Below are 228,853 nucleotides of genomic sequence, written 5' to 3' on the forward strand. Positions count from 1 at the left end.
CGTCACCGGTCCTTATAGAAAAATATGGCTCTACAACAACATTCCTCCATTACCTCTAAGATGTCGATGTTGAAAATCTAAGAACGAGTGAGAATACGGGAGTAAACATTACTTTATAGTGGGAGGTAACACAAATGATATCAAACTATTCTAAAACTAACTATTCCGAGATAGCTGCGCGATTGGCGTTGCTGGCGAACGGATGGACCGTGCATACATCGGACGTCTCCGAGGCTTACGGTATACTCGCAACTGACCCGGTAAACGGCGAGCACTATAAGATCCAGGTCAAAACGATATGCTATCTAGATGAATTAATATTTGATGTAAGAAGGTTTGACGGTACTACTTATGTCCAATCAGAGGCCGATTATATTGTCGCAGTGTACCCAGTAGTCAACCATGAACCGCGAATATTTATTTTCGAAAATGACTCTCGCGAATATTACTGCAGCAGTTCGGCTGGTATGCTAAAACGGTGGGTCAAATTAACGTTTCCAATTGTTGATATAGACGAGTTGTTCTCTGATAGACGTAAAAATCTCGCGTAAACGCAAAAAAGGCGCGACCACAGACGGAATTCACTCCGATAATGGTCGCGCCTTTTTCGTTATTTTGAAATTTCTACTTCATTCTCACCGTGTCCGAGTGTTTCCACAACATACGAACGGATGTTTGAAAAATTCCAAAAGATCGTGTATGATATCGTTGTCTAAGTACCCGATAAATATGCGCTGATTGCGAGGTGAAAACGAAGAAGTTTAACGCAATGGTTACGTAAATATTCATCGGAACGGCGACGCTACCTAGTCCGTAAATTCACCGTTTCAGCTATCGAATATTGACCGAGAAACCGCGCCACTACGCTTTTTATGATACCTTATGCTCAATCCGCAGCTTATCAGCCACCATCGCAATAAATTCGCTATTCGTCGGCTTCGACTTGCTGATATTAATCGTGTAACCGAACAAGTGGCTGATGCTGTCGATGTTGCCGCGTGTCCAAGCGACTTCAATCGCGTGACGGATGGCCCGTTCGACGCGGGATGGCGTCGTTTTGAATTTTTCGGCAATAGCCGGGTACAATGTTTTTGTAATAGCGCCAAGAATTTCAATATTATTGTAAACCATCGTTATAGCTTCACGCAAATATTGATAACCTTTGATATGAGCGGGAACGCCAATTTCGTGAATAATGCTTGTAATGTTGGCATCCAAGTTTTTGCCTTTGGCAATTGGAACAACATTGGATTTCAATGAGGAAGAACCGGTAGAGAAACTTCCCGTCGAGGAGTAAGTTGGATTGCCTACGAGCTGGCGGATACGATTAGCCAAAATATCCATATCAAATGGCTTTAAAATATAATAAGAGGCCCCAAGCTGTACCGCTTTTTGCGTAATATTTTCTTGACCGAAAGCGGTTAACATAATGATTTTCGGCATAGGAGACATATTCATTTCCTTCAAGCGTTCAAGTACGCCTAGCCCGTCTAAGTGAGGCATAATAATATCAAGGATAAGTACATCCGGAATTTTTCTGGCTTCCTCCAAATGTCTCAAAACCTCTTCACCGTTGTACGCGACTCCACTCACACTCATATCACTTTGTTCGGATATGTATTCCGATAACAGGTTAGTAAATTCACGGTTGTCGTCTGCTAATAATACTTCGATCTTATGCAAGTTGTGGTCCTCCTCTAAATGATTTTGAAGTTTTCGCTCACTAGTTGTCTGCTTAAAGTTTTCGACATGGGAAGATGAATTCCTTCTGTCGAAAATTATTTTTCTAGATTTTTTTACGCCGTTTCGATATAATTAAAAATTTGTTACATGTAACGATTCCGTTCGTTATTCTTCGACAAAATTCATCGCTGATTGAACGCATCACGCGTTTTTTAACTATTCCCAAAAAAGAAAAAAAAACGTCTGCTTAGGCTTTGCTTCAGCCTAAACAGACGTCCAATTTAAACGCTATGCAGCTTCTCCAATATGACCATTTGCTGATTTAAGCAGTACCCCTGCATCTTGGAGCATCCATTCAATAAAGCAGCCATAACCAGATGAAGGATCATTGACAAAAACATGTGTAACGGCTCCTACTAGCTTGCCATCCTGAATAATTGGACTTCCTGACATGCCTTGAACAATGCCGCCTGTTTTGCTTAATAATCTTTTATCCGTAATTTTTATGACCATCCCTTTAGTTGCAGGACCCGATTGTTTAGATACATGCGCAATTTCAATATCAAAGCGTTCAACCTTTTGTCCATTTACAACAGTCAAAATCTGTGCAGGCCCTTCTTTGACATCTTCGGCAAAAGCTACGGGAATGGACTTTTCACTGTAGCTATGCGTAGGAACTTCATTCATTTTGCCGAAAATGCCAAACGGAGTATTACGCTCAACATTTCCTAATATTTTGCTTTCTTTCACAAAATGTGCCCTTTTTTCTCCCGGCTCACCATTTTGGCTTTTGTTGATGGACGTAACGCTTGATTGTAAAATCTGACCTTCGCCTACGTCAATTGGTGTTTGTGTATCCATATCCGTAATGACATGTCCTAATGCGCCGTAGACACCTTGATCCGGTGCGTAAAAGGTTAAGGTTCCTACCCCTGCCGCGGAATCACGTATATAAAGTCCTAACCGCCATGCTTTGTCCTGAGCATCGAATACGGGGCTTAGCTGGGTCTTTCCTAATTGACCATCACGCTTATACGTAACCTCGAGTGGTTTCTTCTCGTTTCCTGCCCGCTCACTAAGCTCTGCAACCCTGTGAACCTGATTGATACTGCTACCGTTAATCTTGACAATTAAATCGCCTAGACGCAGCCCAGCAGCCTCTCCAGGTGATTGCTTCATACCATCGCTGCCAGCAACTTGATGATGGCCTACAACTAAAATGCCTGAAGATTTGACTTTAACTCCAATCGTCTGTCCACCTGGAATAACACGCAGATCAGGCACCACATTAACTTTTACAGTTTTGAATGGAATTTTACCAAATAATTTCACTTTCATTTTGGTTTGACCGCTTTGGACTGACTGCAGTGACAGTGGCTCATTCAAATTTACGGAAAGAGAATGACTGGTTGATCCGTTAATCTGAAGCATGTGAGGGTCGACCGTTACTTCTGCATGAACGGGCACTCCGTATTGTAATCGTTTCAGTTGCCCGGAGAATAAACGAAGTTCATTCGGGATTGCGGCAAAGTGTTGAAACGGGGTGGAGCTTCCGATCATGCAAATGAAGAAAACGAGAACTAGGCCAAACCATCGCTTCCTTTGACTGGAGTTCAATGATTTCACGCTCCCTGTATTTCCATCGCATGACGTAGAAGGCTAAGTCGCCATTGGCGTACCTTTAAGTTACCCTCACCCGGTCGTTTTATGTCCGCAAAAACATTCCCTAATTGGCTTCCATTACGCTCCTTTCTGTCTATGTGCCAGATCAAGCATTTCTTGTGCATGATGCCTTGTTTTTTCTGTGATTTCGACCCCACCAAGCATGCGGGCTAACTCATCGATTCGGATCTTTCCGATTAATTCAACGACAGATGTGGAAGTTCTTGCTCCAATCACCTGTTTGCGGATTTCATAATGATGGTCAGCCATACAAGCCACTTGTGGTAAATGCGTGATGGAGAAAACTTGGCATTTCTTCGCAAGCTGTGACATTTTCTCAGCGATTGCTTGGGCTGCTCGTCCGCTCACTCCAGTATCCACCTCATCAAAAATGAGCACAGGAACCTGATCAATCTCGGCAAAGATGCTTTTGAGCGCGAGCATAATCCGAGACATTTCGCCGCCGGAAGCAATTTTATTTAATGGCTTAAGCGGCTCGCCCGGATTGGTGGAAAGCATAAAGATCGCTTCATCCATCCCGTTAGCATGTAGTCGAACATGCTTATTCTCTGCTTGACCTGTGTAGGTTGTATCAATTTGAACACGGAATCTTGCTGATGACATTTGTAGTTGTCCTAGCTCTTTCTCAATCGCCTCAGAAAGCCGTGTAGCAGCATGTTCGCGCAGTTGAGATAGTTCTTTCGCAAGCGTCAAGGCTTGCTCGTATAGACGTGCTTCTTCAAGTTGAAGCTCTTCAAGCATTTGATCTCGGTTTTCGATTTTGTCCCGATCCAAAATCGTGCAATCCAAATAAGCAAGAATATCTGAAATGGATTCACCATACTTACGCTTTAAGCTATTAATAAGATCAAGCCTATCCTCTACTTGGGAAAGCAGATCAGGATCTGACTCAATGCCGTCACGGTAATCACGCAATTGGAATGCAGCGTCTTCCGCTTGATAAAAAGCCGACTGCAGCTGCTCTAATAATGGATTTAATTTTTCGGCATCATAGGTTTGAATATCGATGAGCTTCGCTACCGCTTTACTAACCATATCAAGTCCTTTCCCTCCATACAGCAAGGAATAGGCTTCCGATACGGCATCCATTCTTTTGCCCGCATACATTAGCTTGCGCCGTTGGTCTGTCAGCAATTCATCCTCCAAAGGCTTAAGCTGAGCATTCGTAATTTCTTCAATTTGAAATCGGTACAAATCCAGCATTTGTACATTGTGCCTTGTTGAATTTTCCAGTTCACGCAGTGAGGCTTTAACTTGCTGAAGTTGAGTAAAGAGATGACGGTAATTTTGTTTCCGCTCGATAAGCAAATCTCCTGCGAACAGATCCAGCCACTCTAAATGCTGTTCAGTGCGCAGCAAAGATTGATGCTCATGCTGTCCATGGATATTAACCAGGCACTCGCCGATTTCCCTTAGCATCGTCATTGTAACCAGTTGTCCATTGACGCGGCTGCTGCTCTTGCCATGTGCCGATAGCTCGCGCCGAATAACGAGCATTTCCTCAGAAGAGGCATGTACACCGAGTTTAATTAAAACCGTCCACACTGGATGATGGGTTGCCAGATCAAACAAAGCCTCCATTTCAGCCTTATCACAACCATACCGCACCATGTCTGCGGAACCTCTACCGCCGACAAGCAAGCTTAGCGCGTCAATTAGTATTGATTTGCCTGCACCTGTTTCTCCCGTCAGCACATGAAATCCATGATGAAAAGTAACGTTTACTTCTTCAATGACCGCTAAATTCCGAATAGACAACTCACGCAGCATGGTTTACCCTCCTAATTTAATAATTCAAGCAATCGCTCCACGATTTCTCCACTTTGAACCTTGGTACGACAAATCATCAGTATGGTGTCGTCACCGCATATGGTTCCCATGACTTCAGGCCATTCCATGTTATCAACTAGAGCACCAATGGCATTAGCTGAGCCTGGCAAGCATTTCATAACGACGAGGTTATCCGTAAAGTCTATATGTACAAAATGATCAAGCAATGCTCGCTTTAGCTTGTGAATCGGATTTTGCTTCTGATGGTCTTGAGGTATCGAATAGATGTACTTTCCTTCCCCAGCCGGCACTTTAATAAGCATCAATTCCTTCATATCCCGTGACACGGTGGCTTGGGTAACCTGCATCCCTGAGTCGCGAAGAGCCTCAACCAGTTCTTCTTGCGTTTCTATTGCACGATTGTTAACAATTTCTTTAATACGAAATTGGCGAATGCCTTTCATATAAAAACCTCCATGATTTAAATGTCTGCAATGTGAAATGAAATTTTGCGTATAACCTTGTCCCTCGCATCCACGAACAATATTCCGTCGCATTCAGGCAGAAGGAGCGAATAGACAAGAAGACGTTCCCTTACACCACTTGCCGTCCATTCCATAGGTTTCCGATCTCGTGCTGTTTTCACAATATACGTTTTATTATCCATTACCGCAATATAATCAATGTATAACCGGCTTCCCTTCCCAAGTGGCACATCATCCAGCTTGATCGGAACCGGAACCAAATGCTTTCCTGAACGGACTGTGTAGCCCGCTTGCTCCAGCAAGGCTATGTTTTCATCATCAGACGATAATACTCCACCCTTGCCGAGTGTAAGGCGATTAACGCCTGCAGGCTCATGCAGCCAGCGGTAAAACATCCTAAATAGCCAAATGACGAGTAAACAGCCAGCTGCAAGCATGATAAACCAATCACCATACGTTCCCATCAGCATCCCCCGATTATCATTGGATTGTATCTATAATCGTTCGAGAAGCTGGGGGCTTTTTCCTGTTTGACAAAGATACCGAACGTTTGTTTGCCTTTATACAGTTTATCAAAAACATGACGCTGCTGTAAAGAAAAAAAGATGCCGGCAGCATTTCTTCTGCACGGCACCTTCCTCTTAGTTATATTTCATTTATTCGCAGTAAAGGTTTCACTTGCCTGCTTAACTATTTCTGACAACGCTGCATCATCCGGAATGACGGAATTTGACTCTCCAGACCAGATCCAGTATGCCAAAAACTCAATATTGCCTTCTCCACCTGTAATGGGAGAGAACGTAATATCCTCCAAGGTATACCCAATTTCCGCAGCAGCTGTCAACACCGTACGGAGAACATCCCTGTGAACTCCTGAATCGCGCACGACTCCCGATTTGCCTACTTTCTCACGGCCGGCCTCGAACTGAGGCTTAATGAGCGCCACAATGCCGGAACCAACCGATATTAATTGAGAAAGAGCAGGTAAAATAAGCTTCAAAGATATAAAGGATACATCGATGGAAGCAAAGGTCGGCGGCGGTCCGACTAAATCAGCAGGCTGCGTATAACGAAAGTTGGTACGCTCCATGACATGCACTCGTTCATCCTGTCGCAATGACCAGTCCAGCTGATTATAACCAACATCAACGGCATAGACATAGGCTGCACCATTTTGAAGAGCACAATCGGTAAACCCGCCTGTGGAAGCGCCTATATCCAGCATGACCCGCCCATTCAAGTCAATATTGAACTTCCGAATGGCTTTCTCAAGCTTTAAGCCGCCACGGCTTACATAAGGATGCAGGGCTCCTTTTACCTTAATATCGGCGGTGCGGACAACCTTCGTTCCGCTCTTGTCCACAGGCTCATCATTCACAAGCACGAGCCCTGCCATTAATGCCGCCTTGGCTTTTTCCCTGCTTTCATAAAAGCCGCGTTCAACCAATAGTACGTCTATCCGTTCTTTCGGTGTTGTTGTCATCGTTCTCCCTCAAACATTACTGTTGACCAGTAACACGCTTCATCCGTCTTGGCAGCATAGATTTAAGCTCAGTAGCAACCCTGTCAGCTGTCAGACCAATTTCTTTTCTTTGTTCCTTGATCGTTCCATGCTCCACGAAAATGTCTGGAACGCCAATAATGCGAACAGGCACTCCATAGATTCCCTTAAGTGAATAGAATTCCAGGACTGAGCTGCCTAAGCCGCCAAGTTCAGCGCCTTCCTCGAGCACAATCATGTTTTTACCTTCTGCTGCCAGCGATAATAACATTTGGTCATCAAGAGGCTTGATAAACCGCGCATTAACGATCTGGATATTCAAGCCTTCACGCTTAAGTAAATCTGCGGCTTCCTCAGCTACCTGAATCATCGGGCCAATGGCTACAATAACTCCTGAATCTCCTTCACGCAGCGTCTCCCAGCTGCCGATAGGCAGTGCTTGCGGATCGGCATCCATTTCAACGCCTAAACCAGCAATCCTAGGATATCGAACCGCAATCGGACCATCATTATAATCAACAGCCGTTTTCAGCATCTGTCTGAGTTCATTTTCATCCTTAGGCATCATAATGACCAAATTCGGAATATGTCTAAGGAATGGTATATCGTATACTCCATGATGAGTTTCTCCATCAGGTCCAACGAAACCCGCACGGTCAATTGCAAAAATAACGTTTAAATTTTGGCGGCAAATGTCATGCACGACCTGGTCATAAGCGCGCTGCAGGAAAGTGGAATACACCGCAAAAACAGGCTTCATTCCTTCCATGGCAAGTGCTGCTGACATTGTAGCCGCATGCTGCTCCGCGATTCCTACATCAATCATACGATTGGGAAAGCGTGCGGCGAAAGGCAGCAAACCGGAACCACCGGGCATAGCCGGCGTAACGGCAATAATTCGCTCGTCTTTCTCTGCCAGCTCGATCAGCATCTGACCAAATACATCTGTATATACGGGAGGTCCAACTGCCTTTACGACTTGGCCGGATTCAATTTTGTATGGCGTTATGCCATGCCATTTGAATGAATCCGCTTCGGCTGGCGAATATCCTTTACCCTTCACGGTCAATACATGAACGAGCACAGGTCCTGGCATCGAATCTGCTTGACGCATAATATCAAGCATTTGCTCGATATCATGCCCATCCACTGGGCCTAGGTAAGTGAAGCCAAATTGCTCGAATAAAATCCCGCTTACGAGCAAATATTTCAAACTGTCCTTAAAGCGCTCAGCGGTTTTGGCAAGCTTGCCACCGATCGCTGGAATTTTGTTAAGGAGCTGCTGCAGCTCATCCTTAGCCTTATGATAATGACGATCGGTACGTATTTTGCCTAAATAATGATGAAGTGCTCCAACGTTAGGCGCGATAGACATCTCATTATCATTCAAGATCACAATCAGGTTCTTCTTCTCATGTCCGATATGATTAAGTGCCTCAAGTGCCATACCGCCAGTTAGCGCACCATCACCGATCACCGCGACAACACGATTGGTCTCACCTTTTAAGTCACGGGCAAGCGCCATCCCCATCGCTGCGGACAAGGAAGTACTGCTATGGCCAGCTTCCCACACGTCATGCTCGCTCTCTGCGCGCTTGACAAAGCCGCATAAGCCTTTATATTTGCGCAGTGTATCGAATCTGTCCATGCGGCCAGTTAAAATTTTGTGCACATATGATTGATGCCCTACGTCAAAAATAAACTTATCCTCAGGGCTATTAAATAAATAATGCATCGCTATGGTCAGTTCCACAACTCCCAAGTTAGGAGCCAGATGACCACCCGTAACGGAAAGTTTCTCAATCAAGAACTGGCGGATTTCACCGGCCAGCTGTTCCAATTGAGCCGTTGTTAAACCTTTCAAATCTTGAGGTCCGTTAATATGGTCAAGCAGCACGTTGCTTTCCTCGCTTTCGCGGACAGCCTCTAACTGCCGTCCCATGTACATCTACATTTTACCTATTATAGCATACTGCGATTTTTTTCCCAACCAAAATGGAAAAAGCATGTTGTCTCAATGATCGCGCTGAACAAGATAATCCGCAATTTCGAGCAGCCGTTCTGGCGCTGCCAGCTCTGCTTTAAGTACAGCTGACTTTGCTTCTTGGGTCAGACGCTCAACCTGAGCTTTGCTCTCTTCTATTCCAATCAGGAACGGATAGGTTACTTTATTTTGCTCAACATCACTATTCGTTTTCTTGCCCAGCTTCTTCTCGTCACCGATCAAATCGAGAATATCGTCTTGAATCTGAAAAGCAAGTCCGATGTTCCTGCCGTACCGGGCAAGCAGTTCAAGCTGCTTAGCCGTCGCGCCGCCGATACGTCCCCCTGCTGTTACCGAGAACACGATCAGATCACTTGTTTTATGCAAATGGATGTATTCCAGCTCTGCAATAGAAGTGATGCCTTGCTCGCCAAGCATATCCGCCACTTGTCCGCCAACCATCCCCGGAGCTCCAGCTAATTTGGCTAGATCCTCTACGATAGCAAGCGCAACTTCAGCAGCAATGCCGCCTTGTCGCGAAGCTTGAGCTACTAGATGGAATGCATGCGTCAACAGCGCATCGCCGGCTAAAATCGCCATAGCCTCGCCAAAAACTTTATGATTGGTTGGCTTTCCTCTTCGGAAATCATCGTCATCCATAGCTGGCAAGTCATCATGTATCAGAGAGTAAGTATGAATAAATTCAACGGCGCTGGCAACGGGCATAGCCGCATCAAGTGAAATTTGTCCACTAATAGCCTCCGCAGCTGTTAAAACAAGGGCAGGTCTGAGGCGTTTGCCGCCTGCTTCAAGTGAATACTGCATCGCCTCGCGCAGCCTCTCAGGAACGTCCCATGCAGATGGCACAGATTGTTTAAGCGAAGCTTCGGTCAGCTCCGCGCATTGCGTCAAATACGCTTTTATGGATGGCCTCTCGTTCAAGCTTATTCCCCTTTATCCTCGTTTACATCCGCAAACGGTTTTTTCTGGAAGCCCTGCTCCGTCTCAATCAATACTTCGATTTTGCGCTCGACTTGTTCAAGCTTTCCGCCACACAGTTTCGATAGAATCATACCTTCTTGAAACAGCTCAATGGCGGTCTCAAGAGGAACATCTCCGTTCTCAAGCCTAGATACGATAGAATCGAGACGTTCCATCGCCTCTTCAAAAGTAAGATCGCTATTATTTGTTGCTGCCATTGATTTGATCTCCTCTCAATGAGTCTACACGACAATCCAGTTGACCATCTGCCACCTTGACCTTAACGATGTCGCCCAGCTTTACATCGCGAATCGATTTAATGAGCTGCTGCTCTTGCTTATCATAGACTAGGCTGTAACCTCTGGACATGACCTTAAGTGGGCTTAACGCATCTAACTGCTTCATCGTGCTATGCAGACTGAGTTTTTTTTCTTTCAGCGCCAAAGTCATCGCTTGCTCAAGCTGTTTGCTTGCTGATTGCCATCTCTTGGCGGCAAAAGCTACCCGCTCGCCTGGGTTGTGTCCAGCCAGCGTTGTCTGCAGTCTCGCGAGGCGCGTATGCCCCCGTTCAGCAATTCGCTTTGTCCGATGTTCCAGTTGCTCGGTCAACCGATCAAGCCGCTCTGCGTGATCCAACAAATATCTGCGCGGGTAGAGAAAAAATGGTGAGCGGCGAATTCGCTGCAGCTTATCTTTGTCCGACTGAACGCGATAACGGATGCCTTGCATTAACCGCTGCTGCTGTCGCTGAAGCTGCTGCTGTAATTCCGTTATGCTCGGCACAGCTAGCTCCGCAGCTGCTGTAGGCGTCGCAGCTCTCAAATCAGCTGCAAAATCGGCGATTGTAAAGTCTGTCTCGTGGCCGACCGCGCTAATAACGGGAATTCTTGAAGCTGCGATACTTCTTGCAACCGCCTCCTCGTTGAAAGCCCATAGTTCTTCCAGCGATCCGCCTCCGCGCCCTACAATTAATACGTCGGCTTCGCCAAAACGGTTCATTGCTTCGATCGCTTTTACAATTTCAGGCGCAGCTTGCTTGCCTTGCACAAGCACGGGATAGATATAAACCGGAATTAATGGATATCTCCGCTGCAGTGTAATAATAATATCTTGTACAGCAGCGCCTGTTGGCGATGTAATAACGCCTATTGCACGGGGAAAACGCGGAATCGTACGCTTGCGAGCATCCGAGAACAAGCCTTCTGCACCCAGCTTGCTCTTGAGCTGCTCAAATGCAAGATATAAACTGCCAATGCCGTCAGGCTGCATCGATTGGACATAAAACTGATAATTGCCGTCACGCTCGTAAACTGAAATATTGCCTCTGGCAATAACCTTCGTTCCCTCTTTTGGAATAAAAGGGAGCCTTTGATTATAGGAGGCAAACATGATCGATTTTATCCGGCTATCGCTATCTTTCAGCGTAAAGTACATATGGCCGCTGGAATGATGGGTGAAATTCGAAATTTCACCACGCAGCATAATATCAGAAAGCAGCGGATCCGACTCCATTTTCATCTTAATATAGCGATTAAGTTCCTTTATGGAATAAACCCGAGGCTGTTCTGCCATGCCTGCATCACTCCTTGATTCCGTTTGCCCTTTTTGCTGCTGTAATCGTATTTTTCATAAGCAGTGTAATTGTCATCGGTCCAACGCCGCCTGGGACAGGCGTAATGTATCCCGCTGTATCCAAGCAATCCTCGAAATCAACGTCGCCTGCTAGCTTGCCATTTGGCAACCGGTTAATGCCTACGTCGATTACGATTGCGCCGGGCTTAACGAATTTGCTGTCAATGGCTTTGGCTTTACCGATGGCAACCACCAAGATATCCGCTTGCTTTGCGATTTCTTCCATGTTGGCGGTACGGGAATGACATACCGTTACCGTTGCATTCTCACGCAGCAAAAGCATAGCCACAGGTTTGCCTACGATATTGCTTCTGCCGATGACTACAGCATGCTTGCCCGAAATCTCAACGCCGCTGCGTTTGATGAGTTCAATGACGCCGGCAGGCGTACAAGGAAGCAAACTATCATCACCGATAACCAGATTGCCTACGCTCTCTGGATGGAACCCGTCGACGTCTTTGTCTACGCTTATGGCATCGATAACTGCCTTTTCGTTAATATGCTTCGGAAGAGGAAGCTGAACAAGAATACCGTTAATAGAAGTTTGTTGGTTCAAGCGCTCAATGACAGCAAGCAATTCAGCTTCATTTGTATCCGCAGCAAGCCGGTGCACCTCAGAATAGAATCCAAGCTGCTGGCATGCCTTCTCCTTCGAGCCTACATACACTTTTGAAGCAGGGTCCTCACCTACAAGTACAACGGCTAAACCAGGAACAACGCCCTTTTCCTTTAAGGCTGCAGTTTCCGTAATCATTTCCTCTCGGATCAGGTCGGATATTTTCTTTCCTTCAATGATTTGTGCGCACATAGCTCCAGTCTCCTTTAGCATTCTTCTATAAAATGTTATTGCATTGATATCATTGAATTATGATTTGAGCTCTTCGATTTCTGACAGCAGCTTACCCAGCACGCCATTAACAAACTTGCCGGATTCCTCTGTGCCAAAATGCTTCGCCAGCTCGATCGCTTCGTTGATTGCCGCTTTTGGCGGAACGTCATCGCGGAATACCATCTCGTAGCTCGCGAGTCTTAACACTTGGCGGTCTACTCGCGACAAACGATCGATGTGCCAACCTGTCAAAAACTGCATAAGCATGCCATCGATGGCTTGTTTATGCTCCATTACGCCGAGAACAAGCTCGCGTACGAATTCATCCGTGCTGCCAATCTCTGATGGGTCAGCTCCGATTTCATTTTCCTCGCGCAGCTCATCCATCAGCATATCGACTGCATCCGATGCCGTTACCTCGTTCATTTCCATTTGATATAAACTAGATACTGCTATTTCTCTCGCTAATCTTCGTTTCATGTGACCTCCACGGCAGCTTTATGCCGATAAAATGGTTTTTTCTTATTCTTTCTTTATTCCAAAAAAAACCTATGATCTCCTCCCTGCCACGAATTAGCGGCTTTCCGAAATCCGGAGTACGGAGGAGACCACAGGATCATTTAAACGGCCTGAATCTTTCTAACAACGAATACCAAAGGCGCTGCCATGGAAAGATAGGTCCGTTGCTTGTTTCCTTCTGCACACCAATCCAATAACCGATCGATACAAGCAGCCCTACAAAAAGCATGTCCCAAAAACCGACAATCAAATATAATATCCCAAAAAATAGCCCTGTCGCAGCGCCAGCGGCGCGCTTACCATAGACGGCCCAGAACTCCCTCCACATCAGCAAACTCACCTCTATTCCACGCGACTCTTGAACGTGCCCGATTGAATGATGTTCGCAACATATACCGCAACGTTCATGACAGGTATGCCGGCAATATCCTCAACATGCTCCTTCACGGCGCGCTGTATCTCCTCAGTCAGAACCGGTATGGAGCTTTCTCCGTCCACCACGGCACGAATCACAATATCCAGCCCGGCGTCAGTTGCACGAATGCGTGCGCGAAGATCCTTCACCCCGCGTTGGCGGGACGCTGCTTTTAGCGCCAAATTTTCAATCGTTTCAAGAGAGATGCGAATATCACCAAAGTCAGTTCTTTGATCAATGGATGGTGCAGAAGCTGAACCGCGATGAAGCGATACGATAAAAAACCTCAAGCTAAGGATAAATAGGATGACACCCGTCACGGCTAGCGTAATTTTGATGGCATCTATGCGATAGGCATCGCTTACGAAATCGCTTAAAAGATCTTCGGATATCCAGCCAAAACCTATGGATAGCACAAATACCGATAAACATCCAATAACGATGCTGTATAAAAACAAAAGCAGCTTGTCCACGACCTTAACCAACGTAGCGCCTCCTCCTGCCAAGCCGAATGAAAACCCCCTTGCGCCGAGCGGCATGCCCATTCACGAGGGGGTTGTACGGAATTTAATTAAAAGATCTCTATTTAACTCTGTAGGTAGTCTCTTCTTCTTCCGGTTTATCAGGCGTCTTGAAATGTACATCGTGAATATGTACGTTCACTTCAACAACGTGAAGGCCCGTCATCATCTCGATTGAACGCTTCACATTCCGTTGAATCTCGGAAGCAATCTCGGGAATTCGATTCCCGTACTCAACGATAATAGAAACATCTACCGCCGCTTCACGCTGACCCACTTCAACTTTAACACCTTTGGATAAATTTTTACGACCCAGAAGCTCAACGATGCCTCCAGCAAATCCGCCGCTCATTCCAGCGACTCCATCCACTTCAATCGTAGCTAATCCAGCGATAACTTCAATAACCTCAGGTGCAATTTGAATGGTGCCAATGTCCGTTTTCTCATACTCAGCAGCAATCGTACTCATGATGGCTGTACACCTCCTTAAAGTTGCGCGTACCCGGCGCGAGGCCAAGCAATTAACCGCATCTTGTTAATATACTATAACATTCGTCAAGAAATATGACAAACGATACTACTTGTTCACATTATTGTCGTATTGTCATTCCGGAGCGTTAATATCATGCTCTTCAAGGAACTTGATATCAAAGTTTCCGCTCACGAATTTGGGATGGTTCAGCAGCTTCAAATGGAAAGGAATCGTCGTCCGAATGCCTTCAATGGCAAATTCGGACAATGCACGCTTCATTCTCGCGATTGCTTCCTCCCGCGTAGCTCCCCATACGATTAATTTTGCAATCATGGAATCATAGTGAGGTGAAATCGTATAGCCAGGATATACCGCACTATCGATACGCACGCCAGCACCCCCTGGTGCTAAATAAAAGGGAATCAATCCTGGAGAAGGCATGAAATTCCGTTCGGAATCCTCTGCATTGATCCGGCATTCAATTGACCATCCGTTTATTTTCAGGTCGCTCTGCGCAAAGGAAAGCGGATTGCCTTCTGCGACGGAAATCATTTCTTTAATGAGATCCACATTCGTAATCATTTCAGTTACGGGATGCTCAACTTGGATACGGGTATTCATCTCCATAAAATAGAAGTTCCCATCCGGTCCAAGCAAAAATTCCAGTGTGCCCGCGCCCGAGTAGTTAACAGCAAGTGCAGCACGAACCGCTGCTTGTCCCATTCGATCGCGAAGCTCAGGCGATAAGACAGAACATGGAGCTTCCTCCACCAGTTTCTGGCGGCGGCGCTGAACGGAGCAATCGCGTTCGAACAAATGAACGGCGTTGCCATGCTTGTCGGCCATAATCTGAATTTCCACATGCTTCATACCAGTTAAGTACTTTTCCAAATAAACGCCTGCATTGCCGAATGCCTTCTGAGCTTCCTGCTGTGCAGTCGTAATTTGGGAGATCAGCATCGTCTCGTCATCGGCAATTCGAATGCCTTTGCCGCCGCCTCCTGCCGTCGCTTTAATGATCACCGGATAACCGATTTCACGAGCAACGCGCAAGGCATCATCCATATTCTCGACAAGGCCGTCAGAGCCTGGAATAATCGGCACATCCGCCGTTCTCATCGTCAACTTGGCCACTGCTTTATCGCCCATTCGGTTAATGGCATCTGGTGATGGACCGATAAATGTAATGTTGCAAGACTCGCAAATTTCTGCGAAGTCAGCATTCTCGGCTAGAAAGCCATAACCGGGATGAATGGCATCGCATTCGGTTATTGTAGCTACGCTCATAATATTCGTTAAGTTTAAATAGCTGTCTTTGGACGCGGTTGGCCCGATGCAATAGGCTTCGTCCGCCAGCTTCACGTGAAGTGAATCACGGTCAGCTTCCGAATAAACAGCAACGGTACTAATGCCAAGCTCGCGGCATGCGCGAATAATACGTACCGCAATTTCTCCGCGGTTTGCAATTAATATTTTGTGAAATTTCACGTAGGAACCCCTTTCAAACAACAGTTTCCCTGTTCGGACGTTAACTCACTACTTATTCAGGTTTGACGAGGAACAACGGCTGGCCATACTCCACCAGTTGGCCGTTGGAAACCAAAATTTCCACGATTTCTCCGCGAACCTCAGCTTCGAGCTCGTTCATCAGCTTCATGGCTTCAAGAATGCAAACGACGCTCTTGTCATTTACACGGTCTCCAACTTTAACAAAAGCTGAGGCTTCCGGTGTAGGTGAACTGTAGAATGTACCTACCATAGGTGAGACGATTTGGTGCAAATGATCCGTTGAAGGGCTTGCTGGCACTGTTTCTTGCGCAACTTGCGGCGCTGCAGTTGGGTAAGCTGGTTGAGTTTGTACAGGGGCAGTCGCGTATGTATGCGTAATTGGAGCCGCTTGCACATTCACCACTTCTGTTTTGCCAGGCTTGCGGATGAGCAGGCGAGTCCCTTCGTTTTCGATTTCCAGCTCATGAACGGAGGTTTGATCAACCAATTTGATCAACTCTTTGATCTCGCTCAATTTGAACATGAATATTTTCACTCCTTAAATTTGCGATAGCAAAATTGCCTCCATAGCTTGTGACTATAGAAGGTTTCCATTCCAATCTAAACAATTCTTTCACATAACGTTTAACATTATATCATAAACAAGGCTGAACACGAATCATTTTTTGAACAAGAGTTGCCGGCATCACAAAAAAAGGCCCTGCTTCCACCGGCTGACAAGCTGGTGGAAGCAGGGCCTTTCCGCTGCATTCAAGGTTTTTTCTCTTAAGGGATATACCGAACAGATACTTGATCCGCTCCTACATCCATTGTGCTCATCACCAATTTGATAATATCCGCTGCCTGTTTTTTCTCAAGCTTCTCGGTTGAGACGACCACATCGAACTTATCATTTTGTTCGTCGATTACAACATCCTTAAATTGCTTCAGAAGCTCAGATTCCATGCCAGTCAGCTTGGAGTTTTTTTCCTCAAGCAAACTTAGCTCAGCGACAGCTGCAGAAGCTTCTTCCGGTTTTTTTGTTGTTTCGTTGATCGCTGCATAGATACGATTTTCTTCCTCTGTATTCTTAATCTCCCGCTTCGCGAGCAGCTCGCTGAACACGCCTCCTGCCGCTAGCCCTTGCTCTTCAATCAGATCCAAAGCCTTCTGGTCTGCCTCACTGAGTACAGCACCGTCAACTGGTTTTCCTACTTCGTTAACGACCAGTCCATCATCCTTAGCTGCTGCTTCCGTCGCGTTTTGTGCCGCCTGCTCCGTTTGAGAGCCGTCAGTCAGCACATCTGGCGATTCCACATCCTGTGTAAATAAATAATAAGCCGATAATACCACCATCAAGCTAAGCATTGATACAAGCCATACTGTTTGTCTTTTCGTGTTCATGAGAACACCCTCCCCAACGTTTCAATTTGAATTTTATTGCTTGCTTGGCACAACGGATATCCGATTAACTGGCACGCTAATCCCCTTCTCGACTGCATTGACAATAAGACGTCTGACTGTGGCATTTTCTGCCCCCTTAGCGACAATTAGAATGCCGCGGATATGCGGATTAATCGTTTTGGTCACGATTGGCTTCTGATCTCCCGAAACTTCGTACAGGACGACCTGTCCGTCTTTGGTTATGGAAGTAATGTGCCTCCTGCCTCCGTTCGGATCGTTCTCGTCGGTAACCTGCTGCGATTCCTGCATATTTCGCTCTACAACAACTTCTTCAGTAGAATCAACGGTTACGAGCACGTCCACGCTTCCGACTCCTACAATTTTTTCTAAAATCTCTTTCAGCCTTGTCTCTAACGGATGTTCAATGGCGGCAAATAAAGAGCCTGTTACTGAATCCGAATGGTTCCATGCCTCTTCTGTCTGAGGCGGGGGATTCGGATCCTGCACCGAAGGTTCCACTTGCTTATAGGTTAAAAATGAATTCATAATCATTAGCGCCGCGCCAATCCCCCCAACGATGAGCAGAATTCGCAGCGTCCGTACTCGCTTCGGACCGCTGGGACCGCCGCCAACCGCTGATTCTATGCCTTCCAGCCATTTGGCCACCGCGCCTTACCTCCTCTCCATTCCACGACATTCATTTATTCACCGGCTGCTGTGCCGGCTGTCGTACTCTGATTTGTTCCGATTCGACACCCCAGCCTCTGGTTATCGCTTTACGGATGGCTCCAGCTGTGGCCGGATCGGTCTCGGTCCATTTCCCACCCTCGCGTTCCACCTTACTCTCCTCCTCAGCCCCCCTTGAAGCCTCCCCTCTTTCAGGTGCAGAAGCATCATTAGCCGAAGGCTCGATCTCGATTTGAACAATCACCGGCTGGACACTCTCTACCGCATTTCCATTTCCGATAGCATTCGCCTGGTCTTGAACCGATGCAAGAGTCACTGTAACTTGGCTGATGTAAGGCGTTGGTCTGCCCGATATGGTGACCCACTTCAGAACCGCATCCACTTCATTTACGGTAGCCTTGGTGCTTTGAATCAACTCCTCGCGGATCGCTGCCTCTAGCGTACGTTCAGTCAGCTTTGCTGCTTCTAGCTCCCGCTTATCGCTTATGGCTTCGGCATTTTTTGTAATCTGATTCAATCCGGTCATCTGCACGTCACTCGACATAGCTGTCTTGCTCCACTGCTTCATTCCTTCATCAAGCTTTGCTCCGATATCACTCTGTATCAGCTTTAATATAGGAGACAGGATCGTGAGCAGGATGAACAAACCAACAACGAGCCGTGCGTAACGCTGCATCGCCTTGTTCGGGAGCAGCAGCTCAACGAACACCGCCAGCAAAATGATTGCGATAATATCTCTCAACCAATCGCTCAACCAAGCAACCACAGCTTCCGTCTCCCCCCTTACCTAACCATCATTGCCGCATTTCCTGCAGTCAAAATAATCGTTACTGCAAGAAAAAACATAAGACTAACGGCAGCGAGTGCCGCAAACACATAGATCATGGTCTTGCCAATTGTCTCCAGACAGGCTACAATCGGCGAATCTCCAAGCGGCTGCATAACCGCGGCAGCGATGTTGTAGATAAGCGCCAACGTCAATATTTTGATTGCAGGGAACGCGCTGATGAATAGTAGGATAATTACGCCTGCCAAGCCTATTGCGTTTTTGGCGAGCATCGAAGCAGAAATTACGGTATCCGCAGCGTCCGAGAACATTCTTCCCACAACGGGAACGAAATTGCCAGTTACGAACTTAGCGGTCCTCAGCGTGACTCCATCTGTTACGGCACCCGTAGCGCCTTGGACAGAAATGACCCCGAGAAAAGCCGTGAGCAGAACGCCTAGCACTCCTACGCCGATATTGCGAAGTAGATTAGCTAGCTGTGTAACCTTGAATTTCTCGGATAACGCGCTTGTGATATGCAGCACAGCAGAGAAAAACAATAATGGAAATACAAGTGTATAGATAAGCGTACCCACCGCATGAATCATAAAAATAATCAAGGGATGCAGCACCGATACGGTCACGACGTTTCCCATGGACGCAAGAAGCGTCAGCAGCAGCGGCACCATCGCCAGCATGAACTGAATCATGCTTTCAATGGCTCCTTTCGCATAGCCCATCGCAACATGGAAGCTGTTTACCGCAATTATGATCAGCACCATGTAGGTAATGGAATAGGCCACCTTGCTTACCGCATTACGCTCAAAGGCATTTTGCAACGTTTCAAGCACCATACTGAACACCGTCAGCATCACAATCGTAACTAGCAGCTTCCCGTTATAAAGCACCTCATGCCATAAGTAACGAAAAAGCCCTTGAAGCATGTCCGTGAACTTTAAACCTTCGCCGCCTGGCAAAATCATTTCCATAAAGCTCGGAATCTTCTGCTCTGGGAAATAGCCGCCATAATCGTTTCGAAGCTTGTTCCAGTAGTTCTCGACCGCCCCCGTCTCCAGTCCGCCTAGCTGTTCCATCGCAAGCTCCTTGGATAGCTCCTCCGCTTGCTGACGATCCGGGGCCCCTCCCGTGCCTTCACCGCTTATGGCATAACCGATATTCGGTACGAAAGCGAACAATATCGCCGACACGAGGATGAACAGCAACAGTTTCGCCCTCTCTCGTGCAGGAGTGAGCTTTATCATGAGCATCAGCTCCCATCCGGCAGCAGTCCGATTACCGTCTCGACGATCACGCTTATAATGGGAACGGCCATGACGAGTATAAACACTTTGCCGGCAAATTCGATTTTTGAAGCGATGCCCTCTTGCCCTGCATCCCTGACGATTTGCGCGCCAAACTCCGCAATGTACGCAATCCCGATTATTTTCAGAATCGTCTTCAAGTAGATGGACGGGATGCCTGAGCGGTTAGCCAGATCCTCAAGAACCGTGATGACGATCTCGATTTTGCCAATCAAATACAGGAAGATGAATATCCCCGTAAAAGCAGCCAGCAAAAATGCGAACATCGGCTTCTGCTCTCGAACGACCAGGATAAGAACAGTTGCCATTAAGCCAAGTCCGACGATTTGAATCATTTCCATTCCGGTTCACCTGCTTGCCTCAGCGCCTAACTTCTGACGTCTATTGAAACAAAAAAATGGTTTTAATTTCCTGGAACAACTCATTCAAGAGCCGAACCACCATAAACAGCACGACAACAAAACCGATAAGCGTAACCCAATGCGCCATATCTTCCTTGCCCATTTGCTTCAGTACCGAATGTATCATTGCGATAACAATTCCGATTCCGGCAATTTGGAAAATGGCGCTCACATCCATGCTCATTTGTGCGGCACCCCACTACAACATCAAAATGACGACCAGCACAGCGATCAATATCCCGAGACTTTTCCACATTTTCTCGTAACGCCCCTGATCGTCTCTCGCTGCGTCCTCCTCTGCCTTCAATTGCAACAATGCTAGATGGATATGTTTCATTTGGTCTTCTTTATCGCTAATTCCCAGCGTAGAGCCCAGCCGAATAAGCACTGCCTGCTCGTTTTTTCGCATGGATGTCAATTCCCATTGATCATTAATGGCTTGTTCCCAGCTATCGCTGAAGCTCAAGCTTTCCGTTTCCCAAATGCCGTTTGCCGCCTTTCGAAAAATCGAAGCCAGTGGTTCCGGCGTTGCGGATGCGGTTCTCTCCAGCGCTTCAGGCAGCGGCGTGTGTCCAAAGCCGATCTCTGTTTCCAGCCGTTGTAGTGCGTGAGCGAGCTGCCGCAGCTGCCTTGGGCGCTCTGCGAATTTGGCCGCCTGCTGAAAGCCGATCATCGTGCCTGCGAACAAAACCAAAACAGCGCCGAGCATCTTGATCACGGATCATCAGCTCGATGCCGCCCTGCGAGGGCATGTACCGATTCTGACGCTAAGCGCTGCAAGGCAGATGCCTCTCGTGAAGAAGCCCGTCCAATAACCGATTCAGCTGGTACCACCCGGTGCATAATGCCCTGCTCAGTCCGCCTCAGTTCAACGACATACTTGAATGCCCCTTCATCAAGCAATTTTTGAAGCACGGGCCTGCCTCTGGCATCCTGGAGATCATAGGCATGCGCCGTTGCGACGATGCTGATTCCCGCGTGGCTTGCCTCCCGAATCGCTTCGGCATCCTCAGGTCTGCCGATCTCGTCAGCAATCAGCACTTCAGGCGACATGGAACGCACCAGCATCATCATCCCTTCCGCTTTCGGACAAGCATCCATGACATCTGTTCGTGGTCCCACATCAAAGGTAGGGATGCCGCGGACGCATGCAGCAATTTCAGATCTTTCATCGACAATCCCCACTTTCCTTCCCTGCCAACCGCTGCTCTCCAGCGACGGCCAGAGGCCGTAGCTGACCGACCTTGCAATATCCCGAATAAGAGTCGTTTTCCCTTGCTGAGGCGGAGCAAGAATGAGTGTAGAGTGAAGCGTTTTTCTCGTTCGGTCAATCAGCTTGGGCAGTAAATGCGCGCTTGCGCCGATTACCTCTCTTGCAACGCGGATATTGAAGGCACCAATGTCACGAATGCCTCGAACTACCCCGCCATCAAGAATCGTGCGGCCAGCCAGTCCAATGCGATGACCTCCCGAAACGGTAATAAACCCTCTTCGCAGCTCCTCCTCCATCGCGTACAAAGAATAGTTGGTAATGCGCTCTAGCAGCTTGCGGCATGTGTCTGCCGAAGGTTTGTATGCTCCGTCGGCAGCTTGCCTCAGCGAGCCGTCCATCATCATAAATCGGGATTGTCCACGAAAACCGATTTCCAGCGGTCTTCCCTCGCGAATCCGAATTTCCTCCAACTGCTCCTGCATCGATTCAGGAAGGCGCTCCAGCAGCGTCTTCAGCTCCAAAGGCAGTAAATGCGCCACTCTTGCCAGCATGCGTTCATCACTCCCGGATGTTTGTCCTACGTAGTTCTTATTTGTATGCAGCCCAAGCGAAAATATGACAACCCTGCTCATTTATTGATAGAGTCGCAATCTATTATTTTTTCAAAATACCAATCATCAAACAGATGACCCCCGCTCCTACCCATAGAAATTTGGACGGCGACAGCTTGTCTGAAAGACCGACAAGACCAACCGTCGTCGTAGCAATCAAGATTAGCGGCCCTACTAGTGCAAGAGACGAGTTGACAACAAGCGCTTTGTCGATTTGGTTCAACCTGAGCATGAGCAGCGCGGCGCAAATTTCGATCGTGCCCGATGTCAACCGCAGCGACGCCATGGTAAGTACAATTTTGTTCAGCATAACGAGATGACCTCCCTTCACATTAGGAATGTTCTTTTAACATATGCATGCTTGTCTGCCTTTCATGCCGGACACCAGCCCAGGAATAAGCGCATATAGTAAAGTATTGGGCAAGGGAAGGGCGGAATAACGAACATGCAAGTACAGGTGATCTCCAGTGTGAATGAAGCCAGCACCGCAAAATTTCATCATAAAACAGCGATTATTATCGATGTCCTGCGTGCAACAAGCACGATTGTTACGGCTATCGCTTCGGGGGCGTTATGTGTCGTTCCGGCTGAAACGGTGATGGAGGCAAGAGCGCTTCAACGCGCAGGGGACTTGCTAGGCGGCGAGAGGTTCTGCCGAAAAATCGCAGGTTTTGATCTTGGGAATTCCCCAGAGGAGTATACCGAACAGGTCGTAGCTGGCAAAAGAATCATTCTGACGACGACGAATGGCACACGGGCTATTCACAAGTCGATGCGAGCCGACCATGTCCTGACCGCTTCTCTATTAAATGCGGAGGCTTGCGCACGGGCAGCCGTTGAGCTGCGACGGGATGTGGTGATCCTATGCGCAGGCAGTCATGACGAATTTGCGATAGAGGATGGCCTGTGTGCGGGATTTGTGCTGGAGAAGCTTCATATACTTTGTCCAGTAGCAGTTGAAATGGATGACTTTGGTTCTGCTATGCTAGGTTTATACCGAAATCGTTCGACACAGATAAGAGAAACAATGATGAATGGCATTACGGGGAGAAAGTTATTAAAGCTCGGTTTGCGCAAAGACATCGAGGCCTGTTCTTCTATCGACATCTACCAAGATGTGCCAAGATTAAATGGTGACCAGTTAACACGTAATTAACAAAACGATATAACTTAAACTGCCCATTTGCGTTTTTAACGCTTCGAGAGTAGATCATTCTAGCCATTTTGCTCATCAAAACAAAAAGAAGGCATGCTCTGCAGATTGCAGGGCATGCCTTCTTTTCTATATCTGTTTCAATTAACGACGATCTTGTGGACCGCCTACAAAAGCTTGCTCAGCTGTATCTAGGCCATATGCCGTATGAAGCGCACGCACGACATCATTCAAAGGCTCAGCGACGATAACGCAAGAGCACTTGATTTCCGAAGTGCTGACCATCTTGATGCTGACGCCAATGGAAGAGATCGTTTCGAACATTTTCGCTGCAACACCTGGATTGCTGACCATGCCTGCTCCAACAATGGATACCTTAACAAGATCGGATTCAGATGTCGTCTCACGATAAGGAACCGTACTGCGGATGCCTTCGATAACCGAAATTGCTTTATCCTTATCATCGCCCGAGAGCGTGAAGGAGAAGTCGGCTTTCCCGTCTTGCACACCGCTTTGAACGATAATATCGACATCAATGCCGTTGCTCGCCAATGCGCCGAACACATGGGCTAGCACTCCCGGAACATCCTCTACACCCATAATGCTGATTCTTGCTACATTTTTGTCAAACGCGATGCCGCGAACGACCACGCCTTGCTCCATGACCGCTTCCTCCTTCACACTTGTTCCTTCATTTTGGGTAAAGCTCGAGCGCACAACAAGCTTCACATTGTTATGTTTGGCGTATTCCACGGCACGCGGATGCAATACAGCCGCTCCCAAATTGGCAAGCTCAAGCATTTCATCATATGAGATTTCATTCAGCTTGCGTGCATTTTTCACTACGCGCGGATCGGTTGAATAAATCCCATCCACATCCGTATAGATTTCGCACACGTCCGCCTTCATTGCTGCTGCCATGGCAACCGCTGTCGTGTCGGACCCGCCGCGACCGAGTGTCGTAATCTCTCCATCCTCAGTCATTCCTTGGAAGCCTGCGATAATCGCAACATTGCCCTGCTCCAGCGCTGTAAAGACGCGCTTAGGATGAATATTAGTCATCTTAGCCTTGCTATGAACCGCTTCCGTACGGATGCCTGCTTGCCATCCAGTAAACGAAACAGCCTTTCCTCCAAGCTGGTGAACGGTCATCGATAACAGCGCTATCGATATTTGCTCCCCAACAGTCAATAGCATATCCATCTCGCGCGCCGGCGGATTTGGATTCAGCTGTTTGGACTGATCGATTAAATCGTCAGTCGTATCTCCCATGGCAGAAACAACAACAACAATGTCGTTGCCCTCTTGCTGCCTGTCAATTATTCGCTTCGCTACACGCTGCATCCGCTCCGGCGATCCTACGGAGCTGCCGCCAAACTTCATCACTATCAACGACAAAGCTGATTCACTCCCAACCCTGACATATACATACAAGTCAATATTATATCACAGCGAATGCTCCTATGGGTATATCCGATTGCAAAAAAAATAACCGCCCGAGTTGCATCGGACGGTTAAACAGGCTGCTGCTAAGCGCGCGAGATGTATTTACCTTCGCGAGTATCGACCAGCAACACGTCGCCTTCGTTAATGAAAAGTGGAACTTGTACATTAAGGCCTGTTTCTACCTTAGCTGTTTTCGTTGCGCCTTGCGCTGTATTTCCTTTTACGCCCGGCTCTGTTTCAACAACTTTAAGCTCAACGCTGTTTTGCATTTGAATACCAAGAATTTCACCTTGGTAGCTCGAGATGTTTACGTTCATGTTTTCTTTCAGGAAGTTAAGCTCCCACTCCAGCTGCTTCTTCTCCAGGTTGAACTGGTCAAACGTTTCATTATCCATGAACGTGTATTCCGATCCGGAATTATAAAGGTATTGCACCTCACGGTTTTCGATAATGGCGCGGCCAATGCTCTCGCCTGCACGGAATGTTTTCTCAACAACGTTGCCGTTGCGAAGGTTTTTCAGCTTGGAGCGAACGAAAGCCGCGCCTTTGCCAGGCTTAACGTGCTGGAAGTCAAGAACGGTGTAAATATCGGTATCTACTTGTACGGTTAAGCCTGTCTTAAAATCGTTTACTGAAATCATTGCTGATTCCCTCCTGAATGAATAGTCCTTACCCCAGAGTGATCAAGTCCTTCGGAGATGAGGTTAATATTTTAATACCGGTTTCCGTAATAACGATGTCATCCTCAATGCGCACGCCGCCAAAGCCTGGTACGTAAATGCCGGGTTCAACCGTAACCGTCATGCCGGGGGTTAAAATCGTTTCGCTTAGCTTTGACAATCTTGGCGCTTCATGAATTTCCATGCCAAGTCCGTGTCCAGTACCATGGCCGAACAGGTCGCCATATCCGTATTTCGTGATGATGTCACGAGTCAGGGCATCCGCTTCGCGGCCTGTCATGCCAGGCTTGATATGCGCAAGTGCATGCAGTTGCGCTTCAAGCACGATATTGTAGATTTCCAAATGCTTGGCCGTTGGAGTCCCGACAACGATGGTTCGTGTCAAATCAGAACAATACCCGTTATAATAGGCGCCAAAGTCAAGTTTAACAAACTCATTATTGCCGATAATCCGGTCACTGGCAACCCCATGCGGCAAAGCGGAACGCTCACCGGAAGCTACGATGGTATCGAAGGACGATGAAGTTGCGCCGTGACTGCGCATATACACTTCCATCTCAAGAGCAATATCCGATTCGCGCACACCCGGGCGGATAACGTTCAAAATATGCTTGAAGGTATGGTCTGCAAGATCTGCAGCTTCCTGCATAATTTGCAGCTCAGCTTCATCTTTAATAATACGCAGCTTCTCTACAAGACCAGAAGCAGGCTCAAGCGTAATCCCGTTCAACGTTTTGGACCACGCGGTAAACTCACTGTAAACAACATGATCCTGCTCGAAAGCCAGCTTGGTCAGCTTGCTCTGATCAAGAAGCTCAAGCACATCCACAAGCGGGTTAGGCCCGTGCTCAACGATGTGGAAGCCGCTCGCCTGCTGCGGGGCTTGTGTGCGATAGCGAAAATCTGTAAGCAGATAGCTTTCGCTGTGCGTAATGAGCACCATGCCTGAAGAGCCTGTGAAGCCGCTTATGTAGCGCCGGTTGTGCTCGCTTCCAATTAATATCGCTTCAAAGCGATGTTCTTCCATCAGTTGACGAAGTCGCTTTACTCTAGCGTTTGGCATAATCGCTTCACCCTTTCTTCTTTTGATTACGATTTTTGCAAATAATGCACGAGCGCTGTTAGACCGAGTTCATAGCTGTGTGAACCAAAGCCTGCGATCTGTCCGACCGCAATCGCAGCAATAACAGAGACATGTCGAAACGCTTCCCGCTTGTGGATGTTAGACATGTGCACCTCGATAACAGGCAGCCCGATGGTGCTGAGAGCATCACGCAGCGCATAGCTGTAGTGCGTCCATGCGCCAGGATTAATGACGATACCGTCTACCTTGCCATATACGCTATGTATTCGATCAATCATTTCACCCTCGTGATTCGTTTGAAAAAAAGACACTTCTACGCCTAACTCCTCAGCTTTTGCAAGCAGGTTTGCTTCGATCGTCGCAAGTGTATCGCTTCCGTAAACGCCAGGCTCACGAATACCAAGCATGTTTAGGTTCGGTCCGTTTAAAACCATAATTTTGTGCATGAATGCACCTCCCAAGCAACCGAATCCATTATAGGTTCAAAGATCATTAGCCATTTTACCACAAATGCCCGCCGCTTGAGAAGCAGAACTCATGACAGTACTTTAATTGGTTCTCTGGAAGCCTCATCCGTGAACTCGAATGCGATCGAATAGCCGATAAATACACCCCATAACAAAAACACGCACAGCTCCGTAAACAGTGTATTCCAGCCCGCTTTCGTTACCGGCTGCATCAGGCCCATTAAAGGTCCGACGGCAGCGAACAGAATGGCCCACCATACTGCTCCGTACACCACGCCAGGCCATGGACCTCGCAATCGTCCCAGTATTACTTTGTAGAGCAGTGCCGCAATAATAGAGAAGATGACAAAAAAACCGATGCCAAGCACCTCTCCCCATCCCGTTTTTAGAAAAGCAGCCTTAAAGAAAGGGTCAGCGGCAAAGCCGGGCAGCACACTCGTAAATTTCATTTCGTAGAACATCCAACGGATAATTCCCCAAATCAGGCCTGCAAAAAAACCTATCTTAGTGGAGAAAAGCCACGGGTTCGTATGATGATCCTCATAGTCGGATTTCTTGTTTTGTTTTGCCATGCGGACAGCCTCCATTCAGAACTACTTTTTTGTCATGCTTAGTATGTCAAAGAAAAGCAATCCGTAACCACGCCCAGCTAACTGCTGGCATAACAAGCACGGATGGTAACGTTGGCAATTGGACTATAGATCAAGTACAATAGACTTACAAAGTTAAAGGTACAAACGTCGGATAAACCAAGACGATATTCCAATCAAGGAAGGTGACAAGCACTTGCCGCAAGACTCCCGAAGCATATATGGTGGACAAGCGGTTATTGAAGGCGTAATGTTTGCTGGCAAACACGTTAACGTAACTGCGGTTCGACGCAAGAATGATGAAATTGTTTTTTATGAGGTACCACGTACTAGCAAGCGCTGGGTTCAAGCCCTGAAGAAAATTCCGCTCGTTCGAGGAGTAGTAGGCATACTTGAGTCTAGTGCCAAAGGCTCCCAGCACTTAAATTTTTCAATGGAAGCCTATGCCGAAGATGAAGCTGGCGAGGAGCAAGACCCCGTCAAAGCTGAACAGGCTGCCAAATTAAAAGAAGAGAAAAAATCAGGCTGGAGCCTCAGCATGCTAGTAGGCGTTGCGGTTGCAGGTGTATTATCGTTTGTTTTCGGAAAGCTCATCTTTACAGCCGCGCCGGCTGCTCTCGAAGAATTATTGTTCTCCGGGGTATTTGAAAACAAAGTCGGTCATAATTTATTAGAAGGACTTATCAAAATCATATTGCTGCTCGCTTATTTATATTTTATCTCCATGACACCGTTGATTAAGCGGCTGTTCCAATATCATGGTGCTGAGCACAAGGTGATAAGCGCTTATGAAGCTGGCGAGGACCTTACGGTACGCAATGTTCAAAAGTACAGCCGGTTGCATTACCGTTGCGGCTCCAGCTTTATCGTATTTACCGTAATCGTCGGCGTCGTAATCTACTCGCTTCCTTTCTTTACATGGGATTCCATCTGGGAACGGGTGTATATCCGCATCTTGCTTCTTCCCGTTGTATTGGGCATTTCTTATGAGGTTCTGCGCTGGACAAACGCTCTGAGAGAAGTTCCTGTGCTTCGTTATCTCGGTTTTCCAGGACTATGGCTTCAACTGCTCACAACTAAAGAACCGCGCGATGAACAGGTCGCTGTATCTATCGCATCGTTCAATCGCATGCTAGAGCTCGATCGCCAGATGAAATAAAGACAGAAAATCAGAATGATATAGAAAGGCGGTATTACCATGAGCAGAACACCAAGCAAATGGAATGTATGGTCAATTACATTATTGGCATTGCTGGCGATTGGTCTCGTATACAGTATCATTCGAAGCCCGCTCGCATTTATTATTCCAATTGCGGTCCTTGGCGGTATATTCCTGCTATATAAATATCCGCCTTCCTTCATAACGGGCAACCGCTCGCAGCAAGGTCGGACCCATGTGACTCAAAGCCGCACAACCGCTTCCAAAGTCAAGGCCAAAAAACCTCGCTCCAAAACCGTGCCGTTTCGAGTCATTGAAGGCGGCAAGGAAGATGACGATCTCCCTAAATATCACTAAATGAAACAAAAAGAAGGTCAGCGGCAAATTGCCGCTGACCTTCTTTTTGTTGTTTCCATACGCCCCTTATGTATTACTCACTGTCCATATCAGCCCGAACGGCACGAAGCTCGTCCATTCTTTGAGAGTCGCGACGGAAATATTCGACCAGCGTTTCAATACAAGTAATGGAATCCCAGCTCAGATGATGTTCAATTCCTTCAACATCCTGATAAATATTTTCGTCTTGTACGCCAATGGTCGTTAAGAACGATTCCAGCAATTGATGGCGGTCAACTAATCTTTTCCCCATTTTCTTGCCTTTATTGGTCAGGACAAGCCCGCGATACTTCTCGTAGATCAAATAATTATCTTTGTCCAGCTTTTGAATCATTTTGGTGACGGAGGAGGGATGTACTTCCAACCCTTCTGCGATGTCCGAGACTCGCGCATATCCTTTTTCATCAATGAGCTTATAAATTCTTTCCAAGTAGTCTTCCATGCTCGGTGTCGGCACTGAAGAACCCCCTAACCATACTTCTTCACCTTGTTTCACAGGCGTTACTCTATGTATCATACACTGTTCGCTGCGTTCACTGCAACCTGTTCTCATTCCTGTACCGGTTTGCATGTTGTATGCAGCGCTTGAACTTACCAGTTTGAGAACCCCTTATTCTCCACACAATAAAGTGCAATTGTAATTGATTGATCAACAGGAGGAATGACTGATGAGCACTGTGACCATTGATCGTCCGAAAGCGGACCGCTCCACCCTGTCCTTCGTTCCCGAGCTTGTTTATTTTGAACCATCCGCGCTGGATTATCCAAAAGGAAAGCGCATTTTCGAATGGGTAAAGAAGGAAGGCATCCCCTACCGAATGACCACCTCGCATAACCGCATCACGAATCTGCCAGGCGACACTGAACTTGAGCAATACAAAATTGCCAAGCGCACGCTCGTTGTCGGCATTCGTAAAACCTTAAAATTTGATACCTCCAAGCCGTCAGCAGAATACGCCATTCCAATCGCTACCGGATGCATGGCACACTGCCATTATTGTTATTTGCAAACAACCCTAGGAGCTAAGCCTTACATTCGAGTTTACGTTAATATGGATGATATTTTGGAAGCCGCTCAAGGCTACATTGACGAAAGAAAACCCGAAATCACCCGCTTCGAGGCAGCTTGTACTTCCGATCCTGTCGGGCTTGAGCCGATCTCGGGAAGCCTGCGGGAACTCATTGAATTTTTTGGGAAACAGGAGCTTGGCCGACTGCGCTTTGTGACCAAATTTCATCATGTCGATTCGTTTCTTGATGCGGAGCATAATGGGCACACAAGAATCCGTTTCAGCGTCAACAGTAAATATGTGATCAAGCACTTTGAGCCTGCCACATCTAAATTCGAGCAACGCATCGAGGCGGCCGCCAAGGTGGCAAGAGCGGGTTTTCCCATGGGCTTCATCATAGCCCCAATTATATGGCATGAAGGCTGGGAGGAAGGCTATGGCGAGCTCATTTCATCACTTGCAGCAGCACTCCCTGCCGACGTAATCAAAGATTTGACCTTTGAGTTGATCCAGCATCGTTTTACGAAGACCGCAAAATCCGTCATTGAAAAGCGTTATCCAAAGACAAAGCTTGAAATGGACATCCAGAAACGCAAATACAAATGGGGCCGATGGGGACAAGGGAAATATGTTTATCCCGATGAACAAGCAAATGCGCTCCGCATGTTTATATCGGAGCGCATTTTCGAACATTTTCCAGAAGCAAAAATCGAATATTTCACTTAATCCTGCCGTACTGCTTTAGAAAGCAAGCCATTCCGGAGTAATCATATTGAGCCAGATGGTTATTTTTGTCATTTGGTCAGTGAATAACAATACGCCCATTAAAATCATAACGGCTCCGCCGATCTTCATGACGGAAGAAGAATATTTCAATATCCATCTTGCAGTACCAAGGAAAAAGGCAAGTACAAAAAAAGGAATAGCAAATCCAAGAGCATAAGCCGATGTCAACTGAAACCAAGTGCCCGGTTCAGTCGCAGCCAAGCCTAGAATCGCAGTTAACGCTGGCCCCATGCATGGCGTCCAACCAGCCGAGAAGCCGATTCCGAATATGAAAGAACTGAGATAGCTTGCTTTCTTCGGAATCAGGTTCATTCTTCTTTCCTTCATCAGCAGCTGGGGTTGGAACAATCCGATCAGAAAAAGACCCATCAGAATGATTAAAATGGCTGAAAGCTGTCTAATCAACTGCCGGTATTCACTGAAAAATTCAGCAAATACGTTCGTACCGTAGCCTAACGCATAATAAACGGTACAAAATCCTAAAATAAAAAACAGCGTATGCGACATCGTTCGCATACGTTTTTGTTTGGCATTCGTATTTTCCTTGAGATCCGCTACCGATATGCCCGTTATGTAGGATAAATAGGAAGGATATAGCGGTAAACAGCAAGGAGAAATAAACGATGCAAAACCGGCGCCAAGAGCGAGCCAAATGTTAATATCCGACAACTATCCCCACTCCAATCCCAATCAACTTCCTGTGCGTACACCGCGCTTAAATACTAACAGCATCAGCAGAACAGCTATGAGCAGCAATACGATGGTACCGCCCGGCGCAAGATTCCACACGCCCGCGATCAGCAACCCGGCAATAACGGCCAGTTCTCCGATAATGACAACGGTAATGACGCTCTGGCGGAAACTGCGGGCAATAATCAAGCTGCAAGCAGCAGGTATCGTAAGCAACGCCGACACTAGCAGTGCGCCGACAATTTTAATAGATACGCTAATAATCAGTGCAGTAAGCACGCTTATCATAACATTATAAAATTTTACGGGCAAGCCGCTGACTGCCGCTGCATCCTCGTCAAACGTAATTAAGAATAGCTCCTTTACTTGCAGCCAAATGGCTAACAGCACAATAATGGTTACTCCGCCGATGACATATAGATCCGTATCGTTAAGGGTGTAGATGCTTCCGAACAGATAGCTGTTTACATTGCTGTTAAAGCCCTTCCCCATCGTAAATAAAAGCGAGGCAAGCGCAACGCCACCCGACATGATAATCGCGATGGACAACTCAGCGTACGATTTGTACGCTTTGCGGAGCTTCTCAATTGCAAAGGACGCTGCAATGGCAAACAGCAAGCCAACTGCGATCGGGTAAACCCCGATTAAAAAACCAAGCGCAACACCGGCAATGGAGACATGGGATAACGTATCTCCAATCATGGATAACCGGCGAAGCACAAGAAATAAGCCCATTAGCGGAGCGGTTACGCCGATAAGCAAACCGCCAATCAGGGCCCGTTGAAAAAATTCGCTAGTTACGATCTCCAATCAAAACAACCTCTTTCCTGCTTTCCATTTGCTCCCTTAGCCCTTTCAAGCTGTGGGCCAAGTCATTTTCTACGCAATCCTGCGTTTCATGCGAGTGCTTGATATGAAACTTCAGCTTCCCGTTCCCTGCTGCAGGCTCTTGTCCAAGATAAGAGCGAATCATATCCAGATCGTGTGACACCATTAAAAACGTAATATTATGATGCTGATGCATATGTTTGATCATATGAAAAAAGCTTTCCTGCGTCTCCGTGTCGATCCCGACTGTCGGCTCATCCAAAATAAGCAGCGAAGGGTTGTTTATCAACGCTCTTGCCAGAAAGACACGCTGCTGCTGACCGCCGGACAGCTGCCCGATTCGCTTGTCCTTCAGATCATCGATACCCATCGCATGAAGCGCATCCTCGCATTTCTTATGGTCCGCTTTATTCATTTTCTTAAACAGCTTGTTACGTCCGTATAATCCGGACAATACCACTTCCCTAACCGTAGCAGGAAACAGGGGGTTCAGCGAATTTTTTTGCGGAACGTATCCGATGCGCTCCCATTGCTTAAAGCGGTCTACTTTCTCGCCGAACAAACGGATCGTTCCGCTCGTAGGCTTCAACAAGCCAACAATCATTCGCAGCAGTGTCGTTTTCCCTGCTCCATTCGTTCCGATCAAGCCAATAAAGTCCCGTTCCTTCACCGCAAAGCTGAGATTCGAAATAACAGTTTGCTGTTGAAAAGAAAAAGAGACATCCTCCAAGGAGATAACCTCTTGGTGGCAGCTAGCGTCGGCATTCGTTATTCGATTTGATTGTGCCATCATTTCTCTCCTCACAGCAATACGGAGCTGCATCTATCAGCTCCGCCAGTTTGCCTTTTGTTCTATTGTAATGCTTGCACAAGATTTTGCAAGTTCCGCTCCATTAAGCTTAAGTAAGTCTCGCCTTCTTTTTCCTGTGATGGCGTCAATCCTTCAAGCGGATTAAGTACCATCGTCTCTACGTCTGCTTCGCTCGCAAGCGTCTTAGCCAATTGGTCGGAGACCAGCTCTTCGAAGAAAATATATTTGACTCCATTGGCTTTCACATATTTTGCGATATTCAATAAATCTTGAGCACGCGGCTCTGCATCTGGGCTAAGTCCCATGATCGAGATTTGCTTCAGTCCATAATCGCGAGCGAGATATCCGAAAGCTTGATGGGAAGTTACAATATTTTTATTCGTCGTTTGGGATAGCTTGGCCGTATAGTCTGCATCTATCGCCTCTATTTTCAATTTTAAAGCTTCATAGTTTTTCTCGTAATCTGCCTGATTGGCACTATCCACTTCAATTAGGCTGTTTTTAACATTTTCAGCTAACTTCAATGCGGATTTTGGGCTGACCCATGTATGCGGGTCCAACCCACCGTGGTCATGGTCATGTGCTTCCTCATCAGCATGTTCATCTTCATGCTCATGATCGTCTGCATGCTCATCCTCGTGCTCATCTTCCGTACCTTCGATCAAGGCAATGCCATCACTGATTTCTTTTGTGATGACCGTGCTGTCCTTCGACAACCCTTTTAGAAAACCATCTACCCAGCCTTCAAGCCCTGCGCCATGATATAGGAACAACTGTGCTTTGGAAGCTGTATCCAAGTCACGGCTCTTCGGTGTCCAGTCATGCGGTTCAACGCCCGCAGCAACAAGATTAACAGCCTTAACATGCTCGCCGCCTATTTCAGAAGCAAGGAAATACAGAGGATAAAAGCTCGTCACTACGCTAACCTGTTGGTTAACCCCGTTACTGGATGGCTCCGCGCTATTGCTCGGGGATGCAGCATCATTCTTGTTATTTCCACAGGCTGCCGCAAATATGAGCATAGCGGTAAGCAGCAGACTGAGTGCGATCAAGCGTTTCGATGATTTCGAATCTTTCATTTTGAGTCTCTCCATTCTATCTGTTCTTTTTCGTAATCGTTATTATTACGTTTTGTATTATACGACTTAATGAAATAGGCTGTCAACCCTATTTAAAAGATTGAATACTCGACTCAAAAACCATACTCATCTGCAATTACTGGTATTGACAAAAATAAAGAAGATATAAAAAAGATGCCTCGGAAACGATTATCGCTTCCGAAGCATCTTAGTAAAACTATAACTTCAACATACGTTCCAATTATTTCACGACTGCTCCATTTGGCATATCATCTGGAACAGAAGCAAGGGTCAGTTGATCGCCATAGGTAGCTGCAAGAATCATCCCCTGCGACAACTCACCGCGCAGCTTGACTGGTTTGAGGTTCGTCACGCAAATGACCTTGCGTCCTAGCATTTGCTCTGGAGTATAGAACTTGGCTATGCCGGATACGACCTGACGCTGCTCGTATCCGAGATCCAGTTGCAGCTTCAGCAGCTTGTCGGCTTTGTTTACCGGCTCAGCCGCAATTACCTGTGCCACGCGCAGCTCAACTTTCGCAAATTCATCGATTCCAATCTCTGCTTTTGTCTCCACAGGCGCTTGCTGAGAAGCATTCCCCTCAGTGGTCACAGCCGCGGCAGCCTCCTGCTGAGCCTGCTCCGGCTTCACGCCGCCGCTCATCGATGCAGCAATGAAGGCAGCTTCCTCTGCGGTATCGAGACGCGGGAACAATGGCGAGTCCTTGCTTACTTTGGTGCCGCCTAGTAGCGAACCGAATTTTTTCGTGCTCTCCCACGAGGTCAGCTCCCCCGGTTCAATACCGAGCTGCTTCCACATTTCACGCGGAGAATGAGTCAGGAACGGCTGCAGCAGAATCGAAACAATGCGTAGTGATTCTGCCAGATGATGCATGACGGAAGCGAGCTCCGCTTTTTTATCCTCATCCTTCGCTAATGCCCAAGGCTGTGTTTCATCAATATATTTATTGGTCCGGCTGACGAACTGCCATATCGAGGCGAGCGCAACCGAAAACTCCATGTTCTCAAGAGCTGCCTCCACCTGCGTAATCGTTTCACCTGCAAGCTTCTGCAGCGATTCGTCGAACGCCGTCACCGTACCGGCAAACGACGGAATTTCGCCGTCAAAATATTTGTCGATCATGGCGATAGTCCGGTTCAATAGGTTGCCCAGGTCATTGGCAAGATCAAAATTGATTCGCTCGATGAAGTTCTCTGGCGTAAACGCTCCGTCTGCTCCAAAAGGCACCTCTCTGAGCAGATAATAACGAAGAGCATCCAGGCCGTAACGATCAATCAATACGACCGGATCAACGACTGTTCCTTTTGATTTAGACATCTTGCCTTCCTTCGTCAATAGCCAGCCATGTGCGAATACTTTCTTCGGAAGCGGCAGATCCAGCGCCATCAGCATGATCGGCCAATAAATCGTATGGAACCTTACAATTTCCTTGCCCACCAGATGAACGTCAGCTGGCCAGAAATCTTGGAATTTTTTATCGTCTCCTTCGTTTCCGTAACCAAGCGCCGTAATATAATTGGACAAAGCGTCAATCCATACATAAATGACATGCTTCGGATCGCCGGGAACCTTAATGCCCCAGTCGAACGTTGTCCGGGATACGGCCAGGTCTTCCAACCCAGGCTTTATGAAATTGTTGATCATTTCGTTCTTGCGTGATTCCGGCTGAATGAAATCAGGATGGTCTTCGTAATATTGCAGCAAGCGGTCCGCATATTTGCTCATGCGGAAGAAGTAGCTTTCTTCCTTCACAAGCTCAACTGGGCGTCCGCAATCCGGACACTTGCCGTCGACAAGCTGACGTTCCAGGAAAAAGGATTCACAAGGCGTACAGTACCAGCCCTCATAGCTGCCTTTGTAAATATCGTCCTGCTCCATCAACTGTGCGAAAATTTTCTCAACAACACGCTTATGGCGATCCTCAGTCGTACGAATGAAATCATCATTGGATACTTCCAGCTTCGCCCATAATTCCTTGATGCCCACAACGATATCATCAATAAATTGCTGAGGCGTTTGATCCTTTTCCTTCGCTCTGCGTTCGATTTTCTGCCCATGCTCGTCCGTTCCCGTCAAATACCATACATCATAGCCGCGAAGCCGCTTGTAGCGCGCCATAGCATCGCCCGCCACCGTTGTATACGCATGGCCGATATGGAGCTTGTCGCTTGGATAATAAATAGGCGTTGTAATATAAAACGTTTTTTTGCTTGTCATTTTAACTCCCCCTATTTCCAATTTTTAAAAATATAAGAATTTATAAGTTTGTTAGCTTATAAAGGGCTTATATTTCACCGTCAAAGCTACTTCAGCGTCTAAGGACGCCGAAGGCGTTTTTGCTTGATTAAAAAAACGCAAAAAACTCCCGTCCATCATGGGACGAGAGTTTGAACTCACGCGGTACCACCCAAATTTCAATCGCGAAAAAGCCGGATTCAGCCGACTCTTCGAGAGAGCTTCGTGTGCCGCCTTTATGGCGGCTGTGCTGTTAACGCCAGCTTCGCGTCATTCCCTTACCTGGCCCCATTCATGCTGCCAAAGCTCGAAAACAAATCCTCCCGGACCATTTTCCAATCGTATCCTTTACCGGCTTGCACCCTGTTTCCCGGCTCTCTGCGAAAGGCATCCCATTGTACTTATCCGTTCCTCGGATATATGGAGAAATCTAGAAATCATTTTACCCTTTAATAATCAAAATATACCCAAATGAAGCCGCTTCTGTCAAGGTTCTTCTGTCTTGCTGCCAGAAACCGGCGGAACAGGATCATAACCGCCAGCGTTAAATGGGTGACAGCGCGCAATCCGTTTAGCTGCAAGCCACGAGCCTTTCGCTGCGCCATGCTTCTCGATCGCTTCAAGCGCATACATCGAGCATGTCGGGTAAAATCGGCAGGAAGGCGGCAGCAATGGCGAGATTACCTTTCGATAAAAATGAATCGGCGCCTGAGTCGCTCTTCGCATGACTCTTTTTTGTGACATTAGCCCTCGCTTGCTGCTGGCTCGTCCTGCACACATTCCTTGCAGTAGCCGAACACCTCAAATTTGTGCTTTACTACTTTGAAATCATCAGGCACCGCGGTTTGCTCCATCGGACAGAAAGTGATCGGATAAGTCATTCCGCATTGCAAGCAAATCATGTGGTGATGGTGATCATTCTCCCTGCAGTGCAGCTTGAACTTGCCGCCGTCTTCAAAGATGACTTGCTCAAGCACGCCAAGCTCTTCCATCACGCGTAAATTCCGGTAAACGGTGTCGAAACTTAGTCCCGTATACGACCTTCCCATATATTCATAGACTTCCTTGGGAGCGAGGTATCCCTGTGTCTCCGAGAACAGCTTAGCAAGCGTCTTCCGCTGATCTGTAATCCGCAAGCCTTGACTGGACATGCGTCGTATGATGTCTTCCATTGTGTGCATATGTCGAACCTCCGAACGAATAGTTGTCTATCTCCATAATGACGAAAAAAAAAGCTCTCGTCAATGAGAGCCGCTTAACCATTTAATTTCATGTTGATCATGAAACTGGCCGACATGGCCAAGAACAATACAATACTAAGAATACCGATAAGCTTGCGCCTAGTATTCAGACGCTGAATGAGCGCAGAATCGCTCGTTTGGCGTTTCGTTTCTGAATACGAACGGTGCACGAACATATAAGTAATTACGGAAACCACAAACAGCATGTTCACGAAAAACCATATGATTGTCCAGGTCAAACTAATAACCTCCGGTTGTGGTCAGCTATATACATGCTATAGATACCATTTGTTTAATATATACATAAAGACGACGAAGCTGATGATAGCGCCTGCGAAGCTAAACCAGCCTGTACGAAATTTCTGCTGAAACATCCGCAAGATTCCAAAACTAAGCAATCCGAAAATAAGCATGATAAAAACGATTCCAAGTATAAATAACGAAGCAGAAACACTGCTTACATCGACTAGTGACACCGAACACACTCCCTTTTTTGCTATTATGTATATGTTCACTAGACATTATAAGGGATTGGCGAGCCATTAGCCAGCTGCAATCCCTGTCGATTTCGTGACAATTATTACTTCGAAGTTTGCTGCGCGACCACATCATGCACCATCTCCGGTTACCAGCGCACAACCGTCTCATGAAACGTGCGGTTAGTTGGTCTTTTCTGCAGCTTCACCTGCAGCACGCCATCCTTTACAAGCGTCTTGCATACGCGCGGTTTGACCAGTTTCGGCAGCTTGATGATTTCTGGTTTGCCGCCAGGCAGGCCTTCTAGGCGCAGCCGATCCTCTCTGACGAATAAACGAAGCTGCTCCTTCTCAAAGCCAGTGGGCAGATTTATTTTCACATGCAGAAAGCCGCGCGTCTCCGAGAAGGTGGCTGAGCCGCCTCCAATCATGACGCCAGCTGCTTCAGGCAGCGCTTTAGTCATCATTTTCCTTACATATTGCTCTACCCAATCCGGTTCGCGAAGCAGCTCAAAGCCTTTAGGCATCTGCTGCCTCTCCATCCATTTCTCCATATCATCCCATTTGGATGCCACAAGCAAACACCGCCTTCCAGCACTCCTACCAGCATATGCGCCTAGTCACCCACAGGATACTTATGAAGGGGGAACCTCTGGGCGAATGCCGCATAAGATAGATTAAACTCAGCATTGCCAATCGAAAGAAAAGCACAAAAAGAAGGAGGATGCTTATGCCAGCTGTCGTCGGTTTTGTCAAAATAGTAAGTACTGGCTCCGGCTCCATTGTACAATTCGGTGATTCGCTCGAAGTATCGCCCAACAGCACTTCTAAAACGTATGCAGGATCAGGCTCTTTCTTGACGGGAAGCTTAACGAATTCCAACAACGCTGTCAGCGCTACAAACACCCTTGATCCGGATGTGCAGGACAGCTCGAATAATGAAGTGAATGCGATATGAATTTAACCATTCATCAACAAATTACGATTCATCAGCTTAGAGTAGACAGTGTATCCAACAGCTCTGTCTTGCAGGTGGGCAGTGCAGGATCAATTCGATCACTTTCCCAGCTGTACAACACAGGTGGGTTCACGGGTCCCGCTCCGCAACTAGGCGAAGACAATCCTATCTCCTTCGTCCCCCTGCCAAACCCAACCTAAGGGTGAGTCTGACCCTGCATCAAGAAGGAGGTGCTTTCTCATGCAGCAGCAAAATCCGCTTTCCCCTTGGCAAATGTGGTCACTCGATGTTCAACATAAGCTTAAAGAACAGCAAGAGCAGCTTGCAGCGCTTGAGGCAAAGGTCGCTGCTTTATGCGAGCAGGTAAAGCAGCTGGAAGCACGACCTACTTATAATATCGAAAGCATAGAATATCATTTTGACCAATTGAAGGTTGAGAAGCTGGATGGCACTTTGAACATTGGCATGACGACTCCCGGATTGGGTGATGACTTGGCACCAGGAAATATCGACCAAATGTCGGTGCCGAGTCAGCAATACTTCCCCTCCGCCGGACCATCCATACCTGCTCCGACCCCAGCTTACAATGATGTTTTTTCTGGAATGACCCGCTATTTGGAAACAGAAGCACCGCAAAGGCTGCAAGCCTATGAAGAGGAACTTTGTATTCCACTTGATCCCTTCCATAGAAGAATTATTATCGAGGACATTCGCAAGCAGGTGCCTACTCGTATCCAATATTATATGCAGCAACGAACTAAAGAAGGAACAGAACGGTCAGCAGCCTGCGATAATGCATCGTTTGTCGCTGACGTTCTTGCCAAAACAACAAGGGATGCCGACGCCGCGCTGCTTGCCTATATGCGCCAGCTGCAAACCGGCAAGCCCGCATCGGGAGGTATGACATAGATGCTTCATTTCAAGGTTATTAATCATCAGCTCTGCGTGGGCCAAATCGAAATACTAGGGGTATCCAGTGCTTCGATGCTGCAAGTAGGAGATACGGATATTGTTTCCTTATACGCCATGTTTGACACGCCTCCAGAGTCCGTTATCGTCGGCCCGATCGCCCCCTTCCCTTTGCCAGGCAATGCCACGGACGCAGAGGGGGAGTAATATTCGCCTATGGATTCTTATTATGATCAGCCCTTAGAAGGCTTTCCTATTCGAACAGCTTATGTAGGCTCTGTTTGCATTATCAGCGCTTCGCAGTCAGCTATTGTCCAATTCGGAGACCGAGCGGAAACCAATGCAAAGCTTCGTGCATTGGCACTTCAGCGGCAAGAGGACCATCTCACGGGGGGCGATGTTTTTTTTGAATCCTACGCGCTTTTTGAGCGCCCGCTGCCTGAATTCATTGATCCGGACTTTGATCAAGGCCAGGTTGTGCAGTTGCAACGAACAAACTGTTCCCCCAATATTGCAGTTGGGCATATTCAAGTCATTGCCTCAAGCTCGTCCGCAAGCATACTTGTAGGCAACGGTATGCGCTTGATTGGAGAATCACGCATTAAGCATATACGGCAGTACCCGCGTCCAAAACCGTTCCCTCCGGTCGGCTGTTAACACCGTCCATGGATGATGCATGCTGCCATATGTCATTCTATTGAATAAAAGAACATGCGCCTAAGGCGCTTCATATATGATTTCGTTTGCAAAAGGCCAATTGCAAGCTAATGAAAATAAAGCCCCCAATATGTCTTCGGGAGCTTTATTTTGGTTTCTTTCCTATCCCAAGTGAAAAACGTGTACAAGCCATAGACCAAGGACCGACAGCATAACAGAGCCGATGAGTCCCGCGAAAAAAGGCTTCTTGCCTAATCGTTTGAAAATTATAAAATCAACGCCAAGCCCCAGACCAGCCATCGCCATAGCTAGCAGCAAATAGGCAGCAGATAAAAGCTGTTCACCAATCGTGTTAGGAATGATCCCCGCTGTATGGATACCGCTCATGACAAGAAAACCTACAATGAACCATGGAATCGAAACATTTTTAAACCGGCTTCCTTCGACTCGCTTTTCGCTGCGCCGGTGCCATAGACCAATCAGGATTGCAACAGGAACGAGCATGGCTACACGCGACATTTTGACGATAACTGCCATATCAATTGCTTCCTGCCCGCCAGGCGCAGCAGCCGCAATGACATGGGCAACCTCATGCAAGGTTGCTCCAGCAAAGATGCCATAACCGGTATCGCTTAACTGGAGCACAGGATAGATAAACGTGTAGATGAGCGTGAAAATCGTGCCTAATATAGCTACTGTAGCCGCGCTTATCGCTGTCTCATGATCTTTGGCTTTCAGTTGGGGAGCTATTGCAACTACGGCTGCAGCACCACAAATGGCCGTGCCACAGGCGGTTAACAGAGCCAGTTTTTTGTCTATTTTCAGCCACTTCCCCAGCAAGTAAACAACTATAATCGTAAAACCAATATTGATCGCCGCAATTGCGAACACTTGGGGACCCGCATTTACAATATCCATCAAATTCAAGCGCATCCCTAGCAAAATAATGCCAAGTCGCAGCAGTCTTTTACTGGAGAACGCAATACCTACCGACGCATGGGCAGGTACGCCTACCAAAGCTTTAAAGCCCATCCCGAGCAAAATTGCCAGCACTAATGGACCCGTTACAGAAAAGAAAGGCAGTTCAGCGATACATTTGGCAGCGAAGGCAATCAGAGCCGTTATAGCTAAACCATACATAAACCCAGTACCTTGAAAGGACTGGACAGCTATTCTATTTTTGCTAATCATATTTTCCACTCCTACACTAGGATGACCTCAAGTTGTTGTCTATGTCTTTACTATAGAATCCATAGTTCGCAAAGTGAAATACCTATTCACTATCTATATGATTAGGTTTACTTATGATTGAGTTTGTAGAATCGTTTGATTTAGCATATTATTGGGTTATACAAGACAAACATGGATTTAATAATGAGGGGTAATTATGATCATTGAAGCATTGCGCGTCTTTGTCACCGTGACGGAGCAAAGCCATTTCTCCAGAGCTGCAGAGCTATTGAACATTTCGCAGCCAGGCGTCAGCTTGCACATCCGCAATTTGGAGAACGAGATTGGCGCTAAGCTTCTCCATCGCTCCCCCAAGCAGGTTCGCCTCACAGAGGCAGGACATATTCTCTATCAAAAGGCGAAACAGATTTTGCGTTTATATGTGGAGGCCAAGCAAGACGTTCAACTGCTGCAGGATCAAGTTACGGGTACTATTCACATAGGGGCCAGCTTCACCATTGGTGAATATGTACTGCCAAAGCAGCTCGCAGCGTTTGCAGCACAATATCCATTGGTAGCCATTGAAGTTACCATAGGAAACACAGAGGAAATTGTGCATGCCGTTCGGACAAATGAGCTGGATATTGGACTAATTGAAGGAGAAACCCATGCGGGTGATCTCCATATCACTCCCAACATGAAGGATGAAATGATCATCATAGCCCCAGCAGACCATCCTCTAACCAACCAACGCTTTATTAATGGCGAAATGTTGCAAAATCAAGTTTGGGTTCTTAGGGAAATCGGTTCAGGCACACGTGCCTATAGCGATCAATTTATCCAAGGTGCCAGCATAACACCTAAGCGGACTTACGTTTTCAACAGCAGCCAAAGCGTAAAGGAATCCGTTGTGGCTGGCCTAGGCATCGCCTTGCTTTCGAGATGGATCGTGCGTAAAGAGCTTGAACTCGGTGAATTAACGGAGCTTCGTCTTCGTACGGCTCGCTTAGAGCGCAGCTTCTCCATCATTCGCCACAAGGAAGAAAAGACGATGATGGCCGCTCAAATGTTTATTCAACGCCTATTAGCGGCAGAAAAATAACTCCCTATTAGTAAAAAAACTGTCAGGCTAAAACAACAAAAACAGCCGTATCCCGGCTGTTTTTGTTGTTTGGCCTAAACCCACTTTTGCTGAAAGGCTGCAATATTGGCATATTCTTCTGTAAGAAGCCGCGATACCCGTATATAAATCCGCATGAGCTCCGAATAGATCTCAGCATTTTTTTTGTTAGGCAAATGGAAATGGGAGCCGCCTACCATATCAGCAACCACGTCCAGCGAATCAATCTCTCCGACGCTGTACAAACCAAGAATAACAGCCCCTAGACAGGAACTCTCAATGCTCTCTGGCACATGCAATTCCTGATCAAAAATATCAGCCATCATCTGCCGCCATAACGCTGAACGCGCAAAACCGCCCGTCGCCTGAATTTTTGTCGGCTTTCCTGTCAATTCCTCAAGTGCCATCAGTACGCTGTATAAATTGAAAATAACACCTTCCAGCGCTGCACGGATCAGATGCTCCTTCTTATGATGGAGACCTAATCCAAAATAGGAACCCCGAGCATTGGCATCCCACAATGGTGCTCGTTCCCCGGACAAATACGGATGAAAAATAAGCCCTTCCGATCCAGGCCTCGCTTTGGCAGCAAGCTCCGTGAGCAATTCATAAGGATCAATGCCCAGCTTCTTGGCCGTTGCAATTTCTTCTGTGCCAATCTGATCCCGCACCCATCTGAAGATCATGCCTCCATTGTTCACTGGCCCACCGATTACCCAGAGCTTCTCTGTCAGCGCGTAACAAAAAATTCTGCCCTTTGGATCTGTAACTGGCCTATCGGTCACTGCGCGAATCGCTCCGCTCGTACCGATGGTTACCGCCACAACACCCGGTTCAATCGCATTGACGCCTAGGTTCGAGAGCACGCCATCACTAGCTCCCACAATAAACGGTGTTGAAGGCAATAGATTCATTAGAGAAGCATATGGCTCCTCTAATCCTTCTAATTTAAAGGTGGTCGGAACAAGCTCCGACAGTCTTTCTGGCGTTACCCCTGCGACCTTTAGCGCCTCCTCATCCCACTGCAAGTTTTCCAAATGGAACATCCCTGTTGCAGAAGCAATGGATATATCAATCACATAACGGCCGAACAGTTTGAAAAAGACATATTCCTTAATCGAAATAAACTTATATGTACGGTCAAACAATTCTTTATGCTCATGGCGCAGCCATGTCAGCTTTGATAGTGGAGACATCGGATGGATAGGCGTTCCCGTTCGCAGATAAATGTCGTGGCCGTTCCATTCGTTTTTTATCTTTTCAGTCCATTCCATACTTCGGTTATCCGCCCAGGTGATACATTTCGTAATGGGTATGCCATCCGCATCAACGGCTATAACGCTGTGCATAGCAGAACTAAAGGAAACGCATAAAATATCTTCAGGCTGTACATTGCTTTTGGCAACTGCCTGTCCAATCGTTTCTAGCACCGCATTAAAAATTTCATCAGGGTCCTGCTCCGCAATGGCGGGAGAAGGAGAATGAAGCGGGTATTCCTTTCCATGGCTTGCCACAATTACGCCTTGGGCTGTAAAGAGCACCGACTTTGTGCTCGTCGTGCCAATATCAACTCCGATAACATATTTTCTATTCAACTTATTACCTCCGTATGCTGATTCTAGCACTGCAACCTGGAATCGTATTCATCTACCTTGTACTTTCTACATTAACGCTCTTGATACATTTATTCAATCCGCCGGTCTGTGGATTATCTCTTCCGAGTCCATTCCAAGGGTTAATTCAGCAAAAAGACCTTACACGCTCGTAGGGCAGCATGCAAGGTCTTTTGTATTCATCATTGCTTATGCAGCGGGCAATTAAATTCCATTACCCTCTGCTTCGGCCTCGGTACGAAGACGTTTATATTTTTCCGCATATTTGCTGACACTGTGCACGACCGTTGCATGCGACCAGGTTAGCGGCGCTACAGACAACGGAGAGCCGTCGTAAGGATTCAACTGCTCTGGCAGCAGCCCGCTTTGCAGCGCGTGATCTGATACCCATTGCAGCGTCTGACGCGGGCCTTCCAGCTCTGCTAACGTTTTTGCGGAATCAATCTCGAAATTGGCAACCCATAGAGTACAAATAATCCAAGGGTTACCAGGCACCTTATCGATTTCGCCAGATTGCTGGAAGTAATAATCATTCGTATAACGAGCGATGCCTCCGATATGCGTTTTAATTTGAAGCCCTTCTTTAATCGCCAGCATCGTCTGCACAACGCGGTAATCATCTACCGGAAGGACGCCAAATTCCAGAACACCGAACAAGCTGCTCTCGAGTGTCATGTCCTTCACCCAGCGATTATCCTTCTGAATAAGGCCACGCGCGAAGCGTCCCGTTTCTTCATCCCACAGATGCGTAATCATCCCGTGCTTGATCGCTTCTGCTGTGCTTTTGTAATGATCGCTGCGTTCGTAATCGCCGAATAAATCCGTAAAGAACGAAGCCGCCATCAGCCCGCCATAAACAGAGGCCGCCGTGTACGTCCAAATGCCGTAGCGCTCCTCCCACAAATCGTAGCTTGGCTTTGGAAGCGATAAGGAAGGCTCCATATAGGAGCTTAGAAATGATGCAGCTTTACGGATTAAATTGCTGTATAGCGATTGTGGCAGCTCAATGACCTGATTCCGGGAATAATCCTTCCACAAGGCAAACAGCACAAGTGCGGTCTCATCTTCTTGGATGGGCAAGCGTCTGCTTCCTTGCACGATATAAGGATGCCAGCTTGAGCCGACCGTACCGTCCGGATTGTATTTGTGATACAAATAACCCTCAGGTGACAACGCCTGCGCGCAGAAATGGAAAAACGGCGCAATGACGCTCTGATAACCAGCCATTGACATCGCGTCCGCAATGAGCGCTCCGTCACGCGGCCACATGTAGCTGTAATGATCACGGTTATATTGCAAGATATCCGTATCATTTGCTGCTAATATAGCCCCTCGCTCATCGACCTGCGTCCGCACGAGCAGCAGACTTTGCTTGAACATCTTCACGACATCCGGCGGCAGATCGCCAAGGTCAGATTCTGCACGGCGCAGCCAATGTTTCCAATAGATCACCATACGGCTTAACAGCTTTTCGGGATGATTTTCCTGCACATATTGGTTCAGCTCTTTGACTTCTTCTAAATTTTGACCGATCGACATCCAGTAATAAATCGATTTCTCATTATTAGGCGGAACAACCGTGCGGAAGCTGATCGTGCTATCCACGGATCCTTGGGCAATTGAATTGCCCATAAGGACGCCATCCTCCGCATCACGCCAAGTGCCTTCCGCTGACTGGAATCGTTTGATCCCCGTTGAATACTGGGTCATGCCCCCTTCATCGGAGAAGCCGTTAAACATAAAATAATTGTTTCTCTTGTAATGGTAAAGAGTATGATTTTCCGGATAGTAGACCGCAGTGTCTCCAACTTCCGTTCCATCGATCATCAAATCCTGATGGAAAAACAGGCGAACCTCTTTTGTATCATTTGTTCGATTGCGAATCACAACGCGTTTAATATAAATGCACTCGCGCTGGTGAATGCCATCGTTCATATGGAGCTCAATTCCTAAGCCTTCATGCTTGGCTGTAATGTTCGTTACTAAGGAATCCTCTACATAATCGAGATCGAACTTCCATGCTGGATCATCGAGCCAGCTGAAAGTGCCTTCTACCCATACCCCCAAGCGACAATACTGACCGCCGACGTGATTCAACTGTCCGACGAACGGATAATAAATATCCCGAATATAACAATGCTGATCCAAATTGAGGAGCATCTTACCGTTGCCGATTACAAGATGACGGGCCATGATTCCTTCTCCTTTCGGTGCGCTAAAAGTTGTGAATAAACGGATATATAGGCTTTGGCGGAGCGGTTCCAGCTGTAATCCTCTTTGTTGCCATTATTCACAATCTGCTTCCAGACTTCCTCATTACGGTATAGAGCGAGCGCTCTGCGTACGGTATACATATAATCGTGCGCGTTGTAATTCGTAAAGCTGAAGCCGTTTCCTTCGCCATTATATTCGTCGTAGGCTTGTACCGTGTCCTTTAGTCCGCCAGTCTCCCTGACGATTGGGACGGAACGATAGCGCAGCGCAAGAAGCTGACTGAGGCCGCAAGGCTCGAATTGTGAGGGCATTGCGAATAAGTCCGAGCCCGCATAAATACGACGTGCCAGTCTGTCATCATAGCCGATCCATACTTTAAACTTATCTGGATGGCGGTATGCCGCATCATTGAAGAAATGCTCATACTGCGCATCTCCAGCCCCCAATATTACAAATTGAACATCCTCATTTAGGATTTCCTCTAAAGTGGCGGTAATTAGGTCAAAGCCTTTCTGTTCCACTAAACGTGATACGATGCCGATAAGCGGTATTTCTTCCGATTGTGGCAAACCAAGCTCCCGCTGCAGCTCCACTTTATTTTTCCGCTTGCGGCTTATTGAATTGCGGTAAGGCACTTCCAGCGCAGGATCATTCATCGGATCAAACAGCTCGTCATCAATGCCGTTTACGATGCCGATCAAATCACCGGAGCGGTACCTTAACAAGGAATCCAGCTTCTCGCCAAAATATTCGGTTTGGATTTCCTCTGCATAGGTATTGCTGACCGTCGTCAGCTTGTCTGCATAAACAAGGCCGCCCTTCATGCAGCTACCCGCGCCATGAAATTCAAGGCTGTCCGCATAAAACATATCATGGCCGACGCCGAGCAGATCCTGCAAATGCTCGATGCCGAACAGCCCTTGATATTTCAGATTATGAATCGTAAACACGGACTTGGTATATGCCCAGGCCGGATCATAAAAGTATCTTGTCTTCAGCAAGAACGGAATCAGGCCGGTTTGCCAATCATGGCAATGAACGATATCCGGATGAAAATCCATATAGCGGACAGCCTCCATCACCGCAAAGCAAAAGAAGACAAAACGCTCGGAATCATCATCGTAGCCATACAGTCCATGCCGTTTAAAATAGTGCTCGTTATCAATTAAATAATAGGTGACGCCTTCAAACTCAGCCTTTAACAAACCGCAATATTGATTACGCCAGCCAAAGGAGACGTTAAACGTTGCGATTTGAACAAACTGCCCGATAAGAGCAGCAGGGATTTGTGCATATTTGGGCAATACAACCCTGGTATCAACGCCTCGCTTATTCAGCGCCTTAGGGAGCGCCCCTGCAACGTCGGCGAGTCCGCCCGTCTTCGCAAGCGGAACAGCTTCAGAGGTTGCGAACAAAATGTTCATAGGATTCTCCTTTCTTATTGACGCCGCTTGAGCACCTGCATCAACCCAATTGGAAACAGCATTCTTCTTCCTATCGTGTTAAAGGGCATATGTCGCGGCAAATCATCTCTTGATGATAGATGGCATAGAGTTAAAAATGTAAAATTAAATAATTTTCCGCTTGCCGGCAAGGAACGGCGCGCTGGCAGCACCACGAATATCACGGTCAGCCTCTACGCGAACATCCTTGTCCAAGATGCTATGTTGTAAAATACTATTTTCTCCAATAACGCCGTTTTGCATAACGATGCTGTTGCTGACAACGGCTCCTTTTTGCACATGAACGCCCCGGAACAATATACTGTTGATTACAGTCCCTTCAATCCGGCAGCCGTTCGCAATGAGCGAATTCGTAGCTTTGGAGCTGCCTAAATAGCGAGCCGGCGGTTCATCTTTAACCTTCGTATAAATAGGTCCCGGTTGATAAAAGAGTTCCTTCCATACGTCCGGGTCTAGTAAATTCATATTATTGCGATAGTAGCTGCTTAGCGTATTAACTACGCCTAAATAACCTTCATACATATATCCGTATACGTTAAGCTTATCTAATCTGGAAAATATCGCATGCCGCACTAGATGATCTTGGCCTTGCGCTAGCGATGTTTCAACAAGCTCCATTAGTAAATCCTTACGCATAATATACATTTCCATTGAGCTGATGTCGCTTGCCATGCGGCCATAATGATCCTGAATAGCCGTAATACGGCCATCCTCATTCATCTTCACTTTGCGCGCCTTGCCTGTCAGCAAATCTTCCTGTTGCTTGCAAACCACCGTGATATCAGCTTCGCGCTCCACATGGAACTGGATAACCTTCTCAAAATCGATATTGCAGACCATGTGGCTGCGTGTGATGACGACATATTCCAAAGAAGAGCGATTAAAATAATCGCGCTGTTGATAGAAATGGTATAAATCGCCGCGGCTGATTTCCTGAATGTCATCGGTTGCCGGCGGGAGCACGAACAATCCGCTTTGACGATGCTGCAAATCCCAATGCTTGCCGGAACCCAAATGATCCATAAGCGAACGGTATTTCGTATGGGCAAAAACCGCCACCTTGGAAATGCCGGAGTTGACCATACTCGACAACACAAAGTCGATCAAGCGGTATCTAGCGCCAAAAGGAACTGTAGCAAGGCATCGGCCTTGCGTCAAATACTCCAGTTCATCCGTTTCGTGAATTAAATTAATTACGCCCATGACTTTATGCTTCATGAGTGCTCCACCTCCTGCAGCAAATGATCATTGGTCACATATTGATCCACAGCAATGACAGTAATGGCATCATCATCCGGACTTCCGATGGTAACGCCCGCCTGTACGACCGCGCCTTCGCCAATAATGGCTCTGTAAATACGGGCACCTTCCCCTATGCGAACATTCGGCATGATGACTGACTCTGAGATAACGGTGTTTTTTGCGGCTTTTACGCCATAGAACAATACGGAACGGTCAATAATACCCTCGATCATGCAGCCTTCAGTAATCAGTGAGGCTGAAACCTCAGCAGTTGCTCCGATATGCTGAGCCGGCTGATTGGGGCTTACGGAATAGATGCGCCAATCAGGATCTGCCAATTCCAGAGGCGGCTCATCCGCAAGCAAATCCATGTTAGCCTCCCAGAGGCTCTCAATTGTGCCGACATCCTTCCAATACCCTTTGAAAGGATAAGAATGCAGCCGTTTCCCATCACGCATCATCGCAGGAATAAGATCCTTGCCAAAGTCATGGCTCGAGTTGCGGCTCGCTTCGTCGTAGATCAAATATTTTTGAAGCTCGGACCAGGTGAAAATATAAACGCCCATCGATGCGATATTGCTCGTCGGATTTTTCGGTTTTTCTTCGAATGCCGTAATCCGATCCTCATCGTCGATGTGCATGACGCCAAATCGGCTTGCTTCCTTCCAGTCTACCTCGATACCCGCAATGGTCACATCCGCGCCTGAGCGCTTATGATGCTGCAGCATCAGCTCATAGTCCATCTTATAAATATGATCGCCTGAGATGATCAGCACGTATTCAGGATTGTATGGCTCAATAAAGGACATATTTTGATAAATTGCATTAGCCGTTCCCTTATACCACACGCCGCCTTTTTGTTTCATAAACGGTGGCAGAATCGTCATGCCGCCATCACGGCGGTCGAGTCCCCACGGGCTGCCTATGCCCAAATAGCGATTAAGCTCAAGCGGCTGATATTGCGTCAGAACACCTACAGTATCGATCCCCGAGTGGGCGCAATTACTTAAAGTAAAATCAATAATTCTGTATTTTCCCCCGAAATAGACAGCTGGCTTAGCTAAATCCTTCGTTAGCACGCCAAGTCTTTTCCCTTCGCCGCCTGCGAGCAGCATAGCGATCATTTCTTTACGGCCCATGGACACCAACTCCCTCTCAAAGTGTGTTCCCCTGATCATAGCTGATTAACTGGAATGCAAGGGGAGGTAAGTGAAGCGTAATGCTTTGGTTGTGACCGTGCCAGGCGACGTTTTCGCTGCTGTAGCTAATTTCTGGTTGTGTTTGCGTTCCGCCATATTGCTTGTCATTGCTATTTATGAAAGAGCGGTATGAACCTGGCTCTGGAACACCGATTCGATAATTGTGGTAATCATTTCTAGAGAAATTGGCTACGGCAATGGTGAAATCAGCATTTCCGCGACGGATAAAGGATACGACCGACTGCGCTGCATTATGGACATCAATCCATTGGAAGCATTCTGGATCTCGGTCCCTTTCCCATAAGGAAGGCTGCTCGAGATACGCATGATTGAGTTTCTTGACGTAATGCCGCATGCCTTGGTGCATCTCGTAATCTAGCACCATCCAGTCCAACATATCGCCGTCCTTCCACTCGTCATACTGGCCCCATTCGCTGCCCATGAACAGCAATTTCTTGCCAGGGTGAGACATCCAAAAACCGTAAAACAAGCGAAGCTGAGCAAATTTTTCTTCGTAGCTTCCAGGCATTTTATTTAACAGGGATCGTTTTCCGTGCACAACTTCGTCATGTGATAGAGGCAGAACATAATTTTCAGAAAATGCGTATAGGAGCGAGAATGTGATGAGATGGTGGTTTTGCGAGCGTTCGGGTGGATCCAGCGCCATATAGCGCAGCATATCGTTCATCCAGCCCATATTCCATTTAAAATTAAATCCGAGGCCGCCTTTGTAGGTAGGTGAAGTCACGGCAGGCCATGCGGATGAATCTTCGGCAAGCATTAATGTGTCGGGGTAATAATGAAAAACAGTTTCATTGAGCTTCTTGATGAAGCGTAGAGCATCTAAATTTTCTGAGCCGCCGAATTCATTATATGTGAACATTTCTGGCGGTTTGTCCATATGTAAATTAATCATATTAGCGACAGCGTCCACTCGCAAGCCGTCGATATGAAATACATCCATCCAATACAAGGCATTGGAAATGAGAAAGCTCATAACCTCTTTCTTTCCAAAATCAAAAGAAAGTGTTCCCCATAGCGGCTTCTCTGCACGCTTGGCGTCTGCACCTTCAAAAATCGGCGTTCCGTCAAAGAGACGGAGTCCGTGATCATCCTTGCAGAAATGTCCAGGTACCCAGTCTAAAATAACGCCTAGGCCTGCTTGATGGCATTTGTCCACAAAGTGCATGAACTGCTTTGGCGTGCCGTAACGGCTAGTTACGCTGTAAAAACCAGTAATCTGGTAGCCCCAGGATTGATCTAGCGGATGTTCTGCCAGCGGCATTAACTCAACATGCGTGTAACCCATGTCCGCAATATAAGGAATCAACTCTTCAGCCAATTCTTCATAAGTATAAAAATCTTCTTTTCCCTTTATTTTCCAAGATCCCGCATGCGCCTCATAAATAAGCAACGGGTTGGAATAGGGGGGGAGTTGACGCTTGTGCTTTGTCCAGGCCTGGTCCTCCCACTCGTAACCGGATAAACTCGTTACGATAGAAGCGGTTCCCGGGCGGCGTTCTGAAAAAAAAGCATAGGGATCGGCTTTCCGGATGAAGCTTCCGTCGGAAGCAATCAATTCATATTTGTAAAGCTCGCCTTCTTCAATATACGGGATAAACAGATTGAAGATGCCTGTCGTCCCAACATTATCCATAACATGTTGCTTACCAATCCAATCGTTGAAACCGCCAATGACTCTAACTTCAGCAGCATTCGGAGCCCAAACCGTGAACCGAACACCATCCTTGCCCTTCTCTCGAACAGGATGAGAACCCATAAAACGGTAGCTATGATAAGAATTTCCTTCATTGAATAAATATAGATCCTTGTGCGATAATCCGTTAGGTGCCTGTTGAACCATTCGTGGTTTCACCTCCCTGAAGGACGATCTATGATGAGAATAAATAAACTGTGTCTACATCACTTACCCACATTATACATGGTTTCATGAAAAAAACACAGTCGTTTTCATAGATTTCGACAGCTTATTTTTTCCAAATGTCAGATTAAGTGACATTAATCTGACTTGCTCTAATGACACGTTGAATGTAATAATGTTTTGAACAATACCCTTTGGTCATTGATGTTTTTGAGCAATTTACCCATTTACAATCTACCACTTGTTTCGCTCGACGGGGTCTAACCGTATAGGGATCACCATGCCTTAACATACGCTGATGATGCATTGCGCAAAGGTCCTTCGCTTTAATCGGCTTCATACAGTTTTCTATGCTGCAATAATTCATATTCAGTCTCCCCTGTGCTTTTGCCAATTCGGTCACTAAGCGATATGGTTGTTAGCTTTCATATTATCGGGAAATGGAAATAGAATAAAGCCTGCTGTAGGTTTGTTTAGAGCGATTATGAATCACTTAGGAGGATATTGCGCAATTTATGTTTCCATTAAGCTATCAAGTTTAAATAATTAAACTCATTTTACGTATTTGAAACTGCAACCAAATCGACATATTCATACCCTTGATACACTTGTTTGAAAGCAAGGGCTATTTTATACTTTTAATAATTCAATAGGCTATTTAATGGAAATTACAAGGAGTGTCTAGGTTTGTCGATTTATGAACAAGTTTTTCAAATGATGGATCAGCCAATGCTAATTTTGATACAAGATGATAACGGAGTGCGAATTGAGGATGCGAACCAGGCTTTTATTCGAATGACCGGTTATACAATCAATGAGCTTCAATCCGAAAAAGGCAGCATATTTCTGGAAGAATATAAAATTGAAACCTCGGTGCCCGTATTAAAAAGTGAAGTCAGTATTTTAACCAAGCAAAAAAAGATGTTGCCCGTCAGATTGGACCAGCAGCCATTACCGAAGTGCAGCGTGAATTCTTACAAAAAGTCCTTTGTTATCTTTGAAGATCTGACGCCTTACAAATGGATTGAGCAGCAGTCAGAAAAAAATAAAGTACTCATAAGCGGCATAGTAGACCGTCATGAACATATCCGCTTTTTGAGAGACAGTCTAGGCCATTCCTTGTTCGAAGCTCAGCAGATGAATGACGAATCACTGCTCCAATTTGTTGCCGATACAGAGCAAGGACCGATGAGACAAGTGCTGCAAAAAGCCAAGCTCGACAAAGAAGAGAGAAGTTTAACCATCCGAACAAGCAAGTTAAGCGGCATTGAATTGAACATGTCGGTTACATTCGCCCCCATCCTTGACGGGTTCGGTGATGTTCGGGAATTTGCATTTGTCATTTGGGATTTGAACCCCATTGATGATCAAGTCGATGCGTCACTGAAGCTGAGAATATGGATGGCCAAAAAAGATATGTCCGCTGGGCATCTCTCCGCTTTAACCGGTATATCCATACAAACCATTTCGAAGCTGCGCAACGGAAAAATTTTAAAGCCCCAAAGACTGACAGCAGAGCTGATCGCTTCGGAGCTTCAAGTGGATGTTTATGAAATCTGGCAAGAAATTAGAAAATAAATCTAGGGGATAAACCTAGTAAGTTTGCCCGTATAAAAGAGGTGCAGCTCATGCATTGCTCTTGTACAAGCAGTATAGAACAGTTTCCGTTCACTTTCCCGTTCGTAATACTCCTCGCCTGCATTGCTGATTATAACCGCATCAAACTCAACGCCCTTGGCAAGGTAAGATGGAATAACAACAATCCCCTTCTCGAAGGTGACCGTTTCTTTTTCAACTAATCGAAGTGTATGCAGCTCCTGCTGCAATTCCGCAAATACGCGCTTGCTTTCGGCAGCCGTTTTGCAAATGACTGCAATCGACTGGTAACCCGCATGGACCAATTGCCCAATTTGATCTTGCATTGCTTTCACCAGTTGCACTTCATCGGACACCTGGGTTATCGTCGGTTCTTCTCCATCACGGTTAAAGGGCTCAATTTGGTCTCCGCCCTCAATCATTCGGCTCGTAAAAGCTACGATTGGCTGGGTGGAGCGGTAGCTGCGAGTCAGTACGATCTTCTCTGTCTCTTCTTCACTGTAAATATCCGCTAAAGGCTCAAAGCCGTTTCCAGTGACGGCATGCGCAAAAATAGACTGATTCAAATCGCCGAGCACCGTCATTTTGCAGTTAGGGAAAATTCGTTTCAGATAATGATACTGGAACGGCGAATAGTCCTGTGCCTCGTCGATGAATAGATGCTTCACTGATGTATTCGTATGGAAGCCCTCGAGCTTTTCTTTTAAATACAAATAAGGTGTCGCATCCTCATAAAAAATAATGCCATTATTCAAGATAGCTATCGTCTGACCGCTTATTTCCTGCCACTGCACTGGGAGCTCGTGCCCGCTAGCCTTTAAGCGTTCACTTAGGAGCACCTCACGATCAAAGAAGCGTTTGTAAATCGTGGGAACATCCAAAAACGTGAGCCGCTTCACTCTTCTGCGCAGCTTTTTGAACTTCTCCTGCACAACCATTGCCGCTAAATAATCGCGCTCAGCATCAAAATCGTCGAATGAGCTTCCCGAAAAGCGGTTTTTGCGCTGCAGCTCCTCGTAAGCCTTAGAATAAGCCTCTTGATCCAACAGCTCGATCTCCTCTTGCACCCATTCTTGTTCACGCTCCGCCTTGCTTAAGCGCGTCAATTCTTTAAGCATCCACTCCGCCGTTAACCTCATCCGGTTGCCAATTGAAATGGAACGGTCCCCTTTATAGAACTGTTCCGCAATCGATTCTTCCGAAATGAGCGTGCGCCCTTTAAACACTACAGCTCGAAACGCGAGACCGCCATGGCTGAGCTCCGCAGCATAACCATCGATAAGATGCATGAAAGCTAAGCTGGATTTGTACGTAATACCGGCAATTCTAGCCTCATAGCCCGCTTCGTCAACAGCTGCCAGCGTATACTCCATTTGGGAGAACGGATCTTCCAGCGTATAGGTTTTGGCAAGCCTATGCTCTAGATATTGCTGATAAGTCGTTTGCTGCATATTTTGCTCGCCAAGCTCAGGCAGCACGGTAGCGATATAGCTGTTGAACATCGGATTTGGTGAAAACAATACAATTTGGTCAGCATTTAATATCCCCCGGTAGCGGTAAAGCAAGTAAGCAACTCGCTGAAGTGCTGCCGAGGTTTTGCCGCTGCCTGCCGCGCCTTGAACGATAAGCAGCCTTGCCCGTTCGTTACGGATAATGCGATTTTGTTCCCTTTGTATCGTAGCAACGATGCTCTTCATCTGTGCATCTGACTGCTTGCCGAGCACTTCTTGAAGGAGCTCGTCACCAATCGTAACGCCAGTATCGAACATACTGCGGATCTCAGCATCCCGGATAATAAATTGTCGTTTCAAGGATAATTCACCGCTGATCGTTCCACTAGGTGTCTCGTATTGAACAGGTCCTGGGCCAAAATCATAATAAAGACTTGAGACCGGTGCTCTCCAATCATAGATCAAATACTCGTAGCCGCTTTCGTCAAGGAGCGAACCCACTCCTAAATAAATGGCTTCCGTCTCCACTTGCCCATCCTCCCTCAAATCGATCCTTCCAAAATAAGGAGAATGTTCAAGTTTCAAAAGCGTTTTAAGCTGCTCCTCGGCATGCCGATAGCTTCTTTCCCGCTCAGACAGTACTTCTGCTTGCTGCTTCATACTGGCATGAGACTCAGCAGATTCCGCCGCATCCTCAAAGTTAAGGGTCACATCATCCCAAAAATCACGCCTAATATCGACAATATCCCCGCGGAGGCCGCCAACCTGTTTCTGAAACTCCTCTATTCGCGAGCGTATGATTAGCGTTACATCATCAACACGCTGCTGCTCTTGCTCCAATTGCTTATTTTGCTCCGTCATTCTTTCACTCCTTAACCACTAATAAGATATTTCCACGATTAACGTAACTTGCTATAAAACAGTAACATCCATTCTACCATCTTCTGCTAGGTAATTAAAAGGCACAGAATCGCTCTTGCCGCCTCCCGATGAAGCGTTTATAATGACTAAGGCAGAAAAACGAATAAAAATAAGTTGCAACATGTTTTCCGCGGTTCGAAAACTCCCGCGTTAACAAAACTAGGAGGTTTATTCAGGATGTTTAATTTGTGGTTCGGCGCGATCTTCATGCTCGTGCATTTTTCATTATTTCTGCTTTCCTACCGATTCTTTGGGCGGATCGGCATTTATGCTTGGATTGGAATGGCGACTGTGCTGGCCAATATTCAGGTTGTGAAAACCATCGACATTCATGCTTTCGGCATGATTATTGCCATAACGCTCGGAAATACCATGTATGGTACCATATACTTGGCATCCGACCTGTTAAATGAGAAGTATGGCGAGAAAGCGGCCAAGAAGGCCGTCTGGTTTGGCTTCTTCACGTTAATTGCCACAACCATTATTATGCAAATGGCGCTGCTCTTTAATCCCCATAATGAACAATTCCCCTTGCAGGTACAAGATGCACTCGAAACCTTGTTTGGCTTGATGCCGCGTATCGCGCTCGGCAGCTTATGTGCTTATTTTGTAAGTCAATTTCTTGACGTAAAGATTTATTCTGTCTTAAAGCGCTTATGTCCAGCTCCTAATCAGTTATGGATTCGGAATAATGGCAGTACTGCGGTCAGTCAGCTCGTCGATACGTTTATCTTTTGCACGATCGCCTTTGCGGGCGCTCCTGGATACAGCAGTGAGCTTTGGCTCTCTATTTTCATATCCACCTACGTGATTAAATTTATCGTATCGCTTTGTTCGACGCCCTTCTTATATGCAGCAAGGAGCTTCACTTTCTCTGAGGATAAGTAAGCCGCAAAAGGCTGATTTCAATAAACTAATGCGTAGAACTCTTGCATCGAGAGTTAAATAGGCCACAAAAGCGGGACTGCCAACTGCCTGGCGTCCCGCTTTTGTGCTTTCTCTAAGGCATAAATCCTATATCATCGAGCATAACCTTACCGGGTCCGCTAACGAATCTGAATTTAATTCGACTAATATCCTTAGGTGTAATTAACGACTCAGACGAGCTGAACTGTTCCATCGGAAGGACATAGGTTTGGAATACAGGTTCAGTGGCTTCCTTGTATTTTTCATCCTTAATTCTCTCCTCAAGCCATGCAAACGTCATAAATGACGTGTAAGCAGGCGGAGCAACCGGCATCACATCCGCAAGCTCAACCTCTCTGCTTTCTCCATCAATAGTCGTAACCTCGATTTGTAATACGGGAAGCGGCGGCAATTCTACGTCCACAGATGTACTATTTACTGCATTCTGCTCACCATCGGTTCCGAGCAGATCCCGCTCCAAATTTGCCATGGAGAAAACAAGGCTGCTTTCTGTCATCCCTTCTGCACCAAGCGTCGTCTCGGGAGAAAGCTCCAGCTCATACTCTGCGCCTGCTTCATGCCATTCGAGCTCTATGCCTTTAGTTCCTTTGTTTTTCCCATCACGGTCCTCGGCTGATGCTATTTGCCATTCCTTCATGCCAGTTGCGGTTGCTTTGACGCCCTCCTTCAGGCTGGTCTTGCGTGTTTCGTTATCGTAGCGGGCGATTTCCGTAAACTGAGCTTCCTCATATCGGTTCGTATAGAGCGTTTGCGGCAGCCAGGCAAGACCCACTCGATAATCCTTAAACAAGGATTTGTAAGAGGTATCCCCAAGTAAAGTCGCCTGCAGGAAGGCCGATACATACACCTTCGAAATCTGTCGCTGCTCCTCCGCCTTCAATAATTGCTTCCGGCTCAAAAAAAGGCCACCAGGCGGACGCTCATCCATTCTTCCCCAATCCGAATTGAATTGACTATGATTTGCATCCGCAATATATAGAGCAGCTTTGAATTGATTTGCTTGCTCCTCAAAAGTTGTTCTGCTAAATTGCCGATCGCCGTAAAAATTGTTGACGTCGGCATCTCTTGCTCCCTGCAATGTCAGGTAGTTCACATCCGACAGGTTAGCGGACTTGTCGTCTACTTGTTTGTCTGTAGGCGCTATGGCTATAACAGATTCGATAGTGATTTGATCCAAGCTATCCAGCGACTGGTCGTCCTTAAACCAGCGTTCGGAGTCCGCAGCCATCGCAACTGCTTGGCCCCCCCGTGAATGGCCGATTAAAGCTACCTTCTCCAAATCAACGCGCGCAAAAAACGGATTGCCTTGCGTTTCGCCAAACTGCTTGATTTGCTGTAAATGTTTGAGCAATATCCATGCTCGGACCTTCATATCGTTATTGGGTATTCCTGACCATACCGAATAATTCAAAAAATTTTCATCAATAGAGACCGCAATAATGCCTTTGCTCGCTAACAGCTCGCCTAGATAGCCATAGCCCCCATCAGAGAAATCCTCCATTAGATGATTCCCATGGACCATCAATGCAATCGGAAAAGGCCCTTCTCCCTCAGGCATCCAGACACGACCGTTTAATGGCAACTCATGCTCATCAAACCCCCAGAATCGGGTCTTCAGCCCTGACCATTTCGTAATGTAAGCAGAGGCATCGACCGCTGCTGACTGCACATTCACATCCTTGCCAAATAGGTTCCTATGCTTATCTTGTCCGCTTCCATAGCTAAAGGCTTCATAGGCCAAATCTCCCTGCTTGGAGGGGTTCGGCAATGCTAAATCAGCAAGGCTTTCATCCGTTTGCTGAACAAACTCCATTTCCCTCTGCGGCAGCGCCGCATCTGCTGGCCAATATGTTGTAGCGAAGATAGCGACAACGGCAACTGCTGCGCCCACCGCAACAATCACTCGCCCCTTTGGCTTTAGTTGCAATTTCATGAGGAATGCCATAAGCACACCTGCAAGTGCTCCAATCGATGTGAAAGTTAAGGCTACGATAGCTGACAAGAGCTCTCCTAACTCAGCATAATACAATATAAAATAGCTCTCGATTGCTGTATATACGAATACAGCCATAAACCTGCGTGGGAGTGGCAGAAAAAGCAAATTAAACAGAAATGACACAATAATGGCTGCTGCACTCGTTGCAGCAAGATTAACTAACAAAAAAATAATAAGATCAATGCTTGTGCCTAAACCTGTTGGCATGCCAAGGACAGCGGTCGCCATTGCTATTGACCCAAATAGTGCAGTACTTCCTGTAGCTACTCGCCAAATATAATGATCACGGTTGTTGCGCAAAGCAAATTTTTTGCCGATATACGATTTCAATCGTTCCCATTTGCGCGGCTGAGGCGGCAGCGGCGCTTGATGCTCTGGTTCATGTAAAATTAAGTCCATCATTCTCCTTGAACCGATAGCCAGTTCCGCCCATCACGCCTTTGAATATGGACAGGCACTGCAAAAAAATCACTCATCGTAGCCGATGTGAGCACGTCAGAAGTTTCTCTAGCTGCGAAAACTTTCCCTTCTTTAATTAGGAGCGTCTTCGTAAAACAAGGCAGAATCTCTTCAACATGGTGCGTTACGTAGATGATGGTGGGAGCATCCTTTGCTGCCGCTACGGCTGCAATCATCTGAAGCAATTGCTCACGGGCAAACACATCGAGACCCGTACATGGCTCGTCCAATATGAGCAGCTTTGGCGAAGGCATAAGTGCACGGGCAATGAGCACGCGCTGCCGTTCACCTTGCGATAGCGTATCATAAGTACGGTTTATCAATGCAGTACATCCGAGAGACTCCATCAAGTTCTCCGCATGGCTTACATCCTCTACATTTGTCTCATCGTACAAACCGATAGTGGCAAATTTTCCGCTTAGCACGATTCTCAACGCTGTTTCACTTCCGTACAACTTTTGTTGCAGCGAGGTGCTGACCCAGCCTATACTCTTGCGAAGCTCACGCAAATCAAACTCTCCAAATTTTTTGTCCAACACGGACATACTTCCCTCAGTAGGCCATATATAACCATTGATCATGTTTAGCAATGTCGTTTTGCCTGAGCCATTCAGACCAAGCAAGCACCAGTGCTCCCCATTTTGAACAGTCCAGTTTATGTTTTGCAATATTTTCTGCTCATTTCGATCCCAAGAAACATTTTGTATATCTATAATCATATAAAGTTCTCCCCTCAGTTGACAATTACGCGGGCTGTAAATTTGACTTGGCCTATATTATCGACCATTATAATAATACAACGATTAACGACACGTTGGAACAAAGAGACCTTACCTACAACAAATATACATATTCGCCATATCAGGAGTGATCTGCAAAATGAAAACAAGCCAGCTTAAGCAATGGGCTCATTTTTTTCTGACTTATAAATTTGCGCTTGATGCCGTAGAAACAAAACTTAACATTTTGAATGAAGAATTTCAATTTATTCATGATTATAATCCCATTGAGCACATGAAAACAAGAATAAAAGCGCCAGAGAGCGTCATGCAAAAACTTCAGCGCAAAGGGCTTGATATTACGCTCGAAGATGCGAAGAAGCATATTCGCGATATTGCAGGCGTGCGCGTCATTTGTTCCTTCTCCACGGATATTTACCAAATTGTCGATATGATTAGCAAGCAAAGCGATGTACGTGTTGTGGAGCTTAAGGATTATGTCATCAACCCGAAACCAAACGGCTATCAAAGTATACATTTACTCATCGAAATTCCTGTCTTCCTAACCGACAGGACAGAGAATGTGCTTGTCGAAATTCAAATTCGCACGATTGCCATGGACTTCTGGGCAAGCTTGGAGCATAAAATTTATTACAAATTCAATGAGCAAATTCCTCCGCATATTCAGCAGCAGCTTAAAGGCTCGGCAGATATGATTCATTTGCTTGACCGTGAAATGCTGGCTTTGAATGTGGAAGTGCAGAAGCATCGAGAGCAAGCCTTGAAATAACAAAAGAAGCTCCCGCCCATTAATTTGGGAGGAAGCTTCTTTTCTGCTGTTTACGTTATTGCATAATAAAAGGGCACAATAATTAAATTTAATGCAACTGCAATAAGTCCGATTGCCATAGACCAACCGCCGAGCCCGCGTGCGCCTTGCCGATATGCGATAAAGCCAAGTACTACCGATGTTGCTCCCATCAGTACCGGCCAGATAAACCATGAAGCTATCGCAAATACAAGCGAAACCCATCCAAGCGCATAACCGCCAGACAATGCTTCTGGCTCTACACGTTCCACATGCCGGTCCTCACTCCGCTCCCCATACAAAGCTGGCTGGCTTACCGCAAAATCTGCAGCCATTTCTTCATTGACATCAAGTAATCGATCAGAGCCTACAATCGGATGGCTTGCATGGTCCGAATGATCGTGTTTATCCAACAATTTTTTATAATCGTCCTCATAGTTCCCCATCAATCCTCACTCCTTTGGTTTAAAGGTAAGGCAGCATGTTGATTTGGATTGCTCCGCTTGATCCTGATGGAATAATCCGAAATCATCTCCGGCAAATTCCTCGTTAAAATGTGCACCGGCATGCTGGTCGATTTCGATATTGATTTCGCTTGCTCCGCAATTGTTGCCTTCCTTCCAAAAGTTACAGTTGGCTACACTACAAGATACGCCTTTTGGCATAAGAAAAATCACCTCCACTATCAAGTTTCCCTGACCGAAGGTGATTCATTCTGCCTTATTTTTGTCCTTGCATGCGACGCTGCGTCATGTAGTCGTTCTCGTAGTAAGCCAATTCGTCACGCAGCTCTTCGAAAACCTTGGAGACGCTAAGTACGATATCACGTGAATCGCGACCGGGTTTGAAACGGAAGCGAATGGCATCCTGCCCTGTATAGGCATAACGGCCATCTTCGGAGTAACATTCATTTTTTGGATAGAAAAACGCACTTACACATTGATGATACACTTCATAAAGTACGCGTTCAGCATATTCAGTATCAAAATTGGGCCGTCTGAGCAATACTCCCAGCTTTTCAACCGAGACTTCAGAAAAAACCAATAAATGTCTCAAATCCGATAAAAGGCCTTTGTAAAACAGCTGCGTTTCTTCCGCTTGGTCCTCTCCCGTTAATTGGAGCAGCGAGTTGTTATTCAGAAACGGCTCCAGCTGGTTAACCGCGTCCTTCAGTTTAATACGAGTTGATTCCGTAAGCAATTTGACGTTAGCAGTTGGCATATAGGTAGTTCCCCTTTCATAATCCAAACACGCGTAAAAACTACAATCATCATTATCGTACCACAAATTACATGGAAGTGGTACTGGCGATTGACGCTTTGACTCGCATATTTTCTGCTCCGAAACCCGAACCTATAGTTTAGGCTCAACTCAAAACAGATTGATAAATGGAGGTCTCAAGCATGTCAAGAAAATGGATAGGTGCCCTTACAATTTTAGCCTTAGCTGCCTTGCTTATACCTACTACGTCCATATTTGCCCCAAAGGATGTCAAGAAAGCTCCGCAGACGACTAATTTCTCTGCTAAGCGTGAGCATACGCTCAAAATGGCAACGCTGCAAAATGATATGAAGGCAACGGCCATGCTTTGCGCATCAGAATGCTCTAAGGATTTTCAGAAGCTTATGAGTACAGGCATGGGATCAAAGGGAACAGCTGAGGAAAAAATCGAGCATCTGATGCATGAGCACATGCATATGAACTACATTAGCTGGATTTCAGGCAGCCGCAGCGTGAACCGAGGCTCTATTCCTAAGATGGATGGTGGCAAAGCAGAAGCTTACGTCCATGAAGCAAAAGCTCAAGTAGCCAAAGGTGCCAAATATGAATCACCTGCTTTCACAACTAAGGATGGCAATCGATACATGGTGCTCGGCGTTCCAGATTCCAAGCATGCCAGCATCGGAGTTGTCGGTGTGATCAAGCAGGATATTGTTAAATCCGTGGAAAAGCATCAACTGCGTAACTTGAGATTGGTTCCTTATCCTGCAGAAGGAAATTATAAAATTGAATCAGTCAAACCGAATTCAACGACAGATATTACTGTTCGTACGGGTGAAGACAATGGCAATGCAAGCCACTACCATGTTCGGGATGTCGTTGTTCATTTTGCCAAAGATTTGACCCCTGCTGATCTTGAACGCGTGAAGCGCGATATTAATGCAGAATCTGTCAAACAAATTGGAGATACCTATGTATTTCGGTCCCGTAACATGGAAACCGATCAACTCATTCCATATTTCAAACAAACCTGGAGCACCGAATATACGGAGCCCCATTACCTTTACATGACCAATGAAACTTCAAGCACAATCGTACCAAATGACTCTTTATATTCAGAGTATCAATGGAATTTGCCGTCCATTGAAACGGAAAAGGGCTGGGGCGTGTCCAAAGGCAGCGATCAAGTGATTATCGCTGTTCTGGATACCGGTGTGCAAAGCAATCATCCCGACTTGAAGGGTAAAATAATAAAAGGTACGAATATTGTTGATGAATCCGCAGAACCCGATGATGACGTAGGGCATGGCACGCATGTATCTGGCATCATTGGCGCAACCGTCAACAATGGCGAAGGTGTTGCCGGACTATCCTGGTACAACAAAATCATGCCCGTAAAGGTTCTCGATAGCAGTGGCGCGGGTTCCACCTATTCGGTAGCCCAAGGCATTATTTGGGCCGTTGACCATGGGGCTAAAGTCATTAACATGAGTCTTGGCAATTACGCACAGGCGGATTTCTTACATGATGCCATTAAATATGCTTATGATCACGATGTCGTTATGATCGCAGCGAGCGGCAACGACAATACGGATCGCCCAGGCTATCCGGCAGCTTATCCTGAGGTATTCGCAGTTGCAGCCACAGACAGCAACAAGGAGAAGGCTTCTTTCTCTAATTATGGTGACTATATCGACGTGGCAGCGCCAGGAGACAACATTGCCAGCACTTATCCCGGCAGCCAATATGCTGCATTGTCAGGCACATCGATGGCAAGCCCTCATGTTGCGGCACTCGCTGGACTGATTCGATCCGTCAATCCTGAGCTTTCGAATGTTGAAGTCATGGAGCTGATGCGGAAGACCTCCATTGATCTCGGTGCTAAAGGAAAAGACGATTACTTTGGTTATGGCCAAATCGATATTGATAAAGCACTTCAAGCTGCTTCTAAATTCGGAGGAGCCTTACAAACTTATCCAGATCAGGTGAAACGAAGACTGGAGAGAATCATGACAAAATACGAAAGGTAACGTAATCAAACTCACAAGAAAGCACCCATCGCTAAGCGATGGGTGCTCTTTGTTTGTTTAGGTTCGTGCGGAAAGTTTGTCGTAAGCCGGGTTCTGTACTTCTAGTGGTCCAAACGGGAACGACCCTCCCACAATGAAGCGACAATCATCTATCTAGGCCGTACATTGCTATACGGCTCCAGCAACCAACCCGGACGCGCCTCAGGCAAAGGCTGCAGCTTAGGGGCTGCGGCGTCCTCTCGGTCTTGCTCCAGATGGGGTTTACCAGGAACGTAGTCACCTATGCTCCTCGTGGTCTCTTACACCACGGTTCCACCCTTACCTGTGCCGACATAAAGCCGGCCATCGGCGGTCCATTTCTGTGGCACTATCCTTCAGCTCGCGCTGACTGGACGTTATCCAGCATCCTGCCTTGCGGAGCCCGGACTTTCCTCTCGCGGCAACAAGGCCGCCAGCGATTGTCTGTCAAACTTTCCGTGGCGTCGTTAAGTATACAAGGTATTACCGAAAAGTTCAACCCTGAATGTCTAACTAAACAAAAAAGCATCGATATAAGCAAATAACACCCAATAAATCGATTAAACGAATGTAAACGGCTCCGTGTTGAGTGCAGATGCAATTGCCTGGGTTTCCGCTTTGCTGCTTGCTAGCTGTTTATTTAGCCAATCGGCTACCTGCTGTTTCATAACCTTCTCTATGTTATGGCCGGGGTCAATAATAGTCATACCTGCTGCCAGTGCATCATGGGCGGTATGATAGTCAATATCTCCTGTAATCAGTACATCTGCTCCTGCGAATACCGCATGACGTACATATTTGGCGCCTGCGCCGCCAAGTACGGCTGCTTTGCGTATCATCCGGTCAAGCGGGCCGACTACCCGTACAGCAGGCACATCGAATATCCGCTTTGCTTGCTCCGCAAGCTCGCCGAGTGTAATGGATTCCCTCAGCTTCCCCGTTCGGCCGAGCCCAAATGAACGGCCTTTCAAATCCACCGGATACAAATCATAAGCAACTTCCTCATAGGGGTGAGCCTTCAGCATCGCTTGTACCGTCTTACGATGAACACTGTGTGGAACAATCGTCTCCACTCGGACTTCGTCCACTCGCTCCAGCTTGCCTTCTACCCCGATATAAGGCGTTGTGCCTTCACCAGGAATGAATGTGCCGGTTCCTTTGATCGTAAAGCTGCAATTGCTATAGTTCCCGATCTGTCCCGCACCTGCACGCCAGATTGCCTCCTGCACTTGCTCCTGATGAGATTCTGGCACGAAGACGACCAATTTATACAGCTTATCCGTATGGACTTCCTCTAGGCATTGTCGGCCTTCAGGAACGATACCAACAAGATCGGCAAGCCAATCATTGATTCCCCCATCAGCGACATCTAGATTCGTATGTGAAATATAAACGGCTATGTCATTTTTGATTAGCTTTTCGTACAACCGCCCTGCCGCTGTAGACGTATCCAGCTTAGCCAGAGGACGGTAAATAATCGCATGGTGCGCAATAATAAGCTCCGCTCCCTGCTCAATAGCTTCATCTACTACCGCATCCGTTACATCTAAAGCGATCAGTATTTTTTTGACAGGTTTATTCAGTGTTCCAAGCTGAAGGCCAATTTTATCATTTTCAACCGCATAATGCTTGGGAGCCAATTGCTCCATTAGCTGGATGACGGTTTGTCCATGAGCAAACATTGTAATACCTCCTCAATGACTTTCATTTCCGCTAACATTTGCTCGCGTTTTACAGCGGATTCTGCTAGTTCTGACTCTGATAGCTGTCCGCAAATTCTCGCAAGCTTATTCAGCTCATGCCGCCATTTCTTGAATAAAGCCGGCTTTGGAGCACGAAGCAAATGAGGGCCCATTTGCTGCAGGATTTTGCGCAAACCATCGGGCTGAAGCGAAAGCTTCAGGAATTTCCCATTGTAGAGCTCTTCATTGCGTTCTTGCACATCGGATACCCGAATCGCATGCATGATTTCATAAATCTTGCCATCCTCTTCAACGATGCTCTCGTCTGCCAAATACCAATCATGCTTCAAGAGCCACGCACGGACAAACTCTTCCCCCACATTTGGCTGCAATACAAGTTCCTGAACGCCTTCGAGTTTTCTTGTAGCTTGGCCAGCCTCCAGAATCTCGCTCATTAAACTGCCGCCCATCCCTGCAATGGTTACCGTATCTGCTTCGCCATTATTCAGTACATTTAAACCATCGCCTTGCCGGACCGTTAATCGGTCAGAAAGACCGGCATCTGCTCCCTGCTTCCTTGCCGCCTCAAAAGGCCCTCGGTTGAGTTCTCCCGCAATGGCAGAAGGACATTTGCCCGATTGCAGCAAATATACCGGCAGCATCGCATGGTCCGAACCAATATCCGCTACTCGTGATCCTTCTGTTACATAATCCGCAATCAACTGCAGACGATTAGAAAGTTTTAACATTATACAACCCACACCATCCATTTTTTTCGCATTAAAAATAATAAGCCGCCGCCAACAGCAATTTTGATGATAAGCTGCAGCTGCAGCCAAATGGCCTCATCAACAAACATCATGGTATACAGCTCCGGCATGAACCATACCAGTGAGCAGGTCACAAACAGAACCGCTGACACCGTTTTGGACCATCGGTTGAAAAACCAGCTGCTCCAGCCAAACAAGCAGGCGATAGGCAGCCAATAAAGCTGAACCTCATACCATTTCGGATCAACCATTAATTGAGAAAGCAGCCAAGCGTAAACCAGAATCGCCGCTAACCAACCGCATAAATGGAGCATTGAAATACGGGCGGTAATACCATAGACAACCCAGAAGAGTGAGCAAAAAGCAACCAATCCGGTTTTCCAGCCCCATTGGTCGATCTCATGAAGATTTAACATATATAATCCGCCGCCAAGCAGCAGGAGCATTCCCGTGCTTGTTATAGCCAATCCAGCCGCTTCATTTCGGGACCGGAGGCGCTGTCCAATCCGCAAAAAAAGGACGACTGCAAGCGACACGACTGCCATTTGCAATAAGGGATGAAATTCGTTAAAATAAAGCACAACAAAGGAAATTAAGGTAAAAGTTCCAAATGTAAGTAGCCACTGCATGCCGGTTGCCCGCTGCACAGCCGCTATTGCTTTTCCGACGGTATGATGCTGTTCTTTGGTTGTAGGGATCGCATCTTGTTCAGCATATAAATTGAGCAGAAAGTCACAATATTGATCTGGCAGCAGCTTACTGCGCCGCCAATGATCAATTTCTTTCACGATAATTTGCCGACGATCCTGATTCATGAATTCCCGCTATCCTTTCGATATAGACTTGAGTGCTCGCAAGTTCCTATGTATGAGGGTTATTTTTTAGAAAAAAGACCTCGCTGCACGTGCAGAAAGGTCACTATTTTCAAGCATAAAGTTTTATTCAAGGAAATCCTTCAAACGTTTGCTGCGGCTTGGGTGACGCAGCTTGCGAAGTGCTTTGGCTTCGATCTGACGAATACGCTCACGCGTTACTCCAAATACTTTACCCACTTCTTCAAGCGTGCGTGTACGTCCATCATCAAGTCCGAAGCGAAGGCGAAGTACGTTTTCTTCTCGCTCGGTAAGTGTATCAAGAACGTCCTCTAACTGCTCTTTAAGCAGTTCGTAAGCAGCCGCGTCTGCAGGAGCTAGAGCTTCTTGGTCTTCAATGAAATCTCCAAGATGTGAGTCATCTTCTTCCCCGATCGGAGTCTCCAATGAAACAGGTTCTTGAGCAATTTTCATGATCTCGCGAACTTTTTCGGTACTTAGCTCCATCTCAGCCGCAATTTCCTCAGGTGTCGGTTCGCGCCCAAGTTCCTGCAGCAATTGACGGGAAACCCGAATCAGCTTATTGATCGTCTCCACCATGTGAACCGGAATTCGGATCGTCCGAGCTTGGTCAGCAATAGCGCGCGTGATAGCTTGACGAATCCACCAAGTTGCGTACGTACTGAACTTAAAGCCTTTCTGATGGTCAAACTTCTCAACCGCTTTGATAAGGCCCATATTGCCTTCTTGAATTAAATCAAGGAACAACATTCCCCTACCGACATAACGCTTAGCAATACTCACGACAAGGCGCAGGTTGGCTTCGGCAAGTCTCCGTTTGGCTTCTTCATCGCCATTCTCAATTCGCTGTGCAAGTTCAACCTCGTCATCTGCGGAAAGAAGCGGAACACGGCCGATTTCTTTTAAGTACATCCGTACTGGATCATTAATCTTGATGCCTGGAGGCAGTGCAAGATCATCATCAAAGTTGAAGTCGTCCTGCTCGCGCTCTTGCTCTTCCCCGCCGGCAGCGAGTGGATTTTCTTCATCATTTTCATTCAGTACCTCAATACCAAAATCATCGAGCTGCTCGAAAAATTCATCAATTTGTTCTGGATCTTGATCGAACGGAGCCAACTTATCCATAATTTCTTTGTACGTCAAAGATGACCTCTTCTTGCCTTGTTCAATCAGTTGATCCTTCACATGATCCAGTTTTTGTTCAGTATCTAGTTCAGTATGTTGATCATTCGCCATAATCCGACTCCCTCCCCCCTAGAAACGATCTTCCTGTCGACCTTTAAGCTGTCTCTCTAGGGTTATAATCTCACTAGCTATTTGTGCTGCTGCCAAAAAATCTCCGGTACGCTCAGCACGCACCATGTCTTCCTTCTTACGCTCAATATCCCGGAATTGCGGTACCTTGATAATGTCTTGGATATAAGCGTCCATTATTGTGTCATCGAACGGAAAGTCGCCGTCCATCATCAATATGGATGCTGCTGCTCGTTCCAATCGGTCATCATGCAGTGTTGCGATAAATCGGCTGGCATCCGGATCGTAGCCCTGTGCAAAATAAGCGTATAAATAAGCAGCAAGCGCTGCATGATCCTCTACATTAAACGCATCCCCAAGCCGGTCATGTACCGTCTGTGCTACCTCTTGGTCCCGCATCATAACATGCAGCAACCTTCGTTCTGCATGGGTATAAGCGGGCATAAGAGTTGGCGGTCCAGACTTTCGGGGTTTTTCATTCCTACCATTATTCCACGAATTGTCGTTATTATCCCCTTGCGGTTTCTTTTTTTGCAGCTCCTGTCTGATTTGATGACAGTCCTGCTTCAAGGCGTCAAGAGAGATTTCGAACTCACGGGATATTTCCTTTAAGTAGACCTCGCGTTCTGTTGATGAATCAAGCTCCGCAACAATTTGCACTGCTTCAAGGAGATAATTTTTTTTACCTTCATCTTTTAGCAGTATATGGTTTTTCCTTGAATATATAAGCTTAAATTTTGTAACCGAAACCGGTTGATCCATCGTATCTCGCAAGAAAGCCTCCGGACCGTATTCGCTTATATAATCGTCGGGATCCTTGCCTTTTGGAAGCATCGCCACCGATACTCTAAGGCCTGCGCTCTCCAGCATCGGAATGGATTTGAATGCCGCTGCTTGTCCAGCGTCGTCACCGTCGTAACAGACAATAACTTCTTCCGCTTGCCGCTTTAAGATCGCGCAATGTTCTTCGGTCAATGCCGTTCCCATTGTCGCTATCCCGTTTTTCACGCCCGCACTCCATGATTTAATGACGTCCATGTAGCCTTCAAATAATACAACCTGCTTGCTCTTCCGAATAGCCGGCCGCGCGTAGTGCAAGTTATACAGCGTTCTGCTTTTCGTAAACAACATCGTTTCCGAGGTATTCAAGTATTTCGGCTGTCCTTCGCCTATAATGCGACCCGCAAACGCGGTAGCTTTGCCGTCTCGATCCCATATCGGAAACATAATGCGATTGCGAAACCGATCCACATACCCGCTACCGTCTGCTTTCGCCGAGAGCAACCCGCCTTTTTCCATTAATGCCTGATCAAATCCGCGATTCGTTAAAAAACGTGCCAGCAAGTCCCACTCTTCCGGAGCGTAACCAATCATAAAATGATCAATCAGTTTATCGCTTAGTCCCCGCTCACGCAAATATTGCTTAGCAGCCTGACCTTGCTTCGTGTTGTTCAACACATGATGGTACAGCTTGATCGTCAACTCATGCGCTTCAATGATTTTGGCTCTATCAGCATCATGCGGCGTAGATTTGACACCATCGGGTGATGCCCATGTAATAGGCATTCCCGCATCTGACGCCAGCATGCGTACGGCTTCAGGGAAGGAATAACCTTCCATTTCCTCGACAAAACGGATAACATTTCCGCCTTTGCCGCAGCCGTAGCAATGGTAAATTTGGAGCTCCGGCGTAACTGTAAACGAGGGAGTCTTCTCCGAATGGAACGGACATAACCCCTTCATATATTTGCCGTGCTTCGTGAGATGAACATATTTCCCGACCGTCTCTACGATGTCATAATGCTTGCGAACCGCATCAATGACCTCTTCCGGTATTTTATTACCGTATGTCATCGTTCATCACCTTCATCCTAGTAACACGTAAATAATATTCGCTATACGTCATGGTTCTCCTGCTCATTTCGCAAAACTTTTGTCAACTTTTGTTGAAAACGATCACGATCGTCATTGTTCATCGCTTTTGGCCCTCTTGTTTTGCCTCCAGTACGCCTTCGCTTGGCAAGCTCATGTCTGCGCTCCATCAAATAATCGATGTTTTCATCCGTATATTGCTCTCCGCGTGGAGACAATACGACGGCGCCTTTCCCGATGGCAATGCAAGCCAGTCCAAAGTCCTGGGTAACGACTATGTCTCCACGTACAATGTGATTCACAATATAAAGATCTACGGATTGATTGCTCCGGTCAACCTGAACAATATCAACCCCAGGCTGCGGCTCCAGCCGGTGGTCATGGGAGGCCACCATCAGTACACGAACCGAGAAGCGTCTGGCCGTTTCACCAATCTCCGCTTTTACCGGGCATGCATCCGCATCGACAACAATCGTTGGCTGCTCTAGCTTCAATGACATCACCGCTCGAATTCAATTTCATATCCTGTACTATTATATACGGCATAACTATAAAAAATCCTGCCGACTGCCTTTAAGGCTTTCGTACATATTCCATAATCAAGCTTGCCGTTTCCTCCACTGCTCGGTGTGAAACGTCTATGACTACGCAATCAAGCCTCTTCATAATAGTATCGGCATAAAGGAGTTCTTTTTCAATACGGTCAGGCGTAGCATAGGATGCATTATTTGGCAAACCCAATGCCTTGAGCCGCTCCTTACGAATCGTATTCAGGTAAGGCACTCCGATCGTCAGACCAATGACCTTGCGCCTAGGAATTTTAAACAGCTCATCTGGCGGTTTCAGTTCAGGTACAAGCGGAACATTGGCAACCTTAAACTTCTGATGTGCAAGGTACATCGATAGCGGAGTCTTTGACGTCCGAGATACACCGACTAGCACGATATCTGCTTTAAGCACGCCAGAGGTGTCTCTTGCATCATCATATTTGACGGCAAATTCAACAGCCTCCACTTTGCGGAAATAATCCGCATCAAGTACGTGGTTGAGACCGGGTTCTTGGCGTGATTTACGACCAGTACGCTGCTCCAGCGTCTCAATAAACGAGCCAAGAAGATCAATCGCTACTACAGAATATGTTTCTGCCAGCTTCTTCATGCTGTCCCGCAGATGGGGGATGACAAGGGTATAGAGCACTATGGCATCCGCTTGCTTGGCCTGCTGTACGATACGTTCCAAGCCGAGCTCCTCTGTAATAAAAGGAGCTCGACGAATATCGGTGTTTATCGGGTGGAACTGAGCAATGGCGGCGCGAACGACTAGCTCACCCGTATCCCCCGCTGCGTCAGATACGACATATACGATAACTTCCGGATTTGAACGAGACATGATTCATCATCCTCCTGTTTCAATCCTTTACCAAACGAGCTTCGAAAAATCAGCAATAACCGCGATATCCTCTGCAATTCCTGCTAATGTTGCCAGACGATTGGCTCTAATGGCCTCATCCGAGGACATGACCATTACCTTCTCAAAATAAGTATGAATAAACGGCTTCAATGATGATAAGGTTTGCACGGCTTTCGAAATTTCTCCGATTTCTACAGCCTCACTGAAGATTGGACGCAGCTGCAGCCAATTCTCGTAAAGTTCTGTTTCTGCTTGTTCAGCGAACAGTGAAGGATCAACTATAGAACCTTCCGCTTTGGACCCCAAATTGCTTACACGGTTAAATTGCTCAACGGTTTGCTTAAACTCGGAGCGATCGTCGCTGGCAGCCAGCACCTGAACGACCGAAGCGCGCTTAATTGTTGATTTCAAATCCGCGAAGCCTGAAGCCATAACGGCATCCACCACGTCGTAACGAACACCTTGTTCAGAAAGTACATTTTTGACACGCAGTGCGAAGAAATCAGCTAGTTCCTTGCGAATATCAGAAGCTGTACGCTTCAATCCACGACTCTCATGTACGGAAAGCGCAGCATCATACAAATCGTTTAATTCCAGCTTCAAACCATGCGCCAAAATAATTTGAACAATGCCGGCAGCCTGCCTGCGCAGCGCATAAGGATCCTGTGAGCCTGTCGGAATAATGCCGATGGAGAAGCATCCCACAATCGTATCGATTTTGTCCGATAAGCTTACGATTGCACCTGTTAATTCTGAAGGAGCGAGATCGCCTGCGAATCGCGGCTGATAGTGCTCATTAATGGCTTTCGCCACTGAGCTTCTCTCTCCTGCTTTCAGAGCATAATCTTCACCCATAATGCCTTGAAGCTCAGGAAATTCATAGACCATTTGCGAAACAAGGTCAAATTTACAAACATCTGCCGATCGGCTTACGTCCTTTGCCGTTTGCTCATCCACCAGCAACTGCTTGCTTAACAGATCGGCAGTTGCACGGATACGTCTTACTTTATCGGCAACCGAGCCGAGCTCTTCATGATAGACAATGTTTTCGAGTTTCGAGAGGGCATGCTCGATCGTCAGCTTATGATCTTCCTCATAGAAGAACTTGGCATCTGAAAGTCTGGCTCGCAATACTTTTTCATTGCCTTTAGCCACAAGCTCAATCGATTTTCTATCCCCATTGCGCACGGTAACAAAGTAAGGCTGCAGTTGCCCTTCTCCGTCAAACACGGGGAAATAACGTTGATGCTCGCGCATAGACGTAATGAGGACCTCCTGCGGAATGTTCAAAAATGCAGGATCGAAGCCGCCGAACAATACGTTAGGGTATTCGACCAAGAAAAGCACCTCTTCAAGCAAATCTTCCTTGACCGCGATTTCCCAGTTTTTCTCTTTAGCGAGTTCGTCAATCTGAGCGACAATAAGCTGCTCACGTTCGCTGACATCCGCAATGACATGCTGCTCACGCAGCCGCTCTACGTACTCAGCCGGCTCTAGAACCGTGGCATCGTCTCCGAGGAAGCGGTGTCCGCGGGACACGTTGCCCGTTTGAACGCCTGTGATTTCAAAAGGAATAACATCCTTGCCAAACAACGCAATCAGCCAGCGTATCGGTCTGACAAAACGAAGCTCATGGCTTCCCCAGCGCATATTCTTTGGAAAAGACATTGATGTGATGATGGAAAGCAAACCCTCTGGCAGTACAGCTGCCGTTTCCGTGCCGATGCTGCTCTTAGTCGCATATACATACTCCACGCCTGCAAGCTCTTGGAAATAAAGCTGATCGGGCTCTACACCCTGGCTGCGGGCGAAGCCTAACGCTGCCTTGCTCCAATTGCCTTGATCATCCTGAGCAATCTTGCGCGATGGCCCCTTGGCTTCTTCATTCATGTCAGACTGCTTCTCAGCCACCTCATGAATCAGAACAGCAATCCTGCGCGGTGTGGCATAGACGCTAACTTCTCCGTGTTCGATCCGGGAATCGGCCAGCCATTTCACCATTTTATCCTTCAACTGATTCATTGCGCCGCGCACGAACCTTGCTGGCACTTCCTCAAGTCCGATCTCAAACAAGAAATCTCTAGCCATGCTGCTCCACTCCTTTCTTAAGCAACGGGAATCCGAGGCGTTCTCTCTCTTCAAAATAAGTCGATGCGCATGCACGCGCCAAATTTCTGACTCGCGTAATATAACCTGTTCTCTCGGTAACGCTAATAGCGCCGCGAGCATCAAGAAGGTTAAAGGTATGCGAGCATTTCAGCACATAATCATAAGCAGGGAAAACAAGATGCTGATCCATCGTTTTTTTTGCTTCTTCCTCGTACATGTTAAACAAAGTGAATAACATAGCCGTATCCGAAGTTTCAAACGTATATTTAGAGTGTTCATATTCCGGCTGCTTGAAGACGTCGCCATAAGTAATGCCTTCTACCCATTCCAAGTCAAAAACATTTTCCTTTTGTTGAATATACGAAGCAAGGCGCTCCATGCCGTAAGTAATCTCAACGGCTACCGGATTAGCATCGATACCTCCAACCTGCTGGAAATACGTAAATTGCGTAATCTCCATGCCATCCAGCCATACTTCCCAGCCAAGTCCCCATGCGCCAAGCGTTGGCGATTCCCAGTTATCCTCAACAAAGCGGATATCATGTTCATTTGCATCGATGCCGAGCTGCTTTAAGCTCTCCAAATATAGCTCTTGGATATTGTCTGGAGACGGCTTCAGGATAACTTGGAACTGATGATGCTGGTATAGACGGTTAGGATTTTCACCATAACGACCGTCTGCAGGACGCCGGGAAGGCTCGACATAAGCTACATTCCATGGCTCAGGTCCGATTGAACGCAAAAACGTCATCGGGTTCATCGTACCTGCACCCTTTTCCACATCATAAGGCTGTACCAAAATACAATTTTGCTCGGCCCAGAACTGTTGCAGCGTCAAAATCATTTTTTGAAAATTCATTTCTGACCCTCTCCTTCTTCCACTGTTTTTCCATTTGCGAAAGTTTCCGCAAAATCAGCAAACGCGTCGACATGCAAAAAACTCCCGTCTCTACGCCTGCTGCCAGACGTAGGGACGAGAGTTATATCCCGCGGTTCCACCCTACTTGGTTAGCTCCATATGAGCCAACCCTCTTTAGTCGATACGACTCCGGAGTGCCCTTTCATCGTTTTGTCCGTCCAGGCTCTCACTTTTCCCGGCTCGCTTATTACGTCGACATAAAACGATTACTTTCTCCATCATTGCCCAATATTCATATTGCACTATTTTATGCTTCTTTGTGATAATTGTCAAACTTGAGGTGCATAGGAATGGCAATTAGGTTAATGGCCTTCCACTCCACTCTTAGGTGCTGCGCCTGATCCGCTTTTTCCAATAATATCTTTCATCCCTGCATTCCCCATCATAAGGACACATACAAGGGCTAAACCCGCCGGAATAATTGACCATAGGAAGGTTGCAGAGACTGATTCCGACAATGCGGCTACGATTTTATCCATAACAGCTGGCGGGATTTCCGCGCGTTTATCTGGTGACAGCAGCTCACGGGCATTATCCGTCATCGGCCCTGCGCCTTCGCTGCCCGCGAAAGCATCTGTCATTCCGCTAGTAAAGTGATTGCGCTGAATGATACCAAATACGGTAATGCCTACAGTCATGCCAAGTGATCGCACAAAAGACATCGTGGAAGTCGCGCTGCCTCGCTGACGCATATCAAATCCATGAATGGAGGACATCCCAAGCACGGAGAAGGAGAAGCCGATCCCGAATCCAGTCAGGAACATAAATACGGACAACATAAATCTTGTGGTGTCAGGCGTAATGGTAGATAACAGCACAATGCCCACGATGAAAATAACAGCTGAGAAGGTCATGATATTCCGATATGGCATTTTGTTCGCTAGAACGCCGCCAAGCTGTGCTGCTATAACCGAACCCAGTGTCATTGGCAGCAGCGTTAATCCTGCGCTAACAGCTGTGCCGCCGAACACCCCCTGTACAAACATCGGAATATACAGAGCAGCCGTAATAAAGGCCGCACCATAAAATAAACCAGCACCTGTACTCGATGCAAATAGACGCTGCTTGAACATTTTGAATGAAATAATCGGCTCTGTCGCTTTGGTCTCTACAAACAGGAAAACCGCAAGCAATACAGCAAACCCGGCAAACAAACCCATGATTTGCGCAGAATCCCAGGCGAATTTCGTGCCGCCGAGCTCAAGGGCAAACATCAGGCAAACGATGGAACCCACAAGGGTGGAAGCTCCCCACCAGTCGATCTTTTGCTTTGCATGCGAAAGGGATTCCTTATAGAAGATTACGATAAACGCAAGCGCTACAAGGCCAATCGGCACATTGACGTAGAAAATCCAGCGCCAATTAATGTATTCCGTTAAGTATGCCCCGGCAAGCGGACCAAACAAACTTGATGTGCCGAATACCGCTCCGAACAATCCGCCCATCTTGCCGCGTTTCTCTGCTGGAAAAATATCAAACACAATAGCAAATGCAATCGGCATCATCGCCCCGCCGCCAATTCCTTGGATGGCACGGTAAATCGTTAGCTGCGTAATTGATTCTGCTGTTCCGCAAAGAACGGAGCCAATTAAAAACAACGAAATGCCGAGAACAAAAAACCTTTTTCGCCCATACATATCCGATAATTTCCCGAATATCGGCATACCCGCCATTTCGGTTACCAGATAAGCAGATGTTACCCACACGTACTTGTCTAATCCGCCCAGATCGGACACGATCGTTGCCATCGCAGTCGATACAATCGTATTATCGATTGAAGCCACGAGTATGCCAAGCAAGAGCCCGGCGACAACAAAACCAAGTCTATTTTGTCCTGTAGACATCAGGAAAATCCCTCCATTTAATTACGAATCTTCAACAGCCTCAATTAGCATAAACCAAACACATGTTCATGTAAACAGACAAAAGAAGGATCGGTTTCTACATCTGAAGAAGGATAGAAAAAACGATGTTTGCAGGTAACCATTGTTGAGTTTCATCACATAAGCTTATCCAATTGGTCTAAGAAATTACGCGATTTCAACTGCAACCCCATATGGGTATCCATTAGTTTTCGCATAGCCAGCTTCAGCTCTGCTTTCGTTTCCGGCTTGACCTGAATAGAGCCAAGCCTCCTCATATCCATTCTGCGAAATAATTGCAATAGCTTGTAAGCACCTTCGCCCAGCGGAATGGCATGCGGGTCTTTGCCCGTGCATCTTGAGCATAATATTCCTCCTGCATAAGGTGACAGCTTAAAAGGACCTACGACATTGCCGCAGCTAACGCATTCATCGAGTGCTGGCGCGTATCCTGACAAATCCAAAATGCGCATCTCATACAGATGGGATACGATTTGCGGATCTTTACCCTCCTGAAGTGCAGCAAAGCAAGCTTTTAGCTGCTCGAAATGAAAGCCTGTTGCCTCGTCATCCTGTAGCGAGCGGTCCGTAAGCTCCGCCACATAGGAGGAATAGGCTGCTAAATCAAGCTTTTCACGCAAAACATGGTGAGATTCAATAATCTCACCATGATTAAGTGTTCCCAGCCCACTGCTGCGGAAATAGACGAACTCTCCATATGTAAAAGGTTGAGCAAGCGATGAATGTTTGCTTTTTAATTTCTTAGCGCCGCGAATGAGCACCCCCGCTTTCCCATTGGTCTTTGTGAGCAGCGTAACAATTTTATTGCCTTCCCCATAATCCATGCTTCGAATAACAATTCCCTCAACTCGATATAGCATTACGCAAACTCTCCCCTGAAAGCAAAAACGAAAATGCGCCGTCCCATGGCGGCGCCTTTCGTTTAGCGGTTAAAAATAAGCACAGCCTGACGAGTGGTCGTCAGATGCTGGCTTATGTTTTCAAACCTATATACCTATGCAGCATTACAATTAACATTGCAATTTTAGCCAGAAGCATCTTCCAAATCCAGCACGGCAAGCTCATCTTGATCCTGTACCGATTCAACGGAGCCGTTTTCCGCTCCTACTTGTGCCATTTCCTTATAAAGCATGAAGGACTCGACATCCCCGGTCAACGTAAAATACTTCCACGAAAAATTCCGCATACGTATTCATCCCTTTCCGCTACCTGAAATGCTGCTCCAGGGTGGTAATAGGATGCGATGATCCGCTTCAATCTATCCTTAACAAATAACGTCAATTCAGACTAATCATGCCGATAGCCTAGATCCTTGAGAACACGTTCCTGGTTGCGCCAGTCCTTTTTCACTTTAACCCAAAGCTCCAGAAAAATTCGGGAGCCAAGCAGCGCTTCGATATCCTTGCGAGCCTGTTTGCCAACTTCCTTCAGCAATTCTCCTTTTTTGCCAATAATGATGCCCTTCTGGGAATCCCGTTCGACAAAAATGACAGCTCCGATATAAACGACCCCATTTTCCTTTACGCGCATATCTTCAATTGTTACCGCTATGGAGTGAGGAATTTCTTCACGTGTCATGTGCAAAATTTTCTCACGAATCAGCTCAGAGCACACAAATTGCTCTGGATGGTCCGTAATCTGATCTGCTGGATAATATTGCGGTCCTTCCGGTAAATAACGGGACAGTTGCTCAAGCAATGTCTCTACATTATTGCCTTTGAGTGCTGAAATTGGGATAATTTCCGCGAATTCATGAAGCTCGTTATATTGCGTAATCATCGGAAGCAATTGCTCCGGCAATACTTTGTCAATCTTGTTCATCACAAGAAATACGGGTGTTTTCACTTTTTTGAGCTGCTCGATAATAAATCGATCACCTCCGCCAAGACCTTCAGATGCATCGATTAGAAAAAGTGCAGCCTCTACTTCCCTAAGAGCACTTTCAGCTGTCTGCATCATGTAATTGCCAAGCTTGGATTGAGGCTTGTGAATGCCCGGTGTATCCAAAAATACGATTTGTGTGTCGTTAGTTGTGTATACGCCGTGGATCTTGTTCCGCGTGGTTTGCGGCTTGTCCGACATAATCGCAATCTTCTGGCCAATCAGATGATTCATAAGCGTAGATTTGCCGACATTAGGTCTGCCGATTATAGCGACGAAGCCCGAACGGAATTTTTTGCTGTCACGATCATTGGTACTATTTCGATTCATAAATGTTTTTAACGCTCCCTATTTTCTAATGATGCCGGAGTAAAAGCTCCCGGCAGTATGTCTGAAACGGTAGATATGGTCCATTGTCCCATTAAATTGCCCATAATGACGGGCATATCCGGCGCGCACAGCTCAACCAAGACCTGGCGGCAAACTCCGCATGGGGCAATCGGACCTTCCGTGTCGCCAATGATGGCAATCGCCTGAAATTGACCTGGGCGCTTCCCGTCCGCTACCGCACGGAACAAAGCCGTTCTCTCCGCGCAATTCGTAGGTGCGTATGCTGCATTTTCCACGTTGCAGCCGAAGTGAACATGCCCTTCATCATCAAGCAGCGCAGCCCCGACCTGAAAGTTGGAGTACGGGACATATGCACGAGACATCGCTTCCTTTGCGGTATGCAGCAGCTTCGTATAAGCTTCTGACAATCCTTCGTATACCATGCTTACCAGCTCCCATAATCAGTGTCTAGTTCATTATCAAATGCCATAAGGGCGGCCCAAGAATGAGCAGCCCTATTATAGCGGAGATAACAGCCGCAAACAGCACGGCTCCGGCAGCCACGTCCTTCGCGACCTTTGCTACCGGATGGATAGTTGGACTAGCTAAGTTAACCGCTTGTTCAACCGCTGTGTTAATCATCTCCGCACTGATGACGACCGCAATTGCTATCAGGATTATTGCCCATTCCAGCGGTTCGAGTGACACGATAAAGCCTAAACAGCAAGCGATTATCGCGGCAGCAGCATGAAACCGCATATGACTTTGGGTGCGAAGAGCAAAGCCGATTCCGGCAATAGCGACGCCGAAGCTAGAGAAAAACTTGTTCATTAACGGGTTAAGCCGACTTGCTGCAAAATGGCTTCCTGTTTGGCCGTCATTTCCGCTTCCGTCTCATCGTCTTGATGATCATATCCGATTAGGTGCAGGAAGCCGTGCACGAACAAAAACCCGATCTCTCGTTCCAACGAATGTCCATACTCTTCGCTTTGTGCCTGCGCCGTCTCCACGCTGATAATGATATCCCCGAGCATACCGGAAATCGGATCAAGCTCATCCTCACTTTCGACCTCGAAAATAATGTCAAGCTCCTCTACGCCATCCTCTTGCATGGCAAAAGACAGCACATCCGTCGGACGGTCAATACCGCGATACTCTTTGTTCAACTGGTGAATTTCTTCGTCATTCGTGAAAGTAAGCGATACTTCGCCGTCCACGATGCCTTCCGCTTCTCCTGCTAGCTGCAGCAGCTGCTCCAATTTAGCAATCCATGCTTCAGGTATTTCCAGATTTTGCTGTTCGTTGCTCCAATCTAGCTGCAAACTCATGCCAAACGCTCCTTTGTTTTCACATCATCCGGATATTCGATACGAGAGTGGAAAATGCCAATTACGCTTTCCTTAAGCGATTGAGCAATTTTGTCCAGCTCCTTGAGCGTCAAATCACACTCATTGTATTGGTTATCATCAAGCCTGCTTTTAATAATTTTGTGAATCATCGCCTCCACCTGCTCAACCGTTGGGTTGCGCAGGCTGCGAACGGCAGCCTCGACGCAATCGGCAATGCCAACAACCGCCGCTTCCTTCGACTGCGCTTTAGGACCTGGATAGCGGAAGTCGTCCTCCGTAAAAGCAGGCTCAGCCCCTTGCTCTTCTGCCTGCTTGACCGCCTTGTAATAAAAGAACTTCAGCGATGTTGTCCCATGATGCTGCTCAGCAATATCACGGATCGGTTTAGGGATATTATGCCCCTTTAGCATATCAACGCCATCTCTGGCATGGGCTACGATGATGGATTTGCTTAGCTTCGGATCAATCGTGTCATGTGGATTTTCAATATTCGACTGATTTTCAATAAAATAGTTCGGCCGCTTTGTTTTCCCGATATCATGGTAGAACGAGCCTACGCGGCACAATAATCCGTCAGCCCCTATTGCTTCTGCAGCAGCTTCCGACAAATTGCCGACCATTACGCTATGGTGATAAGTGCCCGGCGTTTCTGTAAGCAGCTTGCGCAGCAGCGGATGGTTGGGATTCGAAAGCTCGACAAGCTTGAGCGCCGACAAGATGCCAAACGTAATTTCAAAGAATGGCATCAAACCGATCACAAGAACCGCTGTAATCAAACCACTGGCAAAAGCGAAGGCAACAGAATAAATGAAAGCCACGCGTTCAAGCTGCTCAGATAACAGCAGGATCGTAATGACGGACAATGAACCAAACAAGCTTACCATAATGCCGGCTTTCAATATCGTCGACCGCTGACTTGCCCTATGGATAGAGAAGATAGCGGCAAACGAAACGACGATAATAACGAAACCGTACTGGAAATCAAAAATTTGATTTTGGCCTGTGTTTAATATAATGCTTCCCATAACCGCGAACAAAATGGAGCTGATCATTGCCAGATGGATATCTAGCAAAAGGGTAATCAGCATTGCCCCCAGCGCAGCCGGGGCCAGATAACCGGCATATGGTGCTGCATCCGTTTGGGTTAGCGAGATGATTTGAATCGTGATGATGTTGATAAGGAAGATCAGCCACAGCATCAGGAGCGACGCATTATTATACTTGGGCTTAATTCCGTTAATGCTGCCGGATTGATGCAGGTATGCATACAGCACAACGATAAACATGACGGACATAAAGAGCAAGCCGAGATGCGGCCAATAGTTTTTCTTATCCTGCAGCAGCGAGGAATCTACAAGCAGCTTATACAAATCAGGCGTAATGGTCTGGCCGCGCTTAACGATCAGCTCGCCTTCCTTGATAACAACCGGCGGCGTGTTTTGCTTTGCCTGAACCTTAGCTTCATCGGTAGCTGCCTTGTCCAAAAATTTATTCGGCATGATTGCGAATCTCGCGAGCTCCTGCACGATCTCCCTGCTTGTCCTGCTGGACAGCGTGCTCGCATTTACGAGTTCTGCTACCTGAGTCCGAGCCGTTTCGGCTTCACGCAATTGCTCGACTGTCAGCTTACGCACAATATCCCGAGCTACATTGCGCATCTCGGTTAACGTTTCCGACGATAAATTCGGCATTTTGTAAAAAGTTTCTTCCGGAATCGTGTACTCTTGCTCTTTGGCAATGAGTGCCATCTCATCGAGCAGCGTATCGTTATACGTCCCCTTGCCTTTGTTCAACTTCACGAAATTATCAATATACTCCGAATAGCGACCTGGAATTTCATTTCTGTAAATATCGATTTTATTTTGGAGTGTAACCTGATCATCTTGATTCAACTGCTCGATGCGGACAAATATTTGCTCCACAAGCGCTTCATTGCGAAGCGGAACGATGGAATAGATCGCATCGATTTTGTCAGCGGCATCCTCTTCCGCTTGCCTGGTCGCTTTCTCATCTTTGATTTGGAAGGGCGCTTTAATGTCCTTCTCGCTTACCGCGCCCTCCTCAATATCATACGTTTCTGGGACGAGATGCGAAGCCAAGCTGAAATAGAATAGCAGCACAAACATAAACATCAGCATCCAGCGAACGGCTGCACTCTGCTTCCACCCCGCCAATTTAGACGGGCGCAAGTTCCCCTGTTTTCCGGTCTGGTTTTGGTTCATGCAGCAGACATTCCTTTCTAGGCTTTGTTTTCAGCATCCCAGTTGTAAGCCACAATAATTTTTTGGACTAATGAATGACGAACGACATCTTGCTCTGAGAAAAGGATAATCCCGATTTCTTCTATGTTTTTCAAAATCCGCTGCGCTTCGATCAAGCCCGAGTTTTTGCCCCGCGGCAAATCGATTTGCGTTACGTCTCCTGTTATGACCATTTTCGATCCAAAGCCAAGTCTGGTCAAAAACATTTTCATTTGCTCCGGTGTCGTATTTTGAGCCTCATCCAAAATGATAAAAGCATCGTCAAGCGTCCGGCCGCGCATATAAGCGAGCGGCGCAATCTCAATCATGCCACGCTCAATCGCTTTCACGGTTTGGTCGGGCCCAAAGACGTCATGCAGCGCATCATATAAAGGACGTAAATAAGGATCTACCTTCTCCTGCAAGTCTCCTGGCAAGAAACCAAGGTTCTCGCCCGCTTCCACCGCAGGCCTTGTCAACACGATCCGTTTCACGGATCCTTCTTTAAGCGCAGCGACGGCAAGCACAACGGCAAGGTACGTCTTTCCCGTTCCGGCAGGACCAATACCAAACACGATATCCTTTTTGCGGATCGTCTTGACATAGTGACGCTGACCAATCGTCTTCACACGTATAGGTTTGCCACGATAGGTAGTCGTAATCTCTTTCTTAAACAAGTCTAGCAGCTCTTCAGCCTGCATTGTCCTTGCTAGTTCTAGGGCATAGGCCACGTCTCTCTCGGAAGGCTGGTAGCCCCCGCGAACGAGCTGTAATAACACATTGTATAACTGCTCTAGCGAATCAACCTCATCTACGGGTCCTGAAATGACAATTTCCGCTTCGCGCGACGTGACGGATGACTCCACCTGTGCTTGAATAAGGCGCAGAAAATTGTCTTGTGGTCCGAATACAGCCAATCCTTCCGCAGCGTTACCGAGCGGTATTTTTACTACTTTCGTCTCAATTTGCAACAATCCTCATTCTCCCTGCATCTGGACTAGTGGCATTTCCTTCACGATAGATTGCTCGACCTCAAAAAGAACTTTCATATAAACTTTACCATTGTCCGCCTTTTCATGCAAAACAATTTCATCCCGGATGACGGCATCGCTGCCTGCTTTGATGAGCACATCGGCTTTTGCCTGCAAGATGCCGACGGTTTTGGCCTCTTCTTCGGTCAAGTTCCGATCCTCCATCCGTGTTTCCATGACGGTTTCCTTCATCCGGCCAATCGGTATAGACCAATCCCGCCAGGAAGCCTTCTGCTCATAACGGATCGCTTCCGAAGCAGTGTATTCATTTTTTCCGAACCCGCTTACCTGAAGTGCCCTTGATCCGATAACCGCAAACCATTTTACTTTTTTCTCGCCCGTATACACCTTCACATGCTGAATCATGGGAGATGCGACTTCGAATTCATACCAGACAAGACCCCGCACTTTGCCTTTGGCTACGACTGTGCGCGAGTTTTCCTCGCCACCTATCGTGCCTGAAATTAACGTTTGATCTTTTTTCACCTTCGTATTCTTCCTAACGACAGGTCTGCCGGCCTCGGCTATAATTTCCGTTACAACCGCATCCGCTGAGGCAACCAAATGACGCGGGTTTTGCAGAGAAGCCTGATTAGGTATCGTCGATTCCACTACTTGAATAAGCACTTTCGTTCCTTTCTTCTCTACACCGACCCAAGTAGACCCTGGCAGCTTGCGAACAAGCTCTTTGGACAGTACATCAGCATCTGTCAAGCGGAAAGACCATTGCATCGGATATAGGCCTTCCTGCTTCGCTGCTAAGCGAATTTGGTCTTCGCTGAGCTTTACATTCCCCTGAACCTCGATGCTCCATACTAGAGAAGAAAGCATAAAAATGAGAGCGAAAAATAAAACAATTCCAGCAGCAAATAGTTTTCTCTTTTCTGCCTTTACCAGTAGAAAAGGCAAGCCTTTGCGCTGGATCACATGTACTCGACAGCCTGTCTCCTTTAAATACGTGCGAAGTCCGAAAAAGTCGCTGACAGATATCTCGAACTCCAGCAGTCCCCTGCTTGTCCACCGAATAGAAGACAGCTGCAAGCCTCCGGCAAGCGCACGATTGACAAGCTCCTCTGGCTGTCCTCCCCGGATATGTACAGTAACCATGCCTTTTAACCAATTAGCACCTTGTCCGCTCAATATTTTCCCCTCCGTTACTTGGCGTTCAGCTAAGTCTTAATCCAATCAAGCTATGCTAAGGAATCAGTTGAATGTTTGAAATTTGACCTTCAACAAACACTTCCTCCGTCCAAATCGTCCTTATAACAAGCGAGCTTCCTGTTACTTCCAACTGGCCTTTGCTTAATGCCAATCGCAGACGCTCGCTGGAAAAATGAACAACGCCCCTGTGATTTTCAATGTACAGCTGACAGTCACCAATCATCGTCAGTCGCGGCAAATCAAAGACGACATCATGCGGCATATCGAGCAGTTCTGCTGTTACTTTTCGAAATTTCTTTTTTATACGGCGCATGGACGAATTTTGCCTCCTCAAGGTTTGCGGAGCAAACCTACTTCGTAAGCGATACCTAGGTTTGCGGAGCAAACCTACTTCGTAAGCGATACCTAGGTTTGCGGAGCAAACCTACTTCGTAAGCGATACCTAGGTTTGCGGAGCAAACCTACTTCGTAGACGGTGCAGAATGCTGAATGAACACACTAGTGGTATGACGGTTTTCATGTACTGTACCAAATTATGCGCAAGACTCCTGAAATATGAGAATAATCTGGCCTCTCTTCATGCTTTCTGCTCGATGTTGATTTTAGAGACAAAAAAAAGCCAACCAGTATATTCCGGTTGACGCTGTTAGATTTGATACAAAAAGAGCTGTCTCCGCAAGGCGTAGATGCCTTGCGGAGACAGCTCTCCTATCGTTACTTCCGGAATGGCTTCTTCGAGCGAGGTGGACCAAGAACCTCTGCCCAGATGACAGCCTTTCGCAAATCCTCTGCTTGCACAGAAGTGACAAGTGCTCCCTGAGCCGCTGGTTTGCGTTCTAACGCATCCTGAGACTGCAACTTACTTGTTGATGCTCTCTTTAGCGCGCGCTCCAGAGAAGCGGTTTGTGACGCTCCAGCAGCCACATCGGTTTGCGTACCAACATACGATGGCTGCATCGGGGTTTGACGATCCTGTTCCCCACTCGATCGATAAACCGTCTGGCCCTCTGGCTGTTCCTGCAGCTCCGGACGGCTCTGGCGCTGGGGCTCTTCTGTTGTCCGAGGCTGCAAATTCCGAGGCAGACCGCCGCCTCCAAAATCCGGCATCTGGCTCGGCTTTTTCTTGCCTCCAGCTTTCCCAAACAATGAAGCCAACGCCCCAAAAATAATTACGACAATAAATATATTGTTCATCAAAAAATCAATGATTTTCAAGTTGCCCTCACCTCCGATACACAGCCTAGCCAAATGGAATTGTGAGGCTGCGCATGCGCGTTAGCGTCCGTCTTTGTGATCCGTAGGACCTTCTTGCTTACCAATAGAGCTGCGCATTTGCGTATCGGCCTCTATGTTTTTCAGGTTCATATAATCCATCACACCGATTTTTCCCGATCTGAGCGCTTCAGCCATTGCAAGCGGAACCTGTGATTCGGATTCTACGACTCGCGCTTCCATTTCTACTACCTTCGCTTTCATTTCCTGCTCTTGCGCCACAGCCATTGCGCGACGCTCTTCCGCTTTGGCCTGTGCGATTTTTTTGTCCGCTTCCGCTTGCTCCGTTTGCAGATGCGCGCCAATGTTCTTGCCTACGTCCACATCCGCAATATCGATCGACAGAATTTCAAATGCCGTACCGGCATCAAGACCTTTACCAAGTACCGTGCGAGAGATCATATCCGGATTTTCCAATACATCCTTATGGGAGTTAGCTGAACCTACCGTCGTAACGATACCTTCCCCTACACGGGCAATAATCGTTTCTTCGCCAGCACCGCCGACTAGGCGATCAATGTTAGCACGAACAGTTACACGCGCTTTTACCTTAACCTCAATCCCGTCTTTCGCTACCGCAGCAACGATAGGTGTTTCAATCACACGTGGGTTTACACTCATCTGTACCGCTTGAAGCACGTCACGACCTGCAAGATCGATGGCAGCCGCACGCTCAAATATGAGTGGAATATTGGCACGCTGCGCAGCAATCAGTGCATTTACGACGCGGTCAACGTTACCGCCGGCCAGAAAGTGACTCTCAAGCTGGTTAATATTAAGCCCTAAACCTGCTTTTGTCGCTTTAATGAGCGGGTTAACGATTCTGCTTGGAACGACCCGGCGCAAACGCATAGCTACGAGTGTAATAATTCCGACCCGAACGCCCGAAGCAAGCGCTGAAATCCACAACATAATTGGGAAAAAACTAAGAAATACAGACAGAACGATAATAACAACAACGGCTAATATTAAAAAGGAAACCAATGGATCCATATATCCAACCTCCAAGTATTTATATTTTAGTCACATTCACGGATTCCTTGACAACTACCCAAGTTCCTTCCGCCTTCACGACCTTTACCAGTCGATTGGCATCAACGAATTCTCCGGATGTCACCACATCGATACGATTGTCTCCAATGAGCACCGTTCCCGCGGGACGAAGCGGCGTAATCGTCATTCCTTCTAGACCAAGTAAGGAGTCCTTGACGTCAGCCGATAGGTAACCTTGTTCAGTGGTCAGCTTATCCCGCAAAATAAACTTGTTCCATACCCCTTTTGCTTTGTTCATTCTTACAAAAATAGCGATTAATATGATCGCTGCGACCAATGCAATCACGATGGAAATAAATGCTGACATCGGGTCCGATGCCGCGGTCACTACCCCGGTTATCAGTGAGGCGCTTCCAAGTATCCCGAGTATGCCAAAGCTTGGCACAAACACCTCGATAATGAGCAGCGCTATCCCAATGACGAACAGCACGACCGACTCCATGCCCGCAAAGCCTGCCACATAATGGCCAAAGAAATACAGGCCAAACGCGAGAATGCCGATTATGCCAGGAGCGCCAAAGCCTGGGACGATCATTTCAATTACAACACCTGCAATACCTAGAATGAGCAGTACAGTCATAACGACGGGATCTACCAGCCATCTAGCCGTCTTCTCAGCCAGTGAAGGCGTCACCTCGATTTGAACCCGGTCTTCAAGGCCGAGCCACTTCACCACTTCATCAACAGAAGCAGCCGTATGTTCGGAATACCCAACTTTCTCAGCTTCACTTGCCGTCAGGGTCAAAATTTCACCTTTCAGCTTATCTCTTCCGATCTTGTCTTTCAAGTCCAGAGTGACATTGATGTCAACCATCGCCGCAGCGATGTTTTTGTCCCGCCCTTGTAACCCTGCAGATTCGCTCATCTCAGAGGTCCAGAACGAAATCGTCTTTGGATCTTCGAGCAAACGTCCTGATCCATCAACCACTGCAGCAGCGCCAATTGTGCTCCCTGGCTGCATAACGATCTGATCGGCATTAAGCGCAATATACGTGCCTGCCGAGACCGCCTTCCCTTCAACGAACGCCGTTGTCGGAATGCTGCTTTCCCGAATAAAATGACCAATCCTTTCGGCATTGACAACTTTGCCCCCGAGCGTATTGATAACAAGGACCACATGCTCAGCCTTTGCTTCTCCAGCTTCTTCGTAAGCTCTCTCCAAAAAAGATTGAAGACCCGATTCAACTGTTTGCTTCACAGGAATGACATAAACTGCCGGCCCCGCATCGGTTGCTGCTTCCGCCCGATCCGCTGGAGCGCCAATAACTCCTGCAAACGTCACCATAATTAATGCTGCGAGCCATGCAATAGGAGCGGTGGACCATCTTCTTCGCCATCGATTCATGTGCAAGAAGGTTCCTCCTTTTTCTCATGTATTGTTCCCTATTACGTACAACAAGCAAAAATGTTTCATTATTCTGTATACACTATATTCGAATGATTTAATCGTTTCTGCGAAACGTATAGAGAAAGTATGAGCAAACTCCTATACTTTCTTATGCGTCAAAAAAAACACCCCTGAATCAGGGGTGTTTTGTTAGTCCGAATGTTTAGTTAGTTAAGATGTTGCTGTACGAGTTGATTTACTAGCTTACCGTCAGCGCGTCCTTTTGTTTTTGGCAGAAGGGCACTCATAACTTTTCCCATATCGGCTTTGGAAGAAGCACCGAGTTCATGGATGGTCTGCGTTACTATCTCTTGAATCTCTTCTTCAGTCAGCTGTTCGGGAAGGTATTGACTAATAATTTCAATTTCGACCTCAAGACCCGCTACTAAATCATCACGGCTGGCTTTTTTAAATTCTTGGAGGGAATCTTTACGTTGTTTGATTTCACGACTCAATATATCAAGCACTTCGTTATCGTCCAAAGGACGCTTGAGATCGATTTCCAAGTTTTTCACTGACGCGCGCATCATACGAATTACGGAAAGCTTAAACTTGTCCTGATTCTTCATGGCTTGCTTCATATCGTCGGTCAATCTTTCGCTCAGGTTCATTATGGAAGGATCCTCCTAAAACTTTCTCTTGCGCGCAGCCTCAGACTTCTTCTTGCGCTTCACACTTGGCTTTTCATAATGCTTGCGTTTTTTCACCTCAGCTAGAACTCCATCTTTAGCGATGGAACGTTTAAAGCGGCGAAGCGCAGCATCAATAGTTTCGTTTTTGCGAACTTTAGTTTCAGACACCAGTTTTCCCTCCCTCCGAAACAGACCGTCCAGAGCTAATACACGGTTTATCAAATTTCATTATATGTCAAACCAAAAGGCAGTGTCAACTTTGGATATTTGTTAATTGCGGAGAAAGTTTTGTTCCCCCTAGCAAATGGATATGCAAATGGTAAACAAGCTGCCCGCCATCGGCATTTACATTGTTGACAAGGCGGTAGCCAGACTCATCAATCCCTTGCTCTTTGGCGATGTGCCGTGCTACTGCGAAGAGCTCCGCCATCACTGCGGCATCATCATCCGTCACTTCATTCATCGTAGGAATATGCTTCTTCGGTATGATGAGAATATGTACTGGAGCAGCAGGCTGTATATCATGGAACGCCAAGATCCTGTCATTTTCAAATACCTTCTTGGACGGAATCGTGCCTTCAATAATTTTGCAAAAAAGACAGTCCATTCGTTTCACCCCCTGTTTCATAAACTCTTTCTATCATAACGAAAATTCCGATACTCGTCCAACTGGGGAGTTTAATCAGCAGGAAATCATACTTTTTCCCTGCTAATTCCGAATATCATTTTAATAATAAATCAGCAGTGACAAAGCCATCAATTCTGCAAGAGGAAATACCTGCCGGATAGATTGGATACCCTATTCAAACTATTAATATCAAGCTCTAATCGCTGCTGTTCAGTTCAATGAGGAATAATGGCTTGCTGCAGCTCCTCCACTAACTCGGGCCAATCAATCCCGCTGGACAAGCGAATAATCGCGATGCGATTGCCTTCAATATTGGTATTGAAATTCTTCAATATGCCAGACATTTTCACGAATGTGCCTTTAAGCTCCGTAATAGAAGCCTGCTCCTCTTCGTTCAACGGACCCGCATGACGTCCAATGATTTGCAGGCCTGTTACCTTTTCCTCCAAGAATAACGAAAACAGCTCGGCATTGATTTTCTTCGGTTCCAATGGAAAACTCTCAGCTTCTTCAGCAAAGGCAATAACAGCGCTGCTATTCGCAGCCATTTTACCTATCTCAAAATTCAAAGGAAACCGCTCTTCCATCCCCTTGCTTTGCTCCAAAGCTTCGAGCAAGGGGAGCAGTTCCTCCACAAATTGCTTCGTTGCTGAGCCCGCCTCGTAAATGCTCTGGCCTGCCTCAAAATTATTTTCCTGCTTATGCTGTAAAAATTGCGAGTACAAAAAAACATTGCCAATTAGACTGAACACAAGAATTACAAGTGTAATCGGCAGTGCGATCGAGCGTTTGCCCGCTTGCTGCTGTTCCAACTTCGCTGCCTCCTTTTATGCTAGGTTCCTTTGTGGTTAAAGCTGTACCGATTGCCCGCCGTCAAAGAAAAAGACATGGCATTCGTCTACTTTGCGGCCAAGCACAGATTCAATCGCTTCCGCATAAAGCTCCAGCTGAAAGCGATGACGCTCGGCCCCCTCTGTCCATTTCTGGTTATGAATCCGATCCGTTTTGTAATCCAGCAATACGACGCCGGCATCATCCTCAAACAGGCAATCGATCACCCCTTGAATCAAGATCGGCTCCTTCGTCAGTGACTCCTCCGCGTCCGGATATACGCGACTGGCTGGAAACATGCTGCTGAACGGCACCTCACGTCTTACCCAGCCTGCCTGAAGCAAACGTTGGCCAAGGTCGCTATCAAAAAAAGCAGCGACTGCCGGGAGGTTAATCGCCTCTGACTGTATCCTGGTCAGCAGGCGAAGTTCGATCATGCCATCCAGCGTTTCCTTAAGATTTTGCACGCTTGCCGGCTCTGAGAGCGGAACATGCTGCATTAGCAAATGGTTTACCGAACCTTTTTCTGCGGCTGTCAGCGACTTCTCCTCCATGAAGGCAGGGCGCCGGAGACGGAGCGTGTAGCTCGCTGTTGGGATGGTAGCTACGCCATTCTCCATTGGCTCGCTAGCCCACTGATCCTCCAAAGGAACGGCATCCTCCAACACTTCCGAATGCAGTCTTTTCATTTCCGTAACCGAGGTTTTGGCTGCTAGCCTCGCAGCTGCTTGATGCGGATACTGCCATGACAACCTTTCCCGAAGCTGACCGTCCTCTTCCACGCCATCGAGAAGCGACAACGTCGTTACCGCTTGAAGCCTCGCTACTCTGGCTTCTTCCTGTTCATCCTGCTCCTCGACAGCCGCTGCCGCTTCCGTGACGAAGAGGGAGGCGGACACGATGCCAGCTTGCCACTGTGGCGCGTTTTGCAGTGCCTTCTCTTTCGCAGCAATTTGAACCGCAGCGAGTGGTCCGAGCCAATCGATGAACGAGCGAGCGGAGGCTACCCGGAAATCGGGCATCATGCCATTGTCATCGACGGAGGCAAGCCAGCGCTTCAGCTTGGCTTCTGCATCAGCTACCGTCGCCACTAGGAACATCTTCTCTTTAGGCCTCGTTAACGCTACATAGAGGATACGCATTTCCTCCGCCAGCATCTCTTTGCGCATCGCCCTGCGAATCGCCAAATAGGGCAGCGTAGGGTAGCTAATTCGCAGATCAGGGTCTACAAATCGAGGTCCAAAGCCGAGCTCCTTGTGCTTGAGGAACACGCTCCTCACGTCCTGTTGATTAAAGAGCTTTCCAAGTCCCGCAACGAAGACGACTGGAAATTCAAGACCTTTGCTCTTATGGATAGACATGATGCGCACAACATCCTCCTGCTCGCCAAGTGCCCTGGCTGTTCCCAAATCCCCACCGCTGTCACGCATGCGTTCAATAAACCGCAGGAAGCGGAACAAGCCCCTGAAGGATGTCGCCTCATATTGCCGCGCACGGTCATGCAACGCACGCAAATTAGCTTGTCGCTGCGTCCCGCCTGGCAGCCCACCTACGAAATCATAATAACCAGTCTCGCGGTAGATTTCCCATAGCAGGTCAGCAAGCGAGCCTTGCCTTGCTTCCTCCCGCCAACGGTCGAGGCTGTCCAAAAACAAGGAAAGCTTGCGACGGGTCTCCTCCCCCACAAACAAATCACCGGCAGCAAGCAGCACCGCATCATAATACGATGATTTAGCCGATTGGATGCGAATACGTGCAAGCTCCTCTGCGTTCAGCGCAAATAAAGGAGAACGCAAAGCCGCAGCCAGCGGAATATCCTGATAGGGATTATCGATGACACGAAGCAAGGACAACATCGTCTCCACTTCCGTCGCGTCAAAATAACCGCTGCTGAGCTCGGCATAAGCGGGAATGCCGCTGCCTTGCAATTCCTCGATTATAATAGGCGCCCACTGCTGCGTCGCACGCAACAAAACAACGACATCTCTCCATTGCAAAGACCGATTTTCACGCCTTTTGCCGTCATAAACTTGAAAGCCGCTGTCAATTAGCGACTTCAACTGCTGCGCGATCCAGCGAGCCTCGAGCTCAGCTGCCTTGAGTTCAGCTGCTGACTCTACAGGAGTGCCGCTTCCGTCTTGCTCGCCTTCTTCCGAGGACTCCATAGAATCTGAATCCTCGGCTCCCGAGAGCTCCTCTTCCTCCATCGTGCCTTTGTTCAATACCGCAAATTCGACCTGATAACGGTCAGCTGGCACGGGAACCGGATAGGAAGCGCCGCATACAAGCTCAGCACGTGCATCATAATCCATCTCTGCTACATTCTCTCGCATAATCGCGCGAAATACCGCATTGACTCCGTCGACGACCTCTGACCGGCTCCTGAAATTCCGGGCTAAATCGATGCGCACTGCCCCTCCCGTTTCTGTTTCCGGACGGTTGCCTGCTTCCCTTAGCGACAGATATGATTTGTATTTTTGCAAAAATAATTTCGGCTCTGCAAGCCTAAAGCCATAGATGCTTTGCTTCACATCCCCAACCATAAACCGGTTCCCCGTTCCCGGGCGTTCGATTAGCGATACGATGGCTTCCTGCACCATATTTGTATCCTGGTATTCGTCCAATAAGATTTCATCGAACTGCTGCTGGAATTCGAAAGCCGCAATAGATGGAATCATGTTCTCCGGTGTTGAGGACGGATCACGCAAAATACGCAAGCAATAATGCTCCAAATCACCGAAATCAAGCAAGCCTTTGGCACGTTTTGCTGCCTCGTAAGCTTGTCCGAATTCGATGACCAGCTCCGCCAACGCTTTCATTAAAGGAGCAAGCTCGCGAAGCTCCTCCAAAAATTGCTCGGCCGTTCTGCCAAACAATTCATCCGCGAGCGAAGAAACCAGCTTCTTCGCGTTATCACGCAGCTCCTTGGCCTGCTCCTGGAGCGACTTGTCATATTCATCGCCGCGCATCGCCTTGAGCTTGCCGAACTGCGCCGCTTGAAATGGCATTATCCAGCTCTCCCATGGCATCGTATAAATGATGTCTGCCAATGAGCTTACCAGCTCTAAATCATCGTCCAAAGTAGCCGCATAAGGCTCAGGACCGGCAGGCTGGCGCGTCAACTCAAGCGCTTGGTACAGCAGAGAACCTGCCCCTTCTAGTGTTAGCTGGATGTCATTTTTCAGACTGGCGATCCACTCGCTACCTTGCAAGGCAGCGACATCTGCAACATCGAAAGCTTCCGCCGTTTCCCGCAGCCAATGCGCTGGCCACGGATGGCTTTGCGAAAAATCATAGAGCTGTTGGACAAGGCGATATAGCGGCTCGTCGCCGCGCTCACCGCCATAACGGTCCGCTAAGCGGAGAAAAGCACCTTCGTCGTTCGCACCTTCATACTTTTGTTCAAACAGCTGATCAAGCACGTCAAGGCGCATCAGCTCGCTCTCCGTCTCATTGGCAATACGAAAGCCGGGATCCAGACCAATCAAAGAATAATATCGCCGGATAACATCCATGCAAAACGAATGCAGCGTTGTAATCGAAGCTCGGTTCATTAAAGCCAGCTGGCGGCGCAAATGCTCAGAATCAGGCTGCCGCTCTAGCTCAAGCTCCAAAGCAAGGCGGATACGATCCTTCATCTCAGCTGCGGCAGCCTTCGTAAAGGTAGCAACCAGCAGACGGTCAACGTCGGTATTAGCCGATATTTTTCGAATGATTCGCTCAACAAGAACGGCCGTCTTGCCTGAACCGGCTGCTGCTGCAACGAGAATGTTGGAGCCGCTCGTTACGATGGCATCCCACTGATCGTCCGTCCATGTGCTGTTTTCCGGCTTTGGAGACTCCTTTGCCGTATGCATCATCTTCTACTCCCTCTCCAACTGCTGCCAAATCTCTTCTTTTGTCGGCTTGCTCAGTTTCCGATAATCATTTCCTTCGAATTGGGCATCGAATTGGCAGACCGCTTTGTAGTCGCAATATTGACAAGGTGTCTTCGTCCCCATGCGATAAGGCTCAATAGACACCTCTCCGGCCTGTATCGCGCTACCAATGCGGCTAATGGTCGTTCTAACCGAATGCCTCAAAACATCCCATTGCTCATTGGTCACGACAGAGGAGCTGCTGTAAAAGCTGCCGTCTCTCTTTAAGGCTACAGGCAGCAGCTCTGAATATCCGGTCTCGAGTTCGTCATCCATCATTCTGACTGTCGTAGCATCTGCCGATATAAGGCCTTTCATCTTGAAGCGCTTGAGCAGCTTGCCGCTGGCTTCAACGGGACTAATGCTGTTGGTCAGCGCAAGCACCGGATTATGCACATGAAAATACAACACGCCAGCAGGCGATGCAGCCTTGCCAAGCCATGACGAAGCATGCGTAACGAGAACGTCGAGATAAGTCAACATTTGCAGCGATAAGCCAAATGAGACCTCCTCCAGCCTTAAATTCGTGGAACTCGATTTATAATCAAGCACGCGCAGCAGTAGGCCTTCCTCGGTCTCTGCAGCATCGACGCGGTCAATTCTGCCGATAATCTCCATCTCCCCCCCGCCCTCAAGCGGGATGCGAAGTGAAGGCAGAATGCCGTCTGGGCCAAAATCAACCTCGGTTCCAACTGGCTGAAACTTTGCTCTACGGGCGTGCTCGCCAAGCATAAGAGCCGCTTGTCCAACAATTTCTTTCAGCTTGCGTGCAATATATTGAAATCGGCTGCTGCTGAGCAGAATTTGCGATTGCATCTTTGGTGTCAGCTCGTCAACTGTCCGTGAGGCGACCGCCTTCAGCTCTGCTTCAGAAGCCTGCCCCCAGCCGCCGCCAAGTCCGGACGTCATTTTGCTAAGCGCCGCGTGGAAGAGCTGCCCGATATCAGGAGCATTAAGGCGGTATAGCTTTCTCTCCCGCAGCTTCAAGCCATGAATGGCGAAATGCTGAAATGGACAAGACACGAACCGCTCCATGCGAGAAACGCTGACCTGCAGCCGCGCTCCGTAGAGTTCTCTTGCGGTTTCCTTGGTGAGCAGATGCTCTTGGTTTACATAGCTCAGGGAGCCTGTCAAAAGCTGCAGCTTCCGCTGCCATTCCGGCCTGACTGCAAACCAGTTGTACATATCCCACCAGAAAGGGGCAATCTCCGCTCCATTCTGCCATTTCCGAATGGCAGCAATCAAATAGGACAATGTCCGCTGCGGCTGCGATACGAACATCCGCTGCTCCGCGACAGACAAGCTTGGCGAAGGCTCTGCCGCCACGCTTTGAACAGAAATGCCGGGAAATAGCTGGCGGACATGGCGGATGATTTCGGAGGGCAACAAACTTTTCCCTTCTTCATCCGCTTGTGCCCAGCTCAGCCACAAGTGCCTGCTTGGCGTAGTTAAAGCGTTGTAGATCATAAACCGTTCATCCAGCAAACGACGCCTTACGCCAGGTGCCATGGCTATGCCATCCTCTGCCAGCCGCTCGCGTTCCTGCTCGGTCAGAATGCCATCTTCCTTCACCCTCATCGGCATCACGCCATCGTTGGCGCCAAGCACGTAGGACACCTTGACCTGTCCCGATCTCGTACGGTCCATGCTGCCAATCAACACCTGATCAAGTGCCGGAGGCACGGCTGCAAGTTTTAGGCTATCCAGCCCGGCTTCGATCATGCCGGCGAACAACTCTGGCGATACCGTCTGGTCTCCCGCAAGCTCAACCAATTGGTCAAGCAGCTGCATCACGCTGTCCCAGAGCTGCCGGTGGCTTCTGCCCCGCTGCGTCTTGCCTGTTTGGGCATCCTGAATGCCCCAGCGCTCTAAGCGGTCTGCTGCGTCTGAGTGGTCAAGGAGCAGGTACAGCGCCTCGCACATCTCCTGAACGTTGCCCGCTTTCTTCAACGCTTCCCCGAACCGTTTAAGCGGTTGTACAACTGCTTCCCTTGCAGCAAGCACAATATCGAATTCCCGCTGCGCTTTCTCGCTGATTTTAACTGCGATGTCTTCATCATCATCCAATGAGACAGGCACAAGTGGATGCCAACGCTTCTTGTCGAGCCATTTCCAGCCGTCTATGCCTGCAGCGAGCGCGTAGTTTTCGAGCAAATCGAACCACTCGCGAAGCAAGCTCCCATCCATCGGAAACAACATTTCTGTCTTTACGCAGCGGAACACTGCGTCGTAGCGCCATCCAAACAAAACCGTCTCCAGTGAGGACCTAATAAACTCCACGAGCGGATGATGGACAGCCTTCTCCTTCTGATCTACGAAAAAACGAATGTTGTAATCCGCAAAGACCAAGCCGATATAGTCCGCGTAATCTTCGCTATTGCGCACCAAGACCGCAGCATCACGCCAGCGCAGCCCTTCGTGCTGCGCCCTGCGGACAAGGTCCCTTGCTACCGCTTCTACCTCAGCACGGCGATTCGCGGCAGCGTGCAAGGAAACTCCACAGTAAGTATGGTCAAAATCGAGCATAGCCCGGTCCGTGATGAGCATCGGCACGCGTTCTCCATAATGCTTCTCCAAATGAGCCAGCATCGGACTCTCCTTGAAACGGGCTGGCAGGGCTTCCCCAAGAAGGGTTGGCGGCAAAACATCCACATCGTATTTCGATGCGAGCTCCAGCAGCTTATTATAGGTTTCTGCAGTAGGATGAAACAAATCCAGCTCATGTGGCTGTTCGCCTGGCAGATAGGGCCGATTAAGCGTAAGGGTGACGGTCACTTGCGCCGAGGAAGCCATTAACGCCCCTAGCGCTTCATATTCCGTCGGCGTGAAACCGAAGAAGCCGTCGACCCAGATTTGAATGCCTTGCATAGCTGATGCCCCGGCAAAGCCATTTTGCAGATAACGCAAATAATCCTCGGCGTCGATATACATGCCCGCGAGTTCCTGCTCCATCTGACTATAGATAAGCTGCAAATCATGCAGCTTTCGATTTAATAATGTAGACTGCCCTACTCCCGAATAAGAAGCCTCCTGCTGCCCTTGCAGCATCTCTGAATCAATCCCGTACCGTTTCCATTCGGTCAGCAGCTCTGCCAGTCTATCAATAAAGCCTGGCTGCTCTGCACCGCTTTGAAACAGCTCCAACTGCTGCCCCAGCCGGTGTACGATCTTGTAAAGCAGCATATGCTTTCCCGTATCTCCGATCGGAACGAGTGCCGTTCCGCCCGTTTCCTGCATGACGCGAAAGGCCAGACGCCGAAAGCTCAGCGCCTGTGCCCTAATCGTGCCGTTTAAACCGCCAGTTTGAAGAAGAGCATATTCCGTCTGAAAGGTGGCCTGTTCCGGGACAAGCATCACAAGCGGAGGCCCATCCGGCTCGCCCCGCAGCTGGTCCCTGATTTCGTTCAAGCAATAGGACGTTTTACCGGTTCCGGAACGTCCAATGACAAAGCGAAGCGACATGTGCAGCCCTCCCGTTTATTTCCACTTGGATTATTTGCTTCTTACTTCAAAAATCGCGAATTTCAAATAATGACCCTCGTTGACGCCGAGCAATTGCGGGTGATCCTTCCCTGCGGCCCGCCATTCCACCAAGCGCAACTGCTTGCCTGCATCCACAGCTGCTTCTTGTATGGTCTCCAAAAACAATTCCGGACGCATATGGTACGAGCAGCTTGCCGTGACGAAATATCCCCCTTCATTCACAAGCTTGAGTCCTTGCAGGTTAATGTCTTTGTATCCGCGGCAAGCGCCAGCCACAGCGCTTTTCGTTTTGGCAAAGGCAGGCGGGTCCAGAATGACTACGTCCCATGTTCGACCTGCAGAGCTCTCCAGCTTCTTCGACGTATCCACGCCGCCTAGGCTGCGCTGCTTGCGCTCATCGATTCCCTTAACCTGGGCGCGCAAATATTCAAAGGCGTCAGCGACGACAAATTCTACCCGGTCCGTATAGCCGTTGCGCTCAACATTGCGTTTGGCAGTCTCAATTGCATGCTCCGAAACATCGAGGCATGTCACTTTCTTCGCCCCATATTTACAAGCATGCAAAGTAAAGCTTCCGGTATGGGCAAAGCACTCTAGCACGGAGGCCCCGTCCCAATAGGGGAACGTTACAATCTTGCCATTAGCGTTTACAGGAACAAGATCGGCCGATTCACCAGCCCGAGCAGTGGAGGCTTCAACCGCTTCCTTATCTCCCGCTTCTGCTGCCGCACGGCTTGCCAGACGGATGCCGCTGCGGCCTCCCCAGCCTGTCATTAGCGGTGCAATCGCAGCACGGTTCTCACGCTGGTCGAAGAAATAGCCTGTTTTCTGGCCTTCAACGATATCGACCTCCAGCTTTAATCCGTTCTCCTCTATTTCAATAATGGACGGACACTCACCATAAAGCACGCCTGTTCGTTCCTCAAGCCCCTCCAGAGTACGAACGCTCACATCGCTTCGCTCATAAATCCCCTGAGGCTGGAATACATCGATCAACGCCTCAATCAGCGCTTCCCTTCGAACATCCATGCCCAAAGTCAGAAGCTGCAGAACCAACACATTGTTAAAGCGGTCGACGACAAGACCCGGAAGGAAGTCTGCTTCCCCATATACGAGGCGGCAATCAGCATCGGCAACAAAGCGGCGGCGATGCTCTGCGCATGCACGAAGCCGGCTGCGGAAAAAATCCGCATCCATAGCTGCAATCGGCTGATAAGCAACGATGCGCACCGTAATTTGTGATTTTGGATTCCAATATCCCGTTGCCAAATAGCGGCCTTGATGGTTAACGACATCTACCAAATCCCCTGGCAGCGCATCGCCCTCCAGTCGGTCGATTTCCGTTGCATAAACCCAAGGATGACCTTGTTCCAATCTTTTCTTTCTTGCTTTTAGTAAATAAATTTTTGGATGGCTCACGTTGTTTTCTCTTCCCCTCGTTTTTCTAATGCTTGTCATGCTTGTCTTTACAGCAGCATATGTATAGTTACGAAATGCACCCTTTACAAACAGATAAGGAGAGCATCCCATGATTGATTCTATTCTCATTCCCATGCTTCTTGGGTTCGCAGTATTCATGTGCGGCATGAAGCTGATGGAGCTCGCTCTGCACCGTTTGGCCGGTCCATTCCTGACAGGCGTGCTGGAACGTTCAACTGCAACACCGATTCACGGACTAGCGATAGGTACGGTCACTACTGCTTTTCTTCAAAGCAGCACTGCTGTTACCGTCTTGGCGATCGGGATGGTGAATGCCGGCTTGCTAACCTTTCCGCGCACGCTGGGCATCATTCTAGGCACCAATATCGGCACCTGCATAACGACGGAGCTTATTGGGTTGAATTTGAATAAGCTTGCTATCCCCTTATTGGCTGTATCTTTGGCCATCTGGATCGCGACTGCCATGCTAGGCGAATTGCGTATTGTACCCGCGCTTCGCAATACCCGTTGGCTGGATCCGCTTCGTTCCTCATCGGTCGTTCTTTGTGGATTTGCTTTGCTGCTAACCGGAATGGGCATGATGCAAGGCGTAGGTCCCGCCGTTCAAGATAGCCCTTTTTTTAGCTGGTTTCTCGATAAAGCAGGCGAGAACCTATGGTGGGGACTCGCAGCCGGCGCCGTTCTTACCGCTGCTGTTCACAGCAGTGCAGCCGTTATCGGAATCATTATGGGCTTTGTATCCGTAGGCGCAATGCCAATTGAACTCGGCATTGCTGTGGTGCTCGGCGCAAATATCGGCACATGTGCGACTGCTTTGCTTGCCTCCATCGGCGGAACAAAAGCGGGACAATATGTCGCTTGGTCTCATGTTGTGCTTAATGCTGGGGGAGCTTTGCTGTTTATGCCCTTTGTAGGTGAGCTTACCACCCTTTCCGAATGGATATCTGCAACAGCTGCCGGGCAAATTGCCCATACGCAAACGATCTTTAACGTACTGAGCTCTTTAATTGCGCTGCCTTTCTGCTATCTTGGCATCTTTCGCAGGCTCGGGCCGTCAGCACCGCACTAATCCGTTTGCAAACCGAGCAATTGAAAAGCGCCGGCAACAATGCGATGATTGTTATCGTAGCCAGATTGCTTCTGCCGTCTCCAGGCATCCTGCGGCTCAAACCAATCTACTCCGCGTATCTCTTCCACCTGAGCCTGCAAGGAGCCCCCAACGGCTTCTACTAGATAATAATGAACCTCTTTATCTACGGAGCCCAACGCCTCGTGCTCATATTTATATTTTATCTGGTCAATCGGAGCGATGATGACGCCTTCAAGCCCGGTTTCTTCAGCGATTTCCCGCAAGGCTGTCTGTTCGATTGTTTCGCCGGCTTCCATTTTCCCTTTCGGCAGCGATACTTTTCCATAACGATCCTGAATGAGCTGAATTTGAAGCTTTCCTTCCTCGTTTCGGCGATATACGACACCGCCTGCTGAAATTTCCTTCATGTCCGTTTCCCCCTTGCAGCATTCATTTAGATAGTATATGCAGCAAAGGATTCCTCCATCGATTCCCGAAAGGGAATCGATAAGCAAAGGAACCCCCGCATTGATCTGGCTTTGGTTATGCTCTTATCGCTTCTGGACGTTCCAGAACGAAGCTATGCAGTTCAGTATCATTGTCTGCTGCAGGTAGCTCATCCATAACGCGAACCAGCTTAGCGCGGCATTCGTTAACGCCCGCTTCCGTAATTTTGACCCGGCAAAGCTTTCCGATCAAGGCTTCGGTACCGTTGAACACCACTTGAATGTAGTTGTCCGTGTAGCCCATCACAAGCCCGGTTCCAGGTGCTCCTTTATAATCGCGCTCAGGAATAACATCAAGTACCTGGCCTACATATTGCTTAGCGTAAGCAAGCTGCATCTTCTCTGATAAATCGATCAGCTTGTGTACGCGCTCGTTCTTAATCTCGTCCTCCACTTGCTCATCCATCCGGGCAGCTGGCGTTCCTGTACGTTTGGAGTAAGGGAAAACATGCATTTCAGCAAACTTCAAATCCTCCATGAAACGAAAGCCGCTCTCAAACATTTCTTCCGTTTCACCCGGGAAGCCCACGATAACGTCCGTCGTAATCGCTACACCAGGCATGGCTTCATGCAGCCTTTTGATCTTTGCTGCAAACTCCGCAGTCGTATACTTGCGGCGCATCCTTTTAAGCACGGAGTCCTCTCCCGCTTGAAGCGGGATATGGAGATGACGGCACATTTTGGTTGAACGGTTCAATACGTCGATCATCGCGTCATCAATTTGGCTTGCTTCAATGGAGCTGATCCGAATCCGCTCGAGACCCTCAATTTTATCCAAATCCCAAAGTAGGCTCGTAAGATTGTAATTTTCCATATCATCGCCATAGCCACCCGTATGAATGCCCGTCAATACAATTTCCTTATAGCCTGAGGCTACCAGCTGCTTCGCTTGCTCCAGCACGCTTTGAGGCGCACGGCTGCGTGAGAGGCCCCGCGACCAAGGAATAATGCAGAAGGTGCAGAAGTTATTGCAACCTTCCTGAATTTTCAGAAATGCCCTCGTCCGTTCGGAGAAGTCAGGAACATCCAGTTCTTCAAAATCACGAGTCTTCATAATATTGCGAACAGCGTTGACCGGCTTGCGGTCACCTTGAATCTGGTCAACAAAAGTCATTATTTTCTCGCGGTCCTGCGTCCCGATGACAAGGTCCACGCCTTCGATGGCCATAATTTCCGCTGGGGATGTCTGAGCATAACAGCCTGTCACTGCAATGACAGCATCCGGATTGCGACGCACAGCCCGTCTAATAATCTGGCGGCTCTTCTTATCTCCCGTATTTGTTACGGTACATGTATTAACTAAGTAAACATCGGCGGTCGCTTCGAAATCGACCTGCTCGTAACCTTCGTTCTTAAATAGCTGCCATATCGCTTCTGTGTCATAGAAGTTTACTTTGCAGCCCAGCGTATAAAATGCGACTGTTGGCATAGTTGTTACGCTCCTCCCATTTCTCCGGATTCATATAATAAGCAGGTTAGTCCGACAAGACCTGCTGTTTCCGTTCTTAAAATTCTTCTGCCAAGTCCCGTCAAAACAGCACCTGCAGCTTCTGCCTCTGCGGCTTCTCGGTCTGTAAAGCCACCCTCGGACCCGACGATTAGCAGCACTTTCACTGCACTAACTGGTGATGCGCTCTGCCGCCATTCTTGAATCGCGGAACGGATGCCTCTGCCATGGGCAGCATGACCTTCGCGCTCGTAGCAAAACAGGGCCAGATCATAATTGCCTATCAATTGGACCAGCTCACGCCAGCTCTTCAACGGCTCAATAGCCGGAATTCGGCTGCGATGGGCTTGCTCCGCTGCTTCTTTAGCGATTTTGCTCCAGCGCTCAATCCGTTTCGCTTCCTTCTTGGCATCGTACTGCACAACCATCCGCTCGGATTGAAAAGGAATGAACGCGTAAGCGCCAATCTCTGTCCCTTTCTGGATAACCAGTTCCATCTTATCGCCTTTGGGCAAGCTTTGCGCAATGGTGACAGACCATACAGGTTCACTTTCCGCATCCAGCATTTCAATGATTTCTGCTGTTATTAGCGTCGGAGAAGCTTCCACTACAGCGACTAACGCTGTCCGCGACTGCCCGTCGCTAACGATGAATTTATCGCCCGGCTTTGATCGCATAACCCTCACGGCGTGATGCGCGTCCTCACCCGTTAAGCGAATCTCATTGTCTCCGAATTGCTCCGCCGCTACAAAATATCGTTGCATCTTAATTCATAACCACCCTTAAACAAATTCCATCCTTCATAATAGCATGTATAGCTGTTCTAAATCTATCAGAAACCGTTGCCAAGCCGTTCTTGCCTATTTCCACAACATATGGTCTACCCTAGAAAAAAAGATCATAAGCGAACCTTAACATATCGCTCGCCATTGTACTGCCAATAGACAATATCGGGTCCAGCGTCACGCGCCGAAGCGGTGGAATAAACACGATAAGAAGGAAAATGAACATGCCCCATTGCACATTTTGATCCATTTTGTACCGAATCTTAAGCGGCAAAAGATCAGCGATGATCCGGTAGCCATCGAGCGGCGGCAGAGGGATTAAATTAAAAATAAACAACAGAAAGTTATAGGATATAAAATACATGAAAAACCTTTGTATCGCAGCACTGACACCGTGAGAGCTCGCTTCCAATACACCTGCCGCATCAAGCCCAACGAACAGGAATACACCGATAATTCCCATCAACAAATTGCTTAACGGACCTACCACCGTGACGATAATGCTCATTAACCGCGGACTGCTGAATTTGCTCGGATTGACCGGAACGGGCTTCGCCCATCCAAAACCTGCGATTAAGATCAAAACCATGCCTAAAACATCCAAATGGACGCGTGGGTTCAGTGTAACTCGACCTGCGTTGTAGGCAGTATCATCGCCAAATTTATACGCGCTGTAGGCATGCGCAAATTCATGCACCGTAAAGGAAATGATCAGTGCCAGTACGATAAACGGCAAATCCTCTAGCGGATTCCGAAAAAAACTTTGCAGATCCATTAACCCACCTGCGGCTTTCTCGCAACGAACGCAATCCATTCCTCATCGCGGCGCTTCTCGACAATTTCAAACCCGGAACGGATTAAGCCTTCTTCCACGTTTGTTTCTTTATTTTTGTATACCCCAGAAGCAATGTAAATGCCGTTCGGCTTCAGCGCTTCAAATACATCATCAACGAACATCAAGATAACCTCTGCTAAAATATTCGCAACGACAAGGTCCACTGGCACGGTTACGCCAATGGATTGACTGCCAGATGCTTTCTCAAGAACGGCTGAATCCTCCTTAATCACACCAAGCAAATCACTAAGTCTTACTTCAACTTGCTCCGACAAATCGTTCAGCATTACGTTCTCGGTTGCACTCGACACCGCAATCGGATCCAGATCAAGCGCAAGTACACTCTTCGCACCCAATAGGCATGCGCCGATGGCAAGAATACCCGATCCCGTACCAACATCAATGATTTCTTCTCCACCGCGGATAACGGATTCAAGGGTCTGCAAGCAAAGTGCCGTAGTCGGGTGAGTTCCTGTACCGAAAGCCATCCCGGGATCAAGTTCAATAATGCGCTCATTTTCGCCTGGCTCATATTCTTCCCACGTGGGTTTGATCGTCAGCGTGTCTGAGATACGAAGCGGCTTGAAATATTGCTTCCATGCCGTAGCCCAGTCCTCATCATCTACGACATGCGCAGTGTATTCTACATTTCCAGGGTCAATATCGAACTCGCGAAGCTCCTCGACGCGCGGTCTAATCGCCGCAATCAGCGCATCTGTATCGGTGTCTTCGCCAAAATAGCCCTTAATTACGGCCTGTCCTTCTGGAATATCATTAAGTGGAAGCTGATACCATTGGCCAAGCGACGTATCGCGCTGCTTGCTGAGCGTTCCCGACTCTTCTATCGAAACGCCCCCTGCTCCCAATTCATGTAAAAAGTTCGATATCATCTCTTGCGCCTCTTCGGTTGTAGAGATTGTAATTTCATGCCATTTCATATGTAGTATCCTCCAATAACAATCGTAAACGGCTATCACCGACTCTCGTCAGCCAGACAAACGTTTCGCTATAAAAACCTAACATCTATTGTACACCAGAGTACCACCTTTGCACAAAGAAATGACGGATGCGACCGTCTCCTGCAATTATGCTACAATCATTACGAAACGTGCCAAAGCAGCAGGTTATACGTTACTAAGCCAATTATCGCAGGGAGGACCGCTACACCCATGTCACCTAGAAACATAGAGAAGGATCAAAAACTGCGTGACGAAAGGCAGCGCCAAATATTGGAGGCAGCCATGCATGTCATTGCAAGGCGGGGTCTGCCCGCAACAAAAATCGCTGATATCGCATCAACTGCAGGTATTAGCGTCGGAAATGTTTATAAATATTTCCGCTCCAAAGATGATATTTTCAAAGCCTTGGTGGAAAGCGGACAGCAGGAATACCGAGAATTTGTCGAACATGCGCTCCATTTGGAGGGATCCTCTTATGACAAACTATATTGGTACACTGAAAACTGGCTCTCTTATCGCAATGGATGGGCAATTACCGTTATTTTGCAATATGCCCGAACCTCGGAGGCTGTGCCTGAGCACGTAACGCAAGCGGTTAGTGCCAGATTCATCGACAATTTACGGCCAATGGCAGAAATGATCGCAGAGGGGCAAGCGGAAGGTGTGATCAAGAACGGAGGAAGTTTGGAACTTGCGCTGATCTACGTTTCTATGATGGAAGGGCTCATTTTGCACAACATACCGGGCATTCACGAAATCGCGATGCTAACCCCTGATAAAATGCTTGCCTTGCTCTTAAAATAACTAGCATCCCCTGCCAAATAAAACGATTGACTATTTATGGCAATTGCTGCTATCATGTTCACATAGTGAATAATTATTCATCTCTTGTCTACCAGATCGCTGGTGACGCATAATGGCTACTTTTCATAAAGAGGCGTTATGCTTTTTTTACGGGCATTATACCAACTTATCCGATGTGATTAATATTTAAACTGAATGAAAAGGATGAATAAATTGGAATTTTTCTGGTTTATACCGACCTACGGGGACGGCCGTTATGTTGGAACCGACCTCGGTGCAAGGACAACGACGCCCGTTTATTTCAGGCAGATCGCAATGGCAGCGGATGACCTGGGTTTCCATGGCGTTTTGCTTCCGACGGGAAGAGCCTGTGAGGACCCTTGGGTTACTGCTTCCTCGCTTATCGCAGCCACCAAACAGTTGAAATTTCTTATTGCAGTCAGGCCTGGCCTCATGTCGCCCACCCTTGCAGCAAGAATGGCAGCCAGCTTCGACCGCAGCTCTGGCGGACGCTTGCTTGTGAATGTAGTAGCCGGTGGCGACCCTGAAGAATTAGAGGCTGATGGTTTATTTCTTGAACATGACGAGCGTTATCAGTTGACTGATGAGTTTATGACAGTCTGGCGAAACCTCCTTACCGACAGGAAAGCTTTCAGCCTTGACGGCAAGCATATCAAAGTTAACGAAGCCGTCAATTTCTTCCCGCCCATACAGCAGCCGCATCCTCCCATTTTCTTTGGTGGATCTTCTCCAGCCGCAATGGAAACCGCAGCGAAGCATGCCGATCATTACTTGACATGGGGAGAAGCTCCCGAGCAGGTGAAACATAAGCTGACACTTGTCCGGGAAGCCGCTTTGGCACAAGGAAGATCTGTAAAGTTCGGTATTCGACTGCATATCATCGTCAGAGAAACGAATGAAGAAGCATGGCAGGCCGCGAACCAACTCATTCGCCATTTAGATGATAATGTCATTGCCAAAGCCCAACAAGTGTATGCGCGGATGGATTCCCATGGACAGAAACGAATGACTGAATTACATGGCGGTGATCGGAACAAGCTGGAAATTTCACCGAACCTGTGGGCAGGCATTGGTCTCGTTAGAGGTGGTGCAGGTACCGCGCTTGTTGGAGACCCTGATACGGTTGCGGAGCGACTTCGGGAATACGAAGCTCTCGGGGTCGAAACCTTTATTTTATCCGGGTATCCGCATTTGGAAGAAGCATACCGAGTAGCAGAGCTGTTATTCCCCAAGCTGCGATCTATCCAATCCAACGTGGCAAGCTCGGGACCAAATGGGGAGATGGTTGCTTATCAATACCAGCCTGGAAAGAACCGTTAATCGCCAAGTTCTAGCTGCTTGGACCAAGCACAGAGCCTATCCTTTTGCGATATCTGCATCGGCTGTCCTATTCGTATTGCTCATATGGTGGTTAGTGACGCGCTTGCAATGGGTGAATCCATTATTTATACCGGCGCCAGGAAAAGTATGGATTGCATTTGTACAAATTTTGCAGGACGGCTACAAGGGAAGCTCACTCTCACATCATATTGGGGATAGCTTATTCCGGCTCGGCAGCGCCTTTGCGCTCGCGCTTGTGACCGCAATCCCTCTAGGGCTTATTAGCGGCTCATCGCTCACCGTTCGGTCTCTTGTTGATCCTTTTATCGAGTTTTATCGCCCTCTGCCTCCGCTAGCGTATTATACGATGCTCGTATTATGGCTTGGCATCGGTGATTCTTCTAAGATTGCCTTGCTGTTTCTGGCAGCCTTCGCTCCTCTATACATTGCGGTAGTAGCAGGAGTGAGACGTGTATCCGCGGACCGGATTCATGCGGCAAAGTCGCTGGGTGCCAGCAAAATCAAGCTATTCATTTATGTATTGTTCCCTTCCGCTTTGCCTGAGATCTTTACCGGGATCCGCACGGCCATTGGGGTCAGTTACACGACACTAGTTGCTGCTGAGATGGTAGCCGCGATGTCCGGCATCGGTTGGATGGTGCTCGATGCAAGTAAGTTTCTGCGCAGTGATATTATTTTTGCGGGCATTATCATTATGGGACTCATCGCTTTGTTGATTGATTCTGCTCTTCGATGGCTGGAGAAAAAGCTTGTGCCATGGAGCGGTAAAGAATGAGATGAATATAGGAGTGTAGAGAAATGATAAAAAAGAAGAAGTTAACAGGATTATGGACCATTGTATTGCTCTTTTCCCTATTTAGCATACTTACTGCCTGCGGCTCTAACGAACCCGCAAGCCAAGCCACTGAAGCAGCCGTCAATACAGAAACGGAAGCTCCTGCCCCAGAAACCAAAGCTGACCCTACGGCCGAGCCTGCTGCGGCAGTCCTTCCCAAAGAAGTTCGTATTGGCTTTCAGATTATCCCCAATGCAGAACTGCTGACGAAAGCGCTTGGACTTGCAGAGAAAAAGTTTCCCGATGTTAATATAACCTGGGTTCCCTTCGATTCTGGCCGCGATGTCAATACGGCGTTCGCCGCAGGCGGCATCGATCTCGGCCTTGCGGGCTCCGTACCGGTAGCCATCGGCTTAGCCAATGATTTACCCTATTCCGTTTATTTCCTGCATGACGTAATTGGTGATAATGAAGCTCTGGCTGTCCGCAATAGTGCTGGCATCAACAGCGTGAAGGACCTCGTCGGCAAAAAAATCGCTGTTCCTTTTGGATCGACGACTCATTTCAGCTTATTGTCTGCACTTAAACAAGAAGGCGTGGACCCTGCTTCCGTCAGCATTCTTGATCTTCAGCCGCCTGATATCGTCGCAGCATGGCAGCGCAAAGACATCGACGGAGCATTCGTATGGCAGCCTTCGCTTGCGAAGCTTGTTGCCGATGACGGCAAACTATTAATTTCGGCCAAAACCTTATCCGAACAAGGCATCATCACCGCTGACGTTGGAATCGTCGGCAAGAAATTCGCTGAACAATATCCGCAATTCGTAAGAGACTACGTCGCAATTCTTGATGAAGCCGTGGCCCTGTACCGTTCAAATCCCGAGGAAGCCGCAAAGGCGGTCGCCCCGCTCCTCAGCCAATCCGAAGCGGATACGCTAACCCAGCTCCATGAGCTTGTATGGCTAAATGCTGCGGAGCAGCAGGACGCCAAATATCTCGGAGCGGATAGCAGCATAAGCGGATTTGCACAGGTTCTCGAGCAAACGGGCCAATTTCTGGTCGATCAGAAAACCATACCTTCTGCTCCGGATGCTGCTGCCTACCAACAAGGTATTTGGAATGAATCGCTGAAGCATTAATCGTGCGCACCAAAACAGATAGGAGGTAATCACAATGACAGAAGCTGCCTTTCAAGCTTTCCAATTAAGTTCTTCCGCAAATGAGGCTATTCAAGCTATAACGATGCAAGGTGTAAAGCTTATTTACCCTAACGGCAAAACGGATGCCGAAGTACTTGGCAATATTAATCTTTCCATCCAAGAGGGTGAATTCGTTTGTATTCTTGGCCCTTCCGGATGCGGAAAAACGTCGCTTCTTAAAGTAGCGGCTGGTTACGAGCAGCCTACTTCAGGCGAGGTCAGCATCTATGAACGACCACACTACAGGCCGCATCACGAGGTCGGCGTCGTCTTCCAACATGCCAATCTGTTCCCATGGCTGAGCGTGCAGAGCAATGTAGAGTTTGGCCTGAAAATGCTGAGCTGCCCGCGTGCAGAACGGAAAGAAAAAGCAGCTTCCATTGTGAAGCAAGTCGGACTAACTTCTTATTCTTCCTTGTTTCCATTCCAACTCTCTGGCGGCATGAAGCAACGAACGGCAATCGCTAGAGCACTGGCCACAGATCCACGTATTATTCTCATGGATGAGCCGTTCGCTTCACTTGATGCAATTACGCGCGAATCGCTGCAATATCTGATTCGTAAAATCTGGGTGAATTCAGGTAAAACGATTGTATTCATTACACATGACGTGGATGAGGCACTGCTGCTTGGCACCAGGATTATAACGATGCAAGCTGCGCCAGGACGAATCGAGGTAGACATGCCAAATCCACTCAACAAGCGCTCCGAGCCATTTACCTTCGTACGCAAGCACTCAAGGTATGGCGAGCTTCGCGACTTATTGGTCAGGTCTTTGCGACCAGAAGGCTATGTTTTGCAAGAAGCAGCGGAATAAAATAAGGCTCATGATCAAAAGAGACTGCAGGCTTATTAAGCCTGCAGTCTCTTTTGTATTAACTAATAGTAGCGTTTGCGTTTGCGTCAATCTGACTGATCAGGCGAAGCGCACGTTCAGCGACAGCAGCGTCAATCGTTGCTGTCACAGTGCCGCTATCGATCAACCCGCTTACATCTGTAACACGAAGTGCCTGCAGCTTACGCAGAGCCTCTTGAGCTGTGCCTTCGCCGCTAAACGTGGCTTGGAGTTCCAAGCGGCTCATTATTCCTGCTCGTTGCGCTGATCAGCTGCTGCTGCACGCTCTGCTGCTTTGCGGTCCGCCTCATCTGCCAGCTCTTCGGAAAACTCAACATCCTCATTCTCACCTACAGGCAGGTTTGCAAAGTTCTCTTTTTCCAAGTTAATGTTGTCAGTCATCTTATTATTCCCTCCGGTTGTTTGTAGATGTATGGTTTTCCTACCCGAATAGAATATGTTTGCGCGCCAATTCCTATACAGACCATTATAAGAAAAAAAGACGTGCCGGGTTATTCTCCCCGGAACGCCTTTTTCATTTTATCAAAAATAGATTCATGATGCTCTTGATCATTAGATACCGAATCGCCGGTCAGACCGCCGAATTGACGAAGCAAATCCTTCTGGTCATCCGTCAGACTTGTTGGTGTTACGATCGTCACCTTCACATGCTGGTCGCCTTGACCGTATCCACGCAGCTTCGGAACCCCTTTGCCTTTAAGCCGGAAGTACGTGCCCGTTTGCGTGCCCGCAGGCACTTTAAGCTTTACCTTCTCGGTCAGCGTCGGAATTTCAATCTCATCCCCAAGCGCCGCTTGAACGAAAGTAAGTGGAACCTCGCAGTAGATATCATCGCCCTCGCGCTCAAAGAACTCATGTGACTTCACGCGAATCACAATGTACAAATCACCTGCTGGCCCGCCGCGAAGTCCGCCTTCGCCCTCGCCAGTCATGCGGATTTGAGCACCATCATCGACACCCGCAGGAATGCGAATATTGATTTTGCGTTGACGTTTTACTTTGCCAGCGCCATGACAGGTCGAACATTTATCTTTAATGACGCGGCCTGTGCCGCTGCAATTCGTACAAGCGCGGCGATTTACCATACGGCCGAATGGCGTATTTTGGACAACCTCTTGTTGGCCGCTCCCCTTACATACCGAACAAGATTCCGGCTTCGTACCCGGCTTGGCACCATCACCATGACAGGTGTCACACGTTTCTGTACGCGGAATCGTAATTTCGGTTTCCTTGCCGAACACAGCTTCCTTGAACTCAACCGTCATCGTATATTGAAGATCATTGCCGCGTTGCGGTGCATTTGGATCACGTCGACCACCGCCACCACCGAAGAACATATCGAAAATATCGCCAAAGCCGCCGCCGAAATCAGCGCCGCCTCCACCGCCCATGCCCTGGTTAGGATCAACATGGCCGAACCGGTCATACGTTGAGCGTTTGCCGTCATCACTTAAGACGTCATACGCTTCCTTCACTTCCTTGAACTTCGTCTCCGCATCCGCAGCTTTGTTCACGTCGGGATGGAATTCCCTTGCGAGCTTACGGTAAGACTTTTTAATTTCTTCTGCTGAAGCGTCCTTGCCTACGCCCAGCACCTCATAAAAATCGCGCTTGCTTGCCACCTGTTCTCACCTCCGCTATCTATCTTATGATTCCATGTGTCTATGCGCACGAAAGGAGGTCAAAGCCAGGTAGCGCCTGTCTTTGACCTCTCACTCGCTACACTTTATTTATTGTCGTCAACAACTTCATAGTCGGCATCTACAACGTTGTCTTTTCCTTTAGCATTGCTATTGCCATTGCCTGCTTCCGGCTCAGCGCCTTCTGCTTGCGCTGCTTGCTCATAAAGCTTAACGGAAAGCTGCTGTACGATTTCCGTCAACTCAGCTGCTGCTGCATTTATTTGCTCTAGATCGTCAGTTGCAAGTGCAGCTGTAACTTTTTCTTTCGCTGCGTTTGCTTTTTCGATTTCGCCTGCATCCACTTTATCGCCAAGATCTTTGATCGTTTTGTCAGCGGAGTAAACCAATTGGTCAGCGCTGTTTTTTGCTTCGACCAAATCACGACGCTTGCGGTCTTCTTCTGCGTTCAGCTCAGCGTCCTTCATCATTTGATTGATTTCATCTTCGCTCAAGCCGCTTGAAGAAGTGATTGTGATCTTTTGGCTCTTGCCTGTTCCTTTATCTAGCGCCGATACGTTAACGATACCGTTCGCATCGATATCGAAAGTAACTTCGATTTGCGGTACGCCGCGCGGTGCAAGAGGAATATCGTTTAATGTAAAGCGGCCAAGCGTTTTGTTGCCAGCTGCCATCGAGCGCTCGCCTTGCAGAACGTGAATTTCAACGCCCGGCTGGTTGTCCGCGTAAGTGGAATACACTTGGGACTTGCTCGTAGGAATCGTTGTGTTGCGGTCGATCATTTTCGTAAACACGCCGCCAGCTGTTTCAATACCAAGCGACAATGGCGTAACGTCAAGAAGAACTACGTCTTTCACGTCGCCAGTCAATACACCTGCTTGAACGGCTGCGCCAAGTGCAACAACCTCATCTGGGTTAACGCCTTTATGTGGATCTTTGCCGATCAATTTTTTAACAGCTTCTTGTACGGCTGGAATACGAGTCGATCCGCCAACAAGAACAACTTTATCAATATCGTTAGCTGACATGCCTGCATCGCTAAGCGCTTGACGAGTAGGTCCAAGCGTACGCTCAACAAGCGCAGCAGCTAGCTCTTCGAATTTAGCACGGGTTAGGCTAAGCTCCAAATGCTGAGGAACGCCGTCAACCATCGTAATAAACGGAAGCGAAATCGCCGATGTTAGTGTACCGGAAAGCTCTTTTTTCGCTTTCTCCGCTGCATCTTTCAGACGTTGAACTGCTGCTTTGTCTTTGGAGAGATCAATGCCTTGATCCTTCTTGAATTCCGCAACAAGGTGATCGATAACCACTTGGTCGAAGTCATCGCCGCCCAATTTGTTGTCGCCGCTTGTTGCTTTAACTTCGAAGAAACCATCACCAAGCTCAAGAATGGAAACGTCGAACGTACCGCCGCCAAGGTCATATACAAGAATCGTTTGGTCTTCTGTTTTCTCAAGGCCGTAAGCAAGAGCAGCAGCTGTTGGCTCGTTGACAATACGAAGCACTTCTAGACCAGCGATTTTGCCTGCATCCTTCGTTGCTTGACGCTGACTGTCATTGAAATAAGCGGGAACCGTAATAACTGCTTGTGTTACCGTTTGACCTAAGTAAGCTTCCGCATCGGATTTCAATTTTTGCAAAATGATTGCAGAAATTTCTTGCGGTGTATAATCTTTATCGTCGATTTTTTCTTTGTGGTTCGTACCAATATGGCGCTTGATTGAGCTGATTGTACGGTCAGGATTCGTGATGGCTTGACGTTTTGCCGTTTCGCCGACTACACGCTCTCCGTCTTTTTTGAAACCTACTACGGATGGAGTTGTGCGGTTGCCTTCCGGGTTAGGGATAACGACTGCTTCTCCACCCTCCATTACTGCAACGCAAGAGTTCGTTGTACCAAGGTCAATACCGATTACTTTACTCATAGCTATTGTTCCTCCTACATTCTATTGTATTTTAAAGCTAAGCTAGCTTTCATTATCTTATTTATGGAATGAAGTCATTAAGGCTTAGCTGCTAACTTTAACCATGGCAGGGCGCAATACCTTTTCTTTCAAAATATAGCCCTTCTGCACTTCCTCCACAATAATACCTTCCTCATGCTCGTCTGAATCAACCTGCATAATGGCTTGGTGAAAATCAGGGTTAAACGGCTCGCCAACAACGTTCATTGCTTTAAGGCCTTCTTGCTCCAGCGTTTGCTCTAATTGACGGAAGATCATGTCCACGCCCTTCGCGAGCGATTCAAAATCACCGTTGACCGATGCCGCAGCAACTGCGCGTTCGAAATTATCCACAACTGGCAGCAGTTGGCCGATCAATTTCATCGAAGCATATTGGCCAAGCTCTTCTTTCTCTTTCAGCGTACGGCGACGGAAATTATCAAAGTCCGCTTGTGTGCGCAGCAAGCGCTGCTGGCTTTCTTCAGCCTGCTTCACAAGCTCCACATAACGCGCATCTTCTTCGGAAACTTCACTTGCCGTCTCCTCATTACCTTGCTCTGATTGCTCAGTCGATATAACTTCCTCAGCAGCCTCAGCCGCTTCATTATGTTGCTCCTTTGTACTCATGCAATCACCTCCTTAAAAGTTTACGAAGCAAACTTGGCATCCGCAGCAGCTGCAGGATTATTTATACCAGCGGCCCAGAAGGACCGCCATATCCTTGGATATAAGATCCAGCAGACTAATCACTTTGCCGTATTCCATTCGCGTTGGTCCTAGAATGCCGATCGTTCCCAGCGATTGACCGTCAATAGCATAGGTTGCCGTGATTAGACTGCAATCGCTAATTGCCTTATGGTCATTTTCTGTACCGATACGTACTTGTATACCTGACGGAAGGCCGGAAAACATTTTCATGATGGCTGGTGTCTCATCAAGTAAGTCCAAAATCGTTTTTACCTTGTCTACATCCTTGAACTCCGGTTGTGTCAGCATGTTGGTCGTGCCCCCGAGGAAGATCCTGTGCTCATCTTCATTCTGCAGTGCGTGATCCAGAACTTGCAGCAGCTGCTCGTAATGGTCTACATGCCGTTCAAGCTCTTGCCCGACTTCTGTGTAAAGCTTTGATCTGAGCCGAATCAGCGGAACGCCCACGAGCCTCGTATTCAAAATATTAACGACCTTCTCCATATCCTCCATCTTGAGGCCTTCCGGAATGGATATCGTTCTATTTTCAACATGACCCGTGTTTGTAACAATGATGGCAACCGCCGATGTTTGATCAAGCGGCACAAGGCCAAAATGCTTAAGCGACGTGCTGAACATCTCAGGTCCAAGCAAAATGGATGTATAATTGGTTAAATTGGACAAAATCATCGCAGTTTGCTGAATGACCTGTTCCATTTGGTTCATTTTGTCCGTAACGAACGAGCGGACCATGCCAATATCATTCTCATCCACTTCATTAAGCTTCACTAAATGGTCCACATAATAACGGTAACCTTTCGTGGATGGGACACGCCCTGCTGACGTATGCGGCTGTTCCAGGAAGCCAAGCTCCTCAAGATCCGCCATTTCATTGCGAATGGTGGCTGGACTAAAGCCAACGTCGCCGCGCTTCGAAATACTGCGTGAGCCGACTGGTTCAGCCGAGCGAATATAATCATCCACTATTGCATGCAAAATCATCCGTTGTCGTTCCGTCAGCATTCGAATACCCCCTACGATATTGTTCATTCCATTATTTTGTTTCCCGTCGTTAGCACTCAATACTATCGAGTGCTAATCATTACTACAAAAATACCAAACCAGCTTGTCGATTGTCAAGTCGGTTCGGCAATTTTCGTGCGCCTATTATGCAAAAGGATCATGCAAGCCTTAAACTTTGTGGACTCTGCCTGCTTCATCGACTGCAAATTTCTCTTTTCTTACCCGATTGTCGCCTTGATACAGCTCGACTACACGGTAAGGTGAAACAGAATCATCTATATTCACTTTCCAGCCGTTTGTGTTTAACAAAGCAAGTACTTCTTTAAACTCCATGGCTTTATAGCCATAGAATCCGCTAAAGCCTGCCCATTTCTTAAGAAGCACGGTCGTTACATGCTTGAGCTTGTCTTCTACAGCAACCAATTGATCTTTTTTCTCGGTCATTTTTTATTTCTCCTCTATGTGACAATAAACATCTACCTAGACTATATACCAAATCGAGCCGTAATACTATCAAAGCAGCCGATTAAATGAGCAAATGTCCGTTACCAAGTAAAAAACCACTGTCCGGTTAGCTGCATAATGAGACTAAGGGAGAGTGGCTTCTATTTTCTTAGGAATATAAATATTGCAAATGCTAATTCAGCATCTTGAGAACGGCAATTTCATCACAAGCAAGCTGCTTAGGACAATTGACGCAATCCTTCCACACCTTCTCAGGGAAAATTTCTTTGTCTACGACCTTAAAGCCATTTTTCTCAAAAAAGGATACCGCGTAAGTTAAAGCCATGATTTTCGGTATTTGCTGCTCTCTGGCCGCTTCGATTAAAGCGTCTACCAGCTTGCTTCCGATACCGACGCCTTTGTAACCCTCAGACATGCCAAGCGATCGTATCTCAACCAAATCCTGGCCTAATCTCGTCAGGGAGCCGCATCCGACTACCTCTTCCCCTATTTGCGCGACGACGAATGTATCTATCATATATTCGAGCGCTTCCCGAGTGCGAGGCAGCATAATGCCTTTCTCGGCATAACCTTTTATTAATTGGAACAACGTTTCAATATCCTCTGACGTCGCTTTTCTGCATACGACCTGTACTGCCTGCATATGTGCCTTCGCCTCCACCCGGTGCAAGTTCAAAATCAATATGAATAAATATACAACACAATGCATTTTTTCTCAAGGGGATTTTATCCGGTATATCCGATAAAAGCACCAAAAACTTCATTACCCAAAAGCACGCCTTTATCCGTCAACCGGTAGATCGTATCATCCACTGTTTGTTCGGCTTCCAGTAAGCCATCGTTCAGCAGCTTATCGATGACAGCACCAAACTTCCTCTCCAGTGTATGGCCTGGAAACTGCTTGGAGAACCGGGACGCAGGCACGCCTTCGAGAAGACGCAGTCCGACCATCATCAAATCCTCCATCGCCTCATCCTCTGGCACCTCAAGCGTCTCCAAACGAGGGAGCTTCTGGGCAGATGCATCAATATATGGAGTAATCCCTTTTAAGTTGACATGGCGCATGCGGTTCAAGTAGCCATGGGCACCCGCTCCAAGGCCATAATAAGGCTCATTCCTCCAATAGGTGGAGTTATGCCGGCTCTCATAGCCCGGTTTTGCAAAATTACTGATTTCGTAATGTGCATAGCCGCTACCCTTTAACATATCCATCAGCAGGATGAACATATTAAACTCCTCTTCCTCCGGAGGCAATGGCAGCTCATTGCGCTCATACAGCTTATGGAACAATGTATTTTCTTCTACTTTCAAACTGTAGATCGAATAATGGGGCAGCCCGAGCTCCATAGCGCGGTTTACACTGTCAGCGAGCAGCTCAACCGTCTGGCCTGGGAGGCCGAACATAAGGTCAATCGACAGATTTGTAAAACCAACCGCGCGTGCATTTTCGATGCTGCGGTAAACATCATCTACGCTGTGTATTCTGCCAATCCGCTCAAGAAGGCCATTATCAAAGGACTGGACCCCGAAGCTGATTCGGTTCACGCCGCCTGCCTTCATCGCGGACAACTTATCAATATCCGTTGTACCCGGATTTGCTTCCATCGTAAACTCCACATTCGGAGCCAAAGGGAAATAGGTGCGGACCGATTTCAAGAATCTCTCCATTTGCACAGGTGTAAGCACCGTTGGGGTGCCCCCGCCAACAAATACAGTATCAATCTCCACAGGCGGCCATTGCTGGACCGTCCTCGCCATCTCCTGCTCCAAGGCATCCAAGTATTGATCGACCGGTTGGCCTTTCAATACGTAGGAGGTGAAATCGCAATAGTGGCATTTATTCGTGCAGAAAGGGATGTGTATATATAAAGCACGCGGTGATTGCGTTATAGTCATCGTTTAGCATTCTCCTTCAAGCGCAAACGCAAGAGCGGCGCAATCACGCTGCAGCTTTCGTTCCGCATTGAAATATAAGTCGTTATAAAAAAGAAAATGGAATAGAAAAGAGGGAGAGCTGCGCCCTCCCTCATCCTCGTACGTTTTAATCCTCGCCGATTTTGAGCACCGCCATGAACGCTTCCTGCGGCACCTCTACACTTCCTACTTGCTTCATCCGTTTCTTGCCTTCCTTCTGCTTCTCAAGCAGCTTCCGCTTCCGGCTGATGTCACCGCCGTAGCACTTGGCAAGAACGTTCTTGCGCATCGCTTTAACTGTCTCGCGCGAGATAACCTTGTTGCCAATGGACGCCTGAATCGGCACCTCGAACATTTGACGAGGTATCAGCTCTTTCAGCTTCTCGCAAATGACCTTGCCGCGCTGGTAAGCACGGTCACGGTGAACGATCACAGACAAGGCATCAACTTGTTCATTGTTCAGCATAATGTCCATTTTGACCAAATTGGATTTGCGGTAGCCGCTAATCTCGTAGTCAAATGAAGCATAACCCTTCGTGCTTGATTTCAACTGATCGAAGAAATCATAAACGATTTCAGAAAGCGGCAAATGATAAGTAAGCGTAACACGATTCGTATCCAAGTATTCCATATTGACGAATTCACCGCGTTTATTCTGACAAAGCTCCATTATCGCGCCTACATAATCATTAGGTACAATAATAGCGGCTTTAACAAATGGCTCCTCTACAAAATCAAGCTTGCCAGCTTCCGGATAGTTGGATGGATTGTCAATCTCCATCGTATCGCCGTTAGTTAGCGTAATTTTGTAGACTACGCTTGGCGCAGTTGTAATGAGTGGAATGTTGAACTCACGTTCAATCCGTTCTTGAATGATTTCCATGTGCAGCAGGCCAAGGAATCCGCAGCGGTAGCCAAAGCCAAGCGCTGTAGACGATTCTGGCTCGTATCGAAGCGAAGCATCGTTAAGCTCCAGCTTCTCAAGCGCATCCCGCAAATCGTTGTAGTCCTGTGTCTCGATTGGATATAGTCCGCAGAACACCATCGGATTGATCTGGCGATAACCTGGCAAGCGCTCTGGCGCAGGGCGCTTCGCTTCTGTAACGGTATCGCCGACGCGTGTATCCTTTACGTTCTTAATACCCGCAACGACGAAACCAACATCGCCAACCGCAAGCTCCTTCACGATCGACATGCGCGGCATGAAGGCGCCTACCTCGATGACCTCAAATTCAGCTCCGGTTGCCATAAAACGAATTTTCGAGCCCGCCTTGATGCTTCCGTCCATAACCCGAACATATACGATAACGCCTTTGTAAGGATCGTAATGCGAATCAAAAATAAGCGCCTTAAGCGGCTGATCAGGATCGCCTTCAGGCGCAGGCATCTTGGAAACTACTTGCTCCAGTATTTCTTTGATGCCGATTCCGGCTTTTGCGGAAGCAAGCACCGCATCGGAGGCATCGAGTCCAATCACATCCTCGATTTCCTGCTTCACCCGTTCAGGCTCAGCGCTTGGCAAATCGATTTTATTGATGACAGGTACGATTTCTAGGTTGTTATCCAGTGCCAAATAGACATTAGCAAGCGTCTGGGCTTCAATCCCTTGCGCGGCATCTACGACGAGCAAGGCGCCTTCACAAGCCGCCAAACTGCGTGATACCTCGTATGTAAAGTCGACGTGCCCTGGCGTATCGATCAGGTTGAGGATATATTCAATCCCGTCATCTGCCGTGTACGCTAAACGAACGGCTTGCAGCTTAATGGTAATGCCGCGTTCACGCTCCAAATCCATTTGGTCAAGAACTTGCTCCTGCATCTCTCGAGAGGACAAGGCGCCGGTAAATTCCAGTATCCGGTCAGCAAGCGTAGATTTACCGTGGTCTATATGCGCGATAATGGAAAAATTCCTAATTCTCTTTTGTCGGTCACGTACGTCAGTCATGCCTAACCCCCACAATTTCCAATAATGCTATTCATTCCTCCTATTATATCAGTTAAGGGGAAGACCAGCAATGTTCATTATCACTTCGTTAAACCATCAAAGATGGAAACCACCATTCGTATGCCCTCGCTTGACATATTTTGGAGCAGACCGGACGTTGAATCCGCAATCTTGTTCACAGCCGGCTGTTTGTTTTCAATAGGAACGCCCGGCAGCCGGTCATTGACGAGAGGCAGCTCATTGTCCGTCTCTAAAGGATAAGCTTCCTCCCCAGCAAGCGTTAGTCTCTTAAGCTCCGCCAGCTCCTGCTCGAGCTTTGCTATTTTCTGCTGCTGCTCGCTCATTCGCTCATCTACTGGGTCTGTGGTTTCCTCTGGCAAAATATTTTCCGTATATTCGCTGCTGCCATCCATGGGACCATAAATCCGTTCAATGCCGGAGGTCGACATATCAATGCCATACATGATGATAACAGCCATCGCTCCGCCTAGAACCGTCCACTTTAACGCGTTTCGTTTCATATATCCTTCGTTCCTTTCTATCCCCAAAATATGATGGTCTCTTAGCTCGCTTTGCCTTTGTCCGCTGACACCTTTTCGTCTGCCCAGTAAATGCTTGAGATGACTTCTGCCAAAGCATCGGCAGTCCTGTAGGATTCCTCCAGTGTATTGTCTACGCCACCTACCTCGATTAGTACACTGTCCGAGGCAAGTGACTGATTATATTCCGCATTTCCCGATGCGGCTGTCTTACCCCAGATGCCGCGCGAAATGCCAGGGTATTTTTTTTCAAGCGCTTCATGAATTTTTGTAGCAAAGGCTTCGTTTTTCTCCCAATTCGGGTTCTTGTGGCCGATGATGAAATAAACCTGAGCGTAGCTTTTGCCGTCAATATCGATCGTTGTATACTTTCGTTTTTGCGAATCGCGATGAAGATCAAAGAAAAATTTTAAATCCTTGCTGCTGGCGATCGCTTCCTTCACCGTTTTCATGGAGTATTTATAAGATAATTCCCACCTGTATTTGGGGATTGCCGTCGGATAATCCGTATTGGAATGCTGTGCTCCTACGCCGTTCTCTTCTAGCTTCTGGGCAAGCCGCTTACCTACAAGCGTGATGTTTTTCGTTTTAGAATTTGGATCCTTCGATTGATCCGCAAGCTCAGGATACCAGGATTCGCGATTATGAGAGTGATAGATAAAGACAGCCTTTAAGCCTCCTGTCGTCGGTTTCAAGGGCTCCCCTATGCCACCGTCCTCGCCTCCTGTACTGCCGGTGTCATCCGGTTCATCCGTAGCTGCCGGTGGCTGATCAGGTTCATTTCCATGATTACCGGAAATATCGGTTCCAGCTCCTTCATGCAGACCGCCTATCGGATCATAAGTGATTGGTGCGTTATCCTCGGGTCCTACAGCTGTATCCGTGCCAACTCCCTTGCGTATTAGAAAGGCATCATTTACGCTCATGCCTGGCAATTCACCGGCAAGCAAGCTCTTAGGATCGCCTGGATTAATATCGGTCAGCGCACGCATCAGCAGCGAACTGATTTGCTTGGCTGTGAAAGGCTCCTCCGTCTGACTGCTTTGAAACGCTGGCATCTCCATCTCTAGCATATCCCCAAAAAACCCGCTGGATACTGCGGCAGCGAATCCTTTCATTGAATTAACCGGAGAGGCTGTCGTCTGCTGATGTGCCATTCCCGCCACACCCAGCAATACAAAAAATATCATGGAACAAAAAGAGAGCAGCGCGAATGTTCGCCCCGTCACCAGAAATTTCCTCATACGTTTGCTCTCTCTTCCGATATCGAGCAGCATGACTCTTCGTTTCATAAGCTGTACGACCTCCCGCTTCTTTGCGCCAGTGGCTTTTAGTTACTACTAAACTATGATAGTCATAGAGTTCATAGAACCAATAGATTGACCACTGGGCAGCAATCAGTAGATTTGTTATCCACGATTCACCGTTGTGATGGTAGACAAAGCCATGCTTGCCTGCAAACGCAGCAAAGCCGCTTCCTAGCGAAGCGGCTGCAAGAATCATTTTTTAAGCAAACACTCAGTGTGTATAGGCCGCTACATTACTTGAATCAACGGCATCATGCAGCGAAGCATTTAGGCCGCTCGCAATAATGTTGGCAATATCCTCAATAAATTCGTCAATTTCCTTTGGCGTAACGAGCAGATCATGTCCAATCGGACTGAGCACTTCCTTGACAAGCTGAAGGCGCTCATTCTCCTCCATCTGGTTGACCAAGCCTAAAATATGATCCGAGTTCGCGCTTTGCTGTTTAAAATGATTGCTCATCATCTCCAGCGTGTTGTTCACAATGGTCGAAGCGTAAACGACCGTCGGCACGCCGATGGCAATGACAGGAACGCCTAATATTTCCTTGGTCAGCCCTTTGCGCTTATTGCCGATCCCCGACCCTGGATGGATGCCCGTATCGGCGATTTGAATCGTCGTATTTACCCGCTCCAATGCTTTGGAGGCTAGCGCGTCAATCGCAATGACGAGCTCTGGCTTTGTTTTCTCTACAATACCTTGAACAATTTCGCTGGATTCAATACCGGTAATCCCAAGGACCCCTGGCGCTACTGCGCTTACCTGCCGATAGCCAGGCGCAACCTGATCCGGCATAAGCTCAAAGTAATGACGCGTCACCATGACATTTTCAACGACAATTGGACCAAGGGCATCCGGGGTTACGTTCCAGTTGCCAAGCCCAACGATAAGCACTCTTGCCGTTTTGTTAATCGAGAGCCGTTCGAGAAAGGCCTCAAAATGCTTCGCGAACTGCGTCGCAACACGATCCTGCAGCCCTGTATCCCCGTTACGCAGCCCCGGCACTTCGATCGTTACGTAATGTCCCTGCATTTTTCCGATCGCTTGTGAGCCCTGCTCGTTCTGTACATGCAGCTGCGTGATCGTAATGCCATCGTCTTCGGTTATCTCTGATTGAATGCCTGGAATCGGGCCTCCGCGAGGAGATTCAGCCATTTCCTTCGCTTCAAGCGCCAAATCGGTACGGACGTTATATTGCTGCAAATCAAGTTCCTTCTCCACTGCTCATTCTCCCTTCAAGCCTGTACTACCGTTATTGTTTGCAGATGGCTTATTTTCATACTCCTTGCCAGACACAGATGGGTTCATCTTGGAATTGAACAAGGTGCTTCCTGCTATTGCTTTTTGGGGATTGGCATGATAATATATTTTAAGTTGTGTTGTCTAGGTTTATTATGTATATAAACCGTTGTAAATAGTTTAGGAGGTGAATTCCATGCCAAACATTAAATCCGCGATTAAACGCGTTAAAACAAGTGAAAAGCGTCGTGCTTTGAATGCTTCCCAAAAATCCGCACTTCGTTCGGCCGTTAAAACTGCTGACCAAGCTATCGCTGGCACTGATCTTGATGCTGCTAAAGCAGCTCTTATCGCTGCAACGAAAAAGTTGGACAAAGCAGCAACTAAAGGCCTGATTCATAAAAATGCGGCTTCCCGCAAAAAATCACGTCTTGCAAAACGTTTGAATGCCCTTTCGGCTCAAGCCTAAGCAGCGTACAAGCTTAAACGGTTATCGTCGTCATTAGATGGCTGCAACCGTTTAGCTTACAAAAAAAGCTTCGCCGCCCCTAATCGGGCAGCGAAGCTTTTTTTGTGCGCAAACAAGATGAAACGGCTGTCGCCGTCCTTTGACGGCGCAGCGTGTTTCATTCCGAGAAATGTAGACAGGCGATGGAGATCGAGCTAAGCGCCCTTCTCCATGCCAAGTGAAAGCAAATACAATTCCAAGCCGAGCGTCTTGTCGATCGTTCCCGTCTTCATCTGATAATCAAGCTCTGCAAGCGAAGCCAGCAATCTCCCTAGCTTCGGAACTTGGAACTTGCGGCTTTTCTCCGAAGCAAGCTTCACCGCATAGGGATGCAAACCTAATTGGCCCGCCATCTGCTGGGGCGAGTACTGATGCTGCTCCAGCTCTTTAATTTGCAGCATGATCCTCAGCTGCCTCGCAATGAGCGCCGCGATCTTAATCGGCTCCTCACGTCGCACAAGCAGTTCTCTGTATAGACGAATAGCTTTGTCTATTCGAAGCTCTGCAATCGCATCCACAAGCGCGAATACATCCTCCTCTACCGTAGCTGCTGTCATTAGCGAAGCTATTTCCACGTCGATGGTTCCACCCGCTCCCGCATGAAGGCAAAGCTTGTCCACCTCTTGTGAGAGCTGCTGCATATTGGCTCCGGCGCGGGTAAGAAGCAGATCTGCGGCATCGGAAGACAGGGTTCTGTTTTGCTCCGCTGCTCGCTTAATCATCCACTGCTTAAGCTGCGACGCATCCAGCTCTGGAAAAGGCACGAGTGAATTCCGCTCCTTCAGCGTCTTCACTAACTTCCTCCGCTCATCCAGCTTCTCCGCATTCACAGAAATGACGATAATGGATGTCTCTGAAGGGTATTCCATATATTGAATCAGCTTCTCCGGACGATGCTCCAGCTTGCCGCCTTCTTTCCCGCCAGCACACATCACGACGGCGTCCCTTATGAGAATTAGCTTGCGCTCCACGAAAAAAGGCGACGTCTCCGCTTCAAGAACGGCCTCGTCGATCGAGGTTTCCGCGGTATCGAACTTCACGATGCCAAGCTCGCGCTCATCAGCCGTAAACATCGCGTCTGTCAAGGCATTGATAAACTGCTGCAGGCGATAGCGATCCTTGCCATACAAAACATAGATTGGGCGAAAGCGGCCGCCCTTTATTTCCTTCAACGCTTCCTTCGCATCCATTGCTGCACCCCACTAGCTGTAAGTATAATTATACGTAAGAAGAAACGCCTGATGGCGTCCTTTCTGTAGACGCCATCGTTTCTCCGAAACGTATAGAGAAAGTAAGAGCAAACTCCTATACTTTCCTATACATCAAGAAGAAACGGCTTAGCCGTCCTCTGGCAGAGGACGGCATCCGTTTCTTCAAGAATTATAAGACTGCTTTAACGTGTGAAACGTATAAAACCTCATAGCTGAAATAAAGGGATGAGCCTTTATGGGGCTTCATCCCTTTGCCGAACATCTATATAAACATTCGCAGGCAGGCCCATGGTGCCGCCCTGCGGATGGTCATACGACGTTAAGGCTTCGTCGCAGACACTCTCGTTGCTCATACTATACGCAGCAGCGGATGAATGTGTGCGGATACCTTTCATTAATGGGCTGCCTTCTGTTCCGTTAGGCTAGCCGTATCAATGACATACTTCTCAATAGCTCCTTGCTCCACATGAACCTCGTAGGCTAGTTCGGAGCTATCCTCCGCCCAGCTAAGATTAACAAGCTGGCCGTTCTTGCGCGGTGTCGTATACACTAGCGAATTGTCGTTCAAAGCATACAGCTTGATCGTGAAAGCTTCAACCTTGGCATTGTATTTGCCATCAGGAGACGGGAAGGAAAAGAGATCAGCCGTGATGCCAAGATCATTCTGTTCCGGCACGAGGCTTTTTTCCTCTTGAGCAACGCCAAAGTCGCTGCCTCCGGCGATGTTTTTGCCATCAGATTGCCCTTGCTCTGGCGAGGATGGCATCGAGCCTGTGCCTGCGTCTGTGTTCCCATCGGAAGCATCGCTATCGAACTGATTGTTCAGAGAAACATCTTCCTTATTGAACCCTTCGGTGCTCACCTCGGGATTGGCAGCCCCGATTCTCGACTCGCTTATCGAGAATGACATTCCCTCCGGTGCCTGATTAGCCGTCTCAGCTGCGTTACTGCTCGAATCATTGGACGAGGATTTGGCTAACGAGCCAATATCGGGCAGCGATCCCGGCTGGTACGTGACAAGAAACAGCCCTGCTACGATTCCCGCTGCAATGACTCCGCTCATGATCCGAATCGACGGCCAGCGGCGTTGGCGCTTCGCCCTGCGCGGTACGGCATGCGACGTATCGATGCTTGCAATCGGTTCGGCGGGCGCAGCGGATTTTCCGTATAGCTCCATTCTCTCGAGCTCTGGCATAATCGCATCAACCAGGCTATAGCTCGGCATAACTTTGGGCAAACTGGTAAGCTCGGCGGATAACAGCTGTAACCGCTCGAACATAGCTGCACAGTCCGGACACTGTCTAGTATGATTCGTCAAGACTTCTTTCTCGCTTTCGTCGAGATCGTCGTCTAGCTGTCTTTGCATTAGTTCCATCACCTCTTGACAATTCATCCCCGGACACCACCTTTCTGATAATCATGGAGTAACGTCTGCAGCTGTTGCCTAGCTCTGAACAAATAAGATTTCACCGTGTTGAGCGGCAAATCAAGCGAATCTGCAATTTCGTTGTAAGAGAAATCCTGTAAATACCGAAGGACGACAACCGCACGATGATGCTCAGGGAGCTTGTCGATCGCGGCTTGAATGTCTTTCACAGCATAAGCAGACATTACTTCGTCCTCCACATTCTGTTTCTCGTGGAATACCATGTCGTGCTCATCTATGGAGACGGTCGGTTTATTTCTCCGAAACTTGTCAATGCAAATATTCGTTACAATACGTTGAATCCATGTCTTAAACTGCGCTTTTTCTTCGTACGAGCCTATTTTTGTGTAGATGCGAATGAGCGCTTCCTGCGCAGCATCAAGGGCATCCTGTTCGTTGTTCAATATATAATAGGCTGTCCGATAAACATGCGTTTCAATCTCTCGCAATAGAGTAATTAAAGCGTCGCGATCTCCCGACTGAGCGGCTCTAATGAGCTCCGGCTCCACCACGAAGGATCCCCCTCTCTTGCAACCATTCTGACGAAGTGGTTGCGCTAAAAGTTGCAGATAAACTAGAAAATTTACTTTATTTTTATTAGTAACATTTGCTAATGAGGCTTTTTCCCCTAGTGGGAGTTAATACAGTTCGTTTGCCATATAGCAAAGCTATATGGACTTGCTCTCTTCAACAATGCTGCCATTATGAAATAAACTCCACATCAAAGGATACCAAATTTCTAGTACCTCGTATATAGATAGTGCTTGAATACTATTTGGAAGAATCGTAGCATGGCGCTTCATTGACCATAAAGCCATATTACTTGAGCTTGAATGGTAGGCGAGCAGACGTATGCTAGTCGTTTTCGCTGTCTAACTTACAGTTACAAATTAAACTATATTATAGTATAGAAAACGACGAAGTTAAACCGGAATCCCTATTAGGAGCTACCCTTGCTATAAGTATATAAGCTTCTGCCCTTCACCGTAAATTGCACTTCGCCGTCACGGTCCGTTCGCCACAACTGGGCTCCCGCTTGTGCAACCCTGCCCAAAACGTCAGGATGCGGATGTCCGTAGCTGTTGGTTGCGCCTACGGAAGCTACGCTTCCTAAAGGCTTCCAATAGGAGAGCCATTCGCTGCTTGTTGAAAATCGGCTGCCATGGTGGGCAATTTTCATAACGGATACTTCTTTTGCATCCAAGCCGTCTGCTGGCTTACGCCGCTCATTCCGAATGATCGAGCGTTCGGTTTCCGCGTTGATATCGCCTGTAAAAAGGAAGGAAGATTGATAGAGCTGCACTGCTAACACGACACTGCTTTCATTTTGCTCCTTTTGCCAAGTGACCGAATTCTCCCTATTCTGATCCATCGGCCACAGGACGCGCAGCTTGGCTTCTCGGTCCAGCTGATAACTCATTCCTGCGCTCACCTGATACATCGGAATATGCAGCGTGATTGCTTGTTTCAATAGATCCAGAGCATCCTCCGCTTCTTTCACCGTCCCATTCCACCAAATGCTGCGCACCGGAATCGTCTCGAGAACAGCCTTAAGCCCTCGAATGTGATCGCTATCCAAATGCGAAATAACGAGAATATCTATGCTCCTCACGCCTCGTTTAAGCAGCAGCGGCACCAGCACCTTCTGGCCAACTTCAAAGGGACTGCTTCGTTCCTTCCATTCTTCCCCAGGTTTACGGAAGGATAATGTGCCTCCTCCATCTATTAAAATGTGCTTCCCGCTCGGCGTGCGGATATGAACGGCATCCCCTTGCCCGACGTCAATGAAGCTGACAACCGCATCGCGGTTCATTATATCCGGCTTATAGGCGTAGCCAAGCATAAGCAATAACAGGAATATGGCGGAATATAGGCGGATATTCCATTTTTTATTAGACTCTTGTTCGATTTGAAATACGGGAACAGAGGCAAGCGGGGCCGTTTCCGTTTCTCCCATGCTCGTGCCGCCAGAGTCCGTCCCCCTCTGGCCTGTCCTCGCGCTTATTGCACGAAAAAGGATGCCGAGCATGAACAGCCAAGCACCCACCCACCATAATGGCGGCGTTGCCCATATGGTGCGAAGGGCATCGATCTGCGAGAGCCGCTCCACGAGCCAAAAGGTCCAGTCATTCGCATAATGCGATACGTAAGCAAGAAGCTTGCCGCCAGCCTCCCAAGGAATGGCAAGCAAGAGCGCTATGGCGCCAAGCGGCATAACGATAAAGCTGATAAATGGAACAAGCACAAAATTAGCTACGACGGACAAGGCGTGAAACTGGTTGAAGTAATAAATAGATACCGGAAACGAGACGATTTGGGCTAAGAGCGTAACTGCAGCCAAATCAAGCAGCGCTTTGCCCTTCTTCCACTTCGGCATGGCCCGGCGCACCGGCTGCACGCCGACAATTAATCCGATCGTCACAATGAAGGAGAGCTGAAAGCTGACATTTTCGATAAAAAACGGATCACAAACCAGCATCAGTACCGCGGCCGCAGCGAGCAGATGCAAACCATCCTTGAGTTTCCCCATCCGGGCGGCAAGCAGGCCAAGGACAGACATCAGGCCAGCACGGACCACGGAGGGAGAAGCTCCGGAGAGCAGGACGTAAAGAGGGACCGAGAGGATAAGAATGAGCAATATCCGCTCGCGGCTCATTCGAGCGAGGCGCAGCGTGCCGCCCAGCACGTATAGAAATACGGCGACATGAAGCCCTGATATCGCCAGTATATGCGTCAGTCCCAGCCGTGAAAACTGCTGGAACTGCTCGGGGTCGAGGTCCTCGCGGATGCCGAGGACCAATCCCTTCATGTATCCCGATTGCGACTCGGGATACAGCACATCGAACCGCGCGCCGAGATAATCGCGCGCGGCGTCTACGCGGCCGAGCAGCGCGGCCGCGGTCCACCTGGGGCCCGTCGCCGCTTCGACGGCGGCGGTGCCCTGCACTTTAAGCAGCCAGTGGATTCTCTGGCTGCTCAGGTAGCGGCGGTAATCGAATCCGCCGCTATTGGAGGCACTGACCGGCCGCGTCAGCTCGCCGGTCAAGCGCACGCGGTCGCCGCGCTGCCACGCCGCGGCGATCTCCTGCTCCGGCTGCACATTCAGCCGGACATGCACCAGAAAGCGCTCGCGCACCTCCCGCGCGGCGTCTTCTCCCACGACGTGGACGCGATCCGCCGCCACGCGAAACATTGCCCGATCGCCGTCGATTTCCACCGCCGACACGATCGTGCCAAACGCTTCCGCTGCATAGGCGGCTCGCGGCCCATCCGCCTCTGCGGCGGCCAGCAGCGCCGGCAGCGCCGTAACGTTGCGTGCATCCGCCCACATCCGCTCCCCGGCGGCAAGCGCCACTGCCAAAGCGCATGCTGCGGCGAGCTGCCACGTCGCCTGCTTGCCGAGCACAGCGGCCACCGCCAGCAGCGCAGCAGCCATCGCCGCAAGCAAAACGCCGCGGCTGTCCAGACCCGCAGCCGCGGCGCTTCCAAAGGTCCAACAGATCGCGAACCAGATCAACGGTCGTCGATTCATCCCCATCTCATCGTTCTCCTCTCGTTACCCCAGTAAACAGTCGTCGATTCATCTCTATCTCATCATTCTCCTCTCGTTATCCCAGCAAGTACCGCACAAAAAAAGGAACCTCTGTCGCATCCGAAGACGCAAGCAGAGGTTCCTCCTCTATTCCTTTATGCTAATTCCCTATTCTATTTCAGCGTGACTAAGATGTTACATCCATATGTGCCTGAGCAGGTGGTTCGAAATGATCCAAGCCGCGAAAGATGATGCCCTTTTGCTTCATCAGATTTGTGACCTTGTCACTATCCTTCGGGTAGCTGCGATGGTAGACGATTTCAATGACACCACTATTGGCGAGCATATTCGCGCATGTCCAGCAGGGCTGGTCGGTGACGTAAACGGTCGAGCCCTCGCGGTCAGTACGATCCGTGAACAGCAGTAAATTCTGCTCCGCATGAATCGTCCGAATACAGCGCTGCTTCTTAAAGGGCTGCTCCTTGCCGTCAACCAGCTTCATTTCGACCTCCTCCGCAATCATGCAGCCTGCCTCAAGACAGTCCTGCACGCCCATCGGAGCGCCGTTATAAGCTGTTCCGAGCAGTTTCTTGCCTTGAACAAGCACTGCCCCCACATGTCTGCGCGGACAGCGTGAGCGCGTCGACACCATATAAGCGATATCCATAAAATACGTATCCCAATCCTTGCGGAGGGCATCCTGCGTTTGGGTGTTCATAACTCCAACTTCCTTTCTCATGCTGCATCTGTTAATCTGGCTGCAAATCAATGAATGGTTTAGTTTTGTTGGCTAGCGGCGATAGCTTGTTCAAGATCAGCAAGAATATCGTCGATGCCTTCCGTACCGATTGACAAACGGATCATGCCTGGAGATACGCCAGCACCCTCTTGCTGCTCTGCAGAGAGCTGAAGATGTGTCGTGCTTGCTGGATGGATAATCAATGACTTCGAATCGCCAACATTCGCCAAATGCGAGAACAGTTGAACCGCATTGATTACTTTCTTGCCGGCTTCCACGCCGCCTTTAATGCCAAAAGTCATAATTGCGCCTTTGCCCTTCGGCAAATATTTTTGCGCAAGCTCATAGGACGGATGGCTGGACAGCCCTGGATAGCTTACCCACTCAACCGATTCATGCCCTTGCAAAAATTCAGCTACCTTTTGTGCATTGGAGCTGTGGCGTTCCATCCGAAGATGAAGCGTCTCTAGTCCTTGCAGTAGAAGGAAGGAGTTAAATGGCGATATTGCCGCTCCCATGTCGCGAAGCAATTGCACGCGCGCTTTAATGATATAAGCAACAGGACCCACAGCATCTGTATAAACAACGCCGTTGTAGCTTGGATCAGGCTCAGTCAAGCCGGGAAACTTGCCGCTTGCTTTCCAATCAAATTTTCCTCCGTCTACAATAATGCCGCCAATTGACGTTCCGTGCCCGCCAATAAACTTTGTCGCCGAGTGAACAACGATATCAGCGCCGTGCTCGATTGGCCGGCACAAATATGGGCTTGGAAATGTATTGTCTACGATAAACGGGATACCGTTCTCATGAGCGATTGCAGCAACAGCTGCGATATCGATAACGTCGCCTTTTGGATTGCCGATGGTTTCGGCATAAACCGCTTTCGTACGCTCGTTGATTGCAGCGCGGAAATTTTCCGGGTTCGACGGATCAACAAAACGCACGGTAATGCCCAGCTTGGCGAGCGTAATCGAGAAAAGGTTGTACGTGCCGCCATACAGGCTGGTTGCAGATACAATCTCATCGCCAGCGCCTGCAATGTTCAGGATGGAATATGTAATGGCGGATTGACCGGAAGCAACCGCTAATGCAGCTGGAGCGCCTTCCAGTTCAGCAACCCGCTTCTCAAATACATCCGAGGTTGGATTCATGATTCTGGAATAAATATTGCCGAACTCCTGCAAAGAAAATAAATTTGCTGCATGATCTGTATCTTTGAATCCGTACGATGTCGTTTGGTAGATAGGTACCGCGCGCGACAACGTTGTCGGATCGATTTGCTGGCCTCCGTGGACGGATAGCGTATCAAGAGAAAGCTTGCGTTGTTCTGACATTTCCTCGACTCCTTCAAATGAAGTTATTATGATAGCAATGAATTAGGTAAGCGGAACCAAAAGGCCGCGCTCCTTTCCATTCTCTCACAATTATGGACGAGCTACAATGCTATCTTTGATCCCTTGCAGCAGTTTTTCGCCAATTCCCTTTACCCGCTGCAAATCTTCAACCGAGGCGAATTTCCCATTATTATTCCGATCATCAATTATGGCCTGTGCTTTTGCAGGACCGATTCCTTTCAGCTCATCGAGCTCGCTCACTGTCGCGCGATTAATGTCCAGCTTGCCATCTGCCGCAGCCTCCTCTCTCCCCGCCGTTACTGCACTTCGCCCTTCGTTTACCCCATCCTCGGATGGTGCATGCTGTTCGGTATCAACAGCTTTCTCCTCCGTTTGATTAACTGTAAGGGGATCATTGTCTCTCTCATCATTTTTGCTAGGGGTTGTAAGGGAACCCTCATTCGCTGGCTCTTGCGAAACGGACGGTTCAATCGGCTGCTCCATTTTTGCAATCGCATCGCCAACCGCTTCATTTAAAGGAACCCACTGGCCAGTCTCCTTTTGTTTAGGCTCCATTAAGGCTCCTGCCATAAGGAAAAGAGCAGTCGCGACAAAAATACAGGCAACCACAAAACGTTTGTTCAAACGTCCAATCCTTGCTGTTTTCATCAGGTCACTTCCTCTCGACAAATAATTTGGTAATTAGTGACATATCAAACAAGTCCTACGGAATAAGGTAAGAGAGCAAACGAATAAGGATAGGTTGATTCGGGATTTGCACGCGTAGACCTTCAGTCCTTCCATCCTCTCAAGCCCTACGCGCGCCAAACCTATAGGAGGGTTCAGCATGAATGTCGGATTTATCGGGACGGGCACAATGGGAAGCCTGCTCATTGAAGCTTTGATTGCATCGGGCGCCTTATCGCCTGCACAAATTGCCGTAAGCAACCGCACCTTTGCCAAAGCGCAAGCATTAGCCGACCGTTATTCCGGCATGAGAGCCGAATATACGAATGCCGGAGCGGCTAGCGGCTGCGATATTCTGTTTTTGTGCGTGAAACCGCTGGAATTCAAGAAAGTTGTCGATGATTTGAAGTCTGTTATTCGGCCTCACCAAATCGTCATCTCCATAACCAGCCCCGTACTCATCTCCCATTTAGAGGGTGAGCTCGATTGCAAAATAGCCAAAGTCATTCCAAGCATAACCAACTATGTATGGAGCGGAGCTTCCCTGTGCATATACGGAGAAAGGATGCATGCGGAAGATAAGGAGCTTCTGGAGGATTTACTCTCCCATATCAGCGAGCCGCTCCGCATAGATGAAAGCTACACCCGAATCGTATCGGACCTATCGAGCTGTGGTCCTGCTTTCATTTCCTTCCTGCTCGAGCAATTCATTGAGGCGGCCGTGGAGGAAACCGGCATTGGGCGCGAAGAGGCTGAGCGCGTAGCAAGCTCCATGCTGCTCGGAACCGGCTTGCTGCTTACAGAAGGCGGTTTGACTCCAGCCGACGTGCAGGCAAGGGTGGCTGTGCCAGGCGGTATTACGGCTAAAGCGTTGAATTTGCTTAGACGAGAGACGGATGGTGTATTTAATCAGCTCATCCGGACGACCCACGCCAAATTCAATGAGGACCTCGTTAAAGTTTCCACTGCTTTTATAGGCGAAAAGGTGAACGGTCAATAGCTGTTCTTCAGCTAATGCCCGCTCACCTCTTCGGTGTGCCTTTTATTTAATTGGCTACAATATTAACAAGCTTGCCTTTAACAGCAATAACCTTGCGGATCGTTTTGCCTGCAATGAGCTCTTGTACTTTCTCTAGCTCTTTCGCCAGATTTTCCATTTCAGCGACATCCATATCCGCTGCTATGGACACGCGGTCCGCGATTTTGCCGTTCACTTGAACAACGATCTCGACTTCTTGGTCCACAGTCCAGGACTCCTCATAAGTCGGGAATGCAGCATACGTAAGTGAGTCCGTACGGCCCAGCTTCTCCCACAGCTCTTCCGCGATATGCGGCGCGATTGGCGAGAGCAATTGAACAAACTGCTCCATTGCTGCTTGCGGAAGCACTTCTGTTTTGTAGGCTTCATTCACGAAAATCATCAATTGGCTTATCACCGTGTTGAAGCGCAGCCCCTCGTAATCCTCGGTAATCTTCTTGATGGAACGGTGCCATGCACGCTTGAAAGCATCGCTTGTATCCCCTGTTCCGATTTTGGCGCTCAGAGTGCCATCCTCATTGATGAACAACCGCCATACGCGGCTAAGGAAACGATAAGTTCCTTCCACTCCGTTCGTGTTCCATGGCTTCGTTGCTTCCAAAGGACCCATAAACATCTCGTACATCCGAAGCGTGTCCGCCCCGAACTCATTGACGATATCATCCGGGTTAATGACGTTGCCGCGTGATTTGGACATTTTCTCATTATTGTTGCCAAGAATCATACCCTGATTCACAAGCTTGTGGAACGGCTCCTTCGTATCGACAACGCCGATATCGTATAGTACCTTATGCCAGAAACGGGCATACAGCAAATGCAGCACAGCATGCTCAGCGCCGCCGATATACAAGTCGACGGGCAGCCATTCCTTTTGCTTCTCTGGCGAGCATAGCTGCTCATTATTCTTCGGATCGATGAAGCGCAAGTAATACCAGCAGCTTCCTGCCCATTGCGGCATCGTATTTGTCTCGCGACGAGCTTTCATGCCCGTCTCAGGATCGATGGTATTGACCCAATCCGTAACGACGGCAAGCGGAGACTCGCCTGTTCCCGATGGCGTAATTGCATCCACATCCGGCAGCAACAGCGGCAATTGATCCTCAGGCACCGTCTTCATCGTACCATCCTCCAAATGAAGGATTGGGATCGGCTCACCCCAGTAACGCTGGCGGCTGAACAGCCAATCGCGCAAACGGTAAGTGATTTTGCCTTTGCCTTTGCCCGATGCATCCAAATGCTCGATCATCTTCGCAATAGCTTCTTCATTCGTTAAGCCATCAAGGAAATCGGAATTAACGTGCTTGCCATCTCCTGAATAAGCTTCCTTCGTGATATCTCCGCCTTGCACAACCTCTACGATAGGAAGGTCGAACTGCTTAGCGAACTCCCAGTCGCGGGAATCATGGCCCGGTACGGCCATAATTGCGCCTGTTCCGTAACCGGCTAGGACGTAATCGGCAATCCAGATCGGTGTTTTTGCGCCGTTAACTGGATTAACCGCATACGCGCCAGTGAATACGCCCGATTTGTCTTTAGCCAAATCTGTACGTTCCAAATCGCTCTTGCGTGCCGCGGCTTCCTGATAGGCAACAATTGCTGCTTTCTGTTCTTCCGTGACGATTTGGGCAACAAGCTCATGCTCAGGAGCCAGTACGCAGTAAGTCGCGCCAAATAGCGTATCCGGACGAGTCGTGAATACGACCAACGAAGAATCGTGACCATCGATTTCGAAGGTAACCTCTGCGCCTTTCGACTTACCGATCCAGTTGCGCTGCATATCCTTGATGCTCTCGGACCAGTCCAGCTCCTCAAGATCATCCAGCAAGCGGTCTGCATATTCGGTAATTTTCAAAATCCATTGACGCATCGGCTTGCGGACAACCGGGTGGCTGCCACGCTCGCTCAGCCCGTTAATGACTTCTTCATTTGCCAGAACGGTGCCGAGTGCCTCGCACCAGTTCACGGATACTTCAGCTACGTAAGCAAGCCCTCTATTGTAAAGCTGGATAAAAATCCATTGTGTCCATTTGTAATATTCAGGATCTGTGGTGCTGATCTCACGATCCCAATCATAAGAAAAACCGAGTGACTTGATTTGTCTGCGGAAATTATCGATGTTCTTGAACGTAATGTCGCGCGGATGCTGTCCCGTATCCAAAGCATGCTGCTCAGCAGGCAAGCCAAAGGCATCCCAGCCCATGGGATGAAGCACATTGTAGCCCTTCATTCTTTTGTAACGGGAAACGATATCCGTCGCGGTATAGCCCTCCGGATGCCCTACATGCAAACCTGCTCCTGATGGGTACGGAAACATGTCGAGTGCGTAAAACTTCGGTTTGCCCGCTTCTTCCTTCGTTTGAAACGTTTTGTTGTTATCCCAGAATTGCTGCCACTTCGGCTCGACAACAAGCGGATTATAGCCGTGAAATTGCTGTTCTTGACTCATGTGTAGATTTCCTCCTAGAAATAGATGCTATAGGCTTAGCCGTACAAAAAAACATAAAACCTCCCGCCCCTAGCGGTTATCGCTAGGGACGAGAGGTTTTTCTCCCGTGGTACCACCCTAGTTAGCGGCAGGCATGCTTTGCCTATCGCTCACTTGTCGCCTTTATCGCAGGCCAAACGGCGCATATCACGATCGATGCAACATCGATACGTAACCTTACGCAGCTCCAAGGCGAGCTTCATTTCGCAGCAGGTCCGGCTTGCACCCTTAAACGCCGGCTCTCTATGCCTTACAAACGAAATTACTGTTCCTCTTCAACGCTCCATATGCATAAAAATGGTTAGTTTCGATTATAAAGACCGATCCGTTCGGTGTCAAGAGAAACGCCCTCTTATACAGCCGACGACTTGTTACTGCGGCCGAACGTGATGATCCTGACAAGAATTGCAATCAGCAAGCCATGAACAGCAAATCCGCCAATTGCGGCATTGCTGCCGACAATCATGCCTAGCAGCCATAATGAAATCGGCGGAAGCTGAATGATAAACAACAAGCATAGAACAAATATGAGAATAGCGTCATTCGCTTTTGCATTCATTTTATTTCGAAGCAGCAGCGTCACCAGCATGATAAAGCCAAGGCCCATAGAGATTTGGCTCCAGAACCTCACTGCATATCTTTCCGAGCCAGATTCCGCCCCGAGAAAGCTATAACTAAAGCCAATTTGCCCTGCATACAAAATTCCTACAACGATTGAAGCGACACTTAGCGCAGCGATTAACCATCTTTTCAAACTCAAGTCCCCCTCCTTATAACGACAGCATGCCAAGGTCGAAATGATAGATGCCTTAACCGCCGCAAGAAGCGGAATGGTTGGCTCATCCTTTTATACGAATGTTTTCCAAATAATGTTGCGCTTGAACTTATCATTTATTTCCGTTGACTGCTCCCGAAACAGAGAGAGTCCTGTTTGCTCCCGCTCCCAAACCAGTCAATGCGAATCCCACGACCACCAGCATCAGCATGACTAATGAAAGATTCCAATTGCCCGTAACGTCATGAATGAAACCAAACAGCAGCGGACCTGCTGCCGCAAGCAGATAACCAATGGCCTGTGCCATCCCGGACAGCTGTGCCGATTGTTCAGCGCTTCCGGTCCTAAGCACAAAAAACATAACAGCAAGGCTAAAGCCTGATCCGCCGGCTATGCCGAGCAAAATCATGCATACTGGAATCAACGCCGCATGCCCGTTATACAGCCCAATATATCCGACTAGCATGAGTAGAGCCGTGAGAAGAGACAGCCCTTTCTGGCTTGCCTTACGTCCCGCTATGACAGGAATCAGGAACGTTGCCGGCAAACTGACGAATTGAAGAAGCGACAGCATCCAGCCCGCATCGGAATGGCTCATGCCGCGATCATGCAAAATTTCAGGGAGCCATGAAACGTTGACATAGAAGCAAAAGGATTGAAGCCCCATAAATAGCGACACTTGCCAAGCTAAGTTTGAACCGAACAGACTCTTTCGTTTAGACCCGTTCTGCGCGCTTGTTTGGTTAATTCTTTTCATTTTGCGTATTTGCGGGATCCATGCCGCACTGGAAATAAGAGCAAGGAGCGCCCAGCAGGCGAGCATCCCCTGCCAGCCGAATCCAAGTTGCTCTGAAATGGGGATGCTAAAGCCTGAAGCGAGCGCGGCTCCAAGATTCATGACGACGGAATATAAGCCGGTCATTAGCCCGACTCTGGACGCAAAATCCCGTTTGATCAGGCTAGGCAGCAGCACGTTGGCAATCGCGATCGCCATCCCTAGCAAAGCTGTGCCTACGAATAATGCCGCTATGGAAGGCAATGAACGTATTATTATCGCTCCGGTCAAAACGATCATGGCGCCAAACAGCGTATTTTCCATGCTGATCCGACGAGCCATTCGTGGCGCAAGCGGGGAAATCAGCGCAAATGCCAGTAGCGGCAAAGTGGTCAGCATACCCGTCCATGTGCTGGATAAGCCAAATGTTTGCTGAATATTGGACACAATGGGTCCGACAGCGGTAATCGATGCGCGCAAATTTGCGGCGATAAGCAAGATGCCAAGCAGGAGCAGCCAAGAGCTCGTCATCACAAGCGGTCTTGAAACGGCGGCTGATGCTTGGTTTGCATGGTTCATTTTCACAATGTAATCCTTCTTTCTTATGCTGTTCACTCTATGTTGTTAAGCATTCCATTACAGTACCTGTTACATGCGGGAATTCTTCACATCAGGCTCGTCCTGGCGAATGCGGTACCAGTATTCATATTGCGGCACAAAGCCTATTTTCTCGTACAGCCGCTTTGCCGGCGCATTGTTTTTTACTACTAGCAGATAGCCTTGTTGAGCTCCTTGGCTTCTGCCCCACTTTAGCAAATGAAGCACCAGTTGCTCGCCATGCCCTTTATTGCGGCTGCCCGGATCTGTAACAAGATCATAGATGCCGATCCAATTGTCCTCTATGACGGCAAATCCGCAGGCGACCGGGATTCCGTTATCATGCAGCAGCGCAAAACATGCTTTTAGGGGCGAATGCTCCAACATCTGGCGCGTTATGCTCGCCTGTTCGTTTGTTAACCCGCTAAATACAGCGAGAGCTGCAAGCCAGCTCTCCGACGGATCGCTCTCCAGCCAAATCTCTGCGGAAGCAGGCGACAGAACACCGGATAGATGAACGGTCTGCACAACCGTTTGGTCAACGAGGGCATAGCCGCGTGCTGCAAGCTCTTCATCGAGCGAGGTCGGCTGGATGAATGGCGTTATTTTGAAAGTAGTCTGAAGCCCCGCTTTCTCGTAGCGCTCCTCGCAAATACGGATTTTTTCATTTAGCTCCAGCGTATGGCCATAGATCGGATGAATCGAGTTGGAGCGCTTCGTATAGCCCTTGTTAAAGCGGAGCAGCCACCCATCATAGACGAGGGTTTGGAGAGCTGGCCAGCCATTCAGGCTCATTTCTTCAATTCGTGCGTGAATAAGCTTGCGAATAGGTTCCACATGGTGCCGATCATGCCAAATAAAATCCTTCATGTATTGAGCTGCTTCAAATGGATGCCCGTCCGCATCCTGATAGGTTGTTTCATATTGTTCATCCGTTAGAGCAGCGATGGACCTCATGATCCGTTCGCGGCTTTGCACTGCCTGATTGGAGAGCTCTGCAATTGCGGTGTTCATACCGTAACCTTTCGCATGCTCATTGAACGCGTCATAATCCAGATGCTTGACCGTAAGCGGCAATCCGGCACCCAGCTTCGCTATCGCTTCCTCGTAGAAATAATCGTCCCAGCGCAAAATATGCGCTACTACCTCACGGACCGACCATTTTCCTGCACCCAAGCTCTGATTCCAGAACTGCTTGTCATATCTCGCCAAATCGATGACAAACGCTGTCCATTCCCCAAATTCCTGCAATAGCTGTTCCTTTTCTGAAAACATCCGTCTTCCCCTCTCCTCACGCATATGTAAGCTTTTCCCAACGGTTCTCTTATTTTACTGTAGACTTTCTTAGGCAGCCACTTCTTTTTGCAACCGCCCTCTCGGACAAAAAAATAGCCGCTCCATGAGCAGCCGCTGCCTCTTTCCTATTCAGCCATGCCAAACCGCTCAAGCTGATCCTGCATGTTTGCCTTACGCAATACCTCGCGCTGCTTCGGCCCGAGCAGATCAAAATGCGGAAATTCGGAGCGGGCATGTATATAGCGTGGGTTGAGGCCATTGTCGAGGCACCATCGCGAGAGCTTTTCCATATCGGAGCAGCCTACCTTCGTCACCGTCCGCATATCCGGAAAGCGCGGGTCGAGCCAGTAATGCGTCAAAAATGCGATTTCTCCACGCGCGACAGCCGTCTTCCACTGCTCCATCTCTTTTCGTTTAATGCCAAATGCCATTGCAGCTCACCTTCCCGTTTGACAAGTGTTAATCGGATAAGTTCGTGCATCAGAAGCTTGTTTAAACCAGAATATTTTTGACTCTGCCGACCTGACCGTCCGCAAGCCTTACTTTGATGCCGTGAGGATGCTTGGGCGAATTGGTCAAAATGTCCTTGACGATCCCCCGTGTCAGCTTGCCTGTTCGTTGATCCTGCTTCAATACGATATCGACTTCCAGCCCAGCCTTGATCTGGGAGCGTTCTGTTCCATTCATCATCTATCATTCCTCTGCTGCTCTTAATGTTGGCTTTTAGCATAGCATATACAAAGTAAAGATGCACATTATAGGGACAACTGTTATACTTAACATCAAACGATGTTTACGAAAAGAGGAAATGTATTAATGTCTAACGCATTCAACGCTTTGGGTATCATCCCCAAGCTAAGCGATTTGCTCCACCAAGATGGAATTACCGAACCGACTCCGGTTCAGAAACAAGCCATTCCGCTCCTTCTTAACGGGCAGGATGTCATTGCGCAAGCACAAACGGGCACAGGCAAAACGATCGCGTTTGCTTTGCCTATCTTGCAACGAATTAACATAGAAAAAGAGCAGGTACAAGCTCTTATATTGACTCCGACGAGAGAGCTTGCCATTCAAATAACAAGTGAGCTTAAGAAGCTTGTTCCTGCCGTTGGCGTAAGCGTGCTTGCCGCTTATGGCGGACAGGATGTCGATGCTCAAATTCGCAAGCTGCAAAAGTCGCCTCATATCGTGGTTGCTACTCCCGGTCGCTTAATCGACCATATGAAGCGTGAAACCGTTAGCCTAGGCAAACTACAGATGCTCGTTCTTGACGAGGCCGATCAAATGCTGCACATGGGTTTCCTGCCCGATGTAGAGAGCATTATTTCTCAATCGCCCAAGGCTCGCCAAACAATGCTCTTCTCAGCTACGATGCCGGATGCAATCCGCAAACTGGCTGCAGATTACATGAAAACGCCTGTTGATATCCGTGTTAAGAGCACGAATGTTACGCTCGACAGCATTACGCAGATCGTATACGAAACGACAGACAGAACAAAGCAGCAGACGCTTGTTCATCTGCTTGAACGGCATCAGCCGTATTTGGCGGTTATCTTCTGCCGGACGAAAGTACGCGCGAAGAAACTGAACAAGGAGCTTCAAGAGCTCGGAATTGAATCAGATGAGCTGCATGGCGATCTGACGCAAGCCAAGCGCGAGCAGGTCATGAAGCGCTTTAGAGACGCACGGCTCCAAGTGCTTGTTGCAACGGATGTTGCGGCACGCGGCCTTGACGTAGAAGGCGTTACCCACGTTTACAACTATGACGTTCCGCAAGACGGAGAGCTGTACATCCACCGTATCGGCAGAACGGGCCGCGCGGGTCACGATGGCGCTGCGATTACTCTTGCCACGCCATATGACAAAAATCATTTGATTCTTATTGAGCAGAGCATCAACGCCAAGCTCGCACGTCGCGCTATCGACAGCGAAGGCGTAGAGACCTCTGTTCGCTCACAGTCTGTCGATCGTCCAGAGAAGAGCCGCGGAGCCGCTGGCAAAGGCGGTGCTCGCATCGCAAGCGGCAAACCTGCCGAAGGCGGACGACGCGGACGCGACCGTTCCGGCCAATCGGAGCGCGGTGCTAAACCAGGAGGCCGCAGAGGCCAGCGCGAAACGGTACGCCCTGCTGCCGGCAAACGTACAGGAAGAACTGCAGACGTACGCAGCGAAGCTTCCTCTGAAGCAGCAACAGAAACCTCCGGCTGGGCAGCAAAGCGTGGTGAGCGCTTTGATAAGGGTACTGCAGAGCGTACAGGCAATCGCAGCAATTCAGCTCGTAGCGAACGTACAGGCAGCCGCGAGAATAGCTCACGTGGCGGTGAGCGCGACGGGAACCGTGGCAGTTCGGCACGCGGCGGCTCTAGCCGCAGCAGCTTTGGAAGCCCGCGGGGCGCAGAGCATGCAGCAGGCCGCGCTAATACTAAGGTAGACAGCCCTTGGGAAGCGGCACGCAACGATCTCAAAGCGAGCAACGAACGTAGTGCAGTTCGGGGCAAAGCCCAAGCTGGCGGTCGAGGCGGACAGCGTGGCAACTCATCAGCTGGTGGACGAAGCGGTGCACCAACTGGCGGCCGAAGCAGTGCACCAGCTGGTGCACGCGGAGGAAGCACGCGTAACAGCGGCCCATCGAATAAACCGCGCGGTGGACGCGGACGTTAATACCATAAAAGAGCGGATTTTGCACGGCAGCCCATGCCCTTCGAAATCCGCTCTTTTTTATCTTAAAGTCCACTCCAATTCGCCCAGCTTTTCCACAGAGAAGGCGTATTCATCTCCCTAGCAAATGTCGGAGTACCATCCGTAACAAACTGCTGCACCAAACGAGAAGAGATCTGCCTAAATGTCTTCAGACCGAGACAAATGTCCAATCGAATCGGGACATTTTGACATACAATACCCTATACCGAACAGCGGGAAGTACCCCATTTACACAGCATCCCACAGTCGGAAAATCATGAATAGGGGGAATTGGCATGTCCGGTGTACATGGAGGCTTTACGTCGGTTGGCGTAATTTTGGTATTGTTCATTCTTCTGGTTATTATTTCTAGATCCGTTCTCTAATGATCGTAAAATCCTCATTATAGCAAAAAACCGCCGAGCACTAGGCTCTGGCGGTTTTTTGGCGATTTAAGTCCATGCATATTCACGCAGTGCACGCGCTACGCCATCCTCGCTGTTCGAAGGGGCAACCGCTTTGGCTGACAGCTTCACCTGCTCAGGTGAATTGCCCATTGCAATGCCCATTCCGGCAAATTGCAGCATTGTAATATCATTATAATAATTGCCTATGGCAAGGATGCGGCTTCGGTCAATGCCCCGTATTGCAGCCAACTGTTCCAATGCTCTTCCTTTATTAGCCTCCGCGTGATGAACGTCGATGAAGTAATCGCCGCTTCTTATCGAGTGAAGAGTTTGCGGCCAGCTTGCCCATTCCGTTTGAACCGTGTCCATTTGTTCCTTGCTGCCAAAAACCGTAAATTTCACGAGACCGCTAGGCAGAGCTAGCCGGAAGTCCTGTATAGAGGGCTTCGCTTGATAACGGCCATACATAAGTTCAGCTTCAGGCGTCATGCTCTCCACCATCATTTCAAAGGCCGTATTTAAATCAAAATGGATCGCGCGATCACGGCAATAAACTACGAAATCACTCAAATGCTCTGGAATCATATCAAACTGATGGATAACTGACCGGTCATCCGAATTAATCGTTGCGGCTCCATTATGCGTAATTACTGTACCGCCTAGTCCAAGCTCTTCCAATATCGGAAGCGCACCTGACGGTCCGCGGCCCGTGCACAACACGATTTGAGCGCCGCGGTCCGCAGCCTCGTGAACCGTTTCACGGATCGCTTTCGTTAGTACATGATCGTCGGTCAACAGCGTTCCATCAACATCTAATGCAATTAAATCGTATTGCAAGCTCATCGTCTCACTCCAATTTTTGTCTCTTTGTATGGTTATTGATCAAATTTTCGTCTATGCGCCCGAAGCAGTTCCACTTCTTCCAAGGTTAGTTCCCGGTATGAACCCTCCGGTAGTGACTCATCCAATGCGAGAGGCCCCATGGACACTCTTTTCAAGTAGACGACCGTTTTGCCTACCGCTTCAAACATTCTTTTTACCTGATGAAACTTCCCTTCCATGATCGTCAGCGAGATGCTGGAATACTTTCCATCCTCCCGCATTTCCTGTCTGGCAATTTCAAGTACAGCAGGCATTGTAACGTAACCATCATCAAGTGTAACACCAATAGAAAACTGCTCTTTATCTGCCTCTCCAACATCTCCATGAACTAAGGCTTCGTACGTTTTAGCTACATGCTTGCGCGGGGACAGCAGCTCGTGTGCCAATTGGCCGTCATTCGTCAGCAGCAGCAGACCTACCGTATCCTTATCCAGACGGCCTACCGGAAACGGCTCGCGCATTCGATCCTGCGGCTCCAGAAGGTCGATGACAGTACGCTCGCGTCCGTCCTCCGTCGCCGAAATAACTCCTTGTGGCTTATTGAGCATAAAATATACGACGTCCCTATAAATAACCTGCACGCCTTCAAAAGCAACTTCCGATGTATCTTGGTCTACGATGATGCCGCTATCCTTGATCACCTTGCCTGCTAACGTCACCTTTCCAAACTTTACTGCTTTCTTTATCTCACTGCGTGTACCTAGGCCCATATGGGCAAGCAGCTTATCGATTCGAATTTTTTTGCTCATCCTACACCCATCTCCATCCTGCTGGCAGCTCATTTTTGATCATGCCTCCGGCATATTTCCCCCAGCCAATGGGATAACCATCTGTACAAACCAAGATATAACCCTTGGACGGTTCGCCTTCTTTCACCTGGACAGACGATTCCTCCACAAATAGGGTTTCACCTTTCAAAAACCGAAGTGTCTGCTCGTCTGTCGAGCTCCAATTCACCCAACGCACCGCAGCTTCCCGTGTAAGTCCCATTGCAAGGGGATGCGACGGCTCAAAGCGTCCGCGAACGGCCTCACCCACATACCATCCCGCTCTGACGACTCGCAGACCATCGAGCGGCGGCACTTCTTCCGGCTGAATATAAACTCGCGATCCATAGGCCATCACACGGCCCGGCCAAGAAAGCGCACCCGCCGCGAACTGCTCCGCGTGTTGGCTCCAGAGTTCAACAGGTGACGCTGCCTCTAAAGCAACCTGGTTGTTGTCAGTCCGAACGCTGCCGCCGGTACGGGATTTTATAGCGTGATTGGAAGAGGCATTTTCCCAATCGTTACGGGTCTGGCGTTTGGCTGCGCGCCGCTCATCTCTGTAATCCTGCTTTTTCTCTAGTTTCTTTGGTCCGTTTGGCTGCGGCTCCCGCTTCAGTCTTCCAGATACTCCCTGCGCCGAAGGGCGAGTTCGTGGCCCAACATTATGAATGGCATCGGTTTGTTGTTGTTCTCGCTGCCCTCTGCGTACAAGCACAGCGGCATAGTGGCCTTCTCCTTCAATTAAATGCGGCCATAGCCTTACCGTACCTTTGATCGATTGAAGCCGCTCAGCATCAAGCTGAGCCGTCTCTCCGGCTAAATCCGCTCTGCCCGGCTGCCATCCAAATTGCTGCGGTACCGGCTCTATATCGAAATCAACATGCTCTGCGAGGAAAGTGGCGATCTGTTGTTCATTCTCTTCGGGTGAGAAGGTGCACGTGGAATACACGATCCGCCCCCCAGGTGCAAGCATCGCTGATGCATGTCGCAAAATATCACGCTGCATGATGGAACATCGTTCGATGGAATGCTTCTCCCAATCCGCGATCATCGATTCATCTTTGCGAAACATGCCTTCGCCAGAGCAAGGCGCGTCGACAAGAATTCGATCGAACCATTCTGGGAAGACAGCGGCAATCGCCTCTGGTTCCTCATTGAGCACCACTGCATTTCGGACACCGGCTAGCTCGATATTTTTGGCGAGTGCCTTGGTTCGTTCCCGCGCATTATCGTTTGTGACGAGCACTCCACTTCCCTGCAGCTTCCCGGCGATTTGTGTTGATTTACCGCCTGGTGCCGCACACAAATCCAGCACGCGCTGACCAGGCTGCACGTCCAACAATTCCACAGGAGCCATAGCGCTCGGCTCCTGAATATAATAAAGGCCAGCATGGTAATGAGGGTGCTTGCCAGGACGCTCTCCCTCTGCGTAATACAGTCCGTCTGGGGCCCATGGGATCGGACGCGTCCCTTCTCCTATTGGAGATAGCTCTCTCCACAGCGCAGCATTGAGCTTCAAACGGTTGATTCTCAAACCATATACTCTTGGGTCTGCATAGGATGACATAAAATTGTCATATTCCTCATGGAGCAGCTTTTCCATTTTTTCCGTGAATTTACGAGGCAAATTGCCGATCATACCCATTTCCTCCTGCCAATCTGCGATGATGTCTAGGCTCTTACATACGAGTATAGCTTTGTTATATAATATATTAAAGTAAGGACAAGCTGCCTAGAAAACGCCTGTCCATCAAAAAAATCGTTTCGGAGGTCGCCGTACAAATGAAAAGAAAAAAGAAAGTCAGTATGATCTATGTGTATATCGGAGTTGTCGTTATTTTATTCGGTTTAATTGCCTTGCTGAACAACAGCGGCAAAGTAAACGCTCTTTATGACAAGCCTGTATCACAGCTAAATCCAGAAACGCGCAAGCAGCTTGACGATCCTAACTATCAGAATATCATATTACCGGCTGTATTGGACAAGAAGGTCGCAGATAAGGAAAGTTTCTTTGTCTATCTATTTGCTTCTGATTGCCCGCACTGCCAAAAAACAACGCCGCAGCTCATGCCGCTGGTAGATGAACTGGGCATTGATCTGCCTCAATTTAATTTAAGAGAATTCCCTTCCTACTTCAATAAATATAATGTGGAATATACGCCTACGCTCGCTTATTTCAAGGACGGCGTTCAAATCGATAAACTTGAAGGCGGACTTGCTGAAGCAGGAACTTCAGGTTATTCCCTTGAGGATTTCCGGGCATTCTTCAACAAATATTCAGGAGCTGAGAACAAATGATGAAGCGCCAGCGCTTAACGGAGGAACAGATTGCCGAGAACCAGAAAAACTCTCGGATTCGCGGCATCATGTACGGCCTGCTGCTGGCATTTGCATTCATAACCCTGCTCACCGCCTGCGGCATGGCAAGCGACGACAAAACAGGGGCCGAGCACCAGCACGGCTCCGAAACTTGGCAGACGACAGAGTCGTATGACAAGCTTCCCGGTTTTCTCGCCGACTACACACCGCATACAAGCGACCTATACAAGGCTGTACACGCCCATGCTGACATTATGAGCGGTGTGACCTGCTATTGCGGCTGTTCGGATGGGCTCGCAGTCGAAACCCCGCATGACTCGCTTCTGCGCTGCTATGTCGCCGAGCATCCTGCGGATGAAGGAGCCGTAACCTGGACGAACCACAGTACCAGCTGCGGCATCTGCAAGAAAGAGATGGAAGAAGTTATCGCCTTAAGCAAGCAAGGCAAGACGGCTGATGAAATACGAGAAGCCATAGACGCTTCTTATAAACCAAAGAAATCCAGCGACTAGTCTTGCCTTTCTATTGTTTTCTCACAACGGCTGCCTCCGCAGGTTCAACAGAACTTTGCCTGGCAGCTGTTTTTGATGTCATAGGAAGTTCATCTCTCTATACATCGCCCATTTAGCGGGTCATAAAAAATAAAGGCATCATGGCAGCATTTCCGCTGCCAAGACACCTCATGTTTTCATATAAGCAGGTAGACCCGCCTACGACTAATTTTGATTTGCTTTTTTGGCCTTGCCGATCGCTGCCTGAATATCAAGCGAGAGCTTGCTAAGCCCATGATAATCCTCTCTTTCAAACTTTTCATTGAATCTCATTTGGAACTGCGCGGCCTCGCGGACGCGGTGGTAAAAATATAAATCCTGTATGCCGCTCAGAACCTTGGATACGACATTTGACTGCTCCTCGAATTCTGTCTGGGCATCCAAAATCTCCTTGCGAATGCTCGTCATCTCCGTATCGAGCTGTGATGCGGCTTCGGCCGCTTTCTTCAAGCGGTCGCGCACATCCTCTGGCAAGCTTTCCTTAAACTTATAGTTCAGGGAATGCTCGATTGTTGCCCAAAAATTCATCGCCAGCGTTCGAATCTGAATTTCAGCCAATACGATTTTGTACCCTAGCGCCGTTTGAACGGGATATTCGACAATCATATGGTAGCTGCGATATCCGCTATCCTTAAAATTCGTAATATAATCCTTCTCATAGACAAGCGTCAAATCCCTGCGCGTCCGGATTAAGCTTGCGACCCGGTGGATATCATCAACAAACTGGCACATAATTCGAATGCCTGCTATGTCTTCAATGCCTTTATCCAATTGATCTGACGGGACATTAAGGCGCTTGGCTTTTTCCAATATGCTTGAAATGCGCTTCACCCGGCCGGTGACAAATTCAATCGGTGCGTAAGCTTCTCTTATCTTCAGTTCAACCCGCATCGTTTTAAACTTCACTTTCAGTTCTTCAACCGCTTGTTCATAAGGCTGTAAAAAAAGATTCCAGTCTCTACCGTCCATCCGGCCGCCTCCTGTTCTTAAACGTGATCTGCGCCGACTGCTTCAGCGATGTTACTGTAGCCATCCTTGCGTAAACATTCCTTCAATCCGCTGGTCAATTCCCTAAGCACGCCTGGTCCTTTATAAATAAGCGCGGTGTAAATCTCAACCAGGGAAGCTCCTGCGCGGATTTTATCGTATGCGTCCTGCGCTGTAAAAATGCCGCCAGACCCTATGATCGGCAGCTGTCCGCCGGTCTGACGGTACACCGCTCGAATTACCTCGGTTGAGCGGTCGCGAAGCGGTTTGCCGCTCAATCCCCCAGACTCGCCGGCGTTAGCGTGCTGAAGTCCTTTCCGGGACAACGTCGTATTCGTCGCGATAATGCCGGACACCCCGCTTTCCATTATCGTGCCCACCGTTAGCTCAAGCTGTTCGCTTGTCATGTCTGGAGCGATTTTGACCAGAACGGGCTTTGCTTTCTTTCCTATTTTCGCCGCTTGCTCGTTTATTTCCTGTTTTACTGCGCTCAGTAAATTTCTCAGTTCTTCGCCGTGCTGCAAATCACGCAAATCCGGCGTGTTTGGCGAGCTGATATTGACGACAAAAAAATCGCCATATGTATAGAGGTCGCGAATGCAGGCCTGATAATCCTCATGAGCCAACTCATTTGGTGTCGTCTTGTTTTTGCCGATATTGACAGCAATCGGAATCCGATTGATTTTGCGTCGTGACAGTTTTTCTGCCATTGCAGCTGTGCCTTCATTGTTAAAGCCCATTCGATTAATTAAGGCTTCGTCCGAAGGAAGACGGAATAACCTCGGTTGCTCATTGCCTGCTTGTCCCTTCGGCGTTACGGTACCCACTTCAGCGAAGCCAAAGCCAACGCTTGAGAAGCCGTCTGCGGCCTTGCCGTTTTTATCGAGACCAGCTGCCAAACCTACAGGATGAGGAAAATGAATGCCAAACCACTCGGTTGCAAGCTCCGGCGACTCTGCTACGCCGTACATTGCATGCATCAGCCCATTCAGTCCCGGTACGACTCCTCCTGCTGCCAAGCCGTCAATAACTAGATGATGGGCTCTCTCGGGGTCCAAACGGAAAAAAATAGGCTTAAGAATTGAAGAATAAAGCAACTTACTCACTCCGATCTCAGATATATGTTCTATCTGACAGTTTAGCGTTTTTGCAGCAAAAAGAAAAGAGCCTGCACCAAGGGTGCAAGCATCCATTATATTGCGGCTTGTCCGGAAAACGATTACAATGGGATCATAATCATTATTATTATGAAACAGAGGGGTTGATTGTCGATGAGTTCTCCAAAAAGAAAACCTGCAACGATGAAAGCCAAACCTAAGGAAGAAATCAACAAGAAAGCACTAGCGTGGATCGGCTCCATTGTTGGCGTTGTTGTCGTAGCGGTCGCGCTGCTTCTGATCTTTACCTCGTAAGTACCATTAAGTCAACCATTTATATACCTTTGCGGGATTGGTTTCGTTTTGGCGCGGCTCCAGCTTGAATCTTTCCGTTGGCTGCTGTACCTTGGACGGAAGCGTCCCGTTTTTTATTTTAACTACTGTTCCAAGCGGAACCATGTCGAACAATTCTTCCACATCCTCTTTGCTCATCCTTACGCAACCAAGCGATTCATCCTTGCCAATGCTATCTGGCTCATCGGTCCCATGAATGGCATACAGCGTATTTGACAACGTCATGCCGCGGCTTCCAAAAATCCCATTGTCGCTCCCATTCGGATTTTTCACTTTTTCACTAATATAGAAGCTTCCTTCGGGTGTTTCCTCTCCGCCAAGGCCTACTTTAAAGCTCCTAACGATGATATTTCCTTGAACAATCGCCAGTCGATGAGTAGCTTTGTCCACAATAATTTCAAGCGGCTGATTCCACTCTTTATCCAAAATTCCATTCGTGCCTACCAGTTGGCTTTTTTCCTTTTGCGGAGTTTCCTTCCCATCCACAGCAGTTGAATCACCTTTACCGGCTCCCTGCTCACGAACAGACTTATCCTTCTGCGCCTTGGCATTTTTCACCTTGAGACTGACTCCGGCAAATAAAGCACGCATCCCGCCTCTTTCGCCAGCAAGATAATTATTAGGATACGGCCGAATCAAATCATCCAGCTTCTCAGGCCATTTTTTATTTTTTCGCTCATATTGGATAATTGCGCTCGCTAACGTCCAATGGGTCTCCTGCTCTTGGCTCCATTTCTCGTATTCTTTCGCAACAGCGGATACGTCGGACGGCTCACAATCGCAGGTTTGCCGATCAAGCATCGTTGTCTGCAGCTCAGAAGCCCCATTTTCCTTTCGAACAGCCATAAGCAGCTTTGTGTTTCCTTTCCATTTACGCCAGCCCGATTCTTCCTCCAGCCTCGCTGTGATAGTCAGAAGCGGCGCATCGGCAGCTGCAGCAATTAGAGCGTTCCACACACTGCCGACTGGCTGTCGATCCTTTTGTGTAACGAATACCACACCTACCGGAAGCTGCTGGTTCTCGGCGACAATAAGTGGCTCAGGAGTAGTTTCTCTCTTTAAAGCTCCATTAGCCGGAATCATCACAACAACAAAGAGCAGCAAACCTGCTAACAAAGCCGTTCTTCGGGCAAGCTTTTTTTTCTTATGCTGTTTATCCCATGCTTTGAGCTGCTGCAGCTGATTATCCGATAATGGATGGCTCTCATCCTCAAACGCGTCATATACCTCGCCAGCTTTGAGGAAGCAGTAGTTCGCCTTACCTTCCTTGCCGGCAAGCAAATACTGTTTGCCAAGCAAATACCAGCCCATTTGGTTATTAGGATGTTGGTTTACAAATTGCTTTAAATAAAAAATATCATCTGGAGACTCCATCCCCCGCTCCTCCCAACTAGTGGTAATACTTCTTTATCGGTAGGATGGAAGCATGAATGAATCCCCCTCAATCATTTCAGTAGAAAAGCATGCAAAAAAGCCCCTTCCGCAGCATGCGCTGGCTGGAGGGGGCCTCTTCATAATGATTTAGATATTAATAGTTAAAAGCCACATCTGCGATTTTGATCGAATCAGTAGGACAGCCGTCAGCGGCATCCTGCAAATCATCAAATAAATCTTCCGGAATCTCAGTGTTGCCTGTGTTTCCATCTGCTTTATAAATAACTTCTGCAAGACCTTCGTCATCATAATCATAAATGTCAGGAGCAGTTGCTCCACAAGCTCCACAAGCGATGCACGTATCTTTTTCGACCCAAGTAAACTTACCCATGGAATTTCCCTCCCAAATAAATATACGGAATAATCTCGTCTCTGTACAGTCAATCTTCATTCATCAATATATAACAAACTATCATCCTTTTGCAAGGATGTACCCCGAATTCGTTTATTCCTAATTAAGGTGGATGGATCGTCGCCAAGCATTCCTGCGGTAAGTACCGCATCCTCCCCATACTTGTCGCGAAGCTGATCCATCGCCTTCGTAAGTGCTTCCTTGCGAGGCTGCTGTTCATAGCTGAATAGATCCAGTTGAAGCGCTGTTTCTTCCAACAGCTTCAGGTTTTGCAAGGTGATTCCAAGGAGGCGTATGGGTTCTCCAACCTTCCAATGCTTATCATATAATCGACATGCTTCCTTATAAAATTCCTCAGAGGTTTGCGTGGGCGCGCCAAGCGTATGGGAACGAGTGATCGTCGTCATATCTGGATTTCGGATGGTTAACTGAACGGTAGTTGCTACCAGCTTTTGTCTTCGCAGCCTTCGCCCGGTCTGATCTGCCAAATTCAGCAGAACACGGTATACGTCTTCGCGGGCAGTAAGATCTGCTGGAAGTGTCGTTGTGTGCCCAATCGATTTGTTGAGCTCTCGGTTTGGATTCACCTCACCATGGTCAATACCATGTGCCGCAGCCTTCATCCAAGAGCCAACTACGCCAAATTGCTTGATCAGCATCTTCTCGTCCGTGCCCGCGAGCTGTCCGATCGTTCGAATATTTAGCTTCAATAGTTTATCCGCGGTCTTCTTCCCAATTCCGAACAACGTATCACACGATTTATCCCAAAGCACCTGCCTCACATCGCGGATTCGCAGTACGGTAAGCCCATTCGGCTTCTTCATATCCGAGGCCATCTTGGCGAGCAGCTTATTCGGCGCAAGTCCAATGGAGCAAGGAAGCGACCACTCCGACATGATCCGCTGTTGAAGAGAAGCGGCAATATCCAGCGGTGAGCCGAACATTTTGGAGCCTGTAATATCCATATAACATTCGTCAATGGAAACGGCCTCCACTAGCGGTGTATACTGCCTCGCGATCGCCATGAAGCCATGAGAGTATTTACGGTATAAAGTGAAATCCGGTTTTATTAATATAAGCTCCGGACACAGCTGAAGTGCCTGTCTCACGTTCATGCCGGTCTTTATTCCTTTGCTTCTGGCTGTATAGGAACAAGTAACAATTATGCCCTTGCGCTGTTCTACGCTGCCCGATACCGCCGTCGGCCTGTTCTTATATTTCTCAGGTTCCTCTGCTTCATGCACGGAACAATAGAAGGCATTCATATCCAAATGAATAATAACGCGGCCTTTAGCCGGATAATGTTCATTTACACTTTTTGTCATCCTTTGTATCACCGCCTAAATTAGAAGCAACAAAATTACATAAGCCTCATCATCCCCAGCATACAATTCCAATAGGGGCAAGTCAACGCAGCCATAATAAGCACGCAAATTTTACAACAAACCCTCTACTTTCACGACGACAAGTGTTATAATATTTAATTATGATTTGAAATGGCAATCAGTGAAGGAGGCGTCCCGTTAATGACAACAAACATATCCATATTTGATACGACGCTGCGTGACGGTACACAAGGAGAAGGAATCAGCCTGTCTGCGGATGACAAATTAAAAATTGCCCAGAAGCTCGACGCGCTGGGCGTTCATTATATTGAAGGCGGCAATCCCGGGAGCAACAGCAAGGATATCGAATTTTTCCAGAGGATCAAAGCATTCAATCTTAATGCCAAAATTACCGCATTCGGAAGCACGCGTCGGAAAAACAGCTTAGCTGAGCAGGACGCTAGCCTTGTTCGCATTGCAGAATCCGGTGTTCCGGCAGCTACGCTTGTAGGAAAATCATGGGACTTCCATGTACATACCGCCCTGCAAACGACGCTTGAAGAAAATCTATCGATGATCTACGACTCAATCGCTTTTCTAAAGCAAAACGGCATGGAAGCCTTGTTTGATGCGGAACATTTTTTTGATGGCTTCAAGCACAACCCTGAATATGCCGTTTCCGTACTTAAGAAGGCGCAGGAGGCTGGCGCGAACTGGCTCGTGCTTTGCGATACGAACGGCGGCACCCTGCCGAATGAAATCCATGACATCGTCACGCATGTAAGACAGGTGCTGACGACGCCAATCGGCATTCACACCCATAACGACTGCGAGCTGGCCGTGGCAAACTCACTTGCTGCTGTTGGCGCAGGCGCACGTCAGGTTCAAGGCACAATCAACGGCTATGGCGAGCGCTGCGGCAATGCCAATCTATGCTCCATCATTCCTAATCTACAAATTAAGATGAAATATGATGTACTGCCTGTTGAGAAGCTCTCTACCTTGACAAGCACTGCACGCTACGTAAGCGAAATCGCCAATGTCCATATGCCAGTTGGCCAAGCTTATGTCGGCAATGCGGCATTTGCACACAAAGGCGGCATCCATGTCTCTGCGATAATGAAGGATTCCAAAACCTATGAGCATATCCAGCCAGAGCTTGTAGGCAACAAGCAGCGCATTCTCGTATCAGAGCTTGCCGGCCAAAGCAACATCATCTCCAAAGCCAAGGAGCTTGGACTTGACGTTACGGCAAATAATGAGAAAACGAAGCAGATCATGGATCAGATCAAAGAGCTGGAACATCAAGGATATCAATTTGAAGGCGCGGATGCATCGATGGAATTGCTGCTTCGTGAGGCATTTGACGGCGAGGTCAAGGAAGTTTTCAAGGTTGAATCGTTCAAAATGCTTGTTGAGAAAACCAACGGCCAAATGATTTCCGAAGCCATTGTGAAGATAAACGTCGATGGCCAACAGGTATACACAGCTGCTGAGGGCAACGGTCCCGTCAATGCGCTCGATAACGCGCTCCGTAAGGCACTGGTTCAATTTTATCCTAAGATTGAAGGCATCCATCTGTCTGATTACAAAGTCCGTGTAATTGACGAGAAGGACGCTACAGCAGCCAAGGTTCGCGTGCTTATCGAATCCACTGGTCTCGATAACACATGGAGCACCGTTGGCGTCTCCAATAATGTTATTGAAGCAAGCTGGGAAGCGCTCGTAGACAGTATCCGCTATGCCTTGCTTGGCATGGTCAAGGTGGATAACAATCAAGCGGATTCATCGGACAGGATCGGTCTCGTCAATCATTAACAAAAAAAGGTCTGCCTGACGTCACGTTGTGACATCAGACAGACTTTTTTTTATTGTTGTTCCTTACATCCACTTCTCAATCAACCGTTCCCATTCCTCGTAGGTAATGACGCCATTAATTCTTTCTCGAATAACGCCCTCACTGTCAATTAGAAACGTGGTTGGGAATGTATCCACCTTATACTGCTTGGTCACGTCACCCTCACGGTCCATCAGAATTGGAAAAGTAAACTCATGCTCATTGACAAAATCTCGAGCCGCCCGTTCTTTATCATATTTGGTAGCATTGACCCCATACAGCTGGATTGCTTCCCCGTATTGCTCATGTAGGCGCTGCAAATCAGGCGCCTCCAGCTCACAGGGGCCGCACCAAGAAGCCCAGAAGTTAACAAAGGATAATTTACCTTGTTTGCCCCCGACCTCGTAGGACTGCTCATCAAGCGCCGGAAGCTTAAATGCCGTCGCCTCAAATCCTGCCTTAGGCTTGAAATCTGCCGACGGAGCTGCTAGCGTAACGGAATCAGAACTGTCATTGTTATATTGGAACAAAGCCAAGCCAGCAAATACAAATGCAATGGTAAAAAGCGTAATGGCGCGTTTCATGGCGTACCTTCTTTCTCTTTCAATAACTTTTTAACCGCATGGCTTCATGGTATCATGTGCAGTATGGAAGCTCAAGACACTGAGCCTTTTAGCCATAAAAACGTCACGTTTCACCCTATAAGCCTTTGGGCTTATTGTTGGTAAATACAGCCCCGTTCATACGCGGAAGCTATAAGATAGCTCCTACAGCCAGATTCCGTTATACTTAATCTATGTCAATACTTCTAGGAGGCTTAATGATGGAAGAACAACCAATGAAGGGCTTTATTACGCAATCTGCATATGATCAGCTCATCCAAATTTGCAGTGATGCCAAACCTATTGAAGCCTGCGGAATCGTTGCAAGCTCAGGTCCAGACATAGACCAAGAAAGTGCCGACAACGATAACCGTTGCGTCATTGACACCATCATTCCCATCACCAATACGCATATTGATCCTACTCATTCGTTCTCCTTTGATCCGGCAGAATGGACCTCTGTCTATTACGACATGCAAAAAAACCGACAAAAGCTTGTCGGCTTATTCCATTCGCATCCGCGTACCGAGGCAGTGCCATCCTCCAGCGACGCTGAAGGCTTCCTGCCTGCATCAGAGCTATCTTATTGGATCGTTTCACTTCAGAACATTGAAAACCCTCATGTCCAGCCCTTCGCTCGATCTCACGGCCATTTTATTCCGATGGAGCTAGTGCTTGCTTAAATAAGCATACAAATCGCCCAGCGTTGTAATATTCCTCTCCAAAATCCTGGCAAGATAGTTCTGCCACAGCTTCGCTGTCATAATGGAGTCCTGCAGCGCGTGATGCCTTTCCGTGATTGGTATGCAGCAGCTGTCGAGCAAATCATCCAGACTGTAACCTTCCAGATTCGGCTCTAGCCACTTAGCCACCATCATCGTATCCAGCACTCTATGGTTTAAATTCACTTTCGAAGTTCGCCAAAGCGCAGCATTCAGAAACTGCTTGTCATGGCCCGAAGCATGGGCGACAAGCAGTCGTCTGCCTACAAATTCCATAAAATCGTGCAGCACCTGCATTAAATCAGGCGCATCCTGCACCATTTCATTCGTAATGCCCGTCAACTCAACAATCGCCTTCGGAATTTTACGCTTTGGATTGACCAGGCTGTAGAAACATTCATTTTCTACCACCTCGCCTCCCCTAAACATTACCGCCCCAAATGAAATAATTTCATCGCCGTTGGTTGGATAGAAGCCCGTTGTCTCCAAGTCGAACACAACAACCTCTAGCTCTTTCAATGGCATATCGAACATCGATTGCTTGCGCTGCTCTTTATTAACGTTGCGAATAAACGCCATTTGCTGCGCATTCTGGGAGCCTAGCATAGAAGCGATGGCAGGCGTAAATCCTCCCATTTTGTATAGGTTCCACATGCGACCGACGCCTTTTTGCTCTTTCATTCTTCCACCGCCTTACGTAAGCCTGCCCATTGTTTGCTTGAATACTGCTCGTTGCAGCTTCTTGCCTAGACGCAGACCGCTTTTCAACTCATCCGTCATTTCCTTCGTCAGTTTCCGGCTGGACAGCTTGCCATTGTTCGCATATAAGCCATCGGCACTTTGCTCTGTCGTCATTAGCCGAAGCCTCAGAAAAATACGAAATGCCTGATCGTAGACTGCAGCATCTGTGGCAGACATCTTCCCAGCCTTAACCAGCATCTTAATCCGCTCAAGCGTGGACGTTTCCCTTATTCCCATTTGGATAGACAATAACCTGATTGAATTTACCATAGGAATGTAGGCGCCGTATTTTATATCTAGGCTGCCCGCATCCTCTCCGTATTGTTCCTTGAGAAGTTGGCCAAAGATGCCAAGAAGCACTTTATGGCGCATAGTATTATCGAGCATCCGCTGCAAAATGATTTGATGATTTAACATATCGATAAAAAATAAGTCCTTAAGCTCGTCTAGCAGCCTTTGCTCACCATAAACGCATCTGCCATCTGCAATAATCAGCAAATAACGGACCGCTTCCCAAGCCGGCTCTTCAAACCAGTGATCCAGCTTGCTGCCCCATTCCGATAAAGGCAAACACCACTCCGGGTTGCTGCTTAGCACGTTGCCTTCACAAGGCGGGTATCCCGTCACTTGAAGAAAAGCTACGATTAGCTCGCATAGTTGCTTGAAATAAAGACCTACTTCTTCTGGATCAGCCACAGGATCCTGATAGACAACTCCGCTGTCTTGATCGCTTGACAATGTCTGCTCTTTCCGACCGCCGCTGCCGAACAATAAATATGCGTAAGGCACGGGGGGAGAACCCTTCCCCAACCGTGCCATTTCCGCTTCTGCGAGGATGATCGAGCGCTGGATTACCGCGTCGTGCACCTCATTTAATTGTTCATTAAATTGTTCGACCGGACGCGTGGGGAGAAGAGCTTCCATCTGCTCGTGAACCTGATCCCGCAAGCTTCGCAGCCCCTCTACATGATCGGCTGAGCCAATCTGCTTCAGCAGCTGCAATCGCACCGGATCACTCATGCGACGCCCTCTCCCTTCGGTCAGTCCTTCTCATTCGATTAGCCTTGAATGTTTTGGCCTGCTTTTTTCATTTGCTCAGGATAACCATAAGCTCCATGTTCGCTCAGGTCAAGACCGATAATTTCTTGCTCTTCAGTTACACGGAAGCCCATGATTAGCTTCATTACGCCAAGAACAAGGAAGGAAGCCGCAAGAACGAATGCGCCAACTACGACTACGGATTCGAATTGAACCCAAAGTTGCTTCCAGCTGCCTGTGTCGATCAGTCCACCTGTACCTACGCCAACTTTGTCAGCCAATACTTGTGTAGCGAAGATACCGTTAGCAAGCGTACCCCAGATACCAGCCGCGCCATGAACAGACAAAGCATAGATTGGATCGTCAACTTTGATTTTTTCGAAAAATTTAACGCTGAATACGACAAGCACGCCAGCTACTAGACCAATGACAACCGCTGCCCAAGGATCAACGAATGCGCAAGAAGCTGTAATAGCAACCAATCCGGCAAGCGTACCATTTAGCATCGCAGTAATATCTGCTTTCCCTGAAATTGCCCAAGAGATAAGAAGTGCCGCCACGCCGCCTGCTCCTGCACCAAGCATGGTGTTAAAAGCTACATATCCAAAGAAGCCATCGCCAATTGCTACAGTACTACCAGCATTAAAACCGAACCAACCTACCCATAGAAGCAATACGGAAAGTGCTGTAAACACTTGGTTGTGACCCAAGATTTCATTAGCAGAACCGTCTTTGTTAAATTTACCGATACGAGGCTTAAGCAATACGGTCGCTGCAAATGCTGCAAGTGCTCCTGTTAAGTGAACGACTGTTGAACCAGCAAAGTCTTGTGCGCCATCTTCTGCAAGCCAGCCGCCGCCCCAGATCCAGTGAGCCACAGTCGGGTAAATAAGAGCTACAAAGAATAATGTAAAGACGATATAAGAGGAAAGCTTAGCTCTTTCTGCAAAGCCGCCCCATGCAATTGAAAGGGATACTGCAGCAAACGCTAGTTGGAATAAGAAGAATACGGTGCTTGGAAGGCTCTCGCCATCGCCAGCTGCGATTGTTGGGTTGAAGAAAAAGTCGCCCCAACCGAACACTGCGTTAACGCTGCTGTCACCGCCAAATGCCATACCATAACCAAATGCCCAATAAATAAGTGCAGCAAGGCCTGTTGTGAAAATAGTTTTGCCGGCAACATGACCTGCATTTTTCATCCGTGTAGAACCTGTCTCAAGAAGAATAAATCCACCTTGCATTAATAGAACTAGAATGAATGCGAGCATAACCCATAGCGAGTTCAAACCCATGTCTAACGTTGCGGCTGAAGGATCCTCTGCAAACGCCATTACCGGAAACAATAAAGTGAAGATCCCTAAAGCTAACATCGTTTTCTTTACCATTACGACCACTCCCTAAATGTTATGTTCTCTTACATGTGAGGAAAGACTTAATGTCATTATAGTCAGTAGTGCTCAATTTGACAATACGTTTTATCTATTTTTTTAAAAAAAATCAAACGTTCGGCATAAAATCTAACACGAACGTTAAGATTTTGAACAAAACAGCAGCAAATTCTCCCAAACCTTATGCATATCCTTCGCATTTTCGCTTTTTATAGGCATAGTTTCCTACCTTAGAAATAATAGGCTGACATTCATCCTGGGACTTCCCTACTGTTTCATTATCATAAAAATTCGCTATATATAGAAAAGAAGCACTTTAAGCCGATTCTTTCTCTTCGCTAATCACGCTGCTTTTGACACCTCATGTAACACGTTTGACTGTATGGTTACTTTACCATTATCATTAGAGGTATAGGATGTTAAAGAGTTATCATAGGATAACGAAGCAATGTTTCCTTTAATAGAAGAAAATTATTTTTAAATTCTAAACGAATGGAGGTTTTCAACATGTATCGAATCGGAGAATTGTCCAAGCTCGCTCAAGTCAGTCCACGCACGATCGATTACTACACTTCTATCGGCCTTATTGAGCCTGCTGAGCGTTCAGCCAAAAACTATCGCCTCTATGCCGATGAAACCTTGCAGAGGTTAGAACGTATTGAACAGATGAAAAAAGATAAATATACGTTAGATGAGATTAAAGCAACGATTGAAAGCTGGAGCAAAATTACACCCGAGGAGCAGGTATCCCGTAAGCTCACCGATCTACAGCACCATTTAAGCCAGCTGGAGCGCGAAGTGAAGGAATTGGAGCCTGTCATTAAGAAACTCAAACCAAAGCAAGCCAACCACCTCTACACGCGTCTGATGCCACAGACAGCTGCTTGTATCGAGGCACTGATGCTTCTCATTAACAAGAGCTCCCTCATGTAACGATATTTCATCAATTTAATGGAGGAATGACTCAATGATGTTTATCTACATTTTAATCGCACTCGCATTTATTCTAACGATTTGGGCACAATTCCGAGTCAAAGGAACGTTTAAGAAATGGACCAGCGTGCAAGCAAATAGCGGCTTAACCGGTTACGAAGCAGCCAGAAGAATGCTTGATACCCACGGCTTGCAGGATGTGCCTATCGAGCCGGTAAGAGGCACACTTACGGATCACTATGATCCTATCCACCGCGTTGTGCGTTTGTCAGAGCCCGTATATTATGAAAATTCGATCTCAGCGATTTCCGTTGCTTGTCACGAGGTTGGCCATGCAATTCAGCATGCCGAGCATTATCCAATGCTTGTACTGCGCCACCGCATCTTCCCGGTTGTTAACTTCGCATCAGGCGTAGCTCCTTTTCTTTTCATTGCCGGCATCCTTTTCTCGGCTTTGAATTTGATTGGTCTTGGTATTATCTTCTTCTCTGTTGCTGTTGCCTTTCAGGTCATTACACTTCCAGTCGAATTTAATGCAAGCAATAGGGCTAGGGATATCATGGTTGCAGAAGGGTTTATTACGAATAATGAGGAACGCGGAGTAGCCAAGGTTCTAAATGCAGCCGCATTAACTTATGTAGCAGCGGCGCTACTTTCCTTGCTGGAGCTTATCAGATACATTCTTATCTTCGTAGGCGGCAGCAGACAGGAATAACAAACAGCATACCACTAACTAACAAGAGCTGTTCCCAGCGGTCTTCACAGACCGCTGGGAACAGCTCTTTTTTTCTGATGCCTATTTATTTAAATCCATCTTTGAAATAACGAAGCAAGAAGCCGTGGAATACTTTAGCCACCAACGGCAGCTTCTCATTCGAACGACGGATCAATCCAATCGTCCGAGTGACTTGCGGCTCAGTGACTCGCACTTTTGTCGGATGCAAAGGTCCCGTATAGTGAAGCGCCATCTCCGGCAGCAGACTAACCCCCATCCCCGCAGCAACCAATCCCCTGATTGTATCTGTCTCTTCCCCTTCAAAACCAATTTGAGGAGTGAATCCGGCGGTTTGGCAGGCTTCCCACACAATAGGCCTCAAAGAGTAGCCTTCGCTGAACAGCACAAAGGTCTCATGCTCAAGTTCCTTGAGCTCTATAGATTCTTTATCAGAGAGGCGGTGACCTGGCGGTAATATGGCATACAATTCTTCCGTCAGCAACACTTCTCCGCATACAAATTCATGCTCATCTGGAAACGGCGATATAAACGCCAAATCAATTTCACCTTTAATCATATCGCGTATGAGCGATGGGTACATTCCCTGCTTGAAACGAAACTTCACATTGGGGTGCAGCTTTCGAAACGCTGCTACAACCTGGGGAATCAAGGAAATGCCTAAGCTATGTGGGAAGCCGAGCCTAATCTCCCCCTTCTCCGGATCAAGAAACTCATGCATTTCAATAACTGCTCGCTCCAGATCAGCTAAAATAACTTCAGCGCGTTTAAGAAAAAGCTGGCCTACAGGCGTAAGCTGCAGATTTCTTCCTTTCTGAACGAATAGCTTAACGCCTAGCTCTTCCTCCAGCTGGTGAATTTGCCGACTTACCGCTGATTGTGCCACATGCAGCTCTTCCGCAGCTTGTGTGACATGCTCTTTTTTTGCTACTTTTACGAAGTAATAAAGCTGACGAAGTTCCATACCGGTTAGATTCTCTCCCGTAACTACATAGTTTTCATGAATATCATTATTTCTTTCTTCTCTTTATTCGGTCAAAGATATGATACAGCAAGAAGCCGGCCAAGGCGCCTCCTGCATGTGCCCAGAGATCAATTTGCGGCACGAGGAAAGAATAAACAACACCAAAGATCAAAATGATATATACCGTTTTACGCGAGCTCTCATCAAGCTGTGACTTACGGAACAAGGAAATGTACAGAAATGCCCCAAACACTCCGTAGATTGCCCCTGAGGCCCCAACACCTATATGTGTTTCAGGATCATTCTGGAGTACATTCACAAACGCGCTCATCGCATTGCCCGCTATACCGCAAAGCAAATAGAACATTGCATATCTGAAGCGTTTCAGCAAACGTTCCATAGGCGGTGCAAACACTAGCAAAGAAAACATATTATAAAGCAAATGCTCAAGCCCCGAATGCATAAACATGGACGTTATATAGCGCCAAGGCTCTTGCAGACCATATGGATCAAATGCCGGGTGAGCTGCGAAAGCACCGTACTGATAGGCATGGTAAGCACTATTCGGATCACCGCTTATCGCAACGATTATAAAATAAACAATGTTGAGCGCAATTAAGGCAGCCGTAACCGGATAAAGCTTTAGATAGGAACGAAAGCTCTCATACCTCAGAAAAATCATTGAATCCTCTCCTTTTCCCTCCAACAATTGGACAAGGCCGTTTCATAACGATTATAATTAGTTTGGTATTGACCAATCAATTTAGAGGAGGAAGTTTACTCATGACACAAGAACGCAATGGAGCTGCCACTTTCAAAGGCAATCCGATTACATTAGTTGGACCAGAATTGAAAGTAGGAGATCAAGCTCCTGATTTCAGCCTGAACAAAAATCTCGTAGAGAACGTTTCTCTTAAGGACTACTCCGGTAAAATCAAATTAATCAGCGTGGTGCCTTCCATCGACACAGGCGTTTGCGATGCGCAAACTCGTCGTTTCAATGAAGAAGCTGGCTCGCTTGGTGACAACGTTGTTGTCCTTACTGTAAGCGTTGACCTCCCATTCGCACAAGCACGCTGGTGCGGTGCAGCAGGTATCGATAAAGTGGTATTGCTCTCCGACTACAAAGCACACAGCTTCGGCGAAGCTTATGGCGTATACATCAAAGAACTTGGCCTTGATCAACGCTCAATCTTCGTCATCGATGCCGACGATAAGATCCAATACGTGGAATACCTGCCTGAAATGACAGAGCACCCGAACTATGAGCAAGCTATCCATGCTGTTAGAGCGCTTGTATAATCATCTTCTATAGTTCATTTCATTATTAAATATTGCAAACAAAGCGAGTGAAGGGAATCCTTCCTCGCTTTGTTTATGTATTAGCTGTTCACTTTAAATGCAGCAAGCTTCTTATCAAGTGTGCGGTACAAATCCAGAATAACTCTGTAATTAGAACCCAGATCTCCTAGCGAGCCACGGGACGCTGAATAAATATCGACAGCTGATTGCAGCGGATTTACGCTAATGACAGAAACGGTAATGTCCATCGTTCTTCCAAATGAAGTACGTTTCTCAAGTACAATCTCACCAACCGATTGGACTTCGTGCAGCAGCTTATAGCCTTGCATTTTCTTAAGAGTCGATACCACTTCTTCCCAAGCCTTATCTTTCGAGAGCTTGTAGAAATGAGATTTGAGCATTGGATCCTTAGCCCTGTCACCAGTCTGTTCATGACTGCGCAGCAGCCCGATCAAGGTCCGCTTCAACAACAACGATCTCCCCCTCCAGCATCTATGTACATTACTCTATATGATAACATGATTTGTCCCATGAAAAAAGAGCTATCACTGGATTTAACCAGCAAATGCTCTTCATTTAAAATGAAAACCCGCCTATGCCGTCCGACTCACATGTTTCTGAACCCGCTTACGCAGGTGGGTGACCGCAGAACCGCTTTTGAGATCCCCTTTCGGGGGCATGTCAGCTACGTCTCGATATTGGTCTCCCGTGAAACAGCCATTGGTTCAAAACAGCGTAAAGCCGTAACGAGCATCGCAGGAGGTATTGTTATTATAGACCTAACAGGAGAAAAAGTAAACGTCGCATGGATGTTATTTACTGGTGCTGTTCGAATCGTCTTTCACCAAATCGATTCGGTCCATCTCCGCAGCTTTCTCCGCCTCTTCTTCTTCCGCCAAACGTGCTTTCTCCGCTTGATCCTGAAGCTTCACATAAATCAGATGGAAGTTCCAGAATGCCAAATATGCGATGATGCTTCCCATAAAGAACGGTATAAGAAACGTAAATCTTGTACTGAAATACATAACTGCGCCGCTCATAATCGCGGTTGACAAGGAACGGAAAGGCTTGCCGATCGTAATAAGCACAGCGTTCTTCAGCAATTGAAACGTTTTCATATGGTAATGGACAAGCATGGAGAAAAAATTAAATAACGAAACAACAAGAAGAACTAGGAATGCAATAAAGATATAAGAAAGTAGATTTAATTGCTCACGATAGACGATAAAATCAACGATCATTATCGCCAGCAGAATCGTATAAATGATACCGCCGAGCATCGCTTGCTTGTAATTATCCTTATAACCTCGGAAAAAGGTTTTAAACAACGCTACGTCACTCTCGCCCATGACCCATTTGCGTGCAACCGCAAACATCGCTGCGGTAGCCGGAAACAATGTAAATGGAGCGACAACTGCCATAAAAATCAGCGCCGAATACACTTGGTTGACATCCTGCGACAAAACTAAACCCCACGCGAAGAAAACGAAAGGGATTGAACAGGCAAGCCATAAAACATTGATAACCGATAACCTCATAATCCATTCGGATATTCGGTAAAACCCACCCATTAGCCCTCTTGGTTCCATCGGATCTGCCTCCAGAAAAGTAAGATTACTCCCGCCAGACAAACAACAATAAAAAAACCGAGGTCGCCGGGATGCCCGTTAGGGATCACGGACTTCCTCGGTTTTTTTCAAAATGACTCAGCAAGCAATGAATTAGTTGTTCGCGTAACCGTCAGTTGAGCTTTTTGGACGACGGTTTTCAGGACGTCCTTCACTGCTGCGTTTGCCTTGGTAGCCACCAGTGCTGCCGCGTGACTCGTAACCGCCGCGCGAGCTGCCACCAGTGCTGCTGCCACTGCCGCTGTTGCTGCGTCTGTCATCGCGTCCGCGATAACCGCCGCCGCCGCCAGTGCTGCCAGTGCGGTTGCTACCGTAAGAAGAAGACGATCCGCTGCGGTTGAACGGACGACCGTTCGAGCGGATATCCGGCTTGCGTTTTTTGGCGCGAAGCGGATCTTCTGGTGTCAATTCGATTTCAACGTTTTTCTTCTCGCCAGTCAGCAATTTAATTGCTGCGGAAAGGAGGTGAACGGAATCGTATTGCTCAAGCAACTGAATGGAAATGGCTTTGTATTCTGAGAATTCATCGCTCTGAACGACTTCAAGAAGACGCTCAGCTGTTACACGCTGTTTGCCTTCAATCGCTTCTGCAATACTTGGAAGCGGCTTGCGGTTCATCTTCTGGCGAGTAACTTTCTCAATGAAATGAAGGTGATCCGTCTCACGCGGCGTAACGAATGACCATGCTGTACCTTCTTTACCTGCGCGGCCTGTACGGCCGATACGGTGAACATAGCTCTCCGGATCTTGCGGAAGGTCAAAGTTGATAACATGAGTAACGCCAGATACATCAAGGCCACGCGCAGCAACGTCAGTTGCTACTAGTACGTCGATGCTGCCGTCACGGAATTTACGCATTACGCTATCGCGTTGGTTCTGCGATAAGTCGCCATGCAAACCGTCAGCTGTGTAGCCACGTTTTTGGAGCGCTTCGCTCAGCTCATCAACCCGGCGTTTTGTACGGCCGAAGATGATTGCAAGCTCAGGGGATTCCATATCAAGCAAACGGCTAAGCGCTTCAAACTTCTGGCGCTCATGCACTTCAATGTAGGATTGCTCGATTAGTGGTGCTGTGATTTGCTTCGGAATAACCGAAACATGCTCCGGATTTTTCAGGAATTGCTGAGCAAGTCTCTGAATGTTTGCCGGCATCGTTGCAGAGAACAGCATCGTATGACGCTCTTCAGGCACTTGCTTCAAGATCGATTGGATGTCTTCCATGAAGCCCATATCGAGCATTTCATCCGCTTCATCCAAAATGACCGTTTGCACATCTTCAAGACGAATCGTCTTACGGTTAATATGGTCAAGCAAACGTCCAGGTGTACCGATAATGATTTGTGGCTTTTTCTTCAATGCACGGATTTGACGACCAATTTCTTGACCACCGTAAATCGGCAACGAGCGAAGGCCTTTGTATCGAGTCAACTTCCCGATCTCGTCTGCCACTTGAATAGCGAGTTCACGGGTTGGCGTCATTATTAATGCGACAATGCGTTCCTCGCTTGTCGGAATTTTGTTAATGAGCGGAATTCCGAATGCCGCTGTCTTTCCTGTACCCGTTTGTGCTTGGCCAATAAGATCTTGCCCTGCCATAGCAATAGGGATCGCTTTGTCTTGAATCGGGGTAGATTCCTCGAATCCAAGTTCGGTAATTGCTTGCAACACTTTCGGTTCCAAGCCAAATTCAGCAAATGTTTTCAAACTTTTCTCAAACTCCTTTTATCTGCAGCCTACTTAAGAATATCCAAATCATTATAGCACACATTCAATCGTGAATACCAGCGAACATAAGAAAGCCATACTAAGGAAGTGAAAAAAAGTAAAAAATCGCTTCGTCTGTATAGGAGGAATTGCAATGAATCCGCATTCGTTTCGTTACCTTTATACAGTGCCCATGATGACAGTAGGAGCCTTCCTTATCGCTGCTGGCTTCAATTTATTCCTCATCCCCCATCAACTGCTTAGCGGCGGAGTATCTGGTATTTCAATGATGATCGGTTATATTACCGGTGGCAATATTGCTTGGCTTTACTTTATTCTCAATGTGCCTCTGCTGCTGTGGGGCTGGTTTGCAATCGGCCGTCGTTTTATTATGTGGAGCATTTACGCGGTCATTGCCTCGACCTTGCTCCTTGAATTTATACCCATCATAAAAATTGCTGATGACATTGTGCTTGGCGCTGTCTTTGGCGGGATCATGGTTGGCTTTGGCAGCGGTTTGACGCTTCGCTACGGCGGCTCTTCGGGTGGCTTCGATATCATCGCATCCATCATCACGCGCAAACGCGACTTGCCTATCGGCATGATTATTTTTATTTTGAACGGTGCGGTCATCGCCCTTTTAGTTGCTTTTACAAAAAATTGGGATTCCGCCCTTTATTCGCTGCTGTCGATTTTTTCTGCTGGCAAAGTAGTAGATCTCATTCATGTGAGGCATATTAAATTAACAGCTTTCATCGTTACGACCAAAACAGATGAACTGCTTGCCAAGCTCCTCTCCCATCCTCGCGGCATTACGATCATAAAGACCCGCGGCGCCTATTCCTCGGCAGATCGCGATATGCTGATGACGGTAAGGACAAAATACGAATTGGCGGAGCTTAGCAAGATCGTTACGACCATCGACCCGCGTGCCTTCATTAATATTGTGGAAACGGTAGGCGTAATCGGCGACTTTACCAAGCCGAAGGACTAATCCATATACGCGAATATGGATTTTACGCAGTATCCCTATGTTTTTGAAAATGATCCTGATATAATGTTTGTATCCCGTAGCTTTGGTTTCTTGCCATATGATTTCCCCTAAACATTAGATATGAAAGGGTGAGGCTCAGGTGGATATGGAAACGGTCAAATTGTCTCAAATTGTAGAGAAGCTTGCCCCAGAGCTTAGTCCTTTTCTTACCGCACGTGAATTGGACATCAGCATCGTGCTGCGTGACGGCCTCGCTTTACTAGAGCCCGCGGACGCCATGGAAATTGTGCAGCACAGCATTTGCAATCAGCAGAGAGAAGCTTTGTTACAATGACAATGCGGGACACACGGATTATTTACGCGCCAGTCGAGACCAACTCGGCTGGCTTTTTGTTTATTTTGCAGTTGTACATACTCTTCTCCGTCTCTATTTTCGAATGGATTATGACAAAGAAAATAAAGCTAAGAACCACAAATATGACATATACTTTCTTAATATTTCAAAAAAGTTAATGACCCAGCATCCCAACTGCTTTATAATTTGAACAGAATAGCTAACGGGGAGAGAGCAAAGTGGACATCGTCATTTCAACCTTATTGCTGCTGTACAGCTTGCTCACTGGTAGCGGTGAAGATAATGCCGCGGCCAGACAGCTTGCTATTGCTTATGTGAATTCTGCAGCCGGCCAAACACTTATACAGCCAGATTCATCCATAGCGGGAGGCATCAAACCTGGCAATCCTAACTCATCAATCGTAAAAAAAGATCCGCAGCCGGATACCCCGCCTATCAAAGGTATCTATGTAACAGCACACAGCGCTGGCGGCGCGCGCATGGAATCGCTGCTCAAACTGGTTGATGATACAGAGCTCAACAGCATGGTCATCGACATTAAAGATGACAACGGGTTTATTACATATCCTACGACGACGCCCGAGCTTCAGGAGGTTGGCGCCTCCAAAAAGTATATTCGGGATATTAATGCACTCATGGTTACGTTAAAGAAACATAACATTTACCCTATCGCAAGAATCGTCGTGTTCAAGGATACCGCGCTCGCCCGCAAGCAGCCGGAACTATCGTTCCTCCATCAGGACGGAACGATCTGGAAGAACGGCCGTGGTGAAAGCTTCGTCAATCCTTACCGCAAGGAAGTTTGGGATTATAACATCGCTGTTGCGAAAGAAGCAGCCAAGCTTGGCTTCAAAGAAATCCAGTTCGACTATGTCCGTTTTCCGGAGGGCTTCGACAACAAAGCCGCCACGCTGACCTATAGCAAAACCGATCAAAGCCGAGTTGACACGGTGGCTGGTTTCGTCAAATATGCCCGTGAGCAGCTCGAACCGCTTGGCGTGCGTGTTTCGGTAGATATTTTCGGCTATGCGGCATCCGTGCCTACAGCTGAAGGGATTGGTCAAGATTTTGTCAAAATTTCAAACGATGTACATGTTATCTCACCTATGGTCTACCCTAGCCATTACAGTACCGGCTGGTTCAAACAGAAAGATCCTGATTTAAGTCCATATGAGACAATCAAAGGCGCCATGCTGGATACCCATAAAAAATTGGACCCCATTGTCGAGCTTAAACCGATCATTCGGCCTTGGATTCAGGATTTCACAGCAAGCTGGTTAGGTACCGGCCATTATATGAAATATGGAAAAGCCGAGGTTGAGGCTCAAATCAAGGCGCTGCAGGATACTGGGATCAAAGAATATTTACTCTGGAATGCCGGCAATAAATATTCACCCGATGTGGACTATAAGTAAGTCTAACGCAAAAACCACCCTCGCTGAGAAGCAAGAGTGGTTTTTTTGAAATATAAGAATTTATAAGTGTGTTAACTTATAAAGGGCTTATATTTCACCGTCAAAGCTACTTCAGCGTCTAAAGGAAGCCGAAGGCGTTTTTGCTTGTGTAAATCCTATTATTGGGATAGACGAAGAGCGAGCTCGTACATGCCCATGTCAAAAGGCTTCTTCGTATTAACGACTTTATCGATATCCGTTGTAACAAGTTCGCCCCGCACGACGCCACAGGCTTTGCCCGAATCGCCAGCCATAAGCTGTCTAACCGCAAAGTCGCCTAGACGGCTTGCCAAGATGCGATCGATTGCTGTCGGTGTTCCGCCACGCTGAATGTGGCCAAGCACCGTTACGCGCGGCTCGATACCACTGTTCGCTGTAATTTGCTGAGCTACCTCTTCGCCTTTGCCAGCACCCTCTGCTACGACGATGATACTATGACGCTTGCCTTTGGCAAAATTCGTCTTCATGCGCTCCGCTACTTCAGACAGCTCAAATGGTACTTCCGGCACAAGAATTGTCTCTGCGCCACTGGCAAGACCTGCATGAAGAGCGATATCCCCGCAATGGCGACCCATAACTTCCACGATCGATGAACGCTCATGCGAGGACATCGTGTCGCGAATTTTGTTAATTGCATCTACTACAATACTTACTGCCGTGTCAAAACCGATCGTAATATCAGTGAACGGGATGTCGTTGTCAATTGTGCCTGGAAGCCCCATTGTTTTAATGCCAAGCTTGCTCAGCTTGTTCGCGCCTTGGTAAGAGCCGTCGCCGCCAATAACGACCAATCCGTCAATTCCTCTTGAGCGAAGCACTTCAGCACCTCGCTGCTGACCTTCTGCCGTAACGAACTCCTTGCATCTAGCTGTTTGCAAAATCGTTCCGCCACGCTGAATAATATCACCTACGCTCCGCAAATCCATTTGACGCAAATCATCGTTGATCAGACCTTGATATCCACGCTGTACACCGTATACATCCAGCCCATAATAAAGCGCGCTTCTTACAACAGCCCTTACGGCTGCGTTCATTCCTTGCGAATCTCCTCCGCTTGTCAATACTGCGATTGATTTGACTGCAGACATGTTTCATTCCTCCACATTTTTTATTTATAGTTAAGCTTGCTGTTTCCGAATCCAGATGCTGTTAATAAGGAAAAACAGACGCGTAAGCGGGCTGTTCTTCATTAGCCTCCTTGAGACATCTCTAACATCCGCCTGGTGGCGGACCTTCGGGTCTGATAAATATAAGGCTAGAAGCCCTTCTATTATCAAACGATGAAAACGGGAAGCAGGAAGCTGCAACACATCCTCACGCGCCCGGTTCACGATAGTGGCGAGGCGCTCAACAAGCAGACTTTCATTATCATAATAATTGCAAAAGTTAAGATCTCCGCCAGCTTGGTCCTCCGCTTGATCAATGAGATAATCAAGCAAAATATGAAGCCCGCACACATGCGGAAAATAAATCTTTTTGATTGCGGCCCCATCTTCTTCAGAAAGACCTTCCTCGCTTGCTGCCAAAAACAGCATAAACATCCCAAGCGTGGAGCCGGCTGCTGCTGCAAATTCATTCCATTGCAAACTCGGATAATCCTTGCGGTACAAAGCCCACCAATTGAGCAGATAATCTTCGCGCAGATCCTTGCGAATATGCTTGTACACCTGCAAATCACCATAGAGGCCAACTAATCCGCTAACATGCTCCTGTACGCTCAAATAGGAAGGTAACAATGCAACCTGTCGTTGGCAGATCCGAACGAGATGATGCAAATATCCACCATCGTCCCTCTCCGCTCGCAATGCATAATAATCCTGAAGCTGCGCTTCGGGATTGACCGCATCGAGCATCGATTGATGCAATAATCGAAAATCATCCGGATCTAGTGATGTGCTCCGATCGCACAGGTTGTCCAAATAGTCGCTAATCGTCTGCAAGGCCACAATAAGGGGAATCAGAATATGTCTCTGCTCCAAATGGGCTGCAGCATAGACGCTTCCTCCTTGGCAATGAAACCTTTTGGTATCCATGCTATCCAGCGCCTGTATTCTCAGCTCGGCATCGGGTATTTGCTGCGCCATCAGACGCAGTTCCTTGAGCTCTAAGTCCACAGCAGGCAGCACATATTTGTACACACGGTGCATTAGCTTCAGTGGCCCTTTGGGCACGCGGTGGCCTGTCAAAGTCGTCAATCTCAACATGCACCCCTCCTAACCAAACCAATTCATGAATGCCGACGCGATTCCAACTGTTGATCAATGCGATACCAAATATGGAGATCGTTGATCCTACTGGCATAATCGGCTATTTCATAGTTTAGTATACAGGATTGCTCAAAGCTGTCTTCTTCAAACAGCTGAGCTTGCTTTACATGAATATCCCGCTCAAACTCCATGACGCGGTCAGGAATTGTTCCACGGATCAGCTCCCATTGCTCAATAATGGCAAGCTGGTCAACTGCCTTATACTGCTCCCATTCCATTTCCAGCACGGGAATACGGATCCGAAGCCGTTCATTCCAGTCAAAACGATAAGCTCCCATTGTAAACCTCCACATCTAAATGTACCATTTCGACAGACAATAATCCAGCTTCAAATCGGATTGGTCCGAATGCCTATCCATGCTATACTGATATGCATATTGTTTACAACAGAGATGGAGTGAGCTTGCAGCAATGGATACACTTGGCCTCGCCGAGGCAGAGAGATCGGCAAACGCGCGGAAGGAAACGACAGCGCTTCGAATATACAGCTTCTCGGCTTACTCTACCGCCGCGATGGTCGTTTCCTTCATACCGCTATACTTTTTAGATAGAGGATTTTCAGAGCAGCAAATCGGCATCATCTATTCGACTGGACCTTTCATCTCTATTTTTGCAAATATCATAATGGGAATGGCCAGCGACAAGTACAGAACGATTAAGAAACTGCTTATGATCTTATTGTTCGGACAGCTAGTCATGATTTCGCTGCTATTTCCAATCGAAAACTTTGCCCTTGTTTGCCTTGTGATGATGGGCTTTTATTTTTTCCAGACACCTATTAACCCGCTAAGCGACAGCCTGCTGCTATTATCTAGCCAGTACACGGGAACCCCTTATGCGCTGGTCCGAATATTTGGCTCCCTTGGATTTGCAGTGACCGCTTATACTTTCGGACTCATTCTGAAGGAGATCGGCTCTACTTGGACGCTTCCGCTAGCACTGTGTACCATCGCTATTACGCTGATGCTGACGACGCGGATCAGGGATTATCAAGGGAACGCCCGCAAAATAGACTTTTCCGGCTTCTTCAAGCTGCTGCGGCAAAGGGATGTACTGCTGTTTTTCCTGATCATTCTGACGATTTCCATCCCCCACCGGATGTACGAGGGCTTTCTTGCCGTAACGATGCGCCACATGGGCGCAAGTGATTCCCTCGTTGGCCTCGCTTGGCTCGTATCGGCATTAAGCGAGATCCCGATTTTGTTCCTGCTCGGCAAGTATGGCCACAAGTTCAAGGAGCTCCCGCTGCTGATGATTGCATCCATCATGTACGCAGTTAGACTGTGGCTTCTCAGCGATATTCAAGATCCGCGCTGGGTAATTGCCACACAGGCGATGCACAGCATTTCGTTTGGCATCTACTTTTCTACCGCCCTACGATACCTCTCCAGGCTCATACCGGATGAGTACCGTGCTTCTGGGCAAGCGGTGTATGCCGTCATCTGGACCGGACTTGCAGGCGTAATCAGCGGAATGTTCGGCGGCTATGTTTATGAGCATTTCGGTCGCGAGGCTTTCTTCAAAATGGGGGCAGGATTTGCGATCGTCGCAGCCGCAGCCTTTCTCGCACGTTACTATTTCAGCCGGACAGAGCGATAAGCATTCAAAAATAAGGCTGCTGCGCAGCGTGTTCAGTACACGCGCGCAGCAGCCTTATTTGTCGATAAATGAATCATTCGCTTATTCGACGATTTCAAAGTTCGAATAAACGTCCTGCACATCATCGTTATCTTCAAAAGCATCCATCATCTTGAGCAGCTTGTCCGCATTCTCTCCATCAACCTTGACGATATTTTGCGGCAGCCAGCGAACGCCTGCATTTACGAAGGAATAACCTTCCTTCTCAAGCGCGTTTTTCACTTGCTCAAATTCATGAGGGTGAGTCAATATCTCAAAGCTATCGTCATTGACTACGACATCCTCAGCCCCAGCCTCAAGTGAGACCATCATCATCGTATCCTCATCCGCTTCATGCACTTCACGGTCAACGACCAGCAGGCCTTTGTGATCGAACATATAGCCAACGCAGCCGCTCTCGCCCATGTTTCCGCCGCGTTTATTGAACGCGGAACGTACGTCAGCAGCCGTACGGTTACGGTTGTCCGTTAAACATTTGACCATGATGGCTACGCCGCCTGGGCCATAGCCTTCGTACATAATGTCATCGTATTCAACGCCGTCGCCAGCGCCTGCTGCCTTCTTGATCGCACGTTCAATATTATCATTTGGCATTTGTTCTGCTCTAGCATTGGCAATCGCCGTCTTCAGACCAAAGTTTGCATCCGGATTAGGTCCACCCCTACGGGCTTGAACGTAAATCTCTCGTCCTAGCTTAACGAACTTGTTATTTTTAGCCTGATCGGCCTTCCCTTTACGGTCTTTGAACAATTTAAATTTCATTATGCTCGCTCCCCTGACAAAGTTTCCAAGCAACAGTTTATCATTGCAAGCGGGACTTGGTCAATGAAAGTAAGCTTAATTGACATATGGGAAGTGGTAAAAAAGAAATAAGAAAAAGCCCCCTGTTACCAGGGAGCCCTCGCCATTGCATCGCAAAATGTTTCTATAGTTTAGTGACGTTGGCCGCTTGCGCACCGCGGTTACCCTCAGTAATGTCGAATTCGACCGCTTGCCCCTCATCCAAAGATTTGAAACCTTCGCTTTGAATCGCTGAGAAATGTACAAATACGTCTTCTCCGCCCTCTGTTTGGATAAAGCCATAGCCTTTCTCTGCGTTAAACCATTTAACTGTTCCTTTCAATTGAACAACCTCCTAGATATGACCGCCGCTTTGCACGGCGAGTAAAGTTATTATAGCGATCCAAAAAAGAAAAAGCAATTAAAGTAAAATTCTCAAAAATTGGCTAGAAGAAGGAATGAATGGAAGGTGCGAAGCGAGCAATTCTACTCTACCTCCATTAGAGGTAATCGTCTCCATCAACGTCTCCAGCTCAGCGTACGGCTCCCAGTTTAAAGAAATAAGTGGATAAATCCGAATTTGTCCCCCAGGCTTACAAATACGCATGAGCTCCAGTATCGCCTTTTCATGGAAATCAGGACCAAATTGACTGGCATATAAGAACATAAAATGGCTGCAAAGCACTAATGAAAAGGTATCATCCGGAAAAGGCAGCTCTGGAAGCTTGCCATCTATATAGCGATCATGAAATTTATTATCCATCACATGTGAAGCAAAAAGCTCAAGCGACGCTTCTCTTCCCGACTTATGATTTTCAATCGAGCCATAATAGCTCCAGTCGAAATGATCTTGCAGCTTTACAAGCTTGGCAGTCGAGGTCTCTATTTCCTCTGAAGCTTCTCTAATCCATTCCTGAATCCCAGCACCATAGCGGGGATCAACCGCAAAAGCCGAATATCCTTTCGCGTTGGCCTCGGCAGTAAAGGACGAGCCTCCAGCCGCCACATCGAGCAGCAAACCTTGCTCTAAATCCGATAGCTGTAAATCAAACATGCTTACATACTCCTCAAAGCTTCTGCATGTCATGGCAACACCAATTTGCTCATAGCTCTGCTTACTCATACTTACACTCTCCTCATCTCGTCTCATCTCATCAAAACTCGTCTCGTCTTTGCCCGCTTCTTGCGCTGGCGTATTGATTACAGCCTCCATAATGGCTATGATGATAAGAATACCATAATTAACTACTCAAAGGGTGAAAAATTGCATGTTTAAAAAACACGAAATTTACAAGACCGACAAATACAATATGCTGACGGTTGAAGTGCAAGGCAAAACGCTGATTGTACGGGAAATTTCCGATCAATGGGGAGAAGACACGCACACGTTTATCAGCCGTCCAGAAATGCTCCACTGGGCACAGAATCGTTACCGTGCTTCCGACTTTGTTGGCCGTGAAGAGGAACTGGAAGCGATTATGCGAGCGTTGAAAGAAGTTTAATCCGGCAGATCCTTTCTTGCAGAAGGAAATTTTGCCCATTATGGCGAACATATCGTAACCGGGCACCGCATAGGTACCTTTATAGCGCTGCCGGTTCGGTTTGTTTATGGTCAGGAGGTTTTACCACCAGATGGATGCTACTGCTTCAGTTATATTTATTATTGCTGCCTTCTCGCTTGGAGCCATTTTGATTATGAAACGTGATTCCTTGCCGCCTGGCTTGCGCCGCGGTCTTGCTTTGGTATCGATCGCATTTATTGCTTTTGCGTTTTTTCTTATCGTTTACGCCTTTTTCACTATGGGCACGGCATAAACGAGCAGACGATTGCATATTCATCGCCACTCTCGGACATAGTACTCACAAAATGTGTCCCGAGGTGATGACTGGATGAAATGGCTCTCCCTGCTGCTCGCTTTAAGCCTTGTACCGGGTGCTGCAGTCTCCAAAGATAACGCAGCGCATTCCGGACATTCCATACCAACCTTATCCATACCAAGGAGGAATTCGATGAGTCACGTAATGAAACGTTCAGAATCCGCACCTGAGACCCGCTGGAAGCTTGAGGATTTATTTGAAAGCCAAGCCGCTTGGGATAAGGAATTTGCAGAGGCGAAGGCGCTAATTAAGAAGGTTCCCGAATATCAAGGCAAGCTAGATAACGTTGAACAGCTCAAAGCCTGCTTCGAGCTTGAGGATGAGCTCTCCTTGCATGTGGAGCGCCTATATGTTTATGCCAATATGAAGCATCACGAGGACACCGCAGAGGCCGCTTACCAATCTCTATCGGATAAATCCAAAAAAATTAGTGTCGAATCAGGCGAAGCTCTTTCCTTCATCACACCTGAGGTTCTCAGCCTCTCCGATGAGAAGCTTGATGCGTTTATCTCGGATAAATCCGTCGCAAAATATCGCCATACACTCGAAGAGATGCGCCGCCAGAAGGCTCATATTCTATCGAAGAATGAAGAAGCGCTGCTTGCCCAGGTCGGCAACATTAGCTCCGCTCCCGGCACCGTATTCGGCATGCTGAATAACGCAGATCTTAAGTTTCCTAAGGTAAAAAATGAAGATGGCGAAGAAGTTGAACTGACCCATGGCAGCTACATACAGTTTCTTGAAAGCAGCGACCAGAATGTTCGCCGCGAAGCGTTTAAAGCGGTGTACGATACCTACGGCAAGCTGAAAAACACGCTTGCAACTACGCTGACCTCAAACGTAACGAAAAATATCTTTTATTCCAAAGCACGTAAATACGATTCCGTACTCAATATGTCTCTCTACGGGGATAACATTCCGAAGGAAGTTTATACGAACCTCATCGATACCATTCACAAGCATTTGCCGCTGATGCATCGTTATATGGATCTTCGTAAAAAACTTCTGGGCCTTGACGAGCTTCATATGTACGATTTGTTCGCGCCGCTCGTAGACGAGTTCAAACTTAACATCACGTATGAAGAAGCGAAGAAAACAGTAAGCGAAAGCCTGAAGCCGCTTGGCGATGACTATTTGAAAGTACTGCAGGATGGCTTCGACAATGGCTGGATCGACGTGTATGAGAATGAAGGCAAACGCAGCGGCGCATACAGCTGGGGCGCTTTCGGAACACATCCTTACGTGCTGCTCAACCACAACGACAACCTGAACAGCATGTTCACGCTAACCCATGAAATGGGCCATGCGCTGCATTCTCATTATTCGGATACCAATCAAAACTACCGCGACGCGCAGTATACGATTTTCCTTGCAGAAGTAGCTTCTACGTTAAACGAAGCGCTGCTCATGGACTATCTATTGGGCAAATCAACCCATGCAAAAGAAAAAATGTACCTGCTGACGTATTATGCCGACCAGTTCCGGACTACCGTCTTCCGCCAAACGATGTTTGCCGAATTCGAGAAAATCATTCATGAGCGCTCGGAACAAGGCGAATCGCTCACGCCGCAGGATCTAAGCAAAATCTACTATGACCTCAACGTTCAATATTACGGGCCAGGCATGGTCATTGATAAGGACATTGAAATGGAATGGGCACGCATCCCGCATTTCTACAACAGCTTCTACGTATACAAATACGCAACAGGCTTCTCTGCCGCTACCAGCTTCTCCAAGCAAATTTTGGATGAAGGCCAGCCTGCCGTTGACCGATACCTTAGTTTCTTGAAGAGCGGCGGCAGTGACTTCTCGATTAATATTTTGAAGAAGGCTGGCGTCGACATGTCTTCTCCGGAGCCGATTGAGCAAGCGATGAGCGTATTCGAGAAACTCATTGGCCAAATGGAACAGTTGACGAAATAAAAAAACACTAGCACCAACTGAATGGCCGCCAAGCAAACTTGGCGGTTTTTTTTGTAACTATAAGAAGGTATAAGTTTGTTAGCTTATAAAGGGCTTATATTCCCACCTTCAAAGCTACTTCAGCATCTAAAGGAAGCCGAAGGCGTTTCTTCTTATTTGAGCAACTTTTTCCTTGCAAAGCGCGTCATGGGATAAGCTGGTAATCTTTCGGGGGTGGAACCATGAGAGCAAAGAAAATAAAAAGAGCCATCTTAGCTTTACTAGGGTTTATATTGATTTTTGGAGTATTGGAGTACAAAGGCATCATCTGGCACAATAGTGTATTTGCAATGAGCTATAAAGTGAGGGGGCTCGACGTATCCCATTATCAAGGCAATATCGACTGGAAAACAATCGGGGCGACGGAAAAATACCAATTTGCCTATATGAAAGCAACAGAAGGACATGATTATACCGATGACACGTTTCAGAAAAACTGGGAGCTTGCTAAAGCAAACGGACTGTTGGTCGGCGCCTATCACTTTTTCTCTGCCAGAAGCTCAGGTGCCGAGCAAGCAGGCCATTTTATAAAGGTTGTGCCTAATGAGGAAGCCAGCCTCCCGCCTGTGCTTGATATCGAGATCGCACTTACGCATAATGTTTCAACGATTCAGAATGAAATACGGGCGATGGGAGCAAAGCTTGAAGAGGTTTATATGAAAAAGCCGATATTATATGTCACCTATGATACTTTCAACACGTACATCGGCAGCGATTTTGAAGAATACGAGATTTGGATTCGCGACATCGTCATGCATCCGGCTTTAAAGAATAAGCGGGATTGGCTATTTTGGCAATATTGCAATCGGGGACGAATCGAAGGCATTGATACCTATGTTGACATTAATGTATTTAATGGAAATCAGGCTGCCTTCGACGCAAAATTCAAATCATAAGCCAGCGAACCGTTAACCGTCCGCTCCAGTAATGACCGTCGTATCCTCCACAAAGGCTTGGTGCTTTCTTCCCCAACCGCACATGCTGTCCAATACGGCGGTCAGCGTTTTTCCATGCTCTGAAATGCTATATTCCACCCGTGGCGGTACTTCCTGAAAAACCTCTCGGGTAATTAGCTGATCCTCCTCGAGTTCGCGCAGCTGCTTCGCGAGCGTTCCTTGGGAGACATCCGGTATGAGACGCCTAAGCTCACCAAAGCGTTTGGTTCCATCTATGAGCAATATAAATAGAATGAGCGGCTTCCATTTTCCACCGATCATTTCTAAAGTAGTCAGCACACCTTTCAATCTAGGCTCCTTCAAACCCCTCTCCATCTAAACACCTCCTCCTGCTAATCATACCTAACAACTTGTCCTTTTGCACGTTATCCCAGGCAGAGCGCTTCACGACAAATAGTACGAAATTTGTGACCTAGTACGATTGAAATGCGTACTTGGCAGCTTTATTCTTATAGCGAATAATGGAGTACGAGATCAATTAGATCCATTCAAGTGAAGAGAAGCCGAACCGCTAAGATCGTTCTAAAGAGATGGAGGAGAATGCACCTCATGGCAAATTTATCATTGCGTTACCAACGGATTGTCATTATTGGAGGGAGCTCTGGCATAGGCCTTGCTACCGCCAAACAAGCCTTAGACCAAGGCGCACATGTGATTATAGCCGGACGCTCCGAAGAGCGTTTGAACCAAGCGAAGCAATATTTAGCATCAGAAGAATTGACAGCCTATGTGCTCGATAATCGGGATGAACAGCAGTTGAAGTCATTTTTCGAAAAGATAGGTTCCTTTGACCATTTGTTCACACCGGGTGCCTCCTATGTTAGAGGCCCTCTATCGTCTGATGCCGAGACCGCTCATAGCTGCTTTAACGCCAAGTTTTGGCCGCAATACAATGCTTCGAAATATGCAGCTCCGTTTATCCGCGCTAGCGGCTCCATCGTACTGATGTCGGGAGCCTTCGGCCAACGCCCCCTCTCGGGAGGCGCCTCTTATGCCGCATGCAACGGGGCTATCGAAAGCCTCGGCAAGGCGCTCGCCGTGGAGCTCGCGCCGGTTCGGGTCAATGTTATTTCACCGGGCACCATCCGAACCGCCTTTAATTGGGAAGGCGCTGCGCAGGAAGTAAGGGACCAGTCCTATGACGAGTATGCCAAAATAAATCTGCTCGGCAAAATCGGCCACGCCGATGAAGCTGCCCATACGACGATCTACCTGATGACAAATGGCTATACGACCGGCAGCACGCTATTCCCTGATGGCGGTTATATTTTGCGATAAATAAATGCTAAAAAGCACGGCTGCGAGCAGCCGTGCTTTGTTTTTGTTTAGGAAAATGCCCATGTACATCCAACTTAACGTTACCCAAACGTGTGGGGTGCTTTTTCCAGCACCAGCTAGCTGCCTTCAGCACCTCGCTCTTAACGAGCAAATAATAGGTATTAATTTAAAACTAAATAATCAATTAGCATCTACGTAGACGGCATATCCTGCGGGGGAGACGGATGACTTTTTTTCTGCTCCATATAATACAATCCCCAATCCTGCAGCTGCAGCAATACGGGTAAAATACTGTTCCCAAGCTCCGATAAATAATATTCTACTTTGGGAGGCACCTCATGGTACACCTTGCGGACAATAATGCCATCTTCCTCAAGTTCCCGGAGCTGCAGGGTGAGCATCCGCTGGGTTACCTCGGGAAATATTCTTCGAAGCTCATTGAACCGCTTCGGCCCATGATAGGCAAGCTGATATAAAATCACGATTTTCCACTTGCCGCCAATCAGCTTCACCGCAACCTCAACAGGGCATGTTGTTGGTGGTTTTTCCATTTAACTTATTCTCCATTTCGGTATAAAAAATGATACTACATATAAAAAATGTGCGTACTTACGCTATAAAATTCTATCTACTATTATGGTTATAGCATAACGAAACACCCTTTAACAGCTTTCCCGAAAATAAAATACAGAGAGGAAGTTCATCATGTCAGAAGCAAAAAAGAAGGTTTTGGTATACGGAGCAGCAGGAGTTCAAGGAGGCGCCGTAGCGCAAAAGTTAATCAAGGATGGATATGAAGTTTACGCCATCGCACGTTCAAAAGATAAAGAAAGCCAGCTTCGCTCTGCGGGTATTCATCCCGTGATCGGAGAGCTTGGCCAATTGGACAGCCTTGTTCAGGCTCACGCTAACATCGATATTGTTTATTTGCAGCTGCCGGTTGATTTTCATTTATCTCAGGTTCGAAGCTATATCAAGCATGCCGTCGAGGCTGCTATTACCGCCAAGGCCCAACTCCTCGTGGTAAATACGAACGTCTATGTTCCCGAGCACGAAACGGATGCTACAGCTATAGAAATCAAAAGAGAGCTTAAGGACGCTGTTCGCCATAGTGGCTTGCCGTATATCTTCTTGCAGCCCACGCTGTATTTGGAAAACCTTTGCCTGCCAGGAATCTTGCAAGGAAATGTACTGGCGTATCCCGTCCCAGCGCAGCAGCCTCTCTCATGGGTGAGTATAGACGATGCCGCAGCGTACGCTCTGTATGCTATACAGCATCCCGAACTGGCTGGTCAAACCCTACAAATCCACGGTTCCGAAGCATTAAGCGGCAATCAGCTGGCAGAACTATTCAGCAAGGCGCTCGCCCGTCCAGTGAGCTTCCACTCCCTTGCCATCGATAATTTTAAAGCGGCGCTCACGCCTCTGCTCGGAGCAGAGACAAGCGCGGGTCTCGCAGGGCTATATAGCTGGATTCAAAACAATAGCGAGAGCATGCCTCTCCCAGACGGTTCAGCCTCATCCCTCTTACCAGATCTTGGTGGCACATCAACAGAAGCATGGATTCAACAAGCGATAAGCCAAGGGATTTTTAAATAAACAAAAAGCTTGCACGACCTTCGCTTGTATTCAAACAAGCGTCAGTTCCGCACGAGATTCCATGTCGGAGACTGACGCTTTTGTTGTACACGTTGAGCTTCGTAAACCGATCTAATGGCATACAGGCGAATAATGCTCCCCTATTAATCCAGGCGGTAACTGACAAATGCAAGTCTAGTAGAATCAGGTGACCAAGAATTCACATTTATGGTGCCCTGCCCGCCAAACAGCTCGGCAAGCGTGCGGTATTCTCCGCCATGGATCGGCATGATCCGAATCTCTACGTTTTTGTTCGCCGGATGGTCATTTGGCGCAACGTCATCCTTGCGATAGGTTAGATAAGCAACCGCTTCCCCATCCGGCGACACATGCGGGAACCAGCTATTGCTCTCATCGAAGCTCATTTGCGTCTGCTCGGTGCCATCCACATTCATCCGCCACAGCTGCATTAGACCCGATCTTGTCGAGTTGAACCAAATATGGCGGCCATCTGGTGAATATTCAGGACCATCATCAAGTCCAGCTGTATCCGTTAGTTGACTTTCTACTCCCCCTGCCGTTGGAATCGTATAAATGTCGTACTGTCCCTTCCGCTCCGCGCAATAGCTAAGCGTCTGCCCATCAGGCGACCAGCCATGAAGATAACTCGGCGCAAGCGCCGTAATCAACGTCGGATGGCCGCCTTCAAAAGGAAATATATAAATGCGTGATTGGCCATCCTCCTTCGAATGGTGACTAACCGCAATTTGATTGCTATCTGGCGATAAGACATGGTCATTATTACAGCGATTCGCATAGCCGGAATCAATAGCTTCACTTGTTCCGGTCACAAGATCAAAGGAGTATAAAAGTCCGTCGCTGTTGTAGATTAGGGATTTGCCATCCTGAGTCCAGTTTGGTGCTTCAATTAATTGTTCAAATTCAGCAAGCACCTTGCGTTCGCCCGTCTTTACGTCAAGACTTTCGAGAAAGCTTGTTACCTTTCGCTCATTGGTCTGAGTGGCGTTTTGAATCGTCTGCATCGGCTACCATCCTTTTGGATTACTTTTGAAACCATTTGGCTAATAATCATGTTCATGTTCAAAAATCATTTCGTCGCAATCAGAACCTGTTGATTCTTCCCATCCCATCGTACACTTGCGCCCATAGCTTGCGCAACAAAACGCAGCGGAATGAGCGTTTCCGGTTTATCGCTTGCACGGGAGCCGGCAGTTTTACGGGTGTTCCGTTTATGGTTGCGTCTAGCTTGCATAGCTCCATCTTGATCACATTTGATCCATAAGAGACGGTCACGATTTGATTCGAATAATCGACCTGTCCACCTGGTGATTCAAATCACTCCGTTTGTTCGTAGCAAAATCATAGCACTCTCTATGATCCAACGCATAATTCTCCTAAATATATATAAGACCATCCAGCAGATGCTGTATACGGTTAATCTGTTACTCTTCAGTTAACACATAAAATTCATTTTATATCCGTTACTCTCTCTTTAACGACAGTTCAAGGATATCCCAATCGGCATGCGAGGCGTCAAACAGCTTTAGCAATGACACCTGGACGGAAAACCCACTCTCATCGCTTGTCAAACTCAGGTGAATGCCAATATCATCTTTCCCCCTTTGAATGCTCAGACCGATGGCTTCGCTTGCGGCAGCACATGGCATCATGACGTAGGCCGAAGTTATCGTCCTATGTTCGAAGGACTGTAGGATCGCCTCGTTGGTCTCGCGCGTTAATCCAAAATCATCAGCATGAATAATGAGCAGCCGCTCGTTTGCTGAATAACCTAGTTTCTCTGTCATAAAACTTCCTCTTTTAAATGGTTTCATCACCCATTGGACGGCAAATAGGGACACAAACACATGATGTGTTTGCGTCCCTATTTGCTGAAAGATAAAGTATATACCATTCAGGACTCTGAACCAGCCTACTAGTCGATACAAAAGTGATCAGAATTAGGATTCTGATCCAGTATGCTAATTGATGCAATAGTGGTAAAGTTTGAAAGTCTCAACCAACCTGCTAATTGATGCATATACGAAAAACACTGGAGCTCTAAGCTAGCCTGTACTTTTGCAGGCTAGCTTACCCTTTTTATTACATTTACTCACCTATGCTGTACATCGTACATGATAGACCTCTCTCTTGGTTCGATTGAAGCTGAAACGGTCGATTTAAATGCGTAGGTACAACATAGCAGGGGCCGCAATGGAAAAACAGGCGAAGTTATTGCAAGCGTGCAGGATAGCTTAATTAATAAAAGAAGCGCCTCGTGGGCCACACATACGCTATCACTGATTAAAACTTTATGTGAGCATAGGCGAAAGCCAGATACTCTTAGTCGCGTTTACAACCGACAATCGCATGGGCGGGATTGCTTCGGAGAACTTGACGAGCTGCCCCTGCCAGGACCAAAAGGTATCATCTTGGCTCAAGCAACTTCACAGAGCTAGCCTTCTTCCTGGTAATGCAATGATCTCTCGCTATTCAAAGCAGCACATAGCCAATGCCCCAGGCGAGCGCGCCTGCAAACAGCGACGACAGGAGGTTCACCCTGTCGTTGTTCAGCCAGGCGAAGCCGCGCATACGCTCCGCCGCGCTCCCGCAATGCGCGGCGCGCTCGGTCTCGCTGCCGCATACCCGGCAGCGAAACATGGCCTGGCCCGTTGCGCCGAGCAGCGAGTCGGCGAAGGCACCGGCCAGGCCGGCGGCGGCCGCGGCGGCGATGTACGCCGCCGCCAAGGCTCCGCCGCCTGGCGTACCCGCAGCAGCCTCTGCAGGCTGCGGGGCCGCCAGCAGCAGCGCGGCAACGGCGCCGATGAACACGGCGCCTGCGAGCGCTGCTGCGCTGCCGAGCGGCGTGACACCGCCGCTCGTGCCAGGGGCTACCGGCTTGCCGCTCGTTACCGATCGCGGCGCCGTCTTGCTGAGGGCCCCGATCTCGGTGGCCCAGGTATCGGCGTTAACCGCAGCCATCACGCCGATATACGCAAACAGCCAGCCTTGATCCGGCCACAGCGCATTCGCGGCGCACAGGAGCAAGCCTGCGCCGCCGTTAGCCCACACCTGTCCGGCATCGCGCCGGCCGGTTTTCTCATATTTCGCTTCCGCCGTTGCCTTGGCCCGGTGCTTCCGTTTCCACTTCGACCAAAAGCTCGAAGATACGAAAAAAGCGATCAGCAAGCAAAACCATACCGGCTCGCCCAGCACCGCAAAACCCGTGCCCATAACCACAGCCGACCACGCGCCTGAAAGTGCGAGCGAACGCGAGCGATAGGCTGCCGCAGCAATAAGGCCGCTGCCGATTAAACCGGCAAGCAGCCTTAACCACCATTCATCCACAATACCAACCATGCCAATCGCGACCTCCCGTTTAGCGGTAAACTACTCAAGTAGCTAGTTACCCCTTACCTATGGCTAACCGTCTGCTGCCGTACCTCATGCCAACGATCAGGATAATTTGTACAAATCAAGATCGCAGGATCAAGCTCAGCAACCTTGCGGATCGCACGCTTCTCATTAATGGTCCACGCCATGATCTGAATGCCTGCTTCTTTCAGCAGCGCTACGCGCTCCTTATTCAGCTTCGTATACGCAATGGACAGAAAATCCGAACTAAGCTCCTTAAGCTCCTTCGGGAGCGTATTCCGCCAGCCGTCAATGATTAAGCCCGTGCGAATAATGCCGGAAAGCTTCCTCATTCGGTATAAGGTCCCTTCATGAAAGCAAGTAATAACAACTTCTTTCTCCGCCTTATACAACTGAATGCATTCCAGTACCTTCTGCTCAATCAGAGGGTAGCGAATGCCGTTGGTCTTCAGCTCAATATTGAGCTTGCAATGACCAACTGTCTCCTTCAACACCTGGTCAAGCGTCGGCACTGGCTCTCCCTGATACTTCTGCGAAAACCAGTTGCCCGCATCGAGTGACGTGAGCTCAGCAGCGGTCAGGTTCTTCACTTCGCCCTTCCCGTTTGTCGTCCTACGCAGCGTAGGATCATGGATAACAACCGGTACATGGTCCTTCGATAGGTGAACGTCAATCTCGATCCATTCCACGTCTGGATCCTGAATGGCCATCCGGATCGCAGCCATCGTATTTTCCGGCGCGCGGCTAGACCAGCCTCTATGCGCTACGCACGGATTTCTCATCAAGCGATCATCCTTTCAAGAACGGTATCCGTTATTCAGCAACGAGTCGGCCATCTTCTTTCAACTTTACGCCAAAGGATATCGATGACAGACGATCCAGCAGCGTTTGGGCCGCTTCGCCTTCAAGCGGAGTCGGCTGTGCTGCGACTGTAAACATCGGATGGAAGGTCATCTCACAGTCCCCGCTCTTCGTGCATAAAGCGTCAAGCACCCCGGTCTCGCCAGCGGTTTCCTTCGGATATGAACTAAAAATAAAGTTTCCTAAACTGTATGCAATCCATTTGCCTTTATACATTTCAAACCCTTGCAGCACATGCGGATGGCTCCCGATTACAAGATCGGCCCCTGCATCGATATATTGCTTGCCGAAGTCCGTCTGGTACGCTTCCGGCTGGTCGACACGTTCCTTGCCCCAATGAACCATGACAACGACAAGGTCCGCCTGCTCCTTCGCTTTGGCAATTGCGTCCGTCGCCCGTTTGATATCGTAGCTCTCTGCGAGGCCCGGCGTATTCTTGTCTGCTTTCCACGAGCTAAAGGGCACGACCCTGCTCAGGCCGACGTAAGCAATTTTAATGCCGCGAACCTCTTTAATCACCGGCGCAAAAGCTTCCGCCGCATCATTGCCTGCGCCCATATGCTCGATACCCGCTTCGTCCAAATACTTCATGGTGTCCAGCATGCCTTCCACGCCTTGGTCCAGCGCATGGTTGTTCGCAAGGCTCATAATATCGAAGCCCGCATTGCGCATAGATGGAAGCACATCGGGCGAGCCTTTAAATACGTATGGTGTTCCCGTCACAGGAGTTCCCCTGTTCGTCACCGGAAATTCTAAATTTCCTGCTGTCAAATCCGGCTCGCTGAGATAGAGCAGCGCCTGCTTATACAAATAATCATAGCCCTCACGTTCGGTAACCGCAGCCACATAGTCTGCAACTAGCAAATCCCCGACGAAGGACAAGCTGACTCTGTCCTCTGCACCTGATTCCGCTCCCGGATCAGCCGCGCCCCCCTCTTCCTCCTCCGGAAGAGGGGCCGCTCCGCCGTTATTGCCGCTTTCTGGCTCTTCCGCTGAAGAATTGGCTCCATTCGCTGCTTCGTCGTCGCCGACTATTCCTTCGTTTCCGGATTTACCAGCCTGCTCTTTCGTGCCTCCACCTGAGAAGCTCAACCAATCTTTAATTTGATCCGCTTTCGAGACAGCAAACCATCCGCCTAACAATATAATGATAATACCAAACAACGTAAAATTAACAATCATCCGTCTTTTGAGCCTTTTTTTGCGGTTAAGCTTGTCCTGCGCATGCGTTTCAGAACGGGATACTTGCATCGAAAATGGCTCCTTTGCATTAGGCTTAAAGTCCAGCAAGCGCTAGACTCTACCATTATAGCAATGATCCACCTTGGATGGGAGAACATTTCTTCCTATTTTCTATTGTAAAATCGCCTGCGCCGCTTCCTTGCCCTGCCTGATGCAATCCGGCAATCCAACGCCGTCGAAGGCTGCACCGGTAATCCAAATGCCAGGCAATTCTTTCTCCAAACGATCGCGCAGCGCCTTCATGTTCGTCAAATGTCCGACCGGGTATTGCGGCATCGAACGCGGCAGTCTCGTAATTTCAGTAAACAACGGATTGGCTTTAATGCCCATCGTTTCTTCAATATCTCTTCGAACAGCCTTGATCAATTCGGCGTCAGGGAGCCTCACGCTTTCCTCGTCGCCAGAGCGGCCGACGTAGCAGCGCAGCAGCACCCGGTCATCCGGGCTCGTATGCAGCCATTTATTGGAGGTCCATGTACAAGCCGTAATGTGCAGCCCCTCGGAACGAGGCACAACAAAGCCCGACCCGTCAAAATCCAGCCCAAACGTCGCTTTATCAAATGCCATGACCACATTGGCAACCGATACATAATTTATCCCGCGGAGCTCATGGCAATCGGTCAATGGCTCAAGCAGATCGGCCGCATCATAAGCAGGCGCTGTCATGACGATACGGTCTGCCAGCAGGCATTCCCCGCTATCCAGAACAACTTCATAACGTGCGGCTTGCAGCTCGCTCGAAAGCTCATCATGGCTCGCATCCGTGCTGCCCGTATGGCGTTTAATCTCAAGCACCTTCGTGCCAAGACGCCTATGCGCCTTGCTCAGCGCTTGATCAAGCGCGTCAACCAAAGTCGATAAGCCTCCCTTAAAAGTAAGAAAGGTTCCTCCCTTTGCCACTGCTGGGAGCGTGTTCGCAGCGGCACTTGCTTTCCGGTTATGCTGCATGCCTCGGATCAAGCTTCCATGCTTTCGCTCCGATGCTCCGAATTGGGGAAAAGTAGCCTGCAAGCTGAGCTTCTTCAAATCACCCGCATAGATCCCTGCAAGCAGCGGCTCAGCGATCCGCCGCATCACCTGATTGCCGACCCGGCGCTCCAGAAACCCGCCAAGCGATTCATCGCTTTCGTCTTTACGCACAGGGATCACCAAATCCATAAGCGCCCGCAGCTTGCCTCCCCAAGACAATAGCCCTGTTTTGACAAATGGCCCTATTTCCGTTGGGATGCCAAGAACAAGACCGGGAGGCATCGGAAACAATTTTCGTTCATGCAAAATATACGTTTTCTTCGCTCCCGGATTCGTCGTCGTCAGCTCGTTCTCTAAGCCAAGCTCTGTCGCCAAATCTATAATGGCCAGCTTGCGCGCCAAAAATGAATCCGGTCCCTTCTCAATGACGAATCCGTCACGCTGCAGCGTATTTATTTTTCCGCCAAAGGCAGGCGCACCGTCTACGATGGTGATTTCTATGTCCTTGCCTTGCCGCTCCGCTTCCCGCTGCAAATAAAAAGCGGAGCTCAGTCCGCTGATCCCCCCGCCAATAATGACAATTCGATCAGGCTTTCCGATTCTCCGCATCCCATTCATTCCTTCCCGTGGCTATCCAACGCCTCGATGACTGATTCCGCCAACGTTTCCATATAAAGAGGATCGCGATTCAGCATCGCAATGCGATCCAATGTGATTTCCAGCTGTTTCGATGCAGCCTGCGCTTCAATATCCAGATCATACAATACTTCCAAATGATCCGAAACGAAGCCAACAGGTGAAACCAGCACCGCTTTCACGCCCTGTTCCGCAAGCTCAGGCAAGGTTTCCAAAATATCCGGCCCTAACCACGGATCTCTCGTCCGCCCTGCGCTTTGCCATGTGAACTGCCAATCCTTCACATTAGCTGCCTTCGCAACCGCCGCTGACGTTTCCAGCAGCTGCTGCTCGTAAGGGTCGCCAACCTCCCGAATCTTCACAGGCAAGCTATGCGCGCTGAACAGCACCTTCACGTTCTCTTCGCCGTCCGTTGCGGCTGCCAAGCGTCCTAACCCATCCACCACGCGGTCCGTAAGCGCCTGAAGCAGCTTTGGATGCATATGGTATTGCTTGACAAAAGTCATGGCAACCCCAAGTTCCTTCGCTTTCTCTTCCGCGCGTTTAATGTAACTGCCCACGCTCATCGTGGAAAAATGTGGTGCCAGAACAATGCCTACAGCTTCCGTAATGCCGGCCTTGGCCATTTCTTCGACACCGTCTTCAATGTAAGGCTTCGCATGCTTCAAACCCTGGTAACAAACAAATCTTCCGGGAGAGAGCTGCTCGAGCTTGTCCTGCAAGCCGGCGACCTGCCCATTTGTATTTTCACGCAGCGGAAATACGCCGCCCACAATCGCTTCATAACGTCCCTTTAGCTCGGCAAGCAATTCAGGAGTGGGTGCATTTCCTCTGCGGATATGAGTGTAGTAAGCTTCAACGTCATCCATCGATTCCGGCGTGCCGTAAGACATGACGAGTACTCCGATTTGTTTCGCTTGCTGCTCAGACATGACTTGCCTCCTTATCATTGCGTGCTGCGATGGCTTTTTTCGAATAGGATTGCACGAAAGAGGTAAGCTGTGCAAGCTTCTCAATCGATGCTTCAGGGAAAAGGCCATGACCCAAGTTGAAAATAAAGCCAGGCTCCTCTATGCCGCTATCAATAATTTCTTTCGCGTATTCTTCAATGACCTGAATAGGTGCCGTAAGAATGGTAGGATCCAGATTGCCTTGCACAGCAAACCCGTTCGCAAGTCTTCGTCTGCCCTCTGCAATCGATACGCGCCAGTCTAGGCCAATAACATTGGCTTTTACCTGATGCAATTCCGGCAGAAGCTCTCCTGAGCTTACGCCCGGGAAGTAGATTTTCGGCTGCGGCAAGTCCGAAAGCTCTGCAAAAATCCGCTCGATCGTAGGCAATACGAACTTCCGGAAGTCAGCCGGCGTCAATGCGCCAACCCAGCTGTCGAACAATTGAAAAGCTTTGCCGCCTGCCGCAATGTGCGCGCGCAAATAAGTAATGACCATATCGCCAAGTTTGCGCATCAGCTCATGCCATAGCTCCGGCTCGCTGTACATCATTTCTTTCGTTCGCAAATAATTTTTTGAAGGTCTTCCTTCAATTAAATAGCTGGCAATCGTGAACGGTGCTCCAGCGAATGTAATGAGCGGAACCTCAAGCTCACGATCCAGGATACGGATCGTTTCGATAACATGACTAAGATCGCGCTCTACATCAATCGGTGTCAGTCTCTCAATGTCCGCAGCAGAACGAATCGGATTTGCAATGACAGGGCCGATATTAGCAACGATATCAAAATCAATGCCGATAGAGGCAACGGGATTCATAATATCGGAATATAATATGGCGGCATCTACACCCAGCTTGCGGATCGGCATCATCGTAACCTCAGCCGCCAGCTCCGGCTGCTTGCATATTTCAAGCAATGAATATTTCTCTTTTATTTTGCGGTAATCAGGATCGTATCTTCCTGCCTGCCGCATGTACCATACAGGGATTTGATCAACATTTTCCTTCTGGCAAGCCCGTATGAAACGGTCGTTATAAGACATTCCCGTTCCCCATTTCTATGTATTTTCCTATGCTTCCATTATGCCCTTTTTCGTCAAACCTAACAACCGCCGCTCGCCGACTTCCTATGACAATAGTATGACAATCAGCTTGCAGCTGCATGAAGGTCCTATGAACAAAAAGATGACTTTATGACATAGAGCAATCTCGCCCCTATCAAAAAGCCATCTTATCACATTTGCTTTATATTTGCTTATGCTGTCTGCTCTTCGCTGCCATTCTCCAGCTCCTGCTTACGGAAAGCGTCCTTGAATTGCGGGAAATAATAGGCTTGAATGCTCATGCGCAAGGTCAAAAGCGGTTTATCCTTCTTAATAAAAGGATGTGAATACAAGTCTGGATATTCCTGATTCGCCGTTTCCTTAGTCAGCTCTGTCAGGCTCCATTTTTGCAACGTGTACAACCGCTCATAATGATGCAGATTATCGATATACGACAATAGATTCGGCAAGTGCCCGACTACCGTAACCTCAAAGCTCGTCGTGACGGTTCCCGATCCCGCTGCGTCAGTCTCTGCCGATTGTCCTTCTTCCGCTCCGCTTGACTGGGTTATTAGCGTAGGAGGCGCCTCTGATAGCTGTCCCACATCGTTGAAAAAAATAAGATTATTCGAATCGTCTCTCACCACAGGTACGCGATTAGTTAGTTTCTCGAGCTGTTCATCGGTAATCTTTTCATCCGTGTAATCGTTCCTCACGCTTTCCAGTGTTTGCTTCTGCCCTTCCACCCCTTGCTTGGCTTGCTTTAAGCTGTCCAGCTCCGGCAGAAGATAAAGAAATAGCGCAGCAACATTCAGTACCACCAATAGCGCAATCGCGGAAATAAAAATAATTTGGCCTTGAGAAAGGGAAGGCTTGGAGCCGTTCAACTTGATTTGCATCGCTATTCGGCTCCTTTATCGTTAGTAAGCATAATGTCCAGCATCAGCTTATAAACGGATTTTCTCGTCGTCTGTATCGCCTTGCCGCCATCAGTCCCAGATGGAACGATCTCAGCTGTCGTCTGCTCATCCACTTTTTTGTAGAAGCTGGTCAGAGCAACATCTCTCAGCTTACTGTCATGCTCCAGCTTCTTCATATAGACAACGACCTCGTCGTATTCCTTGAAATCGAGCTCCATTTTTATTTTTTGCTGGTCATCCGTACTGATCGATACGATCTTGGTCGTTGCAGGCAAATTTCCGATAATCGCTTCCAAATAAGGCTTCCACTCGGTTCGCGCTTCTTCCAGTTGGGCAATCAATTGCTCAGCCTGCTTATAGCCCTCCACCTTAACTTTCAAATCCCCATTGCTGCGGATGGCGTTAATCTCCTCATTCAGCTGCAAGCTTTCCCGCCCTACGCCGTCCTTCTCCGCGCTCCATGTCATCACATAATAGAATTGAGCAGCCAGCGCAATCAGCGTGATGATCAGCAGCAGCGGCATCAGCTTTGGATTTTTGGAGACGGATTTCTGCTTGGCAGGCAATAAGTTTATTGATTTCATGCTTCCTTCCCCCTCAAAGCCAGTCCAAGCGGCACGGCGTAGGTCGGCACATCCCAGCTTGCGGAATTGCCTGCGACCGACAGCAAGTCCCAGCTAACCAGCGTTACCGGAGGGGCTACGTCTTCATCCATCATAGCAGCGAGCTTAGCCAATTCGGGGATATCGCCGGAAAGCATGATTTTGTTAAATGTTCGTTCACTCTTATTCAAATTATAATAGTAGAAATTCATCAGCCGCTCCAGCTCAGCTATCAAATCCTGGGCAGCGTTGGTGAAGGCCTGTTCTGGGCTGGAATAGCTGTCTAGCCAGCTGTTACGCTCTTCCTCTGCTTCGTTGACCACAGGCTTGAACGATACCTCAACATTACGCGTGATTTTAAAATGGCCTTCGTCAATAATCGTAATTTCCGTATTGAGCTCGTTCACGTTGATGATAATATTGATGCCTTCGGCGTTGATTTTGCCCCATTCAATCAACCGCAATAACGAGAACGACTTGATTTCAATACTGCACGGAATCAACTTCAGCTGTTCCAGCACATCCACATAATCCTGCAAAATGCTTGTTGGCGCCGCAACGACCAACACCTCGCATAGATTGGCTTCTTCTGGGGGCACTTCCCCTACATCCTGCGTTGACTTCGGAAGCTTTATAAAATCATATGAAGGGTCATCAAACGCCATGCTCAGGTTGTTTTTCATTTCAAACTGCACGAGCTTCTTCAGCTCCGCGTTCACCAGGTCCGGCAGCTTAATGCTTCGGACCATCGCCATTTGGCTCGGTATCGCAAAATGCACATATTTGCTCGTAAATCTTCTTGCATCAAGCGCTAACTTAATCGTCTCTCGCAGCCGCTCCTTATCAATCACCTTGCCGTCATCGACAACGCCTGCGGGCAGCGGCCTGGATGAATAATTCAGCAGCCTGATCGACCGTTTGCCCTTTTGCTGAATCTCGCAAATCTTCACGCCGCTGTCCGTAATTTCGATGCCCAGGGTTTGATGCCCGTTCGCTAGTTTTCGCAGTATGGATGGATTCATCTCTTATCTCCCCTTGTGGCAGCATCCTAAAATTTTCTTATTTGATGCAAAAGCTTTCTTGTCTTTGGCCGTTATCCAGCCCGCTTACATACCAGCTCTCTGCATATTGCGAATTGAAATTTGTCGTGCCTCCGACATAAAAACCTTTCATTTGATTGCTGTTCCAATCCTTCGTAACGTTATGAAAGGTTGCATCCTTAAATACCAGCAGCATATTTCCAATATCCAAGCTGCCATTCAGCGTCCAATCGTTAAATTTCAGATTCGATTTGCTGATTAAATTCTCACCAATTTTAATTTTGGTTGCCGATTGAACGGTATTTTTAAAAGTAATATCTCCTTTAGTAACCAGCGAGCCCGTAATGTTGAACGTTTGTTCCAGCGTGCTCTCCACCGTAAAGCTGCCTTCCACGACCAAATTGCCTTTGACATTAAAGTCATAAACCGTGTTTTTCAACTGAAGATTTCCTTTAATAAACATAGACCCGCCAACCTGAAAGTTTCGGTTGATCACATCGTAAAAAATCATATGGTTATTCACGATAACATCCCGGCCAACGACAAAGCCGTAAACCGTGTTTCTGAATTCAAGCAGTCCATTTACCTTTAAGGACCCTCCAATAGCAAACATCCCTGGCACGCCTTGGCTTTGCTCTGAAACTGGATTCAGGAACAGCATGCCGCCTTGCACGGCTACATCCTTTTTCACGTCAAAGCTTGTAATGCCGTTCGTCGCTTTAATGCTCCCTTTTACAGCCATGCCGCCGTTCACATGCCAACGGAGGACTGTGCTGTTGTAATTAATGTCGCCGTTAACGATAATATCGCCTTTGACAATAAAATCTTTAAGGGTATTGCTTACCGTTACGTTTCCGCCTACGATTAGATCCCCTTCAATAACAATCGTTTCATTAACGCCGCCTTCACCGATAACGACATTGCCTTTGACGATTACATTTTTGTTGAATGAAATGGTCTTCGCACTTTTTAGTTCTCTAAATCTTAAATTCCCTCCGACGCGAACATCTCCGCTGAACACAATCTGGGCATCAACAATATCTTTAAAATATAAATCTCCATTTGCGACGACTGAATTTCCATTACTATCCGCATCGATGATGACATTCTGGTTAATGACAGTGCTAGCAGATCCGCTAATGTTCACATTGCCCGAATTGATAATGGCTGGCCCGGATTGAAACTTCGACACGTCAGCCGATGTCACGGTACTTGCCAAAGCTGCTGGCTGACTAAAGCGGCTATCCGTAAACACATTTTGAAAGGCGCCTGCAATCGTGCTGGAAGATTGATTAATATAATAGTCGGCCGTAGCGCCAAACCATTCTTGAAATTGCTGATCAGTAAAGCTGTTTAAAATATGCGACAGCGGCAAAGCTTGTCCTGTTGCTGGCGAGATGTAGCATGCAGCGAACAGCTTATTGTTTTGCGCTGTTGTGCTATTTTTTAACAATACCTTATTGCCTGTACCCGGGGCCGGAGCCGTTGGGGTTGGCGTAGGTCCCGGTGTCGGGGTTGGCACAACGACAACCGGAGGTGCGGTAGCCACATGAAGCGGCAGCAGCTTATATTTGACTTTGCTGACCCGCACCTGATTGGCTACTCCGGCGTTCGCTTCAAAGGTGACGGCTATCGGTTGGTTTGAGCTGTTGTTTAGGATGGTTGCCCGCACGTTTAATCCGTCCATCCCATTGATGACGCCTACTAATCGTTCAATGTTCGCTTTCGTATTGTTGGCATCATCGAGCTTCTTCATATCCTCGTACATTCTGGCGAAGATCGTCATGCCGGAATGGGCTTCCGTAAACGACTTCTCAGAATTTGCGTTCGTTTTGGCTTGCAGCAGTCCAATATTCGTACTCATAGCAAGCGGAGCGACAACAATGGAGAGCATGACAATAAAGCCAAAAACCAGCATTAATGTCCCGCCCTTTTCGGACTGTATGTATTTAATCATTGCCTTTTCCTCCTTAAGCATATTATTCTATGAGTAAATCAATCCGACTACTTTACTATAAAGGAGCTGCCCGATGCGGAATCAGAAGGGGTTAACATTGATCGAAGTCATGGGCTCGATCGTCTTGCTAGGTATCGCCGTTCTAGGCATCACCTATATTTTGCAGCAATCCTCCATCGATACGAAGTCCAATGAGAAAACAGATGATGCCGTAGTTGCGGCTCGTAACGTGATGGAAGAGATCAAGAGCAAACTCAAATCAAACGTTGCAGATACAACTGTCTATGGACAAGCCCTATCGCTTTCCAATCTTCGCAATCGTTCGTCGGCCACCTTGTATTACCCAAGCTCTACCGATCGCCGTTACGAGCTGGTCGTCCACTCTTATGCAACTTCGCTAGGAACGGTACCGATTACAGATACGGTAAGCTCCAATCTGGACACGATATTCCGCAGGGTGACCGTCACCAGCAAGGAACTATCCACCTCGAAAACATTTGAACTTGAAGCCTACATCGAATACCATTAGAGCGGAAGAGGTGAGCAAGATGCACAAACGATTGAAAAATGAAAAGGGACTCACTCTCGTAGAAGTAACCGGTGTGCTGGTACTTTCGGTCGTCATTTTAGGATTTCTAATCTATCTTCTGAATTATTCCAATACGAGCCTTCAGCAAGTGTCCGCTAGAGAGAAAACGCTGCAGCAGTCACGCGATATTGTCAGTCAGGTTGTCAAAACCGTCCGCGACGGCTATGCCCCTTCTCCGCTGGTTAGCAAATCAAGCAATTTGCGATTGGTCAGCGCCGATAACGACAAGGCCGTTGATTACAGCTACGATAGTGCTGCCAAGTCTTTAACTGTCATCCATCGATCCATTGACGGCAACGGAGTTCTCTCATCCCCTACCTCCAGCTATACCTTCTCGGACAAGGTCGAGAGCATCCTGTTTGACGCCAAAGACGGACGAATCGAAATTACCTTGGAGATGAAGCTGCCCAACCAGCAAACAAAGAAAACATCTACCGTTGTTTATACCACTCAGCGGATTAGCTAAATGACAGCAGTGACAAATACCACTCAATCAAACCGTTCCCCCAGTAATACGCCGCTAGCGCTCCTAGGGCGATATAGGGGCCGAACGGTATTGTTTTGCCTCTGGCCTGAGCCCCCGTTGCTATTAAAGCGAGCCCACCGATTAATCCAAATAAACTGGCGAGAAACAGACTAAGCAAGGTCAGCTTTACGCCGAGTATTAAGCCAATGAACACATAAAGCTTAATATCCCCTCCGCCCATCGTCTCCTTCTTCAAAATCCAACTGCCAATCACGGCTATGAGCAGCAAAGCTCCGCTGCCAACTAACGCAGCAATTCCATAATGCAATAACGGAAGCGGATGAACGAATAATCGGATCATAACGGCTCCGATTACCCCGGCCGCCACCACTTTATTTGGAATAATCATATCGGTCAGATCGGTTTGCACGATGATGACGAGAATGCAAATAAAAAATAAAACGGCAATCAATTCGAGCTGCCAGCCGATCGCGTAAGCTGCATGCGCAAACAAAACCGTCGTAATCAATTCGCCTAACGCATAGCGCCATGCCAATGAAGGCTTGATTTTCCGTTGGTTAATGCCGGACATGATCTTTTTAATTATCAGTATAAGGCCAAAAAAACGTTGTTTGGTTTGCTTATTCGAAGCATACGCTTGCGGGTTCACAGACTGAAAGGTTGTGTCCCACTGGATGGCTATCGCACTAAGAAAGCCGCTTACAAGCAATCCTAAAAGGGCGAAAACAAGTATATAAGGTGCGGTCATTTACTCTCTTCCTTGCCGGGAAATTTATAGAAAGGCAACCCTGGTGGGTTGCCTTTCTAATGAATAATTATGAACCTGATGTTGCTGCTTTGGTAACTGATACTGTCCAACCATTCGTGTCCTTTGATCCCGTAATTGTTCTTACTTTTTTATCATTAAATGTTACTTCCGTATTCAGGTATCCAGCTGTTTTAAGTTCAGATTGAGTCACATTAGCAGTACTTCCAGCCGGTTGAGGTTCAAGTTCCATAAAATAACGCAATGCCGCTTCCTCAATCATTTGTTCACTTGCAGTATCTGCTTTTGTCTTTGATTTTTCAATCGTCCCACCAATAGCCGGAATAGCAATCGCCGCAATAATCCCCACAATAACTAGTACAGCCAGCAACTCGATAAGCGTAAGACCCTTTTGATTCCGTTTCAATGCCATCAACATAAACATTCTCCTCTCAATTTGTGAAGCAATTTTTGTAACACCTGTAAAGCTATATTAATAGGACAGCATCATACGCCTGTGCCTACTAACATTCCATTCTCTATCATGGCTAGTTTCCAAGATAAAGAGACTAGCAACCATAGGTATAGCAGCTCTGAGCAAGGGGTACATCTATGCTCAGAAAGTTTTTTAGCTTCAGCTTACAAATAGCTCTGCATCATTTTGAACGTTGGCATCATGACCGCCATGACGATGACGCCTACGACGCCCGTGAGCAGAACAATCATCAGCGGCTCCAGCAGCGCCTTCAGGCGGTCCGCCATCTGGTCCACGTCCGCCTCATAGAAATCGGCGACCTTGTCGAGCATGTCCTCTGTCGCGCCTGAGCGCTCGCCGATCGCGATCATCTGCACGACCATGGGCGGGAACAGCTTCGATTGCTTTAGAGGCTCTGACATCGTCTCCCCGCTCAGCACCTTTTCCCGAATATCGGAAATGACCTTGCCGATCGCTTCGTTGCCAACGACGTTAGAGACGATGGACAACCCCTGCATAAGCGGAATTGCCGCTGCAATCAAAGAGCTGAATGTGCGCGAAAACCGGGCGATCGCCTGTTTATGCCACAACGTACCGAACACCGGTATCTTAAGCAACCAATAGTCCAGCTTTTGCCTGCCTGCTGCCGTACGTCTAATGAGCTTCCATACGATAGTGGGCACAAACATTGCTGCAATCACAATGTACCAGTAGCCCTGCATAAATTCACTGACGGCCATGACGATTCGCGTTGGCAGCGGCAGTTCGATTCCCATGCCTGCGAAGCTGGTCACATACTGCGGAATGACAAACAGCATCATAAAAATAACGACAAGCACCATCATGACGAGCATGACTGCCGGATATACCATGGCTGATTTGACCTTTTCTCTCGTGTTGCGCTCTTTCTCGAAAAATATAGCGAGCCGATCCAGCATCGTATCCAGGTTACCCGCTACCTCGCCGGCTTGTACCATGCTGACGAATACAGAGGTAAACACAGTTGGATAAGCAGCCACCGATTCCGAGAATTGCTTGCCTCCCCGCATCTCCTCGGCAATCGTAACGAGCAGCTTGGACAAGGTTTTGCTATTCGTCTGTTCGCTGAGAATTTGGACGGATTCAACCAAGCTCACGCCTGCGCGGTACATCGTAGCCAGCTGCCGGCAAAACACCGTAAACTGATCCATTTTGACCCTTGGACCGCCGAACGAAATATCCTTGTATAACGTCGTCTCATTCGTATCTAAAATATCCGTAACCCATAAGCCCTTTTCACTTAGCGCCTCGCGGGCGCGCTGCATCGAATTGGCCTCCAAGACGCCCATCGATTTCTTGCCGCTGGATGTGACCGCCTTATACCGGTATTTCGGCATCGAATCCACTCCAATGAAACTCAATTGTTAATCTTAAAGCTCCCCAAAACCGAACAATGCTTCCCGCGCATCCTGGATTTTCACATGCCCTTGGTTAACGAGATCCCTCAGCGCGTACTCCATCGTCTGCATGCCTAGCGCCTTGCCCGTTTGCATAACCGAACGGATTTGATAAATCTTCTCGCTGCGGATCAAGTTAGCGACGGCTGGCGTATTCGCAAGCACCTCGAAGGCAGCCGTTCTGCCTTTCCCGTCAGCCCTCGGCAGAAGCCGCTGCGAGATAACGCCTAACAACACCGCCGCCAGCTGAATTCTGATTTGCGCCTGCATGGCGGGAGGAAATACGTCAATGATTCGGTCAATCGTTTGCGGAGCATCCGCCGTATGCAGCGTTCCAAATACGAGATGTCCCGTCTCGGCAGCGCTGATGGCTGTACTAATCGTCTCTAAATCCCTCAATTCACCGACGAGCACGATATCAGGGTCTTGCCGCAGCGCAGCCCTGAGCCCATGGGAGAAGGATGGCGTGTCGAGCCCCACTTCCCGCTGGTTGACCATCGATTTCCGATGATCATAAATGAACTCAATCGGGTCCTCCAACGTTATGATATGTGAGTTTTCCGTTCGATTGAGATGGTCAATAATGGAGGCAAGTGTCGTTGACTTCCCGCTTCCCGTAGGTCCAGTAACAAGCATCAAGCCCTGCGGCTTCTTAGCAAACTCAGCTGCTATGCGCGGCAAGCGAAGCTCTTCCATCGTTGGAATGACGCTCGGTACGATTCGGATCGCAAGCCCAACGCTTCCTCGCTGCTTATAGGCGTTGATTCGGAACCTCGCTAGGCCAGCAACGCCATAAGAAAAATCAACGTCGCCATTTTGCTGCAGCGTCTCATACCGCTCGTCCGTCATAAACTGCTTAGCCAGCTCAAGCGTGTCATTTGGTTTTAACAACGTATCGTTGATTGGCTGCAGTTCTCCATGAATACGAAAAATGACGGGTGAGTTAACCGTAATGTGAATATCGGATGCTTGTTTTGAATGAGCTAAATAAAGCAATTCCTCTGCCTGCATGGACAGCACCCTTCCTGCTGAACGGTAACCTTTTACTCGCCATGCCCAAGAACACGAAACACCTCGGTCACGGTCGTATGGCCTTCAACGGCCTTCTGCAGACCATCTGCCAAAATCGGGATCATTCCCTGTTTTAGCGCATGCTCGTAATACTCGTTATCCGACCGCTTTGAAATAATTAATGAACGAAGCTCGTTGTCAATCATTAGCACCTCATGGATCGCCAACCTTCCCTTATAGCCGGTTCGGCCGCATTCTCCGCAGCCTGCTCCTTTGTATAATTGTTCAGTTTCGATCCCGTGGCTCGTAACAAGCTCCAGCTCTTTATCAATTGGCGTGTAACGCTGCTTGCAATGGGTACAAATCCTTCTTACCAGCCTCTGGGCTACGATACAATTCACCGAAGAGGAAATGAGAAACGGCTCGACGCCCATATCGATCAGTCTTGTTATGGAATTGACCGCATTGTTTGTATGTAACGTACTTAGAACAAGGTGACCGGTCATCGCAGCCCTTACGGATATTTCCGCGGTTTCCGAGTCCCTGATTTCTCCAAGCATGACGATGTTCGGATCCTGTCGCAAAATAGCTCTCAGCCCTCTGGCGAAGGTTAACCCGGTAAGGGGATTTACCTGCACCTGATTGACGCCTTCAAGCTGATACTCTACCGGGTCCTCTACGGTGATAATGTTGACATCATCTTTGTTCAGATGCGCAAGCGCGGAATACAGCGTTGTCGACTTGCCGCTGCCGGTTGGTCCCGTAATCAGAACGACCCCATAAGCCATCTCGATGCTTTTACGAAAAACCTGCTCGTTCCGCTCCGAAAGCGCCAGCTTCGAGATGTCAGCGAGTGAGTTGCCAAGATCCAACACCCGAATAACGACTTTCTCCCCATGGATCGTTGGCAGCGTAGATACCCGGACATCCACCTTCCGAAAATCGATGTCAAGCTCTACCCGTCCATCCTGTGGAAGCCTTCGCTCGGCAACGTTCAGATTGGCCATTATTTTGATACGTGCGACGATAATGCCGTGCATATTGGGAGGAAGCGTCCTCTCCGTCCGCATCACACCATCAACCCGGTAACGGATGCGGAAGCTCCCATCCTGCGGGTCAAGATGAATATCGCTCGCTCCGAGCTGAACGGCCTGTGCAATCACTTGATTGACGGTCTTCACGACAGGCGAATCTTCATCCTGTATCGCATGATCCTCGTCTATATCCTTTAGCTGCAGGTTTTGGCTAATCTGCTCAATCGTATCCTGCAATCCGTAAAAACGATTAATCGCACGAACAAGCTCATCTTTAGATGCAATAACCGGTTCGATTCGAAGTCCCGTAGCGATCCTGATCTCATCAATCGCAAAGTAATCCAGCGGATCGGCCATTGCAAGAATCAGTCTATTGCCTTCCATACGAAGCGGCATGACGCAATGCTGGTCAGCTAGCTTCTGTGAAATTAATTGAATAATTTTCGGATCAATTTTCTGGCGATAAATTTGTACATGCGGAATGCCAAGCTGGAATTCCAGCGCCTCGATAAACTGCTGCTGCGTTATGTAACCTTTGGAAATGAGCACATCTCCGAGTCTTGTCTTTAATTCCCGCTGTTGAATGAGTGCCTGCTGCAACTGCTCCTCGGTTATTACCCCGGACTCGACTAGCAAATCTCCTATTCGCTTACGGGCTCCTGACATCATTCATCACCAACTAACTGATCATAGATTTGCAAATAAAGTAGAATGCGCCGCAAACATGTTGAAACTTGACTTAATTAAAACAAGGAATAGAACTCCTGTCAATGACTTAAGACCTATTTTTACTTTTTTTAAATAAGTATATTTTACCATTATTTTTTGTAAGCATTTCCACTTAATCACTTAGAACTAAACGATATTTTGCGACTAAAATACCATTTGAACTTTTTGTCGAAACTTGTCTTAATTTTACTACAATTCGACAAAAAATGAAGAGTCCAATTTCCCAATTAAAAGGTTCTTCATTCATGGAATCCAATTCTGATTAGCATTGCTTCTGCTATTTGGGTTAATTTCGGCTTGAAGAAATGACTCAGCAACCTGTGCTATACTTTGGGAATGGAACAATGGAAAAAAAATCTGGTCGTGTTGTGGTTCGGACAGTTTCTCGTTATGGCTGGAATGACGATGATCATTCCGTTCCTGTCCCTCTATCTGCAATTTGATCTAGGCTTATCCGATAAGCATGAAATCGGGATATGGGCTGGCATTATTTTTGCCGGCAACTTCGTAACCTCCTTTATATTTCAACCGATATGGGGCAAAATGGCTGACCGATACGGTCGCAAAATGATGCTGCTGCGCTCAGGCTTTGGCATGTCCATCGTTATGGTCCTCATGGGCTTTGCCACAAACCCTTGGCATTTGCTGCTGCTGCGCATGGTAAATGGTACGATTTCCGGATTTAATCCGGCCTCCATCGCACTTATCTCAGCAACGACGCCCAAACATAAAATGGGCTTTGCCATGGGAACTATTCAATCCGGCGGCATTGCCGGCACGATTCTCGGACCATTTATAGGCGGCTTATTAGCAGACAGCATTGGCTTTCGCCCTATTTTCTATTTGACAGGAGCTTTGCTGTTCGCCGCTTCGCTGCTTGCTTTATTCGTAGTCAAAGAGCCCTTTGACCGAATGAAAGCTGCGCAGCGCGTACAAGCCTCCGTCATTGAAGGATTTCGCAAGCTAAGCGGGATTCCGCAGCTAACCGCGCTGTTTGCCGTCACCTTCCTCATCCAATTTGCGATGATGAGCCCGATGACGCTTATCCCGCTTTATGTGCAGGAGCTTCATGGAACCACCGCTAACCTTGCCTTTTTTGCCGGCTTCGTCGGTTCGGTTACCGGCCTCTCCAATCTCGTCGCCTCGCCTCTGTTAGGAAAGTTAAGCGATAAGGTGGGGGCAGAACGCGTGCTTGGCGTGGCACTTGTTGGAGCCTCGCTTGCTTTTATTCCGCAGGCGCTAGCGGGAACCGTCTGGCAATTGCTGATTGCGCGCTTTGTATTGGGCATTTTTCTGGGGGGTCTTATTCCAGCCGTAAACTCCCTTATTCGAAAATACACGCCGGACGGTATGGAAAGCCGCTCCTACAGCTTCAATACCAGTACAATGAGCCTCGGCAATATGATCGGCCCAATTACGGGCGGCGCCTTGTCAGGCTGGATCGGCATTCAAGGGCTGTTCCTGCTCTCGGCAGTCATGCTGATGATCAATGCGGCATGGGTTTACCAATCCCTGCTGCGCAAACGGCCGCTTTTGCATCAAGGCAAAGATAACTGACTTGTTCTTACAGGCATAGAAAAGGGCATGCGGGAAATCTATATCAGTTCAACTAATGAGTTTAGACTCAATGAGATTCTGAAACATGGATTCCATATGGACGAACAGTCGGTCAATAATAGTCCATAGCCCAGCGGCTCCAAATAGGCTGGACATGGCTTGGTTTTGAAAAAATTGATAAGTTGAAAGAAAGAAATGAAGAATAAACGAAGCGAGAGGATCGTACTGGATAATCGAAGTGTTCATCTTAATAGCCGGATTCTTAGCATTGCATGTCTTAGTCAATCTAAGAACCTGGCTACTACTGCCACCTAACCCAATAGAATGATCTACTGGCACAGCGACCAAAACGAGAAACTTTAGTTGAAGTTATATACTTTCCCCGCACGCCCTTCTTCTAAATGTACTTCCAACTGGAAATTCAAGATAAAGTCTCATGATGACATTTGTCGTTTTTTGACACATCGTGCAAAGCTAACTGGACCATATTTCGTCTTTCACCCTCATCCGCGTTCCATAACAAAAAAGCGCCCTCTTCCTCCCGACAATGGTCGTGGGAAAGAGGGCGCTGCTTGGAAACTGTCATTATTTAACGATTGCAATGGCTAATCCATCATAACCAGGCAGTACTGTACTTTGCAGACGAGCATCGGATGCAATGATTTCATTAAAGGAGCGTACGGCGCGCACGGACGGACCTGTTTTGGCTGGATCAGTTGTTCTGCCGCGCAGCAATATATTATCTCCTACGATAACAGCACCGGGCTCTGCCAAAGCGATTGCATAGTCCAAGTAGATAGGATAACCTTCTTTATCCGCATCGATAAAAAAGAAATCAAACTTCAGCCCTTCCGCTTGAAGCTCCGCCAAGCTTTGCTTCGCATCGCCGACTCTGTACTCTACCTTGTCACCCAGACCAGCTGCTTCCATATGTGTTTTGGCAACGTCGGCATATTTTTGCAGAAGCTCCAGTGAGACTAACTTGCCGCCCTCCGGCAAGCCGCGCGCCAAGCAAATGCCACTGTACCCGCCAAGAGCGCCGATCTCTACAATATTGCGCGCTTTCGTTAGCGAGACCAGCATTGTGAGCAGCCTTCCATAGCCATCCGCTACCGAAATGTCCGGCATCCCGTTTGCAGCTATTCCTGCTTTTGTGCGTTCTAGATCTGCGTCTGCCCCGTAAAGGGAATCCACATATTCCTCATTCGTCAACGTCATTCTATCTCTCTCCAATTTTACAATTTGTAAAAACAAGCTAGTTTGTCCTATACTTGATTGTATGTTTTTGTTCTCGGGGTTACAAGCTTAGGCTTATGACGCGACGATCCTTGATCGCTAAGAATTAATGAAAAGAGAGTGTATAATGGAAAAGTTACAGCTAATCGCAACCGCACCGATGGGACTTGAAGCGGTTGTCGCACGCGAGCTGAAGGATTTGGGCTACAATGACCTGCAAGTAGAAAACGGACGGGTTAATTTCACGGGCGGACCGCTCGATATTTGCCGCACCAACCTTTGGCTGCGCACTGCAGGGCGAGTCCTCATCAAAATGGGAGAGTTCCCGGCAGCAACCTTCGAAGATCTTTTTGAAGGCACCAAAGCGCTGGACTGGCCTACTTGGATTCCGAATGACGGGGAATTCCCCGTGAATGGACGCTCACAAAAATCTCAGCTGACCAGCGTACCGGCATGCCAAAGCATTGTCAAAAAAGCGGTTGTTGACAAAATGACCGAGCGTTACGGCACGGAGTGGTTTCCGGAAGACGGTGGACGCTACGTTATTGAAGTAACGCTTATGAATGACCGCGCGATGCTGACGCTGGATACTACTGGCGACGGCTTGCACAAACGCGGCTACCGCAAAGTCGCGACGGAAGCGCCTATTCGGGAGACGCTTGCTGCCGCACTCGTCCAGCTTAGCCGCTGGCGCCCTGAACGGCCGCTCTATGATCCTTTTTGCGGGTCGGGCACCATTCTTATTGAAGCTGCCATGATTGGCTGGAACATTGCCCCAGGGCTTCGCCGAAGCTTCAACAGCGAGGGCTGGCCGCTTATTCCCAACGAGCTTTGGGATGAGGCGCGTGATGAAGCATTCGACCTTGTAAAGGACGATATTCCGCTTCAAATCGCTGGCTCAGACATTGATCCTGGCGCTATTGAAATTGCGGAAGCCGCTATCAAGAAGGCGGGCTTCGGCAAAGAAATTAAGTTATCCGTACAGCCTGTCGCAAAGGTTAAGCTGCAAGGCGATTACGGCGTTATCATTACAAACCCACCTTACGGCGAACGGCTAGGCGATGATGTGCAAGCGGAAGCGGCCTTGCGTCAATTCGGTCTCACTGCGCTGCACTATCCGACATGGTCCTATTTCTCGATTAGTCCATCAACGACGATAGAGCATTATTTCGGACGAAATGCCGACAAGAAGCGGAAGCTGTTCAATGGCCGGATCGAATGTAATTACTTGCAGTTTTTCGGTCCGCTTCCTCCGCGCGGGAACAGGCCGTAACGGAATAGGAAGGATATTTTATTTATGCAATTTAATAGACAAACGCCAGTACGTCGGTTTCTAAGCTTGCTACTGGTTGGATTTGAGCGGCTTAAGGCTGTGGATCTGGCGCTGTTTGTTGGCGCGATGTTCTTTAAGCTTTATTTGTTTAACGCTTTTCTAAATGTCGCAAATATGAAAATGACGTCTAAAGACGCTTGGATTGAAGTGGGAGCAGTGCTGCTGTTCAGCTTCTGGACCATATGGCTCCCTGCCCGTGGACGAATGGTTTCTCTTATCCTTTTAAATATGATCGCGACCTTCGTGCTTTATGCCGATCTGATTTATTATCGCTATTTCCAAGATTTGATCTCCGTGCCCGTGCTGCTCCAGCTCGGACAGGTAGACTCACTCGGAGAAAGCATCGGAACGCTGCTGCATGTGAAGGACTTTATTTTGTTTCTGGACTGGCTCATCATGATCCCCTTTGCTGTCTATGTCATTTGGCGGGGACGCGCAGATCTGCGCCATGCCAATAAATATCGCTCGACTGCGCCGCTTTGGCGAAAAGCATTGATCCGTATTTCGTTAAGCGCTGCTGTTTTTTTCATCGGCACGTCGCTAGTGTTTACGAATGTCAATGAGGCAAAGCGGACATGGGGGCAAGGGATTTTTGATGGAAATTGGTGGAATCTCTCTATCTATAATGTCACGGGAGGGCTTGGCTTTCACGGCTATGATGTCTATCGTTATGTGAAGCAGCACTGGCTTGATGCGGAAACCGTTACTGCAGAACAATTATCGGAGGCTCAGCAGTGGATCGAAGCTCGCGGCGAGCTTAGGAGCACTTTGGAGCAAGATTCGCTGTTCGGCGCCTACAAAGGCAGCAATGTGCTGATGGTGCAGTTGGAAGCCTTTCAAAACTTCATGATTCACCGATCGATCGGCGGGCAGGAAATAACGCCGAATCTGAATAACTTGATTGAGAAAAGCGCCTATTTCAGCCAGTTCTATCACCAGACTGCGCAAGGCAGAACCTCGGATGCTGATTTTACAGCCAATTGCTCCATGCAGCCGGTAGCCAACGGCTCCGTATTCATTCAATACTCGCCGAATGAATTTGACTGCATGCCAAGCACCCTTAAAGCTAATGATTATGAGACAACTGTATTCCACTCCTATGAGGGCGGGTTTTGGAATCGGAACACGATGTACCGAAATATGCAATACGACCAATTTTACAGCCTGAAGCATTTTACGCTGGATGAGAAAATCGGCTGGGCACTCGGCGACAAGTCATTTTTCCGACAATCGCTTGATGTCATTTCTGAGCAAAAGCAGCCGTTCTATTCCTTTCTGATTACGCTCTCCAGCCATTACCCATTCACGATGCCCCAGGAGGAGAAGCTGCTTGATGTCGGCGAGCTAGACGGTACGTTAATGGGAGACTACTTGCAATCCATTCACTATGTGGATGCCGCTCTTGGCGAGCTGGTAGAACGCATGAAGGCTGAAGGATTATGGGATAATACGATCCTAGTCATGTATGGGGACCATGATAATTCCATCAAGGACTGGACGCTTTTTGAGACATTTTTGGACAAGCCGCTTAATGACTTGGAACGGCAAATGATCCTGAAACAGGTTCCTTTGCTCGTTCATCTTCCCAAAGATGGACATGCCGGAATCTATGAGCAGGTTGGCGGGCAGATTGATGTCACCCCAACGGTTATGCATCTGCTTGGCTTCTCGACAGGAGACCAGTATTTGCTGGGTACCCCATTGCTCACCGACCAGCCACTTAGCGGCAAAAAAGTGGTGCTGAGAAACGGCGCCTTCACGGATGGCACTGTTTACTACATTCCTTCCTCGGATGGCGTTGCAGCAAATGGTGCATGCTGGAGTATGGTTACGAATGCAGTAAGCGATATGAACGCATGTATGAATGCCATCGATGATGCTCGCAGCGAGCTCAGCCTGTCTGACCAAATCGTCATGAACGATCTGATCAACGACTTCAAGGCGCAATCGACAATAGAAGCAAGTCTCCCGTCTAACCAAGAAACGGCTGAACGGCCCTATTAAAAAAAGGACGGTCCCGCGAGTCACCGACTCGTTTGGGATCGTCCTTTTTCCATTTCACGTCAATGCTGAGCCAGCCATGCCAGCACATCATCTATCGTGTTCACCGGTACGATATTCAACTCCGGCGCTCCGCTGCGAGCAGCCTCCTCTAGTTCCGCAGGCACAAAGAATACATCCGCATCTGTACGACTAATCGCGTATGCCTTCTGCTTGATGCCCCCAATAAGTCCAATGGAGCCATCCGGCTCAATCGTGCCCGTTCCGGCTATCTTAATCCCATGGGTAATGCCACCAGGAGTCAACTGGTCAATGAGCGCCAATGTCAACATAGCACCATGCGAAGGGCCTCCTAGATGCGCCATAAACCGCTTGTAATCGATGTTCTTCGGGATGTCGTAATGCCACTCTGTTTGCACTGAAACCCCGAATACCGGCCTCTCAGGCGCGTCAGCCGACGCTTCGGTCAGCAGATCAACCACTTGTTCGCTTCCCTTTCGCTTCAGGGTTACCGTCACCTTATCGCCTGGCTTAACCTCTGCTACCATATAGGCTGAAAGTTCAGTTATCGAACGAACAGCCTGTCCATTCAATTGTTCAATAATATCGCCAGCCTGCAGCCGTTGATCAGCCGGACTGTCCTTGATCACGGCAACGATTCGAACCCCTTCCGGAGTAATCCCGCTGCCGAAACCTGTTTTCTTCATCGCGATCGCAGAAGCTGCGGCATTGGCATCCGTCTTCATGAGTACGACCTGCGCATAGGTCTCTGTCAGAGGGGGCTCATTCTCTGGCGTTTTCTCAAAGCTGTACATCGGCAGCAGCTTCGCAAACAGCCAATCGACTGGCACCGCCGGCCTGTCGAATACGAGAACGCCGTTGATCGTACCGCCCTTCTCCCCGCCTTCCACATGGGCATAACGGTTTAGGTTCAGTGTCATGCCCGGGTAAGTGACCAGATAGCCAGTCGGACACAATAGAGCAAGGAGCAGCAGCAGAGTAAGAACGAGAGCGATAGCGCTTCTCTTCGGCAGCCAAATCCATACGCGCCGCTTTGTCTGCATATCTAAAGAAGGTTTGGCTCCTTCTTCTTTCCCATTAGCTGTTATGCGGTATCGCATTTCGCTAATCAACATATCGACAAAAACAAGCATCGCTGCAGCTCCAATGAGAACAAGCAGCAGAAACAGCATCTCTGGCGCAAACAACACATACCCTGCTGCCGCGAAGCCAAGCCCTGCAATAAAGACGCGCAGAAGCTGCAAGAGTATGCCAAAGCCTCTCCAAAGCCCATCCCTGAATATACCAAGAAGTGCGCCTATTACCCATGCAAGCGGCACAAGCGCCACTATATTAAACAGCCAATCAATCATTTCAATCCATTGCATACCGCCGGATGTCCGAATTGGCGCAGGCACCCATATCAGCTCTGCCGCTACCAAGCAAGCTAATGCCAAACCGATTCCGAATAAATAATAACGTGCGGGCTTCAGCATTTATGTTTCCTCCTAAGCTCTCTATCCAGCATGTGCTTCAGCCCATCATAAACAAAAGACCCGACGATCCCAATCGCGGGTCCTACTTGGTTTGCAAATATTGGCGTTCCTCCGAATCAATCCCTCTGTCTCGTAGCTCGCCTTTCTCTATGGCTTGAATATGCTCCAGCCACTGCGCGGGAGAATGCTGCACACGGCGCGCATGATCGAGAAGCTGGGCATATTGCCCGCAGTTATCATACCCTCCGAGCTTGCGTACCACCTCAATGTAGTCTACGACAAGCGTTCTCGCGTCCGGTTGGGAATAACCGTATTCCGCTGTCAACGCTTCAACGATGCCTCGTTCATACAAGCTTAACCTGACCTGCGTCTTCGCTTTCATGGTACATCCACCTGCTTCCCGTATAAATATGGTAGCCGACCAGCCTCAAATGCGACTCCCACTGCTCGGTGCAAAATACAACCTGGTTGCCGAGCCGCAGCGAATCAAGCTTCCTGCCTTTGCGCGACAGTGTAATCTGTTCGTAAAACCAATGTTCATCTTTATTTAATTGTACTGCTTTATGTACGATTTTTCCAGTGTCATTGTCCGCCATCGGTCCGATAATGATGTCGGGATGGCTCTCGCAGGGATCGCTGCCTTTTACCGTTGCCTTGCGGTGCTCATAGATAAAGGACGCCCATGCCGGCGAATCGGATAGAAACAGCAAAGGATCCACTCGATGAGGAACTGACGACAGTTCAACTACGAGTACGCAGGGACGGCCGCCATTCCAAGATTCTTTCGCCGCTTTATGTGCCCATTTCCGGGCTTGATCCGCTGATATCGTCGTATAGAAGCCTTCTCCAAAATCTTTCCCTGCCCGCCAATAAGGCGAGTTTAGCAGCTTCTGGCCAAATGATTGTACCGTATCGCTTGTCGTACCATGATAAAGCAACTGCGGCGTCGTTATATCCACTCTATTGCTCCTTTCGTTAATCCCTCAGCCCATCGCCCCATTCCAAGACAGCACGTACGGGCGTTTAGGTATACAAAGACCCTACGAGTCAAGCTTTCGTAGGGTCATGGTGTGCAGGTTTTATTTTTTTTTGATGTAAGGAAGAATCTTCTGAATCGCTTCATCCTCGTTATCTGCCTTTACGTAGCGGCCATTAATAAAAATAAATGCGTAGCGGGCACAAGGCCCGCAATAAGACTTGCAGCCGACGCGGATCTCCGTGTCAGGCACTAATTTCTCCAGCTTGGGCACAATCGATTTCATCTTCATGTGCTTGCATTTGTCGCATACCCGAATATCATTAGCCATCGTTCATCTTCCTATTCAACCCATTACAAATGAATCCTAGTGATCCCCGTGGTTGCCCTTGGTTGGATTGGTAATGGCAAAGCCTTCTTCAGGCACATAGAAATAATCGATGCGAACACCATCAAGATATGGATTATCCTTCTCCAAAATAATATCGATGCCTTTGTCTGTGGTAACCACAACGTCCTTATCCGTTGGCTCATCGATTCCCATGCCGTAATGGGCATGATCGCCATGTGCATGTGTCACAATGACACGCAGTAATTTGCCTTCGTTCTCAGGCTTGGCCAGCTCTGCAAGTATAACTTTTGCTGCATTTTTTGAAATTTTGCAATTCATCGTTCATCCAGCTCCTCTTATCGTAATGCCTTTCGGCAATAATCATTATTTTATATTATACTTGGTCTCCATTCTACGGGCAAACCATTCTGCAAGCAGCATCGTTACCGCTATATCATCAACCGGCATAAATGGCATCACGTCAGGCAGAACCCAATAGAGCAGCACGGGCACAGAAAAAATCAGCTTGTCCAGCAGCGATACGTCCTTAGAGCGCAGCAGTTGAAAAATCCGGACAAACGTCTGCTGCCAGTGGCGCAGCGACAACAGTTTACGCATCATAAACCCCACCTTTGCCGACCTTTTCCGACTATTATAGCATAAACGCAGCAGGTTTACCTACTGCGTGCATACGGCCTTATGCTGCCGCTATAGACGAAGGGCTTCCAACAGCAGCGGCTGCAGTTCTACATAAATTTGATCAAACTGGCTCATCGGCAGAGGATTCTCCCCATAACCCGCTTCCACTGTAAAACCGGGCCTCCGGAACTGCTGAATAAACCAATCCTTATAACCGGCGTCGCTGCCCGACAGCTTGACAGGCTCATAACCGCTTGCCCTCCCTAGTCTTTTGGCTAGCTGCTCCGCCTCTGCCGGCTCATAATCGCGATAGTTCCAATAAATCTCCCTACCCTGCGTATGAAGTGCAATCACCGCATCGAAGCCGATCATCTCCGTAAAACGCGCCATCGCAAAGGCTTCAGGCTCACTGAGCGGATATGGCCCTGGGAAATCACGAGGTCCCGGCCCTTCTATGCCTCTACGCTTGCACTCCTCTTCCCAATAAGCGGGAAACTGGTCATTCAGGTCCACACCCCTGATATTCGCTTTCCAGCCACTAAACTGCTCCAAGCCGCCATTCCACTGAAGCAGCTGTTGATGGTAAGTATGGCGATCCGGATCGATCCCCTCCTGTACAAGCTCCACGCCATCTGGGTTGACCATAGGAACAGCCCATAAGGTCACATTCCTGCACAGATCCTCTACACGCTGCCCGCCGATCGGCTCATTGTTACAGTATGCTGCGGACAAATCTGCAATAAAGCGCATAAGCAGTGCTGAGGTGATCCATTCATTGGCATGGAAGGAGCCATTGATATGAATTCGCCGCGGACCGCTGCCGCACCGAACCGCAAATAAAGGCTTGCCCATCACACTCTCCCCGATGACATGAGCGGACACAAATCGATACTTGCCTGCAAGCTGTCTCACGCCTTCCATTAAATCAAGATGGCTATAGTTCTGAATGGAGTACATCATAACCGCCTCCTGTCACTGATTGTGGTCCTATCAGGTTATGCGCCGCCTAGTTTGTCCTATGTGGCTCAACATTGAACAAATCAACTCGGGCAAAGGCAGTCGAACAAAAAAATGAAAACTCACATGCAACCCGTTGGCTGCAAAAAAAGCCAGATCCACTTACGGACCTGGCTTCATTGCCCTTATTAGCAAATCGTCGGAATTTGCCAAACCACAGGTGAAAACTGGATCTGTCGGCCTAACCACTGCTTTGTAATTGATCTGAACAGTTGATGGTCACCACTGCAATAGAACTGATGCATGGGCAGATGCTGTCCGCTTGCAAGATTGTTTTTCCCTTGCAGGATCATACGGATCTCACGTGCGGTCTCATCAGCTGAACTGATGAGAGTGACGCTCTGCCCCATAACCTCCGATATCGTTTCCGTCAGGAAAGGATAATGCGTACAACCGAGAATCAGCGTGTCGATCGGGAAATGCCGTAAATGTCCGATAGAGCTGCGGACCGTCTCGTACGTTTCCGGAGACCGAAAATTCCCTTTTTCCACAAGTGGAACAAAGCGCGGACAAGCTTCGCTAATTACCTGAATCTGTGGAACGAGCTTTCTCAATGCCTGCTCATAAGCACCGCTCTTGATCGTCCCTTCCGTACCGATCACTCCGACATAGCCAGTGGTGGTCAACCCGATTGCCGCTCTGGCGCCCGGATTAATAACGCCAACGACGGGAATTTCAACTCTTGACCGAATATCCTCAAGACCAGCGGCCGTCGCCGTGTTGCATGCTATAACTATCATTTTGGGATTAAACTGTATTAAATAGTCGACGATTTCTCTCGTAAAGCGAACGACCTCTTCGGAAGAACGCGGCCCATAGGGTGTTCGCCCCGTGTCTCCAAAATAAATGATTTTCTCAAGCGGTAGTTGACGCATCACTTCCTTGGCAACGGTAAGCCCGCCTACGCCTGAATCAAGTATCGCAATCGGTTGCTGCACAAACACACCGCTTTCCTGAACAAAGTAATGAATCCAGACAAAATAGCATATGAATACAGGCACAAAAACGTACCTGCCACTTATCGAAATCATTGGACAAGGCTTCTAGTGTCAAGTCTAATAACAGCAGGTTTTCACTGTTGACAACTGAAATATATATCACTTAATATTTAAGTGCTTTAAATATTAAATACTAAAGGATAAACTAGCGGCCGAACTTTCAAAGGACAATGAATAAGCCGTTAAACGACTGACTAACCACCAAATGACAGGAGAGTAAGACAGATGGAAAACACAAAACAAGCTTCAGCTCCGCTGGCTTCAACAGATAGCGGCAACAAAAGAGGACTGCTTATTATAGGCTTGCTTATCGCAATGCTGTTTGCCGCGCTTGACGGTACGATTGTCGGCACAGCAATGCCTACGATCATTAGAGAAATGGGCGGACTTGAGCTGATGGCTTGGCTGACTACGGCATACATGCTTACTTCAACAACCATTGTGCCGATTGCAGGTAAGCTCGCGGATTTGCTAGGACGAAAACTCGTTTACGTCAGTGGTATTATTATTTTCATTATTGGTTCCGCGCTTTGCGGTGTGGCTGGCAACATCGAACAACTCATTATCTTCCGTGCCATTCAAGGTCTCGGCGGCGGTATTATGATGCCTATGGCCATGATTATTATCGGCGACTTGTTCACAGGCAAGCAGCGCGCCAAATGGCAAGGCGTATTCGCAGCCGTATTCGGCCTCTCTTCCGTGCTTGGACCACAGGTCGGCGGATGGATCGTTGACGCCTGGAACTGGCGCTGGGTATTTTATATCAACCTGCCTGTTGGTATTCTGGCTGCTGTGTTTATTGCGATTTCACTTAGCGGCAAAAAAGCGGAGGGCCGCGTAAAATTCGACTGGGCTGGTATTTTCACCATGGTTGTCGGTGTGGTCAGCCTTCTGCTTGGCTTGTCGCTCGGTGGCAGTGAATTCGATTGGCTGTCATGGCAGATCATTGGCATGTTCGCGCTTGCCGTTATTTCGCTTATCTGGTTCGTGCGCATCGAATCACGGACGGAAGAACCGATTTTACCCGTTAAGCTGTTTAAAGACAGAACCTTTACAATGATTAACGGCATCGGCTTCTTTATGAGCCTTGGCATGTTTGGCGCCATCATGTTCGTACCGCTATTCATGCAATGGATCGTCGGCATTTCCGCATCCGAGTCAGGAACCGTTATGATGCCCATGATGATTTCAATGATGATTTTCAGCGTCATCGGCGGACAGGTCGTTTATAAGATAGGCGTACGATTACAGCTGGCAATCGGCATGATTATTGTTGCTATCGCCTTCTTCCTGCTCACTACGCTCGATGCCTCAACGGCGAAGCTGATCGCTTCATCATTCATGGTTGTGCTCGGAATCGGGATCGGTCTTGTCATGCCGCTCCTTACGCTTGTTCTTCAAGAATCATATCCAAAGTCACAGCTTGGCGTCGTGACTTCTTCCAGCACATTTTTCCGCCAAATTGGCGGCACATTTGGCATGACGCTGCTCGGTGCTGTCATGAATATGCAGTCGAGTACTCATTTGAAAGAAAGGCTTGTGCCGCTTCTCGGACAATTGCCTGAGGAAGCCAAAGTATTCGCCGATCAAACCTCGGCAACGGTAGCCTCGAATCCACAAGCGATTTATTCTACGCTGCTCGATCCGAAGATGCTTACGCAATTTCCGAAAGAGCTCACCGACAAAATGGTGCCTGTCGTAAAATCAACGTTGATCGACTCGCTTCATACCGTCTTCTGGGTAGGGCTTGTGTTCATTTTAATCGGAACTGTACTAACCCTGCTGCTAAGAAACGTGAAGCTTGTGCAGCAAACGAAGGAAGACAAGGATGCTGAAGGAGCAGAACCACAATTGAATCATATGTAACCTCTTCGTGTATACAAAGTCTCATATTTTGAACAAGGGCCGTGAACAGCTGCTAAGAGCAGCCTCACGGTCCTTTTTTCATTTGACAATCGACTATACTGCTTCATCTATCTTCTAAACCACTGTTTAGGCTGCGACAGATCGGGTAAATACCATTTAAACCTAAACAAGCAGAATCATGAGTGCCCAACCAAAGGAGGAAGTTTCAGTTATGAACACTCATCAAACCGCAACAGGTCGTTTACAAGGGAAAATCGCATTAATTACAGGCGCCGGCTCCGGAATCGGAAAAGCTGCCGCTTTGAAATTCGCAAGCGAGGGTGCTGATCTTGTCCTCCTTGATGTCAAAGAAGAGGCGATGGAAGAGGTATGCCGCAAGGTTCAACAGTACAAAGTAGATTGCTTGTCCATAGAAACCGATGTTTCTAGTGAAATACAACTGGCAAGCGCGTATCGACAAATCCGCGATCATTATGGCCGGCTTGATATTGTATATGCTAACGCTGGCATTAATGGCGTACTGGCTCCTATTGAGCTGATGGACTTTGACGACTGGAATACGACGCTGCAGGTCAATTTAAGCGGGACCTTTCTGACTGTGAAGCATGCCGTGCCCCTGCTCAAGGACAAGGGAGGAAGCATCCTGATTACAAGCTCTATCAATGGCAACCGCGTATTTTCCAATATTGGATTCAGTGCTTACAGCAGTACCAAAGCTGGGCAGGTCGCCTTTGCGAAAATGGCTGCGCTTGAGTTGGCTCAGTATCATATTCGCGTTAATGTCATCTGTCCTGGTGCCATCGATACCAATATCGGCGAAAATACGGAGCGGACGCCTGAGCTGGATAGCGTCACCATCCCGGTTGAATACCCGGAGGGAAGCCAGCCGCTTGAAGATGGACCCGGTAGCGCTTCACAAGTAGCCAAGCTGGCATTATTCCTAGCGTCTGAGGATTCAAGCCACATTTCAGGCACAACCGTCTACATCGACGGCGCAGAATCATTGCTGCGCGGGTAATTTCATTTTTTTGATGTCTAATATAACCGTAAAGGAGCGGGAGCTAATGTTCAAAGAATGCTTGCATCACTCACCGGATCTGAAATGGGCCTATGCTTACGATTGCGATACCTTTCATCTCAGACTCCGCACCAAAAGAGACGATGTTGAAGAAGCTGTAGCCGTAACGGGTGACAAGTATGACTGGGAAAGCCACTCCCTCGACGTCCAAATGGAGAAAATAGCGGCAGATCCACTTTTCGATTACTGGGAGGCCGTCATTAAGCCGGAGTTTCATCGTTTTTCTTACGGCTTCCGTGTCCGCAGCGGCGATGAAACACTGTGGCTTGTCGAAAATGGTATTTTTGATGAGCAGCCTGTTCCAGCAGGCGGTTACTTCGAGGTTCCGTTTATTCACGCTATCGATTTGTTCGACGCGCCGCAGTGGGCAAAGGACGCGATCTTCTATCAAATTATGCCTGACCGATTTGCTAACGGAGATCACAGCAATGATCCGGAAGGGATACGACCGTGGGGCGAGACGCCCGGCGGAGAAGACCATTTTGGCGGGGATTTGCAGGGCATTCTTGATAACCTGAAGCATCTGACCGATCTTGGCATCAATGCCATTTATATGACGCCATTGTTTACAGCACCATCCAACCATAAATATGACACCATTGATTATAAGCAAATTGATCCGCAATTCGGCAATACCGAGCTGCTTAAGAAGCTCGTAAAAGTATGCCATGACGCCAATATTCGGGTGGTACTCGATGCTGTGTTCAATCATACAAGCGAGCAGTTCCCTCCTTTTCAGGATGTGCTGAAGAACGGTGAAAACTCCAAATACAAGGATTGGTTCCATCTGAACGGATTTCCTGTCGAAGTGAAGGATGGCGTGGCGAACTATGCTACATTCGGATTTTTCGGAAATATGCCTAAACTCAACACCGCTAATCCCGAGGTCAAGCAATATTTGCTGGATATAGCGGTTTACTGGATCAAAGAAGCCGATATCGATGGCTGGCGCCTTGACGTCGCCAACGAAATCGACCATGCCTTCTGGCGGGATTTCCGCACGGCGGTTAAACAAGCCAAGCCCGACGCCTTTATTATCGGAGAAGCTTGGGGCAACTCGCTCAACTGGTTGAAAGGTGATGAATTTGATTCCTCTATGAATTATCCGGTTACAGATCGCGTTCTCGATTTCTTCTCGAGCTCGGATGGATACGCATCCGATTTTGCAGATCAGATCAATCGCTTACTTATGAGGTACCCACAACAAGCCAATGAAGCATTATTTAATCTGCTGTCCAGCCATGACATTCCGCGTGCCGCTACACGATTGGGAGGACATACTCCACGGCTGAAGCTTTCTGCCGTTTTTATGCTCACTTCCATGGGAATTCCCTGCATCTATTACGGGGATGAGATTGGTATGGACGGGGGAGATGATCCAGATTGCCGGAAATGTATGGAATGGGATGCGGAAAAGCAGGATCGTGAGCTCTTTGACTTCTACCAACTCTTAATCGGGCTTCGCAAGACGCATCCCGCCCTGCGGGATGGCCGTTTCCGTTTCCTCCATGCCGATAACGAGAACAGTACATTGATTTTTGAGCGGCTGAATTGCCGTCAGCACTTTACGATATGGATGAACAACACAGAAGAAACCGTCAGCCTAGCCCACCCCATGCAAGCTGATGACTGGCGCGATGCCCTCACGAACCATGAGATCTCAACCTGCCATGGCGAGCTTCAAATCGAGCTGGCCCCGCTGGATTTTCGAATCCTATATCGGGACATTTAAAGCTTCAAAGACGTATCCCTTGCCACCGCAAGGGATACGTCTTTCTTGCTTGCCTACGCAAATACTCCTCAACTTATCGTTTTACACACCTCAATCAATTTTGAACCATCGGTTTCAAAGCTGTGATAGTAGGTTAAACACTCAGTACAATGTTGTTGGAAATCACAACCAAACTTATCTGGACAGGGGGAAATTAAATTGAAAGGTCATATTGAATGTTTAGCTATGTTGTTAGCAGGTGGGGAAGGACGACGTTTGGCTCCTCTTACGAATCAATTTGCCAAACCGGTCGTTCCATTCGGCGACCGTTATCGAATAATAGATTTCCCACTAAACAACTGTGCAAATTCCAATATTAACACGATTGGCGTGCTGACGCAGTATTGCGCCGATACGGTTCAAAAATATGTAAGGCAATCGAATCACGATTCCCAAACAAAGAATAAGCTTAAAGACGTTTCCTTTCTCCCTTCTTCCCGCAAAGGTTTGGAGGGATATAGCGGAACTGCAGATGCGATTTTTCAAAATGTAGACTATATTGACAAGCATAACCCTGAGCATGTCCTCATACTCTCCGGTGATCATATCTACGAAATGGATTATAAACCTATGCTTGATTTTCATAAAGAGCGGGATGCAGCAATTACGATAGCCGTCAAGCCAGTGCCTTGGCGGGAAGCCAGCCGCTTTGGTATCCTAACTGCGGACAAGCAGTACCATGTTAGCTCCTTCCATGAGAAGCCTGCAGAGCCCCAAAGCAACCTAGCGTCTATGGGCATCTACTTATTCCGATGGAAAGATTTAAAGAACTTTCTGCTTGAGGACGCGGCAAATCCTCACTCCACCCATGATTTTGGCAAGGACATCATTCCCGCGATTCTTTCTTCCCAAGCCCATATGGTCGCCTATCCGTATCAAGGCTACTGGCGTGATGTAGGCACGATTGATAGCCTGTGGGAAGCGAATATGGATTTGCTCGATGGCGAATTTAAGCTTAAAGGCATAAGAACACCAGTAATTTCCAACAGCCAAAACGTTTATCAGACTTCGCTTAGGCCTGGCGTTATCATTTCCGAATCCCTTCTTCATCCAAAATGCTCTATCCAAGCTGAAGTGACCCGCTCAGTCATCTGCGCTGGCGTTACGATCGGACAGGATACTGAAATTTGCGAGAGCATTATCATGCCAGGCGCGAGAATTGGAAAGAACGTAACTATTCACCGGGCTATTATTGGTGAAGGAGCCGTCATTCAAGATGGAGCCTTCATCGGTAAACTCAATGATCAAATTGCTGTTGTCGGCCCTGGAGAAACAATTCAAACACCATCCGTTGCTATTAGCGATTACAATATGGAGCCGCTCTCAAGCTTGCTGCATACGACTGCGGCACGTGCGCACAGCAATGTTCTCAGCTAATTCTATTCTCGCATAAAAGGCAAACGGCTTTGAGCTCACGCTTCATGCCGTTTGCCTTTCGTTTTGCTTACGATTCATTCTGTTAATTGATTGATTGAAGCTCCTTCGACACCGCTGCTTCAGCCTCTCCGGCTTCAACATTGTCAATCGCACTTGTCTCCTCAACTTCGCCTGTTTCCTTTTCCAATATAAAATCGGCAGCCGCTTCCGTTTCTTCTGTGCCTCTGCTGCGCGATCTCACACTGGTTACAACGTTCGTAGCCGCTTGCTTCGTCCGATCAGCAATTTGCACCGCTTGATCGCCAATCTGCCTGGCAATTCGTCCCGTTGTATCGGTGACTTGACCTGCTACTCTCACTGTTGTGTCACTCACCTTCTGCGCCCCTGCCGAAATGTCCTGACGCAGCTCTTTGCCCGGCTTCGGCGCAAGCAGCAGTGCCGTTACCGATCCAACAACACCTCCAGCTATTGCACCGAGCAAAAATCCTTTTGTTTGTTTACGTGTTGACATGTCAATTTCTCCTTTCATGGTTAGCGTGCTCTTCGTCTTGGCGGTTTGATTTAGGTATCCGATTCGAATCCGGGTCTCTGTTCATTTCCTGAGGGCTCTGATGCCTTTCGGTTAGTTTGCCACAGCTGCCACGCCGCCATTCCAAGCTCTGCCCACTCCAGCGCTTCACCGACCTGCCGCTTGGTTTCATGTCGCTTGGCATGCTGTTCTGCTGATTCTGACAATACCGATGTTATACGTTCGGCTGCCGATGTCGTATGGGCAATCGCCCCTCCGACCTGCCCTACCGCTTCAAACAGCTTGCTCGCAGCCTGCAGTTGCCGATGAGCCTCCCGAATCGTTTCCTCTGTTGGTTGGACGAGCCCGCCAATCTCAGCGGACAGCTTATGCAAATCCGACTGCATGGCTTCAGCCATCGCCTGCACCTGCCCCAGCTTTCTTAAAGCGGCTCGTAGTATGAAGAGTATGCCCCCCACCAGAATGACAAATGCACCCGCAGCAATTGCCGCGCTCCAAGTCATGACCATACCCGTATCCCTCCTCCTCCATCCATTGCACAGCCAAACGCAATATGCTTCTAGACGAATGCCCACTTGCGTAATGACAGTATAAGCAGCATGGGCTTGGCCTGACACAGCTGAACTAAAAAATCATGTTCCACATTTTTTTCTTTTAACAAAAAAAAGGCTGTCTGCAAATCTTTTCAGATTCGCAAAACAGCCTTCCTATTGGTATCTCATATTGGTCAGCCAATATGGTAACTGCACTTTCCGCCACCCTTTGCCAGGCATTCCGTTCTCTCAACCGGCACGTCAAGCAAGGATTGGAATAAGGACAGCTCACACCTGCAGGCTTCCTGGTACACACCAGCAACCTGAGCAATTGGACAATTATATTCATACAGCATATAGCTGCCATCACTTTGCTTGTTCACTTCCGCCATATAACCGCCGGCGTTCTGGATAGCAGCCAGCTCACTTACCTTCTGCTCCAAGCTCTTGCCAGTCATGCGAGGCTCGTACCGGTCTAACATCTTCTTCTTGCGGCCTTCAAAGATCCGATCAATAAGCGCTGCAGTATCCGGGTCATCCGCCAGCTCATCCAGCAAATCCAAAGCGAGCAAATGATAATTTTTCGGAAACAACTCATCCGCCTCAGCCGTTAGCTCATAAGCATGGAGAGGTCGCCCCATCGCTTGGCGCACCGAAACGATGTTTACGCTGCCTTCGCTTTCAAGCGCATATATATGCCGCCTGATCGCCATCTCCGTTAGTCCGAGCTCATTTGCCAAATCATTCGCGTTCATTCTGCCGCCAGTCTTCAGCAGCAGCAGTATACGCTCACGCGTGGAGCTGTCTCTTTGCGTAGCTGCCGTCATACCTGCGGCACTTACTGTTTTCATCCGCTTCAACCCTTCACCACCTCTGCAGGCTTGATAGCGTCATTGTAACGTATTTTGATTATTTCGTAAATCAAGCCTATCTACAGCTCACGATCCAAATACTCCTCAATTGACCTTTTGAAGATAGGCAACATTGAGGCCATTGTCTTCGTGAGAGGATGAAGCTCCGTCCGCAGCCATACGTAATAATCCTGAACGAGCGGCTTGCGCAGCTTGACCAATTCCGTCAACGTCCCTTGCATGTCTGCAGGAAATGCTCCAGCCTCACCCGTAATGTCGATAATATCCTCATAACTGCTTGCATCCCGCAAAATAAATCCATCGATTAGGAAGCTTCCAATGTCCGTTACTGTTTCTATGGCAAGATGCAGCGCTCTCTCCTGCGCCAAGCCCTCCAGCACCGTACCCTGCCAATTCGCCGCAAGCTTGTCTAGCGCTGTTGCAATTTCAGCAATCGAATCCAGCCGCACGGCAATTTGTTCGCGATTCACATAATACATCAATCAGTCGCCCGCTTTCAGCCTTGCTTCTTTTTTTTCGACTTGCGTTTCAACCAAGCTACCATAATAATGCTGCTAAAAATAATAACCAGCAAATAGGTCATTATTTCATAAACGTCCCTCATGTCGCTCATAAACCGTTAACCTGCCTCTCAGCTTTCAAAATCAACGCTGACAGAAGCTTCACGAACCTGCATCATATGCTCGATAACCTTCTTATGCACAGGATGTACTTGATAAACCTCCAGCGCTTCCATTGAATCAAATTTTGTGATGAGCGCGATATCATACGAACGCTCTGAATGCAGAACGTCAATTCCAACTTCAATCGACTTCAAAACCTCAATTTTGCCTTCCATATCTCTAAGCACCTGTGCCGTGCGGGCTACGCTCTCTTCACTGCCGTCCTTCAATTTAAAAAAAACAATATGAGTTAACATTCCTTGTTCCTCCTCTAATGTCATCGCATGAATTTCGTCCGTTTGTCACATAATAACCTATGCAGTCGCATTACGGCAATCTTTAACGCGAAGGAGATCGGTACGTTATGCGCTATCCGGTTACAATTGTTGCTACTTTGATTGGACTTGCTATTTGTTTGTTTAATTACACCGGTTATGACCCACACAATTTCGTTTTTTTCATGTTAAGCATTCCCGCTTGGGTCGTTGATTTATTTGTCGACATTCACGAGGTCAGCGTGTTGCTTATGTATGTGCTTACCGTTCTAACCTGGGCTCTGCTTGGCTTCGTTGCCGATGTGCTCATTTCACGAGGCCGCGAGAGCGAGCGTCATCGCCGTTCAGTTAGGTAGCATGAATTCAACAAAAAGGAGCCTTTCGGCTCCTTTTTATTTTTTTCTTCACGGTTCATGCCGAGATTAACTTGCTGCCGTTAGGCTGCTTCAACAATCAATGTTGAATGCATCGTTGTATGGCCTTGACCGCATGGAATCGAGCAATAGATCTTGTACGTGCCTGGCTCTGTGAATTCAAGATCCGTTTCCGGGTGGTCGTTATCCAAAACAACTTTCAGCTCATCAATATGTAGCCCATGAATACCGCTTTTATTGGAAAGCTTCAACCTTACTTTGTCTCCAACTTTAACTTTGTACTCTTCTTGATCAAATACGAAATCATTGGATGCAACTACTTTGAGCAAACTCATGCCTTCAGGCAACGAGGCTGACTCGTCAACTGGCTTGGCAGGCAAGGCGAATGTGAGCAAATATAAGCCCAGCAACGACGCCGCTGCAAATAAAGTAAACATAATCCACTTATGCATTGCTACGTGCTCCCCTTTGCGATCATAATGTCTACCTCTTATATTACATAAGATCGTCCGAAGTTCTCAACCTTAAACTACACAAAGCAGAAAAGTTTTTTCGTTATTTTGACAAAACCATGAACAAATTTGAATTTAGCTGGACAAATACTGTTTTAACACTCGCTCGGATTCCGCTTTCACGAAGCCCCACAGCATAAAAAACTGATGATGGTACCCTCGGCAAACATATTGGGCGTGCAATCCATCCTTTTCCCGCTTCTCCTCATACACTTTAATGCCCATATCGCGAAATCGCCTTCTGATCGCAGCAAGCTCAAGCAATACGCGGTCCTGCATGCCGCGCAGCATGGATTCATAGAACCTAGGCAGCTTAATGGCTGAAGTGCCGATGACACGAATATCATGATCTAAAATGCGCATCACAATACCAAGCAGCACATACCGCTTCACCAGCTCTAGCTCTTCCTCGGTCTGGATCGGCGGATGTAAGGCTGTTCTCCTGCTTCCCACGGAAGCTTCCTCATTAGCGGCCATTGCCACCCCTCCACATAAGAACATATGTTCTTATTATAGCGAGTGGCGATCATTTTATGCAAGTCAATCCGCTTTTATCCAACAATTACCGTTTATCTTTGAGCAGTCCAGCAATCCGCTTATCGAGCATACCCACACTAGTGGATACAATACTGAAAGAGTAAACGGCTGCAGCCGACCTAATCAAGAGATCCAAAGGGAGCTAAACTGCTGTCGCGCGGGGCATTTTCCCCTTATAAATGCAAAAGGAACCATCGCTGTAATTCGCGTGATTCCTTCGGTGTTTCTTATTCAGCTTTGTTTGTTTCTCTTGCAGGGTAGGTGTGCGTTTAATCGTTGGATGGATTCCCTGCCAGCTTCCCCGCAGTACATCCGGCGTCACTCGCCCCTGCTGGGCCAGCTTCTGTCTAGCCTTCTTCGCCTTGCTCATGGACATGATTTTGTCCTCCTTAAAGTTTTGTGAAGCAAAACTTACTTCGTAAGCATTCGCTTTGTTTTGTGAAGCAAAACTTACTTCGTAAGCATTCTCTCCTCTTATTATACGCGGTTTATGTCTTTTGCGAAAGATAATCTGACCTGCCGTTCAAAAAGAGAACTGCTTCCGCAGCATATAAAAGATCATAAGCTCGATATGCTGCCCTTTCTCAAATTCATATTCCCGAAGCTCATTCTCCAGCTTGAAGCCAAGCTTCGTAAGCAGCCCGATCGATGCCTCATTCTCCGAATCAACCTTCGCTTCAATGCGCTGCAGTCCCATGTCCCGGAAAGCAAACGCCAATATCGGTCTTGCAACCTCGCTCATAATGCCGCTACGCCAGTAGCTTGGGGATAAATCATACCCAATTTCAGTAAGACCGTACTCTTTCAAATAATGCAGAAAACCGCAGGTTCCAATGACCTTGCCTGTGCGTTTCTCCTCGATAAGCCAGCGTATGCCTACCTGCTGAGCGAATATTTCGCAGTGCCAGTTCATTTCATGCCATGCCTCTTCTTCAGCGGCAAATGGCAATAATGGAGTATAGCGCACGACCTCCTCGCTAGAATACAGCTCGTATAGATCACGGATATCTCTCTCTTCCGTCTTGCGCAAAATGAACCGTTCCGTCTCCATTCGCGGAAACGTTTGAAACAAAAACGATGGTACAGCCATCTATCCAGCCCCTTTATTTAATCGAAACATCGGCATTGCTTCAATCCTCATCCCTGTCTTCGGTTTTACCTCTGCATAGTCATCATAACTTACCACATAATCCTAACAAATAGTATAAGTTCGAAAGCGACGTAAAACACACATATTATTCTATGATATTCAATAAGCTTGTAAAATGAGCTTCGTGTTGACACGCGATGTACAATTGCATCCCGCGAGAGGAGAGTTTGCCTATGACAAATCCGAATGTGAACAGCCATGAAGAAGCTCGCTTCTTTACCAGTTCAGACGCAAGGATAGATACGCTGATCTATCCCTTGCCCGAAACCTGGTGGAGCCGCCCGTATGAATATGAATGGTGCAGGACGCTAATTGACCCCGGTGATATTGCTCTGGATGCTGCTTGCGGAATTTCTCACCCGTTAAAGTTTTATTTAGGCGCGGTATGCCAAGAAACTCATGCTTGCGATTTCGATGCCCGCATTAACTCGTGGAGCTCGATTGAACAAGAAATAGTCCAAGATGTCGGCCTGCAGGCGCTTCAGTCGATCGTTTCCCATCCAGGCTGGTCAAGAGTACAGTATTCCGAAGCCAGCATAACGGATCTCCCTTATGAGGACAATTATTTTGATATTATTTTCTGTATTTCTGTTCTGGAACATTTACGGCATGTCGATCAGGATCTCAGTCTCAAAGAGTTCGCCAGAACGGTGAAGCCTGGGGGCAGGATAGCACTCACCTTTGACTATCCTACCGTTGACTTGGAGCAGTTGATTCGCATAGTAAATTCGGCAGGCCTTACGTTTGCCAACGAATTTGAGCTCACTCCCCCTCCCGATGCCATTCAATCCAACCTATGGGGAAAACTATTTTGCTTTCGGGCTTTACTGAGGAAACCAGTTTGACCTTTATTTTAATAACAAACAAGAAGAAACGGCTTCGCCGTCCTCCTCGCAAGCAGGCGATCCGTTTCTCGCTGAAATATAAGGCTTCTTTATCTTGTAATACATATGTAGTCTTATATTTTCAAAAAAACAGGACGCCCACAGTTAGGGCTGTCCTGTTTTTTCGGTTTCATACACTGTCGTTCGGTTCCTACCTTCCGCTTTCGACTGATATAAGGCGATGTCCGCCATTTCAATCAATTCTTTGGCACTTACGGTCTTTCCATCTTTACATGAAATTCCGATAGACACGAAGATAGGACTGCCCGTCGGGCTTGCTTTGACGGCAACCGCTTCGCGCAAACGTTCGGCCATCTGCACAGCGGTTTGAACATTTCCGAATTTCACCAGTATGCCAAACTCCTCTCCGCCATAGCGGAAGCACAAATCATTGCTTCTAGAGAAGGTTTTGATAATAGAAGCAATATCGGTCAAAACCGCATCGCCTATAAGATGGCCATGCTGGTCGTTAATTTTTTTGAAATGATCAATATCGAGCAATATAAGCGCAAACGGAATATCATCTGCCAACCACTCCTGAATCGTCAAATCAAACGTTTTCCGGTTCGCAAGGCCAGTTAGACCATCCAAGCGAATCTCTTTGTTCAACAAAGCAAGATGATTATTAATGCTCTGGTTAAGCTGCCTTACTTCATAAATATAGGAGCTTGCTTTTGGCATTTTCGAATGCGCTGCCCCCGAAGATAGGATTGCCTCCTCCGAAAAAGCCGCCAATTCAAACAAAGGTTTGGAGATCAGATAAGAGACGCGCCATGCCACCAATAAAATGATGACAAATATCGGGAAAGATTTCAGCACAATATCCCAGATGAGCTTTTTCAGCGGCTTTTCTACAATAGACGTAGGGGTTTGCGCCACGATTGCCCACCCTGTCATTGGCTCATTCGCATAACCTGCAAAATAAGAGCCCCCTTGCGAATTAATAATCTCTTGGGCTCCGCTGAGCCCTGATATGGCTTTATTTATAACCTCATTAGTCGTAATCGATTCATTTAATCTTGTTTTATCTGGATGGAAAATAAGGTGTCCATACTTGTCCGCCACATAAACGTAAGAGCCGTTGCCGTAAAAATGCTCACTGAGCAATTTATTAAGCGCATTGCTGTCGTCCAAGTAAATGGTACCGGCAGCAAAACCTTCGTATTCTCCCGCTTCATTAACTATAGGCGATGAAATCAGAACAAGAAGATGATGTGTCATCGCACCTACATAAGGCTCTGAAATTAAGGTTCGCTTCTGTTGGACCGCTTGGAAGGAAGCTACTGAAGATAAAACCATCCCGACCTCGACACCTTTGCTATTGAAGCTTGTGGCCTTTACTGTGCGATCAGCGTCTACGAGCAGAATGGAATTAAAATATTGCTCATTCGCCGCATACCAAATATCCAGTTCCTTTTGCGATATCATTTGCTTGCTCGCCATCGATGCAACGGCTTCAATATTATTGCGCATAATTTGCAATAATTCACTCGTATTGGACGCCAGCTTCTTGGCATACTGAGAATTGCTTTCCAAATATCCGGCCGTCAAGGAGGCTTTATTAGCGGACAATGCAAAATAACCGCCGATAACGGCGGTTAAAAGAACAGAGCCAATGACTAATAGCCCTAATACAAATCGAAGCTTCAACCCTTTGCGTGTACGCACAGATGTTCCTTCTCTCGTTGCCAAAGTACTGCTTTATTTTAGCGTAAATGGCTGAGAAAATAAATAGCCGTTCTTTTCCATTATATAGAGGCAGATTGGACAATCGCATCTAGAAGTCCTGGAAAGCGCAAATTCAGATCATCTGAGCGCAGCGTCAAAAAATGCTGGGTACCCTGTTTGCGCACATTCAGCACACCAGCCTCACGTAAAGTACGAACGTGGTGGGTCATTGTAGATTTCACTACGGGGAATTCAAAGTGGCCGCAGGCCTGCTCGCCGCTGTGTGCAATAGCGATAACCACGCTTAGCCGAATAGGATCGCTTAACGCATATAGCACGGAAGTAAGCTCAATATCATCGCGATTGGGATGGAATAAAATTTTCAAACGCATTCGCTCCTCTCTCGTCATGCACTCATTGCATTATACCACAAGTCATGCTATATTTTCATAGTACGATGATTATCGTACTTTAGAGACGTAATTTTACCATTCGATTAGGAGGTTCCATGAGAAACGCTGCTGCTTTAACTGCCCCACTGATTACCAACGGAGACGACCGTCCTGCCTTTCGAGATGGAATCGTCATTCCTTTATTAGGCCTAACCGTCATCATTGTCATTATGAACACGATGATGTTCAACCTGGCGCTGCCTCAAGTAACGACGGAATTTATGCTTTCCTCGTCTGCGGCGTCGTGGATTATCACCGGTTATTCCATCATTTTCGCCATATCATCCATTACTTATAGTCGTTTATCGGACTTCGTTCCCATCCGGCTGCTGCTCACGATAGGACTGATTGCCATGGGCGGAGCATCGGTGCTTGGATTTTTCAGCCATCATTATATGCTCCTCTTGGTTGCAAGGCTGATTCAAGCCTCTGGCGCGGGGTCCGTGCTGAGCTTGACGATCGTGCTGATTACAAGATTTATTCCGCTTGCAAGACGTGGTAAATCCATGGCACTTATTACATCTGCCGCTTCGCTTGGCCTCGGTCTTGGCCCCGTGGTTG

236 protein-coding genes, 2 other RNA genes, 1 riboswitch and 1 other annotated feature (1 of these 240 cut by a window edge) are annotated in these 228,853 nt (G+C 48.0%); of the genes, 55 read left to right on the plus strand and 183 right to left on the minus strand.

The window, feature by feature from the left end:
* Positions 1-188: 188 nt before the first annotated feature.
* The gene (locus E0496_RS36315) at positions 189-551 is read left to right on the plus strand and encodes a hypothetical protein (protein WP_206669927.1); all 363 of its coding nucleotides are present in this window, start codon (positions 189-191) and stop codon (positions 549-551) included.
* Positions 552-870: 319 nt separating this feature from the next.
* Here the strand turns inward: E0496_RS36315 and spo0A are convergent, their stop codons facing one another.
* From spo0A to E0496_RS32085, 26 genes are all read right to left on the minus strand, one after another.
* On the minus strand, positions 871-1,683 hold the full coding sequence (gene spo0A / locus E0496_RS31960) for a sporulation transcription factor Spo0A (RefSeq protein ID WP_139994533.1): 813 nt from the start codon (positions 1,681-1,683) through the stop codon (positions 871-873).
* Positions 1,684-1,971: 288 nt separating this feature from the next.
* Entirely contained in the window at positions 1,972-3,300 is a 1,329-nt protein-coding gene (gene spoIVB, locus E0496_RS31965) for a SpoIVB peptidase (RefSeq protein WP_141505997.1), read from the minus strand.
* A gap of 123 nt (positions 3,301-3,423) precedes the next feature.
* Positions 3,424-5,136 carry a DNA repair protein RecN gene (gene recN, locus E0496_RS31970; RefSeq protein WP_141505998.1) on the minus strand — a complete coding sequence of 571 codons (1,713 nt, stop codon included), beginning with the start codon at positions 5,134-5,136 and terminating at the stop codon, positions 3,424-3,426.
* Between the two features lie 11 nt (positions 5,137-5,147).
* A complete protein-coding gene (gene ahrC, locus E0496_RS31975; RefSeq protein WP_139994527.1) occupies positions 5,148-5,600 on the minus strand; it encodes a transcriptional regulator AhrC/ArgR in 453 nt (150 codons plus the stop codon).
* A gap of 17 nt (positions 5,601-5,617) precedes the next feature.
* Positions 5,618-6,085, minus strand: a complete 468-nt coding sequence (locus E0496_RS31980) for a hypothetical protein (protein ID WP_141505999.1) — start codon at positions 6,083-6,085, stop codon at positions 5,618-5,620.
* Positions 6,086-6,273: 188 nt separating this feature from the next.
* Positions 6,274-7,104, minus strand: coding sequence for a TlyA family RNA methyltransferase (locus E0496_RS31985; RefSeq protein ID WP_141506000.1), 831 nt, complete (start codon positions 7,102-7,104; stop codon positions 6,274-6,276).
* Positions 7,105-7,120: 16 nt separating this feature from the next.
* A complete protein-coding gene (gene dxs / locus E0496_RS31990; RefSeq protein ID WP_175598154.1) occupies positions 7,121-9,064 on the minus strand; it encodes a 1-deoxy-D-xylulose-5-phosphate synthase in 1,944 nt (647 codons plus the stop codon).
* Between the two features lie 72 nt (positions 9,065-9,136).
* A complete protein-coding gene (locus E0496_RS31995; RefSeq protein ID WP_141506001.1) occupies positions 9,137-10,048 on the minus strand; it encodes a polyprenyl synthetase family protein in 912 nt (303 codons plus the stop codon).
* Positions 10,049-10,050: 2 nt separating this feature from the next.
* Positions 10,051-10,305: an exodeoxyribonuclease VII small subunit gene (xseB, locus tag E0496_RS32000; RefSeq protein WP_141506002.1), complete on the minus strand. Its 255-nt coding sequence runs from the start codon at positions 10,303-10,305 to the stop codon at positions 10,051-10,053.
* Positions 10,289-11,659 (minus strand): exodeoxyribonuclease VII large subunit, encoded by a 1,371-nt coding sequence (gene xseA, locus E0496_RS32005; RefSeq protein ID WP_141506003.1) that lies wholly within the window; start codon positions 11,657-11,659, stop codon positions 10,289-10,291. The genes xseB and xseA overlap by 17 nt, the downstream gene beginning before the upstream one ends.
* Before the next feature lie 7 nt (positions 11,660-11,666).
* A complete protein-coding gene (folD, locus tag E0496_RS32010) occupies positions 11,667-12,527 on the minus strand; it encodes a bifunctional methylenetetrahydrofolate dehydrogenase/methenyltetrahydrofolate cyclohydrolase FolD (protein WP_141506004.1) in 861 nt (286 codons plus the stop codon).
* Positions 12,528-12,584: 57 nt separating this feature from the next.
* Positions 12,585-13,028, minus strand: coding sequence for a transcription antitermination factor NusB (gene nusB, locus E0496_RS32015; protein WP_141506005.1), 444 nt, complete (start codon positions 13,026-13,028; stop codon positions 12,585-12,587).
* 136 nt (positions 13,029-13,164) lie between these two features.
* On the minus strand, positions 13,165-13,395 hold the full coding sequence (locus E0496_RS32020) for a DUF2273 domain-containing protein (protein WP_141506006.1): 231 nt from the start codon (positions 13,393-13,395) through the stop codon (positions 13,165-13,167).
* A gap of 14 nt (positions 13,396-13,409) precedes the next feature.
* Positions 13,410-13,967 (minus strand): alkaline shock response membrane anchor protein AmaP, encoded by a 558-nt coding sequence (gene amaP, locus E0496_RS32025; protein WP_139994509.1) that lies wholly within the window; start codon positions 13,965-13,967, stop codon positions 13,410-13,412.
* Positions 13,968-14,064: 97 nt separating this feature from the next.
* Complete coding sequence (locus E0496_RS32030; protein ID WP_139994507.1) at positions 14,065-14,472, minus strand: Asp23/Gls24 family envelope stress response protein; 408 nt, start codon at positions 14,470-14,472, stop codon at positions 14,065-14,067.
* 135 nt (positions 14,473-14,607) lie between these two features.
* A complete protein-coding gene (gene accC / locus E0496_RS32035) occupies positions 14,608-15,963 on the minus strand; it encodes an acetyl-CoA carboxylase biotin carboxylase subunit (RefSeq protein ID WP_141506007.1) in 1,356 nt (451 codons plus the stop codon).
* 52 nt (positions 15,964-16,015) lie between these two features.
* A complete protein-coding gene (gene accB, locus E0496_RS32040) occupies positions 16,016-16,507 on the minus strand; it encodes an acetyl-CoA carboxylase biotin carboxyl carrier protein (protein WP_141506008.1) in 492 nt (163 codons plus the stop codon).
* A gap of 242 nt (positions 16,508-16,749) precedes the next feature.
* Positions 16,750-17,367, minus strand: a complete 618-nt coding sequence (locus tag E0496_RS32045) for a SpoIIIAH-like family protein (RefSeq protein WP_141506009.1) — start codon at positions 17,365-17,367, stop codon at positions 16,750-16,752.
* Positions 17,368-17,400: 33 nt separating this feature from the next.
* On the minus strand, positions 17,401-18,033 hold the full coding sequence (gene spoIIIAG, locus E0496_RS32050) for a stage III sporulation protein AG (protein ID WP_141506010.1): 633 nt from the start codon (positions 18,031-18,033) through the stop codon (positions 17,401-17,403).
* 31 nt (positions 18,034-18,064) lie between these two features.
* Positions 18,065-18,808: a stage III sporulation protein AF gene (spoIIIAF, locus tag E0496_RS32055; RefSeq protein ID WP_206669928.1), complete on the minus strand. Its 744-nt coding sequence runs from the start codon at positions 18,806-18,808 to the stop codon at positions 18,065-18,067.
* Positions 18,809-18,837: 29 nt separating this feature from the next.
* Positions 18,838-20,082, minus strand: a complete 1,245-nt coding sequence (spoIIIAE, locus tag E0496_RS32060; protein ID WP_241675067.1) for a stage III sporulation protein AE — start codon at positions 20,080-20,082, stop codon at positions 18,838-18,840.
* A gap of 5 nt (positions 20,083-20,087) precedes the next feature.
* Complete coding sequence (gene spoIIIAD, locus E0496_RS32065) at positions 20,088-20,483, minus strand: stage III sporulation protein AD (RefSeq protein WP_139994493.1); 396 nt, start codon at positions 20,481-20,483, stop codon at positions 20,088-20,090.
* 40 nt (positions 20,484-20,523) lie between these two features.
* Positions 20,524-20,727, minus strand: a complete 204-nt coding sequence (gene spoIIIAC, locus E0496_RS32070; RefSeq protein ID WP_141506013.1) for a stage III sporulation protein AC — start codon at positions 20,725-20,727, stop codon at positions 20,524-20,526.
* 15 nt (positions 20,728-20,742) lie between these two features.
* Positions 20,743-21,261, minus strand: coding sequence for a stage III sporulation protein SpoIIIAB (gene spoIIIAB, locus E0496_RS32075; protein WP_141506014.1), 519 nt, complete (start codon positions 21,259-21,261; stop codon positions 20,743-20,745).
* Positions 21,258-22,307, minus strand: coding sequence for a stage III sporulation protein AA (spoIIIAA, locus tag E0496_RS32080; RefSeq protein WP_141506015.1), 1,050 nt, complete (start codon positions 22,305-22,307; stop codon positions 21,258-21,260). The genes spoIIIAB and spoIIIAA overlap by 4 nt, the downstream gene beginning before the upstream one ends.
* A gap of 103 nt (positions 22,308-22,410) precedes the next feature.
* Positions 22,411-22,677, minus strand: a complete 267-nt coding sequence (locus E0496_RS32085) for a YqhV family protein (protein ID WP_139994485.1) — start codon at positions 22,675-22,677, stop codon at positions 22,411-22,413.
* Positions 22,678-22,812: 135 nt separating this feature from the next.
* On the opposite strand from E0496_RS32085, the gene E0496_RS32090 reads away from it, so the two are divergent.
* Positions 22,813-23,523, plus strand: coding sequence for a 2-phosphosulfolactate phosphatase (locus E0496_RS32090; RefSeq protein WP_141506016.1), 711 nt, complete (start codon positions 22,813-22,815; stop codon positions 23,521-23,523).
* A 141-nt stretch (positions 23,524-23,664) separates the two neighbouring features.
* On the opposite strand, the gene E0496_RS32095 is transcribed toward E0496_RS32090, so the two are convergent.
* From E0496_RS32095 to E0496_RS32115, 5 genes are all read right to left on the minus strand, one after another.
* Complete coding sequence (locus tag E0496_RS32095; RefSeq protein WP_141506017.1) at positions 23,665-24,918, minus strand: aspartate kinase; 1,254 nt, start codon at positions 24,916-24,918, stop codon at positions 23,665-23,667.
* Positions 24,919-25,049: 131 nt separating this feature from the next.
* Positions 25,050-25,607, minus strand: a complete 558-nt coding sequence (efp, locus tag E0496_RS32100) for an elongation factor P (protein WP_141506018.1) — start codon at positions 25,605-25,607, stop codon at positions 25,050-25,052.
* Between the two features lie 28 nt (positions 25,608-25,635).
* Positions 25,636-26,709: a M24 family metallopeptidase gene (locus E0496_RS32105; RefSeq protein WP_141506019.1), complete on the minus strand. Its 1,074-nt coding sequence runs from the start codon at positions 26,707-26,709 to the stop codon at positions 25,636-25,638.
* Between the two features lie 26 nt (positions 26,710-26,735).
* The gene (gene aroQ / locus E0496_RS32110) at positions 26,736-27,176 is read right to left on the minus strand and encodes a type II 3-dehydroquinate dehydratase (protein WP_141506020.1); all 441 of its coding nucleotides are present in this window, start codon (positions 27,174-27,176) and stop codon (positions 26,736-26,738) included.
* Positions 27,177-27,265: 89 nt separating this feature from the next.
* The gene (locus E0496_RS32115) at positions 27,266-27,769 is read right to left on the minus strand and encodes a YqhR family membrane protein (protein WP_141506021.1); all 504 of its coding nucleotides are present in this window, start codon (positions 27,767-27,769) and stop codon (positions 27,266-27,268) included.
* Positions 27,770-27,983: 214 nt separating this feature from the next.
* Here E0496_RS32115 and E0496_RS32120 point away from each other — a divergent pair, with 214 nt between their 5' ends.
* Both E0496_RS32120 and E0496_RS32125 read left to right on the plus strand, forming a co-directional pair.
* Positions 27,984-28,946 (plus strand): DUF1385 domain-containing protein, encoded by a 963-nt coding sequence (locus tag E0496_RS32120; RefSeq protein ID WP_141506022.1) that lies wholly within the window; start codon positions 27,984-27,986, stop codon positions 28,944-28,946.
* Positions 28,947-28,985: 39 nt separating this feature from the next.
* Positions 28,986-29,303: a hypothetical protein gene (locus E0496_RS32125; protein ID WP_141506023.1), complete on the plus strand. Its 318-nt coding sequence runs from the start codon at positions 28,986-28,988 to the stop codon at positions 29,301-29,303.
* 73 nt (positions 29,304-29,376) lie between these two features.
* Here E0496_RS32125 and mntR read toward each other — a convergent pair whose 3' ends face one another.
* The gene (gene mntR / locus E0496_RS32130; RefSeq protein WP_141506024.1) at positions 29,377-29,799 is read right to left on the minus strand and encodes a transcriptional regulator MntR; all 423 of its coding nucleotides are present in this window, start codon (positions 29,797-29,799) and stop codon (positions 29,377-29,379) included.
* A gap of 211 nt (positions 29,800-30,010) precedes the next feature.
* On the opposite strand from mntR, the gene splB reads away from it, so the two are divergent.
* A complete protein-coding gene (gene splB / locus E0496_RS32135; RefSeq protein ID WP_141506025.1) occupies positions 30,011-31,078 on the plus strand; it encodes a spore photoproduct lyase in 1,068 nt (355 codons plus the stop codon).
* Between the two features lie 15 nt (positions 31,079-31,093).
* On the opposite strand, the gene E0496_RS32140 is transcribed toward splB, so the two are convergent.
* From E0496_RS32140 to E0496_RS32185, 10 genes are all read right to left on the minus strand, one after another.
* Positions 31,094-31,807: a cytochrome c biogenesis CcdA family protein gene (locus tag E0496_RS32140; protein ID WP_141506026.1), complete on the minus strand. Its 714-nt coding sequence runs from the start codon at positions 31,805-31,807 to the stop codon at positions 31,094-31,096.
* A 21-nt stretch (positions 31,808-31,828) separates the two neighbouring features.
* Complete coding sequence (locus E0496_RS32145) at positions 31,829-32,638, minus strand: metal ABC transporter permease (RefSeq protein ID WP_141506027.1); 810 nt, start codon at positions 32,636-32,638, stop codon at positions 31,829-31,831.
* Positions 32,622-33,446 (minus strand): metal ABC transporter ATP-binding protein, encoded by an 825-nt coding sequence (locus tag E0496_RS32150; RefSeq protein ID WP_139994461.1) that lies wholly within the window; start codon positions 33,444-33,446, stop codon positions 32,622-32,624. The genes E0496_RS32145 and E0496_RS32150 overlap by 17 nt, the downstream gene beginning before the upstream one ends.
* 62 nt (positions 33,447-33,508) lie before the next feature.
* On the minus strand, positions 33,509-34,546 hold the full coding sequence (locus E0496_RS32155) for a metal ABC transporter solute-binding protein, Zn/Mn family (protein WP_241675068.1): 1,038 nt from the start codon (positions 34,544-34,546) through the stop codon (positions 33,509-33,511).
* Between the two features lie 241 nt (positions 34,547-34,787).
* Positions 34,788-36,785 (minus strand): methionine--tRNA ligase, encoded by a 1,998-nt coding sequence (gene metG, locus E0496_RS32160; protein ID WP_141506029.1) that lies wholly within the window; start codon positions 36,783-36,785, stop codon positions 34,788-34,790.
* 504 nt (positions 36,786-37,289) lie between these two features.
* Complete coding sequence (yidD, locus tag E0496_RS32165) at positions 37,290-37,547, minus strand: membrane protein insertion efficiency factor YidD (RefSeq protein ID WP_141506030.1); 258 nt, start codon at positions 37,545-37,547, stop codon at positions 37,290-37,292.
* Positions 37,547-37,984, minus strand: a complete 438-nt coding sequence (locus E0496_RS32170) for a Fur family transcriptional regulator (protein ID WP_141506031.1) — start codon at positions 37,982-37,984, stop codon at positions 37,547-37,549. The genes yidD and E0496_RS32170 overlap by 1 nt, the downstream gene beginning before the upstream one ends.
* A 74-nt stretch (positions 37,985-38,058) precedes the next feature.
* Positions 38,059-38,283: a hypothetical protein gene (locus tag E0496_RS32175; protein WP_139994451.1), complete on the minus strand. Its 225-nt coding sequence runs from the start codon at positions 38,281-38,283 to the stop codon at positions 38,059-38,061.
* 36 nt (positions 38,284-38,319) lie between these two features.
* Positions 38,320-38,520, minus strand: a complete 201-nt coding sequence (locus E0496_RS32180; RefSeq protein ID WP_141506032.1) for a hypothetical protein — start codon at positions 38,518-38,520, stop codon at positions 38,320-38,322.
* Positions 38,521-38,669: 149 nt separating this feature from the next.
* On the minus strand, positions 38,670-39,095 hold the full coding sequence (locus E0496_RS32185; RefSeq protein WP_141506033.1) for an Hsp20/alpha crystallin family protein: 426 nt from the start codon (positions 39,093-39,095) through the stop codon (positions 38,670-38,672).
* A 155-nt stretch (positions 39,096-39,250) separates the two neighbouring features.
* On the opposite strand from E0496_RS32185, the gene E0496_RS32190 reads away from it, so the two are divergent.
* Genes E0496_RS32190 through E0496_RS32210 form a run of 5 tightly spaced genes read left to right on the plus strand, consistent with a single transcriptional unit; the run spans position 39,251 to position 41,044 of the window.
* The gene (locus E0496_RS32190) at positions 39,251-39,478 is read left to right on the plus strand and encodes a spore germination protein (protein ID WP_141506034.1); all 228 of its coding nucleotides are present in this window, start codon (positions 39,251-39,253) and stop codon (positions 39,476-39,478) included.
* Entirely contained in the window at positions 39,475-39,678 is a 204-nt protein-coding gene (locus E0496_RS32195) for a spore germination protein GerPB (RefSeq protein WP_141506035.1), read from the plus strand. The genes E0496_RS32190 and E0496_RS32195 overlap by 4 nt, the downstream gene beginning before the upstream one ends.
* A gap of 40 nt (positions 39,679-39,718) precedes the next feature.
* A complete protein-coding gene (gene gerPC / locus E0496_RS32200) occupies positions 39,719-40,387 on the plus strand; it encodes a spore germination protein GerPC (RefSeq protein ID WP_141506036.1) in 669 nt (222 codons plus the stop codon).
* Positions 40,388-40,594, plus strand: coding sequence for a spore gernimation protein GerPD (locus tag E0496_RS32205; protein ID WP_141506037.1), 207 nt, complete (start codon positions 40,388-40,390; stop codon positions 40,592-40,594).
* Between the two features lie 9 nt (positions 40,595-40,603).
* Complete coding sequence (locus E0496_RS32210; RefSeq protein ID WP_141506038.1) at positions 40,604-41,044, plus strand: spore germination protein GerPE; 441 nt, start codon at positions 40,604-40,606, stop codon at positions 41,042-41,044.
* 162 nt (positions 41,045-41,206) lie between these two features.
* Here E0496_RS32210 and E0496_RS32215 read toward each other — a convergent pair whose 3' ends face one another.
* Positions 41,207-42,235 carry a YeiH family protein gene (locus E0496_RS32215; protein WP_141506039.1) on the minus strand — a complete coding sequence of 343 codons (1,029 nt, stop codon included), beginning with the start codon at positions 42,233-42,235 and terminating at the stop codon, positions 41,207-41,209.
* 196 nt (positions 42,236-42,431) lie between these two features.
* On the opposite strand from E0496_RS32215, the gene E0496_RS32220 reads away from it, so the two are divergent.
* Positions 42,432-43,316 (plus strand): LysR family transcriptional regulator, encoded by an 885-nt coding sequence (locus tag E0496_RS32220; protein ID WP_141506040.1) that lies wholly within the window; start codon positions 42,432-42,434, stop codon positions 43,314-43,316.
* Positions 43,317-43,390: 74 nt separating this feature from the next.
* Here E0496_RS32220 and gntK read toward each other — a convergent pair whose 3' ends face one another.
* From gntK to glgB, 6 genes are all read right to left on the minus strand, one after another.
* Complete coding sequence (gene gntK, locus E0496_RS32225) at positions 43,391-44,929, minus strand: gluconokinase (RefSeq protein WP_141506041.1); 1,539 nt, start codon at positions 44,927-44,929, stop codon at positions 43,391-43,393.
* Positions 44,930-45,151: 222 nt separating this feature from the next.
* A complete protein-coding gene (locus E0496_RS32230; protein ID WP_141506042.1) occupies positions 45,152-47,140 on the minus strand; it encodes a glycoside hydrolase family 15 protein in 1,989 nt (662 codons plus the stop codon).
* Entirely contained in the window at positions 47,122-48,585 is a 1,464-nt protein-coding gene (glgA, locus tag E0496_RS32235) for a glycogen synthase GlgA (RefSeq protein ID WP_141506043.1), read from the minus strand. The genes E0496_RS32230 and glgA overlap by 19 nt, the downstream gene beginning before the upstream one ends.
* Before the next feature lie 144 nt (positions 48,586-48,729).
* Positions 48,730-49,842 (minus strand): glucose-1-phosphate adenylyltransferase subunit GlgD, encoded by a 1,113-nt coding sequence (gene glgD, locus E0496_RS32240; RefSeq protein ID WP_141506044.1) that lies wholly within the window; start codon positions 49,840-49,842, stop codon positions 48,730-48,732.
* Positions 49,839-51,005, minus strand: coding sequence for a glucose-1-phosphate adenylyltransferase (locus E0496_RS32245; RefSeq protein WP_141506045.1), 1,167 nt, complete (start codon positions 51,003-51,005; stop codon positions 49,839-49,841). Before E0496_RS32245 ends, glgD begins: the two co-directional genes overlap by 4 nt.
* 16 nt (positions 51,006-51,021) lie before the next feature.
* Complete coding sequence (gene glgB, locus E0496_RS32250; RefSeq protein ID WP_141506046.1) at positions 51,022-52,929, minus strand: 1,4-alpha-glucan branching protein GlgB; 1,908 nt, start codon at positions 52,927-52,929, stop codon at positions 51,022-51,024.
* A gap of 705 nt (positions 52,930-53,634) precedes the next feature.
* On the opposite strand from glgB, the gene E0496_RS32260 reads away from it, so the two are divergent.
* Positions 53,635-54,525, plus strand: coding sequence for a helix-turn-helix domain-containing protein (locus E0496_RS32260; RefSeq protein ID WP_141506048.1), 891 nt, complete (start codon positions 53,635-53,637; stop codon positions 54,523-54,525).
* A 2-nt stretch (positions 54,526-54,527) separates the two neighbouring features.
* On the opposite strand, the gene helD is transcribed toward E0496_RS32260, so the two are convergent.
* Positions 54,528-56,855, minus strand: coding sequence for an RNA polymerase recycling motor HelD (helD, locus tag E0496_RS32265; RefSeq protein WP_141506049.1), 2,328 nt, complete (start codon positions 56,853-56,855; stop codon positions 54,528-54,530).
* A 184-nt stretch (positions 56,856-57,039) separates the two neighbouring features.
* Positions 57,040-57,084: riboswitch (PreQ1 riboswitch) on the plus strand.
* Positions 57,085-57,092: 8 nt separating this feature from the next.
* Here helD and E0496_RS32270 point away from each other — a divergent pair.
* The gene (locus tag E0496_RS32270) at positions 57,093-57,803 is read left to right on the plus strand and encodes a queuosine precursor transporter (protein WP_141506050.1); all 711 of its coding nucleotides are present in this window, start codon (positions 57,093-57,095) and stop codon (positions 57,801-57,803) included.
* A 112-nt stretch (positions 57,804-57,915) separates the two neighbouring features.
* Here the strand turns inward: E0496_RS32270 and E0496_RS32275 are convergent, their stop codons facing one another.
* Both E0496_RS32275 and E0496_RS32280 read right to left on the minus strand, forming a co-directional pair.
* Positions 57,916-60,240, minus strand: coding sequence for an alpha/beta hydrolase family protein (locus tag E0496_RS32275; protein WP_141506051.1), 2,325 nt, complete (start codon positions 60,238-60,240; stop codon positions 57,916-57,918).
* Positions 60,237-61,016, minus strand: coding sequence for an ABC transporter ATP-binding protein (locus E0496_RS32280; protein WP_141506052.1), 780 nt, complete (start codon positions 61,014-61,016; stop codon positions 60,237-60,239). Before E0496_RS32280 ends, E0496_RS32275 begins: the two co-directional genes overlap by 4 nt.
* A gap of 160 nt (positions 61,017-61,176) precedes the next feature.
* Here E0496_RS32280 and E0496_RS32285 point away from each other — a divergent pair, with 160 nt between their 5' ends.
* Entirely contained in the window at positions 61,177-61,806 is a 630-nt protein-coding gene (locus tag E0496_RS32285; protein ID WP_139994407.1) for a GTP pyrophosphokinase, read from the plus strand.
* 50 nt (positions 61,807-61,856) lie between these two features.
* Here the strand turns inward: E0496_RS32285 and E0496_RS32290 are convergent, their stop codons facing one another.
* From E0496_RS32290 to E0496_RS32300, 3 genes are read right to left on the minus strand one after another with little or no spacing between them, the layout of a single operon-like run.
* A complete protein-coding gene (locus E0496_RS32290; protein WP_141506053.1) occupies positions 61,857-62,270 on the minus strand; it encodes a hypothetical protein in 414 nt (137 codons plus the stop codon).
* A 6-nt stretch (positions 62,271-62,276) separates the two neighbouring features.
* A complete protein-coding gene (locus E0496_RS32295) occupies positions 62,277-62,489 on the minus strand; it encodes a DUF1540 domain-containing protein (protein WP_141506054.1) in 213 nt (70 codons plus the stop codon).
* 55 nt (positions 62,490-62,544) lie between these two features.
* A complete protein-coding gene (locus tag E0496_RS32300; protein ID WP_141506055.1) occupies positions 62,545-63,045 on the minus strand; it encodes a YpuI family protein in 501 nt (166 codons plus the stop codon).
* Between the two features lie 182 nt (positions 63,046-63,227).
* Between E0496_RS32300 and E0496_RS32305 the strand changes: the two genes are divergently transcribed.
* Entirely contained in the window at positions 63,228-65,075 is a 1,848-nt protein-coding gene (locus E0496_RS32305; RefSeq protein ID WP_141506056.1) for a S8 family peptidase, read from the plus strand.
* Between the two features lie 67 nt (positions 65,076-65,142).
* Here E0496_RS32305 and rnpB read toward each other — a convergent pair.
* The 31 genes from rnpB to E0496_RS32460 form a co-directional block, all read right to left on the minus strand.
* Positions 65,143-65,549: RNase P RNA component class A (gene rnpB / locus E0496_RS32310), an RNA gene on the minus strand.
* A gap of 104 nt (positions 65,550-65,653) precedes the next feature.
* Entirely contained in the window at positions 65,654-66,775 is a 1,122-nt protein-coding gene (locus tag E0496_RS32315; protein ID WP_141506057.1) for a Nif3-like dinuclear metal center hexameric protein, read from the minus strand.
* Positions 66,742-67,524, minus strand: a complete 783-nt coding sequence (locus E0496_RS32320) for a tRNA (adenine(22)-N(1))-methyltransferase (RefSeq protein WP_141506058.1) — start codon at positions 67,522-67,524, stop codon at positions 66,742-66,744. Before E0496_RS32320 ends, E0496_RS32315 begins: the two co-directional genes overlap by 34 nt.
* Positions 67,524-68,360, minus strand: a complete 837-nt coding sequence (locus tag E0496_RS32325; RefSeq protein ID WP_141506059.1) for a hypothetical protein — start codon at positions 68,358-68,360, stop codon at positions 67,524-67,526. The genes E0496_RS32320 and E0496_RS32325 overlap by 1 nt, the downstream gene beginning before the upstream one ends.
* A gap of 123 nt (positions 68,361-68,483) precedes the next feature.
* Positions 68,484-69,614: an RNA polymerase sigma factor RpoD gene (rpoD, locus tag E0496_RS32330; RefSeq protein WP_110770581.1), complete on the minus strand. Its 1,131-nt coding sequence runs from the start codon at positions 69,612-69,614 to the stop codon at positions 68,484-68,486.
* A gap of 18 nt (positions 69,615-69,632) precedes the next feature.
* Positions 69,633-71,486, minus strand: coding sequence for a DNA primase (gene dnaG, locus E0496_RS32335; protein ID WP_141506060.1), 1,854 nt, complete (start codon positions 71,484-71,486; stop codon positions 69,633-69,635).
* Between the two features lie 41 nt (positions 71,487-71,527).
* Positions 71,528-72,004, minus strand: a complete 477-nt coding sequence (locus E0496_RS32340; RefSeq protein WP_141506061.1) for a YaiI/YqxD family protein — start codon at positions 72,002-72,004, stop codon at positions 71,528-71,530.
* 73 nt (positions 72,005-72,077) lie between these two features.
* On the minus strand, positions 72,078-72,893 hold the full coding sequence (locus E0496_RS32345) for a pyruvate, water dikinase regulatory protein (protein WP_141506062.1): 816 nt from the start codon (positions 72,891-72,893) through the stop codon (positions 72,078-72,080).
* Between the two features lie 27 nt (positions 72,894-72,920).
* Complete coding sequence (gene glyS / locus E0496_RS32350) at positions 72,921-75,002, minus strand: glycine--tRNA ligase subunit beta (RefSeq protein WP_141506063.1); 2,082 nt, start codon at positions 75,000-75,002, stop codon at positions 72,921-72,923.
* Complete coding sequence (glyQ, locus tag E0496_RS32355) at positions 74,995-75,882, minus strand: glycine--tRNA ligase subunit alpha (protein WP_139994382.1); 888 nt, start codon at positions 75,880-75,882, stop codon at positions 74,995-74,997. The genes glyS and glyQ overlap by 8 nt, the downstream gene beginning before the upstream one ends.
* Before the next feature lie 362 nt (positions 75,883-76,244).
* On the minus strand, positions 76,245-77,786 hold the full coding sequence (locus E0496_RS32360; protein ID WP_141506064.1) for an MDR family MFS transporter: 1,542 nt from the start codon (positions 77,784-77,786) through the stop codon (positions 76,245-76,247).
* Positions 77,787-77,941: 155 nt separating this feature from the next.
* Entirely contained in the window at positions 77,942-78,685 is a 744-nt protein-coding gene (gene recO, locus E0496_RS32365; RefSeq protein WP_141506065.1) for a DNA repair protein RecO, read from the minus strand.
* A 164-nt stretch (positions 78,686-78,849) separates the two neighbouring features.
* On the minus strand, positions 78,850-79,011 hold the full coding sequence (locus E0496_RS32370; protein WP_141506066.1) for a YqzL family protein: 162 nt from the start codon (positions 79,009-79,011) through the stop codon (positions 78,850-78,852).
* A 101-nt stretch (positions 79,012-79,112) separates the two neighbouring features.
* Positions 79,113-80,036 (minus strand): GTPase Era, encoded by a 924-nt coding sequence (era, locus tag E0496_RS32375; protein WP_141506067.1) that lies wholly within the window; start codon positions 80,034-80,036, stop codon positions 79,113-79,115.
* A gap of 8 nt (positions 80,037-80,044) precedes the next feature.
* Positions 80,045-80,479, minus strand: a complete 435-nt coding sequence (gene cdd / locus E0496_RS32380) for a cytidine deaminase (protein ID WP_141506068.1) — start codon at positions 80,477-80,479, stop codon at positions 80,045-80,047.
* A gap of 25 nt (positions 80,480-80,504) precedes the next feature.
* Positions 80,505-80,867 (minus strand): diacylglycerol kinase family protein, encoded by a 363-nt coding sequence (locus E0496_RS32385; RefSeq protein ID WP_141506069.1) that lies wholly within the window; start codon positions 80,865-80,867, stop codon positions 80,505-80,507.
* Positions 80,867-81,364 (minus strand): rRNA maturation RNase YbeY, encoded by a 498-nt coding sequence (gene ybeY, locus E0496_RS32390; protein ID WP_141506070.1) that lies wholly within the window; start codon positions 81,362-81,364, stop codon positions 80,867-80,869. Before ybeY ends, E0496_RS32385 begins: the two co-directional genes overlap by 1 nt.
* Entirely contained in the window at positions 81,361-83,607 is a 2,247-nt protein-coding gene (locus tag E0496_RS32395) for an HD family phosphohydrolase (protein ID WP_141506071.1), read from the minus strand. The genes ybeY and E0496_RS32395 overlap by 4 nt, the downstream gene beginning before the upstream one ends.
* A 17-nt stretch (positions 83,608-83,624) precedes the next feature.
* Positions 83,625-84,596, minus strand: a complete 972-nt coding sequence (locus tag E0496_RS32400) for a PhoH family protein (RefSeq protein WP_141506226.1) — start codon at positions 84,594-84,596, stop codon at positions 83,625-83,627.
* A gap of 6 nt (positions 84,597-84,602) precedes the next feature.
* Positions 84,603-85,796, minus strand: coding sequence for a sporulation protein YqfD (yqfD, locus tag E0496_RS32405; RefSeq protein ID WP_141506072.1), 1,194 nt, complete (start codon positions 85,794-85,796; stop codon positions 84,603-84,605).
* A 55-nt stretch (positions 85,797-85,851) separates the two neighbouring features.
* Positions 85,852-86,130: a sporulation protein YqfC gene (yqfC, locus tag E0496_RS32410; RefSeq protein WP_139994364.1), complete on the minus strand. Its 279-nt coding sequence runs from the start codon at positions 86,128-86,130 to the stop codon at positions 85,852-85,854.
* A gap of 401 nt (positions 86,131-86,531) precedes the next feature.
* Positions 86,532-87,032, minus strand: coding sequence for a hypothetical protein (locus E0496_RS32415; RefSeq protein WP_141506073.1), 501 nt, complete (start codon positions 87,030-87,032; stop codon positions 86,532-86,534).
* Positions 87,033-87,092: 60 nt separating this feature from the next.
* Entirely contained in the window at positions 87,093-88,082 is a 990-nt protein-coding gene (gene floA / locus E0496_RS32420; protein WP_141506074.1) for a flotillin-like protein FloA, read from the minus strand.
* Positions 88,083-88,101: 19 nt separating this feature from the next.
* Positions 88,102-89,487, minus strand: coding sequence for an NfeD family protein (locus tag E0496_RS32425; protein ID WP_141506227.1), 1,386 nt, complete (start codon positions 89,485-89,487; stop codon positions 88,102-88,104).
* A gap of 209 nt (positions 89,488-89,696) precedes the next feature.
* Complete coding sequence (locus E0496_RS32430) at positions 89,697-90,140, minus strand: GatB/YqeY domain-containing protein (RefSeq protein ID WP_139994357.1); 444 nt, start codon at positions 90,138-90,140, stop codon at positions 89,697-89,699.
* Between the two features lie 15 nt (positions 90,141-90,155).
* Complete coding sequence (gene rpsU, locus E0496_RS32435; RefSeq protein WP_005547957.1) at positions 90,156-90,329, minus strand: 30S ribosomal protein S21; 174 nt, start codon at positions 90,327-90,329, stop codon at positions 90,156-90,158.
* 85 nt (positions 90,330-90,414) lie between these two features.
* Positions 90,415-90,768: a histidine triad nucleotide-binding protein gene (locus E0496_RS32440; protein WP_141506075.1), complete on the minus strand. Its 354-nt coding sequence runs from the start codon at positions 90,766-90,768 to the stop codon at positions 90,415-90,417.
* Positions 90,769-91,004: 236 nt separating this feature from the next.
* Entirely contained in the window at positions 91,005-91,601 is a 597-nt protein-coding gene (locus E0496_RS32445) for a hypothetical protein (RefSeq protein ID WP_141506076.1), read from the minus strand.
* A 36-nt stretch (positions 91,602-91,637) separates the two neighbouring features.
* Entirely contained in the window at positions 91,638-95,477 is a 3,840-nt protein-coding gene (addA, locus tag E0496_RS32450; protein ID WP_175598156.1) for a helicase-exonuclease AddAB subunit AddA, read from the minus strand.
* A 6-nt stretch (positions 95,478-95,483) separates the two neighbouring features.
* Entirely contained in the window at positions 95,484-98,999 is a 3,516-nt protein-coding gene (gene addB / locus E0496_RS32455; RefSeq protein WP_141506078.1) for a helicase-exonuclease AddAB subunit AddB, read from the minus strand.
* Between the two features lie 30 nt (positions 99,000-99,029).
* Positions 99,030-100,439: a class I SAM-dependent rRNA methyltransferase gene (locus tag E0496_RS32460; protein WP_241675069.1), complete on the minus strand. Its 1,410-nt coding sequence runs from the start codon at positions 100,437-100,439 to the stop codon at positions 99,030-99,032.
* A gap of 109 nt (positions 100,440-100,548) precedes the next feature.
* Here E0496_RS32460 and E0496_RS32465 point away from each other — a divergent pair, with 109 nt between their 5' ends.
* Positions 100,549-101,529 carry a Na/Pi cotransporter family protein gene (locus E0496_RS32465; RefSeq protein ID WP_141506079.1) on the plus strand — a complete coding sequence of 327 codons (981 nt, stop codon included), beginning with the start codon at positions 100,549-100,551 and terminating at the stop codon, positions 101,527-101,529.
* On the opposite strand, the gene E0496_RS32470 is transcribed toward E0496_RS32465, so the two are convergent.
* From E0496_RS32470 to prmA, 5 genes are all read right to left on the minus strand, one after another.
* The gene (locus E0496_RS32470; RefSeq protein ID WP_141506080.1) at positions 101,526-101,957 is read right to left on the minus strand and encodes an NUDIX hydrolase; all 432 of its coding nucleotides are present in this window, start codon (positions 101,955-101,957) and stop codon (positions 101,526-101,528) included. The two genes, E0496_RS32465 and E0496_RS32470, sit on opposite strands and share 4 nt — an antisense overlap.
* A 115-nt stretch (positions 101,958-102,072) precedes the next feature.
* On the minus strand, positions 102,073-103,464 hold the full coding sequence (mtaB, locus tag E0496_RS32475; protein WP_141506081.1) for a tRNA (N(6)-L-threonylcarbamoyladenosine(37)-C(2))-methylthiotransferase MtaB: 1,392 nt from the start codon (positions 103,462-103,464) through the stop codon (positions 102,073-102,075).
* A gap of 5 nt (positions 103,465-103,469) precedes the next feature.
* Positions 103,470-104,246 (minus strand): RsmE family RNA methyltransferase, encoded by a 777-nt coding sequence (locus E0496_RS32480; protein WP_141506082.1) that lies wholly within the window; start codon positions 104,244-104,246, stop codon positions 103,470-103,472.
* A gap of 121 nt (positions 104,247-104,367) precedes the next feature.
* A complete protein-coding gene (locus tag E0496_RS32485; protein ID WP_141506083.1) occupies positions 104,368-105,042 on the minus strand; it encodes a site-2 protease family protein in 675 nt (224 codons plus the stop codon).
* Positions 105,042-106,040: a 50S ribosomal protein L11 methyltransferase gene (gene prmA, locus E0496_RS32490; RefSeq protein ID WP_141506084.1), complete on the minus strand. Its 999-nt coding sequence runs from the start codon at positions 106,038-106,040 to the stop codon at positions 105,042-105,044. The genes E0496_RS32485 and prmA overlap by 1 nt, the downstream gene beginning before the upstream one ends.
* A gap of 231 nt (positions 106,041-106,271) precedes the next feature.
* Between prmA and E0496_RS32495 the strand changes: the two genes are divergently transcribed.
* From E0496_RS32495 to E0496_RS32515, 5 genes are all read left to right on the plus strand, one after another.
* The gene (locus E0496_RS32495) at positions 106,272-106,865 is read left to right on the plus strand and encodes a TetR/AcrR family transcriptional regulator (RefSeq protein ID WP_141506085.1); all 594 of its coding nucleotides are present in this window, start codon (positions 106,272-106,274) and stop codon (positions 106,863-106,865) included.
* 213 nt (positions 106,866-107,078) lie between these two features.
* Positions 107,079-108,206, plus strand: coding sequence for an FMNH2-dependent alkanesulfonate monooxygenase (gene ssuD / locus E0496_RS32500; protein WP_141506229.1), 1,128 nt, complete (start codon positions 107,079-107,081; stop codon positions 108,204-108,206).
* On the plus strand, positions 108,160-109,002 hold the full coding sequence (locus E0496_RS32505) for an ABC transporter permease (protein WP_141506086.1): 843 nt from the start codon (positions 108,160-108,162) through the stop codon (positions 109,000-109,002). The genes ssuD and E0496_RS32505 overlap by 47 nt, the downstream gene beginning before the upstream one ends.
* Positions 109,003-109,025: 23 nt before the next feature.
* Positions 109,026-110,141 carry a taurine ABC transporter substrate-binding protein gene (locus E0496_RS32510; RefSeq protein ID WP_141506087.1) on the plus strand — a complete coding sequence of 372 codons (1,116 nt, stop codon included), beginning with the start codon at positions 109,026-109,028 and terminating at the stop codon, positions 110,139-110,141.
* Between the two features lie 34 nt (positions 110,142-110,175).
* On the plus strand, positions 110,176-111,018 hold the full coding sequence (locus E0496_RS32515; protein ID WP_141506088.1) for an ABC transporter ATP-binding protein: 843 nt from the start codon (positions 110,176-110,178) through the stop codon (positions 111,016-111,018).
* A gap of 58 nt (positions 111,019-111,076) precedes the next feature.
* Here E0496_RS32515 and E0496_RS32520 read toward each other — a convergent pair whose 3' ends face one another.
* The 14 genes from E0496_RS32520 to gpr form a co-directional block, all read right to left on the minus strand.
* Positions 111,077-111,283 carry a hypothetical protein gene (locus tag E0496_RS32520; RefSeq protein WP_141506089.1) on the minus strand — a complete coding sequence of 69 codons (207 nt, stop codon included), beginning with the start codon at positions 111,281-111,283 and terminating at the stop codon, positions 111,077-111,079.
* Positions 111,283-111,438 carry a YfhD family protein gene (locus E0496_RS32525; RefSeq protein WP_141506090.1) on the minus strand — a complete coding sequence of 52 codons (156 nt, stop codon included), beginning with the start codon at positions 111,436-111,438 and terminating at the stop codon, positions 111,283-111,285. The genes E0496_RS32520 and E0496_RS32525 overlap by 1 nt, the downstream gene beginning before the upstream one ends.
* 110 nt (positions 111,439-111,548) lie before the next feature.
* On the minus strand, positions 111,549-112,679 hold the full coding sequence (gene dnaJ / locus E0496_RS32530) for a molecular chaperone DnaJ (protein ID WP_139994325.1): 1,131 nt from the start codon (positions 112,677-112,679) through the stop codon (positions 111,549-111,551).
* Between the two features lie 104 nt (positions 112,680-112,783).
* On the minus strand, positions 112,784-114,622 hold the full coding sequence (dnaK, locus tag E0496_RS32535) for a molecular chaperone DnaK (RefSeq protein WP_141506091.1): 1,839 nt from the start codon (positions 114,620-114,622) through the stop codon (positions 112,784-112,786).
* Between the two features lie 84 nt (positions 114,623-114,706).
* Complete coding sequence (gene grpE, locus E0496_RS32540; protein WP_141506092.1) at positions 114,707-115,267, minus strand: nucleotide exchange factor GrpE; 561 nt, start codon at positions 115,265-115,267, stop codon at positions 114,707-114,709.
* A 57-nt stretch (positions 115,268-115,324) separates the two neighbouring features.
* Positions 115,325-116,350, minus strand: coding sequence for a heat-inducible transcriptional repressor HrcA (gene hrcA, locus E0496_RS32545; RefSeq protein ID WP_139994319.1), 1,026 nt, complete (start codon positions 116,348-116,350; stop codon positions 115,325-115,327).
* A gap of 168 nt (positions 116,351-116,518) precedes the next feature.
* Entirely contained in the window at positions 116,519-116,794 is a 276-nt protein-coding gene (locus E0496_RS32550; protein ID WP_141506093.1) for a hypothetical protein, read from the minus strand.
* Positions 116,795-116,987: 193 nt separating this feature from the next.
* Positions 116,988-117,458 (minus strand): N-acetyltransferase, encoded by a 471-nt coding sequence (locus E0496_RS32555; RefSeq protein ID WP_139994315.1) that lies wholly within the window; start codon positions 117,456-117,458, stop codon positions 116,988-116,990.
* An 83-nt stretch (positions 117,459-117,541) separates the two neighbouring features.
* Positions 117,542-118,711 (minus strand): radical SAM family heme chaperone HemW, encoded by a 1,170-nt coding sequence (gene hemW / locus E0496_RS32560; protein ID WP_141506094.1) that lies wholly within the window; start codon positions 118,709-118,711, stop codon positions 117,542-117,544.
* 145 nt (positions 118,712-118,856) lie between these two features.
* Positions 118,857-120,674 carry a translation elongation factor 4 gene (gene lepA, locus E0496_RS32565; protein ID WP_141506095.1) on the minus strand — a complete coding sequence of 606 codons (1,818 nt, stop codon included), beginning with the start codon at positions 120,672-120,674 and terminating at the stop codon, positions 118,857-118,859.
* 80 nt (positions 120,675-120,754) lie between these two features.
* Complete coding sequence (locus tag E0496_RS32570) at positions 120,755-121,195, minus strand: hypothetical protein (RefSeq protein WP_141506096.1); 441 nt, start codon at positions 121,193-121,195, stop codon at positions 120,755-120,757.
* Between the two features lie 41 nt (positions 121,196-121,236).
* Positions 121,237-122,370 (minus strand): stage II sporulation protein P, encoded by a 1,134-nt coding sequence (gene spoIIP / locus E0496_RS32575; protein WP_241675070.1) that lies wholly within the window; start codon positions 122,368-122,370, stop codon positions 121,237-121,239.
* The gene (locus tag E0496_RS36775) at positions 122,336-122,716 is read right to left on the minus strand and encodes a hypothetical protein (RefSeq protein ID WP_241675071.1); all 381 of its coding nucleotides are present in this window, start codon (positions 122,714-122,716) and stop codon (positions 122,336-122,338) included. The genes spoIIP and E0496_RS36775 overlap by 35 nt, the downstream gene beginning before the upstream one ends.
* A gap of 15 nt (positions 122,717-122,731) precedes the next feature.
* Positions 122,732-123,673, minus strand: a complete 942-nt coding sequence (gpr, locus tag E0496_RS32580; protein WP_241675077.1) for a GPR endopeptidase — start codon at positions 123,671-123,673, stop codon at positions 122,732-122,734.
* Between the two features lie 280 nt (positions 123,674-123,953).
* Here gpr and rpsT point away from each other — a divergent pair, with 280 nt between their 5' ends.
* Positions 123,954-124,226, plus strand: coding sequence for a 30S ribosomal protein S20 (gene rpsT / locus E0496_RS32585; RefSeq protein WP_141506099.1), 273 nt, complete (start codon positions 123,954-123,956; stop codon positions 124,224-124,226).
* A 194-nt stretch (positions 124,227-124,420) separates the two neighbouring features.
* On the opposite strand, the gene holA is transcribed toward rpsT, so the two are convergent.
* The 8 genes from holA to E0496_RS32620 form a co-directional block, all read right to left on the minus strand.
* On the minus strand, positions 124,421-125,455 hold the full coding sequence (gene holA, locus E0496_RS32590; RefSeq protein WP_141506100.1) for a DNA polymerase III subunit delta: 1,035 nt from the start codon (positions 125,453-125,455) through the stop codon (positions 124,421-124,423).
* Between the two features lie 254 nt (positions 125,456-125,709).
* Positions 125,710-125,871: a hypothetical protein gene (locus tag E0496_RS35780; protein WP_161601655.1), complete on the minus strand. Its 162-nt coding sequence runs from the start codon at positions 125,869-125,871 to the stop codon at positions 125,710-125,712.
* Entirely contained in the window at positions 125,871-126,869 is a 999-nt protein-coding gene (locus E0496_RS32595) for a zf-HC2 domain-containing protein (protein ID WP_141506101.1), read from the minus strand. Before E0496_RS32595 ends, E0496_RS35780 begins: the two co-directional genes overlap by 1 nt.
* The gene (locus tag E0496_RS32600; RefSeq protein ID WP_053376850.1) at positions 126,866-127,414 is read right to left on the minus strand and encodes an RNA polymerase sigma factor; all 549 of its coding nucleotides are present in this window, start codon (positions 127,412-127,414) and stop codon (positions 126,866-126,868) included. Before E0496_RS32600 ends, E0496_RS32595 begins: the two co-directional genes overlap by 4 nt.
* Positions 127,415-127,842: 428 nt before the next feature.
* Entirely contained in the window at positions 127,843-130,440 is a 2,598-nt protein-coding gene (locus E0496_RS32605; protein ID WP_141506102.1) for a DNA internalization-related competence protein ComEC/Rec2, read from the minus strand.
* 181 nt (positions 130,441-130,621) lie between these two features.
* On the minus strand, positions 130,622-131,152 hold the full coding sequence (locus E0496_RS32610; protein WP_139994296.1) for a deoxycytidylate deaminase: 531 nt from the start codon (positions 131,150-131,152) through the stop codon (positions 130,622-130,624).
* A gap of 59 nt (positions 131,153-131,211) precedes the next feature.
* Entirely contained in the window at positions 131,212-132,507 is a 1,296-nt protein-coding gene (locus E0496_RS32615; RefSeq protein ID WP_141506103.1) for a homocysteine synthase, read from the minus strand.
* A gap of 90 nt (positions 132,508-132,597) precedes the next feature.
* Positions 132,598-133,176 carry a ComEA family DNA-binding protein gene (locus E0496_RS32620; protein ID WP_141506104.1) on the minus strand — a complete coding sequence of 193 codons (579 nt, stop codon included), beginning with the start codon at positions 133,174-133,176 and terminating at the stop codon, positions 132,598-132,600.
* Between the two features lie 178 nt (positions 133,177-133,354).
* On the opposite strand from E0496_RS32620, the gene comER reads away from it, so the two are divergent.
* A complete protein-coding gene (comER, locus tag E0496_RS32625) occupies positions 133,355-134,194 on the plus strand; it encodes a late competence protein ComER (RefSeq protein WP_141506105.1) in 840 nt (279 codons plus the stop codon).
* A gap of 46 nt (positions 134,195-134,240) precedes the next feature.
* On the opposite strand, the gene leuS is transcribed toward comER, so the two are convergent.
* The 6 genes from leuS to E0496_RS32655 all read right to left on the minus strand — a co-directional run bounded on the left by leuS (position 134,241) and on the right by E0496_RS32655 (position 140,848).
* Positions 134,241-136,679, minus strand: a complete 2,439-nt coding sequence (leuS, locus tag E0496_RS32630; protein WP_141506106.1) for a leucine--tRNA ligase — start codon at positions 136,677-136,679, stop codon at positions 134,241-134,243.
* Positions 136,680-136,760: 81 nt separating this feature from the next.
* Positions 136,761-137,006 (minus strand) — a binding site (T-box leader).
* A 64-nt stretch (positions 137,007-137,070) separates the two neighbouring features.
* The gene (locus E0496_RS32635; RefSeq protein ID WP_141506107.1) at positions 137,071-137,472 is read right to left on the minus strand and encodes a hypothetical protein; all 402 of its coding nucleotides are present in this window, start codon (positions 137,470-137,472) and stop codon (positions 137,071-137,073) included.
* A 133-nt stretch (positions 137,473-137,605) separates the two neighbouring features.
* A complete protein-coding gene (locus tag E0496_RS32640) occupies positions 137,606-138,847 on the minus strand; it encodes a CynX/NimT family MFS transporter (RefSeq protein WP_141506230.1) in 1,242 nt (413 codons plus the stop codon).
* A gap of 69 nt (positions 138,848-138,916) precedes the next feature.
* Complete coding sequence (locus tag E0496_RS32645) at positions 138,917-140,140, minus strand: GNAT family N-acetyltransferase (protein ID WP_161601656.1); 1,224 nt, start codon at positions 140,138-140,140, stop codon at positions 138,917-138,919.
* Between the two features lie 146 nt (positions 140,141-140,286).
* Positions 140,287-140,592: a hypothetical protein gene (locus tag E0496_RS32650; protein ID WP_141506109.1), complete on the minus strand. Its 306-nt coding sequence runs from the start codon at positions 140,590-140,592 to the stop codon at positions 140,287-140,289.
* A 61-nt stretch (positions 140,593-140,653) separates the two neighbouring features.
* Positions 140,654-140,848 carry a YwbE family protein gene (locus E0496_RS32655; RefSeq protein ID WP_141506231.1) on the minus strand — a complete coding sequence of 65 codons (195 nt, stop codon included), beginning with the start codon at positions 140,846-140,848 and terminating at the stop codon, positions 140,654-140,656.
* Between the two features lie 129 nt (positions 140,849-140,977).
* Between E0496_RS32655 and E0496_RS32660 the strand changes: the two genes are divergently transcribed.
* Positions 140,978-142,822, plus strand: coding sequence for a DEAD/DEAH box helicase (locus E0496_RS32660; protein WP_141506110.1), 1,845 nt, complete (start codon positions 140,978-140,980; stop codon positions 142,820-142,822).
* A gap of 314 nt (positions 142,823-143,136) precedes the next feature.
* Complete coding sequence (locus E0496_RS32665; protein ID WP_141506111.1) at positions 143,137-143,226, plus strand: sporulation protein YjcZ; 90 nt, start codon at positions 143,137-143,139, stop codon at positions 143,224-143,226.
* Between the two features lie 66 nt (positions 143,227-143,292).
* On the opposite strand, the gene E0496_RS32670 is transcribed toward E0496_RS32665, so the two are convergent.
* Genes E0496_RS32670 through E0496_RS32680 form a run of 3 tightly spaced genes read right to left on the minus strand, consistent with a single transcriptional unit; the run spans position 143,293 to position 146,535 of the window.
* A complete protein-coding gene (locus E0496_RS32670; RefSeq protein WP_175598150.1) occupies positions 143,293-144,090 on the minus strand; it encodes a Cof-type HAD-IIB family hydrolase in 798 nt (265 codons plus the stop codon).
* A 32-nt stretch (positions 144,091-144,122) separates the two neighbouring features.
* On the minus strand, positions 144,123-144,878 hold the full coding sequence (locus E0496_RS32675; RefSeq protein WP_141506112.1) for a pseudouridine synthase: 756 nt from the start codon (positions 144,876-144,878) through the stop codon (positions 144,123-144,125).
* 1 nt (position 144,879) lies between these two features.
* Entirely contained in the window at positions 144,880-146,535 is a 1,656-nt protein-coding gene (locus E0496_RS32680) for an RsmB/NOP family class I SAM-dependent RNA methyltransferase (RefSeq protein ID WP_141506113.1), read from the minus strand.
* Between the two features lie 143 nt (positions 146,536-146,678).
* On the opposite strand from E0496_RS32680, the gene E0496_RS32685 reads away from it, so the two are divergent.
* On the plus strand, positions 146,679-147,194 hold the full coding sequence (locus E0496_RS32685) for a thioredoxin family protein (RefSeq protein WP_141506114.1): 516 nt from the start codon (positions 146,679-146,681) through the stop codon (positions 147,192-147,194).
* Positions 147,194-147,727, plus strand: coding sequence for a PCYCGC motif-containing (lipo)protein (locus E0496_RS32690; RefSeq protein ID WP_161601657.1), 534 nt, complete (start codon positions 147,194-147,196; stop codon positions 147,725-147,727). The genes E0496_RS32685 and E0496_RS32690 overlap by 1 nt, the downstream gene beginning before the upstream one ends.
* Before the next feature lie 204 nt (positions 147,728-147,931).
* Here the strand turns inward: E0496_RS32690 and yjbM are convergent, their stop codons facing one another.
* Together yjbM and E0496_RS32700 are read right to left on the minus strand one after the other, a co-directional pair.
* Positions 147,932-148,735, minus strand: a complete 804-nt coding sequence (gene yjbM, locus E0496_RS32695) for a GTP diphosphokinase (RefSeq protein WP_141506116.1) — start codon at positions 148,733-148,735, stop codon at positions 147,932-147,934.
* 17 nt (positions 148,736-148,752) lie between these two features.
* Entirely contained in the window at positions 148,753-149,850 is a 1,098-nt protein-coding gene (locus E0496_RS32700) for a quinone-dependent dihydroorotate dehydrogenase (protein ID WP_175598151.1), read from the minus strand.
* 174 nt (positions 149,851-150,024) lie between these two features.
* Between E0496_RS32700 and E0496_RS35785 the strand changes: the two genes are divergently transcribed.
* Complete coding sequence (locus E0496_RS35785) at positions 150,025-150,165, plus strand: hypothetical protein (protein WP_161601658.1); 141 nt, start codon at positions 150,025-150,027, stop codon at positions 150,163-150,165.
* A 6-nt stretch (positions 150,166-150,171) separates the two neighbouring features.
* On the opposite strand, the gene E0496_RS32705 is transcribed toward E0496_RS35785, so the two are convergent.
* From E0496_RS32705 to E0496_RS32715, 3 genes are all read right to left on the minus strand, one after another.
* Positions 150,172-151,578 carry a L,D-transpeptidase gene (locus E0496_RS32705; protein ID WP_141506118.1) on the minus strand — a complete coding sequence of 469 codons (1,407 nt, stop codon included), beginning with the start codon at positions 151,576-151,578 and terminating at the stop codon, positions 150,172-150,174.
* 154 nt (positions 151,579-151,732) lie between these two features.
* The gene (locus E0496_RS32710; protein ID WP_141506119.1) at positions 151,733-151,969 is read right to left on the minus strand and encodes a ferredoxin; all 237 of its coding nucleotides are present in this window, start codon (positions 151,967-151,969) and stop codon (positions 151,733-151,735) included.
* Positions 151,970-152,025: 56 nt separating this feature from the next.
* Positions 152,026-153,315 (minus strand): DNA polymerase IV, encoded by a 1,290-nt coding sequence (locus E0496_RS32715; RefSeq protein ID WP_141506120.1) that lies wholly within the window; start codon positions 153,313-153,315, stop codon positions 152,026-152,028.
* 201 nt (positions 153,316-153,516) lie between these two features.
* Between E0496_RS32715 and cimA the strand changes: the two genes are divergently transcribed.
* The gene (gene cimA / locus E0496_RS32720) at positions 153,517-155,133 is read left to right on the plus strand and encodes a citramalate synthase (RefSeq protein ID WP_141506121.1); all 1,617 of its coding nucleotides are present in this window, start codon (positions 153,517-153,519) and stop codon (positions 155,131-155,133) included.
* 63 nt (positions 155,134-155,196) lie between these two features.
* Here cimA and E0496_RS32725 read toward each other — a convergent pair whose 3' ends face one another.
* Positions 155,197-155,736 (minus strand): TlpA family protein disulfide reductase, encoded by a 540-nt coding sequence (locus E0496_RS32725; RefSeq protein ID WP_141506122.1) that lies wholly within the window; start codon positions 155,734-155,736, stop codon positions 155,197-155,199.
* Between the two features lie 239 nt (positions 155,737-155,975).
* On the opposite strand from E0496_RS32725, the gene E0496_RS32730 reads away from it, so the two are divergent.
* Entirely contained in the window at positions 155,976-156,437 is a 462-nt protein-coding gene (locus tag E0496_RS32730; protein WP_161601659.1) for a M67 family metallopeptidase, read from the plus strand.
* Here the strand turns inward: E0496_RS32730 and E0496_RS32735 are convergent.
* Genes E0496_RS32735 through E0496_RS32745 form a run of 3 tightly spaced genes read right to left on the minus strand, consistent with a single transcriptional unit; the run spans position 156,423 to position 159,640 of the window.
* Entirely contained in the window at positions 156,423-157,157 is a 735-nt protein-coding gene (locus E0496_RS32735) for a 3'-5' exonuclease (protein WP_141506124.1), read from the minus strand. The two genes, E0496_RS32730 and E0496_RS32735, sit on opposite strands and share 15 nt — an antisense overlap.
* Positions 157,158-157,169: 12 nt before the next feature.
* The gene (locus E0496_RS32740; RefSeq protein ID WP_141506125.1) at positions 157,170-158,237 is read right to left on the minus strand and encodes a DUF294 nucleotidyltransferase-like domain-containing protein; all 1,068 of its coding nucleotides are present in this window, start codon (positions 158,235-158,237) and stop codon (positions 157,170-157,172) included.
* Between the two features lie 38 nt (positions 158,238-158,275).
* Positions 158,276-159,640, minus strand: coding sequence for an ammonium transporter (locus tag E0496_RS32745; protein WP_141506126.1), 1,365 nt, complete (start codon positions 159,638-159,640; stop codon positions 158,276-158,278).
* Between the two features lie 510 nt (positions 159,641-160,150).
* Here E0496_RS32745 and E0496_RS32750 point away from each other — a divergent pair.
* Both E0496_RS32750 and E0496_RS32755 read left to right on the plus strand, forming a co-directional pair.
* Positions 160,151-160,576 carry a MerR family transcriptional regulator gene (locus E0496_RS32750; RefSeq protein ID WP_238404042.1) on the plus strand — a complete coding sequence of 142 codons (426 nt, stop codon included), beginning with the start codon at positions 160,151-160,153 and terminating at the stop codon, positions 160,574-160,576.
* A 34-nt stretch (positions 160,577-160,610) separates the two neighbouring features.
* Positions 160,611-161,291, plus strand: a complete 681-nt coding sequence (locus E0496_RS32755; protein ID WP_420799836.1) for a zinc metallopeptidase — start codon at positions 160,611-160,613, stop codon at positions 161,289-161,291.
* A gap of 85 nt (positions 161,292-161,376) precedes the next feature.
* Here E0496_RS32755 and gltC read toward each other — a convergent pair whose 3' ends face one another.
* Entirely contained in the window at positions 161,377-162,273 is an 897-nt protein-coding gene (gene gltC / locus E0496_RS32760) for a glutamate biosynthesis transcriptional regulator GltC (protein WP_141506127.1), read from the minus strand.
* A gap of 46 nt (positions 162,274-162,319) precedes the next feature.
* Positions 162,320-162,955, minus strand: coding sequence for a rhomboid family intramembrane serine protease (locus tag E0496_RS32765; protein ID WP_141506128.1), 636 nt, complete (start codon positions 162,953-162,955; stop codon positions 162,320-162,322).
* Between the two features lie 101 nt (positions 162,956-163,056).
* Here E0496_RS32765 and tpx point away from each other — a divergent pair, with 101 nt between their 5' ends.
* Entirely contained in the window at positions 163,057-163,575 is a 519-nt protein-coding gene (gene tpx / locus E0496_RS32770) for a thiol peroxidase (protein ID WP_141506129.1), read from the plus strand.
* 80 nt (positions 163,576-163,655) lie between these two features.
* Here the strand turns inward: tpx and E0496_RS32775 are convergent, their stop codons facing one another.
* The 4 genes from E0496_RS32775 to cshA all read right to left on the minus strand — a co-directional run bounded on the left by E0496_RS32775 (position 163,656) and on the right by cshA (position 166,907).
* A complete protein-coding gene (locus tag E0496_RS32775) occupies positions 163,656-164,045 on the minus strand; it encodes a DUF1499 domain-containing protein (RefSeq protein ID WP_139994241.1) in 390 nt (129 codons plus the stop codon).
* A gap of 112 nt (positions 164,046-164,157) precedes the next feature.
* Positions 164,158-164,340: non-coding RNA, 6S RNA (ssrS, locus tag E0496_RS32780), on the minus strand.
* 47 nt (positions 164,341-164,387) lie between these two features.
* Entirely contained in the window at positions 164,388-165,164 is a 777-nt protein-coding gene (locus E0496_RS32785; RefSeq protein ID WP_141506130.1) for a YesL family protein, read from the minus strand.
* A 132-nt stretch (positions 165,165-165,296) separates the two neighbouring features.
* A complete protein-coding gene (cshA, locus tag E0496_RS32790; protein ID WP_141506131.1) occupies positions 165,297-166,907 on the minus strand; it encodes a degradosome RNA helicase CshA in 1,611 nt (536 codons plus the stop codon).
* Between the two features lie 154 nt (positions 166,908-167,061).
* On the opposite strand from cshA, the gene E0496_RS32795 reads away from it, so the two are divergent.
* The 3 genes from E0496_RS32795 to E0496_RS32805 all read left to right on the plus strand — a co-directional run bounded on the left by E0496_RS32795 (position 167,062) and on the right by E0496_RS32805 (position 169,671).
* Positions 167,062-167,901, plus strand: coding sequence for a YitT family protein (locus tag E0496_RS32795; protein WP_141506132.1), 840 nt, complete (start codon positions 167,062-167,064; stop codon positions 167,899-167,901).
* Positions 167,902-168,046: 145 nt separating this feature from the next.
* On the plus strand, positions 168,047-168,235 hold the full coding sequence (locus E0496_RS32800) for a hypothetical protein (RefSeq protein WP_082198241.1): 189 nt from the start codon (positions 168,047-168,049) through the stop codon (positions 168,233-168,235).
* A gap of 239 nt (positions 168,236-168,474) precedes the next feature.
* Positions 168,475-169,671: a putative glycoside hydrolase gene (locus E0496_RS32805; RefSeq protein WP_141506133.1), complete on the plus strand. Its 1,197-nt coding sequence runs from the start codon at positions 168,475-168,477 to the stop codon at positions 169,669-169,671.
* Positions 169,672-169,829: 158 nt separating this feature from the next.
* On the opposite strand, the gene pfkA is transcribed toward E0496_RS32805, so the two are convergent.
* Genes pfkA through E0496_RS32820 form a run of 3 tightly spaced genes read right to left on the minus strand, consistent with a single transcriptional unit; the run spans position 169,830 to position 172,255 of the window.
* Positions 169,830-170,798: a 6-phosphofructokinase gene (gene pfkA / locus E0496_RS32810; protein ID WP_139994231.1), complete on the minus strand. Its 969-nt coding sequence runs from the start codon at positions 170,796-170,798 to the stop codon at positions 169,830-169,832.
* A gap of 30 nt (positions 170,799-170,828) precedes the next feature.
* Entirely contained in the window at positions 170,829-171,914 is a 1,086-nt protein-coding gene (locus E0496_RS32815; RefSeq protein ID WP_141506134.1) for a tetraprenyl-beta-curcumene synthase family protein, read from the minus strand.
* Positions 171,915-171,937: 23 nt separating this feature from the next.
* A complete protein-coding gene (locus E0496_RS32820) occupies positions 171,938-172,255 on the minus strand; it encodes a hypothetical protein (protein ID WP_139994227.1) in 318 nt (105 codons plus the stop codon).
* Between the two features lie 133 nt (positions 172,256-172,388).
* Here E0496_RS32820 and E0496_RS32825 point away from each other — a divergent pair, with 133 nt between their 5' ends.
* Positions 172,389-173,576, plus strand: coding sequence for an MFS transporter (locus E0496_RS32825; RefSeq protein ID WP_141506135.1), 1,188 nt, complete (start codon positions 172,389-172,391; stop codon positions 173,574-173,576).
* An 81-nt stretch (positions 173,577-173,657) separates the two neighbouring features.
* Here E0496_RS32825 and E0496_RS32830 read toward each other — a convergent pair whose 3' ends face one another.
* From E0496_RS32830 to E0496_RS32840, 3 genes are all read right to left on the minus strand, one after another.
* The gene (locus E0496_RS32830) at positions 173,658-174,377 is read right to left on the minus strand and encodes a YebC/PmpR family DNA-binding transcriptional regulator (RefSeq protein ID WP_175598152.1); all 720 of its coding nucleotides are present in this window, start codon (positions 174,375-174,377) and stop codon (positions 173,658-173,660) included.
* A gap of 163 nt (positions 174,378-174,540) precedes the next feature.
* A complete protein-coding gene (locus E0496_RS32835; RefSeq protein WP_114381455.1) occupies positions 174,541-174,738 on the minus strand; it encodes a cold shock domain-containing protein in 198 nt (65 codons plus the stop codon).
* 78 nt (positions 174,739-174,816) lie between these two features.
* Positions 174,817-175,518, minus strand: a complete 702-nt coding sequence (locus E0496_RS32840; protein ID WP_141506136.1) for a class I SAM-dependent methyltransferase — start codon at positions 175,516-175,518, stop codon at positions 174,817-174,819.
* A gap of 145 nt (positions 175,519-175,663) precedes the next feature.
* Between E0496_RS32840 and E0496_RS32845 the strand changes: the two genes are divergently transcribed.
* The 4 genes from E0496_RS32845 to E0496_RS32860 all read left to right on the plus strand — a co-directional run bounded on the left by E0496_RS32845 (position 175,664) and on the right by E0496_RS32860 (position 179,131).
* A complete protein-coding gene (locus E0496_RS32845) occupies positions 175,664-175,897 on the plus strand; it encodes a hypothetical protein (protein ID WP_139994221.1) in 234 nt (77 codons plus the stop codon).
* A 130-nt stretch (positions 175,898-176,027) separates the two neighbouring features.
* Positions 176,028-176,210 (plus strand): hypothetical protein, encoded by a 183-nt coding sequence (locus E0496_RS32850; protein ID WP_141506137.1) that lies wholly within the window; start codon positions 176,028-176,030, stop codon positions 176,208-176,210.
* A gap of 195 nt (positions 176,211-176,405) precedes the next feature.
* Complete coding sequence (pepF, locus tag E0496_RS32855) at positions 176,406-178,196, plus strand: oligoendopeptidase F (RefSeq protein ID WP_141506138.1); 1,791 nt, start codon at positions 176,406-176,408, stop codon at positions 178,194-178,196.
* A gap of 221 nt (positions 178,197-178,417) precedes the next feature.
* Positions 178,418-179,131 (plus strand): GH25 family lysozyme, encoded by a 714-nt coding sequence (locus tag E0496_RS32860; RefSeq protein WP_141506139.1) that lies wholly within the window; start codon positions 178,418-178,420, stop codon positions 179,129-179,131.
* 12 nt (positions 179,132-179,143) lie between these two features.
* Here E0496_RS32860 and E0496_RS32865 read toward each other — a convergent pair whose 3' ends face one another.
* On the minus strand, positions 179,144-179,506 hold the full coding sequence (locus E0496_RS32865) for a winged helix-turn-helix transcriptional regulator (RefSeq protein ID WP_141506140.1): 363 nt from the start codon (positions 179,504-179,506) through the stop codon (positions 179,144-179,146).
* Between the two features lie 234 nt (positions 179,507-179,740).
* Between E0496_RS32865 and E0496_RS32870 the strand changes: the two genes are divergently transcribed.
* On the plus strand, positions 179,741-180,469 hold the full coding sequence (locus tag E0496_RS32870) for an SDR family oxidoreductase (RefSeq protein WP_141506141.1): 729 nt from the start codon (positions 179,741-179,743) through the stop codon (positions 180,467-180,469).
* Positions 180,470-180,660: 191 nt separating this feature from the next.
* On the opposite strand, the gene E0496_RS32875 is transcribed toward E0496_RS32870, so the two are convergent.
* The gene (locus tag E0496_RS32875; protein ID WP_141506142.1) at positions 180,661-181,020 is read right to left on the minus strand and encodes a winged helix-turn-helix transcriptional regulator; all 360 of its coding nucleotides are present in this window, start codon (positions 181,018-181,020) and stop codon (positions 180,661-180,663) included.
* A 154-nt stretch (positions 181,021-181,174) separates the two neighbouring features.
* Between E0496_RS32875 and E0496_RS32880 the strand changes: the two genes are divergently transcribed.
* Positions 181,175-182,068, plus strand: a complete 894-nt coding sequence (locus E0496_RS32880) for an SDR family oxidoreductase (RefSeq protein ID WP_141506143.1) — start codon at positions 181,175-181,177, stop codon at positions 182,066-182,068.
* A gap of 143 nt (positions 182,069-182,211) precedes the next feature.
* Here the strand turns inward: E0496_RS32880 and E0496_RS32885 are convergent, their stop codons facing one another.
* The 13 genes from E0496_RS32885 to E0496_RS32945 all read right to left on the minus strand — a co-directional run bounded on the left by E0496_RS32885 (position 182,212) and on the right by E0496_RS32945 (position 195,662).
* Positions 182,212-183,090, minus strand: coding sequence for a TolB family protein (locus E0496_RS32885; RefSeq protein WP_141506144.1), 879 nt, complete (start codon positions 183,088-183,090; stop codon positions 182,212-182,214).
* Between the two features lie 65 nt (positions 183,091-183,155).
* On the minus strand, positions 183,156-183,320 hold the full coding sequence (locus E0496_RS32890; protein WP_141506145.1) for a stalk domain-containing protein: 165 nt from the start codon (positions 183,318-183,320) through the stop codon (positions 183,156-183,158).
* A 229-nt stretch (positions 183,321-183,549) separates the two neighbouring features.
* Positions 183,550-183,873, minus strand: a complete 324-nt coding sequence (locus tag E0496_RS32895) for a ChbG/HpnK family deacetylase (protein ID WP_161601660.1) — start codon at positions 183,871-183,873, stop codon at positions 183,550-183,552.
* 685 nt (positions 183,874-184,558) lie between these two features.
* The gene (locus tag E0496_RS32900; RefSeq protein ID WP_141506147.1) at positions 184,559-185,425 is read right to left on the minus strand and encodes a DUF92 domain-containing protein; all 867 of its coding nucleotides are present in this window, start codon (positions 185,423-185,425) and stop codon (positions 184,559-184,561) included.
* 53 nt (positions 185,426-185,478) lie between these two features.
* Positions 185,479-186,222: a glycerophosphodiester phosphodiesterase gene (locus tag E0496_RS32905; RefSeq protein ID WP_141506148.1), complete on the minus strand. Its 744-nt coding sequence runs from the start codon at positions 186,220-186,222 to the stop codon at positions 185,479-185,481.
* Between the two features lie 31 nt (positions 186,223-186,253).
* Entirely contained in the window at positions 186,254-187,552 is a 1,299-nt protein-coding gene (locus E0496_RS32910) for a CapA family protein (RefSeq protein ID WP_141506149.1), read from the minus strand.
* A gap of 102 nt (positions 187,553-187,654) precedes the next feature.
* Positions 187,655-189,121, minus strand: coding sequence for a protoporphyrinogen oxidase (hemG, locus tag E0496_RS32915; protein WP_141506150.1), 1,467 nt, complete (start codon positions 189,119-189,121; stop codon positions 187,655-187,657).
* 5 nt (positions 189,122-189,126) lie between these two features.
* Entirely contained in the window at positions 189,127-190,080 is a 954-nt protein-coding gene (gene hemH, locus E0496_RS32920) for a ferrochelatase (protein ID WP_141506151.1), read from the minus strand.
* Positions 190,073-191,143 carry a uroporphyrinogen decarboxylase gene (gene hemE / locus E0496_RS32925; protein WP_141506152.1) on the minus strand — a complete coding sequence of 357 codons (1,071 nt, stop codon included), beginning with the start codon at positions 191,141-191,143 and terminating at the stop codon, positions 190,073-190,075. The genes hemH and hemE overlap by 8 nt, the downstream gene beginning before the upstream one ends.
* 212 nt (positions 191,144-191,355) lie before the next feature.
* Positions 191,356-192,042 (minus strand): hypothetical protein, encoded by a 687-nt coding sequence (locus E0496_RS32930; RefSeq protein ID WP_141506153.1) that lies wholly within the window; start codon positions 192,040-192,042, stop codon positions 191,356-191,358.
* A 2-nt stretch (positions 192,043-192,044) separates the two neighbouring features.
* Entirely contained in the window at positions 192,045-192,647 is a 603-nt protein-coding gene (locus E0496_RS32935; protein WP_141506154.1) for a hypothetical protein, read from the minus strand.
* Positions 192,644-193,687 carry a type IV pilus biogenesis protein PilM gene (gene pilM / locus E0496_RS32940; protein ID WP_141506155.1) on the minus strand — a complete coding sequence of 348 codons (1,044 nt, stop codon included), beginning with the start codon at positions 193,685-193,687 and terminating at the stop codon, positions 192,644-192,646. Before pilM ends, E0496_RS32935 begins: the two co-directional genes overlap by 4 nt.
* Before the next feature lie 37 nt (positions 193,688-193,724).
* Positions 193,725-195,662, minus strand: a complete 1,938-nt coding sequence (locus tag E0496_RS32945) for a bactofilin family protein (protein ID WP_141506156.1) — start codon at positions 195,660-195,662, stop codon at positions 193,725-193,727.
* 73 nt (positions 195,663-195,735) lie between these two features.
* Between E0496_RS32945 and E0496_RS32950 the strand changes: the two genes are divergently transcribed.
* Both E0496_RS32950 and E0496_RS32955 read left to right on the plus strand, forming a co-directional pair.
* On the plus strand, positions 195,736-196,191 hold the full coding sequence (locus E0496_RS32950; protein WP_139992376.1) for a type IV pilus modification PilV family protein: 456 nt from the start codon (positions 195,736-195,738) through the stop codon (positions 196,189-196,191).
* Positions 196,192-196,210: 19 nt separating this feature from the next.
* Positions 196,211-196,717: a type IV pilus modification PilV family protein gene (locus E0496_RS32955; protein ID WP_141506157.1), complete on the plus strand. Its 507-nt coding sequence runs from the start codon at positions 196,211-196,213 to the stop codon at positions 196,715-196,717.
* Here E0496_RS32955 and E0496_RS32960 read toward each other — a convergent pair.
* The 5 genes from E0496_RS32960 to E0496_RS32980 all read right to left on the minus strand — a co-directional run bounded on the left by E0496_RS32960 (position 196,710) and on the right by E0496_RS32980 (position 202,105).
* The gene (locus tag E0496_RS32960; RefSeq protein ID WP_141506158.1) at positions 196,710-197,486 is read right to left on the minus strand and encodes a prepilin peptidase; all 777 of its coding nucleotides are present in this window, start codon (positions 197,484-197,486) and stop codon (positions 196,710-196,712) included. The genes E0496_RS32955 and E0496_RS32960 overlap by 8 nt on opposite strands.
* A 67-nt stretch (positions 197,487-197,553) precedes the next feature.
* Complete coding sequence (locus tag E0496_RS37095; RefSeq protein ID WP_141506159.1) at positions 197,554-197,922, minus strand: prepilin-type N-terminal cleavage/methylation domain-containing protein; 369 nt, start codon at positions 197,920-197,922, stop codon at positions 197,554-197,556.
* A 200-nt stretch (positions 197,923-198,122) separates the two neighbouring features.
* On the minus strand, positions 198,123-199,334 hold the full coding sequence (locus E0496_RS32970) for a type II secretion system F family protein (RefSeq protein WP_141506160.1): 1,212 nt from the start codon (positions 199,332-199,334) through the stop codon (positions 198,123-198,125).
* Between the two features lie 33 nt (positions 199,335-199,367).
* On the minus strand, positions 199,368-200,405 hold the full coding sequence (locus E0496_RS32975; protein WP_141506161.1) for a type IV pilus twitching motility protein PilT: 1,038 nt from the start codon (positions 200,403-200,405) through the stop codon (positions 199,368-199,370).
* Between the two features lie 32 nt (positions 200,406-200,437).
* The gene (locus E0496_RS32980; RefSeq protein ID WP_139992388.1) at positions 200,438-202,105 is read right to left on the minus strand and encodes a GspE/PulE family protein; all 1,668 of its coding nucleotides are present in this window, start codon (positions 202,103-202,105) and stop codon (positions 200,438-200,440) included.
* 399 nt (positions 202,106-202,504) lie between these two features.
* On the opposite strand from E0496_RS32980, the gene E0496_RS32985 reads away from it, so the two are divergent.
* Positions 202,505-203,725: an MFS transporter gene (locus E0496_RS32985; RefSeq protein ID WP_141506162.1), complete on the plus strand. Its 1,221-nt coding sequence runs from the start codon at positions 202,505-202,507 to the stop codon at positions 203,723-203,725.
* Between the two features lie 585 nt (positions 203,726-204,310).
* On the opposite strand, the gene E0496_RS32990 is transcribed toward E0496_RS32985, so the two are convergent.
* Positions 204,311-204,943, minus strand: a complete 633-nt coding sequence (locus E0496_RS32990; protein ID WP_141506163.1) for an O-methyltransferase — start codon at positions 204,941-204,943, stop codon at positions 204,311-204,313.
* Between the two features lie 145 nt (positions 204,944-205,088).
* Here E0496_RS32990 and E0496_RS32995 point away from each other — a divergent pair, with 145 nt between their 5' ends.
* Both E0496_RS32995 and E0496_RS33000 read left to right on the plus strand, forming a co-directional pair.
* The gene (locus E0496_RS32995) at positions 205,089-206,234 is read left to right on the plus strand and encodes a THUMP domain-containing class I SAM-dependent RNA methyltransferase (protein WP_141506164.1); all 1,146 of its coding nucleotides are present in this window, start codon (positions 205,089-205,091) and stop codon (positions 206,232-206,234) included.
* Between the two features lie 24 nt (positions 206,235-206,258).
* Positions 206,259-208,298 (plus strand): LTA synthase family protein, encoded by a 2,040-nt coding sequence (locus tag E0496_RS33000; RefSeq protein WP_141506165.1) that lies wholly within the window; start codon positions 206,259-206,261, stop codon positions 208,296-208,298.
* A gap of 59 nt (positions 208,299-208,357) precedes the next feature.
* Here E0496_RS33000 and E0496_RS33005 read toward each other — a convergent pair whose 3' ends face one another.
* The 8 genes from E0496_RS33005 to racE all read right to left on the minus strand — a co-directional run bounded on the left by E0496_RS33005 (position 208,358) and on the right by racE (position 213,692).
* On the minus strand, positions 208,358-209,791 hold the full coding sequence (locus E0496_RS33005) for a PDZ domain-containing protein (protein ID WP_141506166.1): 1,434 nt from the start codon (positions 209,789-209,791) through the stop codon (positions 208,358-208,360).
* Positions 209,792-209,873: 82 nt separating this feature from the next.
* Positions 209,874-210,173: a hypothetical protein gene (locus tag E0496_RS33010; RefSeq protein WP_141506167.1), complete on the minus strand. Its 300-nt coding sequence runs from the start codon at positions 210,171-210,173 to the stop codon at positions 209,874-209,876.
* Positions 210,136-210,750, minus strand: a complete 615-nt coding sequence (locus E0496_RS33015; protein WP_161601661.1) for a DUF3990 domain-containing protein — start codon at positions 210,748-210,750, stop codon at positions 210,136-210,138. The genes E0496_RS33010 and E0496_RS33015 overlap by 38 nt, the downstream gene beginning before the upstream one ends.
* Before the next feature lie 120 nt (positions 210,751-210,870).
* A complete protein-coding gene (locus tag E0496_RS33020) occupies positions 210,871-211,098 on the minus strand; it encodes a YuzB family protein (RefSeq protein WP_139992404.1) in 228 nt (75 codons plus the stop codon).
* Between the two features lie 36 nt (positions 211,099-211,134).
* Positions 211,135-211,437, minus strand: a complete 303-nt coding sequence (locus E0496_RS33025) for an iron-sulfur cluster assembly accessory protein (protein WP_139992406.1) — start codon at positions 211,435-211,437, stop codon at positions 211,135-211,137.
* Positions 211,438-211,482: 45 nt separating this feature from the next.
* A complete protein-coding gene (locus tag E0496_RS33030) occupies positions 211,483-211,716 on the minus strand; it encodes a hypothetical protein (RefSeq protein ID WP_141506234.1) in 234 nt (77 codons plus the stop codon).
* Positions 211,717-211,806: 90 nt separating this feature from the next.
* Positions 211,807-212,694 carry a M14 family metallopeptidase gene (locus E0496_RS33035; RefSeq protein ID WP_241675073.1) on the minus strand — a complete coding sequence of 296 codons (888 nt, stop codon included), beginning with the start codon at positions 212,692-212,694 and terminating at the stop codon, positions 211,807-211,809.
* A 188-nt stretch (positions 212,695-212,882) separates the two neighbouring features.
* Entirely contained in the window at positions 212,883-213,692 is an 810-nt protein-coding gene (gene racE / locus E0496_RS33040; RefSeq protein WP_141506235.1) for a glutamate racemase, read from the minus strand.
* Between the two features lie 285 nt (positions 213,693-213,977).
* Between racE and E0496_RS33045 the strand changes: the two genes are divergently transcribed.
* From E0496_RS33045 to E0496_RS33060, 4 genes are all read left to right on the plus strand, one after another.
* Positions 213,978-215,618: an MDR family MFS transporter gene (locus E0496_RS33045; protein ID WP_141506170.1), complete on the plus strand. Its 1,641-nt coding sequence runs from the start codon at positions 213,978-213,980 to the stop codon at positions 215,616-215,618.
* Between the two features lie 211 nt (positions 215,619-215,829).
* Positions 215,830-216,636 (plus strand): SDR family oxidoreductase, encoded by an 807-nt coding sequence (locus E0496_RS33050; protein ID WP_141506171.1) that lies wholly within the window; start codon positions 215,830-215,832, stop codon positions 216,634-216,636.
* 46 nt (positions 216,637-216,682) lie between these two features.
* Positions 216,683-218,428 carry an alpha-glycosidase gene (locus E0496_RS33055; RefSeq protein WP_141506172.1) on the plus strand — a complete coding sequence of 582 codons (1,746 nt, stop codon included), beginning with the start codon at positions 216,683-216,685 and terminating at the stop codon, positions 218,426-218,428.
* A gap of 198 nt (positions 218,429-218,626) precedes the next feature.
* Positions 218,627-219,844, plus strand: coding sequence for a sugar phosphate nucleotidyltransferase (locus tag E0496_RS33060; RefSeq protein WP_241675074.1), 1,218 nt, complete (start codon positions 218,627-218,629; stop codon positions 219,842-219,844).
* A gap of 82 nt (positions 219,845-219,926) precedes the next feature.
* Here E0496_RS33060 and E0496_RS33065 read toward each other — a convergent pair whose 3' ends face one another.
* The 5 genes from E0496_RS33065 to E0496_RS33085 all read right to left on the minus strand — a co-directional run bounded on the left by E0496_RS33065 (position 219,927) and on the right by E0496_RS33085 (position 222,697).
* A complete protein-coding gene (locus E0496_RS33065) occupies positions 219,927-220,355 on the minus strand; it encodes a YtxH domain-containing protein (protein WP_141506173.1) in 429 nt (142 codons plus the stop codon).
* Between the two features lie 50 nt (positions 220,356-220,405).
* The gene (locus E0496_RS33070) at positions 220,406-220,882 is read right to left on the minus strand and encodes a DUF948 domain-containing protein (RefSeq protein WP_141506174.1); all 477 of its coding nucleotides are present in this window, start codon (positions 220,880-220,882) and stop codon (positions 220,406-220,408) included.
* 218 nt (positions 220,883-221,100) lie between these two features.
* Positions 221,101-221,757 (minus strand): helix-turn-helix transcriptional regulator, encoded by a 657-nt coding sequence (locus E0496_RS33075; protein WP_241675078.1) that lies wholly within the window; start codon positions 221,755-221,757, stop codon positions 221,101-221,103.
* An 80-nt stretch (positions 221,758-221,837) separates the two neighbouring features.
* Positions 221,838-222,257 carry a DUF86 domain-containing protein gene (locus tag E0496_RS33080; protein ID WP_141506175.1) on the minus strand — a complete coding sequence of 140 codons (420 nt, stop codon included), beginning with the start codon at positions 222,255-222,257 and terminating at the stop codon, positions 221,838-221,840.
* Between the two features lie 152 nt (positions 222,258-222,409).
* Positions 222,410-222,697, minus strand: a complete 288-nt coding sequence (locus E0496_RS33085; RefSeq protein WP_141506176.1) for a Dabb family protein — start codon at positions 222,695-222,697, stop codon at positions 222,410-222,412.
* 107 nt (positions 222,698-222,804) lie between these two features.
* Between E0496_RS33085 and E0496_RS33090 the strand changes: the two genes are divergently transcribed.
* A complete protein-coding gene (locus E0496_RS33090) occupies positions 222,805-223,071 on the plus strand; it encodes a hypothetical protein (RefSeq protein ID WP_141506177.1) in 267 nt (88 codons plus the stop codon).
* Between the two features lie 80 nt (positions 223,072-223,151).
* On the opposite strand, the gene E0496_RS33095 is transcribed toward E0496_RS33090, so the two are convergent.
* The 4 genes from E0496_RS33095 to E0496_RS33110 all read right to left on the minus strand — a co-directional run bounded on the left by E0496_RS33095 (position 223,152) and on the right by E0496_RS33110 (position 225,228).
* Positions 223,152-223,541 (minus strand): cupredoxin domain-containing protein, encoded by a 390-nt coding sequence (locus tag E0496_RS33095; RefSeq protein WP_139992427.1) that lies wholly within the window; start codon positions 223,539-223,541, stop codon positions 223,152-223,154.
* 135 nt (positions 223,542-223,676) lie between these two features.
* Positions 223,677-224,078, minus strand: coding sequence for a YhjD family protein (locus E0496_RS33100; RefSeq protein ID WP_141506178.1), 402 nt, complete (start codon positions 224,076-224,078; stop codon positions 223,677-223,679).
* Between the two features lie 202 nt (positions 224,079-224,280).
* The gene (locus tag E0496_RS33105; protein WP_141506179.1) at positions 224,281-224,514 is read right to left on the minus strand and encodes a hypothetical protein; all 234 of its coding nucleotides are present in this window, start codon (positions 224,512-224,514) and stop codon (positions 224,281-224,283) included.
* A gap of 147 nt (positions 224,515-224,661) precedes the next feature.
* On the minus strand, positions 224,662-225,228 hold the full coding sequence (locus E0496_RS33110) for a GNAT family N-acetyltransferase (protein ID WP_141506180.1): 567 nt from the start codon (positions 225,226-225,228) through the stop codon (positions 224,662-224,664).
* Between the two features lie 233 nt (positions 225,229-225,461).
* On the opposite strand from E0496_RS33110, the gene E0496_RS33115 reads away from it, so the two are divergent.
* Positions 225,462-226,133, plus strand: a complete 672-nt coding sequence (locus E0496_RS33115; protein WP_161601662.1) for a class I SAM-dependent methyltransferase — start codon at positions 225,462-225,464, stop codon at positions 226,131-226,133.
* A gap of 144 nt (positions 226,134-226,277) precedes the next feature.
* On the opposite strand, the gene E0496_RS33120 is transcribed toward E0496_RS33115, so the two are convergent.
* Both E0496_RS33120 and E0496_RS33125 read right to left on the minus strand, forming a co-directional pair.
* Positions 226,278-227,840, minus strand: coding sequence for a sensor domain-containing diguanylate cyclase (locus E0496_RS33120; RefSeq protein WP_141506182.1), 1,563 nt, complete (start codon positions 227,838-227,840; stop codon positions 226,278-226,280).
* Positions 227,841-227,920: 80 nt separating this feature from the next.
* Complete coding sequence (locus E0496_RS33125; RefSeq protein ID WP_141506183.1) at positions 227,921-228,226, minus strand: ArsR/SmtB family transcription factor; 306 nt, start codon at positions 228,224-228,226, stop codon at positions 227,921-227,923.
* A gap of 122 nt (positions 228,227-228,348) precedes the next feature.
* Here E0496_RS33125 and E0496_RS33130 point away from each other — a divergent pair, with 122 nt between their 5' ends.
* A protein-coding gene (locus tag E0496_RS33130; RefSeq protein ID WP_141506184.1) for an MFS transporter crosses the window boundary here: on the plus strand, positions 228,349-228,853 show its 5' portion. 899 nt of this gene lie beyond the right edge of the window; only the first 505 of its 1,404 coding nucleotides appear in the window; it begins with the start codon at positions 228,349-228,351; its stop codon lies beyond the right edge, outside the window.

The sequence above is a fragment of the Paenibacillus luteus genome (assembly GCF_006542765.1).
Classification (GTDB): domain Bacteria; phylum Bacillota; class Bacilli; order Paenibacillales; family Paenibacillaceae; genus Pristimantibacillus; species Pristimantibacillus luteus.

What these genes read in the sequence shown, in the direction of transcription:
- recN (WP_141505998.1), bottom strand. Translation starts at nt 5,136, where the DNA reads ATGCTGCGTGAGTTGTCTATTCGGAATTTAGCGGTCATTGAAGAAGTA.
- ahrC (WP_139994527.1), bottom strand. Translation starts at nt 5,600, where the DNA reads ATGAAAGGCATTCGCCAATTTCGTATTAAAGAAATTGTTAACAATCGT.
- E0496_RS31980 (WP_141505999.1), bottom strand. Translation starts at nt 6,085, where the DNA reads ATGGGAACGTATGGTGATTGGTTTATCATGCTTGCAGCTGGCTGTTTA.
- E0496_RS31985 (WP_141506000.1), bottom strand. Translation starts at nt 7,104, where the DNA reads ATGACAACAACACCGAAAGAACGGATAGACGTACTATTGGTTGAACGC.
- dxs (WP_175598154.1), bottom strand. Translation starts at nt 9,064, where the DNA reads ATGGGACGGCAGTTAGAGGCTGTCCGCGAAAGCGAGGAAAGCAACGTG.
- xseB (WP_141506002.1), bottom strand. Translation starts at nt 10,305, where the DNA reads ATGGCAGCAACAAATAATAGCGATCTTACTTTTGAAGAGGCGATGGAA.
- xseA (WP_141506003.1), bottom strand. Translation starts at nt 11,659, where the DNA reads ATGGCAGAACAGCCTCGGGTTTATTCCATAAAGGAACTTAATCGCTAT.
- folD (WP_141506004.1), bottom strand. Translation starts at nt 12,527, where the DNA reads ATGTGCGCACAAATCATTGAAGGAAAGAAAATATCCGACCTGATCCGA.
- nusB (WP_141506005.1), bottom strand. Translation starts at nt 13,028, where the DNA reads ATGAAACGAAGATTAGCGAGAGAAATAGCAGTATCTAGTTTATATCAA.
- E0496_RS32020 (WP_141506006.1), bottom strand. Translation starts at nt 13,395, where the DNA reads ATGTGGAGGGAGTTCTGGGCCGTCTATGGTAAGCGCGCCGCTGGCGCT.
- E0496_RS32030 (WP_139994507.1), bottom strand. Translation starts at nt 14,472, where the DNA reads ATGAGTACGATTGCTGCTGAGTATGAGAAAACGGACATTGGCACCATT.
- accB (WP_141506008.1), bottom strand. Translation starts at nt 16,507, where the DNA reads ATGTTCAAATTGAGCGAGATCAAAGAGTTGATCAAATTGGTTGATCAA.
- E0496_RS32045 (WP_141506009.1), bottom strand. Translation starts at nt 17,367, where the DNA reads ATGAACACGAAAAGACAAACAGTATGGCTTGTATCAATGCTTAGCTTG.
- spoIIIAE (WP_241675067.1), bottom strand. Translation starts at nt 20,082, where the DNA reads ATGATAAAGCTCACTCCTGCACGAGAGAGGGCGAAACTGTTGCTGTTC.
- spoIIIAD (WP_139994493.1), bottom strand. Translation starts at nt 20,483, where the DNA reads ATGGAAATGATTCAAATCGTCGGACTTGGCTTAATGGCAACTGTTCTT.
- spoIIIAC (WP_141506013.1), bottom strand. Translation starts at nt 20,727, where the DNA reads ATGAGCATGGATGTGAGCGCCATTTTCCAAATTGCCGGAATCGGAATT.
- spoIIIAA (WP_141506015.1), bottom strand. Translation starts at nt 22,307, where the DNA reads ATGCTGGCAAGAGTGGCGCATTTACTGCCTTTGGAGCTGAAGACGCTG.
- E0496_RS32085 (WP_139994485.1), bottom strand. Translation starts at nt 22,677, where the DNA reads ATGCTGAACAAAATTGTACTTACCATGGCGTCGCTGCGGTTGACATCG.
- E0496_RS32090 (WP_141506016.1), top strand. Translation starts at nt 22,813, where the DNA reads ATGCAAGTACAGGTGATCTCCAGTGTGAATGAAGCCAGCACCGCAAAA.
- efp (WP_141506018.1), bottom strand. Translation starts at nt 25,607, where the DNA reads ATGATTTCAGTAAACGATTTTAAGACAGGCTTAACCGTACAAGTAGAT.
- E0496_RS32105 (WP_141506019.1), bottom strand. Translation starts at nt 26,709, where the DNA reads ATGCCAAACGCTAGAGTAAAGCGACTTCGTCAACTGATGGAAGAACAT.
- aroQ (WP_141506020.1), bottom strand. Translation starts at nt 27,176, where the DNA reads ATGCACAAAATTATGGTTTTAAACGGACCGAACCTAAACATGCTTGGT.
- E0496_RS32115 (WP_141506021.1), bottom strand. Translation starts at nt 27,769, where the DNA reads ATGGCAAAACAAAACAAGAAATCCGACTATGAGGATCATCATACGAAC.
- E0496_RS32125 (WP_141506023.1), top strand. Translation starts at nt 28,986, where the DNA reads ATGAGCAGAACACCAAGCAAATGGAATGTATGGTCAATTACATTATTG.
- splB (WP_141506025.1), top strand. Translation starts at nt 30,011, where the DNA reads ATGAGCACTGTGACCATTGATCGTCCGAAAGCGGACCGCTCCACCCTG.
- E0496_RS32150 (WP_139994461.1), bottom strand. Translation starts at nt 33,446, where the DNA reads ATGGCACAATCAAATCGAATAACGAATGCCGACGCTAGCTGCCACCAA.
- E0496_RS32155 (WP_241675068.1), bottom strand. Translation starts at nt 34,546, where the DNA reads ATGAAAGATTCGAAATCATCGAAACGCTTGATCGCACTCAGTCTGCTG.
- metG (WP_141506029.1), bottom strand. Translation starts at nt 36,785, where the DNA reads ATGACAAGCAAAAAAACGTTTTATATTACAACGCCTATTTATTATCCA.
- yidD (WP_141506030.1), bottom strand. Translation starts at nt 37,547, where the DNA reads ATGTCACAAAAAAGAGTCATGCGAAGAGCGACTCAGGCGCCGATTCAT.
- E0496_RS32170 (WP_141506031.1), bottom strand. Translation starts at nt 37,984, where the DNA reads ATGCACACAATGGAAGACATCATACGACGCATGTCCAGTCAAGGCTTG.
- E0496_RS32190 (WP_141506034.1), top strand. Translation starts at nt 39,251, where the DNA reads ATGCCAGCTGTCGTCGGTTTTGTCAAAATAGTAAGTACTGGCTCCGGC.
- E0496_RS32195 (WP_141506035.1), top strand. Translation starts at nt 39,475, where the DNA reads ATGAATTTAACCATTCATCAACAAATTACGATTCATCAGCTTAGAGTA.
- gerPC (WP_141506036.1), top strand. Translation starts at nt 39,719, where the DNA reads ATGCAGCAGCAAAATCCGCTTTCCCCTTGGCAAATGTGGTCACTCGAT.
- E0496_RS32205 (WP_141506037.1), top strand. Translation starts at nt 40,388, where the DNA reads ATGCTTCATTTCAAGGTTATTAATCATCAGCTCTGCGTGGGCCAAATC.
- E0496_RS32210 (WP_141506038.1), top strand. Translation starts at nt 40,604, where the DNA reads ATGGATTCTTATTATGATCAGCCCTTAGAAGGCTTTCCTATTCGAACA.
- E0496_RS32215 (WP_141506039.1), bottom strand. Translation starts at nt 42,235, where the DNA reads ATGATTAGCAAAAATAGAATAGCTGTCCAGTCCTTTCAAGGTACTGGG.
- E0496_RS32220 (WP_141506040.1), top strand. Translation starts at nt 42,432, where the DNA reads ATGATCATTGAAGCATTGCGCGTCTTTGTCACCGTGACGGAGCAAAGC.
- E0496_RS32230 (WP_141506042.1), bottom strand. Translation starts at nt 47,140, where the DNA reads ATGGCCCGTCATCTTGTAATCGGCAACGGTAAGATGCTCCTCAATTTG.
- glgA (WP_141506043.1), bottom strand. Translation starts at nt 48,585, where the DNA reads ATGAACATTTTGTTCGCAACCTCTGAAGCTGTTCCGCTTGCGAAGACG.
- glgD (WP_141506044.1), bottom strand. Translation starts at nt 49,842, where the DNA reads ATGAAGCATAAAGTCATGGGCGTAATTAATTTAATTCACGAAACGGAT.
- E0496_RS32245 (WP_141506045.1), bottom strand. Translation starts at nt 51,005, where the DNA reads ATGGGCCGTAAAGAAATGATCGCTATGCTGCTCGCAGGCGGCGAAGGG.
- glgB (WP_141506046.1), bottom strand. Translation starts at nt 52,929, where the DNA reads ATGGTTCAACAGGCACCTAACGGATTATCGCACAAGGATCTATATTTA.
- helD (WP_141506049.1), bottom strand. Translation starts at nt 56,855, where the DNA reads ATGACGGAGCAAAATAAGCAATTGGAGCAAGAGCAGCAGCGTGTTGAT.
- E0496_RS32270 (WP_141506050.1), top strand. Translation starts at nt 57,093, where the DNA reads ATGTTTAATTTGTGGTTCGGCGCGATCTTCATGCTCGTGCATTTTTCA.
- E0496_RS32275 (WP_141506051.1), bottom strand. Translation starts at nt 60,240, where the DNA reads ATGATGGACTTAATTTTACATGAACCAGAGCATCAAGCGCCGCTGCCG.
- E0496_RS32280 (WP_141506052.1), bottom strand. Translation starts at nt 61,016, where the DNA reads ATGATTATAGATATACAAAATGTTTCTTGGGATCGAAATGAGCAGAAA.
- E0496_RS32285 (WP_139994407.1), top strand. Translation starts at nt 61,177, where the DNA reads ATGAAAACAAGCCAGCTTAAGCAATGGGCTCATTTTTTTCTGACTTAT.
- E0496_RS32290 (WP_141506053.1), bottom strand. Translation starts at nt 62,270, where the DNA reads ATGGGGAACTATGAGGACGATTATAAAAAATTGTTGGATAAACACGAT.
- E0496_RS32295 (WP_141506054.1), bottom strand. Translation starts at nt 62,489, where the DNA reads ATGCCAAAAGGCGTATCTTGTAGTGTAGCCAACTGTAACTTTTGGAAG.
- E0496_RS32300 (WP_141506055.1), bottom strand. Translation starts at nt 63,045, where the DNA reads ATGCCAACTGCTAACGTCAAATTGCTTACGGAATCAACTCGTATTAAA.
- E0496_RS32305 (WP_141506056.1), top strand. Translation starts at nt 63,228, where the DNA reads ATGTCAAGAAAATGGATAGGTGCCCTTACAATTTTAGCCTTAGCTGCC.
- E0496_RS32315 (WP_141506057.1), bottom strand. Translation starts at nt 66,775, where the DNA reads ATGTTTGCTCATGGACAAACCGTCATCCAGCTAATGGAGCAATTGGCT.
- E0496_RS32320 (WP_141506058.1), bottom strand. Translation starts at nt 67,524, where the DNA reads ATGTTAAAACTTTCTAATCGTCTGCAGTTGATTGCGGATTATGTAACA.
- E0496_RS32325 (WP_141506059.1), bottom strand. Translation starts at nt 68,360, where the DNA reads ATGAATCAGGATCGTCGGCAAATTATCGTGAAAGAAATTGATCATTGG.
- rpoD (WP_110770581.1), bottom strand. Translation starts at nt 69,614, where the DNA reads ATGGCGAATGATCAACATACTGAACTAGATACTGAACAAAAACTGGAT.
- dnaG (WP_141506060.1), bottom strand. Translation starts at nt 71,486, where the DNA reads ATGACATACGGTAATAAAATACCGGAAGAGGTCATTGATGCGGTTCGC.
- E0496_RS32340 (WP_141506061.1), bottom strand. Translation starts at nt 72,004, where the DNA reads ATGTCATTGAAGCTAGAGCAGCCAACGATTGTTGTCGATGCGGATGCA.
- E0496_RS32345 (WP_141506062.1), bottom strand. Translation starts at nt 72,893, where the DNA reads ATGTCTCGTTCAAATCCGGAAGTTATCGTATATGTCGTATCTGACGCA.
- glyS (WP_141506063.1), bottom strand. Translation starts at nt 75,002, where the DNA reads ATGGCTAGAGATTTCTTGTTTGAGATCGGACTTGAGGAAGTGCCAGCA.
- glyQ (WP_139994382.1), bottom strand. Translation starts at nt 75,882, where the DNA reads ATGAATTTTCAAAAAATGATTTTGACGCTGCAACAGTTCTGGGCCGAG.
- E0496_RS32360 (WP_141506064.1), bottom strand. Translation starts at nt 77,786, where the DNA reads ATGTCTACAGGACAAAATAGACTTGGTTTTGTTGTCGCCGGGCTCTTG.
- recO (WP_141506065.1), bottom strand. Translation starts at nt 78,685, where the DNA reads ATGCTATATCGAGTTGAGGGAATTGTTATTCGAAGCATGGATTATGGG.
- E0496_RS32370 (WP_141506066.1), bottom strand. Translation starts at nt 79,011, where the DNA reads ATGCGGAATTTTTCGTGGAAGTATTTTACGTTGACCGGGGATGTCGAG.
- era (WP_141506067.1), bottom strand. Translation starts at nt 80,036, where the DNA reads ATGAATCGAAATAGTACCAATGATCGTGACAGCAAAAAATTCCGTTCG.
- cdd (WP_141506068.1), bottom strand. Translation starts at nt 80,479, where the DNA reads ATGGTATACGAAGGATTGTCAGAAGCTTATACGAAGCTGCTGCATACC.
- E0496_RS32385 (WP_141506069.1), bottom strand. Translation starts at nt 80,867, where the DNA reads ATGAACAAGTTTTTCTCTAGCTTCGGCGTCGCTATTGCCGGAATCGGC.
- ybeY (WP_141506070.1), bottom strand. Translation starts at nt 81,364, where the DNA reads ATGAGTTTGCAGCTAGATTGGAGCAACGAACAGCAAAATCTGGAAATA.
- E0496_RS32395 (WP_141506071.1), bottom strand. Translation starts at nt 83,607, where the DNA reads ATGAACCAAAACCAGACCGGAAAACAGGGGAACTTGCGCCCGTCTAAA.
- yqfC (WP_139994364.1), bottom strand. Translation starts at nt 86,130, where the DNA reads ATGCGCCGTATAAAAAAGAAATTTCGAAAAGTAACAGCAGAACTGCTC.
- floA (WP_141506074.1), bottom strand. Translation starts at nt 88,082, where the DNA reads ATGGATCCATTGGTTTCCTTTTTAATATTAGCCGTTGTTGTTATTATC.
- E0496_RS32425 (WP_141506227.1), bottom strand. Translation starts at nt 89,487, where the DNA reads ATGAATCGATGGCGAAGAAGATGGTCCACCGCTCCTATTGCATGGCTC.
- E0496_RS32430 (WP_139994357.1), bottom strand. Translation starts at nt 90,140, where the DNA reads ATGAACCTGAGCGAAAGATTGACCGACGATATGAAGCAAGCCATGAAG.
- E0496_RS32440 (WP_141506075.1), bottom strand. Translation starts at nt 90,768, where the DNA reads ATGGACTGTCTTTTTTGCAAAATTATTGAAGGCACGATTCCGTCCAAG.
- addA (WP_175598156.1), bottom strand. Translation starts at nt 95,477, where the DNA reads ATGCATACGGCAAAGGAGTCTCCAAAGCCGGAAAACAGCACATGGACG.
- addB (WP_141506078.1), bottom strand. Translation starts at nt 98,999, where the DNA reads ATGTCGCTTCGCTTTGTCATTGGACGTTCCGGAACCGGTAAAACGTCC.
- E0496_RS32465 (WP_141506079.1), top strand. Translation starts at nt 100,549, where the DNA reads ATGATTGATTCTATTCTCATTCCCATGCTTCTTGGGTTCGCAGTATTC.
- E0496_RS32470 (WP_141506080.1), bottom strand. Translation starts at nt 101,957, where the DNA reads ATGAAGGAAATTTCAGCAGGCGGTGTCGTATATCGCCGAAACGAGGAA.
- mtaB (WP_141506081.1), bottom strand. Translation starts at nt 103,464, where the DNA reads ATGCCAACAGTCGCATTTTATACGCTGGGCTGCAAAGTAAACTTCTAT.
- E0496_RS32480 (WP_141506082.1), bottom strand. Translation starts at nt 104,246, where the DNA reads ATGCAACGATATTTTGTAGCGGCGGAGCAATTCGGAGACAATGAGATT.
- E0496_RS32485 (WP_141506083.1), bottom strand. Translation starts at nt 105,042, where the DNA reads ATGGATCTGCAAAGTTTTTTTCGGAATCCGCTAGAGGATTTGCCGTTT.
- prmA (WP_141506084.1), bottom strand. Translation starts at nt 106,040, where the DNA reads ATGAAATGGCATGAAATTACAATCTCTACAACCGAAGAGGCGCAAGAG.
- E0496_RS32495 (WP_141506085.1), top strand. Translation starts at nt 106,272, where the DNA reads ATGTCACCTAGAAACATAGAGAAGGATCAAAAACTGCGTGACGAAAGG.
- E0496_RS32505 (WP_141506086.1), top strand. Translation starts at nt 108,160, where the DNA reads ATGGGGAGATGGTTGCTTATCAATACCAGCCTGGAAAGAACCGTTAAT.
- E0496_RS32510 (WP_141506087.1), top strand. Translation starts at nt 109,026, where the DNA reads ATGATAAAAAAGAAGAAGTTAACAGGATTATGGACCATTGTATTGCTC.
- E0496_RS32515 (WP_141506088.1), top strand. Translation starts at nt 110,176, where the DNA reads ATGACAGAAGCTGCCTTTCAAGCTTTCCAATTAAGTTCTTCCGCAAAT.
- E0496_RS32520 (WP_141506089.1), bottom strand. Translation starts at nt 111,283, where the DNA reads ATGAGCCGCTTGGAACTCCAAGCCACGTTTAGCGGCGAAGGCACAGCT.
- E0496_RS32525 (WP_141506090.1), bottom strand. Translation starts at nt 111,438, where the DNA reads ATGACTGACAACATTAACTTGGAAAAAGAGAACTTTGCAAACCTGCCT.
- dnaK (WP_141506091.1), bottom strand. Translation starts at nt 114,622, where the DNA reads ATGAGTAAAGTAATCGGTATTGACCTTGGTACAACGAACTCTTGCGTT.
- grpE (WP_141506092.1), bottom strand. Translation starts at nt 115,267, where the DNA reads ATGAGTACAAAGGAGCAACATAATGAAGCGGCTGAGGCTGCTGAGGAA.
- hrcA (WP_139994319.1), bottom strand. Translation starts at nt 116,350, where the DNA reads ATGCTGACGGAACGACAACGGATGATTTTGCATGCAATAGTGGATGAT.
- E0496_RS32550 (WP_141506093.1), bottom strand. Translation starts at nt 116,794, where the DNA reads ATGACCGAGAAAAAAGATCAATTGGTTGCTGTAGAAGACAAGCTCAAG.
- E0496_RS32555 (WP_139994315.1), bottom strand. Translation starts at nt 117,458, where the DNA reads ATGCAGGCAGTACAGGTCGTATGCAGAAAAGCGACGTCAGAGGATATT.
- hemW (WP_141506094.1), bottom strand. Translation starts at nt 118,711, where the DNA reads ATGACTATAACGCAATCACCGCGTGCTTTATATATACACATCCCTTTC.
- lepA (WP_141506095.1), bottom strand. Translation starts at nt 120,674, where the DNA reads ATGACTGACGTACGTGACCGACAAAAGAGAATTAGGAATTTTTCCATT.
- E0496_RS32570 (WP_141506096.1), bottom strand. Translation starts at nt 121,195, where the DNA reads ATGAAACGAAACGCGTTAAAGTGGACGGTTCTAGGCGGAGCGATGGCT.
- spoIIP (WP_241675070.1), bottom strand. Translation starts at nt 122,370, where the DNA reads ATGGCACATCAGCAGACGACAGCCTCTCCGGTTAATTCAATGAAAGGA.
- E0496_RS36775 (WP_241675071.1), bottom strand. Translation starts at nt 122,716, where the DNA reads ATGATTCTTGCAGCCGCTTCGCTAGGAAGCGGCTTTGCTGCGTTTGCA.
- gpr (WP_241675077.1), bottom strand. Translation starts at nt 123,673, where the DNA reads ATGGCTGAATCTCCTCGCGGAGGCCCGATTCCAGGCATTCAATCAGAG.
- rpsT (WP_141506099.1), top strand. Translation starts at nt 123,954, where the DNA reads ATGCCAAACATTAAATCCGCGATTAAACGCGTTAAAACAAGTGAAAAG.
- holA (WP_141506100.1), bottom strand. Translation starts at nt 125,455, where the DNA reads ATGGATGCGAAGGAAGCGTTGAAGGAAATAAAGGGCGGCCGCTTTCGC.
- E0496_RS35780 (WP_161601655.1), bottom strand. Translation starts at nt 125,871, where the DNA reads ATGAAAGGTATCCGCACACATTCATCCGCTGCTGCGTATAGTATGAGC.
- E0496_RS32595 (WP_141506101.1), bottom strand. Translation starts at nt 126,869, where the DNA reads ATGAATTGTCAAGAGGTGATGGAACTAATGCAAAGACAGCTAGACGAC.
- E0496_RS32605 (WP_141506102.1), bottom strand. Translation starts at nt 130,440, where the DNA reads ATGGGGATGAATCGACGACCGTTGATCTGGTTCGCGATCTGTTGGACC.
- E0496_RS32610 (WP_139994296.1), bottom strand. Translation starts at nt 131,152, where the DNA reads ATGAACACCCAAACGCAGGATGCCCTCCGCAAGGATTGGGATACGTAT.
- E0496_RS32615 (WP_141506103.1), bottom strand. Translation starts at nt 132,507, where the DNA reads ATGTCAGAACAACGCAAGCTTTCTCTTGATACGCTATCCGTCCACGGA.
- E0496_RS32620 (WP_141506104.1), bottom strand. Translation starts at nt 133,176, where the DNA reads ATGAAAACAGCAAGGATTGGACGTTTGAACAAACGTTTTGTGGTTGCC.
- comER (WP_141506105.1), top strand. Translation starts at nt 133,355, where the DNA reads ATGAATGTCGGATTTATCGGGACGGGCACAATGGGAAGCCTGCTCATT.
- leuS (WP_141506106.1), bottom strand. Translation starts at nt 136,679, where the DNA reads ATGAGTCAAGAACAGCAATTTCACGGCTATAATCCGCTTGTTGTCGAG.
- E0496_RS32640 (WP_141506230.1), bottom strand. Translation starts at nt 138,847, where the DNA reads ATGAACCATGCAAACCAAGCATCAGCCGCCGTTTCAAGACCGCTTGTG.
- E0496_RS32645 (WP_161601656.1), bottom strand. Translation starts at nt 140,140, where the DNA reads ATGTTTTCAGAAAAGGAACAGCTATTGCAGGAATTTGGGGAATGGACA.
- E0496_RS32650 (WP_141506109.1), bottom strand. Translation starts at nt 140,592, where the DNA reads ATGGCATTTGGCATTAAACGAAAAGAGATGGAGCAGTGGAAGACGGCT.
- E0496_RS32655 (WP_141506231.1), bottom strand. Translation starts at nt 140,848, where the DNA reads ATGAATGGAACAGAACGCTCCCAGATCAAGGCTGGGCTGGAAGTCGAT.
- E0496_RS32660 (WP_141506110.1), top strand. Translation starts at nt 140,978, where the DNA reads ATGTCTAACGCATTCAACGCTTTGGGTATCATCCCCAAGCTAAGCGAT.
- E0496_RS32665 (WP_141506111.1), top strand. Translation starts at nt 143,137, where the DNA reads ATGTCCGGTGTACATGGAGGCTTTACGTCGGTTGGCGTAATTTTGGTA.
- E0496_RS32670 (WP_175598150.1), bottom strand. Translation starts at nt 144,090, where the DNA reads ATGAGCTTGCAATACGATTTAATTGCATTAGATGTTGATGGAACGCTG.
- E0496_RS32675 (WP_141506112.1), bottom strand. Translation starts at nt 144,878, where the DNA reads ATGAGCAAAAAAATTCGAATCGATAAGCTGCTTGCCCATATGGGCCTA.
- E0496_RS32680 (WP_141506113.1), bottom strand. Translation starts at nt 146,535, where the DNA reads ATGATCGGCAATTTGCCTCGTAAATTCACGGAAAAAATGGAAAAGCTG.
- E0496_RS32685 (WP_141506114.1), top strand. Translation starts at nt 146,679, where the DNA reads ATGAAAAGAAAAAAGAAAGTCAGTATGATCTATGTGTATATCGGAGTT.
- E0496_RS32690 (WP_161601657.1), top strand. Translation starts at nt 147,194, where the DNA reads ATGAAGCGCCAGCGCTTAACGGAGGAACAGATTGCCGAGAACCAGAAA.
- yjbM (WP_141506116.1), bottom strand. Translation starts at nt 148,735, where the DNA reads ATGGACGGTAGAGACTGGAATCTTTTTTTACAGCCTTATGAACAAGCG.
- E0496_RS35785 (WP_161601658.1), top strand. Translation starts at nt 150,025, where the DNA reads ATGAGTTCTCCAAAAAGAAAACCTGCAACGATGAAAGCCAAACCTAAG.
- E0496_RS32705 (WP_141506118.1), bottom strand. Translation starts at nt 151,578, where the DNA reads ATGGAGTCTCCAGATGATATTTTTTATTTAAAGCAATTTGTAAACCAA.
- E0496_RS32710 (WP_141506119.1), bottom strand. Translation starts at nt 151,969, where the DNA reads ATGGGTAAGTTTACTTGGGTCGAAAAAGATACGTGCATCGCTTGTGGA.
- E0496_RS32715 (WP_141506120.1), bottom strand. Translation starts at nt 153,315, where the DNA reads ATGACAAAAAGTGTAAATGAACATTATCCGGCTAAAGGCCGCGTTATT.
- cimA (WP_141506121.1), top strand. Translation starts at nt 153,517, where the DNA reads ATGACAACAAACATATCCATATTTGATACGACGCTGCGTGACGGTACA.
- E0496_RS32725 (WP_141506122.1), bottom strand. Translation starts at nt 155,736, where the DNA reads ATGAAACGCGCCATTACGCTTTTTACCATTGCATTTGTATTTGCTGGC.
- E0496_RS32730 (WP_161601659.1), top strand. Translation starts at nt 155,976, where the DNA reads ATGGAAGAACAACCAATGAAGGGCTTTATTACGCAATCTGCATATGAT.
- E0496_RS32735 (WP_141506124.1), bottom strand. Translation starts at nt 157,157, where the DNA reads ATGAAAGAGCAAAAAGGCGTCGGTCGCATGTGGAACCTATACAAAATG.
- E0496_RS32740 (WP_141506125.1), bottom strand. Translation starts at nt 158,237, where the DNA reads ATGAGTGATCCGGTGCGATTGCAGCTGCTGAAGCAGATTGGCTCAGCC.
- E0496_RS32745 (WP_141506126.1), bottom strand. Translation starts at nt 159,640, where the DNA reads ATGGTAAAGAAAACGATGTTAGCTTTAGGGATCTTCACTTTATTGTTT.
- E0496_RS32750 (WP_238404042.1), top strand. Translation starts at nt 160,151, where the DNA reads ATGTATCGAATCGGAGAATTGTCCAAGCTCGCTCAAGTCAGTCCACGC.
- E0496_RS32755 (WP_420799836.1), top strand. Translation starts at nt 160,611, where the DNA reads ATGATGTTTATCTACATTTTAATCGCACTCGCATTTATTCTAACGATT.
- gltC (WP_141506127.1), bottom strand. Translation starts at nt 162,273, where the DNA reads ATGGAACTTCGTCAGCTTTATTACTTCGTAAAAGTAGCAAAAAAAGAG.
- E0496_RS32765 (WP_141506128.1), bottom strand. Translation starts at nt 162,955, where the DNA reads ATGATTTTTCTGAGGTATGAGAGCTTTCGTTCCTATCTAAAGCTTTAT.
- tpx (WP_141506129.1), top strand. Translation starts at nt 163,057, where the DNA reads ATGACACAAGAACGCAATGGAGCTGCCACTTTCAAAGGCAATCCGATT.
- E0496_RS32785 (WP_141506130.1), bottom strand. Translation starts at nt 165,164, where the DNA reads ATGGAACCAAGAGGGCTAATGGGTGGGTTTTACCGAATATCCGAATGG.
- E0496_RS32795 (WP_141506132.1), top strand. Translation starts at nt 167,062, where the DNA reads ATGAATCCGCATTCGTTTCGTTACCTTTATACAGTGCCCATGATGACA.
- E0496_RS32800 (WP_082198241.1), top strand. Translation starts at nt 168,047, where the DNA reads ATGGAAACGGTCAAATTGTCTCAAATTGTAGAGAAGCTTGCCCCAGAG.
- pfkA (WP_139994231.1), bottom strand. Translation starts at nt 170,798, where the DNA reads ATGTCTGCAGTCAAATCAATCGCAGTATTGACAAGCGGAGGAGATTCG.
- E0496_RS32815 (WP_141506134.1), bottom strand. Translation starts at nt 171,914, where the DNA reads ATGTTGAGATTGACGACTTTGACAGGCCACCGCGTGCCCAAAGGGCCA.
- E0496_RS32820 (WP_139994227.1), bottom strand. Translation starts at nt 172,255, where the DNA reads ATGGGAGCTTATCGTTTTGACTGGAATGAACGGCTTCGGATCCGTATT.
- E0496_RS32825 (WP_141506135.1), top strand. Translation starts at nt 172,389, where the DNA reads ATGGATACACTTGGCCTCGCCGAGGCAGAGAGATCGGCAAACGCGCGG.
- E0496_RS32830 (WP_175598152.1), bottom strand. Translation starts at nt 174,377, where the DNA reads ATGAAATTTAAATTGTTCAAAGACCGTAAAGGGAAGGCCGATCAGGCT.
- E0496_RS32840 (WP_141506136.1), bottom strand. Translation starts at nt 175,518, where the DNA reads ATGAGTAAGCAGAGCTATGAGCAAATTGGTGTTGCCATGACATGCAGA.
- E0496_RS32845 (WP_139994221.1), top strand. Translation starts at nt 175,664, where the DNA reads ATGTTTAAAAAACACGAAATTTACAAGACCGACAAATACAATATGCTG.
- E0496_RS32850 (WP_141506137.1), top strand. Translation starts at nt 176,028, where the DNA reads ATGGATGCTACTGCTTCAGTTATATTTATTATTGCTGCCTTCTCGCTT.
- pepF (WP_141506138.1), top strand. Translation starts at nt 176,406, where the DNA reads ATGAGTCACGTAATGAAACGTTCAGAATCCGCACCTGAGACCCGCTGG.
- E0496_RS32860 (WP_141506139.1), top strand. Translation starts at nt 178,418, where the DNA reads ATGAGAGCAAAGAAAATAAAAAGAGCCATCTTAGCTTTACTAGGGTTT.
- E0496_RS32865 (WP_141506140.1), bottom strand. Translation starts at nt 179,506, where the DNA reads ATGGAGAGGGGTTTGAAGGAGCCTAGATTGAAAGGTGTGCTGACTACT.
- E0496_RS32870 (WP_141506141.1), top strand. Translation starts at nt 179,741, where the DNA reads ATGGCAAATTTATCATTGCGTTACCAACGGATTGTCATTATTGGAGGG.
- E0496_RS32875 (WP_141506142.1), bottom strand. Translation starts at nt 181,020, where the DNA reads ATGGAAAAACCACCAACAACATGCCCTGTTGAGGTTGCGGTGAAGCTG.
- E0496_RS32880 (WP_141506143.1), top strand. Translation starts at nt 181,175, where the DNA reads ATGTCAGAAGCAAAAAAGAAGGTTTTGGTATACGGAGCAGCAGGAGTT.
- E0496_RS32885 (WP_141506144.1), bottom strand. Translation starts at nt 183,090, where the DNA reads ATGCAGACGATTCAAAACGCCACTCAGACCAATGAGCGAAAGGTAACA.
- E0496_RS32890 (WP_141506145.1), bottom strand. Translation starts at nt 183,320, where the DNA reads ATGCAAGCTAGACGCAACCATAAACGGAACACCCGTAAAACTGCCGGC.
- E0496_RS32895 (WP_161601660.1), bottom strand. Translation starts at nt 183,873, where the DNA reads ATGACAGAGAAACTAGGTTATTCAGCAAACGAGCGGCTGCTCATTATT.
- E0496_RS32900 (WP_141506147.1), bottom strand. Translation starts at nt 185,425, where the DNA reads ATGGTTGGTATTGTGGATGAATGGTGGTTAAGGCTGCTTGCCGGTTTA.
- E0496_RS32905 (WP_141506148.1), bottom strand. Translation starts at nt 186,222, where the DNA reads ATGAGAAATCCGTGCGTAGCGCATAGAGGCTGGTCTAGCCGCGCGCCG.
- E0496_RS32910 (WP_141506149.1), bottom strand. Translation starts at nt 187,552, where the DNA reads ATGCAAGTATCCCGTTCTGAAACGCATGCGCAGGACAAGCTTAACCGC.
- hemG (WP_141506150.1), bottom strand. Translation starts at nt 189,121, where the DNA reads ATGCGGAGAATCGGAAAGCCTGATCGAATTGTCATTATTGGCGGGGGG.
- hemH (WP_141506151.1), bottom strand. Translation starts at nt 190,080, where the DNA reads ATGTCTGAGCAGCAAGCGAAACAAATCGGAGTACTCGTCATGTCTTAC.
- hemE (WP_141506152.1), bottom strand. Translation starts at nt 191,143, where the DNA reads ATGTCTTATAACGACCGTTTCATACGGGCTTGCCAGAAGGAAAATGTT.
- E0496_RS32930 (WP_141506153.1), bottom strand. Translation starts at nt 192,042, where the DNA reads ATGCAAATCAAGTTGAACGGCTCCAAGCCTTCCCTTTCTCAAGGCCAA.
- E0496_RS32935 (WP_141506154.1), bottom strand. Translation starts at nt 192,647, where the DNA reads ATGAAATCAATAAACTTATTGCCTGCCAAGCAGAAATCCGTCTCCAAA.
- pilM (WP_141506155.1), bottom strand. Translation starts at nt 193,687, where the DNA reads ATGAATCCATCCATACTGCGAAAACTAGCGAACGGGCATCAAACCCTG.
- E0496_RS32945 (WP_141506156.1), bottom strand. Translation starts at nt 195,662, where the DNA reads ATGATTAAATACATACAGTCCGAAAAGGGCGGGACATTAATGCTGGTT.
- E0496_RS32950 (WP_139992376.1), top strand. Translation starts at nt 195,736, where the DNA reads ATGCGGAATCAGAAGGGGTTAACATTGATCGAAGTCATGGGCTCGATC.
- E0496_RS32955 (WP_141506157.1), top strand. Translation starts at nt 196,211, where the DNA reads ATGCACAAACGATTGAAAAATGAAAAGGGACTCACTCTCGTAGAAGTA.
- E0496_RS32960 (WP_141506158.1), bottom strand. Translation starts at nt 197,486, where the DNA reads ATGACCGCACCTTATATACTTGTTTTCGCCCTTTTAGGATTGCTTGTA.
- E0496_RS37095 (WP_141506159.1), bottom strand. Translation starts at nt 197,922, where the DNA reads ATGTTGATGGCATTGAAACGGAATCAAAAGGGTCTTACGCTTATCGAG.
- E0496_RS32970 (WP_141506160.1), bottom strand. Translation starts at nt 199,334, where the DNA reads ATGCCGAAATACCGGTATAAGGCGGTCACATCCAGCGGCAAGAAATCG.
- E0496_RS32975 (WP_141506161.1), bottom strand. Translation starts at nt 200,405, where the DNA reads ATGCAGGCAGAGGAATTGCTTTATTTAGCTCATTCAAAACAAGCATCC.
- E0496_RS32980 (WP_139992388.1), bottom strand. Translation starts at nt 202,105, where the DNA reads ATGTCAGGAGCCCGTAAGCGAATAGGAGATTTGCTAGTCGAGTCCGGG.
- E0496_RS32985 (WP_141506162.1), top strand. Translation starts at nt 202,505, where the DNA reads ATGGAACAATGGAAAAAAAATCTGGTCGTGTTGTGGTTCGGACAGTTT.
- E0496_RS32990 (WP_141506163.1), bottom strand. Translation starts at nt 204,943, where the DNA reads ATGACGTTGACGAATGAGGAATATGTGGATTCCCTTTACGGGGCAGAC.
- E0496_RS32995 (WP_141506164.1), top strand. Translation starts at nt 205,089, where the DNA reads ATGGAAAAGTTACAGCTAATCGCAACCGCACCGATGGGACTTGAAGCG.
- E0496_RS33000 (WP_141506165.1), top strand. Translation starts at nt 206,259, where the DNA reads ATGCAATTTAATAGACAAACGCCAGTACGTCGGTTTCTAAGCTTGCTA.
- E0496_RS33005 (WP_141506166.1), bottom strand. Translation starts at nt 209,791, where the DNA reads ATGCTGAAGCCCGCACGTTATTATTTATTCGGAATCGGTTTGGCATTA.
- E0496_RS33010 (WP_141506167.1), bottom strand. Translation starts at nt 210,173, where the DNA reads ATGAAAGCGAAGACGCAGGTCAGGTTAAGCTTGTATGAACGAGGCATC.
- E0496_RS33020 (WP_139992404.1), bottom strand. Translation starts at nt 211,098, where the DNA reads ATGGCTAATGATATTCGGGTATGCGACAAATGCAAGCACATGAAGATG.
- E0496_RS33025 (WP_139992406.1), bottom strand. Translation starts at nt 211,437, where the DNA reads ATGAATTGCAAAATTTCAAAAAATGCAGCAAAAGTTATACTTGCAGAG.
- E0496_RS33030 (WP_141506234.1), bottom strand. Translation starts at nt 211,716, where the DNA reads ATGCGTAAACTGTTGTCGCTGCGCCACTGGCAGCAGACGTTTGTCCGG.
- E0496_RS33035 (WP_241675073.1), bottom strand. Translation starts at nt 212,694, where the DNA reads ATGTACTCCATTCAGAACTATAGCCATCTTGATTTAATGGAAGGCGTG.
- E0496_RS33045 (WP_141506170.1), top strand. Translation starts at nt 213,978, where the DNA reads ATGGAAAACACAAAACAAGCTTCAGCTCCGCTGGCTTCAACAGATAGC.
- E0496_RS33050 (WP_141506171.1), top strand. Translation starts at nt 215,830, where the DNA reads ATGAACACTCATCAAACCGCAACAGGTCGTTTACAAGGGAAAATCGCA.
- E0496_RS33055 (WP_141506172.1), top strand. Translation starts at nt 216,683, where the DNA reads ATGTTCAAAGAATGCTTGCATCACTCACCGGATCTGAAATGGGCCTAT.
- E0496_RS33065 (WP_141506173.1), bottom strand. Translation starts at nt 220,355, where the DNA reads ATGTCAACACGTAAACAAACAAAAGGATTTTTGCTCGGTGCAATAGCT.
- E0496_RS33070 (WP_141506174.1), bottom strand. Translation starts at nt 220,882, where the DNA reads ATGGTCATGACTTGGAGCGCGGCAATTGCTGCGGGTGCATTTGTCATT.
- E0496_RS33075 (WP_241675078.1), bottom strand. Translation starts at nt 221,757, where the DNA reads ATGAAAACAGTAAGTGCCGCAGGTATGACGGCAGCTACGCAAAGAGAC.
- E0496_RS33080 (WP_141506175.1), bottom strand. Translation starts at nt 222,257, where the DNA reads ATGTATTATGTGAATCGCGAACAAATTGCCGTGCGGCTGGATTCGATT.
- E0496_RS33085 (WP_141506176.1), bottom strand. Translation starts at nt 222,697, where the DNA reads ATGTTAACTCATATTGTTTTTTTTAAATTGAAGGACGGCAGTGAAGAG.
- E0496_RS33090 (WP_141506177.1), top strand. Translation starts at nt 222,805, where the DNA reads ATGCGCTATCCGGTTACAATTGTTGCTACTTTGATTGGACTTGCTATT.
- E0496_RS33095 (WP_139992427.1), bottom strand. Translation starts at nt 223,541, where the DNA reads ATGCATAAGTGGATTATGTTTACTTTATTTGCAGCGGCGTCGTTGCTG.
- E0496_RS33100 (WP_141506178.1), bottom strand. Translation starts at nt 224,078, where the DNA reads ATGGCCGCTAATGAGGAAGCTTCCGTGGGAAGCAGGAGAACAGCCTTA.
- E0496_RS33105 (WP_141506179.1), bottom strand. Translation starts at nt 224,514, where the DNA reads ATGTCCATGAGCAAGGCGAAGAAGGCTAGACAGAAGCTGGCCCAGCAG.
- E0496_RS33110 (WP_141506180.1), bottom strand. Translation starts at nt 225,228, where the DNA reads ATGGCTGTACCATCGTTTTTGTTTCAAACGTTTCCGCGAATGGAGACG.
- E0496_RS33115 (WP_161601662.1), top strand. Translation starts at nt 225,462, where the DNA reads ATGACAAATCCGAATGTGAACAGCCATGAAGAAGCTCGCTTCTTTACC.